Source organism: Mycolicibacterium holsaticum DSM 44478 = JCM 12374 (genome assembly GCF_019645835.1).
Classification (GTDB): Bacteria; Actinomycetota; Actinomycetes; order Mycobacteriales; family Mycobacteriaceae; genus Mycobacterium; species Mycobacterium holsaticum.
The window spans coordinates 2,391,705-2,620,985 of record NZ_CP080998.1 but is presented as its reverse complement, the minus strand read 5'-3'; the positions used below and the strand labels follow the sequence as shown (position 1 = coordinate 2,620,985).

The window sequence follows — 229,281 nt, the reverse complement described above, 5'->3', positions numbered from 1 at the left end:
AGCCAGGTGAACACGAACCCGGCGACCGCGGTCGCCACCACCGCCAGCGCGACGCCGGCGACCGTGCCCAGCCAACCGCCGCCGAACACCGCGCTGAAGCCCACGTTGCTGGCGGTCAACCCCAGTGAGGTCGCGATGTGCCAGAGCCCGAACAGCAACGATCCGGCGGCGGCCACCCCGCGGAAACCCCAGGCGCGGTCCAGCGCGCCCTGCAGCACCCCGCGGAAGGCCAGTTCCTCGGGAATGACGGTCTGCAGCGGAATGATGATCATCGACGCGATCAGCGCGCCCGAAATCGTCGCGTAGTTGTTGTTCATGAACAACGGCCTGGTCCACGGCAGCATCGCGCCGATCGCGATGACCGACACCACCACGGCGACGGCGGCCAGGGCATAGCCGGCGCCCGAGCGCCACTGCGCGCGGCCCAGCCCGAGTTCGGTCCAGCCCAGGCCGCGGGAGCGCACCAGGATCAGCAGGCCGACCGCGGCGGCAGGCACGACGGCGATGCTGGCCCACGGGGTGGTGAAGTGGGCGATGAGGTTCGTCAGCGCCAACACCACGATGACGACGCCGATATCGACGTAGGTGCGGAAGCGATGCAGCGCGGACAACTGCTCGATCAGCGGGTGCGGCGGGTTGGCGACCACGGCTTCGGCGGCTGGCACTGACACGACGACCGATTCTACCGGGGTTTTTCGCCGCGGGTGTCCTGGGACAGGGACGGTCCCTGGTAGTCGGGGTCCCATGTCCAGTCGGCGATCGCCGGGTCGTCTTCGCCGTGGTCGCGGGTGTATCGGCGGGCGGCGAGCCGGGCGTCGAGCATCCGTTGCCGCAGCCCCGCCGCCCGGCGGGCCAGCCCGTCCACCCGGTCGATGACGTCCATGACCAGGTGGAAGCGGTCGAGGTCGTTGAGCATCACCATGTCGAACGGGGTGGTGGTGGTGCCACGCTCCTTGTACCCGCGCACATGCAGGTGCGCGTGGTTGGTCCTGCGGTAGGTCAACCGGTGAATCAGCCACGGGTATCCGTGGTAGGCGAAGATCACCGGCTTGTCGGTGGTGAACACCGCGTCGAACTCGTGGTCGGAAAGTCCGTGGGGGTGTTCGGTTTCGGGTTGCAGCCGCATGATGTCGACGACGTTGACCACCCGCACCGCCAGCTCGGGCAGCTCGCGGCGCAGGATGTCGGCGGCGGCCAGGGTTTCCAGCGTCGGAATGTCGCCGGCGCAGGCCAGCACCACGTCGGGCTCACCGGCGGTGCTGCTGGCCCAGTCCCAGATCCCCAGGCCGCGGGTGCAGTGCGCGATCGCCTCGTCCATCGTCAGATACGTCAGCGCGGGCTGCTTACCCGCGACGATGACGTTGACGTAGTGCCTGCTGCGCAGGCAGTGGTCGGCCACCGACAGCAGCGTGTTGGCGTCCGGCGGCAGGTACACCCGAACGACTTCGGGACGCTTGTTGGCGACATGGTCGATGAAGCCCGGATCCTGATGCGAAGCGCCGTTGTGGTCCTGACGCCAAACATGCGATGTCAGAAGGTAATTCAACGAGGCGATCGGCCGTCGCCACGTCAACGCCCGGCTGCTGGACAACCATTTGGCGTGCTGGTTGAGCATCGAGTCGACGATGTGGACGAACGCCTCGTAGCAGTTGAACAGGCCGTGCCGGCCGGTCAGCAGGTAACCCTCCAGCCAACCCTGGCACAGGTGCTCGGAAAGCACTTCCATCACCCGCCCGTCGGGGGCGAGGTTCTCGTCGTCGGGGCTGATCTCGGCCAGCCAGGCCTTGTCGGTCGCCTCGTAGACCGCCGACAGCCGGTTGGAGGCGGTTTCGTCGGGCCCCATCAACCGGAACCGGTCCGGGTTGCGCGCGATCACGTCCCGCAGAAACATGCCCAGCACCCGGGTGGCCTCGGCGGTGCCGCTGGCGGGGGTGGCCACGTCCACCGCGTAGTCGGTGAACGGCGGCAGGTCCAGGTCACGCAGCAGCAGACCGCCGTTGGCGTGCGGGTTCGCGCTCATCCGGCGCTGCCCCGCCGGGGCGCAGGCCCGCAGTTCGGGCCGCAACCCGCCGAGCTCGTCGAACAGCTCGTCGGGTGCATAGCTGCGCAGCCAGGACTCCAGCGCGGCGCGGTGCTCGGCGTTGGTTCGTGTCTCCGACAGCGGCACCTGGTGCGCCCGCCAGGTGCCCTCGACCTTCTTGCCGTCCACCTCCTTGGGTCCGGTCCAGCCCTTCGGCGTGCGCAGCACCACCATCGGCCACAGCGGCCTGCCCGCCTCACCGTCGAGTCGGGCCGCCCGCTGGATCGCCGCGATCTGGTCGAATGCCTCGTCGAACGCGGTGGCCAGCTGTTGGTGCACGTTGGCCGGGTCGTCACCGGCGACCGTGATGGGCCGGTACCCGTAGCCGGACAGCAGCGACTCGAGTTCCTCCTGCGGAATGCGCGCCAGCACCGTCGGGTTGGCGATCTTGTACGAGTTGAGGTGCAGGATCGGCAGCACGGCGCCGTCGGTGACCGGGTCGAGGAATTTGTTGGAATGCCAGCTGGCCGCCAACGGGCCGGTCTCGGCCTCGCCGTCGCCGATCACGCAGGCGACCACCAGGTCCGGGTTGTCGAACGCCGCGCCGTAGGCGTGCACCAGCGCGTATCCCAGTTCGCCGCCCTCGTGGATCGAACCGGGTGTCTCCGCAGCGACGTGGCTCGGTATTCCACCGGGAAACGAGAACTGGCGGAACAGCTTTCGCATCCCGTCGGTGTCTTCGGTGATCGGCGAGTAGACCTCGCTGTAGGTGCCCTCGAGGTAGGCGTTGGCGACCAGCCCCGGTCCACCGTGGCCGGGCCCGGTGATGTAGATCACCGACAGGTCGCGCTCGCGGATCACACGGTTCAGGTGGGCGTAGACCAGGTTCAGCCCGGGTGTGGTGCCCCAGTGGCCAAGCAGCCGCGGCTTGATGTGCTCGGCGGCCAGCGGTTCGCGCAGCAGCGGGTTGTCCAGCAGGTAGATCTGTCCCACCGACAGGTAGTTCGCTGCGCGCCAATAGGCGTCGATCGACGCCAGCTCATCGTCGGACAGCGTGGGGGACAGGGGCGCAGCGGTCATGATCTGCCCTAGGGTACCCCCGACGCCTGGGAAGTAACCCGATCGTCACCCACTACGCTCACGGTCGTGCTGGGGAGTCGGCGAGACGAAACGCCAGCGGCCGAGTCGCGTACCGGGCCGCTGGCGTCGGTGCGTGTGCTCGACATGGGCGGCGCCGAATCCGACGGTGTCAGCCGCTTGTTCGCCGACCTCGGCGCCGACGTGCTGAAGATCGAACCGCCCGGCGGGAGCCCGGCGCGCCGTGTCGGGCCGAGCGTGGTCGGCACCAGCGTGCAGTTCGCACTGCAGAACGCCAACAAGCGCAGCGCGGTGCTCGACCCGTCCGACGCCGCAGACCGTGCGCGGCTGATCGACCTGGCCGGCGCCGCCGACATCGTGGTGGACGGTGGCAACCCCGGTGCAGCGGCGGCGTTCGGCACGTCGTGCGCCGTGCTGGCGCAACGCTTCACCCACCTGGTCACGTTGTCGGTCACCGACTTCGGGACCAGCGGGCCGCGGGCGTCGTGGCGGGCCACCGACGCGGTGCTGTACGCGCTGTCGACCGCGTTGTCGCGCACCGGACCGACATCGGGCACCCCGGTGCTGCCGCCCGTCGGTATCGCGTCGGCGACGGCGGCGGCGCAGGCCGCCTGGGCTGCGCTGGCCGCCTACTATCGCCGGTTACGCGACGGCACAGGCGATTACATCGACTTCTCCCGATTCGAGGGGGTGCTTCAGTCGCTGGATCCGCCGTTCGGGTCGGAAGGTCAGGCCGCCGTCGGCGTGAAACGGACCGACGAACTGTGGCGGGGACGACCACGCAACCAGCAGATCTATCCGATCTTCGGCTGCCGGGACGGCTACGTGCGCATCTGCCTGCTGTCCCCGCGCCAGTGGCGGGGCATGTTCGGTTGGCTGGGCGAACCCGAGCAGTTCGCCGACCCCAAGTTCGACACCATCGCGGCACGCTACGCCGCATCGCGCGACCTCAACGCCGCCATCGCCGAACTGTTCAGCGGCCAGACGATGACGGAACTGGTCGCCGAGGGGCAGGCGCGTGGTGTTCCGATCGCCGCCGTGCTCAGCCCCGCACAGACGTTGGCCTCCAACCACTTCCGCCAGGTCGGCGCGCTCACCGACACCGAACTGGCCCGCGGCGTCGAGGCGGTCGTACCTGCCGGGCCGTTCGTCGTCGACGGCAACCGCGCCGGGCTGACCCGACCGGCACCGGCGCCCGGCGCCGACGACGCCGCGTGGACCGACACCACGCCGCGCCCGGTCAGCGGCGGCGAAACCATCAGCCGGCCGTTCGAGGGCATGCGCATACTCGATCTGGGCGTCATCGTCGCAGGCGGCGAGTTGGGCCGGCTGTTCGCCGACCTGGGCGCCGAGGTCATCAAGATCGAGAGCGCGGCCTATCCCGACGGTCTGCGCCAGGCCCCGCCGGGCATGGCGATGAGCAGGTCATGGGCGTTGACGCACCGCAACGAGTACGGCCTGGGCCTGGATCTGCGCCATCGCGACGGCGCGCAGGTGTTCGCTGCGCTGGTCGCCCAGTCCGATGCGGTGTTCGCCAACTTCAAACCCGGAACGCTTGCCTCACTTGGCTTCTCGTATGACCGGCTGCGTGAGCTCAACCCGGCCATCGTGCTCGCCGAGAGCAGTGCGTTCGGTGCGACCGGTCCGTGGAGTGCCCGGATGGGTTACGGCCCGCTGGTGCGCGCCACCACCGGCGTGACATGGCTGTGGACATCCCCGGATGCCGGGCCCGGCGAATTCTATGACGCCACCACCGTATTCCCCGATCACGTCTCGGCGAGGATCACCGCGATCGCGGCGCTGGCCGCGCTGGTGCAGTGCCGCGCCAGCGGAACCGGTGCGCACGTGCACATCTCGCAGGCCGAAGCCGCGGTCAACCAGTTGGCGACGGTATACGCCACCGAATCCGCCCGTGCCGCAGGCCTGCCGGTGCTCGACGACGCGGTGCAACACGGGGTGTATCCGTGCGCGGGTGAGGACGAATGGTGTGTGGTGTCGCTTCGGTCCGACGACGACCGGGCTGCCCTGGCCACCGTGGTCGACGGTGATCTGGCGCAGTGGACCCGCACCCGCGACAAGACCGACGTCGCGAACGCGCTGCAGCGGGCCGGAATTGCCGCGGCACCGATGAACCGGGCCGTCGACGTCCTCACCGATCCGCAGGTCCGGTTCCGCAAGCCCTACACCGATATGGCGCATCCGCTGTTCGATGCGCCGATGCCGACCGAGACGGGTCCGGCACCGTATGCCAATATCGCGCCCGCAGAGCTGCGGCCGGCTCCGATGCCGGGCGAGCACACCCGCGAAATATGCCAGAAGGTACTCGGTTTGACGTCGCAGGACACCGATCGGCTGATCGCGCAGGGCGCACTGTTCACATACCGAGAAAGGCCATGATGGACCCGAGGACACCCGTGCTGATCGGCTACGGCCAGGTGAACCAGCGCGAAAACGACCCGACCGTGGAACCCGTCGATCTGATGGTGGCGGCGGCCCGCGCGGCAGGCGATCCGCGCCTGCTCGAGGCCGTCGACGCGGTACAGGTGGTCAACCTGCTGTCCTGGCGCTACCGCGACCCGGGACTACTTGTGGCACAGCGTATCGGGGCCGGCGCAGCCCGCACGCGATACACCGGCATCGGCGGCAATGTGCCGCAGTCGCTGGTCAACCAGGCGTGCCTGGACATCCAGCGCGGTCGCGCCGACGTGGTGCTGATCACCGGTGCCGAAACCTGGCGCACCCGGTCGCGCCTGCGGGCCGCGGGCACCAAGCCCGACTGGACCAGACAAGACGATTCGGTACCGCTGCCCGAGGGCGCCGACGAGAGCGTGCCGATGGCCGGGCCCGCGGACACCCGGATCAAACTGGACCGGCCGGCCTACGTCTATCCGATGTTCGAACAGGCGCTGCGCATCGCCGCCGGGGAGACACCCGAGAACCATCGGCGCCGCATCGGTGAGCTGTGGGCTCAGTTCTCCGCCGTGGCAGCGGGCAATCCCCACGCCTGGAGTCAGCAGGCTCGCTCGGCCGAGGAGATCTGGCAACCCGCACCGGACAACCGGATGGTCAGCTGGCCCTACACCAAGTTGATGAACTCCAACAACATGGTCGATCAGGGTGCGGCGTTGATCCTGGCCGCCGCGGACAAGGCCAGGACGCTGCAGGTTCCCACCGACCGCTGGGTGTTCCCGTATGCCGGCACCGACGCCCACGACACCTACGACATCGGTGAACGCGCGGAGTTCTCGGCTTCGCCGGCGATCCGGATCGGCGGGCGGCGTGTGCTGGAGCTGGCCGACGTCGGCATCGACGACGTCGACGCGGTCGACGTGTACTCGTGCTTCCCGTCGGCAGTGCAGGTTGCCGCCAACGAGTTGGGGCTGCCGCTCGGCGACCCCGGCCGTCCGCTCACGGTGACCGGCGGACTCACGTTCGCCGGCGGTCCGTGGAACAACTACGTCACCCATTCGATCGCCACCATGGCCGAGCACCTGGCCGCCAATCCCGGTGAGCGGGGTCTGGTCACCGCCAACGGCGGCTATCTCACCAAGCACAGTTTCGGCGTGTACGGCGCCGAGCCGCCGCGACACGAATTCCGTTGGGAAGACGTTCAATCGGCGGTTGACCGCGAACCGGTCCGGTCCGTGATCGTCGAGTGGGAAGGGGTGGGCACCGTCGAGACGTGGACGACACCGTTCAGCCGTGACGGGGCGCCGGAGAAGGCGTTCCTCGCGCTGCGCACACCCGACGACGCACGCGTGCTCGCGGTCATCACCGATCCGATCGAGGCCGCCGAGACCGTGCGCGGCGACATCGCAGGCGCCAAGGTGGCGGTCAACGCCGACGGCACCGCGACGCTGCGGTAGACGTCACCGCGCCTCGGCGGGTACCTCGGTGTAGTGCGGCGCGAAGTGCTGCGCGGAGAACGTGAACCCGTTGCCGCTGGCCTCGCTCATACAGGACACGCCGGACTCCTGTACGTTGCAACGGAATCCGGCCGCGACCAGAATCCGGTTGAAGTCCAGCACCTTCGCTGTGTCCGCCGAATCCGTGGCGGCGAGCGAGAACTCGGGTTCGTCGAGCGCGACGAAGCGCGCCTCGCCCGCACGCTCGATCACCACGGCGTTGGGCGTCACATCCTGGCCCGCGGCGTCGGGCACCGAATCGGGTGCACCGGAGATGCCCAGGCTCGATGCCCATCCCGTCGCCGACTGACAGCCGGCCTTGACCCGCGGCACGATCGCGCACGCCCATCTGCCGCTGGGGGTGGTGAAGTAGTAGACGGCCGCACCCTGCGGATGTGCGGCGTAGTCGAAGGCGTTCACCAGATGTCTGCTGCTCGGCGTGGGCGGCGGCGGCTTCGACGTGCTCGCCTGGGTGGTCACGGCCGGTTCGCCGGTGTCGACGATCCGTTCGTTCGAGCAGCCCGCGCCGACGAGGGTAAGCATTGCCGCCAGCGATGCCAACCGGACAGCGTTGTGGCCCAACACGATCAGCTGGCGCCGATCCGTTCCGGGTTGACCGGCTCACGTGAGCGGATCAACGCCTTGATGTCGTCGAGCCCCTCCCAGATGTTGACGTTCATCCCGGCGATCACCCGGCTGTCGCCGTCGAACCAGAACGCCGTGAACTCTCGTGCGCCGACGTCTCCGCGATAGGCCACCCGTGCGTAGTCCGGGGCGTGGCCGACGTATTCCATGCCGAGGTCGTACTGATCGGTGAAGAAGTAGGGCAGCTCGGCGTATTCGGCGGGCCTGCCGAGCATCGCGTCAGCGGCGACGGCCGGTTGCTTGAGCGCGTTCGCCCAGTGTTCGGTGCGGATACGCGCGCCCAGCAGCGGGTGGTCGGCGGCCGCGATGTCCCCGACGGCGTAGATGTCCGGGTCGCTGGTGCGCAACGACGAATCGACCTGCACGCCGCCGTCGGCGATCGTCAACCCGGCGGCCTCGGCGAGCGCGATGTTGGGCGCCGCGCCGACCGCGATCAACACGTGGTCGGCGTCCACGGTGCTGCCGTCGTTGAGTTTCAGCCCGGTCGCGGTGCCGCCGGCTGAGGTGACCTCGTCCACCGTCGTCGACAGCCGCAGGTCGACGCCATGCTCGCGATGCAGGTTGGCGAACACCTCGCCGAGTTCACGCCCGAGCGCTGCCTGCAGCGGGGTGTCGGCGGTTTCGACCACGGTGACCGCAGCGCCTTGCTCACGCGCGTTGGCGGCCACCTCCAGGCCGATCCATCCGGCGCCGACGACGGCCAACGAAACACCGTCTTTCAGCGTCGATTTCAACGCCTCGGCGTCGTCGATGCTGCGCAGGTAGTGCACCCCGGCCGAATCCGCACCGGGGATCGGCGGTTTGCGCGAACGCGACCCGGTGGCCAGCAGCAGCTTGTCGTAGTGCACCGTGTCGCCGTCGGGCAGCGAAACGGTGTGCGCGCCGGTGTCGATGCCGGTCACCTCGGTGCCCAGTCGCAGTTCGACGCGGTGATCGCGGTACCAGGCCGAGTTCGCGACGGTGAAGTCGCCAAGCGCCTTCTTGCCCGCCAGGTAGTCCTTGGACAGCGGCGGCCGCTCGTAGGGGAGGTGTTCCTCGGCGGCAAACAGGACGATGTGGCCATCGAAATCCTTGTCCCGCAGTGCTTCTGCGGCCTTCGCCGCGGCGAGGCCACCGCCGACGATGACGATCGTGGACGATGTAGTCATGTCATCTGAGCTTACTCGCAGCGGAACACGACAGCGGAGCCGGTGTCGCGCGCCGTCAGCTCCTTGAGCAAGCGCGCATTTCGGACGGCGTGGCCGCCCAGGTCGTTGTTGAAGTAGACGACTACCCGCCTGCCCTCGGCGTCCCAGCCCAGGATTCGCTCGGCCCAGGCCCGCAGTTCGTCGTCGGGATAGGAACCGGCATACATCGAGTTCTGGTCGGGGCCGTGCATCCGGACGTAGACCAACTCGGCCGTCACGCGCGGCACGCAGCGCAGCCCCGCGCCGCTCATCACCACATAGGCCGCGCCGTGCCGCTCCAGCAGGGCATACACCGCGGGGTCGTCCCACGACGGATGACGTAGCTCCATCGCGACGTCGATGCGGTCGGGCATGAGGCGTAGGAAGGTGTCCAGAAGTGCGTCGTCGCGTTCCAACTGCGGATGCGGCTGCACCAGCAGCGCTTCGCTGCGGTCGCCCAACGCCGTCCAACACCGGTCGAACCGCTCGATCCAGGGCTCCGGCTGCCGCAGCCGGCGGTAGTGCGTCAACCCGCGCTGGGCCTTGACCGACATGGTGAAGCCGTCCGGCAGCCGCTGGCGCCACCCGGTGAATGCACTGTCCTTCGGCCAGCGGTAGAAGCTGGCATTGAGCTCGACGGTGTCGAACTCCTCGACGTAGCGGCCCAGCCGCTTGGCCACCGGCAGCCCCGGCGCATACAGCACATCGGTCCAGTGCGCATAGGACCACCCCGACGTGCCGATGCGGATCATCGCGAGGCGGCGACCTTCTCGCGCAGCTCGTCGTCCAGCGACACCCGCACCAGCGCCGCGGCCAGCTTCGCCGTCGAGCGCGGGGCGAGCCCGGCGAGGTCGTCGGCCTTGCCGGGCAGCCCCAATTCGCGTGCGGCGTTCACCGCACGCGTGTCGAAAAAGGGTCGCGCCCAGGTCCACACGTCCTGGACCTCGCGCAGAAAGATGTCGGCTCCGGTGTCGCCGATCCCCTTGAACTGCTTGAGGAGATCGGCGGCGGTGCGCACGTCGTGTTCGCTCTCGGCCGCCAATCGCCGTAGGTCACCGCCGTATTCGTCGCGGACCGTCTCGGCGATGTCGGTGAGCCGGGTGGCCGAGCTTTCGTCGTAGCGCACGTAGTGTGCGCGGCCGAACGCGCGGATCATGTCCTTGCGCTCGGCCTCGAGCACCGCATCGGGTTTGCGCAGCCCGTCAGCGAACAGCTCACGCGCCGCGCGCACCGCGATCGCGGCGTCGATCGGCTTGCTGGCCAGCATGCACAGCACCAGCAGTTCGAACAGCGGCATCGGCTGGTCCTTGAGCCGGATACCCGCCTCTTCGGCGTAGGTGGTGCCTGCATGCTCCAACAGGCTCTGGACCAACTGCTTTTGGTCAGAGGTTTCCACCTGCGCCGCCTACCCGCGCCGAGCGGGTGACAAACGTCTGCCACAGCAGCGCGAGCAGGGGAGGCGGGTAGGGGTCAGGCGGCCGTCGCGCCGGCGAGCTCGGCAGGCGCCAGGGCCTGCGCGACGATCTCGGCGACATCGGTCATCGGTTTGACCTCCAACGCGTCGAGCACGTCGGCCGGGACGTCGTCCAGGTCGGCCTCGTTGCGCTGCGGGATGAAAACCGTTGACAGCCCGGCGCGTTGGGCGGCAAGCAACTTCTGCTTGACCCCGCCGATCGGCAACACCCGCCCGTTCAGGGTGACCTCACCGGTCATCCCGACGTCCGAGCGCACCTGGCGTCCGGTGGCCATCGACACCAGCGCGGTCACCATCGTGACACCGGCCGACGGCCCGTCCTTGGGCACCGCGCCGGCCGGCACGTGCAGGTGGATAAGCCGCTCCAGCGTCTTCGGGTCGACACCCAACTGGTCGGCGTGCGACCGCACGTAGGACAGCGCGATCTGCGCCGATTCCTTCATCACGTCGCCGAGCTGACCCGTCAGAACCAGAGCGGAGTCCCCGGCCTGATCCGATCCGACGGCGTTGGCTTCGATGTAGAGCACATCGCCGCCCATTCCCGTCACCGCAAGGCCGGTGGCAACCCCCGGCACCGCGGTGCGCTCGGCCGACTCGGGCAAAAACCGTGGACGGCCAAGGTACTCAACGAGATCGGGCTCGTCGACCACGACCGGAGCCGGCTCGGTGGCCAGCTTGGTCGCGACCTTGCGCATCATCTTGGCCAGCAGCCGTTCAAACTGCCGCACACCGGGCTCGCGGGTGTAGTCCGCGGCCACCTTGCGCAGCGCGGCCTCGGTGACCTCGACTTCATCCATGGTCAGCGCCGCCCGATCCCGCTGCCGGGGCAGCAGGAAGGCCTGCGCGATGGCGAGCTTGTCGTCGGCGGTGTAGCCGTCGATCTCCACCAGCTCCATGCGGTCCAAAAGCGCCGACGGGATGTTCTCGATCACGTTGGCGGTGGCCAGGAACACCACGTCCGACAGGTCCAGATCCAGGTCCAGGTAGTGGTCGCGGAACGTGTGGTTCTGCGCCGGGTCCAAGACCTCCAGCAGAGCTGCCGCCGGATCGCCGCGATAGTCCGAGCCGACCTTGTCGATCTCGTCGAGCAGCACGACGGGGTTCATCGAACCCGCTTCGCCGATGGCCCGCACGATGCGCCCGGGCAGGGCACCGACATAGGTGCGCCGGTGACCGCGGATCTCGGCCTCGTCGCGCACGCCGCCGAGGGCGACGCGGACGAACTTGCGGCCCAACGCGCGGGCCACGCTCTCGCCTAACGACGTCTTACCGACGCCGGGCGGGCCGGCCAGCACCATCACCGCACCCGAACCGCGGCCGCCGACGATCTCCATGCCGCGCTGGGCGCGACGCGCCCGCACGGCCAGGTACTCGACGATGCGGTCCTTGACGTCCTCCAACCCGTGGTGGTCGGCGTCGAGAATCTCGCGCGCGCCCTTCAGGTCGGTGCTGTCGTCGGTGGTGACGTTCCACGGCAGGTCCAGCACGGTGTCCAGCCAGGTGCGGATCCAACCGCTCTCCGGGCTCTGGTCGCTGGCCCGTTCCAGCTTGCCGACCTCGCGCAGCGCCGCTTCGCGAACGTTGTCGGGCAGGTCGGCGGCCTCAACGCGGCTGCGGTAGTCATCAGATGACCCGGTGCCGTCGTCGGATTCGCCCAGCTCCTTGCGGATCGCGGCGAGTTGCTGGCGCAGCAGGAATTCCTTCTGCTGCTTCTCCATGCCCTCACGGACATCCTCGGCGATCTTGTCGGTCACCTCGACCTCGGCGAGGTGCTCGCCGGTCCATTCGATCAGCAGCTTGAGCCGCTCGGCGACGTCGGGGGTCTCCAGCAGCTGACGCTTCTGCACCAGCGTCAGGTACGACGCGTAACCGGCCGTGTCGGCCAGCGCCGACGGGTCGGTCAGCTGGTTGACGAAGTCGATGATCTGCCAGGCTTCCCGACGTTGCAGCATGGCCAGCAGCAGCTTCTTGTACTCGCCGGCCAGCGTCTTGACGTGCTCCGGTGCGGGACCCTCGATGACCTCGGTCACCTCGACCCACAGCGCGGTCCCCGGCCCGCTGGCCCCGGCACCGATGTGCGCACGGCTCTTGCCGCGCACCACCGCCGCGGTGCCGGTTCCGCCGGCGATCCGGCCGACCTGCACGATCTCGGCCAGCACACCGTAGGAGGGGTAGCGGTCGTCCAGCCGCGGCGCGATCAGCAGTTCGCCGGTCTCGCTGGCCTGCGCAGCATCCACCGCGGCCCGCGCGGCGTCGTCGAGTTCGATGGGAACGACCATCGACGGCAGCACGATCGGGTCGCTGTAGAAAAGAACGGGCACAACACGCGACGCTGTCGTTGCTTCAGCCATCAAATCCTCCAAAGTTCAGTCAGACGGACTCAACCTTGGGGTTGGCAGGTTTGTTCCCATACATCAATTTTCTGCCGTCCGCAGAATCCGTCCGCGGGGCGGCCCCACCCACAACCACCCAAAAAGGCAGGGAGCCTGCCGTTCGGGGGTGACGGCAGGCTCCCTGTGTGGGGTGGTTTAGACGGCGCCAGAGGCTCCAAGCACCCGCTGGATATCGGGCTTCATCTGCTCGAGCTGCTGACCCCAGTAGCCCCAGCTGTGCGTGCCCTGTGCGGGGAAGTTGAACACCCCGTTGGCCCCACCCGCGGCGACGTAGTTGTCGCGGAAGGTGATGTTGGTGCGCAACGTGAACCCTTCGAGGAACTGCGCTGCCATCAGGTTCTGCCCCGCAGCCCCGGAGTCCAGATCCGACGGGGTTCCGGTGCCGCAGTAGATCCAGATGCGGGTGTTGTTGGCCACCAACTGACCGATGTTGATCATCGGGTCATTGCGCTTCCACGCCGGGTCCGTTGACGGGCCCCACATGCTCTCGGCGTTGAACCCGCCCGCATCCTGCATCGCCAGCCCGATCAGCATCGGCCACCAGCCCTCGGAGGGGTTGAGGAAGCCCGACAGCGACGCGGCGTAGATGAACTTCTGCGGGTAGTAGATCGCGTACGTCAGCGCGCTGCTGCCGGCCATCGAGATGCCGACCACCGCATTGCCGTTCTGCGACACGCCCCGGTTGGCTTCCAGCCACGCGGGCAGTTCCTGGGTCAGGAACGTCTCCCACTTGTAGGTGTAGTCCTGGCCGTTACCCCGTGACGGCTGGTACCAGTCGGTGTAGAAACTGGACTGACCGCCGACCGGCATGACGACCGAGAGCCCCGACTGGTAGTACCACTCGAACGCCGGGGTGTTGATGTCCCAGCCGTTGTAGTCGTCCTGGGCGCGCAGGCCGTCGAGCAGGTACACCGCGTGCGGACCGCCGCCCTGGAACTGGATCCGGATGTTGCGGTTCATCGCCGCGGAGGGCACATCCAGATACTCGACGGGTAGCCCCGGCCGAGAGAACGCGCCAGCGGTCGCCGAGCCCCCGACGACGCCGATCAGACCGGGCAGAGTCACCGCCGTCACGGCGGTGACCGCCAAGCGGCGCAACAGTTTTGTTCTGGTACCTCGGTACCTCTTAAAGAACTTCATAACGGCAACCAACCCACCTTTCATCGCTTGTCACAAAGCAATTGCCGTCGCTTCCTGCGTAATGAAACACGCATGGTGGGCCGGACCACGGGCTCGACACTCGGTTGCCGTATCGCGGTTGGCTAACGATTCCGACTCGGCGCGGACTCAGGATCCGCCGATACCTGCCGTGACCAGTGAGAAAGGAGTGACTACTGTGACGACGGCCCGACGCCGCGTCCGAACCGGTGCAGCTGGGTCACGTGGCCCGGACCCAACTCGTCGAGGGACGTCACGCCGAGCAGCCGCATTGTACGACTGACCTGCGCCGAGAGGATCTCGATGGCACGGGCGACGCCGGCCTCACCGCCTGCCATCAGCCCGTAGAGGTAGGCGCGTCCGACCAGGGTGAACCGTGCGCCCAGCGCGATCGCGGCGACGACGTCGGCTCCCGACATGATTCCGGTGTCCAGCAAAACCTCGGTGTCGTCGCCGACCTCGCGTGCGACGTGGGGGAGCAGGTGAAACGGCACCGGGGCGCGGTCGAGTTGGCGACCGCCGTGATTGGACAGCACGATACCGTCGACTCCGAGATCCACCACCGCCCTGGCATCCTCAACTGTTTGGATTCCCTTGACCACCAGGCGATTCGGCCACTGCTTCTTGATCCAGGCCAGATCCTCGAACGTGACGGTGGGATCGAACATCGTGTCCAGGTATTCGGCGACGGTGCCGGGCCAGCGGTCCAGCGACGCGAACGCCAGCGGTTCGGTGCTCAGCAGGTCGAACCACCAGCGGGCACGCGGTAGGGCATCGAGCACGGTGCGCAGGGTCAGCGTGGGCGGAATCGACATGCCGTTGCGGGTGTCGCGAAGCCGGGCACCTGCGACCGGAACGTCGACGGTCACCAGCAGCGTGTCGTAGCCTGCCGCGGCGGCGCGCTCCACCAGCGCCATCGACCGGTCCCGGTCCTTCCACATGTACAGCTGAAACCAGTTGCGGCCATGGGGATTAGCCGCCTGCACATCCTCGATGGAGGCGGTGCCCAGCGTGGACAGCGAGAACGGGATACCTGCACGTGCCGCGGCGTGAGCGCCGGCGATCTCGCCCTCGGTGTGCATGAGCCGGGTGAAACCGGTCGGGGCAATGCCGAAGGGCTGGGCGACCGCGGCGCCCAGAACGGTGCGGCTGGTGTCGACCGCGGCGACGTTACGCAGGATCGTCGGATGAAACTCGATGTCGCGGAACGCCTGGCGCGCCCGGTCCAGCGACAGCTCATCCTCGGCGGCGCCGTCGGTGTAATCGAACGCCGCCCTGGGGGTGCGTCGCCGTGCCAACCTGCGCAGGTCGGCGATGGTCAACGCATCGGCGAGCCGTCGCTGCCCGCCCAACCGCGGCGCACGAAAACCCAGCAGAGGAGCCAACTCCGCAGGACGCGGTACCCGTCGCTTCACGGCGCCCACGTCCGGGCCTCCGGCTCGATGACGAGCCAGCCGTGCGGCGCGACCTCGGTCTCGTCCACCGTGTCGGCCGGACGTGCGCCGGACCCTGCCACGATGCGGCCGCGGCCGAAGCCGAGGTCGTCCAGCGCGACCCGAAGCGGGGCGTCGTCGATGTTGAGCGCGACCACCAACGCCGTGGCACCGTCGCGGGTTTCATAGACGTACTGACGGTTGGCCAGGTGCAGCGCCGACGTACGCGCGGTGTGCAGCCAGGAATGTCGCCTGCGCAGACCGATCAGGTGCTGGTGCAGCCGGAACACGTCCTGGCGGTGCTCGTCGTCGTTCGGCGCGGGCCCGAATTCCGGTCGTACCGCGTCGTCGCCGCCGAAGCGCTCCTCCTTGACGCCGAGATAGGCGAACTCGTCACCGGCGTACACGCTCGGTGTGCCGCCGGTGGTGAACAGGAGGACCAGCGCGTGCTCGAGGTGTCCGGCGTCGCTGAGCCGGCTGGCGATCCGGGTGACGTCGTGGTTGCCGGCGAACGTCATCGGCACGAAGGTGTCGAGGAACTCGTTGTGCCGCAGCAGCGCCCAGTCCAGTTCGTGGAAGTTACCGTCGATCAGCGCGCTCCAGATCGCTTTCCACAGCTCGTACTGGGTCACCGAATCGAAGCGCGACTCAGCGACGCGCGCCGCATAGTCGCCGTGGATGACCTCCCCGACGAACCAGGCGTCGGGATATCGCGCGCGGACCAGGGGCAGTACCTCGGCCCAGAACCGGTCGGGCACCGCGTACGCCGCATCGAGGCGCCACCCGTCGGCGCCGCGGCCCAGCCAGTGCGTCATCACGTCGACGGTGTGGGTGATCACCTCCGGATTGTCGTGATCGAGAGCGATCAGGTTGCCGTGACCCTCGAACGTGTCAAAGCCCTTGTCGCCCTTGCGGAACCAGTCAGAGCGGGCGAAATCGGCGGCGACGTGGTTGAACACCCCGTCGAGCAGGATGCGCAGCCCGCGGCTTTTCGCCTCGGCAACCAGCGTGTCGAAGTCGCCGTCGTCACCGAGGCGGGGGTCGATGCGGTAGTGGTCGACGGTGTCGTACCCGTGGGTGCGGGAGGCGAACACCGGCCCGAGCGCAATGCCGGAGGCGCCGAGTTCGATGGCGTGGTCCAGCCATCCGACGACGCGGCGCAGCCGGTGTTCGTCCGGACCCGGCGGCGGGTCGGCCGGATACGCGCCGACGAACCCCAGCGGGTAGATCTGCCACCAGATCACGTGCTGCACCCAGGCGGGCTCGGTCATGACCGGAACTTGGCTTCGTAGAGGGCCTTCATCGGTTCGGTGAACTGCGGGGCCGGCCCTTCGACGGTCAGCAGGGGAGCCACCGTGGTGATCGGCAGCGGCGCCACCGGCGACGGCGGCGCACCCCACTCCCGCAGCCACTGGCTCAGCTGTGCCGAGGACGTCGCGTAGACGATGCGGTCCAACCCCACCCAGGCGTGCGCGGCCGCGCACATCGGGCAGTGCTCACCGGAGGTGTACACGGTGGCGCCGGCCCGTTCGGCGGGGCTCAGGTTGGTTACCGCCCAGCGCGCGATCGCGAATTCCGGATGGCGGGTCGGGTCGCCGTCCTTGACCCGGTTGCGGTCCTCGAAGCGGGTGCGGCCGTCGGCGTCGACCAGGATCGACCCGAACGGCTGGTCGCCGTTTTCCAGCGCCTCACGCGCCAGTTCCACGCAGCGGCTCAGGCGGGCGAGATCGTCGTCGCTTAGGGCCATCGACCCGCAGTCTACGGGGCGCCGACCTCCAGACGGCACGCACACGAGGCCGCGATCGGCACGTCCGCACGCGCCAGGGCCAACGCCAACTGCTGCCCGATGATCGTCGCTTCGTCGGTGCGGCCCAGCCGCTGCAGGCATTCGTGGTAACCGTGCAGGCTCCACACGTTGTTGGGGTGCTGACACGCCCGCGGCAGTGTGCGATCCAGTCCGAGGTCGGCGGCGTACACCGCGGCGGCCTCGTCCACCCGGCCCTGTTCGAGCAGCAGGGCGCCGTAGGCGTGCCTGGTCGGCTGCATCCAGCCCCACGGTTCGTCGTAGGGCAGCGCGTCGTCGAGCGCGATCGCGGCCTCCAACCGTGCGAACGCCTCGTCGAACTCGCCCTCCCGGTAGGCGATCTCACCGGCGAGCATCTGCGCGGCGATCGCCAAGATGTCGATCACGGTGTTGTTGAACAGGTACCGGGTTTCGGGGATGCGGGCATACGCGCTCAGAAACGCCTCATGCTCGGTGTGGGCCTCGGCGAGGTTTCCCTTGACCGCGTGCGCGACGCCGCGGCCGTAGTGGATGGTCGCCGCGGTGGAGCAGTACAGGTCGAGGTCGTGGGGCAGCCGATGGGCGATCAGCTCGTCCCAGCGGCCGAACCGGACCAGCGCATGGACACCCAACGGCACGAACGCCTCTAGCCAGTCGGCCATCGGCGGGGACTCGATGCTCAGCAGTTGCGGTGTCAGCTGTCCGGCGAGCTCGTCGGCGGCCGCGAAGGCGGCGCGCGAATTGCCTTCCAGCATCGCCGAATACACGATGAAATGCAGGTTGTGGGCGCGGTAGAGCGAATAGAAGTTCAGCGGCCCGGACCGCTGCACGAACCGCTGATCGACTTGTGCCGCAGCCGAGTTCGCCACCACCGAATCCCGGTAGTTCCCGCACAGCACGTCGATGTGGCTGGGCATGTGCCGCAGATGGCCCGCGTCGGGCACCAGATCGCGCAGCAGGTCCGCGGCGGGTAGCGCATCCTGCGGGCGGGCCGACATCTCCATGGTGTGCACATACAGGTGCAGGATGCCGGGATGTTCGCGTCCCGCGGCGGTGTCGAGCGCGTGGTCGAGGATCTGTTTGGCCTGCAGCACCCGCGAGCCGACGGCCGGTTCGCCGGTGCGGGTGTCCCACAACGCCCACGCGGTCACGTTGACCAGGGCGTCGGCGGTCAGCGCGGCTACGTCGATGTCGTCGGGATAGGCCTCGCTCAAGGCCGCCATCGCATCGGCGTAGGCCAGGCTCCCGGCACCCAGCGCCTCGGCGTCATCGGGGTCTTCGGTGGGAAACCGCGCCTGCAGCGCGCTGATCAGCCCGCGCTCCACGGTGGACGCGCGCCCGCCGGCGGCCAGCCCGAGTTCGGTCCTGGCCCTGGCCAACGCCGTTGCCATCTCGACGGGGTCGAATGCCTCCCACGCCTTGTTGTAGTTGGGCCCGATCGCATACGCGATTCCCCAGCGCGCGACCGCCAGGTCGGGATCGAGTTCCAGCGCGCGCTCGAAGCAGCTGACAGCCTCTTCGTGGTTGAACGCGTACGCCCACACCATGCCCCGGTCGAACCACGCCTGCGCTCCTGGATCGGCGGTATCGGTGCGTCGGTGATAGCGACCCAGGTCGTAGTACGGCTCGGTGTGCGCAAAGGCCATGAGGCACGATAAGCCCTGCGCGGCGGCGGCGCGCTGATTCGACAAGCTGAGCTAGAACGTGTTCTAGTGCTGCCATGGTGAAGTTCACCGATATCGGCGATGTCTCCGCTGGGGAGATCGCTCAGCTACGCGCGGCCTACGCGCCGCTCGCCGAGTCCGTGCGCGAACTCGTGGACGCGACCATCCGCACCGAGGTCGACGCGGAGACGGTGGCCGCGGTCAAGGCGCAGATCGACGCGGCGACCGCGCGGCTGCGGTCGGAGCAGAGCGACGGCCCGTTCGGGGTGCGCACCACCAGCGGCGGCGAGCGGATGGCGTGGGGGAATCCGGTGATCGGCATCCGCAACCCGTTCGCGCCGCCGCTGGTGGTGCACCGCGACGCCGACGGGCGGGTGCACACCGAATTCGACATGGGCGCGGCCTACGAGGGCCCGCCGGGTCACGTGCACGGCGGCATCGCCGCGCTGGTGCTCGACCACCTGCTCGGCGAAGCGGCAAGCGACGGGGTGAAGCCACGCTTCACCGGCACCATCACCCTGCGCTACCTGCGCACCACCCGGCTCGGCCGGCTACACGCCGAGGCGAAGGTCACCCGCAGCGAGGGCGTCAAGACCTATGCCACAGGTCATTTGGCTGACGAAGAGGGCGTCACGGCGGAAGCCGAGGGCGTGTTCATTTCACCGAAGTGGGCTCGCGAACACTAGCGATACTCGACAGGCTGCGGGTGATCGCCGCGATCTCGGAGACAAGTACCCGCGCGGCACCGTTGTCCGCGGACAATTCGGCGGCCCGGTCGCGCACCTGCTGGTTGGCGGCGCTGAGCGCAGCCAGATCGACCGTCCACGGCTCGGCCGGACTCGGCGGGGCGCCGCGCAACGCATCGACGTAGTCGTCGACGGCCGCGACGAATTCGGGTGTCACGTTGGTGAGCGGTTGCGGCGGCAGGCTGGCCTCCAGCGCCGTGCACGCGCTCGTGACCGCGTTGAGCGCCGCCCGGTACGAGCGCAGCCACCGGCGCAGTTCGGGCGAGTCCAGCCGGGCCGCCCCCGACGCCGCTTCGAACGATGCGCGGGCGCGGAAGGCCTTCTGCCAGGCCGCCGACACCGCGTCGGCAGGCCGGTCGAGTTCGTGGATGTAGGCCTTGATCACCGTTGCGGCGTAGTCGATTTCACCCTTCAGCAGCTCACCTGAGCGTTGCCACAGCCGGATCAGCGCGTGGTCGGGGAACGCCACGTGCGCGACCACGGCCAGCCCGCCGCCGATCACCACGGAGAACAACCGGTCTTCGACCGTCGCACCCGAGGTTGCCGTGCCGATGTCGAGCAGAAACACCACCGCCCCGGCCAGCGCCACGCTGGCCACGATGTAGCCGAACCGGGTGACCGCGTAGGTGATCGCCACGAACAGCGTCGCCAGCACCGCGGCGACGTACCCGGTCGGCTCCAGTAACAGGGTGATCGACGACGTCAACACGATGCCCGCCGCGATGGCGGCGATGCGGCCGACGCAGCGGGTGTAGGTGTGTGCGGTTTCCGGGCGCAGCACCATCAGGACCGTCAGCGCGGCCCAGTAGCCGTGGTTGACCGGTGCGAAGCGGTCGGCGGCGATGCCCAGCGTGACCGCCGCCGAAAGCCGCACCGCGTGGCGCAGAATCGGCGATGTCCACGTCAGGTGGGTGCGCACCTGTGCGGCTGCCGTGCGGATCGGGTTGATGACGTCGGGTCGGTAGAGGTCGGGGAAGCGCAGCTCGGCGGCTTCGTGTAGCTGCTGTGAAAGCCGTTGTGCAGTAGCGACTTCCGGCCCGCCGATCATCGAAACCGCGGTGTCGACGCGAACGAGCGCGTGCTCGGCGTCGCGGCGCGCGGTGTGCTTGTGATCGGCGATCGTGTCGAGCACGGCGGCCGCGGACCCCAGCATCTGTGACACGTCGTCACGCTCGCCGTCGGCAGAGCCGCGAAACGCGTGCAATGTGGCCATGATCCGCTCGGGCAGCCGGTGCCCGCCGAGATAGGCTCTGGGCCGCCTGCTGGCCTGGGTGTCCATGAACGCGTCGCGCAACGACGGTGACAGCGCCGCGTCCAGCGGCGCCGCCCGGTCCGCCGCGACCTGGCGGGCATCGTCGGCCAACGACCGATAAGCGTTCGCCAACGCCTCCCGCTGGGTCCGCCACCGCTGCGGAGGCCACACGGCGATCAACACCGCCTGCAGACAGCCCGCGGCGATCGCCAACACGGTGGGTACCAGCACCGATGACACCGACGGGGGCACGGGCGCCGCGACCACGAGCAGTGCGCTGGCCGCCGCGCCGACCAGCCCGGCGTTGCCGCCCAGCGCCCACTGCAGCCCCGCGCCGAAACACCACACCGCCACGACCATGACGAACAGCACGTTGTAGGCGCCGGTCAGCGCGCCGAGAAGGACGGCGGCCCCCATTTGCAGCGAGACCGTGACGACCAGTGACACCCGCCCACCGGGGCTGTCCTGAAGGGCGATCGCGCCTGCGATGGCGGCGGCTCCGGCCGCCCACAACGCCGCCGCGCCGGAATGGCACAGCAGACCCACGGTTGCCATCGCCAGGACGCCGAGCAGGCTGCGCACAACCGCCCCGATGTCCGGCGACGTCGGCCGTAGGGCTTCGACGACCTTGCCCCCGGTGGTCACTCAGCCATTCTGACCCTTTTTCACCCGGTACCGGTGCAGTACACGCGGTCACCTCGCCGCGGGCGGTGGCCCCGCGCGCCCAGCGGGTCGACGTCCATAATCGCCGGGCCCGTCAAATATGTTGCGGCACCGACTATCCCGTGTCCACGGGCGGGTCGGTTTCCGGTAACCTCGCAGCCAGTTCGCAATTCGGCTGATGTGGGCGCTGTTGCGGGGATAAAGTCCGGGGAATGAGCACAGCGGCCGAACGTGCAGCTCAACTGGATCTCGTCGCCCGGCTGAAATCGGCGTATCCCGAGCTTCCCGACGCTCCCACCCCTGATCTGCTCGACCACGGGCGCATCACGGCATACCTCAAACCGGTCCACGACGTAGGCGGTGAGCCGGATGCTCCGATGAAGTACGAGAACAAGCAGTACGAGCTGTGGGAGCACATGACCTACGTCATCTGCGAAGTGCTGGCGTGGCGCGGCATCTGGCTCTCAGAAGAGCGTCGCCGCATCGGCAACGTCGACGTCGGCCGGGCCCAGTATCTCGGGCTGCCCTATTACGGGCGGTGGCTGCTGGCCGTCGCCCGGGTACTGGTGGAAAAGCACCACATCGCCCTCGGCGAGTTGAGCGAGCGGATGGCCGAGGTCGCCGCCCGCTACGACGGCGGGCTGCGCGGTCGGGCGCTGGCGGCCAACCCGAAGTTCGAAGGTGACGGGTCCCAGGTCAAACGCAACGCCCATCACAAACACGCGGTCGGCAAGGGTGATCCCCAGGTCTATGCCGGTCAGGCCGGCGAGCCGAAGTTCAAGGTTGGCGACGCGGTGCTGGTGCGCGAACTTCCCGTCGTGTTCTACACCCGCACACCCGAATATGTGCGCGGCGCGACCGGCGAGATCGCCACAGTGGCCTACGAGAGCCCCGCGGCTGAGGACGAAACCTGGGATCGCCCCGATGCGCGGCCGGAGTGGTTCTACGTCGTCCGGTTCAACATGTCCGAATTATGGGACGGCTACACCGGCACCGCCGATGACGTCATCCAGACCGAAATTCCCGAGCGCTGGCTGCAGTCGGCGACCTGAGTTCACAGGGGCGTACATGACCGACCACGACCACGACCACGACCACGAACGCACCGTCGCCCCGATGGTCGACGAGATCACCGACTTCGAGGTACTCGAGATCGCGCTGCGCGAATTGTGTATCGAGAAGGGCATCTTCACCGCCGAGGAGCACCGGCGCTTCACCGAGTTCGCCGAGCAGATCGGGCCCACGCCCGCGGCCCGGCTGGTCGCACGGGCCTGGCTGGATCCCGCCTTCGAAAAGCTCGCGTTGTCCGAACCGATGGCAGCCAGCAAGGAGGTCGGCGTCGACTGGATGGAACCCACAGGGTTCGGCACGCCAAGCGATTTCACCGCGTTCGAGATCCTCGCCGACACCCCGGATGTGCACCACGTCATCGTGTGCGCGCTGTGCTCGTGCTATCCGCGGCCGATCCTCGGCAACTCACCGGAGTGGTACCGCACACCGAACTACCGGCGGCGCCTGGTCCGCTGGCCGCGTCAGGTGCTCGCCGAGTTCGGCCTTTACCTGCCCGATGAAATCGCCATCCGGGTGCAGGATTCCAACCAGAAGCACCGGTTCATGGTGATGCCGATGCGCCCGGCGGGCACCGAGGGTTGGACCGAGGACCAGTTGGCGGAGATCATCACCCGCGACTGCCTGATCGGTGTCGCCCTGCCGAAACCGGGGGTGACCACCAACGTGATCACCGAGACCCGCCCGGCGATCCACCCGGTCACGTGAGCGCCACGCCCGAGCCGAAGCCGGTTGCCCCGCTGCAGGAGATCGTGCAGCGCAACCAGGTGTGGTCGCGGATGGCGGCCAAGTACGGGGTGGACAATCCCGTGCCGCCGTGGAAGACCAGCCTGGACGGCATGTGCGACGCGCTCGACCGCGCGGCATGTCGCACCGACGTTCCGGACTTCAAAGAGCGCCGCGACGAGGAGGACGCGTTGTCGGCGACGGTGTACGCGGACCTGCCGTATCCGGAGAACCAGTTGGTGGCGCTGGCCCATTCGCTGGTCGCCCGCGGGATCATCGACCAGAACGAACTCGAACGGCAGATGGCTGCGGTGCGCGACAGGCTGGAGGCCTAGCCGGCCGGCGACCGGGTCAGCGTGGCCAGGGTAGGTTCGGCGGCGTGGAGAAAGTGATCATCACGCTGCGCGGCGCCGACGCGGACGAAAACTGGTGCGCGCGAATGCGCGCTCAGGTGGCCGCCGACCTGCTCGACATGGATCTGCCGGGGCTGTCCATCAACCTGCGCGACGACGCGGTGCGCGATTCGCTGATGACGCTGACGACGATGGAGCCTCCGGTGGTCGGGTTGGTCACGTTGTGGACGCAGCAGTCCTACGGCGAACAGGTGACGGCCGCGGTCGCGCGGCTGCAGGCCGAAGCCGCCGACGTCGCCGCCTACCTGGTCACCGAGTCCGTTCCGCTGGCCCCGCCCGACACCGTGCCCGGACAACGCAGTCCGGGGCTGGCCAACGTCGCGCTGTTGCGTCGCCCCGCCGACCTGGACGAGGCGACCTGGCGGGCGCGGTGGCACATCGACCACACCCCGGTAGCCATCGCGACCCAGGCGACTTTCGGCTACCTCCAGAACGCGGTCGTACATGCGCTGACGCCCGGCGCACCGACGCTCGCCGCGATCGTCGAGGAGTTGTTCCCCGCAGAGGCCGTCTCGGACCTGCACGCGTTCTTCGGCGCCGCCGATGACGACGACCTGCGCGACCGGATGGAGCGGATGGTGGCCAGCACGGCGGCATTCGGCGCCAACCGCGACGTCGACACCGTGCCGACGAGCCGCTACGTGTACCGCACCCCGTTCGCGGCCAACCCGCTGCGCCGTACAGTCGACCGGTGACCGAAGAGCAACCAGTGCCACTGCTGATCAGCGACGAGAACCGGGTCCGCACCCTCACGTTGAACCGGCCGGATGTCCTCAACGCGTTCAACGAGGAGCTGTACCTGGCCACCGCGACCGCGCTGCGCGAGGCCGCCACCGATCCGGACGTGGCCGTGGTGCTGTTGACCGGGGCGGGCCGGGCGTTCAGCGCGGGCAACGACCTTGTCGAAATGCAGCGCCGCATCACCGATCCGACCTTCAACGAGCAGGGCAGTCACTTCTCCACGATGATCGACGCGCTCACCGAACTCCCCAAACCGCTGATCTGTGCGGTCAACGGTGTCGGGGTCGGCATCGGCGCAACGCTTCTGGGCTATGCCGATCTGGTGTTCATGTCGTCGACGGCGAGGTTGAAAACCCCGTTCACCAGCCTCGGGGTGGCGCCGGAGGCGGCGTCGTCGTACCTGCTGCCCCGGCTGATGGGCAGGCAGAACGCCGCGTGGCTGCTGATGTCATCGGAGTGGGTGGACGCCGAGGAGGCCAAGCAGATGGGGTTGGCGTGGCAGGTGTGTGCGCCCGACGATCTGTTGCCGCAGGCCCGCCGGCACGCGAACATCCTTGCCGAGAAACCGATTTCGAGCCTAATGGCGGTCAAGCAGACCATCGTCGCGCCGACCCGCGCCGAGATCGCCGCCGCGACCGCCAGGGAGATCGAGCACTTCGCCGTGCTGATGGGCGGCGCGGCGAACGCCGAGGCGCTGGCCGACTTCACCGGGCGTCGCGCCGCCCAGTGAGGCAGCCGTCGACCTCGCTATGAGCCTCGATGATCGCGCGCAGGGTGCGCCGGCACCGGCCGCAGTCACCGCCTGCGCCGCACGCCTCGGCGATCTGTTTGGACGTCGTCGCGCCGTTGGCGACGACCGCATCGACGTCGCTGCTCGTGATTCCCATGCACAGACAGACGAACATCGGCGTCCCTAGACGCTCTGCTCGTCGATGCTCATGATGTGGGCGAACCTGCCGACGAACTGGGTGGGGTAGGCGCCCAGACCCGCGTGGCACATCCACTCGGCGGCGGCGTCGGGGTGATCGATCCACGCCTGGGCCGCTGCCTCGTTCTCCATCTCCTGCAGGATCATCACCTCCTGCCCGTCGTCGAGGGCCCGGTACACCCAGATCTTGCGGACCCCTCCGCGTTTGAACCGCTCCAGCCCGTCGTGCACCTTGGCCATCAGCGCAGGCACGTCTTGCACAGCCGACATGACGCCGACCACCACGCGCCCGACATGGTCGTCGGGCGAGGGCGGGTAGAGGTCGACCTTCTCCACCACCTCGCCACCGAACACCGGCGGAATGTCGTCGGCCCCGGATATGTCGAACCATTCGAATATCGCAGGGGAGCGCAACACCTCGCGGATGGAGCCGGCTTGCCGAATTCCGATCGTGACCAGAACCCGTCGCGGCTCCCAGATCGAGGTGTAGAGCACGACGTGATGGGCTCCTATCGACGCCAATCCGTCACGGTGTTTTTTGAGCCAGCTCCACATCCGTTCGACGTCTTCGACACGGAAATCACAGGCGAGAATAAACGAGTGCAGATCGTAATCACCCATCCCTAATTCCCACCTGTTCGACCGGCCGGCATGCGGTTAGCGGAGTCTAACCTTAGTTAGCATAGGCAGTCCAGAGTCGGCGCGTCATCGGCGACCCGACGCCAGCCAATTGCTCCCCAGCAGCCCGAAAAGCCGCGCCGCACAAGCGCTAAGACTGTCTCGCGGACGGTTTCTGCACTAGATTGGACGACACACGACCGCGAGCGATACGTGACCAGCCCTCAAGGTGTTAAGGAGCCAGGATGCAAGGCGACCCAGATGTTCTGAAATTGCTCAACGAGCAATTGACAAGCGAACTCACGGCCATCAACCAGTATTTCCTGCATTCGAAGATGCAAGCGAATTGGGGCTTCACCGAACTCGCCGAACATACCCGCAAAGAATCATTCGAAGAAATGAATCACGCGGAGGCGATCACCGATCGAATCCTCATTCTGGACGGGCTGCCGAATTATCAGCGGCTATTCTCGCTGCGGATCGGCCAGACCCTGCGTGAACAATTCGAGGCCGACCTGGCGATCGAATACGAGGTGATGGCGCGACTGAAGCCGGGCATCATCATGTGCCGCGAGAAGGAAGACGCCACGACCGCGACGCTGTTGGAGAAGATCCTGGCCAACGAGGAGGACCACGTCGACTACCTCGAGACGCAGTTGCAGTTGATGGACAAGCTGGGCGACGCGCTCTACGCCGCGCAATGCGTCTCCCGGCCGCCGACCAACCTGTAACCGGTCCGCGCCGCGAGGACGCGTTTTCCCAAACCCACTCCTGGCAACCCTCACGGCGGCCCGCTGTAACTTTTCTAGCCTGTCTAACGATATGGCGGAGGGGTTACCGGCCGACGAGAGGCAGGGATGAGCAGTCCGGCTACACAGACCACCGCCGAAGATCGTGAATCCGGCGCGCTGATCAGTCCGCAGCGCCGCAACTTCGTCTTCGTCGCGGTGCTGTTGGGCATGCTGCTCGCCGCGCTGGACCAGACGATTGTCGCGACCGCGCTGCCGACCGTGGTCGCCGACCTCGGGGGCGCCGGCCACCAGTCCTGGGTGGTGACGAGCTATCTGCTGGCCTCGACCATCGCCACCGCGGTGGTGGGCAAGCTCGGCGACCTGTTCGGCCGCAAGGCCGTGTTCGGGGTGGCGGTCATCTTCTTCCTAGTCGGCTCGGTGCTGTGCGGTATGGCCGGTTCGATGACGGCGCTGGTCGCGTCGCGCGCCCTGCAGGGCATCGGCGGCGGGGCCATCATGGTGACGGCCACCGCGCTGATCGGCGAGGTCATTCCGCTGCGCGATCGCGGCCGCTACCAAGGAGCGCTGGGCGCCGTGTTCGGGGTGACCACGGTGATCGGCCCCCTGCTTGGCGGCTACTTCACCGACCACCTCAGTTGGCGGTGGGCGTTCTGGATCAACGTGCCGGTGGGAATCGTGGTGTTCTTCGTGGCCGCCGCCGCCATCCCCGCGCTCGGCCGCCGTGACAGACCGGTCATCGACTACGCAGGGATCGTGTTCGTCGGCCTCGGCGCGTCGGGCCTCACGCTGGCGACGAGCTGGGGTGGTAGCACGTACCCGTGGGGTTCTGCGACGATCATCGGGTTGTTCGCCGGCTCGGTGGCCGCGCTCGCGGTGTTCGTCTGGGTGGAAAGCCGTGCGGCCGAACCTGTTCTGCCGATCAGGTTGTTCGGCAGCCCGGTTTTCACGGTGTGCTGTGTGCTGTCGTTCATCGTCGGGTTCGCGATGCTGGGCGCGTTGACGTTCCTGCCGACCTACATGCAGTTCGTTGACGGGGTGTCGGCCACGGAGTCCGGGCTGCGCACGCTGCCGATGGTGGTCGGGTTGCTTCTGACCTCGGTGGGCAGCGGCGCCGTCGTGGGCCGCACCGGCCGCTACAAGATCTTCCCGGTCGTCGGCACCGCGGTGATGGTGGTGGGTTTCGTGCTGCTGTCCCGAATGGACGCCGACACGTCGTTGCTGGCGCAGTCGGCGTACCTGTTCGTCCTCGGCGCCGGTATCGGCATGTGTATGCAGGTGCTCATCCTCATCGTGCAGAGCACGGTCGGCTTCGCCGATCTCGGCGTCGCCACCTCGGGTGTGACGTTCTTCCGGGCCATCGGAAGTTCGTTCGGTGCAGCGATCTTCGGGTCGTTGTTCATCAACTTCCTCGATGACCGCATCGGCCCGGCCCTCGCTGCCAGCGGCGCGCCACCGGCGGCGGCGCAGTCGCCGCAGGTGTTGCATTCGTTGCCTCACGATGTCGCCGCGCCGATCGTCACCGCCTACGCCGATTCGCTCGGGTTGGTGTTCCTGTTCGCGGCGCCGGTCGCGTTCATCGGCTTCCTCGTCGCGCTGACCCTCAGAGAGGTTCCGCTGCACGAGATGGAAATGGCGGCTGTCGATCTCGGCGACGGCTTCGCCATGCCCGGCACCGACACCCCCGACCAGGTGCTGGAATCCGCGATCGGTCGGCTGCTGCGGACTTCACCCGAGATACGGCTGCGCACCATCGCGGGCCGGCCGGGCTGCGAACTCGACGTCGCGCGGCTGTGGGCGTTGATCCAGATCTACCGGCACAACCAGGCGTTCGGCTCGGCGCGGCTCACCGACATTGCCGATCGCCTTCGGGTGCCGTGCGAAGTCATCGAACCGACCTTCGAGCAGTTGATCGCCACCGGCTACGCGTTGCGCACCGGTGACCGGCTGTGGCTTACGCAGGCCGGCGCCCGTCAGGTCGACACCGCGTCCTCGGTGCTGGTCGACGCGATCACCGAGAAGCTCGCCAAGTCGCCGACGTACGAGGGCCGACCGGACCACGCGCAGGTGGAGGCCGCGCTGGAACGCATCGCGCATCGCATCCTCGCGCAGCGGGAGTGGGACGACGAACGCGCCCAGATAACCGCCACCGCCACATGATTGCCGCGCCGCGCCCCGCGTTCTAGAACGTGTTCCACCTTTGCGGCGCTGCGCGTACCATGCGGCCATGAGCCGAATAGGAGACTTCGCCGACGACGACGCGGCAGCCTGGGTGGTCAAGTCGCCCGACATCGGGGTCGCGATGGCGGGTTTCACCAACGCCGTCTACACCAAGAACCGCCTGCCGATGCGGGTGCGCGAGTTGGCCAGGATGGTCATCGCGCTGGACAACGAATGCGTGGTGTGCCAGAACACCCGCGACTCGGCGGGTGTCGCGGCCGGCGTCGACGAGGATCTCTACGACCACGCCGCCCAGTGGCGGACCTGGCCGGGCTACAGCGACCAGGAACGCATCGCCGCGGAGTTCGCCGAGCGGTTCGCCTCCGACCACACCGCGCTGCGCGACGACGAGGACTTCTGGGCCCGCTGCCGCACGCACTTCGACGACGAACTACTCACCGACCTCGCGCTGTCGTGCGCGATGTGGTTGGGCATGGGCCGGATGCTGCGCACCCTCGACATCGGCCAAAGCTGCAAGATCACGCTGTAAGCACCTGCGCGAGCGCGCACACTTGCGGCATGACACCGCGGGCCGCCAAACCGCTCGCCGCCGCGGCGATCGCCCAACTCGAGGCCGACGGGGTCACCACCCTGATCGGGACGGTCGTCAACGCGGCGGGGCTCACGCTCGCCAAGACCGTGCCGCTGCGCCGGATGGGTCCGTTCGCCGATCCCGGCCTTGGCGCCAGCCCGGTGTGGCATGTGTTCGCCATCGACCAGACCGGCATCGTCTTCGGCGACGCGATCGGCGTGGTGGGCGATCAGCGGATCCGGATCGACCTGGGCGCCGTGCGCATCCTCGGGGACGGTTTGGCCTGGGCGCCCGGCGCGTTCTTCAGCCAGGACGGTTCACCGGATCCCTACTGCGGCCGCGGCGCGCTGACCAGGGTGACCGACCGACTGACCGAAGCGGGCATCGAGGCCGTCGTCGGGCACGAGATGGAGTTCGTGCTCGTCGGACCCGACGGCAGCCCGCTGCCGTCGCATCTGTGGGCCCAGTACGGCCTGGCCGGCGTGCTGGAGTTCGAGGGCTTCGTCCGCGACGTCACCAATGCCGCTGCGGGATCGGCTGTTTCGATCGAGCAGTTCCATCCTGAATACGGGCGCAACCAGTTTGAGATCTCGCTGTCCCCGATGGCCCCGGTCGCCGCTGCCGACCAGCTGGTGCTGATGCGCATCATCGTCGGGCGCGTCGCCCGCCGCCATGGGCTGCGGGTCAGCCTGTCACCGGTACCGTTCGCCGGCAGCGTGGGATCGGGCTCGCACCAACATTTTTCACTCAAGCGCGCAGATGCGCCGCTGTTCTCCGGCGGAAACGGTGTCGGCGCGATGACACCGGAGGGGCAGTGCGCGGTAGCCGGGTTGATCGCCGGCCTCCCCGAAGCCCAAGGCGTGCTGTGCGGCTCGCTGCTGTCGGGCATGCGGCTGCAGCCCGGCCATTGGTCAGGTGCGTATCTGTGCTGGGGCACCGAGAACCGGGAAGCCGCAGTGCGATTCCTCGTCGGCGGGCCGAGCAACCCATGCGGTGCGAACATCGAGGTGAAGGTGATCGACCCGTCGGCCAATCCGTATTTCGCGACGGCCACCATCCTGGGTTTGGCGCTCGACGGTATCGAGCGCGAACTGCCGCTGGGGCAGGAGACCACCGTCGGTCCGGCCACGATGACCGACAAGCAGCGCGAGCAGGCCGGTATCGCGCTGCTGTCCCCGGAGCAGTCCGACGCGCTCGACCGGCTCGACCGGTCGTCGCTGCTGCGCGGAATTCTCGGTGAGGCGGCCGTCGACTCCATCGTCGCGGTCCGGCGCTACGAGCACGACACCTACGGCGACATGCCGCCCGAGGAACTCGCCGACAAGTTCCGGCTGGCCTGGAGCGTCTGAGGTCAGCCGTCGGGTTGACGTCAAACCGGCGGGGGAGTCCTCAGACCAGGCCGGTCGCGTCGAACACCCAGCTCATGTCGGCGTTAGCGAAGTCCTCCAGCCAGGTGGGCGGTGCGTTGTTGGCCAGCGCACCCATGTCCCAGTAGTCCTTCCACAGGGTGATCTTGCCGTCTTCCACCTTGTGCACCGAGACGAACTTCAGCACCGCGGATTCACCGGTGGCCCAGTGCCATTCCTCGCTGTGCTCGTACATCGCGTCGGTACCGTTGTCGACCAGCACCCCGGAGAAGTTCTCATACGACGCCAGCGGCTCCAAGCCGATCTTGAGTCGCTTGACGATGTCCTCGGGCCCGCGCGCCGCCGCGGTCGGGCCGACGGGCATGTCGAGGTAGATGCAGTCGTCCGATAGGAACGTCTTCAGCGCCTCCCAATCCCGCGCGGACAGCGCCTTCCACATCCCCAAAACGGTATCTTCAACTGACACTGGCTAATTCGCCTTCCTGTGCGGAGATCGCGGGCGCCTTGTGCGCTGCGCGCAAGAACCGGCCGGTGCGCTGCTTGCCGACCAGGTCGGTTGCCCGGCCACCGACGAAGACCGCGCGTCCGCCGACGTAGACCGCGCTCACCGTGTCGTCGTTGCGGTTGACCATGCGCGAGAGCCCGCCGTACTGTTCGACGGCCTCCTCGGCGTAGGCGTCCAGCGAATCATCGAGCCGGGCGGGGTCGACGATCACGAGATCAGCACGGTCGCCGACGCGCAGGTGCCCGGCGTCCAGCCGATACCAGTCGGCGAGGTCACCGGTGAGCCGGTGCACGGCCTGCTCGACCGTCATGAACGGTTGACCTGCGCGCTCGGCGTCGCGGACATGCCGAAGCAGCCGAAGACCCATGTTGTAGAACGCCATGTTGCGCAGATGCGCCCCGGCATCGGAGAAGCCCATTTGGATACCGGCGTCTCGGGCGAGCTTTTTGAGGACCTCGGGCCGGTGGTTGGAGATGGTGGTGCGCCAGCGCAGTGCCCGGCCGTGCTCGAGCACCAGGTCGAGGAACGCGTCGACGGGATGCCCGCCGCCGCGCTCCTTGCCGACCTGGCCGAACGATTTTCCGACGATCGACGTGTCGGGGCACGCCACGATCTCGGCGTCGAAGAAGTCGCGCTGCCACACCCGGATGCCGAGCTTGCTCTCGTACTCCTTGCGGAACCGGCGGCGATAGGCCTCGTCGCGCATCAGGTCGTTGCGCTCGACCTCGTCGCGCAGGTGCAGCGCCGCGGCGCCCGCGCCGAACTCCTCGAACACCACCAGGTCGATACCGTCGGCGTAGACCTCGAACGGCACCGGCAGGTGCTGCCAGCGGAAGTTCCCGCCGAGCCTGTTGACCAGCCGGGCGGCCGGGCCCAGCGCATGGATGCTGTACGGGTTGGACTTCACGTCGGCCGCCGACAGCAGGCTGGTTTTCAGCGGGTTGCGGATCAGGCCGAGCGACTGCACCAGCTGCGACACCAGGTTCAACGGGTTCTGAATGTCGGGGCCGGACTGCAGCACCCGGCCCGTACGCCGAAGCAACGATTTGAGCCTGCGCAGCTCGCGCGGCTTGGCGTAGGTGGACGGCAGGGTCCGCGACCGGCAGACGTCACCGTCGAGCTTGTCGAAAAGAAGCTGCTGCGAAGACATTCCGACGAAGCCGGCCTTCAGCGCGTCCGCGAGCCACCGCTCCATCTGGGCCTGTTCCGTGCGGGTGGGACGCACGTCTTTACGGGTCGCGCGGTCAAGCCCCATGGTGGCCGCGCGCATATCGGAGTGCCCGATGAAGGCCGCGACGTTGGGTCCGAGCGGGCGTGCCTCCAGCGCCGCGATGTACTCCTCGCAGTTCGTCCACGTCTTGTTGCGCTCGACCGCGTCGATGACGTGATCGCGCGGGATCGCCTCGACCCTGCCGAAGATGTCGCCGGCGTCGGTGCCGCCGACGTGGACGGTGGACAGCGAGCAGGACCCGAGCATCACCGTGGTCACCCCGTGCCGCAGCGACTCGGTGAGCGCCGGGCCGTCGAGCACCTCGACGTCGTAGTGGGTGTGGATGTCGAGCATGCCCGGCAACACCCATTTGCCGGCCGCGTCGACGACGTCCGAGCAGCCGGTCGGGTCGAGGTCGTCCTCGGTGATCGCTGCGATATGGCCGTTGCGGATGCCGATGTTCGCCACCGCCGATGGTGCACCGGTGCCGTCGAACCAGCGTCCGTTGCAGATGATCGTGTCGTAGGTCACCCCGTCATAGAACAGCCCGGGCATTGCGGTGTCAATGAAAACCGTGAACAGATTCTCAATTCTGTCTATTTTGCCCGATGACCTGGTGTTATCCGCTGACCGGAGGATACTGACGGGAATGACGCCGCTGCAGCGCTACATCGCCGAAGAGATCGCGATCGATCACGTCGACGGCCTGCTGTCCAGACGCGAGGCCCTGCGCAGGCTCGCGCTGCTCGGCGTCGGCACCGCCGCCGCGACGGCGCTGATCGCCGGGTGCAGCGACAAGCGCGAACCCGAGGCGCAGAGCCCGGCCACCTCCTCGAGCGGGCGGGAGACGACGGGTGCGCAGACCGCGTTGCCCACCAGCCCGGTCACCTGGTCGGGGCCCCGCGGTGAACTGCAGGGCGCATGGGCTCAGGCGCCCGATCCGCGCGGCGGTGTGCTGGTCATCCACGAGAACAAGGGGCTCAACGACCACATCCGGTCGGTCGCGGGCCGGTTCGCGGGCACCGGCTACTCCGCGCTGGCGATCGACTTGCTGTCGGCGCAGGGCGGAACCGGCACCTTCGCCGATCCGGCGCAGGCCACCGCCGCACTCGCCAACATCGCGCCCGCCGACGCCGTCGGCGACTTGAAGTCAGGAATCGACGAACTCACCGGCCGCGTCCCCGGCCGAAAGGTCGCCGCCGTCGGCTTCTGCATGGGCGGCGGCATGGTGTGGCGGTTGCTGGCCGCGGGTGAACCACGGCTGTCGGCGGCCGTCCCGTTCTACGGGCCGACACCGGAGAATCCCGACTTCTCCGGGTCCAAAGACGTTGCGGTGCTGGGAATCTACGCGGCCCAGGATCAACGCGTCAACGCCACCGAACCGGTGGCCCGTGCGGCGTTGGAGCAGGCGGGCATGGTGTTCGAGTTGGTCACCGAACCGGACGCCAACCACGCGTTCTTCAACGACACCGGACAGCGCTACAACGCCGCCGCGGCCGCCGACGCCTGGCAGCGGGTGCAGGACTGGTTCGCCCGCTACCTCTAGATGGCTTTGTGTCTGTTCGCGCGACGAAGGTGATCTACCATCCACTAATGATCAGGCCGTTGATGGTCGTCGTCGCCTCCGCCGTCCTGCTGCTGAGCCCGACGGCGGGTGTCGCAGGCGCCGACCCGCAGACGCCGCCGTGTGACTACACGCTGTCGGCGCCCTATGTCGTCGACGTGTCCGGAACCGCGATGGTGACCGCGACGCTGGAACCGGCGGCCTGCGACCGGGCCAACGTGTTCTCCACCGTCGCGTGCATCCAGTTGGAGGGCGCCTCGGGGCCGGGTCAGTGCAAGAAGAACAACGGTTTGCTGCCCGCCCGGGTCTACTACGCGCCGTATCAGCCGGGGAGGACCTACGTGTCCACCGGGCGCGGCTGCGCCAGCGTCGGCAATCCGCCGCAGCCGGTGTGCCAGCCGACGGGTCCGGTCACCGCGACGCTGTAGCGATATCGCCGAACACCCTCGGGCGCGAACCCCGACGGTTCGATAATCGTGTCCACGGTAGAACCAAACCCAAGGGGACACGATGAAGAGAGTCTGGCTGTTCTGCAGCGCCCTGTGCCTGATCGCCGCGCTGGCCACCGGCTGCAACCAAGCGGCCACCACCGAGGACGACGCGACGGGTACCGCCACCGCGACGGGCACCGCCGCCGAGACCACCACCGAGGAGACCACAACCACGACCACGACCGGTGCGCCCGCGGCCGCCGAAGCCGCGACGATCACGATCGCCGACATGAGTTTCGGTGATCCGATCACCGTCGCGCCCGGCACGCAGATCACCGTGACGAACAACGACTCCGTGGAGCACTCGGTGACCTCACGGACCGCGGACACCTTCGACGTGCACGTCGACGGTGGTGAGCAGGGCACGTTGACCGCGCCGACCCAACCCGGCGAGTACGCGTTCTACTGCGTGTATCACCCGTCGATGACGGGCACGCTGATCGTCAAGTAGCGGACGCGCTGACGGCGTTTCGGTTCAACACGGTTAGGCCGCGCACTTCTCGGGCATCCGCAGTTATTAGCGGGCCCGTCAGTCACGGCCCCGACCGAACGAAGGAGCCGACATGGACAACGCCGTCATATGGGTCATCGTGGCCATCGTGGTGATCATCGTGATCGCAGCGCTGGCCTACGTGGCCATGCAGTCGCGCAACCGTAAGCGCCAGGTGCACGCCGAACGCATCCGTGAAGAGGTGGACCAGGAGTCGAAGCGGGTCGAGAAACGTGAAGCGCTGGCCAAGGAGAACGAGGCCAAGGCGCGTGCCGCGCAGGCCGACGCCGAGGCGAAGGCCGCCGAAGCCGCCCGCCTGGCCGACGCCGCGGCGACTCACCGCGATGCCGCGGCCAACTCACGCGAGGATCTCGACGCCCGCCGCGAACACGCCGACAAGCTCGATCCGAGGACTAGGACAACCGATCGCAGTGAGCCGTAGCCGCAGCACACCGCCCGCCGTGCTGTTCGACATCGACGGCACGTTGGTCGATTCGAACTATCTGCACGTGCACGCGTGGAACCGGGCATTCGCCGAGGTCGGCATCCCCGTCGAGGCATGGCGTATCCATCGCTCGATCGGTATGGACGGCGGCACGCTGGTCAGCACATTGGCAGACGACCCCGACGAGGGCACCCGGCAACGGCTCAAGGACCTGCACTCGCGCTACTACAAGGAGATGACGCCGGAGTTGCGGCGCCTGCCCGGTGCCCGCGAACTCCTCGAGGCCGTCAACAAGCTCGAACTGCAGGTGGTACTGGCGACGTCGGCGCCCGAGGACGAGCTGTCCATCCTGCGTGAGGTGCTCGACAGCGATCACCTCGTGTCGGTGGTGACGTCGTCGGCCGATGTGGAGACGGCCAAACCTCACCCGGACATCATCGAGGTGGCGCTGGACCGCGCCGGGGTGCCCGCCGCGCACGCCGTGTTCGTCGGCGACGCGGTGTGGGACGTGGTGGCCTGCCGGCGCGCCGGTGTGGAGACCGTCGGGCTGCTCAGCGGCGGAGTCTCGCAGGCTGAGCTGGAAAGCGCCGGTGCGGCACGGGTTTTCCAGAACCCGTTGGAGTTGTGCCAGCATCTCGACGACACGCCGATCGCCGCGCTGGCCAACATCGTCGGCTCGCGGTAGTTCAGCGCGGGGGAGTCCAGGCCACCGGCAACCGTTTGATGCCGTGGATGAACGCCGAGTGCAACCGGTCGGGTTCCTCGGTGGCGCTGATGTCGGGCAGGCAGGCGTGCAGTTCCTCGAACGCGACCGTGATCTCGCGGCGGGCCAGGTTGGCGCCGAGGCAGAAATGCGCGCCCCCGCCGCCGAAACCGACGTGCGGGTTGGGGTGGCGGAGCACGTCGAACAGCCAGGGGTCGGCGAACTTCGTTTCGTCGCGGTTGGCAGAGCCGTACCAGAGCGTGACCTTGTCGCCTGCGGCGATCTTCACGCCGCGCACCTCGGTGTCGCACGTCGCGGTGCGGCGCATGTACGCCACCGGTGACGCCCAGCGCACGATCTCCTCGACGGCCGTCGGCGCCACCTCGTGGTAGTTGCGCCACCATTTGTCGCGCTGCTCGGGGTAGCGGCTCAGCGCGAGCACGCCGTGGCTGATGGCGTTGCGGGTGGTCTCGTTGCCCGCGACGACCAGCAGGATGAAAAACGATGCGATCTCAGCGGAGGTCAGCGCCCCGCCGTCCAGTTCGGCCTGCACCAGGCTGGTGGTCAGGTCCTCACCCGGGCGGATGCGCCGGTCCTCGGCCAGCGCCGTCGCGTAGGCACCGATGTCCATCGCGACGCGGGCGAACTCGTCGAAGTCGGTGGCGATATCGGGGTCGCCGAAGCCGAGGATGACGTTCGTCCAGTGGAAGATCTGCTGATGATCCTGCTCGGGGATCCCCATCATGTCGCAGATGATCTGCAGGGGCAGGGGTCCGGCCAGTTCGGCGACGAGTTCGCCCTTCCCGTCGGGGTGGGCTGCCACCATGTCCTGGACCAGCCGACTGGCCCGCTCACGCACCGATTCCTCGACCATCGCCAGCACGCGCGGGGTGAACGCGCTGCGCACGATGTTTCGCAGCCTGGTGTGCCGCGGGTCGTCCATCGCGATCATCGAGCCGAAATACTCGTTGAGCTCGGGGTTCTGGTCGCCGACCGTGATGCCCAGCGCCGAGCTGAAGATCTCGGGGTGACGGCTCGCGTAGAACACGTCGTCGTAGCGGGTCAGCGCCCAGTGACCGGCGATTTCGTTCTCGGCGTCTTCGAGGTAGGCCGAGTGGAAGGACACCGGCGCCTCACGGCGCAGGGTGGTGAAGGCGCCGTCGCGGAAGTCGTCGTCGCGACCCCAGAACTCCCACGTCCCCAGGTCGATGTCAGCCAGCGGTATGTCGGGCGGCGCGGTGCCGTTCACCCGGGTCACGATTCCCACCTCCCCGAGCCTAGGCGCAGTTCGGCCGGGCAGCACCGAAGCGGGCCAAATCCGCCTCAGCTCAGGCTAGAAAGGACAGGTGCGTAACCCACATGCCGGACAACCATTTACGACGACGGACGAGGAGATCGCCGAGGCGCTGCTCGATGTCAGCATCCCCACGCTGATGCTGTCGTGCGTCCACATGTCCGGCGATCCGAGCCTCATCCGCGGCGAGCTCAGACCCGCCGGCCTGTTCCTCAACGAGGTGCAGGGCTACATGTCCGAGGAGGACAAGGCCGCGGCGCGCAAGATCGCGCTGGACATCATCGCCGACTACCGTGACCGCGGCTGTCCGGAGCCCGAGCCGATCGGCGCGGACCTGCTGCACGAGATGATGCAGTGGCTGGTGTGTGAGCCGGTGCCCGACGAGTACGTGCCGATGCTGCTCGAGGAGATGGAGCTCGACGGCCGCGATGCGCGAGCGGTGCCTCCGTCGGGCGATGCCGCCGACTTCCCCGTGGTGGTTATCGGCTGCGGCGAGTCGGGCCTGCTGGCGGGGATCCGGCTCAAACAAGCGGGCATCCCGTTCACCATCATCGAGAAGAACGCCGGCGTCGGCGGCACCTGGTATCAGAACACGTACCCGGGCGCGCGGGTCGACGTGCCCAACCACTTTTACTGCTACAGCTTCGAGCCGACCGATCAGTGGACCCACTTCTTCGCCGAACAGCCCGAGCTGCAAGGGTATTTCGAGCGCGTGATGGACAAGCACGACATCCGTCGCGACGTGCTGTGGGAGACCGAGGTCACCGAGGCATCCTGGGACGACGACACCGCCACGTGGACGGTTCGTGCCCGCGACCGCAGCGGAACGACAACCGAGCTGTCGGCACGTGCGGTGATCAGCGCGGTTGGGCAGCTCGACCGGCCACTGATCCCGCAGATCGACGGACAGCACGAGTTCGCGGGCCCGACATTCCATTCCAGCGCGTGGGACCACACCGTCGACCTTCGCAACAAGCGGGTCGCGATGATCGGCGCTGGTGCCAGCGGGTTCCAGATCGCTCCGGCGATCGCCGACACCGTCGAGCACCTCACCGTATTCCAACGCACAGCGCAGTGGATGTTCCCGAATATGGGTTATCACGACGAAGTCGGCCCTGGCGTGCAATGGGCTTTGCGGCACTTGCCCTTCTACGGTCGCTGGTACCGCTTCCTGCTGTTCTGGCCGTGGTGCGACAAGGGGTTCGACGTGGCCCGCGTCGACCCGGATTACCCGGACCAGCAGAGGGCGGTCAACGAGGTCAGCGAGGGCGCACGCATCATGTTCACCGAGTGGATCAAAAGCCAGGTCGGCGACGACGCCGACCTGCTGGCCAAGGTGGTGCCGGACTACCCACCGACCGGTAAGCGCACCCTGCAGGACAACGGCAGCTGGCTCAAGACGTTGACGCGCGAGAACGTCGACCTCGTCCGGACCGGGATCCACCACATCGAGACAGACGCGGTCGTCACCGAGGACGGTACTCGGTATCGCGCCGACGTCATCATCTACGCCACCGGATTCGCGCACACCAAGCTGTTGTGGCCCATGACTATTCGCGGTCGCAGCGGTGAAATCCTCAGCGAGCGTTGGGGTGAGCGACCGGCGGCCTATCTGGGCATCACCATTCCCGGCTACCCGAACTTCTTCTGCATGAACGGCCCCGGCACCTGGTTGGCGAGCGGCGGCAGCCTCATCTTCCACTCGGAATGCCAGATGCGCTACATCACACAGTGTCTGGAACTGCTGATCGCTGGCGGGCACAGGACGATGGAGCCCACGGTCGACAAAACGAGGGACTGGCACGAACGCAGCCAGGCCGAGATGCGCACGTTGGTCTGGTCCCAACCCACGATCAAACATTCCTACTTCAAAAACAGCCTCGGCGAGGTACACACGCTGTCGCCGTGGCGGCTCGTCGACTACTGGACCTGGACCCGCGAACCAGACCCGGACGACTTCGTGATCCGTTAAGCCAGTTCCCAGTTCATGTTCTTGGCGAACGTGCGCGCGTCATCGGAGATGGTCCCGAGTTCGTGGCAGCGTTTGATGTACTCCTGCACCATGACCAGGAAGTTCATCGGGTTGTACGCGTCTTCCTCGTAGCTCCACTTGCCGTCTCCGGCGTATTTGAGCACCGTGATGACGGGCGTCTCGTGGATGCTGCCGTCACCGGGGTCCTTCATACGATTCATCACCTTGCTGATCACCATGCCCTTGTCGGCGTCGACCGAGTACCACTCGACCGGGTAGAAGGGCATTTCGCTGCCGGGAAACATGTTCATCGTCGACACGATCCACTCCCGGATCGGTTCGCGCCCAGCCATGTTGCCGAGGGCATGTTCGACGTATGTCGCGTCCTCGGTGAACTGATCGGCGTAGGCCGACCAGTTCCAGCTGGCGCCGATCTCGACCACCGCCTGCTCGTAGCGGTGAAACGCCTCTTCGATCTCCTCGCGTGACCATTGACCCATTCGGAAAGACCCCTTCGGCTGGCGGCGGCGAACTCGAACTCGTTCTACCAAACCGCGCCGCGCGGCGATGCCGATTCAGCCAACGCTCAACATGCGGTCGAGCACTTGCGCGCCAGTGTTTGGCCTATTGCACCCGGGATGGACGCCAAGGTGCTCGGGCCGCGGATCTGTCCGGTCTGCCCGCCATGTATGGTGCGTCGCCTGTGCGACCTCTAACCTAACTCGTTGCAGAACAACGGGTTATGCGTTTTCGGGCGCCTCGACCACCGCCTTGATGCGTTCCAGCGTCTTGCGCATGTCGCGGATGTTGCGCCGTCGCCGCAACTGGCCGCCGAACACTGAGAACAGTTTCATCGCCAGCGAGTCGTTGAGCCGGAACGACTCGGTGACGTCGGTGCCGCCGTCGGCCGGGGTGAGCCGGTAGTGCCAGTTGTTGACGGGTTTGTCCCCGAGCAGCACCGCGAAGCCGAACTCGCGTCCGGGGTCACAGGCGGTGACCTCGCACGTCGTCCAGTACACCGGTCCGATCTCGTTGCGCTTGACGTGCCCCCGGAACCGCGCCCCCAACGCGGGACCGGTGGCCCCGCCGAGCCATTCGGCCTCCATCACCTCGGGGGAGAACTTGCCGGTATTGCGGACATCTGCGATCAGGTTCCAGATGCGCTCTGCCGGCGCCGCCATCGACACCGTCACCGAACCGTCCATATGTGGATCTCCTCGTCGTCGCCGCTATCCCACCTTGGCGTGTCGGGCGCACCGGCACAAGGGCGCCCTCACCGCACGTGGTCCGCGCGGCCGGACTACGGCTGACGCAGTTGGGCGATGTCGCCGTACAGATCGGGCCAGGGTGGCCGACGCACCATGGCCACCCCGGCGAACACCGTGGAGACCAGTCCCACCAGGATGCCCAGCACCGCGATGCGGGTGGTGTCGACCGCGGGTTTCCAACTCGCGCGGCCGTCCTTGATGACGAAAACCCCGGCCGGTTTGGTCACCGGCAACACCGTCGTCCCGTCGGCCGTTTCGTAGGGCTGTCCGTACACGCGCGCGGCGTCGGGGTCGGCATCGAGTCGCCGCAGCAACTGCCCGGCATCTTGTAGGTTCATCCCCTTATCTTGGCCTGTGGTCGGCGCGGGCGGGCCGGTGCGCGCGAACCGTGCGGTCCACATTTGCCACCGGCGTCATACCCCCGCTTGCCATCGCGTTCGGCATCCCCTCACGCGGCGCGTAGACTGCGCAGACGACGGGGGAGGCGCTCGCCCAGACGAGAAAGCCTTACAGATCCAAAACAGAGCTGATGTCCAGAGGGTTGAGTTTTGCCAGAAACCACGAACGACGGCGGGGGCCTGAAGCCCCACTTCGAGGATGTGCAGTCCCACTACGACCTCTCCGATGAGTTTTTCCGGCTCTTCCTCGATCCGACGCAGACCTACAGTTGCGCGTACTTCGAGCGCGACGACATGACGCTGGAAGAAGCCCAGATCGCCAAGATCGACCTGTCGCTGGGCAAGCTGGGGCTGAAGCCCGGGATGACGCTGCTCGACATCGGCTGCGGTTGGGGTGCCACGTTGAACCGGGCGCTGGAGCGCTACGACGTCAATGTGATCGGCCTCACCTTGAGCGAGAATCAGAAGGCCCACGTCGAAAAGCTGTTCGCCCGGTCGTCGAGCCCCCGCAGCAAGCGGGTGCTGCTGCGCGGATGGGAGCAGTTCGACGAGCCGGTCGACCGGATCGTCTCCATCGGCGCGTTCGAGCACTTCGGTCGCGATCGCTACGACGACTTCTTCAAGATGGCCTACGGGGTGCTGCCCCAAGACGGGGTGATGCTGCTGCACACCATCATCAAGCCCACCGACGAGGAGTTCGCCGAGACCGGGCTGCCGTTGACGATGAAGCTGCTGCGCTTCTCGAAGTTCATCATGGACGAGATCTTCCCCGGCGGCGACCTGCCGAAGCCGACGGTCGTCGAGGAGCACGCCGCCAGGGCCGGTTTCGAGCTCAAGCGCGCCCACCGGCTGCGGTTGCACTACGCCCGCACCCTGGACATCTGGGCCGAGGCGCTGCAGGCGCGCAGGGACGAAGCCATCGCGATCCAGTCCGAAGAGGTCTACGACCGGTACATGAAGTACCTGACCGGCTGCGCGGACCTGTTCCGCGAGGGCTACACCGACATCTGCCAGTTCACGCTCGCCAAGGGCTGATCATCCGCGCCGCACGCGGCGCCACAGCCTCAGCGGCAGCAGACCGATCAACGGCGCGCGTTTGCCCAGGTCCTCGACGTCGCGCTTGTTGAACGCCGCGGCATAGCGCCGCGCGTCGTCAGCGGTGGGATAGTTCTTGGCGCCGGCCGCTTCTCCGCACCGCTCACACGCCCACCGCATGGTCTTGCCTTCGGCGACAAACGTCGGCTGGTGCCCGAACACCCGGCACATCGCGGTCACGTGGACGCCGTCTCGCTCTCCGGCGCGACGATCAGACCACGACGCTGGCGGGTGATCCGGTTCTCGGCCAACGCTTCCCGCATGGCCTTACGGAACTCGCCCGGGCCCCAGTAGCGGGCGCCGACCACCCTGTGCAGATCACGCAGCGTGACGGGCCCGTGTTCGCTGACCGCGCGGGAGATCGTCTCGATCTCGTGGTCCAGCGCCGTTTCCGGCGCCCCGGGGCTGGGCGGCTCGCGCCACGCTCCTGCCCATCCCGGCGGCGGACCGGGGCGGTAGCGCCGGGCCCGGGATTGGCTGGCACGCTGGCGTTCCGCGCGTGCTGCGATGCGGGCTTCACGCTCGCGCCGGCCGGGGTCCTGGGCCGCAGCCGACTCGTCGTCTGCCGTGGTCAGCGGCGCTGCCAGCGACTCGAGCGTACGATTTTCGGCTTTGACGCCCAAGGCCAGTTCCACCACCCCCGCGACCGCCATCACGGCGGCCCCGATCAGGAATCCGATCGCCACCAGACCGCGGTCGCCGGACTCGATCAACTGACCGAACAGCAGCGGCCCGGTGATGCCGCCGATCGCGGTGCCGATCGCGTAGAAGAACGCGATCGCCAACGCGCGGGTCTCCATCGGGAAGATCTCGCTGACGGTCAGATAGGCCGCGCTGGCGCCCGAGGACGCGAGAAAGAAGCAGAGCGACAACACCGCGATGAACACCCAGGCCCCACCGGCTTCGGCGACGAAGAGTCCCGCGAGCGCGGCCGCGATGACCGCCGATCCGATATAGGCGAACGAGATCATGGGTTTACGCCCGATGGTGTCGAACAACCGCCCGAGCACCAGCGGTCCGCCGAAATTGCTTAGCGCCCAAACGATGAAGAACACCGGCACGATCCCGGATGCCACGCCGTAGAACGTGCTCAAGATGGTGCCGAGGTTGAACGTGAACGCGTTGTAGATGAAGGCCTGCCCGATGAACAGGGCCAGGCACAGGAAGGCCCGACGCGGATACTTGGTGAAGGCCACCTTGGCGATTTCCCGGAACGAGATCGTCTTGCGCTGATGCACGGTCAGCGAGCCCTCGGCGTCTTCGAGCGGCGAGCTTGTCTCGCGCTGCACGTCGCGCTCGATCTCACCCACGATCCGTTCGGCCTCGTCCTCATAGCCGTGGATGAAAAGCCAACGGGGGCTTTCGGGTACATGGCGGCGCACCACCAGCACGACGAGGCCGAAGACCGCACCGATCCCGAACGCGATCCGCCAGCCGATGTCGGTGGGGAAGATCGAGGTGTCCAACAGCAGCAGCGCGCCCGCGGCGCCGCCGGCCGCGCCCAGCCAGTACGAGCCGTTGATGACCAGGTCGACGCGGCCCCTGACGCGAGCGGGGATCAGTTCGTCGATCGCAGAGTTGATCGCGGCGTACTCGCCGCCGATACCGGCGCCGGTGAAGAACCGGGCGAGATAGAAGTACCACGGTGCGAACGCGAAAGCTGTTGCCACCGTGGCGATCAGGTACACCATGAGCGTGAGCATGAACAGCTTCTTGCGGCCGAACCGGTCGGTCAGCTGACCGAAGAACAGCGCGCCCAGGCATGCTCCGGTGATGTAAATTGCTGCGGCGATGCCGATCTCACCGACGGTGAGCTCGATGCCGCTACCTTCCTCGGTCAGCCGGGAGGCGACGTTGCCCACCATGGTGACTTCGAGGCCGTCGAGGATCCACACCCCGCCCAGGCCGAGGATCACCCGCCAGTGGAAACGCGACCAGGGCAGCCGGTCCAACCGCGACGGCACCTGGGTAGTGATCGTGCCGGTCTCCGCCTGTGTGGTCATCGCGCCCTCCCTACCCGTCCATGGCTGGCAGGGGAGTACCCAACCTGCGGGGGGTTATCCCGATCCTGGCCTGCGCCAGCGCTACCTGCGCCAACTTCGCTATCGTTGCGCTCAGTACGTGTGAATACCCGCAAGGAGGGGAGGGCCGTGCCGGGCCGGCTTGAGTGGATCCGGTCGCGACAGTCCACGGCGTTGCTGTGGGCGGCTCTGACGCTGTGCCTGCTTCTCGGGGTGGCCGTTGTGGTCGTCAACGAACCGGTCGCGCAGACGCCCGGTCTGCACGCCGAACCGCTCACCGACGAGCAGGCCGCGGCCCAGGTGGTCGACGCCGCCCGGCAGATCGTCGCCGCAGCACACCTGCGACAGCCTGCGGGCGGTTACGCGTACTTCTCATGCAAGAACGCCGACGAACCGCCCTATCAAGCGTCCCTCTACCTCAATTTCGATTTGCCGCAAGATAATTGGCGATATCTGGACGACGTCGCAGCCGCCATGGCCGCGCATGGCTGGGTGCCCGCGCCGACAGCGGCCGAACACTTCGGCCACAAGCTCACCAGGGCCGGCGTGACGTCGGTTTTGTACCGCCAGGATGCCCGCGCCGACGTCGCAACGATGCGGCTCTACGGCGAGTGTCGCAACACCACAGATCACCGCGCGGACAACCCGGCGTGGACCGAAGTGCGGTTCGAACAGCGCTGAGCGCTCCGCTCAGCAGGACACCGGATGCGACTCGCAGTACGGCGTGGTGCCCGGGAAACGGTAGCGGTGATCGGCGACCCACCGGTACACCGCTTCCTGAAGCGCGCGAACGCCAGGAAGACGGTAGACCCGCAGCGGCAGGGGGGTGCCGAGCGCACAGGACAGCGCGGCGTTGACCGCCTCGGCTCCGGTGTAGACCGCGCCGGATGCGTCCAGCCAGCGCGCCGCATCCAGCCGCTGCGATTCCGGGATGCCGAGCCGGCGCGCAGCGTCGTCCGCCTGCAGCGGTTCGGTCCTCAGGTCACCGGTGCGGTCGAATTTCAGCAACAGGTTCCGTGAGCGGGTGCACATTCCGCACCGGCCGTCGAAGAACAGCACTCCGGTCATGTCCTCAGTGTCCTCCCGGCCAGAGTTCGGCAACAGCCTCGCGGGCCGAGATCACAGAGTCGATCCGCAACACCGTTTCGCCGGCATAGAGCGCGGTTCGATCGACCGACGACTCGGGCATGTCCACCGTGGGAGCGACGGGAGAGAACAGTGGCAACGCCGGCTTCTGCAGGCTCATCACCGACGCCGCCGCGCGGTCGGGAAGCCGGGCCAGCGGACTGCTGAGCGCATTCACCAGCCGAGGCGCCAGCCGGGCACGTCCGTCGTCGTCACACCAGCGGCGGGTGGCGGCGTTGGCGACCACCCGGTGCGGCGCGGGCCAGGCGAGCCCGAACAGTGTGGTACGAAACGTCTTGTCGGCAGCTAGAATTCGCTGTTGGTATACGGGATGGGCGCGGGATTCACGCGTTAACAGGAACCGTGTGCCCGCCACCACACCGTCGGCTCCCGCGGCCAGCGCCGCGCGGGTGTCCTGCGCCGACGCGATACCGCCCGCGAGCAGCACCGGTCGGCCATCGGCGATGCGCGACGCCACCGGCAGGAAGCCCAGCGCGTCGGTGTCGCCGGTCAGATGGCCACCGGCCTCGCGCCCCTGGGCGATCAACCCGTCGGCGCCCCAGGCGATGGCCCTGCGGGCCTGCGGTTCGGTGCCGACCATGACGAAGACGAGCACCCCGCCGTCGCGGAGCCGCTGGATCATCGACCGGTCGATGCCGAACGCCATCACCGCGACGTCGACCCGAGAGTTCACGCATGCCTCGAGGTGGCTGCGCCGGACGAACGGCATCAGCAGGTTCACCGCGACCGCACGGCCCGGGGCCACCTCCCGCACGCGCTGGGCGGCGTCGATGAGCCGGTCGGGCGCGGTCAGGCCCAGGGTGCCCAGGGCGCCGGCAGCGGCGACGGCGCCGGCCAGTTCGGGGCCGGCCAACCCGCCGCCCATTCCCGCTTGGGCGACAGGAACATCGAGGCGCAGCCGGTCAAGCAGATCCATGATCCGTCACGGACCCAGCCTATCGGCCGGCGCGTGCGCCAGACTGAACGGATGCGGTTGGTGACGATCGAGGACATCGAAGACGCGGCGGCCCGAGTCCGCGCGTTCATCGTGCGCACGCCACTGCTTCCGGCGGGGTGGGCGGGTGACGAGGACCGGCCGCTGTGGATCAAACCGGAGAGCCTGCAGTCGATCGGTGCGTTCAAGGTCCGCGGCGCGTTCAACGCGATCGGTCGTCTCGACGAGTCTGTGCGCACCAGGGGAGTGGTCGCCTACTCCAGCGGCAACCACGCCCAGGCGGTCGCGTACGCCGCCGCGGTGTTCGGGATCCCCGCGCACATCGTCATGCCGCGCGAAACCCCGGCGATCAAAGTGGACGCCACCGGCCGGCACGGCGCCGAGGTCGTGCTGTGCGACGCCGGGCAGCGTGAGCGCGTGGCCGCCGACGTCGTCGAACAAACCGGCGGCGTGCTGATACCGCCGTTCGACCACCCCGACATCATTGCGGGCCAGGGCACCATCGGCTGCGAGATCGCCGAGGACCTGCCCACCGTCGACAACGTGTTGGTGCCGGTCAGCGGCGGCGGTCTCGCGTCGGGGGTCGGTACGGCGATCAAGGCGCTGTGCCCGAACGCCCGGGTGTTCGGGGTGGAACCGGAGTTGGCGGCCGACACCGCGCAGGCGCTGCGCGTCGGTCACCGCGTCGAATGGTCGATCGAGGACCGCAACCGCACCATCGCCGATGGCCTTCGCTCGCAACCGTCCGAGTTGACGTTCGCGCACCTGCAGGCGGTACTCGACGGTGTCATCACCGTGACCGAGGACGAAATCCGCTCCGCGGTAAGCGAACTCGCGATCCACGCGCACCTGGTCAGCGAACCCAGCGGTGCGGTCGGCTTCGCCGCCTACCGCAAGGGTTCCATCCCGGCGGGGCGCACGGTGATGGTCCTGTCCGGCGGCAACATCGAACCTGCACTGCTGCAGGACATCCTGAGCTCCTAACCGCTCAGTGCACGCCTTCCATCTGCCTGCTGATCCACGGCGCCAACGCGAAGACGATGACTCCGGCCAGGACCGCCACGGCACCGAGGATTCCGAAGTAGGCGAACTCGCGTGCCGGATCGTAGTAGCGGGCCAACACCCCCGACATCGACGTACCCAGCCCCATCGACAGGAAGTACAGCGCCATCATCTGCGCGCGGAACGCCTCTGGTGCGAGCTTGGTGGTGACCGACAACCCGATCGGCGAGAGCAGCAACTCGCTGACCGCGAACAGCGCCATGATCCCGACCACCAGCGGTGCGGGCACGACGTTTCCCGTCGTGCCCGCCATCGGCAGGAACAGCAGGAACGCCAAGCCCATCCCGATCACGCCGTACGCGAACTTGCGCGGGGTGGTGGGCGCACGGTTACCCAACCGCGTCCACATGATCGCGAACAGCGGTGAGAGCACGATGATCCAGATGGGCTCGATCGAGCCGATCCAGTTCGACGGTGCGGTCCAGCCGAAGATCGACCAGTTCATCCGTTCATCGGAGTAGACGGCCAGCACCGTGAAGATCTGCTGAAACAGCGACCAGAACACCGCGTTGGCGATGAACAGCGGAACGAATGCGCGCAGCCGCATCCGTTCGACCGGGGAGACCTTCGGGCTGCGCAGCATCACCGCGAAATATCCGATCGAGGCGAGCGCGATGACACCGGCGGTGACCTGAGACAGATTGGACAGCCTGACCATCCCGGTCGCCCAGACCGCCACAACCACGACGGCTGCTGCCGCGGCGACGCCTATCAGCGAGCCAACGGCACTGCGCGGCAAGGGGTTGGGCACAGTGCGTCCCTGCTCACCGAGATTTCTCCGGAACACGACGTACTGCGTCAACCCCAGCGCCATACCGACCGCGGCGGCACCGAAGCCGTAGTGAAATCCGATGCGGGTCTGCAACAGCCCGGTGAGCAGCGGCCCGATGAACCCGCCGAGGTTGATGCCGAGATAGAACAGCGTGAAGCCGCCGTCACACCGCGGGTCACCCTTCGCATACAGCGTGCCCAGAAGCGATGACGCGTTAGCCTTCAACGCGCCGGAACCGAAGGCCACCAGCACCAGGCCGACCCCCACCCCGGTCAGCCCGGGGATGACGGCCAGCGCGATGTGACCACACATCACCACCACACCGCCGTAGAAAACGGTGCGCTCCATGCCCAGAAGCCGATCGGCGATCCAACCGCCCAACACCGTCGAGAGATAGACCAGGCCGCCGTATGCGCCGACCAGCCCGGTGGCGGTGCTCTTCGGCAACCCCAGGCCGCCCTCGGTGGCCGAGTAGTAGAGGTAATAGCCGAGGATCGTGAGCATCCCGTAGAACGAAAAGCGTTCCCACAGCTCGACGCCGAAAAGGTTTGCCAGCCCGACCGGATGACCGAAGAACGTGCGTCCCGCCGGCGGATTGTCGGTCTGGTCGACTGCTGCCATGAACCATCAGCCTGCCACGCGCCCCGCCGGCTGTGGTCGATACCGTCCAGAAGTGCCTGGCAAATACTTGACCGTGGACCCTGCAGGAGTTTCATGTGGCACAGCACATTTCGATTCGGGTGTGATTCGGTGGCCTGCGATACCCGCAGATCCACTGGGAGAGCGTGCTGTTAACGTCACCGGGGTAGGTGGACGTCCGAAGGGGTGTGCGTGGACGCCGTACTTGGCTTGTCCGTGACGCCGTCCGCCGTCGGGGTGATCCTGGTCGAAGGACCCGACGACGACGGTCGCACCGTTGACCACACAGCATTCGAGATCTTCGGAGCCCGACGCGCAACGCCGCTGCAGCGGTCCGAGCAGACGGCGGCGGCAGTGCTGCGAACCGAGGAGTTGGCCGCCGAGCGTGGCCAGCGGCTCTCCTGCATCGGGGTGACCTGGAGCGAGGACTCCAGCACCGAGGCGGCACTGCTGCTGAAGACGTTGGGCGACTGCGGGTTTGACAACGTACTGCCGGTCAGCCTGCTCGAGTCCTCCGAGGCGTTGGCATGGGGCGTCGCGGACGTCATCGGGTACGACGTCACCGCGGTGTGCGTCATCGAAGCCACGACCGCGATCACCTTGATCGTCCACAACAGCGAAGGTGCGGTACAGACCGCCGTCAGCCACGGCATCGACAGCGAGCAGGCGCTGATTCGCTGGCTTTCCGCCGTCTTCTGCCGGGTCGACTGGCCGCCGCAGGCGTTGGTGATGGTCAGCGCGGGCAGCGGTATCGACGACCTGCTGCCGCGCCTGGAAGAGGTGCTCGCGGTGCCGGTGTTCGCCCCAGCGGGTTCGGAGCTGGCGCTGGCCCGCGGCGCGGCAATGGCCTCCGCGCATGACCCCGAGCTCGCGATCGACGACTTCGGAGCCCCTGCCAGCCGCGCGCCGCGCCGCCGTCGGCGCATCGGCCAGACCGCACCCCTGGCCATGCTCGCCGCCGGGGCGGTGGCCTTCGTGGTGTCGCTGTCGATCGCGGTCAGCATGGAGCTGGCCCCGACCGATGCGGCACCGACAGAACCTCGCCCCGCGGTCACCTCCGCCCCGGAGGCGGCCGCCGCCGTGAGTCCGATGCCGCCTGCCCCGCCGCCGCCCGCTTCCGGGCCGCTACCGCCTGCACCGTTCGCCCCGCCACCCGGCTGACATCGCGGCGCGTGGCCTTTGCCCTGAAACGATCCGGGCAGCGCGATCGATTAGCGGGTAGACCGCATATGACGAGCCGGCCGACTCGACGGCCGTTTCAACTGCGGTTGCCGAGCGGATCGGCCGAGAGAACTTAGGATGGCAGTGTGCTGAATGCCCGAATGCGCCGATTGCCGGCGCTGCGTCGTGCCGTGCGAATGATCGTGGTCGTGGCCGGGGTGGCTGCGCTCACCACGCTGGGGTCCGTCGCGGTCGGATCCGCGCGGGTCACCACGTCCACCGACGTCGTCAGCGTTCAACCGGCGGGCCAGACGGTGGGCGTCGCGCATCCGGTGACGGTGACGTTTGCCGGCCCCATCGCGGACCGGGCGGCCGCCGAGCGCATCATCGACATCGACATCGACATCGACATCGCCTCGCCGGAGCCGTCGGCCGGCACGTTCACCTGGCTGAGCGATCGGGTGGTGGAGTTCACCCCGACGACGTTCTGGCCTGCGTATTCGACCGTCACAGTGACCGCAGGCGGCGCGAAGACCAACTTCCAGACCGGCGCGAAAGTGGTGAGCGTCGCCGACATCAGCGCGCACACCTTCACCGTCAGCATCGACGGCGAGGTGGCCCGCGAGATGCCCGCGTCGATGGGCAAGCCCAAGTACCCGACGCCGACCGGTACCTTCACCGCGCTCGAGAAGCAGCGCCGCGTCACGTTTGATTCCCGCACGATCGGCATTCCGCTCGACGATCCCGAGGGTTACCTGATCAAGGGCGAGTACGGTGTGCGCGTCACCTGGGGCGGCGTCTACGTGCACTCCGCGCCCTGGTCGGTCGGTTCGCAGGGGTACGCCAACGTCAGCCACGGCTGCATCAACCTCAGCCCCGACAACGCGGCCTGGTATTTCGACACTGTCCGGCTCGGCGACCCGATTATCGTCCAGGCGTGAAGGTCTCACCCGGCCGCAGCTGAAACGTTTTCGGCGTGAAGGTTCTTCACCGTCGGTGAGTTCTCGACCTCGGCCGGATCGGGATACGTCCGCAGCACCCGGTCGGCGGTGCCCGAACTGGTCACGGTGAACCAGTAGTGCTCGTTTTTGAAGTGGTGCTGGCGGTGGTTACGCCAGATTGCGCGGTACAGCCGGGTTTTGGGCTTGTAGTCGGTGTGGATCAGGTAATGCGTCCACTCATATGCCAGACCGAACGCCGCGATGCAGGCCAGGAATGTCAGCCCCATGCCGAGCCGCGGGAAGGCCAACACCGCGACGCCGACCGCGAGCGGAAGCACCCACAGCAGCGCCTTCCACGGTATGAAGATCAACCCGACGGCGCGCGGGTTCATATGGTGAGCTCGGTGCTCTCGGGCGAGCAGCGGGTCAACGGTGAACGGACCGAACGTCTTTGGCCGCCAGTGCAGGATGAACACGTGCACGACCCACTCGAGGAACGGGAAGAGCGCAACCATCACCACCGGCACCGCGGCGTCGGTGGGCCGCCAGTCGCCGACGACGATCCGCGCAACCAGCGCGGCAGCCAGCGTCGCGCTGATCATCCAGGGGGACGGATACTTCCAGAACTCCCGCCGGGCATCGGCCAGGGTGAATGCTCTGCGGGTGGTGCGCGTCGGTGCGGTGCTCATCGGTTTTCCTCCAGGTTCTCCAACGCGGCCAGCAGTGCGGCCGTGGCGGGTTCGAGCAGATCGTGGGCGGCCTGTCTGGCGCGCGCGGGCTCGCCGGCGACGATCGCATCGGCCAGTTCCCGATAGGCCTGCGGGCGACCCACCTCGTCGGCCATCACCGCGGCCAGGGCCGGCAGCGCCGGTTCGTAGGTGGCGCGCAGGGTGTTGTACATCAGCCGGAAGGCGATCGAATCCGCCCCGTCGACGACGTGGTCCCAGAAACTCAGCGCATGGCGTTGCTGTTCGACCGGATCCGGTTCCTCGGCCAGGGTGCGCAATGCGTCGTCGAGCAGTGCGGGCAGTTCGGGGCCGCGCCGCTGGGCTGCGAGTTCGGCGACCTTGGGTCCGTTGTGCAGGCGGGTTTCCAGGATGCTGCGGACGACGCCCACATCCAGTTCACCGGCGCGAATGAGCAGCCGGGGCAGCAGGTCCAGCCCGGCGTGCCTGCGGAAGTCGCGAACCGTGGTGGCGTCGCCCTGTCGCACCTCGACCAGACCGGCGGCGGTGAGCCGCTTGAGCGCCTCGCGGACAGCGGGCCGCGACACCCCGAGCACCTCGGCCAGCCTGCGTTCACTGGGCAGCGCCTGTCCGGGCTGCATCTCGCCGCTGAGGACCTCGGCGACGATCTGGTCGAAGACGTCCTCGGGCACGGAGCGGCGGTTGACCGGTTGCAGCACCATGCCGCCACCATGCCAGCGCGCCGGCCAGAGGTCAAGTGGTCAGACCAGTTGCTAAGTGGCGCTGAGCCGCGCCTTCATCGCTTCGGCCAGCGCCAGCATCGCCTTCATCGGCCGCACCATGACCGTGAGTTCGGTGATCACCCCGTCGTCGTCGCGCCGAATGAAGTCGCAGCCTTCCAGATGCTTGTCGCCGACCCTGGCCTTGAACACGAGCGCGTGATCGCGGGCATCTTCGGCGCCGATCTCACGGACATAGCGGAAGTCCTCGAAGACTTCGACGACCGCACTGAGAATGCGCCGCAGCGCCTCGCGCCCCTCGTACGGGGTGAACACGACCGGGCTCTTGAACACCACGTCGTCGTGGACGAGCGCGAGGGCAGCGTCCAGGTCCCCGGTTTCGATCGCGACGCGAAAGGGATGCATCACCGCTCCTCAGCAGTTGGCTTCGATGCGGAACGTCGCGGTGACGGCGTTGCTCGGATTGTCGGTGAACGCGCCGTCGGCCGATCCGTCGATGATGAATGTTCCGCCCTCACCGGTCACCTCGGCCTCACCGATGCTGCCCTTCCAGAAGGTGCCGGTGAACCCTCCGACGTCGCGGAAATCAATCGCCTGGACGCTGACCTGATCGCCGGTCTCAATGGTGGCGGTGAACCCCTTGTCCTTGTCGGGGGTTTGGATGGTCCACGCCCATCCGGACTGTGAGCAGTTCACGGGGTGGGGATCTCCGGTGCTCTCGCCGTTGATGATCACCTTCGCGGTCGTGCCGCCCAATGCCGCCGGCGGTGACGCACATCCAGCAGTGCCGACGAGAAGCACAACTGCGGCCGCCGTAACAAGTCGGTTGTCCATGTGCCCAGACTCTATTGCCGTTGGCGGTGATCCACGGGCGTTTCACCGCAGAGCGGCGGCGGTGTCGTCGTCGGCGGGCAGGAACGCCTCGATGGAAAGCTCTGCGGCAGTGACGTCGAGCGCGGTGCCGAACGTGGTGACCATGCTCAAAAAGCTCAGCAGTCGCCCGTCGGACGTATAGAGCTCGAGCGGCACGGCGACCCCGCCCAGGTCGAGGGTTTCGTCGAAACCTCCTGGGTAGGCTTCGATCTCAGCGAGCAGCGCCGCCAGGTCCGCCGAACCGCTGACGGCCGCCTCACGACGCAACCGGGCGATCAGATGATGCCGCCACTGTGCGAGGTTTCGGATGCGTGGTGCCAAACCTTCCGGGTGCAACGCAACGCGAAGCGCGTTCGGCCGGTCGAGCAGGTGCGGTGCCACCCCTTCCAGCAACACACCGGCGCCCGCGTTGGCGTGCACGATCTGCCAGCCCCGGTCCACCACCACACACGGGAACGGGTGGTAGGCGCCAAGGACCCGCTCGACACCTTCACGCACGGCGGCCATGTCCGGGTCGTCGAGGGTGCGTTCGCCGTAGACCGGCGCCAGGCCGGCGGCCAGCAGCAATTGGTTCTGTTCGCGCTGGGGCACGTCGAGCACCCGCGCAAGGCGCAACACCATCGCCCGGCTCGGTGCGGACCGCCCGGTCTCGATGAAGCTGAGGTGGCGCGCCGAAACGTCGGCCTCGATCGCCAGGTCGAGTTGGGACAGCCGGCGGCGTTGCCGCCAGTCGCGCATGAGGGCGCCGAACGCCGGCGCCGGTGCGTCGAGTGTGCTCACGGGTTCAGTGTCACCCACCACGACGTCCGCGACCACTACCTGTCAGGTAATTGCGGCGCTTACCTGCGGGGCGCACGGTGGAGGTGTCAGCCCGAGCGAAGGAGTGACGATGGCGACCACATCGCCCGCCGATACGCCGATTCCACGGTGGCTGCGTTTCGTGCTGGTCTGCGACCGCGCGGGGTCGGCGGCCTACATCGGCGCCGGGTTCTTCTTCGCGCCGGTGCTCGCGGTGCTGTCACCGTGGCCGACGGTGACCGCGGTGCTGTGGGCGCTCATCGGGTTGTTCGGGTTGTGGCTGGCCCTGCTCGGGGTGGCGATGGCGACCGGCCTGGCGATGGTCTTGCGAGCGAACGCCGAGGTCCCCGAGGAGTACTGGCGCTCGATCATCGACTACCGGCCTGCGCCGGAGTAGTCCACCTGCCAGTGTTTGATGCCGTTGAGCCAGCCCGACCGTAGCCGTTCGGGCTTGGCGAGCGGCGCGAGGTCAGGAATGTGGTCGGCCACGGCGTTGAACATCAGGTCAATGGTCATACGCGCGAGGTTGGCGCCGATGCAGTAGTGCGCCCCGGTGCCGCCGAAACCCACGTGCGGGTTGGGATCTCGCAAGATATTGAACGTGAACGGATCGTCGAACACGTCCTCGTCGAAGTTGGCCGACCGGTAGAACATCACGACCCGCTGGCCCTTCTTGATCTGGATGCCGGACAATTCGGTGTCCTCCAGCGCGGTGCGCTGAAACGAGGTGACCGGGGTGGCCCACCGGACGATTTCGTCGGCGGCGGTCGCGGGGCGCTCCTTCTTGAACAGCTCCCACTGATCGGGGAAGTCGGTGAACGCCATCATGCCCTGGGTGATGGAGTTGCGCGTGGTCTCGTTGCCCGCGACGGCGAGCAGGATGACGAAGAACCCGAGTTCGTCATCGGAGAGCTTGTGCCCTTCGACGTCGGCCTGCACGAGCTTGGTGACGAGGTCTTCGCCGGGGGTGTCGGCGCGCTCGGCGGCCAGCTTCATCCCGTACATGATCAGCTCGGCCGACGCGGTGATCGCGTCGTTGTCGGCGAACTCCGGGTCCTGGTCGCCGACCATCTGGTTGGACCAGTGAAAGAGCTTCATCCGCTCTTCCTGCGGCACGCCCATCAGCCCGGCGATAGCCTGCAGGGGCAGTTCGGCGGACACCTGCTCGACGAAGTCGCCGGAGCCTTCGGCCGCGGCGGCCTTGGCGATCGCATGGGCGCGCTGGCCGAGTTCGTCGCGCAGCCTCTCGATCGCGCGCGGGGTGAACGCGCGCGAGATGATCTTGCGCAGATGGGTGTGGTGGGGGGCATCCATGTTGAGCAGGACGTACTTACCCCGCTCGATCTGCTCGCCGACCGTGCCGTCGCGGTACCGCGGTAGCGCGGTCTTGGCCAGGCTGGAGAAGACGTCGCTGCGCAGCGACACTTCCTTGACGTCCTTGTGCTTGGTGACCACCCAGAATCCGCCGTCGTCGAAGCCACCTGTCCCGATCGGCTGCTCGTTCCACCAGATCGGCGCGATGCGGCGCAGCTCGGCGAGTTCCTCGATCGGCAGCCGTTCGGTGTAGATGTCGGGATCGGTGAAGTCGAAACCGGGCGGGAGGTTCGGAGTCGGCATGGATGGATTCCTCACATGACGGTGTCTAGTACGCCTATCGCATTGCTACACCACAGTTGAGCCCGCTGAAGCATGTTGGCTGATTTCGGAAGTGAAACGTGTTCTGACGGTGGCGCTAATTGACCTCTTGGTCACGGGCGGCACAGGTGTAACAATTTTGTCGGTCCGGCATATTCATTCAGTGACGCCACCTGTGGAGGGCACCGGAAAGGGGGCATGCGTGAGGTTGGACATCGACGCGAAAGCAGTCGCGCTCGCCGCCTGGGGGCTTGGTGCGATCAGCGCGCTGGTGATCGCATCGCCGTCGGCGCTGGCCGCCCCCGTCGCCCCCACACCGCCCGCCCCACCTCCGCCCGCACCCGTCGCGGCGCAGACCGTTCCCACCCCGGCCGCGCCGCCCGCGGTGGCGGCAGCCGCTTCCACGCCGGTCCCCGCACCGGCCGCCCCTGCACCGGCACCGCCGCCCCCCGAAGCGGTCGCTTCCGACGCGGGCGCTCCCGATGCGGCGCCGCCGGTGGAGGGCACCCCGCACTTGGCGAGCCCGGAGAACCTGCCGCCCGACACCACGCTGACGCCGGTCGACCCACAGCGCAGCCGCGGGCTGACCTACCTGCGCGAGTTGTGGCATGCGGTGCGGACCCAGGAGGTCAGCGGTGAGGACGCCCTGCTCCTGCTGACGCAGCGTCCGCTGGACCCGAACGCCACGCCGCCGCCGGGCATGTCGGCGAACCCGACGCCGCCCCAGCCCGCGACCGCACCCGCGCCGGCCGGTGAACCCCCGGCGCCGGCTGCAGCGCCGGCCCCGTAGCCGCGCTTACCGGTATGCGCGTCGTCTGGCTGCCTCGAGCAACTCGCGCACGGTGCGCAGATGTGCCGGTCTCACCGCCGCCCACAGTGCCCGCACGACCGGATTCGCGAACCGCACAAGGGTTGCGAACACCAACGTCTCGCCGTCCTTGGTGATCAACAACTGGGCGGGCATTCCGATGCGCGATTCGGCGCCCAGCAGGACGACGTCGGGTGCGCGCCGCAGCACCTGCCAACCCAGCACCCGGTCACTCGACTGACCCCGGCCGATCACCAGGCCGAGGGACGACCACCCCGCCAGAAGCCGGGTCCGGGTGGCCTGCGGGGCGCCCTCCAAGATCTCGCGCGCCCATTGTTCGGCGGTCCGCTCGACCGTCGGGTCGACGTCGACGAAAAACGTGTCGGCATAGTCGATCCGGGGCAACGTGCTCAATGCCGTCACAGACTGCGGCACCTCGACCTGGCACACCCGCCTCGCCCGCCCGATCGTGTCGCCGGTCACCGGTGCGCTCCCAGCACTGAACGCTGCCACTGCCGACCGATGTCCCGCAGCATCAGCGGATAGACCGCCAGATACCGGAACGGTGCGATGGCCGCCATATACGTCGACCCGAGAATTCCGTTCGGCTTGACCAGAACGGCGATCTGACCGCGATAACCGTCCGCGCCGTCGGGAACCCAGCCCACGTGCAGCACACCGTGCATGGTCTGGTTGGCGATCTCCAGCGCGAACTCGTCCTCGGTGAGGTACAGCGGCACGAACGGATCGGCGCCGAGGCCGAGATCCGTTGCGGTGCCGGCCAGATCGGCAGGCAGCCGATCGCGCAGCGTCTCGACCCGCGCGCCAAGGCCGGTCTGCTGGCGATCGAGGCCGAGCAGGCGCCCAAGGGCAAACCGGATCGCGAACAGGCCCCGCACCACGATCGACGGTGATCGTCCCGGATCGAACGACCTCATCAAACGCACCAGTTGCGCAAAGTCGTCGGGTCCGCCGGGTGTGGGCAGCGCCCACACGTCCAAGAGTCGAAAATCCTTGGTAATCACATGAATTCGCCACGGGTGGCCGGTGTGGTCTGCCGCGGTCAGTAATCTGGAACCAAACATACAGTAGTGTATGCTTAGCGCCGAAGCGACGTCAAGACCCACCTACGCAACGGAGCCGGCCATGGTCGCCCAAACCCGCACACCCAAAAGCACATGGATCGACGCCGGCCTCGACGCGCTCGCGGCGGGCGGCCCGGACGCAGTGCGCGTGGAGCCCCTGGCGCAGGCCCTGGGTGTCACCCGCGGTGGCTTCTACTGGCACTTCGCGAGCCGCCAGGCGTTCCTCGACGAGATCCTCGACGCGTGGGAGTTCCGAAGCACCGACGAAACGCTGCAGCGGGTCGAGCAGGACGGCGGGGAAGCCCGCGACAAGGTGCGCCGGGCGGGCATGTTGACGTTTTCCGCCGAGCTGCTACCGATCGATCTCGCGGTGCGCGACTGGGCGCGCCGGGACCCCGTGGTGGCCAACCGACTGCGCCGCGTCGACAACCGACGGATGGACTACCTGCGCACGATGATCGGCAGCTTCGTCGACGACCCCGACGACGTGGAGGCCCGCAGCATGCTGGCGTTCTCACTGGCCATCGGCGGTCATTTCATCGCCGCCGACCACGGCGGACGTAGCAGACGGCAAGTGGTGGAACTGGCCACCCATCGACTGCTCGACTGATTCGAGCCTCGTGAACTCGCCCCACCGATCAGGCGGAGGCGGCCTCGTTGATCTCGTTGAGCGTGTTGGTGGCTTCGAGGTACTCCTGAACCCAGCGTTCGATCACCGCCGCGGATTTCTCCACCTTGGTGAATTGCCCGACCACCTGACCGATCGGGTTGAACGCCACGTCCACGCTCTCGTTGGGGTACTTGTGCGTGGCCGCGACCGCCATGCCGGACACCATGTACTGCAGCGGCATGCCCAGCGGCTTCGGGTTGTCCGGGTTCTCCCACGCCTCGGTCCACTCGTTGCGCAGCATCCGCGCCGGCTTACCGGTGAACGACCGGCTGCGCACGGTGTCGCGGCTGGTGGCCTTGGCGTATGCGGCGTGCTGCACCGCAGTGTGCTCGGACTCTTCGACCATGACCCACTGCGAGCCGGTCCAGGCGCCTTGCGCACCGAGGGCGAGCGCGGCGGCGATCTGCTGGCCGCTGCCGATCCCGCCGGCGGCGAGCACCGGCACCGGCGCGACCTCCTTGACCACCTGCGGCCACAGCACGATCGAGCCGACCTCACCGCAGTGGCCGCCGGCCTCACCGCCCTGGGCGATGATGATGTCCACCCCGGCGTCGGCGTGCTTGCGCGCCTGTGACGGCGAGCCGCACAGCGCGGCGACCTTGCGGCCGGACTCGTGGATGTGCTTGATCATGTCGGCAGGCGGGGTACCGAGCGCGTTGGCGATCAGCGTGCACTTCGGATGCTGCAGCGCCACCTCGACCTGCGGGGTGGCGGTCGCCTCGGTCCAGCCGAGCAGTTGCAGCGCGTCGTCGTCGCTGTGCTCGACGGGCACGCCGTGGTCGGCGAGGATCTTCTTCGCGAAATCGATATGTTCCTGGGGCACGAGCTCGTTCAGCGTCTTCTTGAGCACGTCGGGGTCGAGGTCGGTGGCGTCCATGCCCTCGTACTTGTTCGGGATGACGATGTCCACGCCGTACGGGTGGTCGCCGATGTTCTCGTCGATCCACTTCAACTCGATCTCGAGCTGCTCGGGGGTGAAACCGACGGCGCCGAGCACACCGAACCCGCCGGCCTTGCTCACCGCGACGACGACGTCACGACAGTGGGTGAAGGCGAAGATCGGGAACTCGATTTTGAGTTCGTCGCAGATGGGGGTGTGCATGCCGACTCCTCGATAGGGCGCTTCGCGAACTGAAACGTGTTCTAGTTTAGCGTAGGCGCTGCGTCAACCGCCCGGGCCCGGGCACCGCGACCAGCGCCATCAGTCATAGCCGACGAGCCGGCGCAGCGACCGGCGTCGTCGCGGCGACCCGGCGACGCGCAGCACAGGCCAGCCGTGCTCGGCGGCGATCGCGGCCAGCCGCGGGCGCGGGTTGACCGGTCGCGGGTGGCCCACCAGAACCATCAGCGCAGCGTCCTCGTCGCCGTCGGCGTAGAAGTAACTGCGCTTCAGGTCGACGTCGTTGGTTTCGCAAAAGGCTTGCACCGCAGAGGATTTCCGACGGCCCCAGATGACCGGTCTGGCGATGCGCCCGGTGAGCAGGCCGACGTCGTCGAGCTCGAACCGGTTGCACAGCACGTGATCGATGCCGAGGAAGCGCGCGACCGGTTCGGCATGGATGGTCAGCGCCGAACTGCTCAGCACGACGGTGTGCCCGCGCCGCTGATGGGCCACCACGATCTCGTGCATGGCCGGAAAGACCCGCGATGCGACGCGTTCGACGAACAGGCGCTCACCGAGGACGTCGAGTTCGACGAGCGACTCACCGCGCAGATAGCCGGCCGCGCGGGTGAGCAGGCGCTCGAACTGCATGCGGCCGAGGCGATATCGCACCGAGGCCTCCATGACGCCGAGCACCTCACCGATGCGCGCTTGCCTGCGCCTGATGCGATCGGCGGCGTGCGCGGTCGCGGTGAAACCGTCGACGAGGGTGCCGTCCAGGTCGAAGAACGCACCGATCTGCGGGCCTGACGGGCTCGCGGCGATTTCCGCGATCGGATCGGGTGCCACCTGCTGGGCGCTCATATCGCGCTCCAGACTACTTAAAGTCGCAGCAGGCCCTTGCCGGTCACGAGCGGCATGTCCAGCGTGGTCCGGATGCCCGGCGGCGCGGCGAGCACGTCGGGGATGGCGTTCACGATGCGGCCTGCCGCGGCCAGGATCGCCGCGTAGTTGTGGTCGCCGTTGCGGCTGGTCGGGCAGATGTCCATGGTGTAGGACGGCTCGCCGACGATCTCCACGCGATAGGAGCCACCGGGCTGGGCGGACTGCGCCCAGTCCGGGCGCAGGTCCGGCCGCAGTCGGGTGATGTGTTCGACGACGATCACCGGTTTGCCCTTGACCATGCCCTCGATCTGGAAGCGCAGCGCGGCGACGGTGCCCTTCTTGATGGTGCCGACCGCGACGTCGAAATCTTCTGGGGCCGGTTCCTGTTCGACGGAGTCTTTGATCTCGTCGACCTCGACGCCGAGGCCGGCGGCAAGTTGCCGGATCGCCGTGCCCCAGGCGATGCTGAGCACACCCGGCTGGAACAGCAGCGGGAAGTCGCCGATCTGGTTGCCGAAGCCCATCACCTCGAACATCACCGTCGCGCCGTCATAGCTGGCGTAGTCGGCGATCTCCATGGTGCGGATCTGCTCGATGCGCTGGCACGTGCCCGCCAGCGCGAACGGCAGCAGGTCGGTGGCGAAACCGGGATCGACGCCGGTCATGAAGACACTCGAATCACCCTGGCGCGCAGCGTCTTCGATGCGTTCGATGTACTTGTCGGGGATCACCTGCCAGGGATACTGCAGCACGCCGGGTGCGGAGCCCACCACGTCGATGCCCGCGGACAGGATCTGGCGGATGTCGGCCATCGCCTGGGGCAGGCGGGTGTCACCCATCGCGCAATACACGATCGCGTCCGGTTTTTCGGCGATGATCGCGTCGAGGTCGTTGATCGCGGTCACCCCGGTGGTGACGTCCAGGCCCGCCAACTCCCCGGCGTCCTTGCCGACCTTGGCGTCCGAGGACACCCACACGCCGGTGAGGTCGAAGCGGGGATCGTCGATGAGTTGCCGCAGCGCGAGGCTGCCACAGTTTCCGGTACCGATGAGGGCGACGCGGATCGCCTCGGGCCGATTCGGCACTTCGGTCATGGCTGATTCCCTTCGCCCGAACTGGAACAGGTTCTACTTGTAGCACGTGCGCCCTGTAACCTGGCCCCTCATGGGACGCGTGGACGGAAAAGTTGCACTTATCAGCGGTGGCGCCAGGGGTATGGGCGCCGCGCACGCCCGGATGCTGGTGGGCGAGGGCGCCAAGGTCGTCATCGGCGACATCCTCGACGACGAGGGCAAGGCGCTGGCCGACGAACTCGGATCCGCGGCGCGCTATGTGCACCTCGACGTCACGGACTTCGACCAGTGGGAGGCCGCGGTTTCGACCGCGACCCAAAACTTCGGCACGCTCAACGTGCTGGTCAACAATGCCGGCATTGTCGCGCTGGGGCCGTTGAAGACCCTGGACGTCCAGAAGTGGCAGAACGTCCTGGACGTCAACCTGACCGGCACCATGCTGGGCATCAAGGCGGTCATCGAGCCGATGACCACCGCAGGCGGCGGCTCCATCATCAACGTCTCGTCCATCGAAGGGCTGCGCGGGGCCGCCTGGGTGCACAGCTACGTCGCCTCCAAGTGGGCGGTGCGCGGGCTGACCAAGTCGGCGGCACTCGAATTGGCGCACAACAAGATCCGCGTCAACTCGATCCACCCGGGCTTCATCCGGACCCCGATGACCAAGCACCTGCCCGAGGACATGGTGCAGGCCCCGCTGGGCCGGCCCGGCACCCCCGACGAGGTGGCGACGTTCGTGCTGTTCCTGGCCAGCGACGAATCCTCGTTCGCCACCGGCGCCGAGTTCGTGATGGACGGCGGCCTGGTCGCCGACGTGCCCCACAAGCAACTGCCGACGGGCTGACCCCGGCGCCGCCGAACGTGGGTTACCCGCACGCGTCGGGCGCCGCAAGCGTGCGTCGAGCACACACTCGGCGTTGAAAAAGAGGCTCAGTCGACCGCGGCGAAGTTGACCGTCGCGGTGGCGCAGACCTCGTCGTCGCTACCGCGGTAGATGTCGACCTGCACCACCACCGAACGCTTACCCGTGCGCAGGATGCGGGCCACGGCACGGGCGGGGCCCACCTTGATCGGACGCAGGTAGCGGATGAACAGGTCCGTGGTGGCGATGGCAAGCCCGAACGGGGTCGCCCGCGATGCGAGTTGGCCCGCCGTCACGTCGGCCATCGTGGCGATCAATCCGCCCTGCAGCCCGCCTGCGGTGTTGACGGTCCGCTCGTCGACGGGCATCTCCATGACGACGGTGTCGTCGGACGACGGGACCTCGGCCAGTCCGAGCTGATCGAACAGTTCGCGTAGCGACTTCGGCGCCGTCATGGGTAACGACATTACCGGGCTGCGGGTTCGGCGCCGGGTGTGCGTAGTGTCGTGCTCGTGAGCGCGCGCGCGGGCATCGTCGTCACTGGCACCGAGGTCCTCACGGGCCGCGTCCAGGACCGCAACGGGCCCTGGGTCGCCGACCGCCTCCTCGAGCTGGGTGTCGAGCTGGCACACATCACGATCTGCGGCGACCGGCCCTCCGACATCGAGGCCCAGCTGCGGTTCCTGGCCGCCGAGGGCGTGGACCTGATCGTCACGACCGGCGGCCTCGGCCCGACCGCCGACGACATGACCGTCGCGACCGTCGCCCGGTTCTGTGACCGCGAACTCAAGCTGGACAGCCGGGTGGAGGCGATGGTCGCCGACATCGTGGCGCGCCTGATGGTGCGCTTTCCCGACGTGGACGCCGAGGCCCTGCGCGCGGCCAACCGCAAGCAGGCCCTGATCCCCGAGGGTGCGCACGTGCTGGACCCGGTCGGCACGGCCCCCGGGGTGGTGGTTCCGGGCAAACCGACGGTCGTGGTGCTGCCCGGCCCGCCGCGCGAACTGCAGCCGATGTGGCAAGTCGCCGTGCAAACCCCGGCCGTACAGGAGGCGATCGCCGGCCGCACCAAGTACCGGCAGGAGATGGTCCGGATGTTCGGGCTGCCCGAATCCGGGCTCGCCGAGACACTGCGTGAGGCCGAACAGCGCATCGACGGCTTCGACCGCCTCGAGATCACCACCTGTCTGCGCCGCGGTGAGCTCGAAATCGTGACGCGCTACGAACCCGATGCGGCCGCCACGTACGCGGACCTGATGACCCTCATGCGGCAACGCCATGGCCACGAGATCTTCTCCGAAGACGGTTCCACCGTCGACGAGCAGGTGGCCGACCTGCTGGCCGGGCGCTGGATCGCCACCGCGGAATCGTGCACGGCCGGGCTGCTGGCGGCGCGGCTCACCGACCGGGCCGGGTCGTCGGCCTACGTCGCCGGGGGGGTGGTGTCGTACTCCAACGAAGCCAAGTCGGAGCTTCTCGGCGTCGACCCCGGGTTGATCGAAACGCACGGCGCGGTGTCGGAGCCCGTTGCCGAAGCCATGGCCGACGGCGCGTTGCGGCGCTTCAGCGCCGACACCGCCGTCGCGATCACCGGCATCGCAGGTCCCGGCGGCGGCACCACCGAAAAGCCGGTGGGCACAGTGTGTTTCAGCCTGAAATTGGCCGATGGGCGCACCGTGACGCGCACCCTGCAGCTGCCGGGTGACCGCGCGGACGTCCGCGAGCGCTCGACCACCGTCGCGATGCATATGTTGCGCCGCACGCTGGCCGCCGACGGGGCCTAACCGGGTCGCACTTCGGCCGCGAACGCGCGTTCGGCGGCGGCGCCGTGGACGGCGAACACCACCCGCTGCAGGCTGTGCGGCTCATGGCCACGGACCGCGCCGACCATCAGCCGGGCGGCCTCCTCGAGCGGGAACCCGCCGACACCCGTCCCGAACGCCACCAAAGCCAAAGAACGGCAACCGAGTTCGTCGGCCTTGGCCAGCGTCGAGCGGGTGGCGCGCTCGATGATCTCCGCCGACGTCGGCCCGCCGAGTTCCATCGTCGCGGCGTGGATGACGTATTGCGCGGGCATGTCACCCGCGGTGGTTTCGACCGCCTCGCCCAGCCCGATCGGCGCCTTCTGTCTTGACTCACGTTGCAGTTCGGCACCACCGGCGCGGGCGATCGCGGCGGCCACCCCGCCGCCGTGCCGGAGTTGGGTGTTGGCCGCGTTGGTGATCGCGTCGACGTCGAGTTGGGTCACGTCGGCCTGCAGCACCTCGAGTTCGATCATGCGGGTATCGTCTCTCGCCGGGCGACAGAGGAGGAATACCTAATGACGACAATCGTCGAACGAGGGGAGCTATCCGACTTCGCCACGCAGGCCGGATGGCACCGCAGGGACTCGGACCGGGTCGACTACTACACCCGCAGCCCGGTGCGCGTGCACGTCATCTGGCAGGGCGACGACGCGATCAGCGGCGGCGCGCTGTACCAGGACGACGTCCTGATGGCCTATTCGCGGGACCTCGGCACGGTCGTGGGCTGGCTCAAACGCTGATCTTCGAGTACTCGTCCCAGACCTTCGTCATGGTCTGCAGGATCTCCTCGGCACGGCCCAAGCCGGCAAGGTGGCTTTCCCCCGGCATGGGGTAGAGCTCGGCGTCGGCGAGCTTCGACACCACATGCTGTCCGTGGGCATAGGGGACGATGTGGTCGGCGTCGCCGTGCCACCAGCGCACGGGCACCTCGATGTCCTGCAGCCGGAACCCCCAGTCCCTGGCGAACCCGACGATGTCGGAGAACGGCGCGGCCATCTGCTTGCGGCTGCCGTGGAGGATGTCGTCGAGAAACATCGCCTTGACCTCCGGGCGGGCCAGCAAGAGCCGGTCCGCCTCCGGTGACACCCGGCCGTACAGGTCGGCGGCGGGCGAGGCCACCGGCCGGATCAGCCGGATCAGCGCGCTGGCGGCCAGCCCGATCGGGGTGCCGGCCACCTGCAGCAGCGGCGCCACGCGCGATCCGACGTTGCCCATCAACCCGCCGGTGATGGCGTCGGGGCCGACGGTCGGCGCCACACCGCCGATGACGCCCGCGGCCACGACGCGATTGGGCATCGCCGCCGCCGTGCCCAGCGTGTAGGGGCCGCCGCCGGACAGGCCGACCACGACCATCTTGTCGATGCCGAGGGTGTCGGCGATGATCCGCAGGTCGTCGGCGAACGACAGCACGCAGCGGTACTGGTGCGGGGTGGACGAACCGATGCCGGGCCGGTCGACACCGATCAGCCGGATCGCCGAGCGCTCGGCGAAGACCCGAGCCTCCATCGGAATCTGGCGACGCGCGCCGGGGGTGCCGTGCAGCCAGAAGACGGGGCGGCCCCGCGGGTCGCCGAACTCGGCGAAGCCGATACGACGGTCGTCACCGACGACGATATTGCCCTCGAGCTTTGGTCGGGCGATTGCGACAGACATACCGAAATTGTCTCACGCCCGACGTGTGGCCTGCGTTTACACCACGCGGAACTGGTAGGACCCCACCGTGACGAGCCGATCGTCGACCCCTTCGTCGTGCATGTGCACGCGCACCGCGACGGTGCCGTCCGTGCCCGACACCGGTTCGGTCTGCAGCCGGAAAGGGCCTGCCTTACCGCGGGCCAGGAACATGACGTGGTTCGAGACGCCCTGGATCCGGTCGGTGCCCGCGAGCGTGGCGGCGGCGTCGACGGCGGCCGTCTCGAGCATGACGAACTGCGGTCCGATGTGCAGCGCCGCATCCGGCGAGGCGACCTCGACGGCGAGTTCGGGCAGCGCCCAGTGCCCGTCGTCCCTGCGGAACCCGCCGAACACCTGCCACAGTGCGGGCAGGTCAGGGGAGTCGACCACCTCGAGGGGGTTGGCCTCCATCCGCTCGAGCCCCTCGGGCGGGGTGCCGATGCTGACGCCCTGACCCTCGATCAACGCGAGCACCCGGTCGGGATGGTCGGCGTCGACGATCGTCGCGCGGCTGTACCCCATCTGGCGGCCGCGGCGAAGTTCCTCGGAGATGATCTCGATGCGCGCGACGTCGCGGCCGGGATCAAGGATCTGACACGAATGGATGACGGGGTTGGGCACCGCCTCCAGATCCGACATGTGCCCGCTCTCGGGCGCGCAGATACCCAACGGCGCGAACAGCAAGCCGCCGGTGGCGTTGCGCATGTCGCGGCGCAGCGGAACGGTGTTGTCCTCGGGCCCGAGGTCCATCTGCGCGTGATGCCGTCCGATGTAGCGATAGCTCAATAGGCCGCCCCAACGGCGGCGCAGTTCAGCGGCGTACTCTTCCGGCGAATCGGTCAGCTCACGGATATCTCGCAGCATGTGCGCTCCCATCGGTGTTTACACGCTGAGCTAATCATGTAAGCCGGTCGCACCGGCGGAAGCTACCAGAAGTGGCGAGGAGATCTGCCCATCTCATACCCCGCGGGAAACGACATCTCGATCACCCGCAACTGATCGTTGGCCTTGGATTCCAGTTCCAGGACCACGCAGCCTTCGCCGAGGTCCTTGGATTCCAACACCTTGTAATGCTGACCGCCACCGTTGACGTCGGTAATGGGGTCCCCTGAGCGCAGTGCCTCGACCGGGATCAGGTCGGGGGCTTTTACAGGGTGTGCTTCCACCCTTCAAACGGTAGAAGAAAAGCGCATGGTCATGCGCCTTTTTATCGTTTCCTGCCGAACCGCCGCGGCATCGGCCATCATGGCGCTCAACGGACGCCGGCATTGTCGTGGGAGTGGTTCATGGACAGCACGATGCAAGACTTTCCGTTGACCGTGACGGGGATTCTCCGGCACGGCACCGGGTTGCACTCGAGCCGCAAAGTCATCACCGCGACGGCTGAGGGCTACCGGGAGACCAACTACGGCGAGTTCGGGACGCGGGTGGCCCAGCTCGCTCACGGGCTGCGGGGGCTCGGCGTGAAACCCGGTCAGCGGGTCGCCACGTTCATGTGGAACAACCAGGAACACCTGGAGGCATACTTCGCCGCACCGTGTATGGGCGCGGTGCTGCACACCCTCAACATCCGGCTGACGGCTGAGCAGCTCACGTTCATCGCCAACCAGGCCGAGGATTCGGTTGTGCTGGTGGACATGTCGTTGGCTCCGCTGCTCGCACCCATGCTGCCTGCGATGACGTCGGTGCACACTGTGGTCGCGGTGGGTGCGGGTGATCTGGGCCCGCTCGAGGAGTCCGGCCGCAACGTGGTCCGCTACGACGACCTGATCGACGGTCAACCGGTCTCCTACGACTGGCCTGATCTCGATGAGAAGAGCGCCGCGGCAATGTGTTACACCAGCGGCACCACCGGAAACCCGAAAGGTGTGGTGTACAGCCACCGCTCGAGCTATCTGCATTCGATGGCGGTGTGCACGGCCAACGCGACCGGTCTGGCCGACGGCGACCGGGTGCTGCCCGTCGTACCGATGTTCCACGCGAACGCCTGGGGGCAGCCGTATGCGGCGGTGATGGCCGGTGCGGACCTGTTGCTGCCCGACCGATTTCTGCAGGCCGCTCCGCTGGTCGACATGATCGAACGGCACCGCCCGACGATGGCGGCGGCCGTTCCGACCATCTGGAACGACGTGCTGCAGTACCTGCACGCCAACCCTGGCCGCGACATCTCGTCGCTGAGGCTGGTGGTGTGCGGCGGTTCAGCGGTTCCGCTCGGGATGATGAAGGAATATCAGGAGCACTACGGGGTGATGATCCGTCAGGGCTGGGGGATGACCGAGACGTCACCGTTGGCGGCGGTGGCGACACCGCCACCGGAAGTCACCGGTGCCGACCACTGGGCGTTGCGCGCCTCGGCGGGCCGGGTGATGTGCGGGGTCGAGACCCGCTTGGTCGACGACGACGGCAACGTGTTGCCCAGCGACGGAAAAGCAGAGGGCGAGATCGAGATTCGCGGACCGTGGATCACTGCGTCGTACTACTGCGATGCCGATCCGGAGAAGTTCGACGACGGTTGGTTGCGCACGGGGGACGTCGGCCGCATCGACCCGCAGGGCTTCATCACCCTCACCGACCGCGCCAAGGATGTCATCAAGTCCGGCGGGGAGTGGATCTCCTCGGTGGAACTGGAGTTGCGCATCGTGGATCATCCGGCCGTACGGGAAGCGGCCGTGGTGGCGGTGCCCGACGAGAGGTGGCAGGAGCGACCGCTGGCAGCGGTCGTCGTCCAGGAGGGCGTCTCGATCACGCCGGAGGAGTTGCGAAATCATCTGCGCGACCAGGTCGCTCGGTTTTGGTTGCCGGAACGGTGGACGTTCATCGACGAGGTGCCCAAGACCAGCGTCGGCAAGTTCGACAAGAAGCAGATCCGGTTGAAGTACGCCGAGGGTGGCTACGACGTCGTCGAGTGCCAGGAATGACGTCAGCGGGCAGCGGTGAGCGCCCAGCGGATACCGCCGACGAGGACGCGGCCCGACGCCCGGATCACGGTCGACTCGATCGGCGGAAAGTAGGGCAGCAGCAACGGTTTCCTGGCCCAGCCCGGCAGCATCGCCACCGATGTCGCGGCGAGTACGCCGTAGGGTGCGCGCGCGACGAGCGGTAACGGGGGAGTCAGCAGCAGGAACCGGGCGGCGTCGCGGGCTGCGGCGGTGCTCGACAACTCGGGCCGGTACTGCTCGATCCGTTGGGCGAGTTCACCTTCGGTACGCGGCGGGTCGGGCACACCGAGCGCGACGGCGACGCGCGCCGTATCGGCGACGTAGGCGTCGCGGCCGCGTTGGTCGAGCGGCGCCGCGCCGTAAAGTTGGTGAGCGAGCAGGAAGCTGTCCGTCTCGGCGATGTGCACCCATTCCAGAAGGTGCGGGTCGACGGCGTGGTACGGCCGCCCGTCGGGTGCGACGCCACGCACCCGCTGGTGGATGCCGCGCACCCGGTCCACGGCGCGCGCAGCGTCGGTGGCGGGACCGAACGTGGTGACCGCGAGGAAGGTACTGGTGCGCTGCAGACGCCCCCACGGGTCGGCCCGGTAGTCGGAGTGGTCGGCCACACCCGCCATCGCCAGCGGGTGCAACGACTGAAGAAGCAGTGCGCGTAGTCCGCCGACGAACATGGACGCGTCAGCGTGCACGCGTCGGATCGGCCGGTCTTCGTCGAACCATCGCGGCCCTGGGGTGTCGTGGATTTGCGCGCGGTTGGCCGGGCCCTCCGGGCCGGCAACCATGCTGAATAGACTGCGGCCCAGGTTCTTGCGCACGGCGTCCAGGTCCGGCACCACCGACATGGGTTCAACAGTACTTACAGCGCCGACGCGCGACCGAACGCGAAGCGGTGCCCCCCGGCTCGCGGGTGGTTTAACGTAGTGACGTGCGAAAATTGACTCGGGTTGTGATCATGGCGGCGGCAGCTGTTGTCGCGGCACCTCTTGCGCCTGCACTGACCTACGGAGCCGGTACGGCAGGGGCTGCTGACGGCGTCTTCATGCCGTTCTCCCAAGTGCTGCGTCGATGTGACTTCAGCGAGACCGATTACAACGGGCCAACCGGCCAGGGCAGGCCCACCGCCTATATCCGTTCGGACGGCTCCGGGGTGACCGCTGACGTCCAGCTGGTGTTGGCGATCCCGAACACGCCGTATCAGGTACGGCTGATCCAGGCACCCAGGCCGTCGTCGGCGCCGTGTTGGGGCAGCGATCCCGGCGTCGCCCAGACCACCTTGCACACCGACGGGGTGGGCGCTGGATCGGTGACGCTGTCGGATGCGATCGAACCGGGCGCCACCGGCGCGTGGGTTTTCGTCACCCGCCCCGACGCCTTCTCGCAGAACCCCGCCGAGTTCTACACCAGTGACCTGATCGCCAAGATCTAGGCGGCGTGGAGGTTGGCGAGTTCGATGCTGATGTGCATTTCGAGCTCGCTGACCTCAATCGGTGGTGGACCCGGTGGCGGTGGCGCCGTGGCGTGATACGTCGCCCCGGTCGGGGTGGTGATTTCGGCCTGATGCACACCGTCGACCTCGCCGGTGTTGGCCTGCCAGCCCGGGGCTTCCTTGACGTAGTTGCACTGTTCACACAGGCCCAGCCCGTTGACCGCGCTGGTCGGCCCACCCCGATGGTGCGGCTTCGCGTGGTCGCGATGCCGGATCGGGGCATCGCAATAGGGCGTGCGACATCGCTGATCACGCAACCCGATAAACAGCGCCAACGCCTTGGGGAACCGCCGCGAGCGCGCCTCCATCGCCACCAACGCCCCCGACCTGGGATGGCGGTACAGCCGCCGCAGGGTGGCCACCGAACGCTTGTCGGCGATCGCAGCCAATACCAACTGGCGCGCCACCCCTGCCGGGATCGGCCCGTAACCGTCGACCACCGCCGGATGCTCATCATCGCCCAACAGGCTCTGATCACTCATGATCAGGTTGACCGCCACCGGCTCCGCCGCCTCGCCCGGGCGCCCGGTGACCCGCTCCACCAGCGTGTCGGCCATCACCTGGCCCCGTGAACGATCATCAAAGGTCGTATCGGCAGCGCGTTTGAGCGCCGCATACACCCCGACCCCCTGGCTCACCGGCAACAACGCCGTCACATAGGTCATCGCATCCGGGGCCGGGCGCACGGTGACGGTGCGGTCTTTCTCGGCCCTGGCCATCTGATCGACCACCGCATGCGGATCGAGCCGATAGGCGATCTTTTTGGCTTCGGCTTTCACCCGCGCATCACCCATGCCGTCCAGACTGGCGAGGTCGGCACACAACTCGGCGTCCAGCTGCCGGCGATCCTCGACCGTCAGACACGCCGACTCGGCCACGATCAACGTTGCGCGCCACTCCGACAGCGCCCCACACTCCAACGCGGCCAACGTATGTGGCATCTCCAACACCAACGCCTTGGCGAAACCCAAATGCCGATTGCCACGCGACGGGGAATCCCGCCGCGCCAACGCCACCTCACTGGCCAACCCTTTACCCTGTTTCGACCTGGGCACTCCGGCGGCCGCCTCACGAGCGCAGCGCTTGGCCTCCAACAACGCCGCAGCACGCGCCTGCCCCGCCGCCGCAGCCGACTTCACCCGCTCCAACAACCCAATCCGCTCGACCAACCCAGCCTCATCAGCATGCAGATCCACCGCCGCCAACTCGGTCACATCGAACATGACCCGACGATATAACCGACCACCGACAAATCTCGGACGGCGGAACTCAGGCCGCGACGACAACGGTGAGGTCGTTACCTTCACGCTCCACCCGCATGCCGGCGCGTCGCGCGATCATTGCGACGGCGGCGGCGTTGTCGGGTTCGGCCTTCGACGACGCGAGGATCCGGGCCAGCCTGCCCTTGTGGGCCTTGTTGAAGTGGGTGACCACCTTGCGGGTGCCGCCGGAATCTTCGGCGACGACGTCGGCGCGCACCGCATTGTCGAGCCTGCCGAGCGATGCGTAGGAGCCCGACCGCAAGTCGACCACCAACTGAGTTTCGGCCAGTTGGGTGAGCGCCGGTTCCAGCAGGGGCCGCCATCGAGCGGCCAACGTGGGCTGTTTCGGCAGCTTGGAGGTCGCCGAAAGGCGGTAGGCGGGGATGGGGTCCTCCGCGCGCAGCAGCCCGAACAGCGCGGAACCGATGACCAACCGTTCCCCGGCGCGAGCCGCCGCGGCCGCGCGCAGCGACTCGATGTCCAGCGCGTCGTACAGCACGCCTGTGTAGCGATGGATCGCGGGCAGGGTCGCCGCCGTGCGGAGTTCGGCGTTGCGATCGATCTCGGCATCTTGTGACGCCGACAGTGCGAGTGCTTTGCGGCAGGCCGTCCGGTCCTGGGCGAGTTCGACCAGTTCATCGACCAGCGTGGCGCGCAGCGGTGTCAATTCGGGACAGCTGAGCGATTCCAGCCGCAGCGGTGGTCCGTCGCCCCCGGCTCGCTTGGTCTCCGAGGGCGGCAGTAGGACGATCACGCCGCAGAGGTTATCTGGGCGACGCCTGGGATCAGGCCGGCGGCATGCCGGGTGGCGGGGGTACGCCTGGCGCGGGAGGCGGCGGCGGGGGCATTCCCGGAGGCGGGGGCGGTGGTGGCGGCGCCATCCCCGGAGGCGGGGGCGGCGGTGGCGCGAACGGGTCGGCAGGCGGCGGGGGTGCCAATCCCGGCATCCCCGGGGCCGGCGGATGTTCCGCGCCCATCAGCACCACCGGGGCCGCCGGCGCGCCGGGAGGCACGGGCTGTTCCGGCGGCATCGGCAGGAACATGTGCCGGGTGAACTGCTTCTGGTAAGCGCCGCCACCGCCGATCTTCACTCCGCCACCCTCACCGGAGGACACCGGCGTGCCATCGGGCAGTGTCACCGCGGCGTGGCCACTGTTCCAGCCGACCACCAATGCGCCGGGTTGACTGCCGTGCTGGAAACCGCGTGCGAGCAGTGCGTTTTCAATGTTTCCGGTGTGGAACCGGTTGCCGTACACGGGCCTTCCTGTTGCGGCGTTGGTCACCCAGGAAACCAGACCTGAACAGTCAGTTCCCGCAGGGGAATCCCCGCCGGAGACGTACGGAGTGCCCGAAACCGAGTTGACAAGCGTCAACAGCGTTGCGATAGCAAACATGCGGCCGGACGCTAACAGAGGGTTTTATCGGGCCGCAAAATCTGTGACCGTATTCACGCGAAATGCTGTGACCTCGTTCACACTACGAATTTAGTACGGGACAGTTCACTGAATTCGCTTGCACTGGGAACAAATACGCCTGCCGATAGCCGAATAGATCTGGACTTCTGTTGCCTAAGGCTCATATTCGCCGGTGCAGCCGCTATTTGACCAACGGTGGTCGTTGAAATACCTTGCTATACAAGCTTTTTCAACGATGCGAAAGCAAGAGCGGAACCGACTGCTCGGCATTAGTCAGCGACCCATGATGGCCGATCAGCGAGGATTCCAGCGGTTCGACCTGGCGTCGCACCACTGCTGCCGAACCACGCGCCGCAGCGACCACGTCACCGATGCGGCGCCGCGCGTCGTCGCTGACCGGCTCGCCGAACCACCCGGCCTCGATCGCCTCTTCGCGGGTCACCACCCACGCCCGTCCCTTGAGGGTCTCGCGCCAGGTGGACAAGACAATTTCGACGGCGCCGCGCGCGACATATATGTGACGGGCCCGCGGTTCGCCGCCGACGTCCTCAACGCCGTCGAGAAGCACCGGGGTGGCGTCCACATCCACGATGTCGGCCGCGTCCACCGACACCATTCCGTGATCAGCCACCACCGCAAGGAGGCCGCCTGGTGGCAGCGCGTCGACCACCGACTCGACCAGCCGATCCACGTGGCGCAACTGCATCCGCCACGGCGCCGATCCCGGTCCGTACAGATGACCGAGCAGATCGAGCTCGCTGTGGTAGCCGTAGCAGACGCCACCGTCGGCGATCACCTCCTGCACACGCGCGGCCAGATCTCCCAGCGCCTGCACACCGACATAACGACCGCCGCGCAAGACCGCTCGGGTCAAGCCGGAATTCGTGAACTCGGCACCGGAGATGACGCTCACCTCGACGCCGGCCGACGCCGCCCGCTCAAACGTCGTCGGCATGGGTTGCACCTCTTCGGGCGCAACGGCCTCGCGAAGGTCGTCGCCCCATGGATGTGGGCGCCACCGCAGTGGATTGATCAGGCCCACGTCGGGCAGGCGGAAGGAGTAGCCGACGAGCCCGTGTACCCCGGAGCGGCAACCGGTGCCGAGGGCCGCGAGCCCGGCCACGGTGGTGGACGGAAAGCCGACCTGCAGCGTCGGGCCGCGCAGCGCGGCCAACGTTGGCGCATCGGCCGCGTACGTGTCGAGCAGTTCGGCACCGAGTCCGTCAATCAACATCACGCAGGCGCCGGCGATGTCTGTCGGCAGCGGGATTCGGCCGTCAAACCCGGGCACACCCTTCGCTGCGAGCACCGAGGGCACGACATCGGCCAAGTGCGCTGAGTCCAAGTCAGGCCGCGGTAGATCCACGGTTCGAGCCTGCCACACCCTGCGCCAAAGGCATCTTTACTCATCCTTGACCGTGTATTGAATCAACCCACCGACGATTGCCGACGTGACTACTCTTCAACAGGTGGAGCTGGGGGTTCTGGGTCCTCTCCAGGTCCGGCAGTATGGTCTGCCGGTCACCATCCCGGGCGCGAAACCCCGCGCTCTCCTCACGATGCTCGGATTACACGGCGCCTCCGTCGTGTCCGCAGACGTTCTCCTCGACCTGCTGTGGGGCGACGAACCGCCGCGTACCGCCGGGAAGGCTCTCCAGACCCACATCTCTGCACTTCGGCGTGCCCTCGGTGATGGCTTCATCGTGACGGAAGGCACCGGATGGACGCTGCGCACAACGGAGATCGATGCCACCCGGTACAAGCTGGCCATCAGCAAGGGCCGTGACGCCGTCGCCGCCGGGGACACCAGCCACGCGGTGGCGTGCTTCGACGAGGCGTTGACGCTGTGGCGCGGTGTCCCCGAACTGCCCGACGGAACCCGCGGAGTATCCGAGAAGACCCGCTGGTTCGAGGGCCACGCCGCGTTGGTGGAGGACCGAGCCGACGCGGTGCTCGCGACGGGGCGGGCGGCCGAGATCATCGGCGAGCTCGAGGCCGCCGTTGCCGAAGGACCGTTACGCGAAAGGCGCTGGGGTCAGCTGATGTTGGCCCTTTACCGGGCGGGCAGACAGGGTGAAGCACTCGGCGCTTTTCAGCGCGCTCGATCACTGCTGGCCGACGAGCTCGGCGTCGATCCAGGGCCAGACCTCCGCCGACTGGAAACCGCGATCGTCGCGCAGGACAGTGCGCTGGAAGTGCCTGTTTCACCCCAGCTTTCGGTGGTGACACGTGCGGTGACGTTCCTGCTCACCGATATCGAGGGGTCGACGGCGGCGTGGGAGGCAGATGCGGAGGCGATGGCGGTCGCGCTGGCCAGGCACGACGAGATCGTCGAACAGATCGTCACCTTGCGTGGTGGACGGCTGGTCAAGACCCGGGGCGAGGGCGACGCGACGTTCTCGGTCTTCGACCGGCCGTCGACGGCCGCCATGGCTGCCATCGATCTGCAGGAAGCGATCCGCCACGAGCCTTGGGATCTTGCACAGCCCATGCGTATTCGCGTGGCGCTGCACACCGGTGAAGTCGAGCTCCGCGACGGCGACTACTTCGGTCGGGCGGTCAACCGCGCTGCCCGGCTGCGGTCACTGGCGGCCGGCGGCCAGATTCTGTGTTCCGGAGCCACGGCCGAACTGGTCATCGATTCACTCCCAGACGATGTCGTGCTGGCCGATCTGGGCACGCGCCAGTTACGCAACCTGGCGCGACCGGAGCATGTGTTCGAACTGCGTCTGCTGTCTGCTGACGAATCTCCCGATGCACCAACGGAAGAGCCCTTTGAGCGGCCCGTTCTGCCAGCTGTGCTGGCCGTCCCCGGACCGTTCGTCGGGCGTGGTGACGAACTCGGGCGGCTTCTGGCCGCATGGCAGACAGCGCTGGCCGTGGGCACACGCGCGGTTCTCATCGCCGGCGAACCCGGGGTGGGCAAGACCCGACTGGCAGGGGAGTGGTCTCGCCAGGCTTATGAACAGGGCGCCGTCGTGCTCTACGGCCGGTGCGACGAGGATCTCGGCGCGCATTACCAACCGTTCGCCGAAGCACTTCGGGCGCTGGTACCCCACGTCGGTGCCAGCCGGTTGCGAGGGTTACGAGGTGTGGAGTCGTTGCTTCCGCTGGTGCCACGACTCACCGATGTGCTGCCCGATCTGTGCGCGCCGCACCATGGCGATCCCGACACGGAACGCTATGCGCTCTTCGACGCCGTGGTCGCGCTGTTGGAGATCGCCTCCGCGGATGCGCCCGTCATTCTGGTTCTCGACGATCTGCACTGGGCGGCCAAACCGACCCTGCTGCTGATGCGGCATCTTCTCCGCTTCGGAGAGCGCGCGCGGGTCCAGATCGTCGGCACGTACCGCAGCACCGACCTCGACCGCTCCCATCCTCTTGCGGCGATGCTCGCCGACCTTCACCGTGACGGCTTCGCCGACCGCATTGCGCTCGGCGGCCTCGACGAAGAGGAGGTGAGCGCTTATGTCGTGAAGGCGGGTTACGACGACGAGGAGCTTGCTCAGGCCCTGGCGGCCGTCACCAGCGGAAACCCGTTCTTCCTCATCGAGGCGTTGCAGCACGTCGACGAAAGCGGCGGCCATTGGGATCCGAACACCCTTCCCCAGGGCGTTCGAGAAGCCGTGAGCCGCAGGCTTTCCCGACTGCCAGCGGAGACCAACAAGGCGCTGGCTGCAGCTGCGGTCGTGGGCAGCAGGTTCGCGCTTGATCTGGTCGAGCGGGTGATGGACCAGGATCTCGTCGATGCGTTCGACGAGGCGGGTAAAGCAGGCATCGTCATCGAAGAACAGGGCGGCCGCTATCGGTTCAACCACGCCCTCGTGCGGCAGTCCTTGCTTGCCGAGCTGCCATCGGTGCGGCGCATGCGGCTACATCAGCACATCGCCGCGACACTGGAAGCCGAGTCCGGCGCCGACGAGGAACTCCTCGCCGAACTCGCTCACCACTACTTCGAGTGTGCGTGGGCGGGCAACGCCGCCAAAGCCGTTCATTACTGCCGACGGGCAGCGGACCAGGCGATGACACGGCTGGCCTACGAAGGTGCGGCCGACCACTACGACAGAGCACTACACGCGCTCGATGAGCTCGACGACGAGCTGCCCGACCGCGACGAACTGCAAGCCGAACTGCTGATCGCACGCTGTGAGGCGCTGCTCGCCGCCGGTGACGTGGTGTCCGCGAAGGGAGCGGTCTCGCAATTGCAGGACGCTGCGGGCGATTCCGACCGTTTGGCAGCCTGGGGGACAAGCTTCGACGGTCAGCTTTCGATGCTGACCGATCCGGAACGGTTGGACGACATCGAATCCGCGGTGGCCGCGGCCGCTGCGACGCTGGCCGGACTCGACGACGCCGCGGGAGTCGCCAACGCTCACACCGTGCGGGCCGGATGTCTCGCCCGCCTCGGGCGCATCGCCGATTGCGAAACGGCGTTGGACCAGGCGCTGACCGCGGCGCGCCGGGCACAGGAACATCGGCGGGTGAACACCGTGTTGGCGGGGGCACCGCTTGCGGCGCTGTGGGGCCCCAACCCCGTGCCGCGCGCGGGCGGGCGGTGTCTCGATGTCGTGCGGCTGCTGCGCATCACGACGGGGTCGCCGGTCGTGGAGGCGACATCGACCAGATGCCAGGGCGTACTCGACGCGTTTCGCGGACGCGCCGCGGCGGGCCGACAGCTGATCGACTCCGCCAGGCGCACGCTCACCGACCTCGGCATGCGGCACGCATTATTGGAGGTCGACCAGTTCGCGGGCATCGTGGAGCTGATCGCCGACGATCCCGCGGCCGCCGAGCCGCATCTACGCCGGGCCTATGACGGCTTCCGCCGAATGCGCCTCGAGGCCGACACCGCGGAGAGCGCAGCGCTGTTGGCAAGGGCATGTCTCGCACTCGGCCGAGACGGCGACGCCGATGAACTGTGCGCGGAGAGTGAACGTCTGGCCGGGCACGCGTTGAAGGCGTCGATCGCGTGGCGCACGGTTCGGGCACAGCTGCTGGCCCGCAACGGTGCGCACGACGAGGCCCGCAGGGTGGCCGAGGAGGCTGTGGCGGCGGCCGAGCGCACCGACGCTCTCGTCGATCACGGCGATGCGTGCCTCGCGCTGGCGACGGTGTTGAGCGCCGCCGGCGACACGGTGGAGGCGCGAGCCGCCGCCGAGCGGGCGGTTCGCCTGTATGAGCTCAAAGGTGCTGTGGCTCTTGCCGATAAGACGCGCAGCATCCTTGGCGAGCGTGAGCTTCCGGTCGCAGAATCAACACCAGGAGCGCCACCGGACGAGCTGGACAATGCCTGCGTGCGGGCGCTCCGCCGCCTCGATACCGCCTTCGATCGCGAAGCGTGGGATGAGCTCGAGGATCAGGTAGCGACGTGGGTGACCGTCGAAAGTCGGCGAAAGGTAGTCGGCGTTACCCACGAAGAGCTTCCATCCGATGAATGGGTGCGCGGCGCGAGGAGTTATCCCGCGATCGGCGCGGTGCGGCACAGTCACGTCGTCCTCGCCGTGCGAGGGGATCGCCTGGCCCTCACCCGATTGGAAATCGGAACGGCGGACCTCAGCCCCGGCGCGCCCCGAGACGAGCTGCTTCAACTGTACGGCCTCGATGACAACGGCCAAATTGCGCTGCAGGTGTGGTTTGACACCGGCGACATGGACGCCGCGATCGCCGAACTCGAGGCCACCCACGCCCGGTTCGAGGAGCAGCAGCATCCGCGACCCGAGAACTCCACAAGCCGAGCTGACGACCGATTGATCGAGCAATTCTCCCAGGACACCCGTGTCGATGACCGACGGCGAGGTCTGCGCCGTGAAAGTGCCGATCGCGCGAGCGCAGTCGCGAACACCCGCCGGCCCCGAATCGAGAACGCGGCAAGCCGAGCACATGACCGTTTCAATACCGCCTATACCGGCGGCGATTGGGATGCGCTGGCCGAAATCATGGCTGATGGTTTCCTCGCCGACGACCGTCGCCGGTTGGTCGGGGGTGGGGTTCTGCAGGGCCTAGACAGCGTCATCGCCCAGGCGCAGATCACCGCAGATCTGGGGATCACGAACTCGACGACGGCCGTGGTCGCCACCCGCGGCGAGCGTCTTGCGCTGATGCGTGCTCGCTATTGGGGGGACGACCTGCGGCCCGACGCGTTCGAGGCCGAAGTCCTCCACATGCTTGAGATCGACACGCAACATCGGATCACGAATTTCCTCGCCTTCGATTCCAACGACCTGGAGACCGCCATTGCCGAACTCGATGTCCGGTACGCGTGTGGGGAAGCCTCGAGGCACAACCGGACGTGGTCGGTGATAGCCAAGGCTTACGCCGGGTTCAACCGGCGCGATCTCATCGCCACGGCGCCGAGATGGGAAAGCGTTGACCACCGACGCGGAGCAGCTTTTGCTCCTGGCGACATGATTGCCTACGTCGAAGCCGCATGGGCTGACTCGCCTGACACCAAGATCTACGTCGCGGCAGTTCATCGGCTAAGCGACGTTGGAGCGGTCGTCACCCATGTCGCCCAAGGACTTTCGCGAGAGGGGTTCAACGCCGAGTGGCAAGACGTTCACCTTCTGACAGTGGAGGGCGAAACGCTCAGCCGCTGTGAGCTGTTCGACGATGCGGACCTCGATGCCGCGCTTACGAAGTTCTACGAACTCACGTCGGCCGCACCGCGACTGGAGAATGCCGCGACCCGGACATGGCAGAAGGTAATCGACGCCTTCAACCGCCGTGATCTATCTGAATTGCTCACCTTGACCACCGCGGACGGCAAGTTGATCGACCGGCGGAAGGGCTTGAGCGCCGTTCACGAAGGCGCCGAACGCGCCAGCGCCGCACGTGCCTTGTTCGTAGTACCCGAGAGCTGGCGGACGGAAGTGGAACCTGTTGCACTCAGAGGTTCGCGCCTTGCGCTGATCCATCAGACCTACCGCGACACCGCAGTTCCGGACCAGCCGATAGCTGTAGACATCTTGACCATTGCCGAAGTCGACGACGCGCTCATCGGCGACGTCGTGAACTTCGACCCCGACGACCTCGATGCCGCCTACGAGGAACTCGACGCGCGCTATCTCGCTGGAGAAGCGGCTACCCACGCGCACACCTGGTCTGCGATCGTGACCGCCAACGCAACATTCAATCGCCGTGAGACGCCTCCGACAACACCGGACTGGGTCAACGTCGACCACCGTCGGGGTGGGACGGCTTTCGCGCCCGGTGATCAAACGGCATACATGCGTGCTACCTGGGGCGTCGCACCTCACATCAGCAACCGCATCGTTGCCGTGCATCGGTTGAACAACCTTGGAGCGGCGTTCACTCAGGTTGTCCAGGGAACATCGCGCGAAGGCTTCAGCGCCGAATGGCGTGACGTCGTCGTAATGAACGTCGACGACGATCAGATCAGCCTTTGCGAAGTGTTCGACGAAAACGACCTCGGCGCCGCCCTCACGAGGTTCGACGAACTCAGTCGTCCGGCACTGCGACTGGAGAATGGCGCCACCCGGGCGCGAGAGTCTGTTACCGAGGCATATAACCGCCGCGATGTGCAGAGCTTGCTCGCGGGAGCGGACAGCCACTATGAAGACCGTCGAAAAGGATTGCGTGATGAGGGAAGACCGGACCGCAGCTATGTGCATGCGCTGTTATCGGAAACGCCTGCGAGCTGGCGAATGCAAATGGAACCCGTCGCCATCCGGGGAGACCGCCTCGCACTGACCCGCGAAATCTTCCGCGACACCGGTGAGGCCCACCAACCGATCGCGATCGAGCTGATGACCCTCGCGGAACTCGATCACGACAACTTGTTCTCGCGTACCGTATTTTTCGACTCGGATGACATCAACGGTGCATTCGGTGAACTCACCGCCCGCTGGATCGCCTCCGGAGACGTCGCGCAACCCGAGATCATCGAGGCGGCGCACGAACTGTTCGCAGTTGCAAACCGGCATGACTGGGACGCGCTCGCCCTACTTGAAGCCGATGCCGCGCATGTCAACCATCGACAGCTGTCCTTCGGAGACGACACGATCGTTGACCACTGGTCTTCGCTGCGCATGATGGCGTCGCTTATTCCAGACTTGCGGGTGGAGCTCGCCGAGGTTCTCACCCATTCGGCGATCGGCCTCGTGACGAAGATCGCGGTAAGGGGCACCACACCTGAAGGCTCCGCAATCGAGCTTCCGGCCATCACCCTGCTGCTCTTCGACGGGCCTCGCGTCACACGCATGGAAACGTTCGACGTCGACCAGCAAGACGTTGCCCTGGCCCGGTTCACCGAACTAAACGAGCCGAACTGAGACAACCCATTGACATGCAGCCATACAGCTGCATAACGTGAACACGCAGCCCGACGGCTGCGCGAATGCATATGACCGCGATCGACGAGGTATTCAAGGCGCTGGCTGACCCCAGCCGACGCATCCTGCTGGACAGCCTCAACGCACGAAACGGGCAGAGCCTGCGGGATCTGTGTGCGGGCCTGTCAATGGCACGGCAGTCCGTCAGCAAGCACCTGACGGTGCTCGAGGACGCCAACCTGATCACCACCGTGTGGCGGGGTCGCGAGAAGCTGCACTACCTCAACGCCGAACCGATCAACGCCATCGCCGACCGCTGGATCAACCAATACGACCGTGCCCGGGTCCAGACCCTCGCCGACCTCAAGACAGCATTGGAGACCCAACCCATGGACAGCGCCGAATTCGTCTACACGACCTACATCCGAACCACCCCAGAGCGGCTGTGGCAGGCGATCACCGACCCGGCATTCTCGCACCGGTATATGGGCCATGCCTTGGTGTCGGATTTCGAGAAGGGCTCGACCTACGTATGGGCGGATCGCGATCTGGAGATCGAGCACCCCGATCAGCTCATCCTCGAATCCGAGCCATACCGACGGCTCGCATTCACCTTTCACACGTTCGTACCGGAACTGACGACGTTGGGCCTGGATGAAGACGTCATCGCCAAGGCCGCCAAGGAGCAGCGCTCCAAGGTGACGTTCGAGATCGAGCCTGCTGATGACGACCAGGTGAAGCTGACCGTCATTCACGACAACTTCCCGCCGGAAAGCACTGTCCGCGAGCTCATTTCCGGTGGCTGGCCGTGGAAGCTGTCCAACCTCAAGACGGCACTCGAAGTGTCATAGCACCGAAAGAAGAAGGGAGGAGGTGGAAATGAAGGCACCACCGATCGTGTCCGCGCAGGAGTGGGAGAGCGCCCTGCAGGAGATGCTCGTCCAGGAGAAAGAAGTGCAGCGGGCCCGGGATGCGCTCGCCGCGAGGCGACGCAGGATGCCGTGGGTGGCCGTGGACAAGCAGTACCTGTTCGACGGGCCCGACGGCACGGTGAGCCTCGTCGACTTGTTCGATGGTCGCCGCCAGCTGATCGTCTATCGCGCGTTCATCGAGCCTGGCACCGGCGACTGGCCCGAACACGGCTGCGTGGGTTGTTCTTTGATGCCGACCATGTGCCCAATCTCACGCACCTCAACGCGCGTGACACCACGTTCGTGTACGTTTCTCGCGCATCGCAGTCCGAGCTCGAGCGGATGAAGTCCAAGATGGGCTGGCGGCACCCGTGGTTCACGATCACCGACGACTTCGACAAGGATCTCGGGTGCGACGAGTACCACGCCACCAACGCGTTCATTCGTGACGACAGCGACCGTGTGTTCCGCACCTACTCCATCTCCGGCAGGGGCGACGAGGTGTTCGTGAACACGTGGAATCTTCTCGACATGACCGCGCTTGGTCGACAGGAGAACTGGGAGGATTCTCCCGAGGGCTATCCGCAGACTCCGCCCTACGACTGGTGGATCTGGCACGACACCGGAACCGGCGAGTCCTAGGCCGGCAGGCTGGCCAACGCCTCCTGGATGCACTGCGTCCAGCGCGCCGAATCGACCACCTCGATCGCGGTCGGACCACCGAACGCGCTGGAGATCACGAGATCCGGTTCGACTCCGGCCAGCAGCTCGAGGCTGGCCCTAAGGGCGTCGGTCTCACCGCGCTCGGGCACCACGAACGTCGACCATGTGCCCGCTTCGGTGGGGAACATGGTGTCGCCGGTGAACAGGTACCTTTCGCCGCCGACCCCGGTGACCAGATAGCAGGTGCTGCCCGGCGAATGTCCCGGCGTGGGAAGGACTTCCACACCGTTGGCGTCGACGTGCCGCTCATCACCCAGCGTCACGTCGACGTGCCCGTGCTCGGAGATCACCTCCACCTCCGCGGCGGGCGCATGCAATCGACGGCCGAACCGCTCGGCGATCCGCGCCAGGTTGGGCCCGGCCTCGTCCTGATGCGACAGGTATTGCGCGCTCACGCCCCCGAGCGCGTCGATCGCATCGAAGTCGGCGTCGCTGGCGGGGTTGTAGAACAGCACGTTGCCCGTCGACCGCCGCCACAGGTAGGCGTGCGTGGTCAGCCCGGGAAACGGCGAATCCATCCGGGTTTCGAAAAGGTCGTCGCGGATCTGGGTCAAGGTGTGCGTTGAAGTAACCATGACCCCACCCTGCATCCTCAACCATTGTTGAGGTCAAGGACCAGATTACGAAGCGACGGCGGCGATTCGGGCCGCCACATCGTCGGCGACGGCCAGCGCCTGTGGATCCTCGGCGGGCACATAGCGGTCGGCAACGGGGTCGTGTGCCGCGCCGGCGATCGCCGCGTGGTCGGTGTCGAGTTCCACCAGCTCGACGGGCCAGTCGTTGGCCCGCAGCGTCGCGGCGAAGTCTCGGCTGACGGTCACCGGAACGACGTGGTCCCCGACACCGTGCAACAACGTGACAGGGGAGCGCGCAAGGCCCGTGAGGTCGGTGGGCAGCGGCTCGCCCGACACCGGGTCGGCGACGACGAACGCACCGGCCAGACAAACGGTGTGCGCGAACCGGACACCGAGCTCACCGGCGTGCAGCGTGGCGCCCGCTGCCGCCAGCCCACCCAGCGACCACCCGACGAGCAGCATCGCGTCGGGATCGGCACTGCGGGACCGCGCAAAATCAAGCGAGCCCAGCAGATCGGCATGACCGCGGTCGTGGGCCTGTGAATTCCAGTCGGGTACCAGCACCGAGAAGCCGTGGGCCGCCACCCGTTCGGCGAGCGGTCCCATGGTGGCACGGGCGTCGGTCTGGGCACCGTGCCACATGAGAACGGTGCGTTGGGGATTCTCCTCCCACAGATCGACGAGCCGACCGGGAGCGTATTCGACAGCCTTCATGGGCACAGACATTCCCCGCCGACGCCGATCACTAACGGACGACGGCGCGACGCGCCAGTGCGTCGCACGTACTTGCCAGCAGATACTTCGCCATCGCGGCCTCCGCGCTGCGACCGGGCCTGGGGGAGCGTCCCCGGCCGATGCGGTGGATCTGCTCGGTGTACCAGATGGTTTCGCCCGCCCCGGCCAGCCTCGGGATGCGAACACGTCGCGGTGACGCCGTGCTGACCGCACCTTCGCCGGCCAGCAAGCGCTGCGCGAGGTCTGGTTCGAGGACCAGGGGTCGGCCCAGGCCGCACACGTCGATGGCACCCGAGCGCACGGCTGTCTCCATCGCCGCGGCGCTGCGCAGGCCGCCGGTCAGCATCAGCGGCATGCGGGCACGCGCACGGACACGCTCTGCGTAGTCGAGAAAGTACGCTTCCCGCGTTCGGGTCGACTCGGGCGCACCGGTCATCATCGCGGTCGCCTCAAACGTGCCGCCCGATATCTCCAGCAGGTCCACGCCCACATCACCGAGGCTGTCGACGACTGCCATCGACTCGCCCTCGTCGAAACCGCCGCGCTGGAAATCCGAACTGTTCAGCTTGACCGCCACCGCGACCCCGGCGCCGACCGCACCGCGAACCGCTTCGACGACGGCCAGCAGGAAGCGTCGTCGCCGCGCGGGGTCACCACCCCACGCGTCGTCTCGCCGGTTGGTCAGCGGCGACAGGAACTGCGAGATGAGGTACCCGTGGGCGGCATGGATCTGCACCCCGTCAAAACCGGCCTTCACCGCGATCTGCGCGCTGCGGGCGAACCGGCCTATCAGCGCATCGATCTCAGAAGCGGTCAGTGGCCGCGGCCGCGCGAACCCGCCTCGCAGGCTTGTCATTTCCTGTGCGGACGGCGCAACCGGGCGGGTGGACAACGTGCGTGGTATCTGGCGACCGGCGTGGTTGAGCTGCATCCAGCAGTGCGCGCCGCCGGACCGGGCGGCGACCGCCCAGGCACTCAGCACCTCGATGTCGCGGTCATCCTCCACGACCACCTGGCGTGGCTCGGAGACGGCGCCGCGGTCGACGATCACGTTGCCGGTGATCACCAGGCCGCATCCACTGCGTGCCCATTTTTCATACAGCCGCAGGTGCGCACGTGTGGGACTGCCTGACAGCGTCGCGAGTTGCTCGCTCATCGCCGCCTTCGCCACACGGTTCGGCAACACTGCGCCGCAGGGTAATTCGAGCGGCTTTGCGAGCATCATGGCTATTGTCGGTACCTTTCGGAGAACCGCCGAAGTATAGTCGGTGGATGTCGGACATCCCATTGCCGCGCAGCTTCTTTCAGTGCCTCTGCCGATTCCGGCGCGAAGTAGCCGTGGTTTTTGTAGACGTTGATGCGGGTGAAGATCCCGTCGATGTCCAGTTCGGGATGGAACTGCGTGGCGTAGACGTTCTGGCCGACGCGGAAGGCCTGAACCGGACAGTCGGGGGAGGACGCCAGGCACACGACGCCCGGCGGGAGCTCGCTGACACCTTCTTTGTGGCCACCGTAGGCGTCGAAAGCGTCCGGCACATCGGCGAACAGCGGATCGTCGCGACCGGCCGCGGTGACGGTGATCCGCATTCCGCCGACCGGTTCGGGGTATGTCCGGTCGATGGTTGCGCCGATGACGGTGCCGAGGGTGCCCACGCCGTAACAACATCCGAGGAAGGGAAAGTCCTGTTCGACCAGGCGCTCGATCAGCGTCAGCAACTCCGCCTCGGCGCGTTGTTGCACGGCGGATTTCGTGTCTGCGGGATCGCTGATGGTGTAGGGCCCACCGCCCAGGATGACGCCGGACCAGTCGGCGAGGTCGATGTGCCCCAACGGTTGGTGGGTCAACCGGATCCGCTGCAGACCGGCGGGGTCCAGGCCGGCGAAACGCAGCACCGCCAGGTACTCGTCGTCGGCCGCCTCGTCTTCGCCGCGGATCGACAGCAGCAGGAACGGACGGTGCCCGGAATGCACGGCACCCCGCGAGCCGGATGAGCTCGCGGGGTGTCGCACCTATCTATTGTCGGTCACGCACCGGTGTTACTGGTGCAGGTCGAACCGATCGTTGTTCATCACCTTGACCCAGGCAGCCACGAAGTCGTCCACGAACTTCTGCTTGCTGTCTTCCTGTGCGTAGACCTCGGCCAGCGCCCGCAACTGCGAGTGCGAACCGAACACCAGGTCGTTGGCGGTGGCCGTCCACTTGACGTCGCCCGACGCACGATCGCGACCCTCGTAGACGTTCTCCTCGTGTCCGCCCTTCCACTCCGTGCCCATGTCGAGCAGGTTGACGAAGAAGTCGTTCGTCAGCACGCCGGGACGGTCGGTGAGCACGCCGTGCTTGCTGCCACCGTAGTTGGCGCCCAGCGCACGCAGGCCCCCGATGAGCACCGTCATCTCCGGAGCGGTCAGGTTGAGCATGTACGCCCGATCCACGAGAAGACGTTCGATCTGGGTCTTCTCGTTGGGCCGGATGTAGTTGCGGAACCCGTCGGCGCGCGGCTCGATGACGGCGAACGACTCGACGTCGGTCTGCTCCTGCGTGGCGTCGGCGCGTCCCGGCGCGAACGGCACCGTGACGTCGAATCCGGCGTCCTTGGCGGCCTTTTCGACAGCGGCCGAACCGGCAAGCACGATCAGGTCGGCCAGCGAGATCTGCTTGCCGCCGGATGCGGAGCCGTTGAAGTCCTGCTGGATCTTCTCGAGCACCGGCAGTACCTTGGCCAGCTCGGCGGGCTCGTTGACGTCCCAGTTCTTCTGCGGCTCAAGGCGGATCCGGGCACCGTTGGCGCCACCCCGCTTGTCGGTGCCGCGGAAGCTGGCCGCCGACGCCCACGCCGTCTTGATCAACTGGGTGCTCGACAGGCCGGAGTCGAGAACCTTGGCCTTCAACGCAGCGATGTCGGCGTCGTCGACCAGCTGGTGGTCGACGGCGGGCACCGGGTCCTGCCAGACGTAGGTCTCGCTGGGAACCCACGGACCCACGTAACGCGACACCGGACCCATATCGCGGTGCAGCAGCTTGAACCATGCCTTGGCGAACGCGTCGGCGAGTTCTTCGGGATGATTCAGCCAGCGCCGGGTGATGTCGGCGTAGATCGGGCTGAGCCGCATCGACAGGTCGGTCACCAACATGTACGGCTTGCGCTTCTTGGTGGGGTCGTGCGGTTCCGGGATCACGTCCCCGGCATCCTTGGCGACGTACTGCCAGGCTCCGGCCGGGCTCTTGGTCAGCTCCCACTCATAGCCGTACAGGGTCTCCAGGAAGCTGTTGTCCCACTTGGTCGGCGTCGGCGTCCAGACCACCTCGAGACCGCTGACCACCGCGTCGGCGCCCTTGCCCGAGCCGTAGGAGCTCTTCCAGCCCAGCCCCTGCTGTTCGATGGGCGCGGCCTCCGGTTCGGGACCGACCAGGCTGGCGTCCCCGGCGCCGTGGGTCTTGCCGAAGGTGTGGCCGCCGACGATCAGCGCGGCGGTCTCCTCGTCGTTCATCGCCATGCGGCCGAACGTCTCGCGGATGTCGATCGCGGCCTTGATCGGGTCGGGCTCGCCCTCCGGGCCCTCGGGGTTGACGTAGATCAGACCCATGGTCGTCGCGCCGAACGGCTCGGCCAGGTCACGCTCACCGGAGTAGCGCTTGTCGGTGCCCAGCCAGGTGTCCTCGAAGCCCCACAGGGTCTCCTCTGGCTCCCAGATGTCCTCGCGGCCGAACGCGAAGCCGGCGGTCTTGAAGCCCATCGACTCCAGCGCGACGTTGCCCGCCAACACCAGCAGGTCGGCCCAGGACAGCTTGCGGCCATACTTCTGCTTGATCGGCCACAACAACCGGCGGGCCTTGTCCAGACCGTTGTTGTCGGGCCAGCTGTTGATCGGGGCAAAGCGCTGGGCGCCCTGGCCACCGCCGCCGCGGCCGTCGTGGATGCGGTAGGTGCCCGCGGAGTGCCAGCTCATGCGGATGAACAGGCCACCGTAGTTGCCGTAGTCGGCGGGCCACCAGTCCTGCGAGTTGGTCATCAGCTCGGTGAGGTCGCGCTTGAGCGCGTCGAAGTCGAGCTTCTTGACTTCCTCGCGGTAGTTGAAGTCGGCGCCCAACGGGTTGGCCTTCACGTCCTGGGCGTGCAGCACCGAGACGTCGACCTGGTTGGGCCACCAGTCCTGGTTCCGGAGCGGAGCGTGACTCTTGGGCGTCGGTGAGGGAATGACCGGGTTTTCACTCTCGCTGGTGCTCTGAGTTTTTTCCGCTGAATGGGGAGGGCGAGCGTCGGATGTCACAACATTCCTTCCGGTGGGTTTATCGGGCTGTGATCACGGTTGTGATCGCGAAACATGTGAAATCGAGCAGTCAGGGCACAGCCCCCAATAGATGACCTCCGCTTCGTCGAGCACGAAGCCGTCGAGCGTGCCGTCGTCGGACGGGGTGAGACACGGTGCGTCCCCGACGGCACAGTCGACATCGGCGATGACGCCGCACGACCGGCAGACGATGTGATGGTGGTTGTCGCCGACCCGTGATTCGTACCGCGCGACCGAACCGGACGGCTGAATCTTGCGCACCAGACCGGCCGTCGTCAGCGCGGCCAGCACGTCGTACACGGCCTGCCGGGAGACATCGGGCAGCACCGCGCGGACGGCGCCGAAGATCGTCTCGGTATCCGCGTGTGGACGTGCATACACCGCCTCGAGCACCGCCAACCGCGGACGGGTTACGCGCAGGTCAGCCCTTCGCAGCTGATCGGCGTAATCCGGCGTAGAAGGCACAAGCCCAATATGCCGCCGTTTCTGGAATGAGTCAAGAGATCATCCCAACGTGTTGGCCCGACGGTGAGATCACGCCATGCCGCCCGCGCTGGTTGCTGCGGTCGCCAATACCCCCGGTTACCAATCGTTTTCAGCTTCACCGCGTCCGGCGCGCCGGGTTTCCGTCCCGCGATAACGGGGTCGGCGCTGGTAATCTGCAAAGCTGCCGTCCGGTGCCGGCGCGGAGGCCAGCCACCCGCACCCCGGCATGAACGTGCCCGACCCGACCGCCAACAGTCCCTCGCGAAGAGAGTTTTGTGCGCACGACAGAGATCAGAGCACTGTCTGGTCTGCGCATCGTCGCTGCCGTGTGGGTGGTGCTGTTTCACTTCCGGCCGCTGCTGGAACAGGCGGCGCCGGGTTTCCGCTCGGCGCTGGCGCCGGTGCTCGACTGCGGCGCCCAGGGCGTCGACCTGTTCTTCATCCTCAGCGGCTTCGTGCTGACCTACAACTACCTCGACCGGATGGGAAACACCTGGTCATGGCGGTCGACGCTGCAGTTTTTGTGGCTTCGGCTGGCCCGGGTGTGGCCGGTCTACCTGGTGACGATGCACCTGGCGGCGCTGTGGATGATCTTCACTCTCAACATCGGGCATGTGCCGTCACCGGCCGCGGACCAGCTCACGGCGATGAACTACATCAAGCAGTTCCTGCTGGTCCAGTTGTGGTTCCAGCCCTTCTTCGACGGTTCGAGCTGGGACGGGCCGGCCTGGTCGATCAGCGCCGAGTGGTTGGCGTACCTGATGTTCGGGGGACTGGTGCTGATCGTATTCCGCATCGCCCGGGCGACCAGGGCCCGCGGGCTGATCCTGCTGGCCGTCGCCTCCGCAATGCCGCCAATCCTGCTGCTGATGGCGACCGGCCAGTTCTACACACCGTGGAGCTGGCTGCCGCGGATCGTCATGCAGTTCACCGCGGGCGCGCTGCTGTGCGCGGCGGTCTGCAAGATGCAGCCGTCCGATCGGGCCCGGCGCGGCGCTGGGTACGCGGCCGTGCTGCTGGCCGCCGCGATCGTCGGCATCCTCTACCTCTTGGACGCGTACCCGATGACCAAGATCTACGACTCCAGCGGGTTCGTCGACGTGCTGTTCGTGCCGCTGGTGTTCACGCTGGCCATCGGTGCGGGAACGCTGCCGGGTCTGCTGTCGATCCGGCCGATGGTGTACCTCGGCCATATCTCGTTCAGCCTGTACATGGTGCACGAACTGGTCCACACCACGTGGAACTGGATGGTCGAGCAGTTCGAGCTGCGCTTGCTCGCCGACCTCAACGGCAAGCTGACCCTGCTCACGATCATCGGCGTCGCATTCGCCGGCGCAGCGCTGCTGTATCACTTCGTCGAGGAGCCGGCCCGCCGATGGATGCGCAGCATGATGAAAAGCAGCCGCGAAGCCCGCACCGAGCCGGTCCCGGGCAACCTTGCGCCGATCCACACGCCCCGCGAAGAGCGGGCGAAGACGGTTTCTGTCCGCGCGGTGTGATCAGGGTTCACGCGGTCGCGCAATACGCTGTAGCGGTGAGACGTCTGGTCACCGTCGTAGCCGTGCTCGCGCTGTTGGTCGGCATGGGCTGCCAGCGGCCAACACCGGTCAGCCACAAAGGGATAGTGGCGGTGAACTTCGCGCTGAACCGCGTTGCGGTGATCAGCGACTCCTACACCACCGGCGGCGACCAGGGCGGCCTGGGGGCGAAGGGTTGGACCACCCGCGCCTGGCAGATGCTGGCCCAGCAGGGCATCCCCACCACCGCGGACGTCGGCGCCGAGGGCGGGGCGGGTTACGGCACCCGCGGCAACCACGGCCGCGTGTTCGAGGACCTGACCGCCGCGACGGTAAACCCCGACGACACGCTGGTGCTCTTCTTCGGCTCCCGAAACGATATGAACGTCAACCCCGCCCAGCTGTCGATACTGGTGTATGGCACCTTTCAGTTGGCCCGCCGGATCGCTCCTTCGGCCAAATTGCTGGTGATCGGTCCAGCGTGGCCGACCGCGAACCCGCCCGGTGAAGTGCTGCGCATCCGCGACACCCTCGGATATCAGGCCGGGTTGGCCGGTGCGACGTTCGTCGACCCGATCGCCGCGGCCTGGTTCGTCGGACGGCCCGAGCTCATCGGCGCCGACGGCGTGCACCCCACCGACGCCGGACACGCCTACATGGCCGAGAAGATCGCGCCGCTCATCCGCGCCGCACTGCCCAGGAGGGTATGACCGTGACACTCGGGGCCCGGCTGTACCGGCTGCTCACGCGGCTGATGTCGCTGCGGGTCATCGTCATCGTGGCAGCACTCTCGGTGGTCGTGCTGGTCATCACGCTGGGCGCCTGGGTGTGGTTCGGCGTCACCAACGATCAGTACAGCCAGCTCGACCGGCGACTGGATTCGGTGAGCAGTCTCGGCGACATCGGGGCGATGCTGCGCACCGCCGAACAGGACGACGCCGTCGCCCTGGTACCCAGCGGCGGCCTGGTGCGCACCGCCCGGGTGGACGGTGCGACGGTGTCGGTTCCGCCCGACATCGTGCTGCCACAGTTCGATGTCGGCTACACCAACACCACCATCGACGGCGTCGAGTACCGGGTGCGCACCTTCGCCGCAGGCGATGCGTCCATCGCGGTCGGCGCGCCGCTCGCCGACACCCAGCGCCGCATCGACGAACTGCACCGGCGGGTGCTGCTCATCTGCACCGGCGTGATCGTGGGCACCGTGCTGGTCGGCTCGGTGATGTGGTCGATCATGATCAACCCGTTCCGGCTGCTGGCCCAGCAGGCCCGCGCCATCAACGCGCAGTCGGCGCCCGACGAGGTTCAAGTGCGAGGTGTGCAGGAGGCGGTGGAGATCGCCGAGGCGGTCGAAGGCATGCTCGCGCGCATCGGTGACGAGCAGCAGCGCACCCGAGCCGCGCTGGAGTCGGCCCGTGACTTCGCCGCGGTGGCCTCCCACGAACTGCGCACCCCGTTGACGGCGATGCGCACCAACCTCGAGGTGTTGTCCACCCTCGAGATGCGTCCCGACCAGCGCGAAGAAGTCATCGCCGACGTGATGCGCACACAGACCCGGATCGAGGCGACGCTCACCGCACTGGAGCGGCTCGCGCAGGGCGAGTTGACGACGGCTGACGACTTCGTGCCCTTCGACATCACCGAACTGCTCGACCGCGCCGCCCACGACGCGAGGCGAAACTTCCCGGGCGTCGACGTGTCGCTGCCGTCGTCCACCACGGTGTTGATGGTCGGGCTTCCCGCCGGGCTGCGCCTGGTCATCGACAATGCGATCACGAACGCGATCAAACACGGCGGCGCCACCGAAATCCGGCTCAGCGCCGTCACTTCCGGCGAGGGTGTGGAGATCGCGGTCGACGACAACGGCGCCGGTGTTCCGGAGGAGGAACGCGCGGCGGTGTTCCAGCGGTTCTCGCGGGGGTCGACGGCGGCCAGGTCGGGCTCGGGTCTCGGGCTGGCGCTGGTGGCCCAGCAGGCCGAGATCCACGGCGGCACCGCGACCATGGAGGCCAGCCCGCTCGGCGGTGCGCGGCTGGTGCTGCGGTTACCTGGTCCGCGGTGAGGCCGACGCGCGCTAGCATCCCAGCGTGGCGAAACTCGAGTTGGCGCGTGAACTGGCGCTGAGCCCGCAGGATGCCTGGGCACACGCATCGGATCTGGGGTCGCTGGGCGACTGGCTGGTCATGCACGAGGGCTGGCGGGGGGAGTTGCCCGCCGAATTGTCTGTCGGGACAACGCTGGTCGGTGTGGCGGGCGCCAAGGGGCTGCGCAATCGGGTGACCTGGACGGTGAAGAAGTTCGACCCGCCTGAACTGCTCGAAGTGACCGGCAACGGCGTGGGCGGCACCAGGTACGGCCTGACGATGAAAGTCACGCCGACCAAATCCGGTTGCGCCTTCAAGGTGACCCTCAACCTGGGCGGCGCGCCGTTGTTCGGCCCGATCGGTTCGGCGGCGGCGCGTGCGGTCAAGGGCGATATCGAACGCTCGGTCCGGCGGTTCGAGGAACTCTATGCCGGGTAACACCGTGTTGTGTTACCCAGCATGAATTTGACGGTTCTCGACCCTCGTACCGGCGACACGGTCAGCCGGATTCCCATCACCGACAGCGACGCGTGTGAGGACGCCATCGCCCGGGCCCGCGCGGCGTTTCCCACCTGGTCGTGCACCCCGGCCGCCGAACGCGCCGCCGCGCTGACCGCCGCGGCAGCCGCCGTCCGCGCCGCGGCCGACGAACTGGCCGATCTCAACGAACGCGAGACCGGCAAGCTCGCCGACGACGCGTCGGGCGGTGTCGCGGCAGGCGCTGGAACCCTGGGGCAGTACGCCGAACTCGGCCCGTTACACGGCGGTCGCAGCCTGCAAGGCGGTTGGGGCGCAACCGACTTCATGATCCCCGAACCGCGTGGAGTCGTCGCGGTGCTGACGCCGTGGAACGATCCCGTCGCCGTGGCGGCCGGCCTGCTGGGCGCCGCGCTGGCGACTGGAAACACCGTGGTGCACAAGCCAAGCGAACGTTGTCCACGCACCGGCCGCAGGTTCGCCGAGTTGATCGCCGAACAATTGCCGCCGGGCGTGCTCGAAATCGTCGACGGGGACGGGGAACTCGGCGCGCAGTTGGCCTCCTCTGAGCACGTCGACGTCGTGGCGCATGTGGGCAGCAGCGCCACCGGCCGGACGATTGCGCGTTCCTGCGCCGAGCGCGGCGCCAAGGCCGTGCTGGAGAACGGTGGAAACGATCCGTTGATCGTCGACGCCGGCGTGGACCCGCGATGGGCGGCCAAGCAGGCCGCTACGGGTGCGTTCGCCAACGCCGGCCAGATTTGCGTCTCGGTGGAACGGCTTTATGTGGTCGAGTCCGTCGCTGCCGCGTTCCTCGACGAGTTGGTCGCCGAAGCCCGCGTGTGGGGCGACCGGATCGGCCCGTTAGTGGACAGGGCACAACGCAGCCTCGTGCACGACCACGTCGCCGACGCGGTGGCCAAAGGTGCGCGGGTGTTGATCGGTGGCGCACCGCGCCCAGGCAAGGGCGCGTTCTATCCGCCCACCGTGCTCACCGACTGCACACCGGACATGGCGCTGTTCTGCGAGGAGACGTTCGGCCCCGTCGCGCCGGTCCGGGTGGTCGCGGACTTCGAGGCCGCGCTGGCCGAGGCGGCCGAGGACCGTTACGGCTTGGCGGCCTCGGTCCTGACCGCCGACATGGCCCACGCGCAGCTGGCCTGGCGCGTGCTGCCCGTCGGCACCGTCAAGATCAACGACGTCTTCGGGGGAGCACCTGGCGGCGCGTCCGAACCCCGGCGGGCCAGCGGCAGCGGGTTCGGATTCGGCCCCGAACTGCTCGACGAGCTGACCATGATGAAGGTGGTGCACTGGGCCCCGCCCGGCCCGTAGTAGCAAACGCCGCCGGGCGAGGCCGGATTTGTCGGATGTCGAATGTATGTTCGAGCTATGGCGGGAAACGGGCTGCAGGCAGCGTTAGCCGGGTTGCGCGCCGCCTATGAAGAGGTGGCGGCGTGCGATCTGGACCTGTTGACCCGCCCTGAACTGCTCACCGCCCTTGATGAGGTCGAAGCGTTGTCGTGTCAGCTGCCGACGGTCAGCCACCGCTTGCTCGCGCGTCTGCGGTGCGAGACGACGCCGGCGGAGATGGGTGCGCACTCGTGGAAAGAAGTGCTGCGGGTTCGCTATCGGATCTCGACCAGCGAGGCGAACCGGCGGTTGACCGAAGCCGAGCTGTTGGCGCCGCGCCAGTCGGTGACGGGTCCGTCGCTGCCGCCGGCGTTACCGGCCACCGCCGCCGCTCAAGCCCACGGGCTGATCAACGCCGAACACGTCGAGGTCATCAGAAAATCGGTGGCCAAGCTGCCGGGCTGGGTGGATGCGGCCACCCGCGACCAGTTCGAGGTCGACCTGGTGCGTACCGCGGTCAAAGTCGGGCCCAAAGAACTCACCGACACCGCTGACCTGACGTTGTTTCTGCTCGACCAAGACGGGCCCGAACCCACCGACGTCGACCGGGCCCGCAAGCGTGGGGTCAGAAAGTCCAAACAGGGCGCCGACGGAATGGTGGAACTGCGCGCGATGCTGACCCCCGAGGCGTGGGCGGTGTGGGAGGCGATCTTCGCCAAGTACGCCGCACCGGGCATGTGTAACCCCGACGATCCCCAACCGTGCACCTCGGGCACACCGACCCAAGCCCAGATCGACAACGACCACCGCACCCTGGCCCAACGCCAACACGATGCGCTGATCGCCGTCGGGCGCATCGCGTTGATGAGCGGTGAACTCGGCCAACTCAACGGGCTGCCCGTGTCGATCATCATCCGAACCACCCTGCAGGACTTGGAATCTCGCGCCGGGGTCGGCACCACCGGCGGCGGCACCCTCATGCCGATCGCCGATGTGATCCGGCTGGCCGCGCACGCCAACCACTACCTGGCGGTGTTCGACAAAGCCACCGGATCAGCGATGGACCTGTACCGCGCCAAGCGCACCGCCTCACCGACGCAGCGGATCATGCTGATCGCCCGCGACGGCGGATGCACCAAACCGTGCTGCACCATCGGCGCATACGGTTGTCAAGCCCACCACGTGGTGGCAGATTGGACCGACGGCGGCAACACCAACGTCGACGAACTCGGGCTGGCCTGCGGACCGCACAACCGCAGCGTCGACACCCACGGCGGCTGGACCACCCGGATGAACGACCGCGGCGAAGTCGAATGGCTCCCACCATCCAACCTGGACACCGGCCAAGCCCGACTCAACTACTACCACCGACCCGAACGCCTCCTACGGCCCGACGACGAACCCGAAGACCAACCGTCAACCGAACCCACCAACGCCCCGGTTGCAGGCCCGCAGTCGGATACCGCGCCCTCCGACGACAACCAGGTCGTCGAAGGCGAATCGGATGCCGCGCGGTCATTCCCCGGAGCCAGCGAGCCCGGCGGTCCGGCGCCCCCAGGACACCGGGCGGCCTGACCCGCCGACGCGAGAGATCGTGGCGCCTCGAACAATTCGACGGCGCCGGCATCAGCATGCCCGCACCAATGGGCGCTGGAAACGACGAAAGCAGGAGGATGTGGGCTGGGTCTTCCCATTCGACATTGATCCACCCGGAGGCCGGCGACGACAATAAATGACGGATGACCCGACACCGACCGAGAACTCGGTGACCACCGAGTCGAAGACCGACGGCACCAGCGTCGGACAACACCGACTCCGCCGACCCGCCGCCATCCTCGGACGGCTCGACGTAGCCGCATCAGCTCGCCGGCTGATCCTCCTTGCGGATGAGGCGTTGCAGGGCTTCGCGGTCCGGGGCCAGCAGTTCCTCGATGCGCGGCTGGTTGACATCGGCGACGATGATCTCGCCGACCTCCTGGTATACGTCGCGGAAGATGCCGTGGGACTTCATCTTCTCGGTTTGATAGATGTTGTCCTCGGTCGGGGTGACGTAGTAGACCACCTCGGCCTTGAAGCGGTGGATCAGCCACAGATGGATGATGTCCATCAGACGCTTCTGGCGCAGCTTCTCGGCGAAGGTGTTCTGATCGCGCACGGTCAGGATGCTGCGGCCGTGCCGGTCCTTGATCGGGTCGACGATCGCGTTCGCCAGCTTCTCGCTCTCGCCGCCGTCGCGCTCGCCGAAGATACCGAGTTCCAACACATCGGAGCCGGGCCGGGTGGGACGCAGTTGCACGCGCAGCTTCTCGCCGAGTTGGTAGTGCTTGCTCCACAGCGCCAGCCATTCCTCCAGCAGCTTCTTGGGCACCTCGGTCTGCACCAGGTGCTGGTGCTGTGTAGAGCCCTTGCCCATGGCCTTCGTGGTCGCGGTGCGGCCCGACGACGCAGCCAACGCGGCGTCGCTTCGCGGCCCACCCACCAGCGTTTGCGGTGTGCGGTAAGGCGATTCGACCAGCCGCATCTTGCGCTGCAGCCGTGCCAGCGCCAGCATCCCGTCCTGTTTGAGCGCGGTCGCGAACTCCTCGGACGCCACCCCGTCGACCTGATGGCCGCCGTAGGTGATGAAGTTGAAGACGAACCCCATCTTGGCGAGTTCCTCAGGGAAGGCCCGCATTTCGTCGTCGGTCATGCCGGTGGTGTCCCAGTTGAACGAGGGCGACAGGTTGTAGGCCAGCATCTGGTCGGGGAACTCGGCGTGAATCGCCTCGGCGAACTCCCGCGCGTCGGCGAGATCGGCCGTCTTGGTTTCCATCCAGAGAATGTCGGCGAACGGCGCAGCCGCCAGCGACTTGGCGATCGCATACGGGATGCCGCCGCGGACCTGGTAGTAGCCCTCCGGCGTCTTGGCCAGCTCACAGTCCCAACCCACGGCGGCGCCGACCTCGCGGGCCTTCTCGCGCGCGGTGTACAGCGGGGCCCGCGTCGCGAACTCGCGCCACTCGTCGACGCTCATGTCGAGCTGTTCGCCTTCGCTCTCCCGGAATTCGAGCAGTTCGGCCACCGCCTCGCCGTACGTCATCAGCCCGGCATCCAACTGCCAGGCGTCGACGAACTGCGACTCCACGTTGTCGAACAGGGCATCGAGCGACTGCTGCGGATCGTCGCGGTGCCTCGACGCCGCCTCGGCGACCGCGTCGGCGATGCCGTGGTGCTGCAGCCACGCGCCCGCGACCTCGTACTCGCCCTCGGGCAGCGCGTAGAGCAGGTGGCCGTTGAGTTCGGTGACGTCCAGTTCGTAGAAGCGCCGCATCATCGCCAGGTAGCAGGACTTGTACGACGGGATTTTCAGGTTGGTGACACCGAGCAGGAACGGCTGGTCCCGCTCGTCGGCACGGCTGTCGATCAGGTTGGCCGCCTCGGCGTCCGTGCGGGCCACGATGATGCCAGGCACACCCATCACGTCGAGTTGGAAGCGCGCGGTGTTGAGCCGCTTGATCTGTTCGTCGGACGGCACCAGCACCTTGCCGCCCTGGTGACCGCACTTCTTGGTGCCCGGGCGCTGGTCTTCGATGTGATATCCGGGCACGCCGGCCTCCACGAAGCGGCGAATCAGGTTGCGCACGTGCGGATCTCCGCCGTGGCCGGTGTCGGCGTCGGCGATGATGAACGGACGGAAGTCGGTCGCCGGCGTCGCGGCGCGTTGTTCGCTGGTCATCTGCAGCCGCAGGTAATGCTGGTTGCGGTCGGCGGTCAGAAGGGCCCGTACCAGCCCCGCGGCCTCCTCGGGCACCTGGCTCAGCGGATAGCTGGCCAGGTCGGGACCCGGGTCCTCGGTGGTGGAGCCCTTGGCCGAGGTCGCCCAGCCGCCGAGGTAGATCCCCTCGATACCGGTCCGCTTCATCGCCACCGCCTGCCCGGGCGAGTACGGGCCGAAGGTGGTGATGCTCTTCTTCTGGGCGTACAGCTCGCGCAGCCGGGCGTAGAACGCCGTCGCCGCCTCCCGCGCGACGATGTAGTCCGCCGGGATCGTGCCGCGCTGCTCGACGACCTGCTGGGCCGTGTAGAGCCGGATGATCCCGTCGAATCGCGGGCTGTCGAAGTATTTCTGGGTGGCGGCGACGTCGCGCTCGAACGGTGTCTGCGGCGCTGCATCCGCTTCGATGATGGCCATGAAATCAGCCTACGGCGAGTGCGACGGCGGCGATGCGTAATCAGCCGCCCGACCCCGCCACCTGCGCGGGGACGTGCCGTGCGCACGGCGGAACAGCCGGGCGAAATATCCCGGGTCGGCGAACCCGACGCGGCGGGCCACCTGCTGGATCGGCAGGTCGGTGCCGGCCAGCAGCCGCCGGCTCTCGGCCATCCGGCGTTCGGTGATCCACTCCTGGACGGTGCGCCCGGTGCGGCGGCGCACGATCGTCGTGAGATGACCCGGCGTCATGCCGACCTCGCGCGCGACGTCCCGCAGCGACAACGGCTCGCCGTGCCGCCGTTCGATCACCGCGAACACGTCGGCGAGCACGGTCTCGCCGCGGTAGCGCAGGTGGCCCACCACGTCCTCCGCGATGCGGGCAAGGTCGATCAGCAGCAGCGTCAGGTGGGCGATCGTGGCCTGCCGGTACCCGTCCTGCCGCGCCGTCAGCTCCGTCCGGATCGAATCGATCGCGGCGTCCCACACCGGGCGGCGGTCACGGGGGAGCCGCAGTTCGAGCATCCCGCCGGCCTCGGTGTGCAGAAACGGAAACAGCAGCGGATGCCCCTGCCACGCCGGCCACGACGTCTTTTCGTCAACACCCAGCGCGGCCGGGTCGAAGAAGACCGCGACACCGTCGTCGGAGCGCTCGATCCGGCTCGGGTCGACCACCTCACCGGCCGCCACGACATAGACGAGGCGGGCCGACGGCACGTACCACAGGGCCGGAAAGTCGTGGATATGACGGCCGCGCTCGAGAACATCGGCGGGCCCGGCCGAGGCCACCGACACCGGCGCCGCGTCGGGCCCGGTCGGATACCGGTACATCGGCACCCCGCCGCGGTGCCGCACCAGCCGGGTCTGCGCGGACATGTGCCAAAGATAGTCCCAGTACCACCGAGAATCGACCAACCATGTTCGCAACATTGGGCTGAGCATGAAGACATGACCGAACATCGTCCACATATCCCTGGCATCGGGCACGGCCGTCACGACTATCTACCCGCGGCAGGGCATGACGCCTTGCTGCCGTGCTATGACCTGCTGACCCGAGCGCTGGGCATGGGCAGAGCTTACGACGCACTGATCCGGCAGGCTGAACTTGAGGACGGTCAGCAGTTACTTGAAATAGGCTGCGGTACAGGCAATGTCATTATCCGGGCGGGGCGCCGCCATCCAGGTATCGACGCGGTCGGCGCTGACCCCGATCCGCGTGCCCTGACCCGGGCCCGGCGCAAGGCCGGCGGTTTGGCCGGGATCCGGTTCGACCGCGGTTACGCCCAGGATCTGCCCTATGCCGACGGCCAGTTCGACAGGGTGCTGTCGTCGATGATGTGGCACCACCTCGACGACGAGGTGAAACCTCAAGCCGCAGCAGAGATTTTCCGGGTGTTGCGACCCGGCGGCCGACTGCATCTGCTCGACGTCGGCGGCCCGATGAGCGCCGGTGACGGGCGGGCGGCACGGCGGATGCTCCGCAGCACCCATATCGCGGGCAACCTCGGCGATGGGATCCCGCAGCTCTTGCGCGGCGCGGGGTTCGACTGCACCCAGGTCGACACGCACCGGCAGCGCCTGGCCGGACGGCTCACCTACTACCGGGCTTCTCGATCGTCGTAACGATGTGCTCGGCGATCGCCAGCGATGACGTCGCCGCAGGCGATGGCGCATTGCGCACGATCACGACACGCTCGCGGAAACTGAGCCGGAAGTCGTCGACCAGGCTGCCGTCGCTGTCGAGGGCCTGCGCCCGCACTCCGGCCTCGCCGGCCACCACGTCGCTGTCGGCGAGGTCGGGCACATAGGCCCGCGCCGCGGAAAGGAACCTGCGCCGGTTCACCGACCCGTACAGTTCCCGGGCCCCGGTGCGCCAATGCCTGCGCGCGAACCGCCAAAAGCCCGGCGTGCCTGCGATGTCGACGAGGTCGCGAACCGACACCGTGCGCCACGTGTAGCCCTCCCGGGCCAGGGCCAGAACGGCGTTCGGCCCGATCAGCACCTCGCCGTCGACCCGCGGTGTCAGGTGCACACCGAGGAACGGATAGCGGGGATCGGGCACCGGATACACCAGCCCGTTGACTAGGTTGCGCCGCTGCGGCTTCAGCGCGTAGTACTCGCCGCGAAACGGCACGATCACCGGGTTGGCGCCGTCACCCACCAGCGCAGCCAGGCGATCGCTGTGCAGTCCGGCGCACACCACGACACGATCGAAGGCGCCATCCCGGACGGTTTCGCCGCGGCGCGCGCTGATGATCACCTCGTCACGTCCGGTCTGCATGCCGACGACCCGGTGCCCGAGCAGGATCTGCGCGCCGCCCGCCACGGCGTCGGCGGCCAGCGCCTCGGTCACCTCCGCGAAGTCGACGATCGACGTCGACGGCGAGTGCAGCGCGGCCACCCCGCGGACGTGGGGTTCGAGTTCGCGTAATTCCCCGGCACCGATGATCCGCACGCCCGGCACCCCGTTGGCGCGGGCCCGGGACGCGATGTCGTCCAGCCGGGCGCGTTCGGCGCCGTCGAACGCGACGAGGACCTTGCCGCAACCGATCCGGCGGATGTCACGCTCGGCGCAGAACTCCTCGAGCAGAGTGACACCGCGGCGGCACAGCAGCGCCTTGTGGGAGCCGGGCTGGTAGTACAGCCCGGCGTGGACGACGCCGGAGTTGTGCCCGGTCTGGTGCGCGGCCAGCCGGTCTTCCTTTTCAAACAGCGTCACGGCCGAATCCGGCTGCCGGCGCAGGATTTCGCGTGCCACCGCGACGCCGACGATGCCGCCCCCCACGACTGCGATTCGCGAACCTGTCATACGACCTCCCGAACGGTTCCGATCTTGCCCTATTACCTGTTCGCGGCGGCGGTTGCGGCCGCCGGAGTCACCGTTGGGTCACAGTCTGGTCTCTCATTGGTCCTGTGCCATGCGGCAATTGGACTAAATGACATCCATGGCAGTACAAGTGGTTTTGCGACTGTTGTGACCAATGGTGGGCGCAGGCTGATCGCGCCGATGTTCGAGAAAGTTGACTTCCGATGAGACGCATACTGGCTTTCGTGATCGGGCTGGCCCTGGTGGGCACAGTGCCGGGTATCGCGACTGCTCAGCCGACCACACGGACCGCAGCCAACCAGCAGGCGGTCGATCTGGTGATCGCGCGCGGGCTCTCGCAACGCGGTGTGCCGTTCTCCTACGGCGGCGGTGACGCGTCCGGCCCGACCAGGGGCAGCGGAACCGCCGAGAACGTCGCCGGGCTGACTCCGGAAGGTCGCATCGTCGGATTGGACCCCGTCGTGAGCACCGTCGGTTTCGACGCATCCGGGTTGATGGTCTATGCGTACGCCGGGGCCGGGGTCAAGTTGCCCCGCTCGTCGGGTGCGCAGTACCAGGTCGGCCAGAAGGTGGCACCGGCACAAGCCCTTCCCGGCGATCTGATCTTCTACGGCCCGGAAGGCACCCAGAGCGTGGCGATGTTCCTGGGCAACAACCAGATGCTGGAAACCGCCGACTCGGGGGTCACCGTTTCCCCGGTGCGCACCGACAACATGGCGCCGTATCTGGTCCGCATCATCGCGTAACGGTGTCCGGCGTTCGCCATACGTCCTGTGGCACGGGGTAGGCGATCGCCGTCCGTACTGCACCGGCAGTCTGGGCGCACAGTTCGCGTTGCACCAGCCACAGCGCCAGATCGACGCCTGATGTCACCCCGCCCGCGGTGACGACGGTGCCGTCATCGACGACGCGGTGGTGCTTGACGACCGCGCCGTAGCGCGAAAGCTCCTCCAATGCAGCCGAATTGGTAGTCGCATAGCGGCCTCGCAGGATGCCCGCCGCGCCGAGGAGCAGCGCGCCGGTGCAGACCGAGGCCACCCAGCGCACCGAGGTCGCCAGCTCGGCGATGGCGCGGGGCAGCGTGCCGCGCTGAATCTCGTGCCGCACACCGGTATCGGCCGAGTCCACCCAGCTGCCGCCGGGCACCAGCAGGCCATCCGGTGTGCCCAGCGTCTCGGTGATCTGCATCTGCAGGCCGTAGGCCGAGGTCACCGGACCCGCGCCGTCGGGGCGCACCAGGGCCACCTCGATGCTGGTGTCCAACGCGGCGGCCCGTACGAACACCTCCCACGGCGCGATGACGTCGAGCGGATCGAACCCGTCGAACACCACGATCTCGATGCGCACAGCGTCTAGTTGAACACGACGGGCAGCGTCCTGGTGACGACGAGGTCGCTCAGCGGCCCCGCCACTTGGGTTTACGCCGCTCGCGCCACGCCAGCAGGCCCTCGGCGACGTCCTCGGTGGCGGCGGCCACCTTGCGCATGGTCTCGCCGAAGCGGACCGACTCGATCCAGCCCATGTTCTGGGTCCGCCAGGCCACCTCCTTGGTGGCCCGCTGGGCCAGCGGCGCGGCCTCGGTGAGGGTGCGCGCCCACGCCTGCGCCTCGGCCTGCAGGTCGGCGGGTTCGACCAGCTTCCACACCAGCCCGATCTCCTTGGCCCGCTCGGCGCTGATCGGCTTACCGGTCAGCAGCAGTTCCATCGCGTCGGCCCAGCGCACCCGCTGGGGTAGCCGGATGGCGCCGACGATGGTGGGCACACCGATGGACACCTCGGGAAACGAGAACGTGGCCTCGGTGCTGGCGATCACGAAGTCACAGAACAGCACCCCGGTCAGCCCGTAGCCGATGCAGGGCCCGTGCACGGCGGCGATCGTCGGCTTGAACAGCTCCATGCCGCTTTCGAAGGAGTTGATCGTCGGTTTCTCCCAGAACGTGCCCGCGAAGGTGCCGACCGAGCCTTGCCCGTCCTTGAGGTCTCCGCCTGCGCAGAACACGTCGCCGTTGGCGGTGAGAATTCCCACCCACGCGTCCTCGTCATCGCGGAAGCGGTTCCATGCCGCGTTCAGGTCGTCGCGCAGAGCACCGTTGATGGCGTTGCGTGCCTCGGGACGGTTCAGGGTGATGGTGGCGACGTGGTCTTTGCACTCAAACGTGACGAGGCTCATGGCTGCACCCTAATCTCAGGGGACCTGACCTTGATGGGAGTACGCAATGACGTCAACAGTGGACACGGCTGATCGAGTGACCGGTTTGGCCCGCGGGATGCGCGAGCTGGTCGCGGCAGAGGCAGCCGAGTCCGAGCGCACACGTACCCTCACGCCCGCGATCGTCGACGCGATGTGGCAGAGCGGGTTGATGTCGGCGTTCAATCCCGTCGCGGCGGGGGGAGTCGAACCGTCGTTCGCGGAGATGATCGAAACGTGGATCGAGATGGCTTGGCAGGATGGTTCTTTCGGGTGGATCGGCATCGCGAACCTGCCGTCGTCGTTCGCCGCCGCCACCTACCTGCCCGACGAGGGATTCGCCGAGGTGTTCACCGCCAACGACAACCGGGTCACCCTGGGCGGGCAGTTCTTTCCCAACGGACAGGGTCAGGCCGTCGACGGCGGCTACCGGTTGAGCGGATCGTGGAGCTTCGGCTCGGGAACCGGTCACGCCGAGTACGTCGCGGCGGGCTTTCTGCCGATGGACGACGGCGAGGTGCGCTGGGCCAGCGAAGGGGTGCCCGATATGCAGGTGGCAGTGGTGCCCCGAGACCAGATCAGCTTCAACGACGGCTGGCATGTGCAGGGGCTCAAGGGAACCGGCAGCTACGACTACAGCGCCGAAGATGTGTACGTTCCGGAGTGCCGCACGTTTCCGCTGTTCACCCGGGAACCCCGCAGAGGCGCGTCGCCTGCGACGCGTATGGGCTTGATGGGGGTGACCGCGGCCGGTCACGCGTCGTGGGCGCTCGGGGTCGCCAAGAGCATGCTCGACGACGTCGAAGAGCTCGCGGCCACCAAGTTCCGGATGAGCGATATGGCCTCGCTGGCCAGCCGTCCGACGTTTCAGAAGGGTCTCGCACACCACGTCGCGGCGTGGCGTGCGGCCCGCCTTCTGGTGCTGCACGCATTCGGGGAGGCCGAATCCGCCGTCGCCGCGGGTCAGGAGCTCACCCCGGCCCTGCGCGCCGATATGCGGGTGGCCGCCGTCTACGCCACCGACCTCGCCCGTCAATGTGCCGAATGGGCCCACCTGGTCGCCGGTACCAGCGCGATTCGCGAGGGCACGCGCCTGGAACGGGCGTTCCGCGACATGTACACCGGCACCCAGCACGCCTTCATCAGCGAGAAGGTCGCCATCGACGCGGCACAGATCTGGCTCGGCGTCATCGACGACCAGTTCGGCCTGTAGTCAGGCGGTGCGCGCGACGAAGTCGGCGATGATGCGGCCGAGTTCCTCGCCGCGCTGTTCCTGGATGAAGTGCCCGGCGCCGATCACCGTCGTGTGGGGTTGACCCCGGGCGCCGGGCACCTGTTCGGCAAAGACCCGCTCCCAGCCACGGGTCGCGAGGTCGCCGTCGGAGTAGGCGGTGAGAAACGGCCGCTGCCAATCGCGTAGCGCGGTCATCGTGGCCCGGCCGATCGCGGCGCCGGGATCGTTGCGGGTCAACGGGATCAGCGCGGTCAGCTGGCGCAGCCCGGCGGTGAACGAGCGATCGGGGAACGGGGCGTCGTAGGCCGCCAGCACGTCGGGACTCAGCGGCCCGGCCACCGCGTCGAGGAAGAAGCTCGGCACGATATCGGGAGATCGCGCATAGAACAGCACGTAGTCGAGGAGGGTCTCCTGCAGGACGACCCGGTCGTCGCCGACCCCGTGGTGCGGCCAGGCGAGCTTGCCTGCCAGCGCCGGATCGCAGGTGTGCAGGATGGTGTTGGTCGCCAGCACGCGGGCGAACCGGCCCGGCTCACGTGCCAGCACGCTCAGCCCGATCGGGCCGCCCCAGTCCTGCACGACGAGGGTGATGTCCCGCAGGTCCAGGCCGGTGACCGCCGAGTGCATCCACTCGACGTGACGGGCGAAGGTGAAATCCGTTGCCTCAGATAACTTGTCGGACCGACCGAACCCGATGTTGTCGGGCGCGACGACGCGCAGACCCGCATCGCAGAGCACGCCGATGACGTGACGGTACAGGTAGGACCAGGTCGGTTGGCCGTGCAGCAACAGGACGACGGGCGCATCCCGGGGGCCTGCATCGACATAGTGCATCCGCACCGGCGCGATGCCCCGCGCCTGCACCTCGACGTAGTTCGGCTCGAACGCGAAACCGGCCAGCGCGGCGAAGCGTTCGTCGGGTGTCCGCAGCACGCTCACAGCGCACCCTCGGTGATCCGGGCGCGCAACGTTTTTCGGTCGAACTTGCCGCTCGCCAGGGTGGGGATCTGGTCGCTGGTGACCACGGCCCAGCGGGTCGGCACCTTGTAGCCGGACAGCTGTGCGCGGGTGCGTTCGGCCAGGGCCGCCACGTCGACGCCGGCGTCAGTGTCGGCGGGCACGACGACGGCGCATACCTGCTCACCGCGCACCGCGTCGTCGACGCCGAGCACAAGGCACTGCGCGACGTCGTCGAACTTTTCGATGACGGCCTCGACTTCCAGCGGTGAGACGTTCGCACCCGCGGACTTGATGAGTTCGGTGGTGCGTCCGACGTAGAACAGGCGCGGGTCACCGCTACGGCGGTACACGCGGTCACCGGTGTGATACCAGCCGTCTTCGTCGAACGTCTCCCAGCGCTCGCGCTTGTTGTAGCCGGCCATGACACCGATTCCGCGGACCAGCAATTCGCCGACGTCGCCGTCGGGGACCGGCGCGCCGGTGTCGTCGACGATGCGCATATCGGTGAAGACGAAACCGCCTGCGGTTTCAGACATGGTGCGGTGCACGGGATATCCGTCGGGCACGTCGACCATCGCGACGTCCAGCGGGCCGTCGCGCAGCATCGGTGCGCTGGACAGGTCACGGCTGGCGAACGTCGGGTGGTCGCGCAGCTTCTGGGTGAACGCGGGCCAGCCCACCACCCCGGTGGCCCGCTCACGCTCGACGAGGTCCAGCGCGGTGCCGGCGTCCAGGCGCGGCATGGCGATCACCGTGACGGGTTCATGCAGCGCCCCGGTGACAGCGAGCAGCCCACCGATCCAGAAGAACGGCATGGCCGACAGAATTCGCGGTGTCCCTTCGGATTTCGTCACCATCCGGACCGCGCTGTGCCAGGTCGAGGTTTGACGGACCAGCGCGCCGTGGGTGTGCAGCACACCTTTCGGGTCGGCCGTTGAACCCGAGGTGTGCACCATGACGGCGAGATCGGCGGGAGACACCTCGGCCTCGGCGGCGGCGAGCACCTCGGCGGACACGCCGTGGTCACCGTCGTCGTCGCGGAGGCGCGTCGCCCAGACCCGGCCCGGATCGGCGGTGAACACGATGCGGCGCAGGTACGGTGCGGCGCTCAACGCGAGCCGCCCGCCCGCCTGATCGGACAGCTGCGGCCATGCCGTTTCGAAACGCTCGGCGACGTCGGTGCCGAGCACCCGATCGGGTGCGACCAGCAGCGCGATGTCGGCGAGCCTGCTCACCTTGGCCATTTCGGCCGGGGTGTACAGCGTGCTCAGCGGTACGGCCAGCGCACCGATGCGCGACACCGCCAGCCACCAGATGACCCATTCGACGCTGTTGGGGAAGAACAACCCGATGCGGGTGCCCTTGCCGGCCCCCGCGGCGAGCAGCCACCGGGCGATGCGCGCCGAACGCTGTTCGGCGTGCTCGTAGGTCAGCCGGTCGGTCGGGGTGACCAGGTAGAGGTGCTGGCCGAACTCACGCGCGCTGCGGTGCAGAAGCGCTGGAACGGTCGGTTGCGGAAGCGTCACCAACCGATTGTGCCCAACGCACCCCGGGCGACCTCACGATGCGGTCGCCCGGGGCGTGTCGAGGGCTCAGGCGCCCAGCGTGCGCTGAATGTCGGGCTTCATCGCGTTCAACTGCGAACCCCAGTAACCCCAGCCGTGAGTGCCGTTGGCGGGGAAGTTGAAGGTGCCGTTGGAGCCGCCTGCGGCGTGGTACTTCCGCTGGAAGTTCTTGTTGCTGTCCAGCGTGATGGTCTCGAGGAACTGGCCGGCGATGTCGCCGCCGCCGCCGAGTTCGGACGGAACGCCGTTGCCGCAGTAGACCCAGATCCGGGTGCCGTTGCTCACCAGGCGCCCGACGTTGACGGTCGGGTCGTTGCGCTGCCACGCCGGGCCGCCGGGGGGACCCCACATCGCCGTGGCGTTGAACCCGCCGGCGTCGCGCATCGCGACACCGACCAGCAGCGGCCAGATGCCGTCGGAGAGGTTCAAGAACCCCGACAGCGAAGCCGCGTAGCGGAACTGGCCCGGATGGTAGGCCGCCAGGATCAGCGCCGCGCTGCCCGACATCGACAGCCCGACCACCGCGTTACCGCTGGACGAGATGCCTTTGTTGGCCGCGAGGTACGCGGGCAGCTCTGAGGTCAGGAAGGTCTCCCACTGGTAGGTGTGGGTGCCGCCGTTGCCGACGGCCGGGCCCTGCCAGTTAGTGTAGAAGCTGGACATGCCGCCGACCGGCATGACCACCGACAGCCCGGACTCGAAATAGCTCTCGAACGCGGCCGTCTCGATGTCCCAGCCGCTGTTGTCGTCACGGGCGCGTAGCCCGTCGAGCAGGTATACCGCGTGCGGTCCACCGCCCTGGAACTTCACCGGGATGTCGCGGCCCATCGCCGCTGACGGCACCATCAGCGTCTCGACGGGTAGGCCGGGGCGAGAATAGGCAGATGCGGTCGCCGTCGCGCCCGTGACGGCAGCGAGGCCGGGCAGCACCAGCGCGACCACCGCGCCGACGATCAGCCTTCGAACAACGCCGGGCACCAAACTGGATAAGTACGTCATATCTGTGCACCTCGAAAATGCCGCACGAGGGCGGCGGTTGCCTGGTGGGACGCGGTCCGGCGGGCGAGGGCCGCCGGATCAGGTGCCGTTGCTTGACCCCTGCCGCGCGATTTCGTCGCAGCCGCCGTCAGCGGACTGCTGCACACCGTTTGTCGGCGGCAGCGGCCACCGCGTTACGGGCTCAGCAGCCGAGTTCGACGACGGCGGTGCTGACGATGTCGCCTGCGGTGGGAATGGACACCCCGAGGTTCTCGCGCACCATGATGACCGCGTCGGCCGCGGGCGTGCCCTGGCGGGTGGCGGTGCAGACCTTGGCGCCTTCAGCAATCAATTGCTCGGCACTCAGATATGGGAATTGGCTTTGCAGTTTGCGCAGGTATTCGTCTTGATCCGCCGCGGCCTGAGGCGCGAAAATCACCGAAGCGGCGAACATGACGACCAGCGCTCGCACGATATGCAGCACGAAATCACCTCCGAGGAAAGGGGGCCCGGACCTCCCGTGTCAAACGAGTTAGCCGGGTAATACAAATCACAGTCACCGAAGAGGACTGCTTTGTAGCACTAACTATATTCGTCGCTGGCTCGATAATGAAATCGGCGCATCGGAAACGGCCACCGCGGAACTGCGCGAGCGCGACGGCGTCAGTATCCTCCTGATAAATGGCGCACGATCGATTCGGCGGCTCGGCCCGCTTCCGCCGTGGGGTGCAGATTGCGCTTCGCGGGCGTCGCGACCCGGCGCCCGTGGCCGGTCAGCGGCGCCGCGCGACCAGCGGGGTTGGCGACATTCACACCCGCAAAGTTCTCGACCTGACGATCCGGCTCGCCGAAGTGATGCTGTCCTCGGGTTCGGGTACCGCCGACGTCGTCGCGACAGCCCAGGACGTCGCCCAGGCGTACCAGCTCACCGACTGCGTCGTCGACATCTTCGTCACCACCGTCATCGTGTCGGCGCTGCCGACCGCGGACAGCCCGCCGGTCACCATCGTGCGCAGCGTGCACACCCGGTCCACCGACTACACCCGGCTGGGTGAACTCGACCGGCTGGTGCAGCGCATCACCTCCGGTGGTGTCACGGTCGAACAGGCCCACGAAGCCATGGACGAGTTGACCGAGCGGCCGCACCCCTATCCGCGGTGGCTGGCGACGGTGGGCTGGGCGGGCTTCGCCCTCGGCATCGCCATGCTGCTGGGCGGGACCTGGCTCACCTGCATCCTGGCCGCCACGACGTCGGCGGTGATCGATCAGGTGGGCCGGCGGCTGAACCGCATCGGGACCCCGTTCTTCTTCCAGCACGCGATCGGTGCGGCGATCGCGACATTGGTGGCCGTCGCTGCCTATTACTTCGGCGGTCAGGGGCCGACGGCGCTGGTGGCGACCGGCATCGTGATGCTGCTGTCCGGGCTGACGTTCGTCGGCGCGATGCAGGACGCGGTGACCGGGTACATGCTCACCGCCATCGCCCGGCTGGGCGAAGCGGTGTTGCTCACCGCGGGGATCGTCGTGGGAATTCTCGCCGGCCTTCAGCTCGCGACGATGGCGGGCGTGACGATCGAACTGCACGTCGATGCGACGGAATCCTTCGTTGCACCCCATGGACCGCTGCCGATTTTCCTGGCGGTGTTCGGCGCCGGTCTGGCCGGGGCATGCCTGACCGTGGCGAGCTATGCGCCGATGCGGGCGATCGCCACCGCCGGGCTTGCTGCGGCTGCTGCGGAGGTGGTGTTGATCGGGCTCGGCACGGCCGGGTTCGGCCAGGTGTTCGCCAGCGGGGTCGCTGCCGTCGGCGTCGGTGTCATCGCCACCCTGATCTCGATCCGACGGCAGGCGCCCGCCCTGGTGACGGCGACCGCGGGCATCATGCCGATGCTGCCGGGACTCGCGGTGTTCCGGGCGGTGTTCTCCTTCGCGGTCGACGGCAACTTCGACAACGGGCTGCGCCAGATGATGGCCGCGGTCGCCACTGCGCTGGCGCTGGGCAGCGGCGTGGTGCTGGGCGAGTTCCTGGGTTCACCGCTGCGGTACCGCGCCGGGCGCATCGGTGACTTCTTCCGCAAGGAGGGCCTGCCGGGCCTGCGTCGCGCGATCGGGCCCGTCGTGCACCTGCAACCGGCCGAAGCTGCCCACCCGACAAGCGCTCACCGATCGCCGTCGCGAAGTGTTGCGCTGTCACCGCCCCGCGCCGAGGACCCCGAACCCGACGACGGCGACCCGGTCGAGTCCCCGAACGGCCAGGGCGATCAGCGCGACGGGCAGCCCGACGGGCAGTAGCCTTGCTCAGATCGGGCCGGGCCCGAGAGAGGACACCGGGCTTCATGACCAGACGACGACGCGGCTTGCCGGCCGCCGCAGTGCGCCTTGCGACCACGGGCGCGCTGATCATCGGCGGTGCGCTGGCCGGGGCCGGCCAGGCCGGCGCTGACGACCAACCCCCGGTTCCGCAGCCGCCGCCACCCGTGGGCGCGCCCCCGGTGCCGGAGATCGCCCCGGTGTACGGCCAGGGGCAATCGGGGGGACAGTTCGGCTATCTGCGGGATCTGTGGCACACCTTCCACAGCGACAATCCGCTCGGCGCGCTCACCGCGCCGCCACCCGTGGCGCCCGGGCCACCGCCTGGAGCCGGCCCGGCACCACCGTTGCCGCCGGGGCACATCTCGCTGACGGCGCCGGAGTCGTCGACTCCTCCCGCGTCCGCGCCCGGCGCAGTGCCGGGTCCTGCGCCGGCTCCGGTGGATCCGTTCGCGCCGCCGCCGATCGAGCATCTGCCGCCAACCCCGTAAACCGAGACGGCACGACGCGATGAGTCTCGGGCTGTCGCGCTGTCTAATTGAGCATGCTCATCGTTGCCGGACATCTCACCGTGCGCCCCGACGAGCGCGAGGCCTACCTCGCGTCGTGTGTGGGCGTCGTCGAACAGGGCCGCCGCGCACCGGGCTGCCTGGACTTCGCGATCACCGCCGATCTGATCGACCCCGGTCGGGTCAACATCTTCGAGCGGTGGGAGTCGCGGTCAGCAGTCGAGTCCTTCCGGTGCAGCGGACCCGACGATGCGCAGGGCGCCGCGATGATCTCGGCGTCGGTCGCCGAATACGACATCGCCGACGCGCGGTCGTTGTTCGGCTCGGCCTAACGGGCGCGGACGCGCGGTGCGCTCAGTTCTTGGCGTCGAGGACCTTGATCGCGAAAACCAGCGAGTCACCGGGCTGGATGCCCGCGGCGGGCTGCCCTTGGGGATACCCGTCCTCAGACGTCATCGCGACGCCGACGGTCGATCCGACCTTCTGACCCGCGATGGCCTTCTGGAAGCCGGGCACCACTCCGGTCAGCGGAAAGTCGACCGGAGCACCCCGCTCGTAGCTGCTGTCGAACACGCTGCCGTCACGTCCGTTGACGCCCATGTAGCAGACCAGCACGGTGGCCGAGTCCGCGACAACCGGTCCGTCCCCGGGCTGCAGGGTCTGCACCTGCGTCTCGGTTACGCTGAACGGCGCGGTGACGTCGATGTTCGGTGCCGCGGTGTCCGTGGAGCCGGTGACCGCGACGCTGCCCGTCGCGCCGGTCAGGTTCCATTCGGCAGGCACCGCAGCGTCGGGTGCCGCGGTGGGGCAGGCGAGGGCCGCCGCGGGCGGGGCCGTTTCCGGCGCGGAGGGGGCGACGAGTTCGGCGACAGACGGCGCGCTTGTGGTCGGACTTGCCGCGGTGGTTTCGGTATCGGAGCCGCATGCGGTGAGTGGCATGGCGAACGCGGCACAAGCCGCGATGACAACGGACGAAGGCTTACGAGAGAAGTTCACGCTGCGTCACGCTACAGCAGCCACTGCCGGTCGCCGTTGCTGTTGATACGGGCCCGGTTTATCAGTGTTGTACAGACAATCGGCAGGCGCCGCCGCGACATTGCTGCCCAAGGTGCAGATGGAGCCCTTGGTGGTGGTGTCACCGGCGCTGTCGCACCCCTGGCCACGCGGGAGTCGGGGTTGCTGGCGCCGACGGGATGCGAATTCAAAGATGATCCGCTACCGAACACGTCAGAACGCTTCTTGCGCCAGCGGCGGCGGCTATCTTCAATAGCCGGGCTGTCGAAAAGAAATTCAGTACGGTTTCTTTGACAACATAAAGACTCGTGCACGGGGAACGCGGGGGTAGGGGCGGGGATGGTCGGATGGGCCGAACGATTATGGAAGCAACAAGACCAATACGACTGGCTCAGCGCATACCTGGATGAGCGTGGGCTCCAGACATTTTGGCGATTTGCGACGTTCGGCTTCACCCTGGCGATGACCGCACTACCCATCATGCTGCTCTGGAGTCCGGCCGGCCCCGATCACCCCGCGACCATCGTGGTGGCCCTGCTGGCCGCAGGTGTGGGCATCGCGGGTGCCCTGTTGTGGCTGCTGCGGTGGCCCACCCGACAGCAGTCGGTGATCTATTCGCTGATGGGCGGTCTGGCGGTCGGCGCCATGTGCCTGGCGATGTCAAACCCGTACACGGGATTGATGGGGTGCACGATCTACGCCGTCATCGGTGGTGTCGTCGCGTACTTCCACACCGTCGGCCTGACGTTGGTGAATCTGGGCATGGCGACGGTGTGCTCGGTGATTCTGGCGTACCGGTTGGTGCTGGCCTCCGGCGACGTCGCACTGACCGCCGCCGCGTTGGTCACGGTGGCGGCGCTCAACGTCGGCGTGCCGTTCGGAATCCAGTCGTTGATGCACACCTTGCGCACCGATCTGCGCGGTTCTGACCGGGATTCGCTCACCGGGCTGCACAATCGACGCTCTTTCAACAGCACGGTCTACGAACTGATGATGCTGGATCGCCGCCGGGCGGGCCGCCTGTATCTGGTGATGGTCATGATCGACCTCGACAACTTCAAGCAACTCAACGACACCCGGGGCCACGCCGCCGGGGACGAGGCCTTGGTGAGCGTCAGCGCGGCGCTCGAGGAGAACTGCCGCTCGACGGCGGTGATCGGCAGGGTCGGGGGAGAGGAGTTCCTGGTCGCAGACGTGGCTACCAGCCCGAACCCTGCCAAGCTGGCCGAACGGCTCCGCGAAGCGATCGCGAAGATCCCCTTCCCGGTGACGGCAAGTATCGGTACCGCCGGCGCGCCACTCGAAACCAACTCGGCCAAGCCCAATCTCGAACTCATCGACGATCTGATCCGCACGTCCGACACGGCAATGTACGACGCCAAACGCGCAGGCGGGAACCGCGTGTGCCACTATCCGACGTTGGTCTCGGGTCCCGCTGCGCTGAGATCCGCCGAACCGGTCAGCGATCAATAATCCCAGACGGCGGGCACGCACCGGAACACGTCGCCGGCCGATGCGACCCGGCAGACCGACGGGAACGGCAGGTGGGTGGCCACCATCGACTCGCCGGACGCCGCCAGTTCCCGCAGAAGGCTGATCCGGACGCGCGCGGACTCCTCAGGATCATGTTCAAAGCCGTTGTGCCACTCGGGGTTATCAAACCCCGGCGCAAACACGGAGTCACCGGCGAACGTGAGCCGGTCGCTGCCGGAGGCGAGACGAACGATGCTGTGCCCAGGCGTGTGACCCCCGTTGCGGGCGACCAGCACTCCGGGAGCCACCTCGTGCTCGGTCTCGAATGTTCGCAGCTGGCCGCGGTACTCGTCGAGAAATCGCGAGGCGATCGACATGAGCGCGGCGGGCACCGGCGCCGGCATGTCGGTGTGGGAGAAATCGGGGGCCGCCCAGAACTCGGCCTCGCGGGTCGCGACATGCACCCGCAAGTCGGGGCGCAGCCGTTCCTTCAGCCCCGCGGTGAGAAGCCCGCCTACGTGGTCCATGTGCAGGTGGGTCAGTACCACGTCTGTCACCGCGGCGGGATCGATCCCCGCGGCCTGCAGTCGGTGGACCGTCTGTCCGGCCCGCGGGAAATCCGGGAATTCCACCCCCAGTCCCGCGTCGACGAGGATGATCTGCTCGCCGCTGCGCACCACGACGACGTTCAGCGGCCAGTCGAGTACGTCGTGCGGTAGGAACCTGTGGTTCAACCAATCTGCGAACTCGGCCGCGTCGGCGTTGGTGGCCATCGTCCTGCTCGTGATCGGCAGCACCCCGTCGCTGATCACCAGCACCTCGATGTCGCCGACCTGCACCGCGTAGCGCGACGGAACCACCTCGTCGAGCCCTTGCCTACCGAGTGAAATGCTGTCCAAGCTCATGTCCGTATCCTTCTGGGCGTCCGAGAAACCTCTGTCTTCTCGTTGAACGCCCCGCAACGGCGAGATTTATCCGGCCCGCACCGTGAGCTTTCGTCGGTGTCAGCGCGGCGCAGTGACGACGAGTTCGTGGTCTCCGGTGGCCCACGCGGATTCAAACACGTCGATGCTGACCTGCTCGCCGCGCGTATCGTCACCGCCGCTGTCCCCGAGATAGACGGCGTCGTTGTCGAAATCGATAGCGGCGACGGTGATCATGTGACCGCAGTTCGTCCGGTCACCATCGGTGTCCCAGATGATGCGGGAGTTCACGCACACCATCGCCTGCTGTCCGTTGCCGAGATAGTCCGCCAGCGCGTCGATACCGGTGTCGAGTCCTCCGTCGGCGGCTTCGGCGTCGTTCGTGTAATGGGCGTCGATTCCGAAGTGCTTCAGCAGCAGCAGCAGATCGGTCGAGCAGGTGCCGTGGCCGACGCCACCGTCGGTCGGGTCGACGCTCTCGTCGTACACCGGCTCGCCGGGTGTGCACTGGCTGGGCGTGGCGGTGGCCAGATCGATGATCTCGCGTTCGGAGGGGGCAGCGCCGGTGATCTCACCGACAACCATACGAGTGGCCATCAAACCGCAGTCACTTTCGCTCTGCTGCGCCCAGAACCGCGTGGCTGCCTCCGGGTCTCCGTAGACACCGCCGACGATCACCCTGGCGTCGTCCTCGTCGTTCTCGACCTTGTCGCCGGCCGGGTCGATCTCCGTGGGCGTCCGCGATCCGTCGTGGCCCCGACAGGTGAATGACGGTGCCGACGCGGTCTGCGGCGGTGATACCACAGGTTCGGCGGTTTCTGCCGCGCGGCCGCAGGCGACGCCCGCGACAACGGTCAACCCGGCGATAACGGTGGCGGCAAACGCTATTCGACTTGGCTTACGCCGTTGCTGGGATACCACGTGGAGAAAATAGACCATGGGGTAGCCTCAGCCGTTGAGAACGGTCACATCCGTACACGCGGATGTCAGGGAACCCGGTGCGAATCCGGGACTGACGCGCAGCGGTATGGGGGACGGCCTCGACATCGGCCACTGGAGAACATCTGGGAAGGCGTCGAGTCCGGATGATCCCGAGTCCGAATACCTGCCGTACTCGCTTGAGTCCACAGGTATCTCGCGCTCGGATACCCCGGCATATTGAGGCAAGTTCTCGACGTGAATGTCACCGAGAAGGCACCCCGTCGCACCCACCCGACGACCGCCGTGCTCACGATCCTCACCGCGGTGAGCATCGTGGTCTCGCTCGCCTTCGGCGCCGAGCACATCGCGCTGGGTGACGTGTGGCGCACCGTTGTCGGCCGCTTCACCGGCACGACGGTCGATACGGGTTACGACGTCATCATCTGGGACCTGCGCTTACCGCGCTCGATACTGGCCGCGATCGTGGGCGCCGGGCTGGCGCTGGCCGGTGCCCTCATGCAGGCGCTCGTGCGCAATCCGCTGGCCGAACCGTACCTGCTTGGCGTCTCGGCAGGTGCAGCCGTAGGTGCAACGGCCGTGATGACCGTGGGTGTGCTCTCCGCACTGGGCATTTGGGCGCTGTCGGGCGGTGCGCTGATGGGCGCACTGGTTGCGACGCTCACCGTGTATCTGGTGGCGCGGGCGCAAGGCGGGCTCACCGCACTGCGCCTGATCCTGTCGGGCGTCGTGCTGTCCTCGGCGTTCATGGCGTTTTCATCGCTGCTGGTGTTCACCGCAGGCGATCCCCATGCCGCCGAAAGCGTGATGTTCTGGTTGCTCGGCAGCGTCGCCGGAGCGACGTGGGCCAAGGTGCCGCTTGCCGGCGCAGTCGTGCTGATCTCGCTGATCGGCGCGCTGTTGATCCATTCGTGGCTTGACGCCTACGCCGCGGGCGCCGACACCGCCACCTCCCTCGGGGTGCCGGTGCGGGCGCTGCGCAATGCGCTGTTTCTCATCCAGGCGGTGCTCGTCGGCGTGCTGGTCGCCGTCTCCGGCGGCATCGGCTTCGTCGGGCTCATCGTGCCGCATGCGGCGCGGCTGGTCGTCGGGGCGACCCACCGCGCGATGCTGCCGGTCGCGGTCTGTGCCGGGGCACTGTTCTTGGTGTGGGTCGACGTCATCTCGCGGGAGATGGCATCACCACGGGAGATGCCGTTGGGCATCGTCACCGGCCTGATCGGGGCACCTGTGTTTCTGTTCCTGATGGGGCGGCGGCGCTACGAGTTCGGAAACAGCTCATGAGCCGCGCCGCGGTCAGCGCGCAGGGCATCGGGTGCCGTCGCGGCGGCAGAACCGTGCTGTCCGGGGTGGATCTGCTGGTCCCCGCCGGTACCCGGCTTGCCGTGGTGGGACCGAACGGCGCGGGTAAGACCACGCTGCTGCGTGTGCTGTCCGGCCTCGACGTGCCGGCCTGTGGAACCGTCCGGGTCGACGGCGAAGATCTGACCCGCATGCCGGCTCGCCGCCGCGCGCAGACCATCGCCGTCGTCGGGCAGGAGGAGCGGCCCTCGGGGGAGTTGACGGTGGCCGAGGCGGTGGCGCTGGGCCGGACGCCGTACCGCAATCCGTGGTCGAGGGCCGTCGCCGAGGAACGCCACATCGTCGACGACGCCCTCACCGCGGTTGGCTTGCACGGGTGGGGCGACCGCTCATCTGCCCAACTCTCCGGTGGTGAACGCCACCGGGTCGTGCTCGCACGGGCGCTGGCCCAGCGCACCGCGGTGCTCGTGCTCGACGAACCCACCAACCACCTCGATGCCGCATGGCGGCTGAGGTTCATGAAGATTCTCGACGACCTCGCATGCACGGTCGTCGCCGCGATGCACGATCTCGACCTGGTGCTGCGGCATTTCGACGCGGTCGCCGTGGTCGACGACGGCACGCTCGTCGCGCACGGGCCGCCGGCCCAGGTGCTGGACTCCGCCCTGTTGTGGGAGGTGTTCGACGTCGCCGGTGACGTCATCGCCCACCCCACGACGGGCCGATGCCATCTTCTGCTCACCCACGCCGATCCGGCGTTCAACCGATTCCGAGGAATATGACAGTGGCACAGCACGTTCGACCCCGGACCCGACGCGCCAGCCTGGCCGTTCTCGCGCTCGTGATGGGCGCGAGCACCGCGTGCGGTGCGCCCCCCGATGTGTCGGCCGCATCCGACGCGGTGACGGTCACCAACTGCGGTGCGGACGTGACCTACGACCAGCCGCTGGAGCGGTTGTTCGTCAACGACGGCGGGATGATCGCCATCGCGCTGGCCGCCGGGGCCCGTGAGCAGATGATCGCGGTCAGTTCCATGGCCCGCGACGTGGACGTGCTGCGCCTCGAATACGGTGCGCAGGTCGACGGTCTCAACGAGGTCGCACCGGCGCAGCCGACTCTGGAGAACATCGTCGGGGCCAAGCCGCAGGTGCTGTTCGCCGGATACAACTACGGGATGGGTGAGGCGCGGGGGATCACGCCGGAAATCCTTGCCAAGCACGGGATCGACGTCTACCAGTTGTCGGAGGCCTGCCGCCAGGTCGACGGGCAGGCGGTGCGCGGCACCATGGACCCGTGGGTTGCGCTGGACACCGACCTGCGCAATATCGGCACCATCACCGGAAACGCCGAGCAAGGTGCGCGGGCGGCCGAGGCTGTCGCGTCGAGGCTGGAAACCCTGCGCGCCGCACCACAACCCGAGGACAAGCCGACCGTCTTCCTGTTCGACAGCGGCATCGACACCATATTCTCGTCGGGGATGTTCGGCGGGCCGCAGGGGATCATCGACGCCGCCGGAGCGCGCAACGCCACCGAAGACGTTCAAGACACCTGGACGACCGTGAGCTGGGAACGGATCACCACCGCCGACCCGGACCTCATCGTCTTCGTCGACTATCCGGGCCAGACAGCCGAGGAGAAGATCGCAGCGCTGAAAAGCAATCCGGCCAGCCGGAACCTCAAGGCGGTCCGGGAGAACCGGTTCGTCAACCTTCCCTACGCGATGTGGGTGTCTAGCCCGCTGAACATCGACGCCGCCGAGACGCTGCGTTCGGTACTTGAAAAGCACGGCCTGGCACCACAATCCGACATCACGCCGGCCCTGGACGTGGCGCGGCTCAATCTGGCGGGCAACGACTGGCTGCAGTGAGGTCTAGCTGCGCTTGAGCGCGAGCACCGGGATGGTGCGGATACCCGCGGTCTTCTGTTCGTATTCGGCGAAGCCGGGGTAGCGGCGGGCCTGTTCGCTGTAGATGCGGTCGCGGTCGGCGCCCGATATCTCGGTGACGCCGACGGTATAGGTGTCGGTGCCGACCTCGACCTGCGCGGTGCCGGCTGCGGTGAGGTTGTAATACCACGCGGGATGCGTCGGCGCGCCTGCCTTGGAGGCGAATACGTAGATGGTGTCGGGATCGTCGTCGTCGGGCAGGTACATGGTGGGCGTGACCGTCTGCTTACCGCTCTTGCGGCCCGTATGGTGGATGAGGACCATCGGAGCGCCCTCGAAGTTACCGCCGACCCGGCCGCCGTTGGCACGGAACTCATTGATTATCTGTGTGTTCCAGTCACTCATGGCGTTGACATTACGCCGACGTGCCTCGCCTCGCGCCAGATACCCACCATCGGTGCTGGTTTCAGCCGAACAGTGGGAAGGCGCGTTTGCGGGCCAGCGCGTCCATCCCGCGTTGGATGCTGGCCTGCACCTCCCGATATTTCTGCTCGACGTAGTCGTCGTCGTCGACGCGGGCCGGGTCGTGGTCGACGTGTACGGCGGGCATGAGCCGCGTGCGGATCTTGGCGGGCAACGGGATCTGCGGCAGCGCGGCCGGGGCGATGCCCCAGGGTAACGACACCGCGACCGGGAACACCTTGAGCCGCAACACCTTGTCCAACTGCAGCGCACGCGACATTCGATCGCCGCGAATCAGCACCGGCATCGCGTCGGAACCGCCGACGGTGGCGATCGGCACGATCGGCACGCCGGCCTTGATCGCCATGCGCACGAACCCGGTTCGGCCGGCGAGGTTGGCGACGTCACGCTCGGCCCACGGCCGCAACGAATCGACCTCTCCGCCGGGCCACACCGCGACGTCGCGTCCTTCGGCGAGCGCCGTCGCCATCGAGTCCGGTGCGGCCGGCAACACTCCCATCGCGCGAAAGTACCGGCCGATCAACGGGATCGCCATCAGCGCGTCGTGGGCGGTGCCGTGCAGGGTGCGCTCCTGACCGAACCGGCGCCACCACTGCACGCCGACGGTCCAGGCGTCCCACACGAACGGAGCACCGGAGTGGATGCCAACAAGTAGGACCGGGGGATCGGGTAGGTTCTCCCATCCGTCGAATTCCATCCGGAACCAGTGATCGACCAGGAAGTTCCAGAGGTATTTCTGGCGCTGCATCGTCACTTCGTCCTGGCCGCTGAGATCCCAATCTCCGGCCCGGTCGCTGAACCAACCGCTGACGCCGCCGTCATTTTCGGCTCGCTTCTGCGCCATCGCGCGGCGGGCCTGCTCAGCGTGCTGCTGTGCCTGCCGACGGACGGCGGCGGGGCGGGAGTCGGCGTTGGTCATGACAACCGGGTACCCACGCTGCGCGTGGCGTCACACCCGGTTTTCAGCGCTGGCCGGCTTGCCGACCGCCGAAGCGCTGGCACTGCTGGGATCTCTGGCCGCGAGCCGGCAGGATGCGCGCTGACCGAGTGCGTCGATGAGTTTGCGATTCGTCCCTGGTCAGTACCTGCATGGCACCCGAAAATATGAGCACCACCCGGATCGTCAACGCCACGCCCGACACCGTGTTCGCGGTGCTGGCGGACCCGACCACCCACCAGGAGATCGACGGCACCGGCTGGGTACGGGAGTCACTCGATAGAAAGCAGCTGACTAAGGTCGGACAGGTCTTTCGGATGGCGATGTACCACTCGAACTACGGCGGCATGCATTACGAGATGGCCAACCGGATCACGGTGTTTGAACCACCGCGTGCCATCGCGTGGCTGCCAGGCCAGGGTGATGACGACGCCGAACTCGAGATCGGCGGCTGGTTCTGGCGCTACGACCTCGAGCCGGTCGGCGATGACCGGGCGAAGGTGACCCTGACCTACGACTGGTCGGCGGTGCCCGCGGCGATTCGGCAAAACATCGCGTTCCCGCCGTTTGACGGCCAGCACCTGGACAATTCGCTCGAGCACCTCGCCGATCTGGCCGAAAAATAGCTCGGGGGCGCCTACGACGGCTAATGGTGTGGGACTCTTAGCTTGTGGTGGATGTCCCGCGGAGAACGGTGCGTCGTGGCGCGAAGTTGGCGGGGCTGCCTGTGCGCGCCGCCGGGCGAGCGGTACTCGGCTGGGGGCAACGGCTGGCCGGCGGCGATGCCGAGCTGATCGCTGAGCAGTGGTCAGCGCGCAGCGCCGAGCAGGTGTTCGCCGTGCTGGGCGAACTCAAGGGCGGCGCGATGAAATTCGGCCAGGCCATGAGCATGTTTGAGGCGGCCATCCCGGAGCAATACGCGGCCCCGTACCGAGACGCGTTGACCAGACTTCAGGCGGCCGCGCCACCGATCACGGCGGATCGGATCCACCGCGTGCTGGCCGAGCAGTTGGGGACACGGTGGCGCGAGCGATTCGCCGAGTTCGACGACGCGCCGGTCGCCGCGGCCAGCATCGGGCAGGTGCACCGGGCGCTGTGGCACGACGGCCGCTCGGTGGCGGTCAAGGTGCAGTATCCGGGTGCCGACGTCGCGTTGATGTCGGACTTGCGTCAACTCAGACGATTCAGCCGACTGATCGAGCCGTTGTTCTCTGGGCTGGCAGTGCGACCGATGATCGAAGAGTTGTCGGCACGGATGGCCGACGAACTTGATTATCGCCATGAGGCAGACAATCAGCGCGCGTTCGCCGCGGCGTTCGCCGACGACCCACAGTTCTTGGTGCCGAAGGTGATCGCGTCGTCACCGAAGGTTCTGGTCACCGAATGGGTGAGCGGACAACCGATTTCAGACCTGATTACAACCGGCGATCAAGACACCAAGAACCGTGCGGCCAGGTTACTTTTCGAGTTCAGCGCCGCCTCGATGACACTGCTCGGCAAGCTCCATGCCGACCCGCACCCGGGCAACTACCAACTCACCCCGGACGGCCGGCTGGTCGTGGTCGACTTCGGCTCAGTGGCCACCGCCCATCGTTCGGCGCTGGTGTTCCTGGACAGCATCCGGCTGGCTGAGGTCGCCGAATCCGTGCAACTGGCCGACATAGCCGATCCGGAGCTGCAGGCGCTGGTGCTGTCGGAAATCAACGCCGAGCTGAGTGGTCTGGGGTTCAGCGGTTCGAACACCCTGATCGACCCCGAGGATGTGCAGTCCTTTTTCGGCCCGTTCATCGAACCGGCTCTGGCGCAGTCGTTCCGGTTCAACCGGCATTGGATGCAGCAGCTGGCCCCGCGCGTGCCGGGGTTGGCGCGCGGGCAAGACTTTCTCGACGGCGCCGTGCTGAGCATCCCTCCCGAGCACGCACTGATGTTCCGCACCATCGCCGGCATCATGGCGGTCGCCTGCCAGCTCGAGGCCGAGGTGGCGTTGCGCGACATCATCACCCGCTGGTATCCCGACTTCGAAAACCCTAAGATTCCACCGAAACTCGCCGATGCACTGGAGATCGACTCCTGATGAAACGTGGGTCGATCGCAATCACGACAGCGGCGTGCGTCGCGCTCGTCGGCTCGCCGGTCGCTGAAGCCGACCGCGTCGAGCCGCCACCGATATATGGGTACTACAGCGCATTCATCGACTTCGCGAAGCAGACGTTCAACGGTATGCCCACGCCGATGGATTCGGTCAGCTTTCCCGTCCAGTTCGTCACCCACTGCGACGTCAACGGCTGTGTTCCGCGCTGGGACAACACCCCCGACCACGACCGCAACCCAGGCGCTCCTTTGGTTTTCGAGTACAGGTGGAACAACAACCGTTGGGAAACCTCCGGTGAGTATCCGTACTTCTGTGATCGCAATGACCCGCGCAGCGCAGTGCCATCCACGCGGTCCGACTACCTGATCCCGAACCCTGACGGCAGCTTCTTCGGCGAGCGGACGCTCACCACCCATGGAGCCGGCTGCCCAGGGGAGGGACCGGGGACCCATCAGGTCCCGATATCGCTGACGCCCATCGACCCGCCGCCGCGGTAGGTGCGGGTTGACCGTCCGGCACTAGAACTTGAGATAGCCGCCGTCGATACGCAGCACGTCGCCGGTGTGATAGCGGCTCGCCGCACTGGCCAGATAGACGGCCACCCCGCCGACGTCGTCAGGTGCGCCCCAGCGGCGCGCCGGAACCCGCGGCAGCACCCGCTCGCGGAACCGCTCGTTGTTCAGGCCCTCCGAGGTCATATCGGTGTCGAACCAGCCCGGAGCCACCGTGTTGGCGCGGATTCCGTAACGGGCCAGCTCGACCGCCATGCTGTCGACCAACGAGGTGACACCGGCCTTGGAGGCCGCGTAGGCGGGTTGGCGCGGCATCCCCTGGAACGCGCCCAGGCTCGACACCGCCACCAGGCTGCCGCCGCGGCCGGCCTCGATCATCTGGCGGGCAGCTTCGCGCAGCGTGACGAACACGCCGTCGAGGTCGACTCGCGTGACTTCGCGGAACGCTTCTAGCGATGTCTCGAGCACTGGAATGAACCCGCCGCGCACTCCGGCATTAGCGAAACACGAGTCGAGGTAGCCGAATTCGCTACGGATCCGCGCCATGGCCGCGGCGGTGGCGTCCTCGTCAGTGACGTCGCAGACGACTGGCAGCACGGGTCGGCCGTGGCGGCGGAGATGTTCGGCGGCGTCGTCCAGGCGCGAGGCGGTGCGGCCGAGGATGGCCACGGATGCTCCTGCGCGGACCAGGCCGCCGGCGAATCCCAAGCCGATGCCGGAGCCGCCGCCGGTGACCACCGCGACGTGGCCGGAAAGATCGAAGGGGTTGATGGTCGGTGATGCGTCAGTCACTGGCCGACCATACGCAGACGTGCGGCACGCAGGGGCGGGAGGTCCCTCCACCCGCCGGTCTTACTGGTAACCCGCCATATTCGATCTCGCGGAATTCATACGGCCGCAGGCGAGGGCGCGGACAGCTGACCGATCACGAAGTCGGCCGCTTGGTCGGCCATCCCGTTGACCTTGTACGCGCTGTGGGCGGAGCGATTCAGTCCGCCGGGGTAGCACACCGGATCGCCGGGCGCACACAGTTGTATCGCCTTCTTGACGTAGAGATCTCCGATGGTGATCGGCGGCGCGGAGCGGTCGGCCAGGCCCAGAAACCAGTCGTCAGGCGTCCCGAAGAGCACCACCGCGGCAACGTGGGGCGCAACCGACACGGGCATCGGCCCGGACAGGCCGGCAGGAAGATTGATTCCGGCCGGCACGACGCTGGAGGTCGCGTACCCGGCCACCGCCGCGCCCTGCGAGTAGCCGCCGAGCACGATCTTCGTCGCCGGGCACTGCGTGGCGATCGATTCGATCCTGTTCACTGCGTCCGCGACACCGTCGGCCGCCTGACCGAAAGCCAACGACGCGGGGTAATTCACCCCGTAGACCTCAATAGCTTGTCCGGGCAGACGAGCATTGAGTGCATCGACGAACGCTTGGCCGGTTGCCCCGACACCAGGTGGTTCGAACGTGCCGCGGGCAAAAACCACTTCTACTGCGGCGCAGGAGTCGTCGGCGGCGAAAGCGCTCGCAGCGGGGACGGTGAGCAATCCGGCAACGGCAGTCATCCATGCCAGAATCAGGACGTTTGCAGATCGCGCCACTGCGCCGAAGACGGCCGGCCGTGATGTCCTCATCGATCGTCTCCGTCCTCCGGTGAGCGCCACGCCGATCCGTTTCGCTGTTGTCAGCTATAAGCCGCGCGGGCCTACCGAGATTCCATCGACGTTAAGTGATCTGGCTCACCTACCTGTGCACGGCACTACCTCGACGGTTGGGAATGCTGCGTCGCAGCGGGTTGTTGTCGCGACCGTTCGCATACGCCAACTGATCAGCGGCACGGAGGAACTATGGCGTCGCAGCAATCACCAGATGGGGCACGGATCCTCGTCATCGGAGCCGGCGAACTCGGCGGCAACGTTGTCGCCGCACTGACTCATCGGGACGACGCACCGCCGGTGACTGTGCTGCTGCGGCCGTCAGGCACACCCCGGCATGCCCAGCTGCGCGATCAGTTCGCGGCCCGCGGCGTCGGAATCGTAGAGGCCGACGTTGCGACGGCGTCGACGGCTGAGTTGTCGACAGTGCTGAGACAGTTCCACACGGTGGTGAGTTGCATCGGATTCGCGGCGGGGGCGGGAACCCAACGCAAGATCACCGAAGCCGCGCTGGCGGCGCGGGTTCCGCGATACCTCCCGTGGCAGTTCGGCGTCGACTACGACGCCATCGGACGCGGCAGCCCTCACGACCTGTTCGACGAACAACTCGACGTGCGCGACATGCTGCGTGCCCAGAGCATCACCGAATGGGTGATCGTGTCGACCGGCATGTTCACCAGCTTCCTCTTCGAACCCGCCTTCGGCGTCGTCGACCTCACCACCAATACCGTTAACGCGCTTGGCAGTTGGGACACCGAAGTCACCGTCACCACTCCGGAGGACATCGGCGTGCTCACCGCGGAGATCATCCAGACCAGCCCGCGTATCGCGAACCAGGTCGTCTACGTCGCCGGCGACACGATCACCTACCGCGAACTCGCCGACATCGTCGAACGGACCACGGGAGCCCAGGTCATCCGCAATGAATGGACCGTCGCGCAGCTACTGCACGACCTCGACCGAAACCCCGGCGACAGACTACGGAAGTACCGCGCGGTGTTCGCTCAGGGCAACGGCGTCGCGTGGCCGAAGACCGGTACGTTCAACGCCATCCGCGGCATCCCAACCACGACCGCTGAACAGTGGGCGCGCAAACACCTCAGCGCGAGACATTAGGGCTGGGAATATCGCCTCACGCCGCCTGGGCAGGGGGAGAATTGCTGCATGTCGACAGCGCTCTGGATCATCGTCGCCGTGCTCGCCGTCGGGATGATCGCCGGCGGGCTGATGCGGATGCAGGCGTGGTTGCGTAGGCCGGTACCGCCCGAAGTGATCGAGGCCGCGCACCGCGATGACGCCGAGGACGATTAGCCGGGGGAGTCGTGGTCTGTGGCCAGGTGTTGCAGGATTCGTTCGTTGAGGGTGGCGAGCGTGTCGAGTTCGGCCGGGGTGAACAGGTCGATGAAGTTCCGGCGGACTTCCTCGACGTGTCCGGGCGCGGCCTTCTCGATGGCGGCGCGGCCGGCCGGCAGCAGGCAGACCATGGTGCTGCGGGCGTCGTCGGGGTTGGGCTCGCGCACAATCAGCCCGTCCTTCTGCATGCGTCGCGCCTGGTGGGAGAGACGGCTTTTCTCCCAGCTCAGTGCGGTGCTCAGATCACGGGCCGACATGCGGCCCCCGGCGTGAGCCGAGAGTGCGGCCAGTACCTCGTAGTCGGCACCGGACAGCCCCGATTGCTGCAGGCGCCGGCTCAGGTGGGCCTCGAGCTGTTGATGCGCATACACGAATGCCTGCCAGGCGCGGCCTTCAGCAGGGCTCAGCCAGTTCGGTTCCATCGGCATCATGTTACGCCAAATGGTTGACGTATCATCAAAGAAGGTGGGTCGGGGAGTGCCGACGAAGGACAGCCTCGCGTCCCTCGCCGTCAAGCCGTCCGACGAACACCCCATGTGGTGATTACCTGGCTGGCGAAGTCGAGCAGTTGCTCGAGGGTGGGGAACAGAGGGATGGCATCCACGATCGCCTCGTCGACACCGTCGCCCGCGAAGCGTTCGATCTTGTCGACCACCGAGTCGACGGACGCGCCGGGCCCGATGTCGATTCGCATGGCCGTCTTCAGCGCGTCAGGATCGCGGCCGGCGTCCTGCGCCGCACGGCGCGCAATCGGCCACAATTGGTCGGAGTCCTGCAGGCCTTCGACCCCGAGCCAGCCGGTGCCAACGCGGCCGACCCTGCGCATCGCGGCCTCGCTGGCACCGCCGATCCAGATGGGCGGACCGCCGGCCTGGACCGGGCGCAGGTCGGCATGGACCGCCGGTAGGGAGAAAAACTCGCTATCCCAGGACACCGGAGTGGTCGTCCACCACTCCTGGAGGAACGCCAGCACGTCGTCGAGCATCCGCCCGCGGCGGCGCCAGTCTGCACCGCGGGCGATGTCATGTTCATCCTTCATCCATCCGACCCCCACGCCGACGTCAAGGCGGCCGTCGCTGAGCACGTCGAGCGTTGTCAGCTGCCGGGCCAGATGCGTTGGCTCGTAGTAGAACGTGCTGAGCGTGCTGGCGTTCAATCGCACCCGGCTGGTCGCGGTGGCGGCGACGGTCCACAGCAGCACCGGATCGAGGTAGCGGGTCATCTGCGGCGGGTACGGCTGCTCTCTGCCCGGATAGGTGGCCTGCATGTCCACCGGCGTGACCAGTCGATCGCCGACCCACAACGTGTCATAACCAAGGTCCTCGAGCCCTCGGCAGAACGCGCTGAGGCCAACGGCGCTGGTGATGGCCGGGCCGATGATGGGAATGACGAAACCAAGCTTCATCGTGTTCCTCCGCTGGCTTTTCTGCGGCTCAGCCGGGAACTTTGGTGACACCGAGGGCGATGTCGAAGTTCCCCGCGCCGTAGCGGGCGACGCCCATGAGGACCAGGCCCGCTCCCTCTAGCCAGTGCGCCATTTTCAAGCCACCGACGTCCAGCGGGCGTAGCCCGAGGCTCTCAATGAACTTCGACACGTGCGCTTTGGCTTGCGTGTCGTCGCCGGCGAAGAACACATCGAGTGTCTGGCCTTTTTCCAGGACGTGACCGAAGACGGTGTTGAATGCCTTCACCACGTTGGCGTCGGCCGGGGCCGCCTTGGCGACTTCCTGTGCGACCGAGGTGTTTTCGGGGATAGCCAGCCCGTCTGCCGTGGCATTGAAGGGGTTGGTGATGTCGACGATGATCTTGCCGGCCAGTGCGTCCCCGAACCGGCTGACGATTGGTGCGGCGCTGTCGAACAACACGGCGAGGATGACGATGTCGCCGGCTGGGGCGGAGCCCCACGTTCCGGTCGTGACACCCTTGCCTAGCGCGCCGGCCAGGGCTGCGGCCTTGGCTGCGTCGCGACTGATGATTTCGACGGTGTTGCCGCCCTGGACGGCCAGGGCGCCGATGGCCCTGGCCATGTTTCCCGAGCCGATGATGCTGATGCTTGTCATGATGTGCTCGCTTCTGTTTGTTGGCTGGTTGGCGGGCCGGTGGCCCGGGGGATGAGGGGTCGGTTTCGCTGTTACGCCGTATGGGTGAGGAGCTTCCAGGGTTGCCCGCCGAGAAGACCCGCAAGGCGCCCTTGCATCTCGACGCCGGATGGCAGCGGACGCCACCAGATGGTCACCTCGGCGATCTTGCCGTTGGCGTCGAACCGGATGCGGTCCATTCCGTTGACCACGGTGTCGTCGATCTGCAGCCGGAAGTACGCGGCGTGATGCGTCGTGCCGCTGAGAACCTCCCTGTAGGTGAGGTCGGCGGCCGCCGCGCTGACGGTCTGGATGGCTTCCAGGACGGCCTGGCGGCCGGTGAGTGGCTCGTCGTCGAGCGGGCCGTACAGCACCACGTCCTCGGCGAGGATGTCCGAAAGTGCGTCTTTGTCCGCGCCGGCGTGCATGCTGGCGACGAATTGGTCGACGGTGTCGCGGTGCGGGGCCAATGTGGTCATGGCTACTCCTGGTGTCTCTGGGGCAGGTCAGATCGCTGAGGTGCCGCCGTCGACAACCAGTTCCATGCCGTTGACGTAGCTCGAGTCGTCGGAAGCCAGGAACAACGCGGCCGACGCGAGTTCCTCAGGGCGGCCCATCTTTCCGCGCGGGATGAGGGACTCGAACTGCGCCTTCATCGCCTCGTCGAACAACTCCTCCTGCTTCGCCGTGGCGACCTGGCCGGGGGTCAGCACGTTGACCCGGATATTGCGGTCCTTCAACTCCGAGACCCACACCCGCGCGTAGGCAAGCTGCACGGCCTTGCTCGCGGCGTACACACTCCACTCGGGGTAGCCCTTCAGCGATGCGTTCGACCCCGTCATGAAGATCGAGCCGCCATCGTTGAACAGCGGCAGCGCCTTTTGAACCGTGAACAATGTGCCGCGCGCGTTCAGCCCGAAGGTGGCATCGAAGTGCTCCTCGGTGATCTGGCCGAGCCTTGCCTGCTCGCCTGTCCCCGCACTTGCCCACAACACGTCGATCGAGCCTTTTTCCTGTTTGACCGTGTCGAACAACCGGTCCAGATCGTCGAGGTCGGCCGAATCACCCGGCACGCCGGTCACGTTGCGGCCGATCAGTTCGACGGCCTCATCCAGCGCGTCCTTCCGTCGGCCCGAGATGAAGACGTGAGCGCCTTCGTCAACGAACAGCTTGGCGCCGGCCAGTGCCAAACCACTTGTCGCACCGGTGATCACCGCGACCTTGCCATCAAGTTTTCCCATGATCTCTTCCGTTTCGTTGCGCCGATACTATGTATACCGATCTGTGTGCCTAACGTACGCGCACCGATGCCCGCTGCGCAAGCTATGCACACCGATCGGTACCGAATTGCGCTAAGCTGGGCACATGACGGAGTTGGCGAAGGGCCCGCGAGGCTTGCGCCGCGGCAGGGGAGCGCGAGAGCGCATCCTCGCCGCTTCGCGGCAGCTGTTCCGCGATCAAGGCATCAACAGCACCGGCCTGGACCAGCTCTGCGCGGTGGCTCAGGTGTCCAAGCGCACCTTCTATCAGCACTTCACCAGCAAGGACGAGCTGATCGCCGAACACCTGCGTCGTTTCGATCCCGATGTACTGCCCGAGGTGTTCGACCGCACCGACCTCACACCCCGCGAACGGCTCCTGGCCGCCTTCGACATCGAGGGATCGCTGTGCCCGTTCATCGCGGCGGCCGTCGAAATCAACTCCCCGGACCACCCGGCGCGCGTGCACGCCCGCGACTACAAGAAGGCCTTTGCCGCGCGGTTCGCCGAAACCGCGCGCGAGGCCGGCGCCACCAACCCCGAACAGCTCGGTGAACAACTGGCCCTGCTGCTCGATGGCGCCTCGGCGCGCAACCGAGTCCTCAACACCGAAGGCTTCGCCACCGCCGCCTCCATCGCCGCCGTTCTCATCGACAACGCCCTCCCCGCAGCAGACGTACCGCTTGGCACACGCTGAGATTTCGACGTCGGCCGTTGGGTCACAGCAGTGTTGCTCGTTCAGCGGGAATCAGCGAACGAAAACCTCACGGCTGATGGCGATTACGGCGCCTGCTCGCCAAGGGTGGACCTCGATCTGTTGATGCGCGTAAGCGAAGGGTTGCCAGGCGCGGCCTGATCACTTATCCGAATTGGTTGACGCATCATCCAAGCAGGTCTACGGTTGAGGGATCAACCAAATTCGGAGTCATAGAGACGGGACACCTCATGAGCAGCATCAGCATCATCGGCGCCGGAACCATGGCCAGCGCGCTGGCCGGGCGGGCGCTCGCAGGCGGCAACGACGTCGAGATCGTCGGCCGTGACCAGGCCAAGGCCAAGGAATTGGCCGTCGAACTGGGTGGCGGCGCCACCGTCGGGGCGGCCGATACCGCACCGGCGGGGGACATCGTGATCCTCACTGTGCCGTACGCCGGCGCGGCGGCGGTGGTCAGCGGGTACGGAGATGGCTTGCGCGGCAAGATCATCATCGACATCACCAACCCGGTCACCCCCGATTTCACGGGGTTTGTCACCCCCGAGGGCAGTTCCGGCGCGCAGGAAATCGCCAAGGCCGCCCCCTCCGGCGCGCATGTCGTCAAGGCGTTCAACACGCTGTTCGCCAATGTTCTGACCGACGGCCCGGCCGAGGGGCACCCGTTGGACGTGTTCATCGCCGGTGACGACCCGCAGGCAAAGGCAAGCGTGTCGAGATTCATCGAGACCCTGGGACTGCGCCCGATGGATACCGGGCAGCTGCTGATGGCGCGGGCGCTGGAGAACGTGGGCCTGATGCAGTTGGGCCTCATGACCCACTCCATCAAGCACACCAACTTCTCCCTCGGCGTCGACGTTCGCAGCTGAGCGCCCTCGTACCAGCCACTGCACCTACTCTGAAAAGGACAGTCACATGCGCGTTTTCATCACTGGCGGGACCGGCCATTCCGGTTCACACATCATTCCCGAGCTCATCGCCGCGGGGCACGAGGTCACCGGCCTGGCCCGGTCCGACGCGGCCGCGGCGGCGGTGTCCGCGCTCGGCGCGAAGGTGCGTCGCGGCAGCCTCGAGGATCTCGACGGGCTCAAGGAGGCGGCCGCGGACTCCGACGGCGTCGTTCACGTCGCGCACCGGCAGGACCTGCTGCCCTCCGGCGGGATCGACGCAGTGACCACCGCGGAGGTCCCGGTCATCCACGCCTACGGCGAGGCACTCGCGGGAACCGGGAAACCGTTGGTCGCGGCGGGCAGTATTGCCTCGTCGTCATTCGGGAATCTGGGGCGCCCGGCCACCGAGCAAGACCCGGCCTTGCCCACCGGGCGGGAGTACTCGGGCACCCTGCGGTTCCGTAACGCCGTGGAACTCGCCGTGGTCGGACTCGCCGAGCGGGGAGTGCGGTCGTCGGTCGTGCGGTTTCCCACCATTGCGCACGACACGACCGACACTGCCGGATTCCTGCCCGGGTTGATCGCACTCGCGAAGGCGAAGGGCTTCGCCGGTTACCCCGGCGACGGCGCGAATCTGTGGAATGCGGCGCACATCCGCGATATCGCCACCCTGTTCCGGTTGGCGCTGGAAAAGGGTCCGGCCGGCAGCTACTGGCACGCCGTCGAGGACGAAGGAATTCCGTTCCGCGACATCGCCGAGGCCATTGGCAGCCGTCTGGGCCTGCCGACGGTCAGCGTGCCCGTGGACGAACTGATGCTGCCGGGGTACTTCGGCATGTTCACGAATCTGGTCACGATGGACCTTCCGGCCTCCAACCTCATCACCCGCCAGACCCTGGGCTGGGAACCCACCCAGCCCCGCCTGCTCGACGATCTGGACAACGGACACTACTTCGCCGAGCGCAGAAACTCGGTTGTCCACCAATGAATCTCTCGCGACGCCAGGAGAAACCATGACCGTATTCGCACCACACCGCGCCACCCTGGAGTCCTTCGTCGACTGCATAAACGGCGGCGCAGACGCTGACACCCTTACCAGCCTGCTCGCCGAGGACGTGGTGCTCTACGGCCCGTTCGGCGACGACCCCATCACCGGCCGCAAGGTCGCCGTGGAAACGATCAAGGCCGTCAACGGACTCTCGTCCGACGACACGTATCTGGAGGTCCTCAGCGGCGACACCCACCACGCCGCACGCTTCCGGCTGCAAGTCGGAGACGCCACTGTCAATGGCATATTCCTCGTCCTGCTGGACCCCGACGGCAAGATCGCCGAGGTCAACATCTTCTATCGCACATTACCGGCCGGTGTTGCGCTGCAACGCAACCTGGCGGGCGTGACCGGCATGCCGCCCTGGGACCTGCGCACGAAGGGGGAGTGAATCATCTTGGTCCACAACGCCATCCCAGCGGTACTGGCCGCCGCTCTCAGCTGCCCCGGATCACACCGACAGCTCGCCGGCACGGGCCGCGGTGAGGGTTACGCGGGTGGTCTGTGCGATGAACCCGTCGTCGATCGGGTCGCCGGTGGTGACCATGCGGTAGAACAGTGGTGCTCGGAACGTGGTGAGCACGGCGTTGGTGTCCGTGCGGGGCGGAAGCTCACCTCGTTCTATCGCTCGGGTGATGATGGGCGCCGCGCGTTCGGTCTGGTGATCGAAATAGCGTCGGCTCACCTCGCGAAGTGGGGCCGATCGCAGGCCGGCGGTGAGGACGGCCGCAACGATCTGTCGTCCGATGCCGCTGTTGAGTTGGTCGGCGAAGGTCCTGCCGAGCGCTAGCAAATCCGTTTCGATCCCGCCGGTGTCCGGGTGCGGAATTGCGTCGTGTGACCACGTCATGAGCGCGTCGACCAACAGGTCGTCGAGGGTGGGCCAGCGTCGGTAGATGGTGGTCTTGTTGACGCCCGCGCGGGAGGCGATCGCCTCCACACTCAACGTGGCATGCCCGTTGACGCTCAGTTCGTCGAGTACCGCAGTAAGAATCGCCTCGCGGACCCGGGCGCTGCGACCACCGGTCCGAACACCTTGGACCACCTGCCGATTCGCCATTTAGAGCCCCGATCTGTTGCGTTAAGGCTTCCGGAGTGCAATGCTCTCACTATAGCAACATAGAGTTGCTTTAAGCGGAGGTGTGGCTATGCGATTCATGTTCGACGACGAAGCGTTCTCATTCGAAACGCTGCGCGCGGTCGGGTACACCGCTTACGGCGGGGCCGATATCGGTGAGGTGATGGCCACCGCTGCGCGAATCACCCCCGGTGACCCGGAGTCGTGGTATTCCGAGTGGCGGGCGCTGGCCGACCGGATCGTCGCGATCGCCGACGACTGCGCGGCCAAGGCGCACGCCGCCAGCGCCAGTAGCGCCTACCTGCGTGCCTCCAACTACTACCGCACCGCCGAGTTCTTCCTTCGCGACGACCCAGTCAACGATCCGCGGGTGGCTGACACCTCCGCGCGCGCGATCAAGGCGTTCCGGGCCGCTCCGGAGATCCAGGCGAACTGGACGCGCGTCGGTATTCGCTACGAGGGAGTCGAACTGCAGGGCTACTACCTGAACACCAGCGGCCACGAGTCTGCGCCGACGTTGCTCGCGCACGGGGGTTACGACTCGACGGTCGAAGAGATGTTTTTCGCCGTCGGAAAGGCCGCGCAACAACACGGATGGAACTGCCTGATCTTCGAAGGTCCGGGGCAGGGGTCCGCGTTACGGATCGACAAACTGCCGTTTCGGTATGACTGGGAGGCTGTGGTCACCCCCGTCGTGGACGTCGCCCTCACGCTGCCCGGCGTCGACCCTGAGCGCATCGCCTTGCTGGGCATGAGCATGGGCGGCTACCTCGCCCCCCGCGCCGCGGCATAGGAACACCGGATTTCGGCATGCATCGCCTACGACGGAGTATTCGCCATGGCGGCGGCGTTGCCCGAACCGCAACAACAAGAACCTGATCCAGAACAGCGGGTCGCCGAACTGGAGACGCTGATCGCCCAACGTGCGCAGGCGTCGAGCTCGCTGCGGTGGATGCTGTCCAATGGCCTGTGGACGCCGGGAGTTACCACTGCCCAAGAATTCATCGACGAGTTCAACAAATACGACCTTACCGACGTGGCCGATAAAATCGCCTGCCCGACGCTGGTCTGCGAGGCGGAAAATGACCAGTTTTTCGCCGGCCAGCCGCAAATGCTTTACGACGCATTGCGATGCAAGAAAACGCTACTGAAGTTCACCGCCGCCGAGGGTGCCGAAGAGCACTGCCACGAAGGCGCGCTGACGTTGTTTCATCAGCGAATGTTCGACTGGCTCGATGAAACCCTCGCGTCGTAACAGCGAAAGAAGTCCGGGTAGGCCGACGGTCGCCGTGAAGTGCTCGGCTTTGACTCTTGGGGCAGCCCTTCCAGAAGAGTCCGCACCGGCGCGCGACCCCGGAGTCGTCCATTGATGGCTCGCCAGTCTATGTCGTCTGGGGAGCCAGGGAGTCCCACCATGTCAGCACTCGAGTCCCGAACAGCGTCAGCCATTTCGACGGCAGTGGTCGGCGTCGTCGCGGATGGTACCTGACCGTACGGCGACAGCGTCGTTAGACCTCAAAAGCCCAGCGGGGACGGCAAACACAGCTTCGGCAGTATGCGGCCAGTACTCCTTGTACTCGAACACGACGTGGGCCAGCAGGTAGGAGTAGTCGGCGGGAATCATGGTCGTCAGTGTCAGATCCTGTGTGACACCAGGTTCGATGAACACGAAGTTCCACGGCACGAGGTTCGCTTTGAGCACCTCATGTGGGAAGGCCACACGCCGTGCACACTCGTCTTCGCGTTGTTTCCGGGGATTTGAGCGTCGGAAGACGGTGAAGGGTTCGTCCTTGATCGCTCTGACCCGAAGGGTCACTTGCTCGAATTCGTGCAGCACTTGGCCGACGTTCTTCGCCGACACCGTAAAGGTTGTCAGGTATTGACCTTGTCTGAGCCCGTGGAATTGGCAATCCACCTGTAAGCCGATGTGCAGTGCGTTACGCCGGTAGAGCTCGTCGTCGATCGCCCTCTTCTCGGCCTCGCGGCCTTCTTTTCTCTCATCCCGCGCTTCGTTGAATCGCCGATCGGATTCCCTTACTTTGCGGCTTATCCAGAATCCCAAGCAGGCGACGACGATTGGCGTCGCCAATGACGCGACCAGCTTCGCAATCTCCAAGCTGGTCCAATCCTGCAGTGCGCCCATCGCTACGTCCTAGGCCGTGTGTGAAGCGATTACCCGAAGATGAAGTCACCGCCCTTGGCATTGCCAAGGAGGAATACGTTGTTGGCTCTGCATCCGAGTGTCAGGGGATCGCCGTCGGGGCAGTTGTCGTTTCCGGGGTCCACGGCGACGATCTCAAAGATCTGCCCGTCCTTCAGTGGGATCGTGAGCGGAACCGAGTTCACGTTGATGCCGCAGGTTCCCCATTCGGTGTACTGCGAATCAAGCGTTCCCTTTTTCTCGAACGGGCCGCCCTCCGTCGCGTTCCGAACGTAGATAGTGATTGGGCGTCGAGACGGATAGCAGTTGTAGGCCAGCACGCGCGCGTTACCCTTTGCCGCCGACGGAGGTCCTCCGTCCGGAGGTTGTCCATCTCCTTCTTGGGGCACAGGCTGATTCATGGTGGTGAACTTCCCGACGGATCGCGGTCCGGACACCTCGAATCCGGGCTCACCCAAGATGCCCTGGACAAACCAGTGGAACGTTTTCGAGTACTGCAGTTCGTGGGGCATCATCAGTTGAGTCGTCGTGACAACCTCCCTGGCGAGCCACGGCTTGTTCTCATCTAGTTGTGGATTGCTCGCGTCGGACACGTATACGAAGTACCGGACCGCGGCATCCTTCGTTCCAGCACCGGGGTCACTCCATCGCAGCAGGGGTTGTACTGCTGTTCCAACCTCCCCGACCGATGGCGCGATGATGGTTGGCGCCAACGGCCGCCGGTCCTTGATCTGCGCTTCCGGGGAAGGGCTCGACACACGATCGCACAGCAACTGCCGGGCTTTGACGAACCGATAGTCCAATGGGTAGAGGTTCGCCGATGTGCTGACCTTCGAATGAAATATCGCGGTGCCGGTATGGTCGGCAACCGCATGGCCGACGTAGGAGTCACGTGTGTATAGCTGTACAAGCGCCCCGGGTATCGCGCTCACTTTGATTCGAGGCTGGTCGATATAAAGCGGACCTTGGATTACGGGCGCCGAAATCTGAAGTTTCTGGACTTCGACTATGTTTCGCGACGGCTGCGGCTCAGCGCCGCACGCCGACTGGCGCAGCAGGACATGGTGGCCTTCTTTCAGCGGCGTGTGAAGGTGCACAACGCCCTCGGCGGCCGGGGCCTGCACCCAATCGCTTAGTTGACCGACCTCCGTTGAGAAGCACGCCAGCCATGCGCCCGGTCGCGCGTCCCGATACCAGACTTGATTCGAACAGTCGAACAACGCGTCGATGACCTCACACGGCTCTGGATGCGCGGGACTCGCCACAACTGGCTCAGGAGGTCCGCTGCACGACTTTGTACACAGTTCCTCTGTGGCGAACACTTCTCCCGCGGCCAACGGGGTGACCCACATTTCTAGGGAGCCACCGCTGGCCTGACCCTGTCCGACAACGACATCGCCCTGCTTTACCTTGACCACCGCGCCAGGTATCAACCCCGCAACGGTGACCTTGGGCGTGCCGGCGCACAGGGGTCCGAGCACATGGGGTAGCTGCTGAAACTGCAGGGGAGCCGCCACGACCTCGGTTCCTTGCTGATCCTCTCCGCGCTCACACAGCTGCTCGAAAACCTTGACTCGCTGGTGCGCCTTCAGCGGCGGTAACGACAGGAGCATGGACGGCACGGGCACCCTGATTTCGTGGAAAGCCTTCGGGTCGCCTTCGATGTCGGGGTGCACGATGAGTGTCTCGCCGTCGATGACGTTGGAGACGTCGAACCCGGGCTTGCACTCCATCGCTTGACCGAACGCGAGCTGCACTATCCGTTTCTTTCCGATTCCCGGTGCGCGATCAGCCGGAGGGCTCGTGACAATCGGGCCGGGAACCCCATTAACGATCTGCAGCGACTCAACTTGCTCTCCGGGCTTGACCGGGCGAACCAGATCAATGACTGCTGTGCCGTCAACGGATCGGACCGAACCCAAGAAGTCTCCGCTCGCTTGTAGGCGAAGTTCAGCGCCAGCCGTGACACCAGCCAGGAACAGGCAACTGCTGCAACCGAATACGTGCGAGACGAATCTATGTCCCGAGTACGGCGGTGCAATGTCCTGAACGACAGTGCCGCGCGGGGGTAATGGGCTCGCTTCGCCGTTGAACTCCTGAACGGCGACGATCTCCTCGTGTGCATTGAGCGTCACGCCCGCATAGAACTCGAAGCTCATGTCCGCAGCCACTGAAGCGTGCGCACCGATCTCCACTCCATTTCTCAACGCGTGCACGACACCGCCGACGAGCACGTTGGAAACGCGTAGACCGAAACTGGCTGGGGTGAGCGGCCCGACGATGTTGGGCGCTGAGATTGTCATCTCGGTTATTCCCTCTCGTTCGACGTCGTGTGTGCCGACCTAGATGAGGCCGATCTTGTGCTGTTGGGCCAAGCAATCGATTGCAGACAAGCGCCTTCCGTGGTGGGCTGGAACCAAGGACATCCTCAACATGGCAGCGGAGCTTGGCCTGGCGTGCCGATCGGCCTCGCGGCGATGGTTATGGGCTGCACGATCCTGAGGCGATCGAAGTTTCTCAAGCATCGCGATCCTCGGGGCCAGTCTGTTGTGGACTCGGTCGAGCATGTCGCAGTCAATCGCGAAGTGCCTAAGTAGTTGACTACTTAAGTTCTTGCCCCTCAGTACGCAAGTCGCGGTTGTGCTTCGGGTTCGTCAACATTGCGTTCAGGCGGGCGGCCTGTCACCGTCGTGGTGGTCATGATGCATGCGGTCGCACAGCCCGAGACCTGGGCCGGTCAAATATCCCTTAACATCAGGGTCTTTAACGTGTTCTGCCCACGACATGTAGGTGGGCGGGTACCTGGCCCAGTTGGTGCCCGATAGGTCCGCGTGGCGCTGGGTGATTTGGTAGCTATATCCAAGCATTTCGGCGACCAGGGGAGCGGGAGTTTCGCGGAACACTCTCGAGAAGTAGTGGATCTGACAGAAGCAGACAGCCATCAGTACTCGAGTTCCGTTATGCTGCAGTGTGGTTACTGCGGGCAACTCGCCATATTCAATGCTGCCGTATTCCACCTGGCAGCAAGTGGCGCGTCGAGGTTGGAGCACCTCCTGGGGCCTGCGTTGATGAGCATCCCAGGTAGCTCAGACTAAGCGTAAAGCGGGGCCGTAGCTGATGTGTTGCTTGTCGTCCCAGCCGATCTGACTATCTGGCGACCTGGACTTGACGTTACATGTAACATGTTGCCATGGCGGTGAGAGACAGGGTCGGCGAGTACCGCCGGCGCATGCGGGAGCGCGGCCTGCGCCCACTGCAAGTCTGGGTGCCTGACGTGCGCACCGAGAGTTTTGCCGCCGAGGCTCATCGTCAATCGTCACTGGTGGCGCGGGCGGATGTAAACAGCGATGATCAGGACTTCATCGAAGCTGTCTCGACGCCATGGGACGAGGAGTGAACCGAGGAGAGATCTGGACCGTAGCGGGGGGTGTCTACTCGACAAAACCGCGTCCCGCGGTGATCGTCCAGGATGATTTGTTCGATGCCACGATGTCGGTGGCGGTTGCGCCGATCACCAGCGCATTACTGGAGGCTCCGCTAATGCGCATTCGGATAGCCGGCGGAGACGGACGGTTATCCGGACTCGACCACGACAGTGACGTGATGATCGACAAGCTCACAACTGTCAGGAGGTCGAACGTCCACGCGCGAGTCGGTCGGCTGACTGCGGAACAAGTCGTCGAAGTCGAGCGAGCCATGATGGCATTTCTCGGGCTTGCGCGGTAAACGAGAACCGTTGGGCAGCAGGGCAATGCGGTGTAGTTTACTGGTAACCCGCCATATTCGATTCCGTCGTATTCCTCCTGAATCGAGCGGCGACGCAAGTGCGCCAGGGAAGACTGGAGCCCCGATCCTCGTCGTGGCGACGTGGCCGCTGTGAGCGATCCGCGACGGTCCGAATACCCGCCTTCTGTTTGCTGGGGTGCCATACCAAGGTGTCAGTGGTAGCCCGCTGCGGGAGTTGTCGCTGCCGTGCCGAGACAGCGCCGACGGGGAACCCAGTGACTGTCTTACAAAACGTCGTACACTGTCGCTATGGCTGACACGATTACCTTCCGGCCGGACGAAGACACATCGAAGGCGCTGGAGGTCTTGACCAAAGACGGCACGGCTGTGTCCGCAGCCGTTCGATCTGCTCTGATCGATGCCGCACGCCGGAAGGCCAGCGCGGCGATTCGCGCCGAGGCGGAGAGCGTTGCCGAAGACGAGTCCGATCGCGCGGAGGCCATGCAGGTGCTGCGCGATATGGAGACCCTGCGTGCGTGGTGAGGTCTTTCAGTTGCATGCCCCGCGGGGGAGTCGCGGTCACGAACAGGCCGGTTTCCGCTACGCGGTCGTCGTTCAGTCAGATCAATTGCCACTGTCGACCTGGCTAGTCGCACCGACGTCCACGTCGGCTCGTGCCGCCAGCTTCCGACCCGAAGTTGAAATCGGCGGCCTCAACACCCGGGTGCTTGCTGAGCAGACTGCAGCGATAGATCCAGGCCGGCTCGGCAAGAGCGTCGGGTTCCTCAGCTTCGACGAAATGCGCCGCGTCGATGCAGCCCTACGCGTCGTCCTCGATCTCTGAGCGCTGCGCGGTCACCACCACATTGGACAAAAGCAATTGGTAGACACCGCGATACGGCGTACTTTACGGGTAACCCTGCATATTCGATTGCTGCATAATCGTTGACGAGATGCCCACGTGTCGTGCGCGGTTCTCGTCAGGTGCGGCGTATGAGGCTGGCACATAACGTGAGCAAGCGCTCGATCGCCGACGCCGTGCTGTACGGCGCCCTGCTGACGATCGACGCGATGGCTACGCCGACGGCGCCGAGCGCCTCATGAGAGGCGCAGCCACGCTGGCGAAGTCGATGATCCGTGCCCCGATTTCACGTACCTGCTGCTGCGTGAGTTGACGGTACGGCTGCGCGGAGACCGACATAACGGCGGTGCCGTGCTCATCGAAAATCGGTGCCGAGATTGTGGCGAGGGGATGGGCATCCACCTCGGGCAACTCGTCGGGTAGAAAGTCGACGACTGTCAGGTCGGCGACGGCACCGGCCAGACGAACCGAGACCGGATCCGGCCCGTTTCCATTGTCGAGGGCCAGCAGCGCGGTGTACACGCGCAGCAGGGGGTCGCTGAGGCGTTCGATACCGTATCCGCGTTCCCGAACCTCTGTCAGCACCTTTGGCATCCGCGCCCGGTAGACATCATTGGCCGCACCGGCGGCGTCCATCCAGCGCTCGTGCGCGGCTGTGGGTGCCCATGCGACGAACTCGCGGCCGAACGGTGCGACGAAGGGCAGGCGCACCCCGGCGCGAACAGGGGGAGGATTGGCTCCGGGAGACGCCGCGTCGATGACGGTGATGGAACCATCGCTCACCTCCGAGATGCAGACCGCCATGCCGAGCTCGGTGCACAGCTTGTGCAGAGGCGCTCTGAGAACGCGTGACAGCGGTGTCGCGGCCGACGGTGGGGTAGGCAGGCCCGGGCCCGGTGAGTATTTCCCGCTGAGTGGGTCACGCAGAACCCACTCGCACACGCGCAGTGTGTGCAAGATGGCGTGCCCGGTGGATCGGCTGATCCGCAGCTCACGGCATATCTCAGCCAATGTCAACGGGGTGCCGGCACGATCGACCAGTAACTCGACGACTGCGACGACACGTCGGGTCGGGGGCGAAAGGTCTTGACCGTCGGGGTCTTCCTCGCCTAACTTCGCGTTCATATAGTCGAATCATAACTCGAATATTCGACACACTGCCATTCTGAAGAGGATGCCCGCGATGGCGCAAACAGTTCTGGACATCGACGATCTGACAGCGCCGGTGCTCGATCCGATCCAACGGCAGGTCCTCGAACACATGGCTGCGGTATCGGTCGAACTCGATCCGGCCACCCTGATCGACGAGGCGATCGAGCGAACTGGAATGGACGACTTCGGCCCGGGCGACTTTCGTCCCCGGCTGGAGGCATACGCCGCGGCAGTGGACGCCGATTCGGGCAACACGAACCTGAACAGGCTGATCATCCGTAACCGGATCATCCGACTGCTGTCACAGCGGTTGCTGCTGGCCGACCTCTTGCGTCGCTACCCGGAGATCCACGCCATCGAGATCGAAAGTCCGTTCATCGTCGTCGGTCTTCCCCGCTCGGGTACAACGCATCTGGTGAATCTCATAGCGGCCGACACCCGTCGGCGCGCGCTGCCGTACTGGGAAAGCCAGGAACCCTTTCCGTACCTGGGTGAAGGTCCCGACGTCGGCGGCGTCGACCCGAGATTCACGCGCAGCGTCGAAGAGCACGAATCGGCCAAGATGATGACGCCCCTGGTGCAGGCGATGCACGACCGATTCCCGCAGGCCATCGAGGAGGAAGTCGAGCTCCTCGACCTCGACTTCGCGAGCTATGTCCTGGAGTGGCACGCCCGGGTGCCGCAATGGCGAGACTTCTACCTCGGGCTCGACCAGCGCGAACATTACGGCTACCTGCGGACTGTTCTGCAGGCGCTGACCTTCCTGCGTGGTCCACGCCAGTGGGTCCTCAAATCGCCGCAACACTGCGAGCAACTCGGACCGCTGATGCAGACCTTCCCGGACGCCACAGTGGCGTTCACCCACCGAGACCCCGTGGCCGTCATCCAGTCCGCCGTGACCATGCTGGCCTACGGGGACCGGATGCGCCGCAAAGAGATCGACCCCGAGGGACTGGTGGAGTACTGGATCGACCGGATCGAACGGTTGCTACGCGCCTGCGTGCGCGACCGCGAATTGATCGGTGCGGACCGCAGCGTCGATATCCCGTTCCATCAGCTCAACGGCAACGAGATTTCGATCCTGGAGACGCTGTACGAGTGCAACGGAACGGAACTCACGCCGGAGGCTAGTGCGGCTTTCCAGAGCTACCTCGACGCCAACCCCCGGGGCAAGCACGGCCAGGTGCGCTACGACCTCGCACGGGATTTCGGGCGGACCCCTGAAGAGATACGGGCGAGGTTCGCCTTCTACTTCGACCGGTTCGATGTGCGGGCCGAAGTATGAGCACATTCGAGCCCATTTATCTGAGCCGGCCGGGAGGCGACGCCATCGTCGGCGCCGGGGCGCCCGCCGAAGAGGTCGCGCCGGGGATCTGGATGTCACCGGGCCTGTCGAACTCCTTCCTGTTGACGACCGGCGAGGGCCGGATCGTGGTGAACACGGGGATGGGCTTCGAGGGGCCGGTTCACCGCGCCAACTACGACGCCGTCGATTCGTCGCCGATCCGGTACGTCATCCTCACCCAGGGGCATGTGGATCACGTGGGCGGTGTCGGCACTGTCGCCGACCCGGACAGTGACATTGTCGCCCAGTCGAACTGGGAGATGTGGCGACGGGACAACGAGATTCTGGCCGCGTTCCGCGCGCAGAATTCTGCCTTCGCCTGGGTGGACAAGGTGATGGACACGATCAACCACGCCACGGCTCGATTCGGTCCGCCGCCGCCACAGAGTGCCCCCACCCCGACCATCGTGTTCGACGACGAATTCCTCATCGAACTGGGCGGGCGGCACCTGCAGCTCTATGCGACACCAGGCGGCGAAACCACCGACAGCCTCGTCGTGTGGCTGCCCGACGAGGGTGTCTGCCTATGCGGCAACGTGTTCGGGGCGCTCTTCGGGCACATTCCGAACCTGGTGACGATCCGCGGCGACCGGTACCGCGATGCGCTCACCGTCGTCGAGTCCATCGACAGGGTGCGGGCGCTGGGAGCGGAGACGCTTCTCACCGGCCATTTCGGCCCGATCGTCGGCAAGGAACGGATCCACTGGGAGTTGACTCGCCTTCGTGACGCCGTGCTGTCCATCCACGACCAGACTGTGGCGGGGATGAACGCCGGCAAGGATGTACACACGCTGATGCGCGAGGTGGTGCTACCACCCGCCATGCAGGTCGGCGAGGGCTACGGCATGGTGCGGTGGAATGTGCGCGCGATCTGGGAGAACTACGCGGGCTGGTTCCATCACCGCTCCACCGCCGAGCTGTACGCCGAAAGCCCGGACTTCGCGGAGCAGACGCTGGTCGAACTAGCCGGCGCAGAAGCGGTGCTGGATCGGGCGGCAGAGCTTCTGGACGCGGGAAATCCCGTCCGCGCGATCCGATTGGCGGAGATCGTCACGCGCACTGTGCCGGACGACAAGAGGGCAAAGAGCATTCAGGTCGCTGCGCACAAGCGATTGCTGGATGCCAGCACCAACTTTTGGGAGGCCGCGTGGCTACGCAAGAAGATCGAGGAGCTGTCATGACGAACCGCGTCCATTTCGATTTCAGCGGTAGCACCGCATTGGTGACCGGCGGGACCAGCGGCATCGGATACGCGACGGCGTCTTTACTGCGTGACAGCGGTGCCACGGTGACCGTCACCGGGACACGTCCGGGGCCCCAGGACTACGACGACGTGGATCTGTCGGGGCTTGATTACCGCCAACTGTCATTGACCGATGACGTCGGCATCGCTGCCCTCGCCGAGTCCTTTGACACGTTGGACATCTTGATCAACAACGCGGGCGCCAACTTTCCCGGTGGTCTCGACGAGTCCACCCCTGAAGGCTTCGCTCTGTCGGTGCAGGTGAACCTGCTGGCGCCGTTCACGCTAACCGAGCGGTTGCACGGAGCGTTGAAACGATCGACGGCGCCTGGGGGAGCGAGCGTGGTGATGCTCGCGTCGATGGCAGCGATTCGCTCAGTACCGATCGTGCCGGGATACGGTTCGGCCAAGGCGGGCGTGCTGGCGCTGACCCGCAACCTCGCCGTCAAGTGGGCCGACGACGGCATCCGGCTCAACACCGTCGTACCCGGAGTCGTCGCGACCAGGATGACGGCGCCGATGGACTACGTGCCGGAGATCAAACAAGAGCAAATCGGCCACATCCCGCTGGGCCGGTTCGGCGAACCTGACGAGATCGCGTCCCCAGTTCTGTACCTGTGCACCGAAAATGCCTCGTACTGCACGGGATCGGCATTGATCGTCGACGGCGGCTACAGCGTGCTGTGACCCGGCACAACCCGATGAGACAGGTGCACTGTGACGAATGAAGCGCGAGTTCTGTACAACACGTCGACGCGTGAGTTCCAAACCGATATCTGGGACATCTACCGCACGATGCGTGATGAGCATCCCGTGTATCACGATCCGGACCAAGGTTTCTATGCGCTGACCCGGTTCGACGATGTATGGGCAGCCGCAGCGGATCACGAAACGTTCTCCAGCAAGGTCGCCGAGGCCAATGAGCTCCTGCCGCAACTGATCTACATGGACCCGCCCAGGCAGACCGCGCTGCGCAAGCTCGTATCGCGCGTGTTCACCCCGCGCCGGGTCGCCGGGATGGAAGCGGATCTCAGTGCGTCGATAGAACGACTGATCGACACCATCGCAGCCAAAGGCACGTGCGAATTCCAGCACGAATACGCCGCGGTCATCCCGAGCGTCGCAGTCGGCGGGATGATCGGCCTCGACGAAAAGTATCTCGCCCCGATGCGCGCATGGACCGAGGCGTTCATCGGGTTGACGGAGAACAACGAGGATGCGCTCAACGCCGCCGTGAGCATCTACACGACGTTCGCCGAACTTCTCGAAGAGCGCCGTCGTGAACCGCGTGAAGACATGATGACCGCACTGCTCAACGCGGAAATCGACGGCGAGCGGCTCAGTGACGAGGAGTTGCTCGGATTCTGTTTGCTGCTGGTACTCGGCGGCAACGACACCACAGCCAGCCTGATCGGTTCCGGTACGGTGCTTCTCCTGCAGAACCCGGATCAGCTGGACCTGCTGCGCCACGACCCGTCACTGTGGTTGTCCGCGGTCGAGGAGATCAACCGTATCGAGGCTCCAACCCAGGCCCTGCCCCGGACCGCAACCCGCGACGTCGAGCTGCACGGCGTACGCATCCCGGCCGGCTCACGGGTGCTGCTGGTATGGGGCGCAGCCAATCACGACGAACGCGAGTTCCCGGATCCGGAGCGATTCGACGTGACACGACGTGCCCAGCGCCACGCGTCATTCGGTCACGGTGTGCACTTCTGCATGGGCTCAGGTCTGGCGCGCTTGGAGGCCCGGCTCGCCTTCGAGCAATGGTTCACGCGCTTCCCCGAGTGTGAACTCATCGGTGCGCCCACGCGGATGACGTCCACCTGGGCGCGGGCGTTCGAGTCGATTCCCCTTCGCGTGAACGAGAAAAGGACATCCCAGCCATGAGGTCAGCCATCGTCTCCGGTGCAGGCACGACCGCGATCATCGACGTTCCCACACCGCAGGCAGGCCCCGACGAGGTCCTCGTCCGCATCCGCGCGTGTGGAATCTGCGGGTCGGACACGTTCTACATCTCCATCGGGGGTCTTCCACCGCATCAGGGCAGCATGCCTCTCGGGCATGAACCGGCCGGCGAGGTCGCCGCCGTCGGTGAGAACGTGACCGGTATCGCGGTCGGCGACCGCGTCGTCATCAATCCGATGGCCGTACCCGACGACATCATCGGAAACGGGGGATCCGCCGGTGGCCTCGCCGACTACCTGTTGGTCAAGGACGCCGTGCGGGGCCACAGCATCGAGGTCATTCCCGACTACGTTCCCTACCAGGTCGCTGCGCTCAACGAACCCATGGCCGTGGCCCGGCACGCGGTGAACCAGGTGGCTCCCAAGCCCACAGATCGCGTGGCGGTGTTCGGCGCCGGGCCGATCGGACTCGGCGCGACGATAGCCCTGAAATCCCTTGGAGTCGGCCATGTGGTTGTCATCGACCTGCTGCAGACTCGCCTGGACAAGGCAATGAAGGTCGGGGCGGATGCGGTCATCAATTCGGCCGACGAAGACGTCGTCGCGCGGTTGATCGACCTGCACGGCCCGGGTGAGTCGATCTGGCCGGGAAAGTCCGGCACGGACATCTACCTCGATGCCGCTGGTGCGTCCGAGGTCGTCACGACGGCATTGGCGGCGGCGCAGCGCGGAGCCACCCTTGGGATCGTCGGTGTGCACAAGGAACCGGTGACCGTCGATCTCATGAACGTGATGAGCAATGAACTCACCATCGTCGGCTCGATGGGCTACCCGGACGAGATCTTCGAAGTCACGAAGGACATCATCGAGCACTGGGAGAAATACGCCGTGATCGTGAGCCACACCTTCGCCTTCGACGACCTCGATGAAGCTTTGCGCTGCGCCGCCACGCCCGGCGCGTCCGACAAGATCGTCATCACCTTCGACTGAGGACGGCGTAGGCCCCCGGCTCGCCGGCCGACGGGGAGATCGGTGGGGAAGTCCTGCAACGCAGCCGAAAACGACGGGAGGAGCGATGACCGGCAAGAGGTCGGGCAATGATTCATCTGATGCAATATGCAGTACTTAACTTGACATAATGTCGCTTATCGGCACACACCGGTGCAGGCTGCATCTGATGCCGTCCAGGTTTCCGCCCATTGACCGTCACGGAACTGTCCTTCTCAGTTGATCTTCGCCCGTCCCACGCCTTCTGCGCCGAGCGATCACCGACTGAATCTGCGCTGGCTTGTTCTTGCCGCCGCCACTGGGCCGACGCCTGGTCGCGATGACGACCACGTCACACCCCAACTTCCTCTGCGCCCGACGGTGACGATCCAAGCTGACCTACCGCCGACGGGGATGCATACGTCACAGTGACGAAATGCTGCCTCCGGTCTGGATCTGTGCCTTGGAGCCATATTCTGACAGTGCCTCCACACCAGGCGGGCAACCAACCCCGTAGCAATCTGCTACGGTTGTATCAGATTGCAACAGCAGGAGGTTCCGTATGACTGAGACGGCAGATCGGGTCACGCGGTTTGCCGCGGATCTGCTCGATAGCGCCGCGGCCGAGGGCGCGCGGCAGAGTCGCTCAGCCAAACAGCAGCTCGATCATTGGGCACGAGTGGGTCGCGCGGTATCAGGACAGCACAGTGCGGCCCGACGCAAGGTGGAGGCCGCGCTGAGCGGCGCAACTCCGCTGAGCGAGCTGAGCGCCGAGGAAGGTGTGGTGTTCAACGCTGAGATCTCCGCCGCGATCCAAGAGAGACTGGCCGACACCGACTACGGCGCGACGTTGGCCGGCCGCGGTATCACCACCGTCGCACTCAACGACGACGGCGAGCTGGTCCAGTACCGCCCCGATGGGACCTCGTCGACGCTGTCAGACCAGCGGTGAGACCCGCACCGTACGAGGCTGACATCATCTGGTGAAGCGGCTCGACCTCGTCGTCGGCCCCAACGGTGCCGGCAAGTCCACCTTCATCGAGCTGACCTTGGCGCCCCTGCTGCCTGGCAGCGTGGTGGTCAACGCCGACGAGATCGCCAAGCAGCGCTGGCCAGATGACCCCGCCTCACACGCCTATGAAGCCGCACGGATCGCAGCCGCCACCAGAGAACGCCTGATCGAACTCGGCGAATCCTTCATCGCCGAGACCGTGTTCTCCCACCCTTCCAAGCTCGAGCTCCTCTACAGCGCACACCTGCGGGGGTACTCGGTGGTTGTGCACGCGGTTCTCATCCCCGAGCAGCTCGCCGTGGCCAGGGTGCAACACCGAGTCGCCGCGGGCGGACATTCCGTGCCGGAAGCCAAGATTCGGGAACGCTACCAACGGCTGTGGGCACTGGTCGCCCTCGCGGCTGCTCGGGCGGACTCAGCGACCTTTTACGACAACAGCGGCATCCGGGGACCCCGTATCGTTGCGCAGATGGCCGGCGGCTTCGTCGTGGGCTCCCTCCGCTGGCCGCAGTGGACCCCGGCGGCGCTCACCACGTGCTGGCCCAACCCGCCGGATCGCCGCTAGCCACCGCCCGTCAACGGCAGCAGCCTCGCCGGCTACTGCCGTCGCGACCGTGAACGCCGACCTTTGCTCCCAACCAATGTGAGGCTGGTCGACACGGCGGGTGTGAATCATGGCACGCTCACCGCACGCGGCCATTCGCCTTCCCACCAACCGAAGTAAGCCCATGATCACCACTCGATCGCATAATGGTCAGGGAAGCAACGGCGAAGGAGCACATCGGTGGCAGATTCGACTGTTCGCAGCACAACTCGGGTCGCTGGCTTCGAGGATCCCGAGCTGGACTTTCAGCTGCTCCGCCAGCTCGGCTCGGCTGCATACGGCGGAGCCTCCGTCGGCGAGTGCTTGGCCGCCGCCGCCCGCATCCGCGAATCCGGCCCGCACAGTTGGACCGACGTGTTCGCCGGACTCGCCGACCAACAACACGCCGACGCACAGCAACTCGCCGCCGCCGGTCACCGGCTCAGCGCGCGCGACCGCTACCTGCATGCGGCCAACAGCTACCGTGCAGCTGAGTATTTCACCCCGTTCGGAACCGACAGGCACGTCGAATTGGGCCTTGCAAGCCGTGCGGCATTTTTGGCAGCTATGGCCGAAAACTGCACTGACATCGAAGAGTTATGGCTTCCCTGGCGCGGACAACGGCTTCCGGGCTACTGGTTCACTCCCCACGACACCTCCGGCAGCCCGACGCTGGTCGTCACGAGTGGATTCGACGGAACACTCGAGGAAACCTACTTTCAGATCGGCGTAGCGGCACTCGAGCGTGGCTGGCAGGTGCTGCAGATCTGCGGCCCGGGCCAGATGGACACCGCCCGCACCGAAGCCGCAACATCTTTCGTTCCTGATACCGAGAGCTGGATAACCCCGTGGATCGACATCGCTTTGGACCGCCCCGAGGTGGACCCCAACCAACTCGGCATGCTCGGCATCAGCTTCGGTGGCTATTTCGTCCTGCGGGCCGCCGCGCACGAACCTCGGATCCGCGCATTGGTGGCCAACTCCCCTGTTGTCGATCTGCGCGCGTATATGGTCTCGTTTCTGGCCGGCATGGGCGGAGACCCTGAGCAAGTACTCACGCCCGCAGTGGATTTCAGCCTTGACGACATCGACCAGATTCCCGACGCCGAGATGCCGCCCACCATCAAGGAGATGTCGCGGTCGTTGATCCGACGCTTCGGACAGTCAACGTTCCTGAACACGTTTCACTACCTACGGGAGTTCAACGTCGATCCCGCCACGATCACCTGCCCTACCCTTGCAATGGTCGGCGCCGGGGAGGGCGGTGAACCGATCCGCCAGTACGAGGTTTTCGCCGAGCAGTCCGGTGGTCCGGTGACCCAGCGGATGTTCACCACCGCCGAGGGCGCCGATACCCATTGCCAGCTCGGCAACCTGACCCTGTCCAACGCCGTCACACTGGACTGGCTGGAGGGCATCCTGGAATAGACTCCCCCGTGGGAGGCAGGATGCACATCGACACGGACGTCGCGGTGATCGGGGCCGGCCTGGCAGGATTGACCGCCGCCCGAATTCTGCGTCGCGCCGGCGTGGACGTCGCTGTGTTGGAAGCCCGCGACCGTGTCGGCGGGCGCACGCTGAACCACCGCCTCGGCGCTGCTTTCGGCGACGCGGTGGTCGAAGTCGGCGATCAATGGATCGGGCCCAACCACAAGCGCATCCGCGCGCGGAAACCGCAGTGGAGTCCATGGGCTACATGGACGGCGCGGTGTCCTCGGGCGAACGCGCCGCAGCCAACGTACTCCCCGCGCTGTGAAACCCGCGGTTTATCCCGGCTCCTGAGGCACCATGCGTGCCCAGCCCTCGGTCAGCCGCGCCCGCGCGGGTGGCAACTCCCCCACACCCAGCACGGGTGGAATCGGCACCTCCGGGAAGGTCGCGTCGTCGTCGTGTACGAACGTCGCACGCAACCCCTCGATGAACGGCGCCGGCATCACGGGCACGACCTTCTCATCGCGCTCGAATCCCAGGATCGGCCCCACCCGGAAGGTCGGCCGTAGTCGGGCAAGGGCCGGCTCGATGAAGTCCTTTGGCATCACGATGTTCTTGCGCGGGAGCACCCCGCAGGTGGCGTAGATGCTGCCCCGGGTATCAGCGAGCACGACGAGGTCGAGCGGCTGGTTCGCTGGAACGTCGAACTCCGAGACCTGCCCAGCCACGAACGGGTGGGTGATCGCGCGCGTCTTCTGAAGCCCCGCGCTCGTCACCATCTGGTTGAGCACCGCCTTCTCAGCCGCCTCCAGTGTCGGCGGCGCGAACCGTGCGTCGGCCGGTGTCGCAGCATCCAGGAAGCACCCCAGCACACCGTCCTCAGGCCGCGTCACATCACCGATCCTTACCCGCAGCACCGGCAGCGAAGATGCATCGGTGATCGTCGGCGGTCCCTCTCGTAGCTGCGTGACCGTCGCGTCGGACGCCTCGAATGCTGCTCTTGCGCGAAGCACGACCACGGGATCCCCGAGCAGCCGCACACAACCGTCGGCATGCTTGACGGTGGGCTCGAGCGTCGAACGGACCGTGTCGAACACGCGAAGCATTGCGGTGAAGCCGGTTTCGTGCCATCCGGGCGCACCGGCTGCCACGGTGAGTGATTGCGCTACCACCGCCTCGACGAACCGGCGCAGGGTCGCGTTCGTGATCGCGGCGGTCGTCGGTTCTCCGTCGGGCACGGTGACCCATGGCAACGGCGTGAAGTCGACCGTGAGCGTCGTGGCGTCGACCGGGCCCAGATCTCCGTCGATCGGGTCGGTCGCGGTGAGTTGGCCGACCGGTTGACCGTCGGCGTCGTAGACCTCGAGTGCTTGATCCACGAAGTCCGGCAACAGAAATCCACAGATCGGTGAGTCGAACGGCGTGGCCTCGACATCGAGGTCCGCGGCCGACTGCAACCGCAGATTCAGCCGCCCCCAAGTGGTGAGCCGAGCGGGCATCGCCGTCGCCCACTCCGGCAACGGGTCCAGCGTTGTGCTGGCGCTCGACCAGCCCGCAGATGCCCCGAACGTGTCGTAGACGCGGATGCGGTTCATGTGCAGAAACCCGCCCTGCTCGCGCTGCCCCTCGGCGGCGAGTGCATCGTCAAGGCCGGTCAGCGACGCCGACACCACATCAAGTGCGTCGAATGTGCCGGCGTCCACCCCGTTGGGCGCAGGCTTTTTCGGCATCGGGTTTCCGTCGGGACCGTTGACGGCTTCGGTGACCAGAGTCTCGCGCAACACGTTGGCGACGGTCACGGTGGCGACATGCCGCTCGGTCACGACCTGCTCGCGGTCCGGCGCGACGACCGGGTCCCGGTCGACCGTCTCGACATGCTCCGGCGGCAGTGCCCACGCGTCGTTGAACCGCTTGCGCCGGTGGGTGGCTTCGGTGTCGAGGAAGAGCGGACCGTACCAGTCACGCCACGCCTGCAGCCCAACCGCGCTCGATGGCGTTCCGATGGGCTCGATCGCGGCGATCGCCTCGGCCTGCTCGTCGTCGAGTAGACCGCCGCGGTTGAGCCAGATCGAGCGTGCGGCCGCGGTCAGTTGAGCCGCGGTGGGCTTCTGGCCGCCGTCACCGGTCCGGTGCGCGACGCGCGTCATGATCGGCGCGTTCGCCGCGTCGGTCAGCGCGTGCTCCGCGACGAGGCCGGATACCGTATCCGGCAGTCCGGAGACTCTGAACGCGGCGGTGTCAGCGAGTAATTCGCTGCCGAGCACGGTGTGGCCGCCGACGCGCAGACCGACCATCAGCTCGCCGGCGAACCGTGTGTCGAGGTGGCCGTCGAGCCGGAACCGTCCGTCGGCTCCGTGGCGGAACTGCCGCTTGGCGCCGTAGAGCACGAGGTGCGGCGCCCACGGCCGGTACCACCGCGGGCCGGGGACCTCAAAGAGGTGCCCGGTGTCCGGGAGGTGCACCCGGGCGCCGGCGATCGAACGGTACAGCTCCGCGAGTACACGGTGAATGCGGTTCTGCGCGAGGTCGATTGGGGCATTCGGATCTCCGAGGTCGAGCCACCAGCCCGCCTGTGCGGGACCCGAGCCGTCGGCCGAGGGTCCCAGCATGCTCGGCGCGGCGTTGCGGCGATGGTCCTGTACACGCACGAGCCTGGGGTCGATCGGATGCGTTGACTCGTGCTGTGCGGTGGCGAACGCGGCGCGCAGATCGCCGATCCACTCGATGATTTCGCCGTCGCTGGGCCCGGAGGGTTGTGCCTGCGGGGGCTCGCTGAGGACGGCGTCGGGGATCTGGCTCTGCAGCTGATCCGCGGTCGGGGCTGCGATCGCGGCCGACCTCGCGATCAGGTCCAACCAGTTTCCCATCACCGGCACGGCGGCCGAACCACCGAGATCGGCGAGGGTGAACCCGAGGTTCTGCAGGTTGAGCTTCGGATAGATGTCCAGCCGCGCAAACCATGTCGAGCGGCCGGGCACCCCCTGGAAAGTGCGCGCATGTTGTGCGCCGGGCAGATCGATGACCCCGCCTACCGTACCCGACTGCTGTCCGAGCTTGCCCAGCATCATGTCGAGGTAGTCCACCTCCGTGTCGGCCCCGGTACGCGCAGCGACGTCCGCCATGGCCCGCTGCAGGTTTGGATAGAGGGCAACCCCGTCCGTCTTGAGCGACGAAAAGCCGATCAACCTTGTCTGCCGGACCGGCACGCCGACGATCGAGCCGTGCAGCACCGTGTGGGCTTGGTGAGCCGCGGGCATGAGCGCGTCGACCACGACGTGTTGTGCTGTGCCTCCGTTGGATTGGAACGCATCCGCAAGCGTCCGCGTCGCGGTCACGCTGCTCCGCAGCAGCTCATCGGTGAAGTCGGCGTCGGCGAGCAGCATCGTCGTCTCGGCCGCCGGTGGTGGCGGCATGTCCTTGACGCTGAGCTGCGGGTTCCACGACGGTTCCGCAACGACCGCCCCGTTGGCCACCGGCACCGCGAACTCGGTGAAGCTTTTCAGATCGGCGCGGTGCCCGAGCTTGTCGAGGCGCCGCAGCAGCGTGCGGTAGAACGGGTCGAACGATGTGGACGAGTACCAGCCGACGACCGCGTAGCTCACCGTCCCGGACGGCGTCGAGCCGAGATCGGCCAGATCGTCGTGAAACCCCAGGCGCCTGCGGCAACTCGGGTAGTACGCGGTGGTGAGTTGGTCGAACGGTTCGTCGAGGGCCCACTCGCCCCAGCCGGGTGCGACGCGGGCCAGCACACCGGGTGCGGTGTGGATGCGGTCGGCGGCCCGGCCCGCCGGCGGTTGCCACTCGGCCAGCGGCGTCACCGCCTCGGCGACCGAGTCGACGATCCATTCCCGATGCGTGCGCGCCGCATTGCCGCTGACCGGGTTGAAGCGCACGACGAGCCACAGATCGGGGACCCCGCGGAACCTGGGCGGGCGTGACTTCTGGGCGTCGGCTTTGGCCAGTGCATCCGGAAGCGCCCAGTGCAGGTGGATGCCGCGTTCGAGCACACCGGTGGCGGTGAACGGCGGGTCGCTGAGCAGCGGAACGGTCGTCGCCGCGCCGACCACGCGGGCGGCGACATCGATCGGCACGGTCTTTGTCCGCTTGGGCATCGTGGCTCCTCAGTCGGGTTCGGTTCGGAAGAGCGCATGCTCGGCGAACTTCAGGTTCACCCGGTGGCCGTTGCGCAGCAGAAGCCCCTCTGGTGGAGCCGGTTTGGATCCCCCGCTTTCGGCGGACGGCTGCCGAAACACCTGGATATAGGGGCGCTGCTCGAGGTGCAACGCCACGGCGCGGGAATCACCGACGGCAGAGCCCGGGACGATGTCATCACTGAGTTTGCGGACATCGATCGTTCTGCGGTTCTGATCGTGGAAGCCGATGACGTGCGAGCCGGTCGCCTCACTGCCGTCGGGATTCCGTCGGTCGACAGTGTATTCCTGCCCAACGGGGCGGTTGTCGTCGAACTCGACGCCGTACCGGACCCCCTCGAACGGCTCCCGAAGATGCACCGACGCGGGCTCGCCGTCGAACAGGGCGATGAAGACATCGCGCGAGACCGGCTCGGCGCGCAGGGTTTCGACGATGTTCTGTTCGGAGTCCGCTTCGGCGTCGGCGACGCTGTATGCCCGGACAATCATCTTCGGCCAGCGCCGGACGAGTTCGGAACGTATCAGCATGCCGGTCATCTGACCCTCGGCCGGGTTCACCTGCTCGCGGATCGCTTGCAGCACCGTCAGCGAACGGTGGAAGTCGACCGTGCCGAGATTGGTGTTGGACACGACACCGTCGATGACCCGGTCGACCCACGTCTGGTTGACGTGAAAGAACCGGATCGACTCGGGCGGCAGCAGCCGGGCGTCGGGCACCAGATAGCTCAGCGGGATGCGCCGAAGCAGGCGGATGTCTGTGAGGAACTCGACGAGCCGCGCCGACATCTTGATTCCGTTGATGAACCAATCGGGAGTGCTTGACGGCGAGGCGAATTCGAGGCCATCGGTAGTCGCGGTAACCGCGTACTCGCCCACCGTCGTGACGACGGCTTCCACCCCGGTCTTCGGTGACAGATGCTCGTTCTGGGCCATATCGCTACTCCTGCGCCGCTTCGGCGACGTCGGCGAACTCAACCGCGAGTTGGTCGGCGGTGATCGAGCCAATATTGACCGCTGTGACCGGTGCGCTCACCACCGCTCCGATGCCGGTCACCGTCGAGACGATGTCACCGAGGTTCCACTTGTCGAGATGGTCGGCCAGGCCGCTCGGATCGGCCACACCCCGCGCGAGGAACTGAGTCTGGTCTTTGACCAGGCTCTGGCCGCCGAAGTCCTGCCACGGCTCGTCGACCCATTGCGGGTTCTGCACCCAGTCGGGCTTCTGGAGGGCATCGGGCAACTGGTTCACCAGGTCCGGCGGCTCGACGGGTTGCTTGGCGGTCGCGCGGATGTCACGCAGGTCCTCGAGGATCGCCGGATCGGCCAGCGCGAGCAGCCGGCCCAGCTCGAACGCCGCGGCGTGCGAATACTCCAGCGGCGCCCCTTGCGGAGCGTCTGCGAATTCGCTTGGCGCGGCGGCGATCGCGAATGCGGAACTGCGCGGCTGCGGGCCGAACGGCCGGAGCGGTCCGCGGTAGGTGGCGGCGCCGACGTCCTGATCGTGCTCGAGCGGCGTGATGAAGGTACCGCTCGGGTTGAGCAATGACTGAAAGTCACCCGACAGCGGCGCGTCCTCGCCCTCGGCGACGTCGGCCGGAAGATTGCCGAACCGCAGGACACCGCCGTTGGGCCGGTACCGGATCGCCTTGACAACCTGCTCGAAGTCGCCACCGGCGTACGGTCGGAATGTCCAGTGGTGCAGCACGAGCAGCGTCGTGGTGCCCGTGATGACCGGGGGCTGCGGCCCCACCGGGAACAGCTGCGCCCACCTTTCCACCGAGACGAGCACGGCGAGGTGCAGGGGCGCCCGCTCCCCCTCCGGCGCCGCGGCGTTGGGCAACCGGTTCGCAACGACGATCGCGTGGTCGGTCTCGACGCCGGCCACGACGCTGCGTTTGACGTGACACAGCAGCGGGAGTTCGTCGACCTTGGGCATCACCTTGCGCAACACACTGTTGGGCACGGTGAGCGTGCTGACCTGTGCATCACCAGGGATTCCGAGCGTGTTCACGAGGTGGTTCCGGGTGGGCTCGGGCGTGTCCACAACGGCGAACTTGTCGACGCTGACGGTCGGGGCCTGCTGCGGCTGCCCCCGGAACGGACCACCACGCACTGACGGGGTCACGGTCGCAAAATCAGCTTCGGAAAACACCAGGAGCGCCAGCCACGGCACCTCCCGGTCGGGCTGGGGCCCTTGGCGTTCCCATGGAAGCGTGCGCCGGTTGAACGCGATGTGCGGCAGAAACTCGTCGGGTGAGGTCTCGCTGCCGGGGGCCGGATAGACACCCGCGATGAGGTCGGCGGTCAACGAGGCCTGCGGGCCGTCGATCTGGACGTGGATGGTGTCGGGCCCGGTCAGCTCGAGAAGCGAGCTGTCCTGTGCCTGCGAGTCTTTCGGGTCAAGCGTCTGCATCGGGGTGATCGTGACGGGAACACCGGCCCGAGCGACCGGCATCATCCTCGAGAAGACCTGGTTCATGCTCGCGCCTCCACGTTCACCTTCGTGACCAGCTCGCTGGGGGGTGCTATCGCGTCGTCCACAAGGTCACGCCCGCCGCCGCGACGCAGTTGAGCGACCAGCGCCTCGGTGCCACCGGGGACGACCGCGATGCCGTCGAGCCGCCATTCCGGGCCGAGGTCGATCTCGAGTCGCCAGGCCCGGTCGGCGGCCACCGCCATCGTGAGGCTCACCGCGTCGGCACCGACGACGGGAACGAGGTCGCGCAATCGCGCCCCGATCGCACGCCAACGCACCTGACGCTCAGCGGGTCCGGGGCGCTCGACGACGGGCACGACCCGGATGATGAGAGCCGCGGCCTTCTTCAAGGCCTGGAAAGAGACATCCACCGAGCGCGCACCGGCGAAGAGCTCGGCGCCAGGCATGCCGTCGAGCGCGCGGACAGCGGTGTGCAGCGGGGTCCGTGTTGTCACGACGCAGCCGGGCGCAAGGAAGCTTCGGGGATTGACCGCAAGCAGTGCCGTGTCGGGTTCTACGCCGGCCGTCGCGGGTGCTGCGGCACTTCCCGATCCGATGAAAGCGACCGTGGCGGTGCTCGCGGGCAGTTTCAGTGAGCCGGCGCCCCGCGCGTGTCTGTCGAGCACGACGCCCCCCGCGCGGTCGAACGCGACCGTCCGCACGTGCTGATGACCCGACATCCGAAGCGCCGCGGCCGCAGCGCCACCACCGCCGAACTCGAGCAGCTGTGCTTCCCCGGCGGGTACCTCGATCGCCGCGCGGAATATCCCCCGCGCGCCCGCGGTGCCCGTGAGCAGCCGCTCGGTAAATTTCGCCGGCGACGTGACGGTTTCCAGCTTGCGACCGGAGGTGGCGTGATCCGAACGTATCGACAGCACCTTGAGGCGCACTGGTTGTAGTTCGACCGGCCGCGCGGGCGACAGCGGTGGCGACATGTGCGGTATCGCCGCGGCCGCGGTAGCGGCCACGCTGAACTGTGCTGCTGCGGAGTGCTTTACCGGGTTCAGCAGTGCGGCGCTCTTGAGGAGTGCGGTCAGCGGCGCGCGGGTGCGGCCACGCAGGGCGGTCAACGCGGAGTCCCGGCGGGATCCACCGCTGGGAGCCGTGGCCTGCAGTGGTGCGGCCGCAAAGAAGAAGTGGTCGGCCACGCCGACGAGTTGACCCGGGGCTTCGTCGCCCAGCGGCAACGGGTAGGCCTCGCTGTTGGGCGACTTCTCCGACCGCGAAGCCGAAAGTGGAGGTGCGGTGGGAACCTCGGGACCGCAGTCGACGAACATGCCCTCGACGAGGGGAACCGACGGCGTGGCCGAATCGAGTTTCGCCGCGGCCTGAGTCCCGGTCTGGCCGGTGTCGAGCAGCGAAGGGCCGAACGTCGCCGCGGGGTGGAAGTCAGTGACCCAGGCGCGGCCGATCGCATCGGACACCTCGGGATCGTCGAGCGCCGGCGAGGTGACCGCGAGCCGTGAGGTGAGTCCCAGCTGCCGGCACAACGGCAGGTTGACGTCCCCGGCCACGACGGGCGGGAAGGCGGCGCCATCGGCAGGCACATCGTCGGGATCCAGCGGAAGACGGGTCCGGACAAGGAAACTCCACTCGGGACCGAGGCGCACCGGGGCGGCCTGGTCGGTGCCCTCCTGTTGCTCTGACTCCTCGTCGGCTGCGGTCCCGACTCTGCCGCTGAGGAATTCGACGCGCAACAGGCCGGGGGCATCGGCGGTGTTGAATGCGGGAACCCGCGCGCCGGCCGGATGGATCCCGGTTGCGGGCGGAAGCTCATTGGCGGGCAGTGCCAGTTGCTTGGTCATGAACTCAGAAATCTGCGGTGCGGGCGGCTCACCGATCTCGGCACCGAAACTCACCTCGAACGAGACGATGGCGAGGTCGATCGTTGCGGTGCCGCCGAACTCGGGTGTGTAGATGTCGAGGTGCACACCGATCTCGTGCCTGCCGAAGAACTCGAACCACAGCACCACCCCGAGGCCCGCGCGCAGGAAGAACGGATCCCACGTGATGAGCACGTCGACGTAGACCTCACACCCCGCGGCGATACCCATGAACTCGCCCCACAGGGCGGCTTTGGCTCCCGCCATCAGCGCCTGCGGCGTACATGCGAAGAACACCTCGACCGACAGATGGACGAACTCGTACAGCGTCGCCTTGGCGCCGACACGAACGAGTTCGGGATAGTGGTCGGGCTTCTTGAACTCAGGGTGGTACCCGCCGATGCTGAAGAGGAAGTCACCGTCGTGCGGCGGTGCGTACCACGCGCACAATGCGATATCGCCCTGCAGGCTGAAGATGTCGGGGTGCAGGATGTAACTGTTGGGCGACAACGACGCCCGCAGCACGAAATGTTCCTCGTCGACGGTGGTGAGGATGCCGATTTCGATATAGGCGAGCGGTTCGAGGCTGAAGGACGCCATCCCCAGGATGGTGAACGAGAACCTGTGGCCGAACGCGATTGCGACGACGACGCGGCCGGTGATGAAGCCGAACGAGATGAACTGGATGCCTGCGGCGATCCAGAACTGGCCCTCCTCGGGGGCGAAAAGCAGGCTCAGCTCCTTCAGTGAGGTCGCGGCGTCGCCGCTCACCGCGAGCTCTCCCCGCATGACCTTCAGGAACGGGTGGTCGAGCATCAGCTCGGGGTTGGGCAGCGCCCGATTGAAGCCGAAGCCGCCGGCGACGCCCGTCATGAAGAACCACGGCGGCCCGCCGAGCGGCGCGACCAGCGACGCGAAGATGAACAGCGAGGGGTCATCGTCGGGTAACTGGGTGTAGCCGCCGATCGCCGAAAGCTCGAAATAGCCTGCGACGGAGACGACGGCACCGCCGACGTAATCGGTCTGCCCCTGCGGCGTCTCGACGGCCGCGAAGAAGCCGCCGAGCTTAATCGTTTCGGTGTCCATCGCAAGGCCGAGCCCGTGCAGGAACGGTGTCACCGCACCGTCCTCGAAACGGATCTCCAGGCCGAGTTCATAGGCGGCGACCATGATCGGGCCGAGCTCGAATCCGAGGTCCAGCCCGACCGCGAAGGATTCCTCACGCAGATCGACCAGCAGCGCGGCGATCTCGAGCGGGCCGAAGGTGCGTTGAATGGGGATCTTTCCGCCGCCGGTGAGCGTGACGGGCGGCTCCAACGACGCCGAGTAGACCAATTGGAGTCCGAACCCGGGCATTTCGCGCATGTCGGGGATGAGGCTCGCGACGATGCCGCCACCGGATCCGCGGTCCCCGAGGCGCATATCCTCGAAACCGACCTGGAATCCGTCGAGTACCCGGTCGTCGCTGCCGAGCACGATGTCGACCCCGGCGCTGAATTTGCCGATCACCAGATCGGGATCATCGCCTCCGGAGGTGACGGGGCCGTAGGCTACACCCGCGGTGAGATGGTCGGCACCGTCGAGACCGACGGTGAGTTCGACGTCGTCGACCGGCACCACCACGTCGTTGCCTGTACCGCCGGTGGCTTTTGACGCGATCGCGACAAGGGTCGCGAGCATCTCCTGGGCGCTGGGTGTCTGGCCCCGGATCGCGTCGTTCACCACACTGGAAAGCGCGGTGGTCAGCGCCTCGAACTCGGTGCCTTCGGACGCGACTATGACGATCGACGACGTGAGGTCGGCGGCGAGGGCTGTCGCATCGGGCGGGAATGCGAGATCGGGGAACGCGGCCGGGGTCTTCAACACGATTGCGGGCGGCTGATTTTGGGCGAGGGCGAGCGCGATCGCGAAGACGCCCTGCAGCGGACCGTCCGGCACGGTGTGTGAGACGAGGATCAGCTCCCCGGACGCGAACATGACCTCGCTCGTCCCAAATCCGACGAGATCCAGCGGGTTCAACTGAAGTGGTGGGCGGATGAGGTTGGTACCGTCCCACTTGGCGATCGGAATGCGGTGCCGCTGCGACGCCGCATTCCACAGGTCGATCACGAGCGTGAAGGCGTCGGGCGGATCGGTCAGCACGCCCACCCACGCGCCCGCTCCGGGAGCCGCGGGTGGGTACTGTTGGCCGTCGAGCGCGTCGGCCATCGTCGGTGGGTTACCGGTCAAGGGACCGTCGATGAGCGGGAAAAACATTGATCCCGGCCAGAATTGCGGATCCTCGTTGCCGGTCAGCAACGCGCGCAGATGCCAGAGGAAGGTCAACGGGCCGGCCGCGTCCTCGCCCTGCAGAACACTGTTGCTCCAGATCGTGAAGTCGACCGGTTCGCCCATTTCGTCGACGATCGGGAAGGGCATGATCGGGTCGGGTGGGTCACCGAGCATCGGGAACACGTGCTCGAGCACCCGCTCGAAGAACGGCTCGGATCCGGTAGCGGCGCGCTGCGCGATGAACGCCTTGAGCACGAACACCGCCAACCTCGCGGCATCCCAGCCCAGGATTTCGGGCGAGGACTGGCCCGAGACGTACGACATCGTGCGCCCGTTCGGTGCGGGCAGGATGTTCGCCTCGGCGGTGAGGTCGACCGACGCCTCGAGCGGATTCGCCGTCGCGCTGATGGCGCCGTTCAGTTCACCCGAGGTGAGAAAGTCCGGCACCGGAAATGTGCCCGCGAACTCCACATCGCCGAACGCGTGATCGGCGGACCCGCCGTCGATCCGCAGCACCTTCGCGAGCACGGCCAGGTCGATCGGCTGGCCACCGATATCGCTTGCCTTCGCCCCGATCCCGATCACGAGGGGCTCCCCGACCGGCATGCTCCAGGTAACTCCGAAACCACCGTTGATCGCGTCGATCATCAACACCGGCTGCCACTGGTGGTCAGGATCGTCCTGGGTGCCGGCGAAGGCCCCTCCTTCCGGCACCGGGTCGGGCAGCAGGGATTGCAGCATCAAGCCGATCCGTTGGCGCTCCGCGGGGAGCGTCTCGAGGGCTTCTTCGATCGGCTTGCCGAACCAGACCCACCGCACGGTACCGCCCGGGTCGAAGAATCCGATCAGCTTGCCGAGCTCGATGAGGGCGATATCGAAGTTCACCATCAGCGCGACCCACTTGCGACCTCGACCGTGAAACCCTCACGGCCGGCGTGAAACCCGCGAAGGACTAACGGCTGACGCGGTTCTCTGCGTCGCACCGCGCTGACCGCTGCCTCGACCGCGTCGAGCACGGCGTCCCACACGACCCGCTGCAGATCTGCACCCCACACCTCGGCCAGTGCAAGGGCCTGCGGCGTCGCGGCGTTGATCTTCACCGCCGCGCCGGTGCCGCGCCCCGACTCGGGTGCGCCGAGGCGATAGACGAGTTCGAGCTGACGCCGTCCTGTCTGGTCGGTCTGGAGTTCGATCGAGACCATGAGCCAGCCCTCGAGCAGGCGTGCGCGGACACGGTCACTGCGCAGCAGGACGGCGTGGTCGCCGGTCTGCCACACCACATGGCGCGCTGTGTTACCGACGCCGATCAGCCGCTGTCGAATCCGCGATTCGACGTCGGCTGCGGAGATCGTGAGCGAACGAGCGCGCATGGCTACCCTGACAATCCGTCGCGTTGTGCTGATGGTTCGCAGTATTGCGGCGGCGAGTCAGGGGGTATGGGGTAATCCACTACCCCACTTTTAGTGCAGCACGGCTGAATTCGTATTCGATCTGCGCTGAAGGCCGCCGCGCGTAGGGCAGCTATTCGCTGTCAGGATCCGTTGCAAACAACTACTGAACCGCATCGGCTGGCCAGCGGGTCAATCCTCGCCCATCCGCGAACACGCACACCTTGCCACCGGAGGCCTGCGTCGGCGTGGTCTGGCGGTCACGCTATTCGTAGTTGAGTTCGGCGACCGGGAACTGCCGGTTGCTGAAGTCGATCTGCGCGGCCGGGTTGGCCACCGCGGTCACCATCCCGGACCCGAAGGGACCTTGGTGGTCGAACAACGTCGCGGTGCCCACCGCGATTCCATCGGCCGCCCAATGCGAGTCGGCCTGCACGGCGAGCCAGTCGTCGAGCGGAAGGCGCGACAGCGCCACCGTGAGGTCGCCGTTGATGTACCCGATCCCCTTGGTGCCGAGGTTCGTCACCAGGCTGGTCGACTCGGCGACCATCACGGCCCGCACAAACGGTGAGTTCTTCTTTCCGGCAACGACATCGATCCCGTCGTTGAAGAAGCATTTGCGCGAGGCGTTCTGATGCACCGACGGCGAGCGCGTCCATCCGGCTTCCTCGCTGCCGATGTACGGCAGGGTTTCACCGTCAGGCGGCGGTGACTTCGGTACCGATACCGGTGCGATCCACTGCTCACCCGGCGGTGCGGACGAGCGCCGGTACTGCAGCAGTGTTGCCCGTGCTACCGCCTTACCATCTTGGCGCACATCGCATTCCGCGCTGCGTACCCGTCGGCCATCGCGCACCACCCGCACCTCGACGGTGGTCGGCACCCCACGTGCAGCCTTGAACAGGTCGACCGTCAGCCGCGCAGGCATGAAGTCGTCGGACCCGCATTGGGTCTCCAACACCCGGGCCACCAAGCCGACGACCGCCGGGCCGTTGAGGTGATCGTCACCCCAATGGCTCTGGGCAAAGGGCGTCGGCAGGTACGCGCCGTCGTCGGTCCGCGTGAAATGCGCCGGTTCCGTGCTCATTTGCGGATCTTCGCACAATCGCCGAACGCGGCCACGATCAGGTGTTGCGTCCGCCGTTGACGCCCAGGATCTGGCCGGTGATGTAGCCGGCCTCTTCGGAGGCGAGGAAGGCGCAGGCCGCGGCGATGTCCTCGGGCTTTCCCATCCGGCGCACGGGCGTCGCGTCGATTGTCGCCTGGATGTCGCCGAGGAAGCCCCTGGCTTCGGCGTTGCGCAGCATCGGGGTGTCGATGAAGCCGGGCGGCACCGCGTTGACGGTGATGCCTGCCGGACCGTATTCGACACTAGCCGACCGTAAAGTTGGCATCCATGCGGCGTACCGCGGTGCCGAACTGCCGGCTCATATGCTCGAGCCTTCCGCGCAACCATTCGGCGGCGTCGTCGGGTGCGTGTTCGAGACGCATCCGCCGCATCCGCATCGGCGTCATCCGAAGACGGGTAAGGCGGCCGGTTCGGCGGTCGATCGACGCGAAGTACAGCAGGCGCAACTCGTGGCGAAACGCATCGTAGCTGCCGATGCCCTCGTAGTCGTCGACGGTGTCGCCGCACCCGTAGAGGATTAGCTTGCCGCGGTACACCTCGATGGGACGCGGATGATGCGATGAGTGGCCGTGCACGACGTCGACACCCTCGTCGATCAACCGGTGCGCGAAGCGGATCTGTGCCAGTTCCACCTCGTAACCCCAGTTTGAACCCCAGTGCACCGAGGCAATCGTGATATCGCCGTCGTGCTTTTGCGCCAGCATGCGGTTGGCGACGGCGTCGGCTGTCCGGCCGGACAGATCGGGCAGCAGAGCAACTCCGGGGTGGTCGCCGGTAGCGGCCCAGCGCGCCGGGATGCCGCTCGTCACCGATCCGACGGAGGCAATCACCACCTGCCCGGACTCCCCCACGGGCACCTTTACCGGCTCGTTGGCCTGCTCGACATCGGAACCGACTCCGGCACAACCTATTTCCGCGCGGGTGAGCACCTCCAGCGTGTCGGCCAGACCGCGATGGCCGAAGTCGAGGACGTGATTGTTCGCCAGCGCGCAGACATCGGGTCGGATCGCGGCCAGGCATCCGATGTTGTCCGGATGCATCCGGTAGTGAACGGCCTTGCCGGGTGCGAACTTGCCGCTGGTGGTGATACTCGTCTCGAGGTTGATCAGGCGGACGTCGGGTTGGACCTGGTCGAGGACCGCCACCGCATCACCCCACGGCCACGCGAAGTCGACCGGAGCGGGGATCGAACCGTTGGTCCGCTCGGCAAGCGCTACATACGTTCGCGCATCCGATACGACGGATTCGCGCAGCGTCGGATCGCCGGGATGCGGCAGGATCTGGTCGATGCCGCGACCGGTCATCACGTCGCCGGTCAGAAATACGACGACGTCGGTGTCCGCGCTCGACGACACACCGCCAGTGTCCGCTCGGCGCCCGCGCCAGTGTGCGGTTTCACCATGTCTTGGGGCAACCGCGGGCGATCAACGCCGCACCGACCCGGTCCAGGAGCCGCTGCGGAGCGTTGTGCAGCATGCCGCTGGTCACTCGGAAGTCGGTCCAGCCCAGTTCAGGTAGCAGGGTGTAGCGCTCGGCGTCCCAAGTGCGCTGTCGGGGGTCCGTCCAGTGGTGAGCACCCTCGAAGTCGACGCCGACGAGGTACTCGGGCCAGCCCATGTCGATCCGCGCGAGCAGGCGACCGTACTCGTCGAAGACGGGAATCTGGGTCTGTGGGCGCGGAAAACCCGCCTGCACGAGCAGGAGTCGCGTCAACGATTCGTACGGCGACTCCGCACCGCTGTCAACGTATTCCAACGTCTGACGCAGCGCTTTGAGCCCCCGCACACCTGGATGACGCTGAGCCACGGCGGCGATGTCGTCGACCTTCACGTCGGTCGCGTTCATCAAGGCGTCGACCCGCTGCGCTCCGTCCTGCAACGCAAGCCGTCGACCGACGTCGAAGGCGGTACGGGCCGGCGTCGTCACGGCCATACCGGCGATATGCGTCGTCTCACCGCAGAGGAGTTGGTCGGTGTGAACGGTCAACAGCGGCGGCGGTCGACAGTTGAGGTGGATGAGCTCCGCAGGCAGTTCCGGCTCAATCCACTTTGTGCCCAACACGGCCGACGCTGAACGTCCGGCGATGACGCCGGTGCGACGCGACCACAACCACGCCGCGCGAGCACGTGCAGCCGCGGAGATTTCGACGCCTGCGGGCGCCCACACTCCCGGATAGACCGCGGCATGAAACCGTCGTAGTTCGCGGAAAGTCACCGCCCCGGCGTCGAGGGCTTCGTCGGCGCGGAATGGCCAGTCGATTGTCTGCATGCCAGGACGCTTGCACCCCCGCACGACGGATCAAGGCCACGACGGGTTGGTTATCCACACCCGCGACGCCATCCACAGGCCGCGAAAGTGCAATCTCATCCGCCTGGCCCGGCGTGTCGCGGATGAAACCGCACACTCAGCGCCAAAGCGGCGCCAAAGCGGCGCCGAAGCGGCGCCAAACTCAGGGGCGCCGGGCCCGGACCACCCACACCGGACGCCGACCAGCATCGTTGCTCTCGATCACCGCGTCGCTGAAACCGGTGCTACGGCACTGCGCGGCAAAGGATTCAGCCTGTTGACGGGTCCACCCGTGGCTGGCGTAGCCGGTCGCGCCGGGCTGGGTCTGGCGCTCGATGGCAAGCAGCCGCCCACCAGGTGCCAGCACTCGGTGCGCCTCCTGCAGTCCGGCGGTGACGTCCTGCCAGTGGTGCACCGTGGCCAGCGACCACAGCACTGTCGCCGACTCGCTGGGCACCGGGACGTTCTCCGCGGTGCCTTTGACCCACGTGACGTTCGCCGACTTGCGCGTGACGGCCCGCGCGATCCGCAGGAACATCGACGAAGGGTCGACGCCGGTGGCCCGCGCGCCGCGCCGCGCGGCTTCGCGAACCGCGCTTCCCGGGCCACAGCCGATGTCGACGACGTGGTCGCGCTCCGATAGCCCGGCGAGGTCGACCACCAGACGCGCGTTCTTCGGCCCCATCGCCAGGAAGACGACCCCGCACACCGCTCCCATGACGCCGGAGAACCCGGGATGGTCGCCGTGATGGTTGACCGGTAGAGGTGGTGTCGTGTTCATGACTCAACCTTGCCGGTTGCCCGCTCCCATGGCCAGGTCATCGCGGCCCACACCGCGAACACCAGCGCGGCCGCGATCACCAGGTACCACGGCCACGGCCCGAGCACATCCAGCAGCGACGCCGTCGCGGGCTTGCCGTTGAGGAAGCCGTAGTTGGATCCGGCGACGCTGTTGAACGTCATCGTGACCGCCATCCACGCCAGCGTCACCGACACCACGAAGCGGTAGCTGCGCCACCGCGGCCGCATCCCCCTGCCCCAGGTGAGGTAGATCGCCGTCCACACCACCACCAGATGGATCGCCCAGAACGCGAGGAACCGGTAGTTCGGAAAGTCCGGCCCGGTCAGCGCGGGTGAGATCAACGCCTGCACGGACAGCACCAGACCCCAGTAATACGTCACCGCGTACGCCCAGTGCTTCTGCGACCACAGCGCGTACGCGGTGACCACGGTGGCCAGGTCGGTCAGCTGCAGCGGCATCGACCACCGCACATCGAACGGGACCAGCCCGTAGACCAACACCGCGGCGTAGACCACCGCGGTCAGCGCACCGACGACGCGACCGAAGCGCCGGGACTGCCGTTCGCTCTGCCTGCGGCCCAGCCACACCAGCAGCGCGGCGCCGACGACGAACACGGCCAGCACCACCCAGTGCGACGGCCCGTACGCGTGGAACTCATGGTGTGCGGTGATGTCACAAGTTTGGCCGCTGGATGCGTCTGGTGGGTGTCCCCCATCGATACCGACCGGAAGGCAGCATCATGAAAGAGGTTCTGATTCTCGGCGCCGGATACACCGGAATGACCGCCGCCGCAGGTTTGGCGGGCCGGGTGAAACGCCGCGACGACGTGCACATCACCTTGGTCAACCCGCAGACCCGGTTCACCGAACGGCTGCGGCTGCACCAGATTGCGTCCGGCCAGACACTTGAGGACCTGCACATCCCCGACCGGTTGACCAGCACCGGCGTCGACTTCGTCAAAGGCTGGGTCACCGGCATCGACGCCGCCGCGCAGACCGTGCGCATCGACGACGACGTCACGCTGCGCTACGACACCCTGGTCTACGCGCTGGGCAGCGTCACCGACACCGCCGGGGTGCCCGGTGTCGACGAGTTCGCCTACAGCCTGACCAGCGGCCAGGACGCGGCGATGCTGGCCGCGCACCTGGACCGGATGGCCGACGGCACCGTCGTGGTGGCCGGCGGCGGGCTCACCGGCGTCGAATCGGCAGCCGAGATCGCCGAGCAGCATCCTGGGCTCGACGTGGTGCTGCTGAGCAGGCAGACCCCCGGCTCGATGATGGGTGCGAAGGCCCGCGCACGCCTGCACGCCGGGTTGAACCGGCTCGGGGTGCAGGTCCGCGCCGGTGTGGACATCGTCAAGGTGATGGCCGACGGCGTGGCGCTCGCCGACGGCGAGGTCATCGCCGCGCAGGCGGTGCTGTGGACGACCGGTGTGCGGGTCTCACCACTTGCTGCAGCGGCCGGGCTGACGGTCGACGACCGCGGCCGTATCGTCACCGACGAGTCGCTGCGGTCGGTGTCGCACCCCAACGTCTACGCCGTCGGCGATGCGGCCGCGATCCGGCAGGGCTATGGCGTCATCCACGGCACCTGCCAGAGCGGCATCCCCACCGCGATGCACGCCGCCGCATCGATCACCAGGGAACTGAAAGGTAAGCACCCGAAGGCATTCCGCTTCGGCTACGTGCATCAGCCGGTGAGCCTGGGACGCAAGGATGCCGTCATCCAGTTCACCCGCCCCGACGACACCCCGCGCCGGTTCTACTTGGCCGGGTGGTTGGCCGCCGCGTACAAAGAAACGGTGAGCTCGAGCCCGTGGCCGACCTTCCGACTGATCAGGGTCTTCCCGTGGCTGGGCTCGGCGACGTGGCGGCGGGGCGGCCGGTCGACGCGATGAACACCGACCAGCAAACCTTCGCCGAGCACCGCCGACTGTTGTTTTCGATCGCCTACCGCATGTTCGGCTCTGCCGCCGACGCCGAAGACGTCGTCCAGGACGCCTGGTTCAAGTGGTCGGCCGCCGATCGGTCACAGATCGCCGATCCGAAGGCCTACCTGTCCCGCATCGTGTCCAACCTGTCGGTGGAGCGGCTGCGCTCGACACGGCGCCAACGCGAGACGTACGTGGGTCCGTGGCTGCCCGAGCCGATCCTCACCGACACCGACACCGCAGAGGACGTCGTCGCCGCCGAATCGATATCGATGGCGATGCTGGTGGTGCTGGAAACCCTCAGCCCGCTCGAACGGGCGGTGTTCGTGCTGAAAGAGGTGTTCGACTTCAGCTACGCCGAAATCGCCAAGGCCGTCGAGCGCTCCGAGCCGGCGGTGCGGCAGGCCGGTCATCGAGCCCGCGAACACGTGCAGGCACGGCGGCCGCGGTTCGAAGCCGACCGCGTCAAGAAGCGCGAGGCCACCGAACGGTTCTTCGCCGCGACCACCGGCGGCGACATCAACGAGCTGATGGAACTGCTGGCACCAGAAGTCACGCTGTGGACCGACGGCGGCGGCAGGGTGCGCCAGGCGATGCGCCCCATCGTCGGCGCCGCCAACGTGCTGCGCTGGATCGCCGGCAACGTCAAACGGCCCTACGAGGGCGTCGACGTCGCCGATATGACAGCCGAGCTCGTCGACATCAACGGCGGGCCCGGCATCGTCATGAGCGGCGCGGGACGCGTCATCGCCACCATCACCGTCGCCCTGGACGCCGACGGCCGCATCGTCACCGTGCACAACGTCGCCAACCCCGACAAGCTGCGCGCGGTCGCCGAGGGGGTCAAGCGAGTGTGAGCGCCGCCTCAACCCCATAATCGGAGAACCGAAGATGGGCTAACGATCGGAGCAGGTGTGGCGGACCCACCCGTGCGCTCGCCGCGCCTGTTGGTGGCCGGGCTGTCGGTGGTGGTCATCACCGTCGCCGTCCTGCAGACGGCGGTGGTGCCGGTGCTGGGCGTCATTGCCGAACAACTCCACGTCTCCGCGGTCGCGGTGAGTTGGGCGGTCACCGCGAACCTGTTGGCCGCCGTGGCCGCCACCCCGTTGGTCGGGCGACTGGCCGACCTGCACAGCAAGAAGCGGATCCTGCTCTGGGTGCTCGCGATCGTGCTCGTCGGATCGCTGCTGGCCGCGACGACGTCCTCGCTGGCGCTGCTGATCGTGGGCCGGATCCTTCAGGCGGCGTCCTACGCCCTCTACCCCATCGCGGTGGCGATCCTGCGCGAAGAGTTGTCGCGTGAGCGGTTGATGTCGGCGATGGCGGTGATGTCGGGCGCGTTGGGCTTCGGCGGCGGCATGGGACTCGTCGTGGTCGGGCTGTTGATGGGCGGCGGCGACGCGGGCTATCACCGGGTGTTCTGGCTGACCACCGCGTTCACCATCATGGTCATCGCCGTCGTGGTGTTCCTGGTCCCCCACCGTCCGCGCAGCGCCACCGGAACCATCGACTGGCTCGGCGCGGCAGGCCTGGCGGCCGGCCTGTCGACGGCGCTGCTGGCGATCACCCAGGGCCACTCGTGGGGCTGGGCGTCGCCGGCCACGCTGGGCTGCGCAGCGCTCGGCATCGGCCTGCTCGTCGGCTGGTGGCAGTGGGAACGCCGCATCCGGCAGCCGCTGGTGTCGACGGCGATGCTCGCACGCCGCCCGATCCTGCTCACCAACCTGGCCACGATCTTCGTCGGGATGGGCCTTTACTTCGCGTTTCTCGGCTTGACGCTGTTCGTCCAGATACCCAGGGAAACCGCCGGTTACGGCTTCAGCGCAACGGTGTTGGAAGCCAGTGTGGTGTACCTGCTGCCCGGCGCGGTCACCGGCTTTCTGGTGGCGATGGCCAGCGGCAGGTTCATCGACCGGTTCGGCGCCCGCCCGGTGCTCATCGTCGCGGCCATCGCCGGTATCGCGGGGTTCTCGTTCGTCGCGTTTGCGCATTCGCAGGCCTGGCAGGTGATCGTGGCCAGCATCCTTGCCAACGCCTACATCAGCCTGGGCTACGGCGCGCTGCCCGCGCTGGTCGTCAGCGAGGTCGACGCCGACGAGACGGGCGCGGCCACGAGCATGAATGCGATCGCCCGCACCATCGGCAGCTCGACGGCCGCGGCCGTGGTCGCCATGCTGCTGGCCCGCACGATGGCCGGCTTCGACGTGCCCGTGCAGAGCAGCTATGTCGCGATCTTCCTCGGCGGGGCGATCACCGCCGCCCTGGCGCTAGCCCTCATCGCGTTCACGGGTCCCCGCAGGCGAGGTACGAAATCCCTTGAGGCGCAGTGTGAGACACGCGCCATGAACCACGAGTGGGGCTAACGCAACGCCGCGAGGTTGTTCACCGACTTGCGCACGTCGGACTCGACCACCTTGGCGACCAGGTTTCCGATCGGGGTGTTGAGCAGGCCGCCGGACAGTTCGGCCACCACCCGAAACGTTGTACCCACCTCGCGGCTCTCGACGTGCAGACACAGCCGGATACACACCCCGCCGCGCCCCTTACCGATCAGCTCGATCAGCTTGGGCTCGTCGTAGCGCGTCACCCGCCAATGGATGACGTTGCGGAAACCCTTGACCCTGATCAGCGACGACACACACGTGCCGACCTCGATATCTTCGGGCACGTCGCTGCGCCAGCCGCCGAAGATGGTCAGCCACTCGTCAAAGCGCCTCAGGTTCGAGGCGAGCGCCCACGCCTGCTCGGGGGTCAAGTCCGACGACACCGCCACGTCCACCGTTGCCATGCCCTATCCCTACCCGACAACGGGGCCCGGGTAAACGAACGCGATCGCGGACACCGGGCGTGGTGGATTCTTTGGGGGTGTGCGCCGCCGGCGAAGGATTCCATTGTCATTGCGTAAATTCGTTGCGGAATCACTTGCGCAGGTCCGGTCGATCGGCGATTGTTTACCCACAGCTTTCCGGCTGTACTGAGGAGGATCCCGCTGACCGGCTCACACACCACCGCGGTAAACAATGCGGCGGGACAAGGCGGCACCGCGCGCGCCACGGGTGGTCCGGTTGTCGAGATTGACCACGTCACGAAGCGCTTCGGAAACTACATCGCGGTTGCTGAAGCCGACTTCTCCATCGCATCCGGCGAGTTTTTCTCACTGCTCGGCCCGTCGGGGTGCGGTAAGACCACGACGTTGCGGATGATCGCCGGGTTCGACAGCCCGACCGAAGGTGCGATCCGGTTGGAAGGTGTCGACGTGTCGCGGGTCCCGCCGCACAAGCGCAACGTGAACACGGTCTTTCAGCACTATGCGCTGTTTCCGCACATGTCGGTGTGGGACAACGTCGCCTACGGGCCGCGCAGCAGGAAGATGGACAAGGCCCACGGAAAAGGCACGGTCCGCAAGCGCGTCGATGAGTTGTTGGAGATCGTGCGGCTGACCGACTTCGCCGAGCGCAGACCCGCCCAACTGTCCGGCGGCCAACAGCAGCGCGTGGCGTTGGCCCGGGCACTGGTCAACTATCCCAGCGCGCTGCTGCTCGACGAACCGCTCGGCGCACTCGATCTCAAGCTGCGCCAGGTGATGCAGTTCGAGCTCAAACGCATTCAACGCGAGGTCGGGATCACGTTCGTCTACGTGACCCACGACCAGGAGGAGGCGTTGACGATGAGCGACCGGATCGCGGTGATGAACGCAGGCAATGTCGACCAGATCGGCACGCCCACAGAGATTTACGACCGGCCCGCAACGGTGTTCGTCGCCAGCTTCATCGGTCAGGCCAATTTGTGGGCCGGCACCAGGACCGGGCGCGCGAACCGGGACTTCGTCGAGGTCGACGTGCTGGGCACGACGCTGAAGGCCCGACCGGGTGACACCACCATCGAACCCGGCGGTCACGCGACGCTGATGGTGCGTCCCGAGCGTATTCGGGTCTCGATGGACGCCCCGACCGGCGACATCGCGACGGTGGGTGCGACGGTGACCGACCTGACGTTCCAGGGACCGGTGGTGCGGCTGTCGCTCGCCGCCGCCGACGGTTCGCCGATCGTCGCGCACATCGGACCCGAACAGGACCTTCCACTGCTCCGACCCGGTGACCACGTGCACGTCTGCTGGGCGCCGGACTCGTCGCTGGTCCTTCCTGCCGCCGACATCCCCACTGCCGAGGACCTCCAAGAGATGCTCGAGACGCCGCAACATTGACCCACCTGTCCGCCGGCACACCGACGAAAGGCGCAGCCGTCATGCCGTCTCACCTCGAGGCATTCGATCCCCGGTTGATGTCGCGGTTCGCGACGAACCGCACCTCACGGCGCCGCTTCATCGGTGGCGGCGCCGCGGCCGCGGCCGCGATGGTGCTGGGCCCGTCGTTCTTGGCGGCGTGCGGATCCGACAGCGGCACATCGGAAACCACCTCCCACACCGGCGGCCCGGCCGGTGGCACCTTACGCATCTCCAACTGGCCGCTATACATGGCCGACGGTTTCATCGCGGCGTTCCAGGACGCCTCGGGGATCACCGTGGACTACAAGGAGGACTTCAACGACAACGAGGAGTGGTTCGCCAAGGTCAAGGAACCGCTGTCGCGTAAACAGGACATCGGCGCCGACCTGGTGGTGCCGACCGCGTTCATGACGGTGCAGATCCGCAACCTCAACTGGCTCAACGACTTCACCGAAGGTGCCATACCGAACAAAAAGAATCTGCGCCCCGACATGCTGAACGCGCAGATGGATCCGGGCCGAAAATTCAGCGCGCCCTACATGACCGGCATGGTGGGGTTGGCATACAACCGGGCAGCCACCGGCCGCGACATCACCACGCTCGACGACTTGTGGGACCCGAAGTTCAAGGGGCAGGTGAGCCTGCTCTCCGATGTGCAGGACGGGCTGGGCATGATCATGCTGGGTCAGGGCGGCGATCCGGGGGCGCCCACCACCGAATCGGTGCAGAAGGCCGTCGACGTGGTCCGCGACCAGAAGGACAAAGGCCAGATCCGCCGCTTCACCGGCAACGACTACGCCGAGGACCTGGCCGCCGGCAATGTCGTGATCGCGCAAGCGTATTCGGGCGACGTGGTGCAACTGCAGGCCGATGACCCCGATCTGCAGTTCGTGGTGCCCGAGTCCGGCGGCACCGACTTCGTCGACAACATGGTGATCCCGTACACGACGAAGAATCAGCCGGCGGCCGAGGCGTGGATCGACTACGTCTACGAACGCCCCAACTACGCCAAGCTCATCGCGTTCACACAGTTCGTGCCCGTACTCTCGGACATGACCGACGAGCTGAACACGATCGACCCGGGGTTGGCGAAGAATCAGCTGATCAACCCGCCGAAGGCCATCATCGACAGGATCACCGCGTGGGCACCGCTCGCCGATGAGCAGAAGCAGGAGTACGCCGCCATGTACGCCGCGGTCACCGGCGGTTAGCCGATGGCGGGCGTCGCCGTCAGCGGTCGGCAGCGCAGCAGGATCGCCCCGTATCTGATGATCCTGCCCGCGATGGTGTACCTCGCGGTGTTCTTCGTCATACCGTTCTTCTCGCTGGCGCGCATATCGTTGTCGACGACCAGCGGGTCGATCTTCCTTCCCACCCTGACGTTTTCGTGGGATTTCGCGAACTATGTCGAAGCATTCAGCAAGTATCAAGACCAGATCCTGCGTTCGTTCGGCTATGCGATCACCGCGACGGTGCTGTGCGTGCTGCTGGCGTATCCGCTGGCGTACGTCATCGCGTTCAAGGCGGGTCGGTTCAAGAACCTGATCTTGGGCCTGGTGCTGTTGCCGTTCTTCGTGACGTTCCTGATCCGCACCATCGCGTGGAAAACGATCCTGGCCGACGACGGCTGGGTGGTCAGCGCGTTGGGTGCCGTCGGCCTGCTTCCGAGCGACGGGCGGCTGCTCTCGACGAGCTGGGCGGTGATCGGCGGGCTGACCTACAACTGGATCATCTTCATGATCCTGCCGCTGTATGTGAGCCTGGACAAGATCGACCCGCGGCTGATCGAGGCCTCCAGGGACCTGTACTCGTCGAACGCCCGCAGCTTCACCAAAGTGGTGCTGCCGCTGTCGATGCCGGGTCTGCTGGCAGGCAGCCTGCTGGTCTTCATCCCGGCTTCCGGTGACTTCATCAACGCCGACTACCTCGGCAGCACGCAGACCACGATGATCGGCAACGTGATCCAGCAGCAGTTCCTGGTGGTCAAGGACTACCCGGCGGCCGCCGCGCTGAGCATGGTGCTGATGGCGATCATCCTGGCGGGCGTGCTGCTCTACACCCGCGCGCTGGGCACCGAGGAGCTGGTATGACGATCCAGGCGGTGGCCTCGGCGACCAGTCCAGCGCCGGCGAAATCCGTTAAGGGCGACCGCAAGTGGGGCGACATCTTGCTGCGGATCGTCGCCGGTCTGGTGTTGCTGTACCTGTTCCTGCCGATCTTCGTGATCGTGTTTTTCTCGTTCAACGACCCGAAGGGCAAGTTCAACTACACCTGGCAGGGTTTCACGCTGGACAACTGGGCCGACCCGTTCAAGTATCCGGCGCTGACCGAGGCGCTGCTGCTGAGCATCAACGTCGCCGCGGTGTCCACCGCCGTCGCGCTGGTGCTGGGGTCGCTGGTGGCCATCGCCCTTGTCCGGCAACGGTGGCGGGGGCAGCGGGCGGTGGACACCTTCCTGGTGTTGCCGCTGACCGCACCCGAGGTCGTCATGGGAGCCGCGCTGCTGGTGCTGTTCCTCGACCTGGGGTGGGCCACCGGCTATCTCACGATCGTATTGGCGCACATCGCGTTCGAGGTGAGCTTCATCGCAATGACGGTTCGTGCGCGGGTCCGCGGTTTCGACTGGACACTGGAGGACGCGTCGCTGGATCTGGGCGCCAGCCCGACCCGGACGTTCTTCAAGGTGACGCTGCCGCTGGTGGCCCCCGGCATCGTCGCGGCCGCGATGTTGTCGTTCGCGTTGTCGCTCGACGATTTCATCATCACCTATTTCGTCAGCGGGTCCGCGGTGACCTATCCGTTGTATGTGAACGCGGCGGTGAAGGCGGCGGTGCCGCCGCAGATCAACGTGCTGGCCACGGCGATCCTGGTGATCAGCCTGGTGCTGCTGGCCGCGGGAACGTTGTACCGGCGCAAACGAATCGACGCTTAGCGTCCTACGACCCGACTTCGGCGGGTACGGGTGCGGGCCGGGCGCCTCTGCGGGCTGCCCCGATGCCTGCGGCCACCACGAAGCAGATGCCGACCACGCCGAGGCCATGCGGTACCTGGTGCAGCACCGCCAGGCCGACCAGCATCGCGAATGCCGGTTCGAGCGCCATCAGCGTGCCGAACGCCGCGGTGATCAGGCGCCGCAAAAGCCAGCATCTCCAGGGCGAACGGCAGCACGGGCAGCAGGATGGCAAGGCCGATGCCGATCAGCAGGATATCCACCGTCATCCTCGGAATCACCAGTGGCCCAACGGCGGCGGTGGTCACCAGGGCAGCCACCGGCATCGACACCGCCAACCCGTTGATGCCCGCGACCTTGTCGCCGACGCGCTGGGTCAACAGGATGTATCCGGCCCAGCAGACCGCGGCCCCCAGCGCGTACAGCACCCCGGCGACGTCGACGGCACCGTCCCACGGCCGGGTCAGCAGCGCCACACCCAGCGCGGCCAGCCCTGGCCAGACCATCCGGTCACGGCCCCTGCCGTAGGCCACGGCGACTCCGAGCGGTCCCAGGAATTCGATGGCGCTTGCCGTGCCCATCGGGATGCGATCGAGCGCGGCCATGAACAGCAGCGTGATCCCCGCCGTGACCACACCGAGCGCCGCGCAGATGCCGAACGTCGCCCAGGTGAACGCCGCGATGCGGGGCCGCACGATGACGAGGATCAGCACGCCGGCCCAGACCAGGCGTAACCAGGCCGCCCCTTCGACACCGATGCGGTCGATCAAGGTGACGGCGATGGCCAGCCCCAGTTGGACAGACAGCATCGACGTCATCGCCATCAACGCACCGGTGCGGGCCTGCGTGGCACTCACCAATGCATTGAACGTGACCGACCTCGCGTGCGTCTACGCGATTTCCGGGCCTGCCCGCCGGGCCTGTGCTGTCGCCGGGTGCGGTGTGCTCACCCGCGGCACCAGCATCGGCACGCGCCGGCGGTAGGCGTGGTAGTCCGCGCCGAGCGTGGCGGTCAGGTCGCGCTCCTCGAGTCGGATCGCCACCAGGATGTAGCCGGTGGTGACCGCCGCGAACAGCAGCCGCCCGGCCGTCATCGTCGGCGCCGCCCAGAACGCGATGATGAAGCCCAGCATCAGCGGGTGGCGCACCAGCCGGTACAGCAGCCGGACCTGAAAGGCGATCTCGGTGTACGGCCGTCCCCGCCAGGCCAGATAGACCTGTCGAAGCCCGAACAGGTCGAAATGGTTGATCAGGAACGTCGCGGCGAACACCATGGCCCACCCGAACCAGAACAGCGCCCAGACCGCCAGCCGGCCCGCCGTGGACGTGACGTCCCACAGCACCGCCGGCATCGATCGCCACTGCCAATACAGCAGAAGCAGCGCGGCACTGGCCAGCAGCACGTAGGTGCTGCGTTCGACGGCCTGCGGGATCAGCCTGGTCCACCACCGTTTGAAGCCCGGCCTGGCCATAACGCTGTGCTGAACGGCGAACACCGCGAGCAGCGCCACGTTGATCGCCAGCGCTTGGGCGAGCGGCGCGGGGATCCCGTGCGACACGGTGCGCGGGACACCGATGTCGCCGACGAACCCGATGGCATACAGGAAGGCGAGCACGAAAACGGCGTAGCTGACGGCGCCGTAGCCGACGATGAGTAACCGGTTCATGGCGTTAACACGTTTCATACCGTGATGGTGGTTCAACGCGGTGCGTGAACACCTGAGGCAACTGCCTCAACTGCCTCAACTGCCTTGAGCTTCGGCCTCGATCAGCCCTTGCTGCAAGGCATACATGCTGGCGCCGATGCGGTTGGACACCCCGATCTTGGCGTAGGTGCGCTCGACATGGTTGCGCGCCGTCTTCTCGCTGATCACCAGCGCGGCGGCGATCTCCTTGTTGGAGGCGCCGCGCGCGACCAGGCACAGCACTTCGACCTCCCGCACGGTCAGCCCGCCGGGACGGTGGACGGCGCGCTGCGCGCGCTGGCCGGCGGCGTGCAGCACCGCTTCCACCGCCGTCGCGTCGAGTTCCCCGGCGCGCACCCGCTCGTCAAGCCTGCGCGCTGCGGACGGCGCGGAAAGGGGTTGTCGGTAAGGGCGTGGCTCACAACCGGATTGGTAGCTCACCGCGGCGGCCAGGATGCGGTCGGCGCGGCTGAGCGCGGCCCCGGCCAGACCGCGTGGATAACCGGTGCCGTTCACGCATTCGTGGTGGTTGCCCGCCAGTTGCGCCACCCGCTCCAGACCGCGCACCTGGTGCAGGATCCTTACCGTGAGATACGGGTGCAGCCGTACCCGCTCGAACTCGGCCGCGGACAGCGGTCCCGGTTTGGACCACACCTGGTTCGACACCCCGATGCGGCCTAGGTCGTGGATGTGACCCGCCCGCCGCGTCAGCGCGACGGTTTCGGCGTCCAGCCCGGCCACCGTTGCCGCGTCGGCGGCGAGCTGCCCCACCTTCCGTGAATGGCCCAGCGTGAAAGGACATTTCAGGTCGACGAAATCGCCAAGGGCGACGAGTATGGCATCCAGCGCGCGTTCGTCCAAGCGCTGGTTGCGTTCGGGTGCCTCGCGCAGCGCCGCGGCCCACACGTCGCCGGCCGCCGGACCGGCCAGCACCTCCTCGGCGTTGGTGACGAACGTGTCGACGAGTTGGGGGTCGAACTGACCGCCACGCCTGCGGCGGGCCATCGCCACCGCCCCTTCCACACCGCCGATCCGGTGGTGCACCTCTGCCATGTCGGCAAGCTGGGCGACGCGCATCTGCACCGGGATCGTGTCGCCGTGTGCGCCCGTCGGTAACCCTCCCCCGTCGTAGCGCTCGAACGCGAAAGCCAGGGCCGCCTGCACATCTGGCCCCAGGCCGATCCGATCGGCAAGCAGTGCCGCCGATGTGCAGTGTGAGTGGATCAGCCGGGACAGGTGGCCTTTGGCGTTGGCGAAAAGCGTGGCCATGACGCTCAGCCGGTGCGTCAGCGGCTCCCCGCGGCCGACGTTGCTCATCAGGAACCACAGGTACGGCAGCCCCGACCAGTCGAGCAGGTAGGAGTCGCGGCGCACTGCGATGTCGTCGCCGAACCACCTGGCGTATTCGTGTGAGTCGGCATGGCATCCGATCCACATGATCAGGGTCGTGTAGTAGGTGCAGTTGCGTTGCTCGGCGCTCAGCCCCAGCCGGTCGGCGAGCCGGGTGGCGATCAGGGCCGATCGCAACATGTGTTCGGCGGGTTGCCCGAGGCCGAGGTCGATCGCCACCGACAGCGCGGCCAATAGCTCCGCGCGACGCGGCAATTCGGCCGTCTCAGGTCCCGGCCGGTGCAATGCCATGGGCTGATTGTGCGCTTTTCGGTCGGCTCCGGTCACCGGATCGAGATCGTCTTCTCCGCAGCCCGGTGTCGAGCCGGATCGTACGACTCGAAATGCCCGGAGCCGACGACGAATATCCCGCGCTGCGGGGGACGGAAATCGGCGAGCCGGACCTGTCGGTCAAGGGGTCCCACCGGCCCCAGGTCCTTCCCGCGCCACGACGCGCGCGACCCGGCCACCGCCCACAACTGCGTCGGCGCGATCATGAACCGCTGACCGTTGGGGGCAGCACCCGACAGCCGGACCTGCCCGGCGCGCAGCATGGGCCCGGCCGCGCGCCCGATCATCTGAAGGGCCGACCGGTTCGTCCACGCCGAGGCGGGCAGCCGGCGTCCGATACTGCTCATCAGCCGGGTGGCGCGCGTCGCCTTCAGCTCGACGGCCCAGTCGAGCAACCCGGCGATCCGCACCATCAGCGACCACGGCGTGCGCCATGCGACGTCGATGTCGCACTCGATCGCGTCCTGCGTCGTCGCGGAGCTGAAGTAGCGCGCGCAACTCTGCTGACCGGGCGTCGTGGCGTAGAACGACCACACCCCGGCCGGATCGCGGTGCCACACCGACCGGTACGCCGGTGAGAACGACGTCGCCGGAAAGTCCCGCAGCGCCAGGTAGTGGCCGGTCCGAAACGGCAGCCCCATCACTCCGTAGCCGACGAACCGTTCGTCATCGCCCGCGGGCAGCGTGGCGTTGCGCAGGACGGCCGCGGCCGCCTCCGAGGGGGTAGGTGTCTTCGTCATACCCGCATGCTCGGCCGCGGCTGCGGCACGGCGCATGGGACGTCTGCCTCAAATACCGGTGGCGGTGACCGCGACGCGCCCCTTGGCGTCCCGGGCGGCCACGTCCCACAGGGCGAAGGTAATGCGGCTCGTCAGGCGACGTGGCCCGCGGCACCGCGGCCGTGTGTGTCCACGGGCCCGGTCGGCGGTGGGATCAATCGGTAGCACGGTGCACCGTCCGATCGGGCAGCACACCGGCGGCGACCAGGTCGTCGTAGATGCGCTGCTGGTCGGCGTCCAAGTCGGAGTACAGCATGTCGTGGGCCCGCTGTCCGACTACGTCACACGCGTCCGACGAGCCATCGCCGCTGCCGACGGACGAACTCCGCGTCGACGACGGCTCCGTGACCGGGTACGTAGCGCGCGTCGCTGCCGCCGGCCTCGAGGAGCCGGTCGAGCGTGGCGGGCCATGCCGCCAGATCGGAGTCCTCGCCGACGCACGGGTCCCCGGATTCCTCGACGAGGTCGCCGCAGAACACCACGGTGACCTCCGGTCCGGACACGATCGCAATCAGGTCGTGGTCGGTGTGACCGGGACCCAGGTGACCGACCGTCACGGCGATGTCACCGAGGTCGACGACCGCGGCGGTGACCGAACGCTGCGGCTCGGGCAGGGCGGCGATCGCGCGGTCCACCTCGGCGAGGTCGGCGCCGTGTTTGGCGGCGTCGTCGCGGAGATGGTCACGACGCTCAGACATCGTCGCCGCGACCTGCGGTGCACAGTAGATCTCCGCGTCGGGAAATGCCGCCGACCCGAGGATATGGTCAAAGTGATTGTGGGTCAGCAGGATATGGCTGACATCGCGGTGCCCCATCGCCTCGACGTCGGCGGCGATGGCGCCGGCTTCGGTGAGGGTGGTGCCGGTGTCAATCAGCAGAGTGCCCGCGCTGCCTGCCACCAGCCCGATGGTGACGTCGAGAAACGGTAGGCGGCAGCGGAATACGGCGTCCTCCAGACGCTCCCAGGAGTAGTTCACCGCAGCGTCAGCGGCTGCGCCGCACGGTACTGGTCCAACACCTGCGGAGTCGGTTCGGCGGTATAGGGCGTGGTCACGCCGAACGACCATACCGGTGGTGAATCCTGTTGTGTCAGAGTCCACGCCGCCTGCCTGGCCGCGCCGAGCGCGACGTACTCGGCGGGTGCCGGCACGTCGACGGGCGCGCCCCAGACCGCCGGCGCGATCCGGCGCACGGCCTCCGAGCGCATTGCGCCGCCGACCAGGATGAGACGTGCGACGTCGACGCCCTGCGCGCAGATCTTCTCGATGCAGTACGCCATCGAGGCGAGCACACCCTCGACGGCGGCGCGGGCGACGTTGGCGGCCAGCAGGTTCCGTGTGGTCACGCCGTGCAGTGCGCCTGCGGCGCCGGGAAGGTTCGGCGACCGCTCACCTTCGAGGTAGGGCACCAGCGTCAATCCCTGCGCACCCGCGGGCGCCGACAACGCCAGCCTGTCCAGTTCCGCGAAGTCCACGTTGAGCATGCGTGCGACCGCCGCCAACACCGGTGCGCCGTTCAGCGTGCACACCAGCGGAAGTTGTCGTCCCGTCGCGTCGGCGAATCCGGCGACCAGGCCTTCGGGGTCATGCGGGGCGGCGGCGCTGACCGCGCTGACCACCCCCGAGGTGCCGAGCGACACGATGCCGTCGCCCAGCCCGGCCCCCAACCCCAGCGCCGCCGCGGCGTTGTCCCCCGCTCCCGGCCCGAGCACCGCCCCGGACCCGAGATGCCCGGCCACGTCGCGCGGACCCAGCACCGTCGGCACCATCGGGCGGCGACCGCGCATCGCCAACTCGAGCAGGTCGGGCTGGTAGGCGTCGCGCTCGGCGGAGTAGTAGCCCGTTCCGCTGGCGTCGCTGCGGTCGGTGCGCAGCGACGCGATGTCGCTGGACCCGCTCAACCGCCACGTCAGCCAGTCGTGCGGTAGGCACACCGCCGCGGTCGCGTCGGCGTGCGCGGGTTCGTGATCGGCCAGCCACCGCAGTTTGGACGCGGTGATCGCCGCGACCGGCACCACGCCGACGCGCTGGGCCCACTGCTGGGCGCCACCCAGCTCGCGCACCAGTTCGTCGGCCGCGGTGTCGGATCGAGTATCGTTCCACAGCAACGCATTTCGAATAGTACGTCCAGAGTCGTCCAGACACACCATGCCGTGCTGCTGGGCGCCGACCGACAGCGCCGCGACGTCGTCGATTCCGCCCGCCTCGTCAATGGCGGATTGCAATGCGGTCCACCACAGCCGCGGGTCCACCTCCGTACCCGCCGGATGCGGCGAGGACGCCGATCTGACGATCTCGCCGGTGTCGGCCCGGCAGATCACCACCTTGCACGACTGGGTGGATGAGTCGATTCCGGCAACGAGATCCACGCCTGCGAACCTATCACCGTGCACCGCGTGCGCCGTGCTGCGAGAATCAGCGGCGTGGACGTCGAGCAGCCAGGGACCCCCGAGCCGTGGGATCACAACCGCAGCGAGACGGAAGCTCAACGGCTGGACCGTAATTGGGCGGGTCTGTTACAGGAACTACGGGTTGCCCAAACCGGGGTCCAACTGTTGACGGGATTTCTGCTGATCCTGCCGTTCTCCGACGAGTTCGGCAAACTCGACGCGGTGATGCGCGGGGTCTACCTGGGCACGGTCGGCTGTTCGATCGGTGCGACCGTGTTGTTCGTCGCGCCGGTGATCATGCACCGGTTGTTGTTCCGCCGCCGCAGGCTCAGGACGCTGGTGACCACCTCACACAGGTACGCCGTGGTGGGCACCCTGCTGCTGGGTCTCGCGCTCACCGGCGTGGCGACGATCATCTTCGACGCCGTGATGGGCCGGGCGTACGCCTGGACCGCAGGCGCCTGCACGCTGGCGACCCTGGGCGTGTTCTGGTACGCGATACCGCTACGGGGCCGCAATTCACCAGGCGACCCATACTGAGCGTTTGTCGAAGCGCGACCCGGGGAACACCCGGTTCATGTTGATCCGACGAATCGCGCGCCCCATGCTCTCAGCGGTGTTCATCGCCCGCGGTGTCGACGCCCTCCGCAGCCCCAAACCGGCGGCCGACGCCACCCGTCCGACCCTCGAGGGGCTGAGCAAGCTGCCAGACCCGGTCGGCACGAACGTGCCCTCCGACGCCGAAACGGTCGCGCGCGTCAACGCCGCCGTGCAGATCGGCGGCGGCCTGCTGCTGGCCACGGGCAAGCTGCCCAGGCTGGCGTCGTCGGTGCTGGCGCTCAGCGTGGTGCCGGGCAGCCTTGGCGGACATGCCTTCTGGCAAGAGACCGATCCGCAGCGCAAGACCGACGAGCGACGCGCCTTTGTCACCGACATCAGCCTGATCGGCGGGCTGATCATCGCGGCCGTCGACACCGAAGGCAAACCGTCGCTGGGATGGCGGGGCCGCCGGGCCGCCCACAAGGTCACCGAAGTCGTCGGGGCCGCGCTGCCGGCCGGCGCCGCAACCGGCGGGGTGCTCGCCGACAGCGCGCTGGCCGAGAAGGTCGGCCACGGCCTTCAGGTCGGCGCGGAGCGGGGTCGCGAACTCGCCCAGGTCGCCCGTGAGCGCGGGACCGAACTGGCCGAGGTGGCCCGCGAACGGGGCCCGGAATGGGCCGAGGTGGCCCGCAAGCGCGGCGCCGAACTGGCCGAGGTGGCCCGTGAGCGCGGGACCGAACTGGCGGAGGTGGCCCGTGAGCGGGGACCCGAGCTGGCCGAGACCGCGCGTAAACGTGCTCCGGAGTTGGCCGAGACCGCGCGCACTCAGGTCAAACAACGCCGCCGGCGCTGAGCGCTGATCACGCCACCATCCAGAGGGCCAGGGCCAGGACGAACGCGCTGAGGCCCAGCGCCGTCTCCATCACCGTCCACGTCTTCAGCGTCGTCTTGACGTCCATCCCGAAGAACCGGCTGACCAGCCAGAAACCTGAGTCGTTGACGTGGGAGAGCACGGTGGCGCCCGCCGCGATCGCGATCACCATCAGCGTGAGTTGAAGGCTGCTCAGGTCGGCCTGGGCGGCCCCCGCGCTGAGCAGACCGGCCGTCGTCGTCAGCGCGACGGTGGCTGAGCCCTGCGCGACGCGCAGCAACGTGGCGATGATGAAAGCCTGCACGATCAGCGACATTCCGAGGTCCGAAAGTGACCCGCTGAGCGCTTCGCCGATACCGCTGAGCTCCAGCACCCCGCCGAACATGCCGCCCGCACCGGTGATCAGGATGATCGAGCAGATCGGGCCGAGCGCCTTGTCCAGGATCGTGGTGATGTCGGCCATCGCATGCTCGCGCAACCCCAGCACGAGGATCGCCACGACGACGGTTATCAGCAGCGCCACGGTGGTGTTGCCGAGCAGCATGAGATATCGCGCCCAGGTGGCGTCTTCGCCGATCACCCGAGCAGCGATGAGCGTGTTGAGCACGGTGTTGAACGAGATCAGCACCATCGGCAGCAGCAGCAGGGCGAGCACGGTCAGAAACGCTGGAGCCGTCCCGGTGGTCCCCTCGGTGTCCGCGTCGCGTCCGCCGTTCAGCTCACCGAACAGCGCCTCGGGAACGTCGACGAACACCCGGCGCCCGAGCACCCGCGACACGAGCATCACACCCACGTACCACGACACGACCGCGATGGGCACACCGACGAGCAACGTGAGCCCGATGTCGGCGTCGAGCGCCTCGGCCGCTGCCACCGGTCCGGGGTGCGGCGGGACCAGGGCATGCATCGCGGCGAATGCGCCGGCGGCCGGCAGCGCGTACAGCAGCAGCGAACCGCCGAAGCGCCGCGCCACCGTCATGATGATCGGCAGGAACACGACCAGGCCGGCGTCGAAGAAGATCGGAAAGCCGAAGAGCAGCGCCGCAACGCCGAGCGCCAGCGGTGCGCGCTTTTCACCGAAGCGGCCGATGAGCGTGTCGGCGAGGACCTGGGCGCCACCGGTGATCTCGAGCAGGCGCCCGAGCATGATGCCGAAACCGACCAGGAGCGCGACCGCGCCGATGGTGTCGGCGAAGCCGAAGGCCAGCGCGTCGGGAATGTCACCCACCGGGATGCCTGCGGCGATCGCCGTCAGCACGCTCACCAACACGAGCGCCACGAACGGATGCAGGTTGACCTTCATGATCAAGAACAGCAGAACGGCCACCGCTGCCGCGGCGATCAGCATCAGTGTGCCGGCGCCGTAAGCCGGTTCGATTGCCTGCACGAGACCTCCCAGACCTATTCGGTTGCGGCGACGTAGCTTTCGACGATGGCATCGATGCTCTGATCGACATCGATGGTGACACCCTTCTCGTCCGGTTCAAGCGGCTCGAGGGTGGCGAACTGGGAATTGAGCAGCGAGGCGGGCATGAAGTGCCCGGGGCGGCTGGCCTGGCGCCTGCCGATCACCTCGGGTGTGCCGCTGAGATGGACGAATTCCACGTCGGGACAATGGCGGCGCAACCGGTCGCGGTACATGCGTTTGAGCGCAGAGCAACTCATCACACCGCCGTGCTCACCCCGCTCGGCCAGCCACTTCCCGATCGCTTCCAGCCAGGGACGGCGGTCTTCGTCGTTGAGCGGCTGGCCCGATGTCATCTTCGCGATGTTGGCCGGCGGGTGAAAATCATCGGCGTCGGCGAACGGAACCCGGAGTCGCTGCGCCAATGCCGCCCCGACAGTCGACTTACCCGACCCCGAGACGCCCATCACGACGATTGGCGACATGTGCTGCACCTACCCCATTGTGGTTGCCGTCATACAGCATGACGCAATCGTCATATGATTTCAATTCTGTTACGGAAAGATATGTCTTTAAGCGGTGCTACGCGGCTATGACAAGATGTATCGGTGTCGTCGGAACCCAACGTCGGCGCCCTGCACGCCAAGCTGCTCACCGCGCTGGGCACCGCCATCGTGTCCGGTGCATATCCGCCGGGCCAAGTGCTCACGCTCGACGGGGTGAGCGCACAACACGGCCTGTCGCGCAGCGTCGCCCGTGAAGTCGTGCGCGTGCTCGAGTCGATGGGCATGGTCGCATCCCGGCGCCGGGTGGGTATCACGGTCCAACCGGCCGAGAACTGGAATGTCTTTGACCCCATGCTGATTCGCTGGCGTATCGATGCCGGCGACCGCGCCGAACAGCTGGTGTCACTTTCGGAGCTGCGGCGGGGCTTCGAACCCGTCGCCGCGGCCCTGGCGGCACGCCGGGCCACCCCGGACCAATGCCGCACCATGGCCGCGGCGGTCTCCGACATGGTGGTACACGGTCGTTCCGGAGATCTCCAGGCATACCTGTTGGCCGACAAGCTCTTTCACCGCACCCTGCTGGAGGCCAGCGGCAACGAGATGTTCCGCGCATTGAACGGCGTCGTCGCCGAGGTGCTCAGCGGCCGCACCCAACACGGCATGATGCCCAGCACCCCCAACCCGGCCGCCATCGAACTGCACGACGAGGTGGCCCGGGCCATCAGGACCCGCGACGAGGCCGCAGCGGAAACGGCCATGCGCGCCATCATCGACGAGGCGGCCCTTGACCTCGGCCGTGAACTGAATGGTTAACTGCCAAGGTGGACAGGGAACCGAAACTGGCGCGGCGCTTCTTCGATCGCATCGAACCCGTACACGCCGCCACATACTTTGCCCCCGAGGTCCGTGCGGCGCTCGATGGGCTTGGCCTCAAAGGCTTCTGGATGGGCTACTTCGCGGCCCGCTCGGCGCCGTTGGGGGTGGTACCGGCAGAAGTGGTGACCGCGGTGTTCTACAACTTCGCGCCGCATCGGGTGGCCAAGGCCCTTCCGGCGGCCTGGGACATCATCAGCCCCGCCGACGCGCTGCGCGTCCGGCTGGAGTCAGCGGTGGCGGCGCTGGGCCGGTACGGCGTGGGCGGCGACGACGAGCGGGTGCGACGCGCCGCCGACCTCGCCGCCAAGGCCGCGCGCAGCGCTCCGCTGGACGGGCGGCCGTTGTACGCCGCCAACGTGGCGTTGGACTGGCCCGAGGAACCGCTGGCCAAGCTGTGGCATGCCACCACGCTGCTGCGTGAACAACGCGGCGACGGCCACGTCGCCGTGCTGGCGACCAACGGGATCTCCGGGCGCGAGGCCAACGTCCTGCACGCGGCAGCGGGCCGGGTGCCCAAGGAGATGATCATGCGCAGCCGCGACTACGACGATGAGCAGTGGCAGCTGTACAGCGACCGGTTGGCCCAGCGCGGACTGCTCGACGGCGGCGAACTGACCGCGGCCGGGGGCGAACTCAAGGCCCACATCGAGGACGCCACCGACCGGCTGGCACTGTCCGCGCTCGACGCGTTGGCCGACGACGAGATCGAAACGCTCTTTCAGGCGTTGACCCCGATCACCCGAACAGTGGTGGCCGGTGGTGATCTGCCCGCCGCGACGCCGATGGGCCTCAATCGCGACGACCTCGACAACGACTCGGCCCACTAATCGGGCGCGAGCGTGCGTGTCAGAGGGCGACACGCCGCCATTTGGCCCGAGTTTGCGCACGGTCACGGCACGCTGAGAGATGTGATGGTGCTCAAGTCGATGCTGTTGTTCGCGCTCGCCGCGGTGTTGGAGATCGGCGGCGCCTGGTTGGTGTGGCAAGGATTCCGCGAACATCGCGGTTGGCTGTGGATCGGTGTCGGGGTCATAGCGCTGGGTGCCTACGGGTTCGTCGCGGCGTTTCAGCCCGACGCCAACTTCGGCAGGGTGCTCGCCGCATACGGCGGCGTCTTCGTGGCTGGATCGCTGGCGTGGGGAATGATCGCCGACGGCTTCCGGCCGGACCGGTGGGACATCGCCGGGGCGACGATGTGCCTGCTCGGGGTCGGCGTCATCATGTATGCGCCGCGGTGACGTCGACGCACGCTCGCGGGAATCAGGACGGCGGCTGGTTGCGGTTCCATTCCACCCAGCCGACGCCGGTGCGGCCGTCGGCGGTGGTGACCGTCACCCACGCCCGCGGGAAGTGGCTGAGCCGGCCCTCGGGCGACGTCAGCAGCACCGGCGCGTGTCCATGGATGTCGACGGTCGCGGTGACGTCGCCAGGTGCCAGCGTGAGTGTCGTCTGCAGCGGTAACCCGTTGTCGGCGAACTCTTCTCGGGCTGTCACCGTCTGCAGTTCGATGAACTCCGCGCCCGCCTTCTGGATATAGCCGATGCCCACTGGCGGTGCGCCCGGGATCCGGACGTCGACGCCGTGCAGATGCGTGCCGTCCTCGAGGTGCAATGCGCTCCACACCCACTCCATGGCCCACCAGTCGCGGACCCCCCACGAATGGTCGCGCTGTCCTGGTACCGAATCCAGTTGGTAGCTCTGGCCGTCGGCGGTGACGGTGCCCGACACCGTGCACGGGATCTCGTATCGCGGGGTGATCCGATACTGGTAGGGCACGCCCTGGCTGCCGAACACGAGGTCCATCGTCAACTCGGCAGGCCGGCCCGACTCGCCACGCAGCAATGCGGCCGGATCGTCGTAGGCCTGCCCCGACCCGCGCAGCGTCACCCGGTAGGACTGCAGCGCTTCGGTGATCTCCATGGTGAGATCCCCTGCGTCGCAGCGCGTCCGCATCGGATCATCGGGCAGCGGGGCCTCGAAGTCGACGATCGCGATCGTGGGCATGTCGGGTCCGCACACCAGCCCGTTGACCCACGCGACGTTCTGGTTCGGAACCAGGCCCAGCCGGATCCAGCCGCCGATCCGCTGTGCCGGATCGACGAAGTCGAAATACCAGCTCTCGTTCCACAGGTCCTCGGGGCCGGCCGGATGGGCGCCCTCGTCGGCGGCGTCGGGCCGCAACGGTTCGAGCGCAACGGGATCCGGCAAGATGGCCAGCGCGCCGGTGTCCAGTACGTGCTGGCAATGCCGTTGCAACATCGTCATGAACATCTGATCGCCCCGCGCGGTGCGCTCGACCAGCATCGAGGACACGATCGCCATGACCACCCCGAAGAAGCTCTGCCTGCGCACCCCCTCGCGGACGTCGTCGAGGGTCAGCGGCGCGTCGGGGCCGAGCGCTTCGTGGTAGGCCCGCAGCAGCGCGTCGTAGTGATCGCGACGGTCCTGCACCGGCAGCGCGCAGCCCAGGAAATACGCGACATCGGTCAGCGCGGGCCCCCACGTCACCGTCTGCCAGTCCACCACGGTCACCGCGCGATCGGCGCCTCGTTCACCGAAGAGCATGTTGTCAAGCCGGTAGTCGCCGTGGACCAGGCCCATCGCGCGCTGCGGGTCGGATTCTGCGGCGAGGTAGGCGTCGAAGCTGCCGATCAGCCGCTGGCAGACCTCGCGTTGTTCGTCGGTGATCTGGTCGGCGTAACGCTCGGCGAACCCAGCGTAGAGCTGGCCGATCAGCGCCTGGTTGATGGGTGCCTCGCGGTTGAGCCAGTCGGCCTGGGCGGCCGCCGTGTCACCGAGCAACGGGGCGTGCACCCGGCCCAGCTCGGCAAGCGCCAGCAGTGCCTGATCCGTTGTGGCACCACGGATCTCGTCGCCGACGGTGGCCGGCGCCGCGTCACCCAGCAGCAGGTGAAAGGCCCCGGTCTCGCTGTCGTAGCCAGCGGAATAGCACGGTGCCACCGGTCCGCCGATGCGCGGCGCGATGTCGGTGTAGAACCGCACCTCGCGTTCGTAGAGTCCCAGCGCCAGGCCGGTCTGTCGGCTGGCGGCGTCGGTGGCGGCGACCTTCAACACCACCGACGGCGGTCCGGCCTCGGCGTCGGCGTACGTCAGCGTCACGCGGTAGCACTCGCTCATCTGGCCGGTGCCGATGCGTTCGGTGGCGAAACCGGTGACGGTTGCTGCGCCGAGGGCATCGGTCAGCCAGTCGGCGCTCAGATCCGTGGGACGTTCGATGACAGCGTTCTGCGGAGGATGCACACTGGCAACCTAGCAGTGGGCTGAATCACAAGCTTGACGGGTGTCAACACGCCTTTCGGCGCGTGCCGATTCACCCGGTGGCCAGGGAAAAGCCCTCCCAGGCCTGCCTGCGGGCGGCGTGCGGGTCGAACTCGATGCGGGGGCGGCGATCGAACACCATCACCGCACGCTCCTCGGCGCGGTACGCCGGCCAATCCGCCTTCGGCGCACCCGAGTGCGCGAAGGCGCGCCACCTGCCCTGGACGTCGTCGCTGACCCGCAACGCGGTGCGACGATCGGCGGCCGCGGTGAGCAGTCGGCCGATGCCGCTGCGGTAGACGTCGAACACGGCCAGCAGTTCGGTGGCGTGCGTGGCGCCCAACCCCGACCAGCGCAGGGTGCGCGGCGCGTAGTCGTAGCGGTACAGGTACGTGGCCGCGTGTCGGCTGTGCGCTTCGGCGATCTGCCACGCAGCCGCCCCGAACGCGAAGTCCCCGCCGAACTGCGCACAGGCCCTGGGGTCGGGATATCCCGGGTAGGCCGCGGTGATGCGTTCACGCTCAGCGGGATCAGCTTGTGACAGCAGGCGTTCGATCATCGGCTCGGTCATCGGCAACAGCTTGAGGAACCGGCCGAACAGCCGCGCCTCGTCGGCGTTGGTGCCCACGATCAGCGGCACCCGGTGGGCCTTGCCGCTGCGCATCGCCGCCACCGGATCCAGCGGCAGGTAGTCACCGCCGCTGGTGGGGCCCGCCGCGAACGCGCCGAGCATCTCCCGTTGACCTTGTTTGACGAGCTGGTCGAACGCCGTCACCAGTTCGGCCGGGCGCGCGGTCATCACCGCATTGGCACCGTCAGCCTTCCGCGCGCCGAGCAACGCCGCGAACCTCTCGGCGTATTGCGCGCCGACGTCCGCGGTACGTACCATGCCCGCCGCCGGACTTTCCGAAATCGCTTGGTTGAAAAGGCCTTCGGCTGCAGGAACCGCCAGCAGGGTGGCGACGGCGTGAGCGCCCGCGCTTTCCCCAAAGATCGTCACGTTGTCGGGGTCACCGCCGAACACCGCGATGTTGGCGCGCACCCAACGCAGCGCCATCACCAGATCGCGCAGGTACAGGTTGTCGTCGAAGGTGAACTCGTCGTTGGACAGCGCCGACAGGTCCAGGCATCCCAGCGCCCCCAGCCGGTAGTTGACCGAGACGTAGACGCATCCGCCGCGCACCAGCGATGCGCCGTCGTAGATCGGGGTCGCCGAACTGCCCATGAAATAACCGCCGCCGTGGATGAACACCATGACCGGAAGCGGCGCCTCGGGTGGCCTCTTGGGGGCGACCACGTTGAGCGTGAGGCAGTCTTCGCTCATCGGCTGGTATTTGCCCGGCGCCAGCATCGTGTACATGCGCTGCTGGGGCGCGCAGTTGCCGAAGCCGTGGCAGTACCGCACACCGCGCCACGGCTCGACGGGCTGCGGCGCACGCAGACGCAGCGGCCCGACCGGCGGGCGGGCGTAGGGGATGCCCCGCCACCGGTTGACTCCGTCCCGGGTGAAGCCCTCGATGGTGCCGGCGTCGATCTTTGCGCGGACGGTGTGTTCGTGCATCATTCGACGGTAGCGAACGGTCCTGCCCGGCCGTGCCTGGCCGGGCGTCCCGCGTCGGCCCGCTAACCTGGCCGGTATGCGAATGGCTGGGCTGGTCGCGGTCTTGTTGCTGCTAGCTGGGTGTTCCCAGTCGGTGGGCGGCGAGGCCGAACGGATCGAGCCGATCCCGCCCCGCAGCACCACGGCGTCGCCGACGACCACCACCACGGCACCCGCCCAACCGCCCGCGGCGGGCGCGGCGGTCGCCGACGTCATCGCCTGGATCGAGGCGGGCGTCCCGGCCGACGCAGACCAGTACCACGTGGCGTTCCGCGACGGCGCCACCAACCAGCTCGGCGACGACGTCGCGTTCCGGACCCCGTCGAGCACTTCGCAGTGCATGACCGACGCCACGAACAGCGACGGTGCGCTGGCCTGCCTGGTCGATCTGGCCGACCCGCCGCCGCGGCCCGCGGACGTGTACGGCGAATGGAAGGGCGGCTGGGTCGACTATGACGGCACGACCGTGACCGTGGGCTCCGTGCACGGCGACCCGGGACGCTTCACCGCCGGGGTGGGCCCGGAACTGCCCTACGGTCAGGTGCTGGCGTTCGGCGACTACCGGTGCCGCGCCGACACCGCCGGCCTGTTCTGCGTCAACTACGCGCACCGGTCGGCGATCCGGTTGAGCGACGCCGGCGTCGAACCGTTCGGCTGCCTGAAACCGGCCACCGCGCCGCCGCAGATCGGCGAGATGTTCAGCTGCTGACCGTGGCGGCCGAACGTGAACACCTGAACGCGGCCGGCGTCCCCGCCGACAACGTGGCGGCGTAGCACGCCCGCCGGGCCCTCAGCGCCAGCCGTCGGCCGCCTTGGCGGCCTTCATCAGCGCATCGCAAAGCGCGCGCAGTTCGTCGGCGTCGGCGCCCTCGTCGACGGCGGTCGCGACGTCCTCGGCGGCGCACCTGACCTCATACACGCGGTCGGCGAGTTGGGCGGCCTCCTCGGCGGTGAGGACCACCGCGTCGGGTGCCAGCGTGGTGCCCTTGACCAGCGTGCGTTGTTCGTAGGCGCGCTGTCGGCAGGACTGCCGGCAGTACTGTCGTCGCCTGCCCAGCCCGGCATCAGCGACTTCGCGGCCGCACCAGCGACAGGATTGGGGACGTAAACGCCGTGCCACGGAACCTGACTGTAAACGTAGACACGGACCAATCCCGGTATCATCAGCGGTCGAGTCGGGAACTACGTGGCGTCGTGCTGCGTTGTCTATCCGGACAAACAGGGCTTATTGAGGAGTGTTGACGATGGCTGATCGTGTCTTGAGAGGCAGTCGCCTCGGAGCCGTGAGCTACGAGACCGACCGCAACCACGACTTGGCGCCGCGTCAGGTCGCCCGGTACCGCACCGACAACGGTGAGGAGTTCGACGTCCCGTTCGCCGACGACGCCGAGATCCCCCACACCTGGCTGTGCCGCAACGGCATGGAGGGCACGCTGATCGAAGGCGACGCGCCCGAGCCGAAGAAGACCAAACCGCCGCGGACCCACTGGGACATGCTGCTCGAGCGCCGGTCCATCGAGGAACTCGAGGAACTGCTCAAGGAGCGCATGGACATCATCAAGGCGCGCCGCCGCGGCAACTAGCTAGCGGGTGACGCCTACTCCGCGGGCGCGATCCAAGCGCCCGCGGATACCCCATTCCGCGACCTTGAACAGGGCTTCGCGGATGTTGGATCCGCTCATCTTGGATTGCCCGAATTCACGTTCGGTGAAGGTGATCGGCACCTCGACCACGACGAAGCCGTTGTTGATGGTGCGCCAGGTCAGGTCGATCTGGAAGCAGTAACCCTTCGAGTCGACGGCGGTCAGGTCGATCTTCTCCAGCACCTCACGCCGATAGGCGCGGTAGCCGGCGGTGATGTCATGGATGTCGACGCCGAGCAGGATGCGCGAGTAGCCGTTGGCGGTGCGGGAGAGCACCATCCGGCGCTTGGGCCAGTTGCGCACCTCTCCCCCGGCCACATAGCGCGAGCCGATCGCCAGATCGGCCCCGGCGTCGACGGCGTCGAGCAGGCGGTGCAGTTGTTCGGGCGGGTGGCTGCCGTCGGCGTCCATCTCGACCAGCACCGAGTACTCGCGACCCAGCCCCCACTCGAACCCGGCCAGGTAGGCCGCTCCCAGCCCGCCTTTGGCGTTGCGGTGCATGACGTGCACGCGGTCGGGATCGGCCAGCGCCAACTCGTCGGCCAGGTCGCCGGTGCCGTCGGGGCTGCCGTCGTCGACGATCAGGATGTGCACGTCGGGGCACGCGTCCTTCACGCGCCCGGCGATCAGCGGCAGGTTCTCCCGCTCGTTGTAGGTGGGGATGATGACCAGCGTGCGCTGGCTTGGACGTTCCCCCGGGTCGCGGCCCGTCGTCATGAGGCTCCTCTTTCTTGGTCGCCACTGGATCGACGACGCGCAAACTTCCAATTGTGCAGCATTGCGGTGATCAGACCGCCGACGCCGACGGCGATGAGCAGGCCCTCGATCACCGGCGCCCACCGTGTTGCGACCGTGAGCTGCGTTTTCAGCCGTACCGCGGTGTCGAGGTAGGCGGGTTCAAAGAACTCGGTGCGGGCCAGTTCGCGGCCGTCGGGGGCGATGACGGCGCTGATCCCGGTGGTGCCCGCGACCAGCGTGTAGCGGTCGTGCTCGACCGCGCGCAGATGGGCGAAGGCCAGCTGCTGTCGGCTCATCGCCTCGTCGAACGTGGCGTTGTTGGTGGGCACGGCCAGCAGCTGGGCGCCGTTGCGCACCGATTCGCGCGGCGCACGGTCGAAGATGACCTCCCAGCAGGTGGTGACGCCGACCGGAACGCCTGCGGCCTTCACCACCCCGTCGCCGTCGCCGGGGATGAAATAGCCCGCCCGGTCGGCGTACGGCGACAGCTTGCTGAAAAAGCTCCGCCACGGCAGGTACTCGCCGAACGGCTGCACGATCTTCTTGTCGTGGCGGTCCCCGGGGCCGCTGCCGGGGTTCCACACGATCACCGAGTTCGTCGACTCCGGGTTGTCGGGCCGGTAGCCGGGCGCGGCCACCACGCCGCCGACCAGGATCGGCGCGTCGACGGCCGCTGCGGCCCTGGAGATCAGCTCGTTGGCGTCCGGGTTCTTCAGCGGGTCGATATCCGAGGAATTCTCCGGCCACACGACGAACATCGGCTGCGGTGCCCGCCCGGCGCGCACGTCGTCGGCCAGCCGCATCGTTTCACGCACGTGGTTGTCCAGCACGGCGCGGCGCTGGGCGTTGAAATCCAGCCCCAGGCGCGGCACATTGCCCTGCACGACGGCGACGGTCACGGGCTGGTGTTCGTCTGCGCCCGCAGCGGACTGGCGAACCTGCGGTGCGGCCAGCGCGGTGCCCAGCAGCACGACGGTGATGCACACCCCGGGCAGGACGACGGCAGGCGGACCCGCCTTCTGCGCCTCATCGTGCCGCCACCACCGCACGACCTCGAAAATGAGTGCGGCGAAACTGAATCCGGCCAACACCACCGCGAAGGACAGCAGCGGCGCCCCGCCGATCCGCGCCAGCGGCAACAGCGGCGCCTCGGTCTGGCTGAAAGCCACGACACCCCAGGGAAATCCGCCGAACGGCACGGTGCACTTCAGCCACTCCTGGGCCGCCCACAAGCCGGCGAACCACAGCGGCCAGCCCGGAACGCGCCGGACGACCACCGCCAGCGCACCGAACAACGCGGGAAACAGCGCCTCGACCAGCGACAGCGCGATCCACGGAACCACGCCGACCAGCCCGCTGATCCACGGCAGCAGCGGCAGGTAGAAGACCGCCCCGAAGATGAACCCGTACCCGAATCCGCCTGCGATCGTGGTGGTTTCGCGGGTCAACACCCATGCCAGCGCCCCGAACGCGACGACCGCCAGATACCACCACCCGAACGGCGGGAAGCTCACGCACAACAGCAGGCCCGCGACGATCGTGACCGACAGCTGGGGCAGCCGGGCGACCACCGCCTGGCCGAACCGCTTGCCCCGTGCGCGCCATCGCGGCAGCTCAACCATGGAGGACGACACCGCGATTGACCGTCTGTCGGCAGTGAGGCAACTCGCCGTCAAGTCGCGGCAGCGCAGGCACCCGCGAGCGTTGATCCGTCGACCAGCGTTGCACCGCGTCCTCCGGTGCGTGCACCTCGAGTTCGCCCGTTTCCCAGACGGCGTAGGACGCGGGCGCACCGGGGACCAGGGTGCCGGTGATTCCGTCGCGCACACCTGCGGCCCGCCATGCACCACGGGTGGCCGCGGAGAACGCCGCACGGGCCGACAGCGCGCTGCCTCTGGTCCGGTGCTGGATCGCCGCGCGCACGGTCTCCCAGGGATTCATGCTGGTGACGGGGGTATCGGAGCCGAAGGCTAGGGGCACGCCTTGGGATGCTAACAGCGCGAACGGGTTGAGCGTCTTGCCCCGGTCGGGGCCCAGACGCTGCGCGTACATGCCGTCGGCGCCGCCCCACAACGCGTCGAAGTTGGGCTGCACGCTGGCGAACACCCCCCACCCGCCGAGCCGGCGGGCCTGTTCGTCGGTGATCATCTCCAGGTGTTCGAGCCGGTGCCCGCAGCGGGCCACCGCGGGCGCGCCGAAGGTGTCGACGACGCGTTCGAGCGCGTCGACCACGGCGCTGACGGCCGCGTCGCCGATGACGTGGAAACCGGCGGTGATACCGGCTTCGGTGCAGGCGTGCAGGTGCGCGGCGATCGCCTCTGTGTCGAGATAGGTGTTGCCACAGCAGTTTTGGGCATCACTGTAGGGCTGCTGCAGCCATGCTGTGCGTGAGCCGAGTGCGCCGTCGACGAACAGGTCACCGGCCAGCCCGTGCGCGCCGGTGCGGTCGATCAGGGCACGGGCCTCTCGGGCGTCGCCGACCGCCTCACCCCAGTAGCCGACGACGTCGACGCCGTGCTCGATGCGCCGGATCTCGTCCCAGTCGTCGAAGCCGCCGATCTCGGGGCCCGCGCATTCGTGCACCGCGACGATGCCCAGCGCGGCCGCGGCGTCCAATGCGGCCGCACGGGCCTGGTGCCGCTGCCCGGGGGTCAGCCGGTCGCGCGCCACGGCGCGCACCAGGTGGTGGGCGTCGCCGGTCAGCGGGTGCTGCGGGGCGTATCCGCCCGCGTCGGGCAGGCCGGCGGCCAGCGCGCGCAACGCGGTGGACGCGGCCGCCGAGTGAACGTCGACGCGCGCCAGGTAGGCGGGCCGGTCGCCGACCGCGGCGTCGACGTCAGCGGTGCTGGGCGGGGTGCGCTCGGGCCAGCCGGACTCGTCCCAGCCGTGTGCCCAGATCACGCCGTCGGGGTGGGCGCGGGTGTGCTCGCCGAGCAGGTGCAGGCAGTGTCGCAGCGAGGTGGCGGCCCGCAGATCCAGCCCGATCAGGGTCAGCCCGGTGGCGGTCAGGTGCACATGGCTGTCGACGAACGCCGGCGCGACGAACGCGCCGTCGAGGTCGCTGATCTGGGCGTCGGGGAACTGGGCGCGGCCCACGTCGTCGCTGCCGACCCACGCGACGACACCGTCGCGCACCGCGAGCGCGGTGGCGTCGGGCATGGCGGGGCTGTGCACCCGCCCGTTGAGCAGGAGTTGAGTCACTTATTCGGGCTTGCGCTCCACGGCGTGCGGATCGGTGTCGACCACGTCGATCACCTCGCCGTCGATGTAATCACCACGGCGCTGCGCGGTGTATCCCCACCCCGCGGCGCCGGCGGTGAGCAGCGGCATCCGGCGGGCGGCCAGCGCGGTGACCAGCGGCCGGGCCGCGGCCCGGGTGGGCGGCAGAAGCAGCAGCGCGCCGACGACCGAGCTGGCCAGCCCGGGGATGACGACGAGCACCGTGCCCAGCGCGACGAGCAGGCTGTCGGTGGCCGCTGCCGGTACGGCGGTCGCGGTCAGCCCGGACTGCAGTCGCCGCAGCTGGCGGCGCAGCTGGGATCCGGCCAGTACGAGACCGGCGGTGAAGGTGGCGGCCAGCAGCAGCAGGGTCCAGCCGAAGCCGATGGTCGTGGTCAGCGCCACGATCACCGCGATCTCGAACACCACGTACAGGACAAACAGCCGCATCGCCATATAGGGGGAACGTCCGAAGTGGTCGATCTGGTTCCGAAAATCAGCAGGCATCGAAGGTGTCGGGCACGCTCATGCGGCCCTGAGTTCGACGGTCACGTTGTTCTTCATGCCGCCGCGCAGTTTGCTGAAGAGGTTGAACGTCTTGCCCAGCAGCCCGTAACGCTTGCCGATCGCGTCGTAAGTGCCGGCGTTGGCGGACTTGTCGAGGATGGCCGCGACGGCCTCGACGGGCTCACCTTTGGGGTTGCCGCGGACGTCGCTTTTCGCGATGGTCACCCGCGGGGTGTTGCGGATGCGCTTGACCTTCCATGACTGCTCCTGGGTGATGACCAGCAGCCGGTCACCGTCGGGCGCGGCCCAGACCGCGGTCGGCTTGGGCCTGCCGTCTTTGGTGAACGTCGTCAGCAGGATGTACTCGGATTTCGCGACATCGGCAAAGGTGGCAGACACGTCACCCAACCTAGCCTTCGAGCTCACCTTCGGTCTCCAGCAGCACTTGGCGCAGGTTTTCCAGCGTGGCCGCATCGGGTTGTGCCCACATGCCGCGGTCCACGGCTTCCAGCAACCGCTCGGCCATCCCGTGCAGTGCCCACGGGTTGGATTCGGCCATGAACTTGCGGTTCACGTCGTCGAGCACGTACTCGGCGGTGAGCTGTTCATACATCCAGTCGGCCATCACGCCCGCGGTGGCGTCGTAGCCGAACAGGTAGTCCACGGTGGCCGCCATCTCGAAGGCGCCCTTGTAGCCGTGCCGCCGCATGGCATTCATCCAGCGCGGGTTGACGACGCGCGCGCGGAACACCCGGGTGGTCTCCTCCGACAGCGTGCGGGTGCGCACCGCGTCGGGGCGGGTGTTGTCGCCGATGTAGGCCGCGGGATCCTTGCCGGTCAGCGCCCGGACGGTGGCCACCATGCCGCCGTGGTACTGGAAGTAGTCGTCGGAGTCGGCGATGTCGTGTTCGCGGGTGTCGGTGTTCTTGGCGGCCACCGCGATCCGGCGATACTGCCTGCTCATGTCGTCGGCGGCAGGCGCGCCGTCCAGACCGCGGCCATAGGCGAAACCGCCCCACGCCGTATACACCTGGGCCAGGTCGGCGTCGTCGCGCCAGTTGCGGCTGTCGATCAGCTGCAGCAGTCCGGCGCCGTAGGTTCCCGGCTTGGAGCCGAAAATCCTTGTGGTGGCCCGTCGTTGGTCACCATGTTCGGACAGGTCGGTTTGCGAGTGGGCGCGCACATAGTTGTCCTCGGTCGGCTCGTCGAGGTTCGCGACCAGCTGTACGGCGTCGTCGAGCATGGTGACGACGTGCGGGAAGGCGTCACGGAAGAAGCCCGAGATCCGCACCGTGACGTCGATGCGCGGCCTGCCCAGTTCGGCCAGCGCGATGGGTTCGAGGTTCACCACCCGCCGGGAGGCTTCGTCCCACACCGGGCGGACACCCAGCAGCGCGAGCACTTCGGCGATGTCGTCGCCGGCGGTGCGCATCGCCGACGTGCCCCACACCGACAACCCGACCGAGCGCGGCCACTGCCCGTAGTCCTCGCGGTAGCGCGTCAGCAGCGAATCGGCCATCGCCACACCGGTTTCCCACGCCAGCCGCGACGGCACGGCCTTGGGGTCCACCGAGTAGAAGTTGCGTCCGGTGGGCAGCACGTTGACCAGCCCGCGCAGCGGGGAGCCCGACGGGCCTGCCGGGATGAACCGGCCGTCGAGCGCATTGAGGATCTGGTCGATCTCGCCGGCGGTGCCCGCCAGCCGGGGCACCACCTCGGTCGCGGCGAACCGCAGCACGGCGGCGACGTCGGCGTTGTCGGTCAAGGTGTCGACGATGTCGGGGTTCCAACCCGATTCCTGCAGTGCGGCAACGAGTTTACGGGCACCGGCCTCGGCGGTGTCGACGGCGGACCGCTCGTCGTTGCCGTCCTCGGCCAGGCCGAGCGCCTGGCGCAGTCCGGGCACGGCCTGCTCTCCCCCGAACAGCTGTCGTGCCCGCAGGATGGCCAGCACCAGGTCGAGTTCGGCTTCACCGGTTGGTGTTTGACCGAGGATGTGCAGGCCGTCACGGATCTGCACATCCTTGATCTCGCACAGCCAACCGTCGACATGCAACAGCATGTCGTCGAAGGAGTCCTCGTCGGGCCGGTCCTCGAGCCCGAGGTCGTGGTCCATCTTCGCGGCCCGCATCAGCGTCCAGATCTGCTGGCGGATGGCCGGGAGCTTACCGGGATCGAGCGCGGCGATGTTGGCGTGCTCGTCGAGCAGTTGCTCCAAACGGGCGATATCGCCGTAGGTTTCGGCCCTGGCCATGGGCGGGATCAGGTGGTCCACCAGCGTCGCGTGGGCACGGCGCTTGGCCTGCGTGCCCTCGCCGGGATCGTTGACCAGAAACGGGTAGATCAGCGGCAGGTCGGCAAGCGCGGCGTCGGAGGCGCACGCCGCCGACATGCCAAGCGTCTTGCCGGGCAACCACTCCAGGTTGCCGTGCTTGCCCAGGTGCACAATCGCGTCAGCCTGGAATCCACTGTTCAGCCAGTGATAGGCGGCCAGATAGTGGTGGCTGGGCGGCAGATCGGGGTCGTGGTAGATAGCCACCGGGTTCTCCCCGAACCCGCGCGGCGGCTGCACCATCAGCACCACGTTGCCGGCCTGCAGGGCCGCGATCACGATCTCACCCTCGGGGTCGGCGCTGCGGTCGACGAACAGCTCACCAGGCGCCGCGCCCCAGTGTGCGGTCACGGCGTCGGTGAACCGCGTGGGCAGCGTGTCGAACCAGTCGCGATATTCCTTGGCCGACAGCCGGATCGGGTTGCCCTCGAGTTGCCCTTCGGTGAGCCAGTCGGGGTCCTGACCGCCGCGTTCGATCAGTTCGTGGATAAGCGCGTCCCCATCACCTGCCTGGAGCCCCGGGACGTCGCCGATCGCATATCCGCGCTCGCGCATCGCCCGCAGCAGGGCGACGGCGCTGGCGGGGGTGTCCAGCCCGACGGCGTTGCCGATGCGGGCGTGCTTGGTCGGATATGCCGAGAACACCACCGCGACCCGCTTCTGTGCGGGCGGGATGGCGCGCAGCCGGGCGTGGCGCACCGCGAGGCCCGCGACCCGCGCGCAGCGCTCCGGGTCGGCGACGTAGGAGATCAAACCCTCATCGTCGATCTCCTTGAACGAGAACGGAACCGTGATGATGCGCCCGTCGAACTCCGGAACGGCGACCTGGCTGGCCACGTCCAGCGGCGAGAGCCCGTCGTCGTTGTCCTGCCACTGCGCGCGCGAGCTGGTCAGGCACAGGCCCTGCAGGATGGGGATGTCCAGGGCGGCCAGATGCGCGACGTTCCAGGTGTCGTCGTCACCTCCGGCGGTGACGGTGGCCGGGGTGGCGCCGCCGGCGGCCAGCACGGTCGTCACCATCGCGTCGGCGGTGCCCAGCACGTCGAGCAGTTCGGCGTCGGCCGTGCGCAGCGACGCGCAGAACACCGGCAGTGCCCGGCCGCCGGCATCCTCGAGGGCCGCACACAGCGCGTCCACGTAGGCCGTGTTGCCGGCCAGATGCTGTGCGCGGTAATAGAGCACCGCGACGGTGGGGCCGTCGGTGTTTCGGACCGGACGTTCGGTGACACCCCAGTTCGGGGTCGTCTCCGGCGGTGCGAAACCGTAGCCGGTCATCAGCAGCGTGTCGCACAGGAAGGTGTGCAGCGCACGCAGGTTGGCCACGCCGCCGTGCGCGAGGTACAGATGCGACTGCACGGCCACGCCCGCCGGCGTGGTGGAGTGGCCCATCAGCTCGGCGTCCGGCGTCTGCTCACCGCTGACCACCACCGCGGGCACCCCGCTGGCCACCACGGTGTCGATGCCGTCCTGCCACGCGCGGTAGCCGCCGAGGATGCGCACAACCGCGATGTCGGCCCCGCCGAGCAACTCCTCGAGTTCGCCGTCGACGAGCCGCGACGGGTTCGCCCACCGGTACTGCGCGCCGCTGGCGCGCGCGGTGATCAGGTCGGTATCGGACGTCGAAAGGACCAGTACGGTCGGGTTGCGGAGGGGCTGAGCCACCCACCATTCCTACCCCATGGCCGAATTTTCGCGTTTGTGGAGCGGTAGCCGCGGTCAGCGCGGCTAGGACTCCTCAAGTCGCCCAGACGCCGGTCAGCGCCGATTCCACCGATCGTGGGTGGTGTTCGGATACGGCAGTCCCAGCGCGGCGAGCAGGACGACCAACAGCGCGGCGAAGATCAGTAGTTCGAACATCGTTGTTCCTTCCAAACAGATCCAGATGTGCAGAAGCTACGGCGAAAACCGGCCCTAGCTATCGACTTGTGTGGGACGGATCACCGCGGCCAACACTGTGGCCGGCGTCACATCGATGGCGCTACAGGCGGTCCATCTCGCGTCCCATGAGGGAGTTGTCGAGCCAGGCGTAGCGCTTCGGGTACTGGCGCCGCGCCGCCTTCTGCTTCTTCTGCTTCTTGGCCGGCGTCGCCGAGCGCGCGACGGCAGTACCCCACAGCACCTGTTGTTCGGTGATCAGGACCGGCTCCTGCGCGGGCGCCGGGGCGCTGCGCGTGCTCGGCGTGGCCGTAGGGTCAGAACGTGTTGTCAGGCTGGTCATTTCATACTCTCCACCATGGTTGCCGGTATCTGATGAGAAGAGTCTGGGCCGCCGATGCCGAGCGGTCATGCGTAGCGGACTACCTGTGTTGATCGCGGGCGTACGGTGGGTCCATGGCCCGGACCCGCGAGCACGACGCCTGCCCGGGGGCCTTGCACGTGCACCGCGCCGCCGACGGCGCGCTGGCGCGGGTCCGGCTTGCCGGCGGGATGATTGCCGCCGCGCAACTGCAGGCGCTGGCGGCGGCCGCGACGCGGTGGGGTTCTGGCACTTTGGAACTCACGTCGCGGGCCAACATCCAGATCCGCGGCATCGCCGACGACGCGGCGACGACCGCGGTTGCCGACGCCGTCGCCGCCGCGGGGCTGCTGCCCTCACCGACACACGAGCGGGTCCGCAACATCGTCGCCTCGCCGCTGTCGGGCCGGGTTGCGACGACGACCGACATCCGCGCCATCGTCACCGAACTCGACGCGGCGATCCAGGCACGGCCCGGCCTCGCCGCGCTGCCTGGCCGGTTTCTGTTCGGTATCGACGACGGCCGCGGTGACATCTCCGGGCTGGGCGCCGACGTCGGAGTGCATGTCGTCGGCGATGCGGCGGCGGTGCTGCTGGCCGGCCGCGACACCGGCGTCCGGCTGTCGCTGCCGCAGGTGGTGCCCGCCTTGGTCGACGTCGCGCAGCGCTTCGCCGACACCCGCGAAAATGCTTGGCGCATCGCCGAACTCGACGACCCGGGCGCACTGATCGCCGGCCTGGCGGTCAGCGCGCAGCCGGGAGCGACATGGCAGCCGGTCACCCGCCCGCCCGTCGGCTGGATCGCCCAGCGCGACGGTCGTATCACGCTGGGGGCGGCTGTGCCGCTGGGCGTGCTGCCTGCCCGCACGGCCGAGTTCCTGGCCGCCATCGACGCGCCGATGGCCATCACCCCGTGGCGTTCGGTGCTGGTCTTCGACCTCGACGAAGGCCGGGCCGACGTCGCGCTGCGCGTGCTCGCCCCGATGGGGCTGGTGTTCGACGAGCACTCGCCGTGGCTGTCGGTCAGCGCGTGCACCGGCAGCCCGGGCTGCGCGCACTCGGCGGCCGACGTGCGCGCCGACGCCACGGCGGCCGTCGATGAACCCGTCTCCGGGCACCGCCATTTCGTCGGGTGCGACCGCGCCTGCGGCAGCCCGCCGGTCGGTGAGGTGCTGGTGGCCACCGGAGACGGATATCGGCCGCGCAAACCGCCGCCGTAGGGTGAGCGGATGCTCGACTACATTCGCGACGCCGCCGAGATCTACCGGCAGTCGTTCGCGACCATCCGCGACGAGGCCGACCTCGCCCGTTTTCCCGCCGATGTGGCCCGGGTGGTGGTGCGGCTGATCCACACGTGCGGACAGGTCGACGTCGCCGGGCATGTGGCCTACAGCGACGACGTGGTCGCCAAGGCCCACGCCGCGCTGGCCGCGGGCGCGCCAGTGCTGTGCGACTCGTCGATGGTGGCCGCGGGCATCACCAAGTCCCGGCTGCCCGCCGGCAACGAGGTGGTGTCCCTGGTCGCCGACCCCCGCGCGCCTGAGCTGGCGGCGCGGCTGGGCACCACCCGCTCGGCGGCCGCGGTGCAGCTGTGGGCCGACCGGCTCGGCGGTGCCGTGCTGGCTATCGGCAACGCGCCCACCGCGCTGTTCCGATTGCTCGAGCTGCTCGACGACGGCGCGCCCACCCCCGCGGCGGTGCTCGGCGGCCCGGTCGGTTTCGTCGGCTCGGCACAGTCCAAACAGGAACTCATCGACCGGCCGCGCGGGATGGCCTATCTGGTCGTGACGGGTCGGCGCGGCGGCAGCGCGATGGCGGCCGCGGCCGTGAACGCGATTGCCTCCGAAGCAGAATGAGCACATCACCCGGACAGCTGTGGGGTGTCGGGCTCGGACCCGGCGACCCCGAACTGGTGACCGTCAAGGCGGCGCGGGTGATCGGGGAGGCCGACGTCGTCGCCTACCACAGCGCGCGCCACGGCCGCAGCATCGCCCGCGGCATCGCCGAACCGTATCTGCGCCGGGGGCAGATCGAGGAGCATCTGGTCTACCCCGTCACCACCGAGACCACCGACCACCCCGGCGGATACGCCGGTGCGATGGAGGACTTCTACCGCGAGGCCGCCGACCGCATCGCCGCCCATCTGGAGGCCGGCCGCAACGTCGCCCTGCTCGCCGAGGGCGACCCGCTGTTCTACAGCTCCTACATGCACATGCACAACCGGCTCACGCAGCGGTTCGACGCGGTGATCGTGCCGGGCGTGACGTCGGTGAGCGCCGCATCCGCGGCCACCGGGACACCGCTGGTCCAGGGTGACGAGGTGCTCACGATCCTGCCGGGCACGCTCGGCCTCGACGAGCTCACCCGCCGGCTCGCCGATACCGACGCGGCCGTCGTGCTCAAGCTGGGTCGTTCGTATCCCTCGGTGCGCGAAGCGCTTTCGGTGACGGGGCGGTTGGACGAGACGTTCTATGTCGAGCGGGCCAGTACCGCCAAGCAGCGGGTGCTCGGCGCGGGCGAGGTCGACGAGGACAGCGTCCCGTACTTCTCGCTGGCGATGCTGCCGGGCCGGCCGCGGCGCGCGCAGCGCACCGGCAGCGTCGTCGTGGTGGGGCTGGGCCCGGGTGCCAGCGACTGGATGACGCCGCAGAGCCGCCGCGAGCTCGCCGCGGCCACCGACCTCATCGGCTACGGGCCCTACCTCGAACGCATCGGGGCCAGGGAGGGCCAGCGGCGCCATCCCAGCGACAACACCGACGAACCGGCCCGCGCGCGGCTGGCCTGCACCCTGGCCGAACAGGGCCGCGCGGTCGCGGTGGTGTCCTCCGGGGACCCCGGCGTGTTCGCGATGGCGACCGCCGTGCTCGAGGAGGCCAAGCAGTGGCCCGATGTCGACGTGCGGGTGATCCCGGCGATGACGGCCGCGCAGGCGGTGGCCAGCCGGGTCGGCGCGCCGCTGGGCCATGACTATGCGGTGGTCTCGCTGTCGGACCGGCTCAAGCCGTGGGACGTGATCGCCGCCCGGTTGGCCGCCGCGGCCGCGACCGATCTGGTGCTGGCCGTCTACAACCCGGCGTCGAAAACCCGCACCTGGCAGGTCGGTGCGATGCGCGACCTACTGCTCGAACACCGCGATCCGGGCACCCCGGTGGTGATCGGTCGCGACGTGTCGGGTCCCGCCGAGGAGGTGAAGGTGGTGCGGCTGGCCGACCTGGACCGGGCCGACGTCGACATGCGCTGCCTGCTGATCGTCGGGTCCTCGCAGACCCAGTGGTACGGCGACCGGGTCTTCACCCCGCGCCGCTACCCGGGTTGAGCCGTGACCTCGATGACCCCGTGCGCGCCGCGTTCGGCGTCGACCATCGCGTGGTTGACGAACGGGTAGTGCCCCGGCTGATCGAACTGAAGCTCCACGAATCCGCCCTGGGCCGCGAACAATCCGAGCGTCTGCGCGCCGCCGGGGCCCGGCCGCAGCCGGTAGGTGCCCTCTGCCCACACCGTGTCGAACTGGCCGCCGACGACGTGAAACGAGGTGCCGCGGCTGGGACCGGCGGCCAGCACCCAGATCCGCACCCGCTCCCCGACGGTCGCGGTCAGCGGCGCGTGGTCGTACTGGTTGGCATACCCGTTGAACACCACGAGGTCGGGCTTGTCGGCGGCGACCTTGGCCGCGTCGACCTCACCGTCGGGCGGGCCGAGGTAGAACTCGGACTGCACCAGCAGGTATTCGCGGTCCACGGGCGCCAGGTCGGGCGGGTCGATGATCACCGCGCCGAACATGCCGTTGGCGATGTGCACCGACATCGGCATCGTCGAACAGTGATACAGCCACACCCCCGCCCGCCGCGCGGTGAACCGGTAGACCAGGTGCTCGCCGGGTTGGATCGTGCGCATCGGTTCGTCGGGGGCCAGCGCGCCGGCGTGGAAGTCGACCGAGTGTCCGATCGTGCCGTCGTTGACCAGGGTGACCTCGAAGACGTCACCGACCTTGCCGCGCAGCGTCGGCCCCGGCGCCGAACCGCCGAATGTCCACAGCCGCTGGGTGATTCCCGGTGACACCTCCCGCTCGGCCTCGCTCACCGTCAGCGTGACGCGGTGATCGGGCGTGGACGCCGGCAGCGCCGGGTCGTGGGCCACGAAACCCTCGCCCGGCGGCGCGGTGAGGCTGCGCGCGATGTCGTCGGCGCTGACCGCGGCGGCGGCGGTCTGCTCGTGATGGCCGGGGTGCGTAGTGGGCGCCGCAGCCCCGACCGCCCGCACCGCCAGCGTCATCCCCATCTGCCGGTGCCCGGCCACCGAACACCAGCCGTCCACGTCGCTGCCGATCACGCCGGCGTCGAGCGCCGCGCTCTCCCCCGGCGCCAGGCGCGACGTGCGGGTTCCGTTGGCCAGCACCAGATCGTGGTGGTCGGAACCGGTGTTGACGAGGTGGACCACCAACCGGTTTCCGGCGGGCACCTCGATGGTGTCGGGCACGTAGCGCATGCCCTCGATGTGCACCTCGACCTGGGTGGTCTGGCCCGTGGCGGTCACGGCCGCCGACGGTGTGGTGGCGATACCGACCGTGGCGGGATCGGCGGCCACCGCGGCCGCGGCCGTCAGCACCACCACGCCCAACCCGGCGGCGGCGACGCCGAGGCGGTGCCGCACCGGCGGCCCGGCCGGCGGCGGACCCGGCGTCGACGGGGTGTCGCGGTTGCGTCGCGCCTGCCACACCGCCCGCACCAGCAGCGGCAGGAACGCGGCGTAGGCGACCAGCACCAGCACCGATGCCGCCACCCGCACCAAACTCGGCGTCGGCAGCACGCACAGCAGCAGCGCGAAGTTGGCCACCGCCAGCCGCCACGGCGCACCGCGCTCGAGCTCGCCGGCCGCCGCGATCGCCGCCGCGCGCCCGCCGACCACGATAGTGGTCAGATACGTCATCGCCCCGAGCAGCACCTGCACCAGGAAGCCGGCCAGCACCGGCACGGTGAGCAGCCCGGCGCGGTCCAGCACCGCGGGCCATGTCGGTGCGGTGGCGAAGGCCACGACCGCAAACCCCAGCGAGCCCAGCAGCCACACCACCCCGGCGAACACCGACAGCGTCGCGAAGGTGCCCGGCCGTTTGCGGCGCACCTCGTCGAGGTGCGGCCACAGCACATAACCGGCCCCGGCCAGGTACGCCAGCGTGCCCGCCGCGGTGACCGCCGGTGAGCCGGCCACCGCGCCCGACGCCGCCACACCCAAACCGCCTACCAGCGCGGGCAATCCGCGTCGGGCGGCCACCTCGACACCGTCGGCCATCCGGGTGCGCAGCATCGTCGGCCACAGGGTGACCAGGGTGCCGAGCACCGAAAGCCCGACGAACCCGAACACGTTCATCGCCGCGTGGGCGACGATGAGCCGCTCGTGCAGTGCGCCGGGCAGGGTCGGGTTGGCCATCGTCACGCCGAGCCCGGCGCCGACGGCCAGCAGCGCCGCCGCCGCGACGTAGTAGCGCACGGTGTCGCCGAAGCGCGACGGCAGGGCACTGCGTAGCTGACGGGTCAACGTGACGGCGTGGGCCAGCGCCACGACACCGACCACGACACCGCCGGCCAGCACCACCGGCCAGAAGTCGACGAGCATGCCGGTGACCACCGCGACCGCGCCGGCGTTGAACGCTGCGATGCGCCACGCCTGCCCGGCCCGCGACGGGTCCGGTGGACGGCGCAGCAGCGCATCGGTGAAATGGCGGCTCCAGATCAGGATCGCGTTACCGGCCGCGCCGAGACCGAGCAGATGGACCAACAGCCAACCCGAGATCGGCACGGACCGGTGAACGAGCGCGACCACGACAAGTGCTGTCAGCCAGGCGAATACGATCGCGCCGACGCGCAGGTGCCACGGTCCGCGGTTCATGCGGGCACCTCGATCGGCCGGCGGGTCGCCGCGTGCACGGCGACGGCGGCGAAGGCCAGCACGGCCACGATGTTGAGCACCCCGCCGGCCTGCACCGCCCACTGCACGTCGCGCACGTCGCCGACCGCCACCCGCAGCAGCAGCGATGCGTGCAGCAGCACCACGGGCCCGTACATCGTCGGGGTGTACGGCAGCGGGCGGCGCAGCACCGCGGGCAGGATGACCGGTGCGTGCGCCATGATCATCGACAGCACGAACCCGAGCATCACCGCGTGCACGATCGCGTCGTAGCCGCGACCGGAGTCCACCGGGCCGATCAGCAGCCAGGCCAGGCCGGGGACCATCAGCCACGCGTATCCGGCCAGCAGGCATACCGCCATGTAGCGCGTCAGCCCCGTGGTGTGAACGGTGCACCTGGCCACGTCGAACCGGAAGAGCCAGCAGGTGATTCCCAGCACCGCGGCGCCCAGCAACGCGAACCCTGCTGCCGGCCAAAGTAATTGCGCGACCGCGCCGACGACCAGCGCGGCCGTCGCCGCGCCGAGCAGGAGTTCGGCCCGGACCCCCGGCATCGTCACCCGGGCCAGTTCGAGGCGCTCACCGACGATGGTCAGGACCAGGAAACCGGCCAGCCAGCCCAGCAGATCCGGCACCGGCAGCCCGGCCGACCACAGCAGCGCCGCACCGGTGGCCAGCACCGCGCCCGCGGCCTGCACCAGCACCGCAGTGTCCCAACTGCGCCGCCACAGCGGCACGTAGACCGCCACCAGCATCGCGGCCCCGGCCACCAGGGCGGCGCAGGCGAGGTGGCGCGGCGCGGGGGTGACGAGCAGTACCGCGCCCAGCCCGAGCAACGCCGGAGCCAGGTAGCACCACCGCCGGCCCGCGGCGACGGCGCGTTCCACGGCGATCAGGGTGCCGACGAAGCCCAGCACCAGCACGATGCCGTGCGCCTCGGCCAGCCGCACCGTTTCCACCGGTGCGGCCAGCCCGAGGCGCAACAGTCCCGCGTCCAAACCGGCCAGCAGCGCGAAGCCGCCGGGCAGCAGCAGCAGCGCCCGCAGTGGAATTCGGTTCTCAGCCATGCTTTTTGACCACCGGATCGGGCAGGAACAGCCGACAGGCGCCGGGCTCGGCGAACGGGATCAGACCGAGACCGGGCCCGGTGGGTGCGTCGATGCTCTGCAGCAGTCCCTCGACGATGCCGAGGTGGACCTGGCACACCACGTCCGGGTAGCGGCGGGCGGCGTCCAGCAGCGGGCAGCGGCGCAGGGCGACGCCGCGTTCGGCGCCTTCGTCGTCGGGGGCGAATCCGAGCCGGGTCAGCGCGTCGAGCACGGCCTTTCGCTGGTCGCCGTCGGCGCGGGCGGTCCCCTCGACCAGCTCGCGTCCCCACTCCACACCCGCGGCGCGGGCATCACGCTGCGGGTCGGCGCTGGTGCGGGCCAGATGCCCGGCCAGCGCGGTGGCCAGGCCCGCGTAGTCGCGGGCCAGCAGGGCGGGGTCGGCGGCGGACGGCCGATACAGCGCGGCCGGCCGCCCGCGTCCGACGGCGGGTTCGGTGGCGCGCTCGACGAGACCGAGGTCCACGAGCGCGTCGAGGTGTTCACGCACGGTGTTCTGGTGCAGCCCGAGGCTTGCGGCCGCGTCGGTCGTGCGGACCGGTGCGTGCGCCCGCACGTGCTCGAGCACCCGCAGCCGCTGTTCGGACAGCGGCACGTGGCCAGCCGACGACGGCGTCGGCGCGGGGCCGAAAGGCGGTGCACTATTTACCACGGAAATTATTGTAGTAAATTGCTGGGTATCGGACCAGTGCAGCGGAAAGGAACCCACCATGACCATCAACGAGGTAATCGTCGCCACCTCCTCTGCCGACGCGGAGGCGGCCGAGACCGTCAAGAACCATCACGCTGAGCTGGCCGGACATCTGCAGGCGCGCACCGAGGCGATGCTGTCGGCCGCCGAGCGCGGCGGCGACTTCGAGGCCGCGCGCGCGGCGGCCACGCAGTTCCTGACCGGCGAGCTGCTGCCGCACGCCGCGGCCGAAGAGGCCCGCCTGTACCCCGCCGCCGCCAACACCGAGCGGGCCCGGCCGCTCATCGAGTCGATGATCGCCGTGCACCGCGTACTGGCCGCCCTGGTGGACCGGATCCGCACCGAGAAGTCACCGGTGCGCGCCGCCGCGGCCGGTAACGCGCTGCGGGTGCTTTTCGACGCTCACCTGATCGACGAGAACGATCGCATCCTGCCGATCGTGGCCGCCGACCCCGACGTGTCGCTCGCCGATGCCCTGGGCGGGATGCACGAGTTGCTCGGGGGCCATCACGACGCCGAGGGCGGGCACAAGTGCGGTTGCGAGAGCGACGCCGAGGAGCCGGTGCTCGACGTCTGCGAGGTCCCGCACTCGATCCGGCACGCGACGGTTTTCGGCGCGTTCGACGCGGTTCCGGTCGGCGGCAGCATGGTGCTGGTCGCGCCCCACGACCCGGTGCCCCTGCTGCACCAACTGCACGACCGCACCGCGGGCCGGATCTCGGTGGACTACCTGGTGCGGGGACCGGAGGCGTGGCGGCTGCGCCTCACCCGGCACTGACGCGGCGGGCGCGCAGCCTCGTTGACGACTGTCGCCCTTACCGATAGCGTTTCGGCGCAAACCCGACACCACCAGGGAGGCGCCGTGGGGCAGCAGACCCCATCGACAGATGAGGGCACCGTCGCGACCATCCCCCGCGGTCCGGCCGATGTGACGCCCCGGTGGCTGAGCTCGGTGCTCGGCGTCGACGTGCAGTGCGTCGACGTGACACCGATCGGCACCGGGCAGACCGGCGCCACCTACCGGGTGACGGTGACGTACGCACAGCGCACCGCGCTGCCCGAGACGTTCGCGATCAAGCTGCCCGCCCAGGACGACGCGGTCCGGGAACGCGTCGCGCTGGGCTACCGCTCCGAGGTCGAGTTCTACACCGACGTCGCCGACAAGGTGGCCATCCCGGTTCCCGGCTGCTTTCACAGCGACATCACCGACGACGGAACAGATTTCGTGCTGGTGCTCGCCGACATGGCGCCCGCCGTGCAGGGCGATCAGATCGCCGGATGCACCGAGCAGGAGGCCGGGTTGGCGGTCGAGGCGCTGGCCGGTCTGCACGGGCCGACCTGGTGTGACCCCGTCTGGCTGCAGCTGTCCGGGATCGCGATGCCCAAACCCGGCGACGAGGCGGCGGCCACCGGCATGGGCGAGGTGTGCCGGATGGCCGCCGAGATCACGATCGACAAACTCGGTGACTCGATGAGCGCTGAGGACCGTGAAACCCTCACGGCGGCTATGGCGTTGGTGACCCCGTGGTTGCTGGCCGAGCCGGACCGGTTCGCGGTGATGCACGGGGACTACCGGCTCGACAACATGCTGTTCGACCCCGACCACGCGCGCATCAGCGTGGTGGACTGGCAGACCGTCGGGGTCGGCCTGCCCGCCCGCGACCTCGCGTATTTCACCGCGACCAGCCTGGTGCCCGAGACCCGCTCGGCCATCGAAAAGGCCCTGGTGCGCCGCTACCACGAGGCGCTGGCCACCCACGGCGTCACCGGGTATGACCTCGAAACCTGTTGGCGTGACTATCGGCTCGGCGCGGTGCAGGCCCCCGTGCTCACCGCGCTGGGATATGCGTTCGCCTCCTCGACCGAACGCGGCGACGAGATGATCCTGACCATGTTGAGCAGGGGCTGCCGCGCCATCCGGGAGCTGGACACCCTCGAGCTGATCACATAGCCCGGACCCATTGGACCGCGTCGTCGACGGTGCTCACCGTCCTCACCCCCGCGGGCAACGGCGGGCGGTCCACCATCACCACCGCGACGCCGAGGTCCGCGGCGGCGTCGAGCTTGGGCCGGGTCATCGGCCCGCCGCTGTTCTTGGTCACCAGCGCGTCGATGCGGTGTTCGCGCAGCAGCGCCAGCTCGTCGTCGTAGCGGTACGGGCCGCGGGACAGCACGACGTGGTGACGGGGCGGGAGGTCCGCGGGTTCGGGTGCGGTGACCGCGCGGATCAGAAACCACGCGTTCAGGTGGGCGAACGCGCCGATACCTGAGCGGCCGGTGGTCAGGAAGACCCGCGAATAACCGTTGTCGGCAACCGTTTTCGCCGCCTGCGTATCGGAGCCAACCAGGATCGCCGCGCCGGGCGGCCAGGCGGGGCGGGCCAGCAGCAGATGGGGCACCTCGAGTTCGGCGCACACCTGGGCGGCGTGCGCGGTCATCGTCGCGGCGTACGGGTGGGTGGCGTCGACGACGGCGTCGACCGCATGGTCGCGCAGCCAGCGCCGCAGCCCCGCCACCCCGCCGAACCCGCCGATCCGGACCTGGCCGACCGGCAGCGCGGGGTCGGGCACCCGGCCGGCCAGCGAGCTGATCACCTCGACGTCCGGATGCAGTCGGGCGGCCAGCGCGCGGGCCTCTGAGGTGCCACCCAGCAACAGGATCCGCATCAGTGCCTGCCCCTGCGCACGCGTCCCGACGAGTACAGGTAGCTGTCGGCGAAGCCCTCGGCGCCGAGCACGTCGCCGACGACGATCACCGCGGTGCGGCTGATCCCGGCGTCGTGCGTGCGTTCGGCGAGATCTGCCAGCGTGCACCGGATGACCTGCTCTTGGGGCCAGGAGGCGAACGCCACGACCGCGCAGGGTGTTTCGGGTCGGTATCCGCCTGCGAGCAGTTCCGGCACGATCGAGTCGACCTGCGCGGCGGCCAGGTGCAGCACCAGCGTCGCACCGGATTTCGACAGCGTCTGCAGGTCCTCGCCCGGCGGCATCGCGGTCGACAGCGTCGCCACCCGGGTCAGCGTGATCGTCTGGGCGACACCGGGGACCGTCAGCTCACGGCCCAGCGCGGCGGCCGCCGCGGCGAACGCGGGCACGCCGGGCACGATCTCGTAGCCGATGCCCAGCGCGTCGAGGCGCCGGCACTGTTCGGCCAGCGCGCTGTAGATCGACGGGTCACCGGAGTGCAGCCGCGCGACGTCCAGGCCCGCGGCGTCGGCGTCGGCGAGTTCGGCGACGATCTGCTCGAGTGTCAGCGGACCGGTGTCGACCACCCTGGCGTCCGCAGGGCACAGCGCCAGCAGGTCCTCGGGCATGATCGAGCCGGCGTACAGGCAGACCGGGCAGCGGCTCAGCAGCCGCTGGCCCCGCACTGTGATCAGGTCGGCCGCGCCGGGGCCCGCGCCGATGAAGTAGACGGTCATCGCTTGGTCACCGACCACTGCGTGACGGGAAACGCGGGCCGCCAACCGGTGAACCCGCCCAGCGGTTCGCCGTGGTGGTGCTGGTAGCGCGACAGCTCACCGCCGAGCCGCGAAAACCATTCGGCCAGCAGCGCTTCCGATTCGACGGTCACGGCGTTGGCGACCAGCCTGCCGCCGCCGGGCAAGCTGTCGAAGCACGCCTGCAGCAGGCCGGGACGGGTCAGCCCACCGCCGACGAAGACCACGTCGGGCGGTGCGGTGTCGGCGAAGGCCTGCGGCGCATCACCGCGCACGTCGACCATGACGCCGAACGCGGCCGCGTTCTCGGTGATCCGTTTGCGGCGCCGCTCGTCGCGCTCGAAGGCCACTGCCCGACAACCGGTTCCGCTGCGGCACCATTCGATCGCGATGCTGCCGGAGCCCGCGCCGACGTCCCACAGCAGCTCTCCCGGCCTGGGCGCGAGCGCCGCGATCGTCGCGGCGCGCATCGGCTGTTTGGTGATCTGCCCGTCGTTGGCGTAGGCGTCGTCGGGCAGCACCCCGTACTGGCGCTCGTCGGGCAGATAGTGCACGGCGACCACGTTGAGATCGTCGACGTCGGGCGGCGGGTCCGCGGCCCATTCGCGTGCGCTCGCCGAGCGGACCCGCTCGGCCGGCCCGCCGAGTTGTTCGAGCACGGTCATCTCGGAGTCGCCGCGTCCGGTGTCGCTGAGCAGCCGCGCCAGGGTCGCGGCGCCGGCACGGTCGCGCGACAACACCACCGCGCGACCACCGCGCCGCACCGCGGTATGCGGTTCGGCGGTGACCAGGCTGATCACCTCGGTGTCGTGCACCGGCCAGCCGAGCCGGGCACACGCCAGCGTCACCGACGACACCTGCGGCAGCACCCTGACACGGTGCGCACCGTGCAACCGGACCAGCGAGCCGCCGACGCCGTGCAGCAGCGGGTCGCCGCTGGCCACCACGTGCACGTCGCCGTCGGCGCCGTCGAGCACGGCGCGCAGGGCCGGCAGCATCGGCGACGGCCATTCGCGGCGCACCGCGGTCACGGTGTCATCGAGCAGATCCAGCTGCCGTGGTGACCCGTAAATAACTGTGGCCCTGACTAATTCGGCTCGGGAAGCGGGCGCCAGGCCGACCATGCCGTCCGCGCCGATGCCGACGACGATGATCATTGCCGTCCGTTCTTCGCGCAAGCCCTCATCACCGCGGCAACCTCCGCCACACGAACTGCGGCAGCAACCGCATCCCGGCGAAGACCGGCCGCAGGATCGCGGGCACCCACACCGTGCGGCGGCCCCTGGCCAGCGCGCGCACCGTCGCCGCCGCCACCTGCTCCGGGGTGCTGGAGAACGGTGCGGGCGCCATGCCCGCGGTCATGCGCCCGATCACGAACCCGGGCCGCACGGTCAGCAGCCGCACACCCGAGCCGTGCAGCGCGTCGGCCAGGCCGCTGCAGAACCCGTCGAGCCCGGCCTTGGCCGAGCCGTACACGTAGTTGGCTCGTCGCACCCGCACCCCGGCGACCGACGAGAACGCCACGATAGCCCCCTCTCCGGCGGCCCGCATGGTGGCGGCCAGCACGGTCAGCAGGCTGACCTGCGCGACGAAATCGGTGTGCACGATCGCCACCGCATGCGCCGGATCCTTCTCGGCGAGCTCTTGGTCACCGAGGATGCCGAACGCCAGCACCGCGGTGCCGATCGGGCCGTGCTCGGTGACGATCGAGTTCACCAGCGGCCCGTGCGCGGCCAGGTCGTCGGCGTCGAACTCGCGGACGGCGACGGCGACGGCCCCGGCGGCCCGCACGGCGGCCACCTGCGCGTCGAGCTGGTCGGCGCGGCGGGCCGCCAGCACGATCCTCGCCCCCGGTGCCAGGCGGGTGGCCAGCTCGAGCCCGATCTCGCTGCGCCCGCCGAAGATCACCACCAGCGTCGCGCCCGTGTCGTCCACGGCTGGGATTATCCACTGCGCTAGGTTGGGCGTGATGGCCCAGTCCAGCCGCAAGGCAACCACCCGGCTCAACAGCGACGCGTTGGCGTTTCTGTCCGAGCGGCATCTGGCGATGCTGACGACGCTGCGGGCCGACAACTCCCCGCACGTCGTGGCGGTGGGTTTCACCTTCGATCCGACCACCCACATCGCGCGGGTCATCACCAGCGGCGGCTCGCAGAAGGCCGTCAACGCCGAGAACCGGGGCGTGGCCGTGCTCAGCCAGGTCGACGGCGCACGGTGGCTGTCGCTGGAGGGCAAGGCCACGGTCAACACCGACCCCGACGCCGTGCGCGACGCCGAACTGCGCTACGCGCAGCGCTACCGCACTCCGCGGGTCAACCCGAAGCGGGTGGTGATCGAGGTCCGCGTCGAGCGGGTGCTGGGCTCGTCGAGCCTGCTGGACCGCACCGAGTCCTAACCGCCTGCCGGCACCACCACCAAGTCGTGCGGGCGGTTGTTGACCGGTTCGGCGCCGTCGGCGGTGACGATGACGATGTCCTCGATGCGCGCGCCCCACTGGCCGGGAAAATAGATGCCGGGTTCGACGGAGAACGCCATGCCGGCCTCGAGCGGCAGGTCGTTGCCCGCGACGATATAGGGCTCCTCGTGCACGGAGAGCCCGATGCCGTGGCCGGTGCGGTGTACGAACGCCTCGGCGAGGCCATCGGCGGCCAGCACATCGCGGGCGACGGCGTCCACCTGCTCGGCGGTCACGCCCGGACGCACGAACTCGACGGCGGCGCGCTGCGCGTGTTGCAGCACCGCGTAGCGCCGCGCGATCTCGGCGCTCGGCTCGCCGATGCTGTAGGTGCGGGTGCAGTCGGAGTTGTAGCCGGGCTCGTACGGGCCACCGATGTCCACGACGACGACGTCGCCTGCGCGCAGTTCACGGTCCGAGCATTCGTGGTGCGGGTCGGCGCCGTGCGGCCCCGACCCGACGATGATGAACGCCACCTCCGAATGCCCTTCGGCGACAATGGCGTCGGCGATGTCGGCGGCGACGTCGGCCTCGGTACGGCCCGGCACCAGGAAGTCGGGCACCCGGGCGTGCACGCGGTCGATCGCCGCGCCCGCCTTGCGCAGCACGTCGATCTCGGCGGGGTCCTTGATCATCCGCAACCGGCGCAGCACCTCGGTCGCCAGCACCGGGACCGCGCCGAGCGCCTCGGCCAGCGGCAGCAGGTGCAGCGCGGGCATCGAGTCGGTGACCGCGGTGTGCAGGGTGCCGCCGCCCAGCACGTCGGCCACCAGCCGGTAGGGATCGTCGCCGTCGACCCAGTCGCGCACCGGCAGGCCCAGATCGGGCACCGCGGACTCCTTGAGCGCGGCCAACTCCAGGCGGGGCACCACGACCGTCGGCTCCCCGTCGGCGGGCAGCACCAGCGCGGTCAGCCGCTCGAAGGTCTGCGCCCGCGAGCCGATCAGGTAGCGCATGTCGTAGCCGGGCGAGATGACCAGGCCGGCCAGGCCGGCGCCGGCGGCGGCGGTGGCGGCGGACTGCAGCCGTCGGGCGTAGACGTCGGCGCTGAATCGACTGGCGGTCATGGAGTTCAGGCTAATGCGCGCCCCTGGCAGGATGACAGCCATGCCCGCTCCCCTGTTGCTGCTCGACGGCGCCAGCATGTGGTTTCGTTCGTACTTCGGCGTGCCCTCGTCGATCACGGCGCCCGACGGTCGGCCGGTCAACGCGGTGCGCGGATTCCTCGACGCCGTCGCGACCGTCATCACCCGTGAGCGTCCCGAGCGGCTGGTGGTCTGCCGCGACGACGACTGGCGCCCGCAGTGGCGGGTGGACCTGATCCCGTCGTACAAGGCGCACCGGGTTGAGGAACCCCAACCCGACGGGACGCCCGACATCGAGGAAGTGCCCGACGATCTGACACCGCAGGTCGACATGATCCTTGAGATCCTGGACGCATTCGGTATCGCGACGGCCGGGGCGGCCGAGCACGAGGCCGACGACGTGCTGGGAACGCTGGCAACCCGGGAGCGGCGCAGCCCGGTCGTGGTGATCAGCGGTGACCGGGATCTGCTGCAGCTGGTCGGCGACGACCCGGTGCCGGTGCGGGTGCTCTACATCGGGCGCGGGCTGGCCAAGGCGACGTTGTTCGGGCCGAAGGAAGTCGCCGAGACCTACGGCGTCCCGGTGCACCGCGCCGGCCCGGCCTACGCCGAGCTCGCGTTGCTGCGCGGCGACCCCTCCGACGGGCTGCCCGGGGTGCCGGGGGTCGGCGAGAAGACGGCGGCCACGCTGCTGGCACAGCACGGGTCGCTGGAGAACATCATGGCCGCCGCGCACGACCCGAAGTCCAAGATGTCCAAGGCGTTTCGGACCAAGCTCTTGGCCGCCACCGACTACATCGAGGCGGCCGAGCCGGTGGTGCGGGTGGCCACCGGCTGCGACGTCGACTTCTCCACCCCCGACGACACGCTGCCGCTGGCCGCCGGACAGCCCCGCAAGGTCGCCGAACTGGCCCAGACCTACGGTGTCACGTCGTCGATCGGCAGGCTGCAGAAGGCGCTCGACGGCCTGCCCGCGCGCTGACGGGCGCTACTTGGGCCGACCGACCTCGTAGGTGCCGCGATCGTCCTGGAACGTCACGGTGACCTGACGTTTGGTGCCGTCGATGCTGACCTCGCAGTTGAAGCTGGCGCCCTTCTCGACCGTGGGGTCCTGGCCGTCGTTGCACTTGACGTCCTTGACGTTCTTGGCGCCGTAGCCGTTGGCCTCGTCGGTGAGGATCTGCTGCACGCCGCTCTGGGCCGCGTCGATGTCGAGTTTGGTGGTCACGAAGAAGCCGGGCTTCCAGAACCCGAGCACCAGCACCACCGCGACGATGATCACGGCCAGCAGGCCGATGACGCCACCGATCACCGCCATCGAGCGTTTCGAACCCTCCTCGCCGCCGGGCTGGCCGTAGGGCGGGTACTGGCCGAACTGGCCGGGCTGCTGACCGTACTGGGTAGGCGGCTGGCCGTAGGGCTGGCCGTACTGACCGGGTTGACCGGGTTGACCGGGTTGACCGGGCTGGCCGTACTGACCGGGCTGGCCCGGTTGACCGTACTGGCCGGGCTGCGGATAGGCCTGCGGGTTGTACTCGGTGGGCTGCCCGTACTGCTCGGTCGGCGGGTACTGCTGCGGCGGCTGGTAGGCGGGCTGCTGGTACTGCGGGTACTGCTGGGCCTGCTGGGGGTCGTAGGCCGGCGGCTGCCAGGCCTGCGGCTGCTGCTCGCCACCGGACGGCTGCTGCTGCCACTGCTGGTTCGCCTGGTCCCCGGACGGATCGCTCGATGGCTGGTCCGTCGGCTGTTCCGGCTGCTGGCCGGGCCACGGCTGCGTCGGATCAGATCCCTGCGGTCCGCTCATCTCACTCCTTCACCCGCGGCCGGCCGCGGCTTGGTTCCCGTCTTTCTGCGCACACACTACCCCGCATCAACTGCCACGACGCCGCGTCGAATGTCGCTGATGGCGCGTTTCGCCGACCCGCGCAGCGCGGGGTCGGGGGCTGCGTTGCGCACCTGGTCGAGCAGGTCGAGCACCTGGCGGCACCAACGCACGAAATCCCCCGCCGACAGCGGCGACCCCGAACCGGTGGCGTCGCTGGCGGCCAGCGCGCCGGCCAGGTCGCCGCTGGTGGCCCACCGGTAGATCGCGGGGACGAAGCCGTTGTCGGGCTCGCGGCTCTGCGTGATGCGGTGGCGCTGCTCGTCGCTGCGCAGCTCCGTCCACAGCCGCAGGGTCTGGTTCAGCGCGCGGCGCAGCCGGCCCGTCGGCACGTCGACGGAATCGGGTGAACCGGGCGTGTCCCCGCGCGACTCGTAGAGCACCGCCGAGAGCACCGCCGCCAACTCCGCGGGTTGCAAGCCCTCCCAGACGCCGCTGCGCAGCGACTCGGCGACCAGCAGGTCGCTTTCGCTGTAGATGCGGGCCAGTAGCCGGCCGTCGTCGGTGACCTTCGGGTCGGCTCCCGAACCGTCGATGTAGCCGCGCTCGGTGAGCAGCACCACGATCCGGTCGAAGGTGCGCGCCAGCGAGTTGGTAGCGGCGGCCACCTTCTGCCGGATCTGCTCGTTGTCGCGCTGGATGCGCAGATACCGCTCGGCGAGCCGGGCCTTCTCCTCCCGGTCGGGCAGCTGGTGGGCCGGATGGCGGCGCAACCGCTCCCGCAGCGACGCCAGTTCCGGGTCGACGTCACGTTCTTTGGGCGGGCCGCTGCGTTTGGCCTTCGCCGACGGCACATCCAGGCCGGCCGCCGCCGAACGCAGCGCCGACGCCAGATCGCGCCGGGCCCGCGGGTTGCGGTGTTCGACGCGCTTGGGCAGCGACATCGAGCCCAACGTCTCCGAGTCGCCCGTGTAGTCGGCCGAGGAGATCCGGCCCGCCCAGCGGTGTTCGGTCAGCACCAGCGGGCGGGGATCGTCCTCGTCGCGCGCGGGTTCGAGGACCACCGCCAGGCCGCCGCGGCGCCCGTGGCCGATGTTGATGATGTCGCCGCGGCGCAGCGCGGTCAGCGCGTCGTTGGTGGCCCGGCGGCGCTGCAGCCGCGATGCGCGCGACTGCGCCTTTTCCCGGTCCGAGATCTCCTGGCGTAGCCGCACATACGCCAGGATCGGCGCGTCGCGGCCGCCGTCGAGTTCGGCGGCGATCTCGTCGAGCATCCGTTCGCCCCGCTCGATACCGCGGCGCAGCCCGACCACCGACCGGTCCGCCTGGTACTGCGCGAACGAACTCTCCAGCAGCTTGTGCGCCTGCGCCGGGCCCATCTGCTGCACCAGGTTGATGGTCATGTTGTAGGACGGCGCGAACGAACTGCGCAGCGGGAAGGTGCGGGTGGAGGCCAGCCCGGCGACTTCGGCGGGATCGGACATGTCGTCGTTGGGATGCCACAGCACCACCGCGTGGCCTTCCACGTCGATGCCGCGCCGGCCCGCGCGGCCCGTCAGCTGGGTGTACTCCCCCGGCGTCAACGGCATGTGTTGCTCACCGTTGAACTTCACCAGCCGCTCGAGCACCACGGTGCGTGCCGGCATGTTGATCCCCAACGCCAGTGTCTCCGTGGCGAACACGGCCTTCACCAGCCCTGCGGAGAACAGTTCCTCCACGGTGTGGCGGAACACCGGCAGCATCCCGGCGTGGTGGGCGGCCAGGCCGCGCAGCAGGCCCTCGCGCCATTCGTGGTAGTCCAGCACGATCAGGTCGGATTCGGGCAGCTCGCCGCAGCGGCGCTCGACCACCTCGGCGATCGCGGCGCGCTCCTCGTCGGTGGTCAGCCGCAGCGACGAGCGCAGGCACTGTTTGACCGCGGCGTCGCAGCCGGCGCGGGAGAAGATGAACGTGATCGCGGGCAGCAGCCCCTCGCGGTCCAGCGCGGCGATGACGTCGGGCCGCGACGGCGGACGGTACATGGTGGGCCGACCTCGGTGACCCGACCGGCCGCGCCCGCGCGGCTGCCAGTCGGACAACCGGTCGGCTTCGCGCCGATGGGCGATGTGGCGCAACAGGTCCGGGTCGACCAGCAGCTCGCGCTTGGATTTCCCCGCTTTGGTGGCGCGGTAGTCGAACAGGTCGAACAGCCGGTTGCCGACCAGGACGTGCTGCCACAGCGGGACCGGGCGGTGTTCGTCGACGACGACCGTGGTGTCCCCGCGCACCGTCTGCATCCAGCCGCCGAACTCCTCGGCGTTGCTCACCGTGGCCGACAGGCTCACCAGCAGCACGTCGTCGGGCAGGTGCAGAATCACCTCCTCCCACACCGCGCCGCGCATCCGGTCGGCCAGGAAGTGCACCTCGTCCATCACGACGTAGGAAAGTCCGTGCAGTGCAGGCGAGTTCGCGTAGAGCATGTTGCGCAGCACTTCGGTGGTCATCACCACGATGTCGGCGTCACCGTTGATCGACTGGTCGCCGGTGAGCAGGCCGATGTTCTTCGGGCCGTACCGACGCACCAGGTCGCTGTGCTTCTGGTTGCTCAACGCCTTGATCGGCGTGGTGTAGAAGCACTTGCCACCCGTGGCCAACGCCAGGTGCACCGCGAACTCCCCGACCACGGTTTTGCCCGCGCCGGTCGGGGCGCACACCAGCACGCCGTGTCCGTTCGCCAAGGCCTCGCAGGCGGTGCGCTGGAAGTCGTCGAGCGCAAACGGCAGATGCGTGGTGAACTCGGCGAGCTGCCCGCTAAGTGGCATCGTCATCGACCACGGGCCGCGTCGACGTCGGCACGGTGGTCGGCGTCTCGATCGGTTCGGCGGGACCGATCGGCGCCGCTTGTTCGTCGGGGACCTCGTCGAGCGCCGCGCGGCGGGCCTTGCGCTTGTCGTTGAGGCGGGCGATCTGGATCGCGACCTCGAGCAGCGTCGTCAACGCCAGCGCCAGCGCCAGCATCGAGAACGGGTCTGAGCCCGGCGTGAAGATCGCGGCGAACACGAACAGCGCGAAGATCAGGCCGCGCCGCCATGCGGCCAGCCGCTCGTAGGTGAGGATGCCGACCAGGTTGAGCATGATGATCAGCAGGGGGAACTCGAAGCTGAACCCGAACACCAGCAGCAGGTTGATCAGGAACCCGAAGTACTGGTCACCGGACAACGCGGTGACCTGCACGTCGGCGCCGACCGTCAGCAGGAAGCTCAGCGCCGTGGACAGCACGACGTAGGCCAGCACCGCGCCCGCGACGAACAGCGCGGCGCCCACCACCACGAACGCGACCGCGAACCGCCGTTCCTTGCGGTACAGGCCCGGGGTGATGAACGCCCACAGCTGATACAGCCACACCGGGCAGGCCAGCACGATGCCCGCGGTCAGGCCCACCTTCAAGCGCAGCATGAACTGGTCGAACGGCGACGTCGCGAGCAGACGGCAGGCGCCGTCGACGGTGATGTCGGCGCGCGAGGAGGCGGGCAGCTCGCAGTAGGGTCCGCGCAGCCAGTCGCCAAGGCTGGGCAGCCCGAAGGCGCCGTGGCTGTACCAGAGGAACCCGACGATCGTGGTGAGCACGATCGCGCCAGCCGCGATCAGCAGCCGGTTGCGCAGCTCTTGTAGGTGTTCGACCAGCGACATGGTGCCGTCCGGGTTGACCCGGGAACGACGCTGACGAGGATTGAGTTTCTTGAGGATCGCTGGGGGCTGCACGGCAGTCCTATCGACGCGGCGTCATGCCGCGGTCGGCTTCGTCGGCGCTGGTCAGGCTGGCCGTTTGTCCGAGGGCTGCTCGGGCGCAGGCGTCGCGCCCTCGACGCGTTCCGAGGCGATCGGCGTGGCCTGCGGCGTCGAGGTGTCGTCCTGCTTGGAGTCCGCCTGCATCTCCTTGATCTCGGACTTGAAGATCCGCATCGACTTACCCAGCGAACGCGCCGCGTCCGGGAGCTTCTTGGCACCGAAAAGCAGCACGAACACAGCGATGACAATCACCCAGTGCCAGGGTTGTAGACCGCCCAATTTGGTCACCTCCAGAACGTCTTGGCCAGTCTACCGTTCCCCGGCGGCCGCGTCGTATGCGCGCAACGCGGCGGCGGCGGTTTCCCGCACCTGACGCGCCAGCGACTGCGGTTCCAGCACCCGCACAGCGGGGCCGAAGCCGAGCACGAACCGCGCCATCCAGTCGTCGGAGGCGTAGGTCATCGCGGCCTCGACGGTGCCGTCGGGCAGCTCACGGATCTCACGCAGCGGGTAGTAGTCGAACATCCAGGCCGCCGAGCGGTCGATGAGCAGCGTCGCCGCGGGCAGGGACGGGTCGGCGGTAAAAGGTGAGAACAGCGAGGTGTCGGGTTCGGCCTGCACGGCCGGCGGCGGCGGCACCGAGGGTTCGTCGAGCACCTGCGCGTCGACGATGCGGTCGAACCGGAACAGCCGCACCCCCTCGGCCGAACGGCACCACGCCTCCAGGTAGCTGTTGTCGCCGACGAGCACGACCCGGATCGGGTCGACGGTGCGGCTGGACAGCATGTCGTGTGACGCCGAGTAGTACTCGATGGTCACCGCGCGGCCGTCGCGTACGGCCCCGCGGACCGCGGCGGCGGCCTCGCTCTCGATGGGGGCCCGCTCGTCGACCGCGGCCGCCGACACACCGGTGTCCTGACCCAGCGCGCCCGCGGCCGATTCGATCTTGGCGATCGCGCTGCGCGCGGCTTCCGGGTCGACCATGCCGGGCACGTCGGCCAGCGCCCGCAGCGCCACCAGCACGCCGGTCGCCTCCGGCGACGTCAGCCGCAGCGGATGGTCGATACCCGCCGAGAACGTGACTTCGATTGTGTCACCTGAGAATTCGAAGTCGATGAGGTCGCCGGGGCCGTAGCCGGGCAGCCCGCACATCCACAGCTGGTTGATGTCGTCGCGCAGCTGTTTGACGCTGACCCCGAGGTCCGAGGCCGCTTCGGCGTAGGTGATCCGCGGATTGGCCTGAAAGTACGGGACCATGTTGAGCAGCCGCACCAGCCGCGAGGAGATCGCGGTCATGCCCGCACCTCACCGGGTTGTCCGGCCTGCGCGCGCAGCCGGGCCAGCACGTCGTCGCGCAACGCCTGGGGCGCCAGCGCCACCGCGTCGGGGCCGTAGCTGGCGACCTCGCGGGCCAGCCGGTCCAGCATGCCGATGTCCACGCTGATCTCCTCGCCGGCCCGGCCGTCGAGTTCGCGCGGGCCGATGACCGTCGCGCGGCGGCGCAGCGCCGTCGCCCGGCCGTCGGCCACCCACACCCGCGCCTGGCCGCTGCTGGGCCACTCGCCGACGGCGCGATCGACGATCTCGCGCAGGTTCACCCCCTCCGGAGGCGACACCGCCCCGGTCGGCCCGATCGGGGTGACCTCGGCGCCGATCCGCGACAGCCGGAACGTGCGCGTGGCGTTGCGGTCGCGGTCGTGACCCACCAGGTACCAGCGCCCCCTGTCGGTGAGCACACCCCACGGTTCGACGGTGCGCACGGTGTAGGGATCGCTGCGGGACGGCCGGTGCGGGAACTGCACGGCTTGGCCGGAGTCGATGGCGGACAACAGGATTCCGAGGACGTCCTCGGAGCCGCGCAGACCGGGCAGCGCGCCGGTGGAGGTGATCGCGACCGCCGCGTCGACGGCGTCGATGTCGACGCCCGCGGCCCGCAGCTTGAGCAGGGCGCCCTGGGTGGCGGTGATGAGCTCGGGTGATTCCCACAGCTGGGTGGCCACGGCGACGGCGGCGGCTTCGTCGGCGGTCAGCTCGACGGCGGGCAGCGCGTAGGCCTCGCGGTTGATGCGGTAGCCCTCGGTCGGGTCGAACTGCGACACCCGGCCGGTCTCCAGCGGGATGCCCAGGTCGCGCAGCTCGTTCTTGTCGCGTTCGAACATGCGGGAGAACGCCTCGTCGCTAGCGTTCTCGGAGTAGCCGTAGACGGTCTCGCGGATGTGTTCGGCGGTGATGTAGGTGTTGGCCGACAGCAGCGCGATGACGAGGTTCATCAACCGTTCGACTTTGGATATCCCCACTTGGACCAGCTTAGGGTGTGCCGGCCGCGGAAGGCGCTCACGCGGCCGCGACTCGACCCTGCAGGGACGCTACATGCTGGCGATCAACCGCTTGACCCGTTCATCGACCGAGCGGAACGGGTCCTTGCACAACACCGTGCGCTGGGCCTGGTCGTTGAGCTTGAGGTGCACCCAGTCGACGGTGAAGTCGCGGCCGGCTTCCTGGGCGGCGCTGATGAACTCACCGCGCAGCTTGGCGCGGGTGGTCTGCGGCGGCGTGTTGACCGCGGCCTCGATCTCCTCGTCGGTGGTGATCCGCGCCGCCAGCCCCTTGCGCTGCAGCAGGTCGAACACCCCGCGACCGCGCTTGATGTCGTGGTAGGCCAGGTCGAGCTGGCTGATCTTGGGGTCGGCCAGCTCCATGTTGTAGCGGTCCTGGTAGCGCTGGAACAGCTTGCGCTTGATCACCCAGTCGATCTCGGTGTCGACCTTGGCGAAGTCCTGGCTTTCCACCGCGTCCAGTTGGCGCCCCCACAGGTCGACGACCTGCTGGATCTGGGTGTCGGGCTCGCGGCTCTGCAGGTACTCCACGGCGCGGGAGTAGTACTCACGCTGGATGTCCAGCGCGCTGGCCTGCCTGCCGCCGGCCAGCCGCACCGGGCGGCGTCCGGTCAGGTCGTGGCTGACCTCGCGGATGGCCCGGATCGGGTTGTCCAAGGAGAAGTCGCGGAACGCGATGCCTGCCTCGATCATCTCCAGCACCAGCGAGGCGGTGCCCACCTTGAGCATCGTGGTGGACTCGCACATGTTGGAGTCGCCGACGATGACGTGCAGCCGCCGGTACTTCTCGGCGTCGGCGTGCGGTTCGTCCCGGGTATTGATAATGGGGCGGCTCCGGGTGGTCGCCGACGACACGCCCTCCCAGATGTGCTCCGCGCGTTGGCTCAGGCAGAACGTCGCCGCCTTGGGTGTCTGCAGCACCTTGCCCGCGCCGCAGATCAGCTGGCGGGTGACCAGGAACGGCAGCAGCACGTCGGAGATCCGGGAGAACTCGCCCGCCCGCACGATCAGGTAGTTCTCGTGGCAGCCATAGGAGTTGCCCGCCGAGTCGGTGTTGTTCTTGAACAGGTAGATGTCGCCGCCGATGCCCTCGTCGGCGAGGCGCTGTTCGGCGTCGATGAGCAGGTCTTCGAGCACCCGCTCACCCGCGCGGTCGTGGGTGACCAACTGGGTGAGGCTGTCGCACTCGGCGGTGGCGTACTCGGGGTGGCTGCCGACGTCGAGGTACAGGCGCGCACCGTTGCGGAGGAAAACGTTGGAGCTGCGGCCCCACGACACCACGCGCCGGAACAGGTAGCGGGCAACTTCATCGGGACTGAGTCGCCGATGGCCGTGGAACGTGCAGGTGACACCGAATTCTGTCTCGATGCCCATGATTCGTCGCTGCACGTTATCGAGACTACTGGTTGCTGACGGGCAAAGGCGGGCAGCCGCGCGGAAACAGTGAGTACATCGGTGGGCGGCCGTGAGGCAGCCTGTGGATAACCGACGGGTGAGCGCGCGCGATTCTGCCAGCATGAGGCATGGGCGATGGGACACGGCCCACCGTGTCGCAGGCCGAGCAGTGGCGACCTGACGACCTGCGCGATGCCGCCGACAAGCTGTGCGCCGCGGCGGCCGATATGAATGAACGCATCGACGTCACCGTGCGCGGCGTCGTCGGCACGCACGATTTCTGGACCGGCTCAGCGGCCGAAAGCGCACGCCGTCGGGCACTTTCGGTGAACCGCGAGTCGGACCTCGTCGCGCGTGCCGCGGTGACCGCCGCCGTCGCGGCCTACGACGGCGCGCAGCAGATCGCCGCGGCCCGAGACGACGTGCTGGCCCGCGTCGCCGGCGCCCGCTCCGAGGGCTTCGCCGTCGGCGACGACGGCTCCGTATCGGTGGCGGCAGGTCCAGCGCCCCTGCTGGTGGCGCTGTCCGGCGGCGACGACGGCGTCGCACACGTGATGCTGACGGCGCGCGCGGCCGAACTGGGCACCCAGATCGTCGAGGCGCTCGACCGGCTGGGCGCCGCCGACGCCGACGCCGGACATGACATCGCCGAAGCCCTCGCCGCGCCGGTGCCGCCTGCGCCGTCGACCACGCCGGCCGGGGCGTGGCCGGTGCGGGCCGGCGACGTGGTGGCGGGCTGGCCGGCGTTGAGCCAGGACCGCATCGCCGGGGAGATCGCGGCGATGACACCCGAGCAGCGCCACCGCCTCGTCACCGAGTTCCCCCAGCAGGTCGGCAACACCGACGGCGTGCCGTGGTCGATGAGGGTCGAAGCCAACCGCATCAACGTCGCGCAGGCGATCCTGGACGAGCGGGATCCCGCCCGGCTGGCCGTCTACCGCGATCTGCTCGCCGAGGTCGACGACCCCGCCGGCGGCGGCCGCCGGATCGACCGGCAGATCCTCGCGTTCGACCCGGCTCGGGCGTCGCTGGTGGAACTGCACGGCGACATCGCAACGGCCACCAGCGTGGCGGTGCTGGTACCCGGGCTCAACACCACGATCGCCGGCTCCCCCGCGGTCAACGAAACCGCCCGCCGGTTCGTGTCGGCGAGTCGCGGCGAGGTGGCCCTGATCAGCTACCTGGGCGGCCCGTTTCCGCGCGGCGACAATCCGGCCAGCGCGCTGGTCTCGGCCGCCGACCCGCGCTACGCGCTGCGAATGGCGCCGCGGTTGGTGGCGTTCAGCGAGGATGTCGACCGCACCGTGGACTCCACCGGACGGCCGGTGCCGGTGACGTTCATCGGCCACTCCTACGGCGGCTCGATCCTGGGCACCGCCGAGGCGCTGGGGCTGACCGCCGACCGCACGTTGTACGTGGCGGCCGCCGGGGCCGGCGTCGGCGTCGACGATCCCGCCGACTGGCACAACCGCAATCCGGATGTGCTGCGGTTCTCGATGACCGCACCCGGCGACTTCATCCAGACCGTGCAGGGCATCCCCGGCGGCCCGCACGGCGCCGACCCCGACGAGATGCCCGGCGTGATCCATTTGGCCACCGGCCATTACGACGACGGTCGGCTGATGGCGGGGCCCCGGGCCCATTCCGACGTGCTCAACCGGCCGTCGGACTCGTGGCGCAACATCCTGGGCGTGATCACCGGGGACCGGGCCGCGATCCGACTGGCGGGTTGAGCCCCGGTGACGGGTCTAGGAGGTGTTGGCCTGCTCCTCGGGCAGCAGCGCGTCCAGCGCGGCGCCGGTGATCCGGCGGAACGCGCGCCGCGGCCGGTTGGCGTCCAGGATGGCCACTTCCAGCGTGGCGGGCCCGAGGCTCCGCGGTTCCGAGCCACCGTTGGCGTCCACCTTGAGCGCGTCTACGGCGATCTTCACCGCGTCGGCCAGGCTGGCGTTCTCGGTGTAGGACTCGTTGAGCGCCGCGGTGATCGGGTCGGTCGTGCCGCCCATCACCACGAAATGCGGCTCGTCGGCGATCGACCCGTCGTAGGTGATGCGGTAGAGCTCAGGGGGTTTGGACTCGCCGTGGTGGGCGACCTCGGCGACGCACAGTTCCACCTCGTAGGGCTTGGCCTGCTCGGTGAAGATGGTGCCCAGCGTCTGGGCGTACACGTTGGCCAACTGGCGGCCGGTGACGTCGCGGCGGGCATAGGCATAACCGCGGGTGTCGGCGAACTGGATGCCGCCGCGGCGCAGGTTGTCGAACTCGTTGAACCGCCCGACCGCGGCGAACCCGACGCGGTCGTAGAGTTCGCTGACCTTCTGCAGTGACCGCGACGGGTTCTCGGCGACGAACACCACACCGTCGGCGTAGGCAAGCACCACCACGCTGCGGCCCTTGGCGATTCCCTTACGGGCGAGCTCCGAACGCTCGCGCATCGCCTGCTCAGGCGAGATGAAATATGGAAAGCTCACGAGTCTCCCCGCGCGTCAGTCGAACGGTGTGCAGCATCTGGACCGAAGGTGTCGGAGCGCGAACGACTTTCGATGACTTGGCGGGCGAAGTCGGCGATCCGTTGTTCGGGTACCTCTTCGGCGCCGTCTGCGCCGATGATCACCGCGGTCGGGTAGATCCCGCGCACCAGATCCGGCCCGCCCGTGGCCGAGTCGTCGTCGGCGGCGTCGTAGAGCGCCTCGATCGCGACCCGCAGCGCCGAATCGCCGTCGCGGACTTGGGAGTACAACTTCTTCATCGACGACTTCGCGAAGATCGAACCCGACCCCACCGACTGGTAGCCCTCGTCCTCGAAATTCCACCCGCCCGCGGCGTCGAACGACACGATGCGCCCGGCGGCGTGGGGGTTGGGGTCGTCGAGGTCATATCCGGCCAGCAGCGGCAGCGCGACGAAACCCTGCAGCGCCGCACCGAGGTTGCCGCGCACCATCGTCGCCAACCGGTTGACCTTCCCGGCGAACGTCAGGGCCACCCCTTCGAGCTTCTCGTAATGCTCGAGTTCGACCGCGTACAGCCTGGCGAACTCGACCGCGATCGCGGCGGTGCCCGCGATACCGGTCGCGGTGTAGTCGTCGGTGATGTACACCTTCTGCACGTCGCGCCCGGCGATCATGTTGCCCTGGGTGGATCGGCGGTCGCCGGCCATCACCACACCGCCGGGGTACTTCAACGCCACGATCGTGGTGCCGTGCGGCACCGCGTCGGTGACGGTGGCGTGCATGTTCACGGGCAGAAGTTCGGGCGCCTGGCGGCGCAACAGTTCAGAGAAGGACGACAAATCCATGGATACCGAGGGAGCTACCGAGGAGAAGCGATGGGATGGGTTGGGCAGAGCGAGCTTATCGGAATGCGGCCAGCTCACTGTCCACCCTTCTGGACGTATGCACGAACGAAGTCCTCGGCATTCTCTTCCAGAACGTCGTCGATCTCGTCGAGCAGGTCGTCGGTATCCTCAGCCAACTTCTCGCGACGCTCCTGCCCGCCGGCCGCGTTGCCGGAGAGGTCGTCGTCCTCGCCGCCACCACCGCCACGCTTGGTCTGCTCCTGAGCCATCGCTGCCTCCTGCTATGTCTATAGCCGTCGCGGGCGGGCCCACTGCTGCCCGCCGTCCTTCCACCCTACCGGTCGGCACGCGAAATACCGGGGTTAGCGCGATCAGGTCGTGAGCTGTTCGACCAGTTCGACGGCGCTGTCCACCGAATCGAGCAGGGCGCCGACGTGCGCTTTGCTGCCGCGCAGCGGCTCCAGGGTCGGAATCCGGACAAGTGAGTCCCCGCCCAGATCGAAGATCACCGAGTCCCAGCTCGCGGCCGCGATGTCGGCCCCGAACCGGCGTAGACACTCGCCGCGGAAGTACGCGCGGGTGTCGGTGGGCGGGTTGTCGACCGCGTCGAGCACCTGCTGCTCGGTGACGAGCCGCTTCATCGAGCCGCGCGCGACCAGCCGGTTGTAGAGGCCTTTGTCCAGCCGCACATCGGAATACTGCAGGTCGACCAGGTGCAGCCGGGGCGCCGACCAACCCAAGTTCTCCCGCTGCCGGAAGCCCTCCAGCAGCCGCAGCTTGGCCGGCCAGTCGAGGATCTCCGCGCACTCCATCGGGTCGCGCTCCAGCAGGTCCAGCACGTGCGCCCACGTCTCGACGACGTCGTTGGCGCGCGGGTCGGGGTCGCGGCTGTCGACCAGCTTGGCCACCCGGTCCAGGTAAATGCGTTGCAGCGCAAGCCCAGTCAGCTCCCGGCCGTCGGCAAGCGCGACGGTGGCGCGCAGCGACGGATCGCGGCTGAGCACGTGCACCGCGTGCACCGGCCGGGCCAGCGCCAGGTCGGCGAGGTCAGCTCCGAATTGCGGGCCCTCTTCGATGAGGTCGAGCACCAGCGCGGTGGCGCCGAGCTTGAGGTAGGTCGACGTCTCCGACAGGTTCGCGTCGCCGATGATCACGTGCAGCCTGCGGTACTTGTCAGCGTCGGCGTGCGGCTCGTCGCGGGTGTTGATGATGCCGCGCTTGAGCGTGGTCTCCAGGCCGACCTCGACCTCGATGTAGTCGGCGCGCTGGGACAGCTGGAAACCCGGTTCGTCGCCGGACGGGCCGATGCCGACGCGGCCCGAGCCGGTGATCACCTGACGGGAGACCAGGAACGGGGTCAGCCCGGCGA

The 229,281-nt window shown here is 67.6% G+C and carries 217 protein-coding genes, 6 pseudogenes and 1 riboswitch (2 of these 224 running past the window's edge); of the genes and pseudogenes, 95 read left to right on the top strand and 128 right to left on the bottom strand.

Translation table 11 applies throughout. The features are described from left to right. Together K3U96_RS12610 and K3U96_RS12605 are read right to left on the bottom strand one after the other, a co-directional pair. Positions 1–671: the 5' portion of a CPBP family intramembrane glutamic endopeptidase gene (locus K3U96_RS12610; protein WP_230982443.1), read on the bottom strand. It extends 103 nt beyond the left edge of the window; the window shows 671 of its 774 coding nt (coding positions 1–671); the start codon lies at positions 669–671; its stop codon lies off the left edge, out of view. 11 nt (positions 672–682) lie between these two features. After that, positions 683–3,100, bottom strand: a complete 2,418-nt coding sequence (locus tag K3U96_RS12605) for a phosphoketolase family protein (RefSeq protein ID WP_220693216.1) — start codon at positions 3,098–3,100, stop codon at positions 683–685. A gap of 66 nt (positions 3,101–3,166) precedes the next feature. Here K3U96_RS12605 and K3U96_RS12600 point away from each other — a divergent pair, with 66 nt between their 5' ends. Further along, a complete protein-coding gene (locus tag K3U96_RS12600; RefSeq protein ID WP_268928481.1) occupies positions 3,167–5,515 on the top strand; it encodes a CaiB/BaiF CoA-transferase family protein in 2,349 nt (782 codons plus the stop codon). Next, positions 5,515–6,984 (top strand): acetyl-CoA acetyltransferase, encoded by a 1,470-nt coding sequence (locus tag K3U96_RS12595; protein WP_220693508.1) that lies wholly within the window; start codon positions 5,515–5,517, stop codon positions 6,982–6,984. The genes K3U96_RS12600 and K3U96_RS12595 overlap by 1 nt, the downstream gene beginning before the upstream one ends. A gap of 3 nt (positions 6,985–6,987) precedes the next feature. Here K3U96_RS12595 and K3U96_RS12590 read toward each other — a convergent pair whose 3' ends face one another. From K3U96_RS12590 to K3U96_RS12545, 10 genes are all read right to left on the bottom strand, one after another. Then, the gene (locus K3U96_RS12590) at positions 6,988–7,566 is read right to left on the bottom strand and encodes a hypothetical protein (protein ID WP_220693215.1); all 579 of its coding nucleotides are present in this window, start codon (positions 7,564–7,566) and stop codon (positions 6,988–6,990) included. 44 nt (positions 7,567–7,610) lie between these two features. Beyond that, positions 7,611–8,816 carry an NAD(P)/FAD-dependent oxidoreductase gene (locus K3U96_RS12585; protein ID WP_220693214.1) on the bottom strand — a complete coding sequence of 402 codons (1,206 nt, stop codon included), beginning with the start codon at positions 8,814–8,816 and terminating at the stop codon, positions 7,611–7,613. An 11-nt stretch (positions 8,817–8,827) separates the two neighbouring features. Then, positions 8,828–9,586, bottom strand: coding sequence for a DUF72 domain-containing protein (locus K3U96_RS12580; protein WP_220693213.1), 759 nt, complete (start codon positions 9,584–9,586; stop codon positions 8,828–8,830). Next, entirely contained in the window at positions 9,583–10,230 is a 648-nt protein-coding gene (locus tag K3U96_RS12575) for an HhH-GDP family DNA glycosylase (RefSeq protein ID WP_220693212.1), read from the bottom strand. Before K3U96_RS12575 ends, K3U96_RS12580 begins: the two co-directional genes overlap by 4 nt. 74 nt (positions 10,231–10,304) lie before the next feature. Further along, on the bottom strand, positions 10,305–12,659 hold the full coding sequence (lon, locus tag K3U96_RS12570) for an endopeptidase La (protein ID WP_220693211.1): 2,355 nt from the start codon (positions 12,657–12,659) through the stop codon (positions 10,305–10,307). Positions 12,660–12,836: 177 nt separating this feature from the next. Beyond that, positions 12,837–13,841 (bottom strand): esterase family protein, encoded by a 1,005-nt coding sequence (locus tag K3U96_RS12565; protein WP_069405879.1) that lies wholly within the window; start codon positions 13,839–13,841, stop codon positions 12,837–12,839. A 191-nt stretch (positions 13,842–14,032) separates the two neighbouring features. Further along, on the bottom strand, positions 14,033–15,274 hold the full coding sequence (locus tag K3U96_RS12560) for an alpha-hydroxy acid oxidase (RefSeq protein WP_069405880.1): 1,242 nt from the start codon (positions 15,272–15,274) through the stop codon (positions 14,033–14,035). Beyond that, positions 15,271–16,563, bottom strand: a complete 1,293-nt coding sequence (locus K3U96_RS12555) for an alpha-amylase family glycosyl hydrolase (RefSeq protein WP_220693210.1) — start codon at positions 16,561–16,563, stop codon at positions 15,271–15,273. Before K3U96_RS12555 ends, K3U96_RS12560 begins: the two co-directional genes overlap by 4 nt. Beyond that, entirely contained in the window at positions 16,560–17,039 is a 480-nt protein-coding gene (locus tag K3U96_RS12550; RefSeq protein ID WP_069405882.1) for a nucleoside deaminase, read from the bottom strand. The genes K3U96_RS12555 and K3U96_RS12550 overlap by 4 nt, the downstream gene beginning before the upstream one ends. An 11-nt stretch (positions 17,040–17,050) precedes the next feature. Beyond that, a complete protein-coding gene (locus K3U96_RS12545; RefSeq protein ID WP_220693209.1) occupies positions 17,051–18,721 on the bottom strand; it encodes a tetratricopeptide repeat protein in 1,671 nt (556 codons plus the stop codon). 74 nt (positions 18,722–18,795) lie between these two features. Between K3U96_RS12545 and K3U96_RS12540 the strand changes: the two genes are divergently transcribed. After that, on the top strand, positions 18,796–19,425 hold the full coding sequence (locus tag K3U96_RS12540; protein ID WP_220693208.1) for a PaaI family thioesterase: 630 nt from the start codon (positions 18,796–18,798) through the stop codon (positions 19,423–19,425). On the opposite strand, the gene K3U96_RS12535 is transcribed toward K3U96_RS12540, so the two are convergent. Beyond that, entirely contained in the window at positions 19,394–21,382 is a 1,989-nt protein-coding gene (locus K3U96_RS12535) for an FUSC family protein (protein WP_220693207.1), read from the bottom strand. The genes K3U96_RS12540 and K3U96_RS12535 overlap by 32 nt on opposite strands. Before the next feature lie 230 nt (positions 21,383–21,612). Here K3U96_RS12535 and K3U96_RS12530 point away from each other — a divergent pair, with 230 nt between their 5' ends. From K3U96_RS12530 to K3U96_RS12510, 5 genes are read left to right on the top strand one after another with little or no spacing between them, the layout of a single operon-like run. Further along, complete coding sequence (locus K3U96_RS12530; RefSeq protein WP_069404068.1) at positions 21,613–22,452, top strand: SH3-like domain-containing protein; 840 nt, start codon at positions 21,613–21,615, stop codon at positions 22,450–22,452. A gap of 16 nt (positions 22,453–22,468) precedes the next feature. Next, positions 22,469–23,176, top strand: a complete 708-nt coding sequence (gene scnC, locus K3U96_RS12525; RefSeq protein ID WP_220693206.1) for a thiocyanate hydrolase subunit gamma — start codon at positions 22,469–22,471, stop codon at positions 23,174–23,176. Beyond that, on the top strand, positions 23,173–23,529 hold the full coding sequence (locus K3U96_RS12520; protein WP_069404070.1) for a thiocyanate hydrolase: 357 nt from the start codon (positions 23,173–23,175) through the stop codon (positions 23,527–23,529). Before scnC ends, K3U96_RS12520 begins: the two co-directional genes overlap by 4 nt. 44 nt (positions 23,530–23,573) lie before the next feature. Next, on the top strand, positions 23,574–24,302 hold the full coding sequence (locus K3U96_RS12515) for an EthD domain-containing protein (protein ID WP_069404071.1): 729 nt from the start codon (positions 23,574–23,576) through the stop codon (positions 24,300–24,302). Positions 24,303–24,316: 14 nt separating this feature from the next. After that, a complete protein-coding gene (locus tag K3U96_RS12510) occupies positions 24,317–25,078 on the top strand; it encodes an enoyl-CoA hydratase/isomerase family protein (protein ID WP_220693507.1) in 762 nt (253 codons plus the stop codon). On the opposite strand, the gene K3U96_RS12505 is transcribed toward K3U96_RS12510, so the two are convergent. After that, positions 25,053–25,253 carry a (2Fe-2S)-binding protein gene (locus K3U96_RS12505; RefSeq protein ID WP_069404072.1) on the bottom strand — a complete coding sequence of 67 codons (201 nt, stop codon included), beginning with the start codon at positions 25,251–25,253 and terminating at the stop codon, positions 25,053–25,055. The two genes, K3U96_RS12510 and K3U96_RS12505, sit on opposite strands and share 26 nt — an antisense overlap. A gap of 8 nt (positions 25,254–25,261) precedes the next feature. Continuing rightward, the gene (locus K3U96_RS12500) at positions 25,262–25,897 is read right to left on the bottom strand and encodes a fatty-acid--CoA ligase (RefSeq protein WP_069404073.1); all 636 of its coding nucleotides are present in this window, start codon (positions 25,895–25,897) and stop codon (positions 25,262–25,264) included. 242 nt (positions 25,898–26,139) lie between these two features. On the opposite strand from K3U96_RS12500, the gene bfr reads away from it, so the two are divergent. The 4 genes from bfr (at position 26,140) to K3U96_RS12480 (ending at position 30,744) form a co-directional block, all read left to right on the top strand. After that, positions 26,140–26,625 (top strand): bacterioferritin, encoded by a 486-nt coding sequence (gene bfr, locus K3U96_RS12495; RefSeq protein ID WP_069404074.1) that lies wholly within the window; start codon positions 26,140–26,142, stop codon positions 26,623–26,625. A 126-nt stretch (positions 26,626–26,751) separates the two neighbouring features. Then, complete coding sequence (locus K3U96_RS12490; RefSeq protein ID WP_220693205.1) at positions 26,752–28,803, top strand: MDR family MFS transporter; 2,052 nt, start codon at positions 26,752–26,754, stop codon at positions 28,801–28,803. Positions 28,804–28,870: 67 nt separating this feature from the next. After that, positions 28,871–29,353 (top strand): carboxymuconolactone decarboxylase family protein, encoded by a 483-nt coding sequence (locus K3U96_RS12485; protein ID WP_069404076.1) that lies wholly within the window; start codon positions 28,871–28,873, stop codon positions 29,351–29,353. Positions 29,354–29,382: 29 nt separating this feature from the next. Then, the gene (locus K3U96_RS12480; protein ID WP_220693204.1) at positions 29,383–30,744 is read left to right on the top strand and encodes a type I glutamate--ammonia ligase; all 1,362 of its coding nucleotides are present in this window, start codon (positions 29,383–29,385) and stop codon (positions 30,742–30,744) included. A gap of 40 nt (positions 30,745–30,784) precedes the next feature. On the opposite strand, the gene K3U96_RS12475 is transcribed toward K3U96_RS12480, so the two are convergent. Both K3U96_RS12475 and K3U96_RS12470 read right to left on the bottom strand, forming a co-directional pair. Further along, positions 30,785–31,201 (bottom strand): nuclear transport factor 2 family protein, encoded by a 417-nt coding sequence (locus K3U96_RS12475; protein ID WP_220693203.1) that lies wholly within the window; start codon positions 31,199–31,201, stop codon positions 30,785–30,787. Between the two features lie 16 nt (positions 31,202–31,217). Further along, on the bottom strand, positions 31,218–33,032 hold the full coding sequence (locus tag K3U96_RS12470; protein WP_220693202.1) for an N-acyl-D-amino-acid deacylase family protein: 1,815 nt from the start codon (positions 33,030–33,032) through the stop codon (positions 31,218–31,220). Between the two features lie 94 nt (positions 33,033–33,126). Here K3U96_RS12470 and K3U96_RS12465 point away from each other — a divergent pair, with 94 nt between their 5' ends. The 5 genes from K3U96_RS12465 to K3U96_RS12445 all read left to right on the top strand — a co-directional run bounded on the left by K3U96_RS12465 (position 33,127) and on the right by K3U96_RS12445 (position 36,152). After that, positions 33,127–34,023, top strand: coding sequence for a dienelactone hydrolase family protein (locus K3U96_RS12465; RefSeq protein WP_220693201.1), 897 nt, complete (start codon positions 33,127–33,129; stop codon positions 34,021–34,023). A 47-nt stretch (positions 34,024–34,070) separates the two neighbouring features. After that, on the top strand, positions 34,071–34,469 hold the full coding sequence (locus tag K3U96_RS12460) for a hypothetical protein (protein ID WP_069404081.1): 399 nt from the start codon (positions 34,071–34,073) through the stop codon (positions 34,467–34,469). An 82-nt stretch (positions 34,470–34,551) separates the two neighbouring features. Beyond that, on the top strand, positions 34,552–34,983 hold the full coding sequence (locus K3U96_RS12455; RefSeq protein WP_220693200.1) for a cupredoxin domain-containing protein: 432 nt from the start codon (positions 34,552–34,554) through the stop codon (positions 34,981–34,983). A 112-nt stretch (positions 34,984–35,095) separates the two neighbouring features. Continuing rightward, positions 35,096–35,464 (top strand): hypothetical protein, encoded by a 369-nt coding sequence (locus K3U96_RS12450; protein ID WP_069404083.1) that lies wholly within the window; start codon positions 35,096–35,098, stop codon positions 35,462–35,464. Further along, the gene (locus K3U96_RS12445) at positions 35,454–36,152 is read left to right on the top strand and encodes an HAD family hydrolase (RefSeq protein ID WP_230982441.1); all 699 of its coding nucleotides are present in this window, start codon (positions 35,454–35,456) and stop codon (positions 36,150–36,152) included. Before K3U96_RS12450 ends, K3U96_RS12445 begins: the two co-directional genes overlap by 11 nt. 1 nt (position 36,153) lies before the next feature. On the opposite strand, the gene K3U96_RS12440 is transcribed toward K3U96_RS12445, so the two are convergent. Further along, a complete protein-coding gene (locus tag K3U96_RS12440) occupies positions 36,154–37,437 on the bottom strand; it encodes a cytochrome P450 (protein ID WP_220693198.1) in 1,284 nt (427 codons plus the stop codon). A 79-nt stretch (positions 37,438–37,516) separates the two neighbouring features. Here K3U96_RS12440 and K3U96_RS12435 point away from each other — a divergent pair, with 79 nt between their 5' ends. Continuing rightward, positions 37,517–39,436, top strand: a complete 1,920-nt coding sequence (locus K3U96_RS12435) for a flavin-containing monooxygenase (RefSeq protein ID WP_220693197.1) — start codon at positions 37,517–37,519, stop codon at positions 39,434–39,436. On the opposite strand, the gene K3U96_RS12430 is transcribed toward K3U96_RS12435, so the two are convergent. The 3 genes from K3U96_RS12430 to K3U96_RS12420 all read right to left on the bottom strand — a co-directional run bounded on the left by K3U96_RS12430 (position 39,433) and on the right by K3U96_RS12420 (position 41,042). Continuing rightward, complete coding sequence (locus K3U96_RS12430) at positions 39,433–39,936, bottom strand: nuclear transport factor 2 family protein (protein ID WP_069404087.1); 504 nt, start codon at positions 39,934–39,936, stop codon at positions 39,433–39,435. The genes K3U96_RS12435 and K3U96_RS12430 overlap by 4 nt on opposite strands. A gap of 240 nt (positions 39,937–40,176) precedes the next feature. Continuing rightward, the gene (locus K3U96_RS12425) at positions 40,177–40,641 is read right to left on the bottom strand and encodes an SRPBCC family protein (protein ID WP_069404088.1); all 465 of its coding nucleotides are present in this window, start codon (positions 40,639–40,641) and stop codon (positions 40,177–40,179) included. Between the two features lie 95 nt (positions 40,642–40,736). Continuing rightward, a complete protein-coding gene (locus K3U96_RS12420) occupies positions 40,737–41,042 on the bottom strand; it encodes a hypothetical protein (protein ID WP_069404110.1) in 306 nt (101 codons plus the stop codon). 210 nt (positions 41,043–41,252) lie between these two features. On the opposite strand from K3U96_RS12420, the gene K3U96_RS12415 reads away from it, so the two are divergent. Next, a complete protein-coding gene (locus K3U96_RS12415) occupies positions 41,253–42,137 on the top strand; it encodes a cyclopropane mycolic acid synthase family methyltransferase (protein ID WP_069404089.1) in 885 nt (294 codons plus the stop codon). Here K3U96_RS12415 and K3U96_RS12410 read toward each other — a convergent pair whose 3' ends face one another. Next, positions 42,138–42,368 carry a DUF1660 family phage protein gene (locus K3U96_RS12410; RefSeq protein ID WP_230982508.1) on the bottom strand — a complete coding sequence of 77 codons (231 nt, stop codon included), beginning with the start codon at positions 42,366–42,368 and terminating at the stop codon, positions 42,138–42,140. 5 nt (positions 42,369–42,373) lie between these two features. After that, complete coding sequence (locus K3U96_RS12405; RefSeq protein ID WP_220693196.1) at positions 42,374–44,200, bottom strand: MFS transporter; 1,827 nt, start codon at positions 44,198–44,200, stop codon at positions 42,374–42,376. Positions 44,201–44,347: 147 nt separating this feature from the next. Here K3U96_RS12405 and K3U96_RS12400 point away from each other — a divergent pair, with 147 nt between their 5' ends. Next, positions 44,348–44,899, top strand: coding sequence for a lipoprotein LppJ family protein (locus K3U96_RS12400; RefSeq protein WP_220693195.1), 552 nt, complete (start codon positions 44,348–44,350; stop codon positions 44,897–44,899). Between the two features lie 9 nt (positions 44,900–44,908). Here the strand turns inward: K3U96_RS12400 and K3U96_RS12395 are convergent, their stop codons facing one another. Beyond that, complete coding sequence (locus tag K3U96_RS12395) at positions 44,909–45,286, bottom strand: thiol-disulfide oxidoreductase DCC family protein (protein WP_069404092.1); 378 nt, start codon at positions 45,284–45,286, stop codon at positions 44,909–44,911. 4 nt (positions 45,287–45,290) lie between these two features. Beyond that, positions 45,291–46,280: an NAD(P)H-dependent flavin oxidoreductase gene (locus tag K3U96_RS12390; protein WP_220693194.1), complete on the bottom strand. Its 990-nt coding sequence runs from the start codon at positions 46,278–46,280 to the stop codon at positions 45,291–45,293. A 51-nt stretch (positions 46,281–46,331) separates the two neighbouring features. On the opposite strand from K3U96_RS12390, the gene K3U96_RS12385 reads away from it, so the two are divergent. Then, on the top strand, positions 46,332–47,282 hold the full coding sequence (locus tag K3U96_RS12385) for a threonine ammonia-lyase (protein ID WP_220693506.1): 951 nt from the start codon (positions 46,332–46,334) through the stop codon (positions 47,280–47,282). A gap of 4 nt (positions 47,283–47,286) precedes the next feature. Here K3U96_RS12385 and K3U96_RS12380 read toward each other — a convergent pair whose 3' ends face one another. Next, positions 47,287–48,753, bottom strand: a complete 1,467-nt coding sequence (locus K3U96_RS12380) for a peptide MFS transporter (RefSeq protein ID WP_220693193.1) — start codon at positions 48,751–48,753, stop codon at positions 47,287–47,289. A gap of 210 nt (positions 48,754–48,963) precedes the next feature. Here K3U96_RS12380 and K3U96_RS12375 point away from each other — a divergent pair, with 210 nt between their 5' ends. Continuing rightward, positions 48,964–49,932, top strand: coding sequence for a DUF7159 family protein (locus K3U96_RS12375; protein WP_220693192.1), 969 nt, complete (start codon positions 48,964–48,966; stop codon positions 49,930–49,932). Positions 49,933–50,129: 197 nt separating this feature from the next. After that, on the top strand, positions 50,130–50,873 hold the full coding sequence (locus K3U96_RS12370) for a L,D-transpeptidase (protein ID WP_271035593.1): 744 nt from the start codon (positions 50,130–50,132) through the stop codon (positions 50,871–50,873). Positions 50,874–50,878: 5 nt separating this feature from the next. On the opposite strand, the gene K3U96_RS12365 is transcribed toward K3U96_RS12370, so the two are convergent. From K3U96_RS12365 to K3U96_RS12345, 5 genes are read right to left on the bottom strand one after another with little or no spacing between them, the layout of a single operon-like run. Beyond that, entirely contained in the window at positions 50,879–51,562 is a 684-nt protein-coding gene (locus K3U96_RS12365; protein WP_220693191.1) for a sterol desaturase family protein, read from the bottom strand. After that, the gene (locus K3U96_RS12360; RefSeq protein ID WP_220693190.1) at positions 51,559–52,281 is read right to left on the bottom strand and encodes a FadR/GntR family transcriptional regulator; all 723 of its coding nucleotides are present in this window, start codon (positions 52,279–52,281) and stop codon (positions 51,559–51,561) included. Before K3U96_RS12360 ends, K3U96_RS12365 begins: the two co-directional genes overlap by 4 nt. Before the next feature lie 51 nt (positions 52,282–52,332). Next, positions 52,333–52,704: a nuclear transport factor 2 family protein gene (locus K3U96_RS12355; protein ID WP_220693189.1), complete on the bottom strand. Its 372-nt coding sequence runs from the start codon at positions 52,702–52,704 to the stop codon at positions 52,333–52,335. Between the two features lie 9 nt (positions 52,705–52,713). Continuing rightward, positions 52,714–53,133 (bottom strand): lipoprotein LpqH, encoded by a 420-nt coding sequence (locus K3U96_RS12350; protein WP_220693188.1) that lies wholly within the window; start codon positions 53,131–53,133, stop codon positions 52,714–52,716. Positions 53,134–53,175: 42 nt separating this feature from the next. Continuing rightward, entirely contained in the window at positions 53,176–53,952 is a 777-nt protein-coding gene (locus K3U96_RS12345) for a helix-turn-helix domain-containing protein (protein WP_069407163.1), read from the bottom strand. 109 nt (positions 53,953–54,061) lie between these two features. Here K3U96_RS12345 and K3U96_RS12340 point away from each other — a divergent pair, with 109 nt between their 5' ends. Continuing rightward, positions 54,062–54,367 carry a hypothetical protein gene (locus K3U96_RS12340; RefSeq protein ID WP_220693187.1) on the top strand — a complete coding sequence of 102 codons (306 nt, stop codon included), beginning with the start codon at positions 54,062–54,064 and terminating at the stop codon, positions 54,365–54,367. Here the strand turns inward: K3U96_RS12340 and K3U96_RS12335 are convergent. Beyond that, positions 54,346–55,587 (bottom strand): cytochrome P450, encoded by a 1,242-nt coding sequence (locus K3U96_RS12335; protein ID WP_069407154.1) that lies wholly within the window; start codon positions 55,585–55,587, stop codon positions 54,346–54,348. The genes K3U96_RS12340 and K3U96_RS12335 overlap by 22 nt on opposite strands. A 220-nt stretch (positions 55,588–55,807) precedes the next feature. On the opposite strand from K3U96_RS12335, the gene K3U96_RS12330 reads away from it, so the two are divergent. Continuing rightward, positions 55,808–56,395 carry a hypothetical protein gene (locus K3U96_RS12330; RefSeq protein ID WP_069407153.1) on the top strand — a complete coding sequence of 196 codons (588 nt, stop codon included), beginning with the start codon at positions 55,808–55,810 and terminating at the stop codon, positions 56,393–56,395. Positions 56,396–56,401: 6 nt separating this feature from the next. On the opposite strand, the gene K3U96_RS12325 is transcribed toward K3U96_RS12330, so the two are convergent. Together K3U96_RS12325 and K3U96_RS12320 are read right to left on the bottom strand one after the other, a co-directional pair. Then, positions 56,402–56,896 (bottom strand): DUF2867 domain-containing protein, encoded by a 495-nt coding sequence (locus tag K3U96_RS12325; RefSeq protein ID WP_230982440.1) that lies wholly within the window; start codon positions 56,894–56,896, stop codon positions 56,402–56,404. Beyond that, on the bottom strand, positions 56,893–57,540 hold the full coding sequence (locus K3U96_RS12320; RefSeq protein ID WP_308206800.1) for a DUF2867 domain-containing protein: 648 nt from the start codon (positions 57,538–57,540) through the stop codon (positions 56,893–56,895). Before K3U96_RS12320 ends, K3U96_RS12325 begins: the two co-directional genes overlap by 4 nt. A 19-nt stretch (positions 57,541–57,559) precedes the next feature. On the opposite strand from K3U96_RS12320, the gene K3U96_RS12315 reads away from it, so the two are divergent. Continuing rightward, positions 57,560–58,108: a TetR/AcrR family transcriptional regulator gene (locus tag K3U96_RS12315; protein ID WP_220693186.1), complete on the top strand. Its 549-nt coding sequence runs from the start codon at positions 57,560–57,562 to the stop codon at positions 58,106–58,108. 28 nt (positions 58,109–58,136) lie between these two features. Here K3U96_RS12315 and K3U96_RS12310 read toward each other — a convergent pair whose 3' ends face one another. From K3U96_RS12310 to K3U96_RS12300, 3 genes are all read right to left on the bottom strand, one after another. Further along, positions 58,137–59,270: a nitronate monooxygenase gene (locus K3U96_RS12310; protein ID WP_069407150.1), complete on the bottom strand. Its 1,134-nt coding sequence runs from the start codon at positions 59,268–59,270 to the stop codon at positions 58,137–58,139. Positions 59,271–59,369: 99 nt separating this feature from the next. Beyond that, positions 59,370–60,134 carry an HAD family hydrolase gene (locus K3U96_RS12305; protein WP_220693185.1) on the bottom strand — a complete coding sequence of 255 codons (765 nt, stop codon included), beginning with the start codon at positions 60,132–60,134 and terminating at the stop codon, positions 59,370–59,372. Between the two features lie 17 nt (positions 60,135–60,151). Next, positions 60,152–61,249: an NAD(P)H-dependent amine dehydrogenase family protein gene (locus K3U96_RS12300; RefSeq protein WP_220693184.1), complete on the bottom strand. Its 1,098-nt coding sequence runs from the start codon at positions 61,247–61,249 to the stop codon at positions 60,152–60,154. Between the two features lie 70 nt (positions 61,250–61,319). On the opposite strand from K3U96_RS12300, the gene K3U96_RS12295 reads away from it, so the two are divergent. Further along, complete coding sequence (locus tag K3U96_RS12295; protein ID WP_069407147.1) at positions 61,320–62,069, top strand: glucose 1-dehydrogenase; 750 nt, start codon at positions 61,320–61,322, stop codon at positions 62,067–62,069. A gap of 86 nt (positions 62,070–62,155) precedes the next feature. Here the strand turns inward: K3U96_RS12295 and K3U96_RS12290 are convergent, their stop codons facing one another. Further along, complete coding sequence (locus K3U96_RS12290; protein WP_069407146.1) at positions 62,156–62,542, bottom strand: PaaI family thioesterase; 387 nt, start codon at positions 62,540–62,542, stop codon at positions 62,156–62,158. A gap of 57 nt (positions 62,543–62,599) precedes the next feature. Here K3U96_RS12290 and K3U96_RS12285 point away from each other — a divergent pair, with 57 nt between their 5' ends. Continuing rightward, a complete protein-coding gene (locus tag K3U96_RS12285; RefSeq protein ID WP_220693183.1) occupies positions 62,600–63,871 on the top strand; it encodes a competence/damage-inducible protein A in 1,272 nt (423 codons plus the stop codon). Here the strand turns inward: K3U96_RS12285 and K3U96_RS12280 are convergent. Further along, positions 63,868–64,365 (bottom strand): macro domain-containing protein, encoded by a 498-nt coding sequence (locus tag K3U96_RS12280; protein ID WP_220693182.1) that lies wholly within the window; start codon positions 64,363–64,365, stop codon positions 63,868–63,870. The two genes, K3U96_RS12285 and K3U96_RS12280, sit on opposite strands and share 4 nt — an antisense overlap. A gap of 42 nt (positions 64,366–64,407) precedes the next feature. Here K3U96_RS12280 and K3U96_RS12275 point away from each other — a divergent pair, with 42 nt between their 5' ends. Then, on the top strand, positions 64,408–64,632 hold the full coding sequence (locus K3U96_RS12275; protein ID WP_220693181.1) for a hypothetical protein: 225 nt from the start codon (positions 64,408–64,410) through the stop codon (positions 64,630–64,632). Here K3U96_RS12275 and K3U96_RS12270 read toward each other — a convergent pair. The 3 genes from K3U96_RS12270 to K3U96_RS12260 all read right to left on the bottom strand — a co-directional run bounded on the left by K3U96_RS12270 (position 64,622) and on the right by K3U96_RS12260 (position 66,732). Then, the gene (locus tag K3U96_RS12270; RefSeq protein ID WP_220693180.1) at positions 64,622–65,545 is read right to left on the bottom strand and encodes an alpha/beta fold hydrolase; all 924 of its coding nucleotides are present in this window, start codon (positions 65,543–65,545) and stop codon (positions 64,622–64,624) included. The two genes, K3U96_RS12275 and K3U96_RS12270, sit on opposite strands and share 11 nt — an antisense overlap. Before the next feature lie 36 nt (positions 65,546–65,581). Beyond that, on the bottom strand, positions 65,582–66,430 hold the full coding sequence (locus tag K3U96_RS12265; RefSeq protein WP_220693179.1) for a hypothetical protein: 849 nt from the start codon (positions 66,428–66,430) through the stop codon (positions 65,582–65,584). A gap of 62 nt (positions 66,431–66,492) precedes the next feature. After that, positions 66,493–66,732, bottom strand: coding sequence for a hypothetical protein (locus K3U96_RS12260; protein WP_110917411.1), 240 nt, complete (start codon positions 66,730–66,732; stop codon positions 66,493–66,495). Positions 66,733–66,852: 120 nt separating this feature from the next. On the opposite strand from K3U96_RS12260, the gene K3U96_RS12255 reads away from it, so the two are divergent. Beyond that, positions 66,853–68,484, top strand: a complete 1,632-nt coding sequence (locus tag K3U96_RS12255; protein ID WP_220693178.1) for a fatty acid--CoA ligase — start codon at positions 66,853–66,855, stop codon at positions 68,482–68,484. Positions 68,485–68,486: 2 nt separating this feature from the next. Here K3U96_RS12255 and K3U96_RS12250 read toward each other — a convergent pair whose 3' ends face one another. Next, the gene (locus tag K3U96_RS12250; protein WP_220693177.1) at positions 68,487–69,347 is read right to left on the bottom strand and encodes an oxygenase MpaB family protein; all 861 of its coding nucleotides are present in this window, start codon (positions 69,345–69,347) and stop codon (positions 68,487–68,489) included. A gap of 83 nt (positions 69,348–69,430) precedes the next feature. On the opposite strand from K3U96_RS12250, the gene K3U96_RS12245 reads away from it, so the two are divergent. Further along, a complete protein-coding gene (locus tag K3U96_RS12245) occupies positions 69,431–69,931 on the top strand; it encodes a hypothetical protein (RefSeq protein ID WP_230982439.1) in 501 nt (166 codons plus the stop codon). On the opposite strand, the gene K3U96_RS12240 is transcribed toward K3U96_RS12245, so the two are convergent. The 4 genes from K3U96_RS12240 to K3U96_RS12225 all read right to left on the bottom strand — a co-directional run bounded on the left by K3U96_RS12240 (position 69,928) and on the right by K3U96_RS12225 (position 74,034). Beyond that, entirely contained in the window at positions 69,928–71,214 is a 1,287-nt protein-coding gene (locus K3U96_RS12240; RefSeq protein ID WP_220693176.1) for an HNH endonuclease, read from the bottom strand. The two genes, K3U96_RS12245 and K3U96_RS12240, sit on opposite strands and share 4 nt — an antisense overlap. A 46-nt stretch (positions 71,215–71,260) precedes the next feature. Further along, the gene (gene yaaA / locus K3U96_RS12235) at positions 71,261–72,007 is read right to left on the bottom strand and encodes a peroxide stress protein YaaA (protein ID WP_220693175.1); all 747 of its coding nucleotides are present in this window, start codon (positions 72,005–72,007) and stop codon (positions 71,261–71,263) included. Positions 72,008–72,038: 31 nt separating this feature from the next. After that, entirely contained in the window at positions 72,039–72,647 is a 609-nt protein-coding gene (locus K3U96_RS12230) for an NlpC/P60 family protein (RefSeq protein WP_220693174.1), read from the bottom strand. Positions 72,648–72,897: 250 nt separating this feature from the next. After that, entirely contained in the window at positions 72,898–74,034 is a 1,137-nt protein-coding gene (locus K3U96_RS12225) for an alkaline phosphatase family protein (protein ID WP_220693173.1), read from the bottom strand. Positions 74,035–74,137: 103 nt separating this feature from the next. On the opposite strand from K3U96_RS12225, the gene K3U96_RS12220 reads away from it, so the two are divergent. The 3 genes and pseudogenes from K3U96_RS12220 to K3U96_RS12210 all read left to right on the top strand — a co-directional run bounded on the left by K3U96_RS12220 (position 74,138) and on the right by K3U96_RS12210 (position 82,512). Then, complete coding sequence (locus K3U96_RS12220) at positions 74,138–80,959, top strand: BTAD domain-containing putative transcriptional regulator (RefSeq protein WP_220693501.1); 6,822 nt, start codon at positions 74,138–74,140, stop codon at positions 80,957–80,959. A gap of 71 nt (positions 80,960–81,030) precedes the next feature. After that, positions 81,031–81,810 (top strand): ArsR/SmtB family transcription factor, encoded by a 780-nt coding sequence (locus K3U96_RS12215; RefSeq protein ID WP_230982438.1) that lies wholly within the window; start codon positions 81,031–81,033, stop codon positions 81,808–81,810. Positions 81,811–81,838: 28 nt separating this feature from the next. Further along, a pseudogene (locus K3U96_RS12210) lies at positions 81,839–82,512 on the top strand (DUF899 family protein). Here the strand turns inward: K3U96_RS12210 and K3U96_RS12205 are convergent. Genes K3U96_RS12205 through K3U96_RS12180 form a run of 6 tightly spaced genes read right to left on the bottom strand, consistent with a single transcriptional unit; the run spans position 82,509 to position 88,658 of the window. Beyond that, positions 82,509–83,168, bottom strand: a complete 660-nt coding sequence (locus K3U96_RS12205) for an MBL fold metallo-hydrolase (RefSeq protein WP_220693172.1) — start codon at positions 83,166–83,168, stop codon at positions 82,509–82,511. The pseudogene K3U96_RS12210 and the gene K3U96_RS12205 overlap by 4 nt on opposite strands. A gap of 45 nt (positions 83,169–83,213) precedes the next feature. Continuing rightward, positions 83,214–83,882 (bottom strand): alpha/beta hydrolase family protein, encoded by a 669-nt coding sequence (locus K3U96_RS12200; RefSeq protein WP_220693171.1) that lies wholly within the window; start codon positions 83,880–83,882, stop codon positions 83,214–83,216. Between the two features lie 31 nt (positions 83,883–83,913). Continuing rightward, the gene (locus K3U96_RS12195; protein WP_268928480.1) at positions 83,914–85,125 is read right to left on the bottom strand and encodes an NADH:flavin oxidoreductase/NADH oxidase family protein; all 1,212 of its coding nucleotides are present in this window, start codon (positions 85,123–85,125) and stop codon (positions 83,914–83,916) included. A 5-nt stretch (positions 85,126–85,130) separates the two neighbouring features. Next, positions 85,131–85,913: a glutamine amidotransferase gene (locus tag K3U96_RS12190; protein WP_220693169.1), complete on the bottom strand. Its 783-nt coding sequence runs from the start codon at positions 85,911–85,913 to the stop codon at positions 85,131–85,133. Between the two features lie 27 nt (positions 85,914–85,940). Further along, positions 85,941–88,172 carry a catalase/peroxidase HPI gene (gene katG / locus K3U96_RS12185; protein ID WP_220693168.1) on the bottom strand — a complete coding sequence of 744 codons (2,232 nt, stop codon included), beginning with the start codon at positions 88,170–88,172 and terminating at the stop codon, positions 85,941–85,943. Positions 88,173–88,205: 33 nt separating this feature from the next. Then, complete coding sequence (locus K3U96_RS12180; RefSeq protein ID WP_220693167.1) at positions 88,206–88,658, bottom strand: Fur family transcriptional regulator; 453 nt, start codon at positions 88,656–88,658, stop codon at positions 88,206–88,208. Positions 88,659–88,954: 296 nt separating this feature from the next. Here K3U96_RS12180 and K3U96_RS12175 point away from each other — a divergent pair, with 296 nt between their 5' ends. From K3U96_RS12175 to K3U96_RS12150, 6 genes are read left to right on the top strand one after another with little or no spacing between them, the layout of a single operon-like run. Then, positions 88,955–90,178: an acyltransferase family protein gene (locus K3U96_RS12175; protein ID WP_220693166.1), complete on the top strand. Its 1,224-nt coding sequence runs from the start codon at positions 88,955–88,957 to the stop codon at positions 90,176–90,178. Positions 90,179–90,213: 35 nt separating this feature from the next. After that, a complete protein-coding gene (locus K3U96_RS12170) occupies positions 90,214–90,906 on the top strand; it encodes an Rv0518 family GDSL lipase (RefSeq protein WP_069406620.1) in 693 nt (230 codons plus the stop codon). Then, complete coding sequence (locus tag K3U96_RS12165) at positions 90,903–92,258, top strand: sensor histidine kinase (RefSeq protein ID WP_220693165.1); 1,356 nt, start codon at positions 90,903–90,905, stop codon at positions 92,256–92,258. The genes K3U96_RS12170 and K3U96_RS12165 overlap by 4 nt, the downstream gene beginning before the upstream one ends. Positions 92,259–92,283: 25 nt before the next feature. After that, positions 92,284–92,718 (top strand): type II toxin-antitoxin system Rv0910 family toxin, encoded by a 435-nt coding sequence (locus tag K3U96_RS12160; protein WP_220693164.1) that lies wholly within the window; start codon positions 92,284–92,286, stop codon positions 92,716–92,718. Positions 92,719–92,739: 21 nt separating this feature from the next. Further along, positions 92,740–94,089: an aldehyde dehydrogenase family protein gene (locus tag K3U96_RS12155; protein ID WP_220693163.1), complete on the top strand. Its 1,350-nt coding sequence runs from the start codon at positions 92,740–92,742 to the stop codon at positions 94,087–94,089. Positions 94,090–94,131: 42 nt separating this feature from the next. After that, positions 94,132–95,682, top strand: coding sequence for an HNH endonuclease signature motif containing protein (locus tag K3U96_RS12150; RefSeq protein WP_220693162.1), 1,551 nt, complete (start codon positions 94,132–94,134; stop codon positions 95,680–95,682). A gap of 283 nt (positions 95,683–95,965) precedes the next feature. Here the strand turns inward: K3U96_RS12150 and aceA are convergent, their stop codons facing one another. Both aceA and K3U96_RS12140 read right to left on the bottom strand, forming a co-directional pair. After that, on the bottom strand, positions 95,966–98,278 hold the full coding sequence (gene aceA / locus K3U96_RS12145) for an isocitrate lyase ICL2 (protein ID WP_220693161.1): 2,313 nt from the start codon (positions 98,276–98,278) through the stop codon (positions 95,966–95,968). Positions 98,279–98,287: 9 nt separating this feature from the next. Next, entirely contained in the window at positions 98,288–99,172 is an 885-nt protein-coding gene (locus K3U96_RS12140) for a helix-turn-helix transcriptional regulator (protein WP_069406614.1), read from the bottom strand. Between the two features lie 72 nt (positions 99,173–99,244). Here K3U96_RS12140 and K3U96_RS12135 point away from each other — a divergent pair, with 72 nt between their 5' ends. After that, a complete protein-coding gene (locus K3U96_RS12135) occupies positions 99,245–99,919 on the top strand; it encodes a class I SAM-dependent methyltransferase (protein ID WP_220693160.1) in 675 nt (224 codons plus the stop codon). Here the strand turns inward: K3U96_RS12135 and lhgO are convergent. Further along, positions 99,888–101,105 carry an L-2-hydroxyglutarate dehydrogenase gene (gene lhgO, locus K3U96_RS12130; protein WP_220693159.1) on the bottom strand — a complete coding sequence of 406 codons (1,218 nt, stop codon included), beginning with the start codon at positions 101,103–101,105 and terminating at the stop codon, positions 99,888–99,890. The two genes, K3U96_RS12135 and lhgO, sit on opposite strands and share 32 nt — an antisense overlap. Positions 101,106–101,326: 221 nt before the next feature. Between lhgO and ripD the strand changes: the two genes are divergently transcribed. Then, complete coding sequence (ripD, locus tag K3U96_RS12125; protein ID WP_069406611.1) at positions 101,327–101,869, top strand: NlpC/P60 family peptidoglycan-binding protein RipD; 543 nt, start codon at positions 101,327–101,329, stop codon at positions 101,867–101,869. Here the strand turns inward: ripD and K3U96_RS12120 are convergent. Both K3U96_RS12120 and K3U96_RS12115 read right to left on the bottom strand, forming a co-directional pair. After that, positions 101,859–102,470, bottom strand: a complete 612-nt coding sequence (locus tag K3U96_RS12120; RefSeq protein WP_069406610.1) for a DJ-1/PfpI family protein — start codon at positions 102,468–102,470, stop codon at positions 101,859–101,861. The two genes, ripD and K3U96_RS12120, sit on opposite strands and share 11 nt — an antisense overlap. 49 nt (positions 102,471–102,519) lie before the next feature. Then, complete coding sequence (locus tag K3U96_RS12115) at positions 102,520–103,293, bottom strand: enoyl-CoA hydratase/isomerase family protein (protein WP_220693158.1); 774 nt, start codon at positions 103,291–103,293, stop codon at positions 102,520–102,522. A gap of 46 nt (positions 103,294–103,339) precedes the next feature. On the opposite strand from K3U96_RS12115, the gene K3U96_RS12110 reads away from it, so the two are divergent. Beyond that, complete coding sequence (locus K3U96_RS12110) at positions 103,340–104,524, top strand: acyl-CoA dehydrogenase family protein (RefSeq protein ID WP_220693157.1); 1,185 nt, start codon at positions 103,340–103,342, stop codon at positions 104,522–104,524. Here the strand turns inward: K3U96_RS12110 and K3U96_RS12105 are convergent, their stop codons facing one another. From K3U96_RS12105 to K3U96_RS12090, 4 genes are all read right to left on the bottom strand, one after another. Next, on the bottom strand, positions 104,525–105,484 hold the full coding sequence (locus K3U96_RS12105) for a haloalkane dehalogenase (protein WP_220693156.1): 960 nt from the start codon (positions 105,482–105,484) through the stop codon (positions 104,525–104,527). Further along, positions 105,481–107,031: a class I adenylate-forming enzyme family protein gene (locus K3U96_RS12100; RefSeq protein WP_220693155.1), complete on the bottom strand. Its 1,551-nt coding sequence runs from the start codon at positions 107,029–107,031 to the stop codon at positions 105,481–105,483. Before K3U96_RS12100 ends, K3U96_RS12105 begins: the two co-directional genes overlap by 4 nt. Positions 107,032–107,097: 66 nt before the next feature. Beyond that, entirely contained in the window at positions 107,098–108,069 is a 972-nt protein-coding gene (locus tag K3U96_RS12095; protein ID WP_220693154.1) for an esterase family protein, read from the bottom strand. Between the two features lie 181 nt (positions 108,070–108,250). Further along, positions 108,251–108,532, bottom strand: a complete 282-nt coding sequence (locus tag K3U96_RS12090) for a DUF732 domain-containing protein (RefSeq protein WP_230982437.1) — start codon at positions 108,530–108,532, stop codon at positions 108,251–108,253. 197 nt (positions 108,533–108,729) lie between these two features. Between K3U96_RS12090 and K3U96_RS12085 the strand changes: the two genes are divergently transcribed. Genes K3U96_RS12085 through K3U96_RS12075 form a run of 3 tightly spaced genes read left to right on the top strand, consistent with a single transcriptional unit; the run spans position 108,730 to position 111,199 of the window. After that, entirely contained in the window at positions 108,730–110,340 is a 1,611-nt protein-coding gene (locus tag K3U96_RS12085) for a threonine/serine exporter family protein (protein WP_220693153.1), read from the top strand. A gap of 44 nt (positions 110,341–110,384) precedes the next feature. Beyond that, a complete protein-coding gene (locus tag K3U96_RS12080) occupies positions 110,385–110,849 on the top strand; it encodes a hypothetical protein (RefSeq protein ID WP_220693152.1) in 465 nt (154 codons plus the stop codon). 53 nt (positions 110,850–110,902) lie between these two features. Next, positions 110,903–111,199 (top strand): putative quinol monooxygenase, encoded by a 297-nt coding sequence (locus K3U96_RS12075; protein ID WP_069405570.1) that lies wholly within the window; start codon positions 110,903–110,905, stop codon positions 111,197–111,199. A gap of 22 nt (positions 111,200–111,221) precedes the next feature. Here the strand turns inward: K3U96_RS12075 and K3U96_RS12070 are convergent, their stop codons facing one another. Next, positions 111,222–111,806 (bottom strand): FKBP-type peptidyl-prolyl cis-trans isomerase, encoded by a 585-nt coding sequence (locus K3U96_RS12070; protein ID WP_069405569.1) that lies wholly within the window; start codon positions 111,804–111,806, stop codon positions 111,222–111,224. 537 nt (positions 111,807–112,343) lie between these two features. Between K3U96_RS12070 and K3U96_RS12065 the strand changes: the two genes are divergently transcribed. Continuing rightward, positions 112,344–113,354 (top strand): GGDEF domain-containing protein, encoded by a 1,011-nt coding sequence (locus K3U96_RS12065; protein WP_230982436.1) that lies wholly within the window; start codon positions 112,344–112,346, stop codon positions 113,352–113,354. Here K3U96_RS12065 and K3U96_RS12060 read toward each other — a convergent pair. After that, positions 113,348–114,259 carry an MBL fold metallo-hydrolase gene (locus tag K3U96_RS12060; protein ID WP_220693151.1) on the bottom strand — a complete coding sequence of 304 codons (912 nt, stop codon included), beginning with the start codon at positions 114,257–114,259 and terminating at the stop codon, positions 113,348–113,350. The genes K3U96_RS12065 and K3U96_RS12060 overlap by 7 nt on opposite strands. Positions 114,260–114,358: 99 nt before the next feature. Then, on the bottom strand, positions 114,359–115,135 hold the full coding sequence (locus tag K3U96_RS12055) for a cysteine peptidase family C39 domain-containing protein (RefSeq protein WP_220693150.1): 777 nt from the start codon (positions 115,133–115,135) through the stop codon (positions 114,359–114,361). Positions 115,136–115,222: 87 nt separating this feature from the next. After that, positions 115,223–115,404: riboswitch (cobalamin riboswitch) on the top strand. A 49-nt stretch (positions 115,405–115,453) separates the two neighbouring features. Here K3U96_RS12055 and K3U96_RS12050 point away from each other — a divergent pair. From K3U96_RS12050 to K3U96_RS12040, 3 genes are all read left to right on the top strand, one after another. Continuing rightward, positions 115,454–116,500, top strand: a complete 1,047-nt coding sequence (locus K3U96_RS12050) for a FecCD family ABC transporter permease (protein ID WP_069405565.1) — start codon at positions 115,454–115,456, stop codon at positions 116,498–116,500. Next, positions 116,497–117,300, top strand: a complete 804-nt coding sequence (locus K3U96_RS12045; protein WP_069405564.1) for an ABC transporter ATP-binding protein — start codon at positions 116,497–116,499, stop codon at positions 117,298–117,300. The genes K3U96_RS12050 and K3U96_RS12045 overlap by 4 nt, the downstream gene beginning before the upstream one ends. A 62-nt stretch (positions 117,301–117,362) precedes the next feature. Further along, positions 117,363–118,385 carry an ABC transporter substrate-binding protein gene (locus K3U96_RS12040; RefSeq protein WP_220693499.1) on the top strand — a complete coding sequence of 341 codons (1,023 nt, stop codon included), beginning with the start codon at positions 117,363–117,365 and terminating at the stop codon, positions 118,383–118,385. 3 nt (positions 118,386–118,388) lie between these two features. Here the strand turns inward: K3U96_RS12040 and K3U96_RS12035 are convergent, their stop codons facing one another. Together K3U96_RS12035 and K3U96_RS12030 are read right to left on the bottom strand one after the other, a co-directional pair. Next, positions 118,389–118,808 (bottom strand): nitroreductase family deazaflavin-dependent oxidoreductase, encoded by a 420-nt coding sequence (locus K3U96_RS12035; protein WP_069405563.1) that lies wholly within the window; start codon positions 118,806–118,808, stop codon positions 118,389–118,391. A 61-nt stretch (positions 118,809–118,869) separates the two neighbouring features. Continuing rightward, positions 118,870–119,805, bottom strand: coding sequence for a lysophospholipid acyltransferase family protein (locus K3U96_RS12030; protein ID WP_220693149.1), 936 nt, complete (start codon positions 119,803–119,805; stop codon positions 118,870–118,872). A gap of 170 nt (positions 119,806–119,975) precedes the next feature. On the opposite strand from K3U96_RS12030, the gene K3U96_RS12025 reads away from it, so the two are divergent. The 3 genes from K3U96_RS12025 (at position 119,976) to K3U96_RS12015 (ending at position 122,412) form a co-directional block, all read left to right on the top strand. Beyond that, the gene (locus K3U96_RS12025) at positions 119,976–120,449 is read left to right on the top strand and encodes an SRPBCC family protein (protein ID WP_069405561.1); all 474 of its coding nucleotides are present in this window, start codon (positions 119,976–119,978) and stop codon (positions 120,447–120,449) included. 68 nt (positions 120,450–120,517) lie between these two features. Beyond that, a complete protein-coding gene (locus K3U96_RS12020) occupies positions 120,518–121,897 on the top strand; it encodes an ABC1 kinase family protein (RefSeq protein ID WP_230982435.1) in 1,380 nt (459 codons plus the stop codon). Beyond that, positions 121,897–122,412, top strand: coding sequence for an MBOE_33420 family protein (locus tag K3U96_RS12015; protein WP_069405559.1), 516 nt, complete (start codon positions 121,897–121,899; stop codon positions 122,410–122,412). The genes K3U96_RS12020 and K3U96_RS12015 overlap by 1 nt, the downstream gene beginning before the upstream one ends. Positions 122,413–122,433: 21 nt before the next feature. Here the strand turns inward: K3U96_RS12015 and K3U96_RS12010 are convergent, their stop codons facing one another. Both K3U96_RS12010 and K3U96_RS12005 read right to left on the bottom strand, forming a co-directional pair. Beyond that, entirely contained in the window at positions 122,434–123,219 is a 786-nt protein-coding gene (locus K3U96_RS12010) for an SDR family NAD(P)-dependent oxidoreductase (RefSeq protein WP_069405558.1), read from the bottom strand. Between the two features lie 95 nt (positions 123,220–123,314). Next, positions 123,315–124,055, bottom strand: coding sequence for a cutinase family protein (locus K3U96_RS12005; protein WP_069405557.1), 741 nt, complete (start codon positions 124,053–124,055; stop codon positions 123,315–123,317). Positions 124,056–124,268: 213 nt separating this feature from the next. Between K3U96_RS12005 and K3U96_RS12000 the strand changes: the two genes are divergently transcribed. Both K3U96_RS12000 and K3U96_RS11995 read left to right on the top strand, forming a co-directional pair. After that, positions 124,269–125,192: an aromatic alcohol reductase gene (locus K3U96_RS12000; protein WP_220693148.1), complete on the top strand. Its 924-nt coding sequence runs from the start codon at positions 124,269–124,271 to the stop codon at positions 125,190–125,192. 48 nt (positions 125,193–125,240) lie between these two features. After that, entirely contained in the window at positions 125,241–125,387 is a 147-nt protein-coding gene (locus tag K3U96_RS11995; RefSeq protein ID WP_109749211.1) for a hypothetical protein, read from the top strand. Here the strand turns inward: K3U96_RS11995 and K3U96_RS11990 are convergent. The 5 genes from K3U96_RS11990 to K3U96_RS11970 all read right to left on the bottom strand — a co-directional run bounded on the left by K3U96_RS11990 (position 125,384) and on the right by K3U96_RS11970 (position 128,748). Continuing rightward, a complete protein-coding gene (locus K3U96_RS11990) occupies positions 125,384–125,851 on the bottom strand; it encodes a MarR family winged helix-turn-helix transcriptional regulator (protein ID WP_082948611.1) in 468 nt (155 codons plus the stop codon). The two genes, K3U96_RS11995 and K3U96_RS11990, sit on opposite strands and share 4 nt — an antisense overlap. 89 nt (positions 125,852–125,940) lie before the next feature. Continuing rightward, positions 125,941–126,834: a TIGR03619 family F420-dependent LLM class oxidoreductase gene (locus K3U96_RS11985; protein WP_069405555.1), complete on the bottom strand. Its 894-nt coding sequence runs from the start codon at positions 126,832–126,834 to the stop codon at positions 125,941–125,943. Positions 126,835–126,862: 28 nt separating this feature from the next. Beyond that, positions 126,863–127,489 carry an NADPH-dependent F420 reductase gene (locus K3U96_RS11980; RefSeq protein WP_220693147.1) on the bottom strand — a complete coding sequence of 209 codons (627 nt, stop codon included), beginning with the start codon at positions 127,487–127,489 and terminating at the stop codon, positions 126,863–126,865. A gap of 71 nt (positions 127,490–127,560) precedes the next feature. Continuing rightward, positions 127,561–127,986: a nuclear transport factor 2 family protein gene (locus K3U96_RS11975; RefSeq protein ID WP_064919604.1), complete on the bottom strand. Its 426-nt coding sequence runs from the start codon at positions 127,984–127,986 to the stop codon at positions 127,561–127,563. Between the two features lie 27 nt (positions 127,987–128,013). Beyond that, positions 128,014–128,748, bottom strand: a complete 735-nt coding sequence (locus K3U96_RS11970) for an SDR family NAD(P)-dependent oxidoreductase (RefSeq protein WP_064919605.1) — start codon at positions 128,746–128,748, stop codon at positions 128,014–128,016. Between the two features lie 124 nt (positions 128,749–128,872). Here K3U96_RS11970 and K3U96_RS11965 point away from each other — a divergent pair, with 124 nt between their 5' ends. The 4 genes from K3U96_RS11965 to K3U96_RS11950 all read left to right on the top strand — a co-directional run bounded on the left by K3U96_RS11965 (position 128,873) and on the right by K3U96_RS11950 (position 131,807). After that, the gene (locus tag K3U96_RS11965) at positions 128,873–129,463 is read left to right on the top strand and encodes a TetR/AcrR family transcriptional regulator (protein ID WP_064919606.1); all 591 of its coding nucleotides are present in this window, start codon (positions 128,873–128,875) and stop codon (positions 129,461–129,463) included. Between the two features lie 248 nt (positions 129,464–129,711). Further along, entirely contained in the window at positions 129,712–130,347 is a 636-nt protein-coding gene (locus tag K3U96_RS11960; protein WP_064919607.1) for an NADPH-dependent F420 reductase, read from the top strand. A 46-nt stretch (positions 130,348–130,393) separates the two neighbouring features. Further along, positions 130,394–131,356, top strand: a complete 963-nt coding sequence (locus tag K3U96_RS11955; RefSeq protein ID WP_064919608.1) for an SDR family oxidoreductase — start codon at positions 130,394–130,396, stop codon at positions 131,354–131,356. A 25-nt stretch (positions 131,357–131,381) separates the two neighbouring features. Then, complete coding sequence (locus K3U96_RS11950) at positions 131,382–131,807, top strand: nuclear transport factor 2 family protein (RefSeq protein ID WP_064919609.1); 426 nt, start codon at positions 131,382–131,384, stop codon at positions 131,805–131,807. A 60-nt stretch (positions 131,808–131,867) separates the two neighbouring features. Here K3U96_RS11950 and K3U96_RS11945 read toward each other — a convergent pair whose 3' ends face one another. Continuing rightward, positions 131,868–132,476, bottom strand: a complete 609-nt coding sequence (locus K3U96_RS11945; RefSeq protein ID WP_064919610.1) for a TetR/AcrR family transcriptional regulator — start codon at positions 132,474–132,476, stop codon at positions 131,868–131,870. A gap of 88 nt (positions 132,477–132,564) precedes the next feature. Here K3U96_RS11945 and K3U96_RS11940 point away from each other — a divergent pair. After that, a pseudogene (locus tag K3U96_RS11940) lies at positions 132,565–133,749 on the top strand (alpha/beta hydrolase family protein). Between the two features lie 186 nt (positions 133,750–133,935). On the opposite strand, the gene K3U96_RS11935 reads toward K3U96_RS11940, so the two are convergent. Together K3U96_RS11935 and K3U96_RS11930 are read right to left on the bottom strand one after the other, a co-directional pair. Then, positions 133,936–134,637, bottom strand: a complete 702-nt coding sequence (locus tag K3U96_RS11935; RefSeq protein ID WP_220693146.1) for a hypothetical protein — start codon at positions 134,635–134,637, stop codon at positions 133,936–133,938. 29 nt (positions 134,638–134,666) lie between these two features. Further along, the gene (locus K3U96_RS11930; protein WP_220693145.1) at positions 134,667–136,958 is read right to left on the bottom strand and encodes a hypothetical protein; all 2,292 of its coding nucleotides are present in this window, start codon (positions 136,956–136,958) and stop codon (positions 134,667–134,669) included. 887 nt (positions 136,959–137,845) lie between these two features. On the opposite strand from K3U96_RS11930, the gene K3U96_RS11925 reads away from it, so the two are divergent. The 4 genes from K3U96_RS11925 to K3U96_RS11910 all read left to right on the top strand — a co-directional run bounded on the left by K3U96_RS11925 (position 137,846) and on the right by K3U96_RS11910 (position 139,225). Continuing rightward, a complete protein-coding gene (locus tag K3U96_RS11925) occupies positions 137,846–138,052 on the top strand; it encodes an antitoxin MazE-like protein (protein ID WP_069407967.1) in 207 nt (68 codons plus the stop codon). After that, positions 138,049–138,381, top strand: coding sequence for a type II toxin-antitoxin system PemK/MazF family toxin (locus K3U96_RS11920; protein ID WP_069407966.1), 333 nt, complete (start codon positions 138,049–138,051; stop codon positions 138,379–138,381). Before K3U96_RS11925 ends, K3U96_RS11920 begins: the two co-directional genes overlap by 4 nt. A gap of 309 nt (positions 138,382–138,690) precedes the next feature. Then, positions 138,691–138,924 carry a hypothetical protein gene (locus K3U96_RS11915; protein WP_069407965.1) on the top strand — a complete coding sequence of 78 codons (234 nt, stop codon included), beginning with the start codon at positions 138,691–138,693 and terminating at the stop codon, positions 138,922–138,924. Next, positions 138,914–139,225 (top strand): type II toxin-antitoxin system PemK/MazF family toxin, encoded by a 312-nt coding sequence (locus tag K3U96_RS11910; RefSeq protein ID WP_069407964.1) that lies wholly within the window; start codon positions 138,914–138,916, stop codon positions 139,223–139,225. Before K3U96_RS11915 ends, K3U96_RS11910 begins: the two co-directional genes overlap by 11 nt. Before the next feature lie 231 nt (positions 139,226–139,456). Here the strand turns inward: K3U96_RS11910 and K3U96_RS11905 are convergent, their stop codons facing one another. Then, on the bottom strand, positions 139,457–140,368 hold the full coding sequence (locus K3U96_RS11905) for a helix-turn-helix domain-containing protein (protein WP_220693144.1): 912 nt from the start codon (positions 140,366–140,368) through the stop codon (positions 139,457–139,459). A gap of 58 nt (positions 140,369–140,426) precedes the next feature. On the opposite strand from K3U96_RS11905, the gene K3U96_RS11900 reads away from it, so the two are divergent. The 9 genes and pseudogenes from K3U96_RS11900 to K3U96_RS26910 form a co-directional block, all read left to right on the top strand. After that, entirely contained in the window at positions 140,427–141,680 is a 1,254-nt protein-coding gene (locus K3U96_RS11900) for a sulfotransferase family protein (RefSeq protein ID WP_003932514.1), read from the top strand. Next, on the top strand, positions 141,677–142,921 hold the full coding sequence (locus K3U96_RS11895) for an MBL fold metallo-hydrolase (RefSeq protein ID WP_220693143.1): 1,245 nt from the start codon (positions 141,677–141,679) through the stop codon (positions 142,919–142,921). The genes K3U96_RS11900 and K3U96_RS11895 overlap by 4 nt, the downstream gene beginning before the upstream one ends. Further along, on the top strand, positions 142,918–143,670 hold the full coding sequence (locus K3U96_RS11890; RefSeq protein WP_220693142.1) for an SDR family NAD(P)-dependent oxidoreductase: 753 nt from the start codon (positions 142,918–142,920) through the stop codon (positions 143,668–143,670). Before K3U96_RS11895 ends, K3U96_RS11890 begins: the two co-directional genes overlap by 4 nt. Positions 143,671–143,700: 30 nt before the next feature. Then, on the top strand, positions 143,701–144,870 hold the full coding sequence (locus K3U96_RS11885; protein WP_220693141.1) for a cytochrome P450: 1,170 nt from the start codon (positions 143,701–143,703) through the stop codon (positions 144,868–144,870). Then, entirely contained in the window at positions 144,867–145,877 is a 1,011-nt protein-coding gene (locus K3U96_RS11880) for a zinc-dependent alcohol dehydrogenase (RefSeq protein WP_003932518.1), read from the top strand. The genes K3U96_RS11885 and K3U96_RS11880 overlap by 4 nt, the downstream gene beginning before the upstream one ends. A gap of 559 nt (positions 145,878–146,436) precedes the next feature. Beyond that, entirely contained in the window at positions 146,437–146,826 is a 390-nt protein-coding gene (locus tag K3U96_RS11875) for a TA system antitoxin ParD family protein (protein WP_069408075.1), read from the top strand. Between the two features lie 31 nt (positions 146,827–146,857). Then, positions 146,858–147,451: an ATPase gene (locus tag K3U96_RS11870; RefSeq protein WP_069408076.1), complete on the top strand. Its 594-nt coding sequence runs from the start codon at positions 146,858–146,860 to the stop codon at positions 147,449–147,451. Between the two features lie 219 nt (positions 147,452–147,670). Then, on the top strand, positions 147,671–148,897 hold the full coding sequence (locus K3U96_RS11865) for an alpha/beta hydrolase family protein (protein ID WP_220693140.1): 1,227 nt from the start codon (positions 147,671–147,673) through the stop codon (positions 148,895–148,897). Between the two features lie 20 nt (positions 148,898–148,917). After that, positions 148,918–149,124 (top strand): annotated as a pseudogene (locus K3U96_RS26910) (FAD-dependent oxidoreductase); the annotation flags it as partial. Positions 149,125–149,235: 111 nt separating this feature from the next. On the opposite strand, the gene K3U96_RS26905 reads toward K3U96_RS26910, so the two are convergent. The 11 genes and pseudogenes from K3U96_RS26905 to K3U96_RS11810 all read right to left on the bottom strand — a co-directional run bounded on the left by K3U96_RS26905 (position 149,236) and on the right by K3U96_RS11810 (position 165,897). Continuing rightward, positions 149,236–153,012 carry a hypothetical protein gene (locus K3U96_RS26905; RefSeq protein WP_230982434.1) on the bottom strand — a complete coding sequence of 1,259 codons (3,777 nt, stop codon included), beginning with the start codon at positions 153,010–153,012 and terminating at the stop codon, positions 149,236–149,238. A 9-nt stretch (positions 153,013–153,021) separates the two neighbouring features. Beyond that, positions 153,022–153,984 carry a hypothetical protein gene (locus K3U96_RS11855; protein ID WP_220693138.1) on the bottom strand — a complete coding sequence of 321 codons (963 nt, stop codon included), beginning with the start codon at positions 153,982–153,984 and terminating at the stop codon, positions 153,022–153,024. 4 nt (positions 153,985–153,988) lie between these two features. Further along, entirely contained in the window at positions 153,989–155,530 is a 1,542-nt protein-coding gene (locus K3U96_RS11850) for a hypothetical protein (RefSeq protein ID WP_220693137.1), read from the bottom strand. Next, on the bottom strand, positions 155,527–160,509 hold the full coding sequence (locus tag K3U96_RS11845) for a DUF6603 domain-containing protein (protein ID WP_220693136.1): 4,983 nt from the start codon (positions 160,507–160,509) through the stop codon (positions 155,527–155,529). Before K3U96_RS11845 ends, K3U96_RS11850 begins: the two co-directional genes overlap by 4 nt. After that, positions 160,509–160,991, bottom strand: a complete 483-nt coding sequence (locus K3U96_RS11840; RefSeq protein WP_069404162.1) for a hypothetical protein — start codon at positions 160,989–160,991, stop codon at positions 160,509–160,511. Before K3U96_RS11840 ends, K3U96_RS11845 begins: the two co-directional genes overlap by 1 nt. 283 nt (positions 160,992–161,274) lie before the next feature. Next, positions 161,275–162,096, bottom strand: a complete 822-nt coding sequence (locus tag K3U96_RS11835; protein WP_220693135.1) for an acyl-CoA thioesterase domain-containing protein — start codon at positions 162,094–162,096, stop codon at positions 161,275–161,277. A gap of 37 nt (positions 162,097–162,133) precedes the next feature. Continuing rightward, positions 162,134–162,379, bottom strand: a pseudogene (locus tag K3U96_RS11830) (SDR family oxidoreductase); the annotation flags it as partial. Position 162,380: 1 nt separating this feature from the next. Continuing rightward, entirely contained in the window at positions 162,381–163,493 is a 1,113-nt protein-coding gene (locus K3U96_RS11825) for a CapA family protein (protein ID WP_220693134.1), read from the bottom strand. A gap of 40 nt (positions 163,494–163,533) precedes the next feature. Further along, positions 163,534–164,406, bottom strand: coding sequence for a type IV toxin-antitoxin system AbiEi family antitoxin (locus K3U96_RS11820; RefSeq protein WP_220693133.1), 873 nt, complete (start codon positions 164,404–164,406; stop codon positions 163,534–163,536). A gap of 181 nt (positions 164,407–164,587) precedes the next feature. Continuing rightward, positions 164,588–165,205, bottom strand: a complete 618-nt coding sequence (locus K3U96_RS11815; protein ID WP_069404165.1) for a class I SAM-dependent methyltransferase — start codon at positions 165,203–165,205, stop codon at positions 164,588–164,590. Then, on the bottom strand, positions 165,202–165,897 hold the full coding sequence (locus K3U96_RS11810) for a YwaF family protein (protein WP_069404166.1): 696 nt from the start codon (positions 165,895–165,897) through the stop codon (positions 165,202–165,204). The genes K3U96_RS11815 and K3U96_RS11810 overlap by 4 nt, the downstream gene beginning before the upstream one ends. A gap of 68 nt (positions 165,898–165,965) precedes the next feature. Here K3U96_RS11810 and K3U96_RS11805 point away from each other — a divergent pair, with 68 nt between their 5' ends. From K3U96_RS11805 to K3U96_RS11795, 3 genes are read left to right on the top strand one after another with little or no spacing between them, the layout of a single operon-like run. Further along, the gene (locus tag K3U96_RS11805; RefSeq protein ID WP_220693132.1) at positions 165,966–167,126 is read left to right on the top strand and encodes an NAD(P)/FAD-dependent oxidoreductase; all 1,161 of its coding nucleotides are present in this window, start codon (positions 165,966–165,968) and stop codon (positions 167,124–167,126) included. Beyond that, complete coding sequence (locus tag K3U96_RS11800; protein WP_230982433.1) at positions 167,078–168,016, top strand: RNA polymerase sigma-70 factor; 939 nt, start codon at positions 167,078–167,080, stop codon at positions 168,014–168,016. The genes K3U96_RS11805 and K3U96_RS11800 overlap by 49 nt, the downstream gene beginning before the upstream one ends. 57 nt (positions 168,017–168,073) lie before the next feature. Then, positions 168,074–169,522, top strand: a complete 1,449-nt coding sequence (locus tag K3U96_RS11795; protein WP_230982432.1) for an MFS transporter — start codon at positions 168,074–168,076, stop codon at positions 169,520–169,522. On the opposite strand, the gene K3U96_RS11790 is transcribed toward K3U96_RS11795, so the two are convergent. Next, positions 169,519–169,947, bottom strand: coding sequence for a type II toxin-antitoxin system Rv0910 family toxin (locus K3U96_RS11790; RefSeq protein WP_069404169.1), 429 nt, complete (start codon positions 169,945–169,947; stop codon positions 169,519–169,521). The two genes, K3U96_RS11795 and K3U96_RS11790, sit on opposite strands and share 4 nt — an antisense overlap. Positions 169,948–170,265: 318 nt before the next feature. On the opposite strand from K3U96_RS11790, the gene K3U96_RS11785 reads away from it, so the two are divergent. The 4 genes from K3U96_RS11785 to K3U96_RS11770 are packed head-to-tail and all read left to right on the top strand — an operon-like array spanning position 170,266 to position 174,316. Then, positions 170,266–171,363 (top strand): ABC transporter ATP-binding protein, encoded by a 1,098-nt coding sequence (locus K3U96_RS11785; RefSeq protein WP_308206803.1) that lies wholly within the window; start codon positions 170,266–170,268, stop codon positions 171,361–171,363. Between the two features lie 41 nt (positions 171,364–171,404). After that, entirely contained in the window at positions 171,405–172,595 is a 1,191-nt protein-coding gene (locus tag K3U96_RS11780) for a polyamine ABC transporter substrate-binding protein (RefSeq protein ID WP_220693131.1), read from the top strand. Positions 172,596–172,598: 3 nt separating this feature from the next. Further along, positions 172,599–173,474, top strand: a complete 876-nt coding sequence (locus K3U96_RS11775) for an ABC transporter permease (RefSeq protein ID WP_220693130.1) — start codon at positions 172,599–172,601, stop codon at positions 173,472–173,474. Continuing rightward, positions 173,471–174,316 (top strand): ABC transporter permease, encoded by an 846-nt coding sequence (locus K3U96_RS11770; protein ID WP_220693129.1) that lies wholly within the window; start codon positions 173,471–173,473, stop codon positions 174,314–174,316. The genes K3U96_RS11775 and K3U96_RS11770 overlap by 4 nt, the downstream gene beginning before the upstream one ends. 4 nt (positions 174,317–174,320) lie before the next feature. On the opposite strand, the pseudogene K3U96_RS11765 reads toward K3U96_RS11770, so the two are convergent. The 7 genes and pseudogenes from K3U96_RS11765 to K3U96_RS11735 all read right to left on the bottom strand — a co-directional run bounded on the left by K3U96_RS11765 (position 174,321) and on the right by K3U96_RS11735 (position 180,846). After that, positions 174,321–175,158, bottom strand: a pseudogene (locus K3U96_RS11765) (EamA family transporter). Positions 175,159–175,224: 66 nt separating this feature from the next. Continuing rightward, positions 175,225–176,001, bottom strand: a complete 777-nt coding sequence (mddA, locus tag K3U96_RS11760; protein ID WP_220693495.1) for a methanethiol S-methyltransferase — start codon at positions 175,999–176,001, stop codon at positions 175,225–175,227. Between the two features lie 75 nt (positions 176,002–176,076). Further along, positions 176,077–177,660, bottom strand: coding sequence for an HD domain-containing phosphohydrolase (locus K3U96_RS11755; protein WP_220693128.1), 1,584 nt, complete (start codon positions 177,658–177,660; stop codon positions 176,077–176,079). 32 nt (positions 177,661–177,692) lie between these two features. Next, entirely contained in the window at positions 177,693–178,439 is a 747-nt protein-coding gene (locus tag K3U96_RS11750; RefSeq protein ID WP_220693127.1) for a hypothetical protein, read from the bottom strand. Positions 178,440–178,632: 193 nt separating this feature from the next. Further along, positions 178,633–178,737 (bottom strand): annotated as a pseudogene (locus K3U96_RS11745) (DUF6400 family protein); the annotation flags it as partial. Between the two features lie 22 nt (positions 178,738–178,759). Further along, positions 178,760–179,455 (bottom strand): MBL fold metallo-hydrolase, encoded by a 696-nt coding sequence (locus tag K3U96_RS11740; RefSeq protein WP_220693125.1) that lies wholly within the window; start codon positions 179,453–179,455, stop codon positions 178,760–178,762. After that, complete coding sequence (locus K3U96_RS11735) at positions 179,452–180,846, bottom strand: xylulokinase (RefSeq protein ID WP_220693124.1); 1,395 nt, start codon at positions 180,844–180,846, stop codon at positions 179,452–179,454. The genes K3U96_RS11740 and K3U96_RS11735 overlap by 4 nt, the downstream gene beginning before the upstream one ends. Positions 180,847–180,900: 54 nt before the next feature. Between K3U96_RS11735 and K3U96_RS11730 the strand changes: the two genes are divergently transcribed. Together K3U96_RS11730 and K3U96_RS11725 are read left to right on the top strand one after the other, a co-directional pair. After that, positions 180,901–181,407 (top strand): DUF6328 family protein, encoded by a 507-nt coding sequence (locus tag K3U96_RS11730; protein ID WP_069404177.1) that lies wholly within the window; start codon positions 180,901–180,903, stop codon positions 181,405–181,407. Between the two features lie 37 nt (positions 181,408–181,444). Beyond that, positions 181,445–182,260, top strand: coding sequence for a DoxX family protein (locus tag K3U96_RS11725; RefSeq protein WP_069404178.1), 816 nt, complete (start codon positions 181,445–181,447; stop codon positions 182,258–182,260). A 7-nt stretch (positions 182,261–182,267) separates the two neighbouring features. On the opposite strand, the gene K3U96_RS11720 is transcribed toward K3U96_RS11725, so the two are convergent. Continuing rightward, positions 182,268–183,665 (bottom strand): GntP family permease, encoded by a 1,398-nt coding sequence (locus K3U96_RS11720; RefSeq protein ID WP_220693123.1) that lies wholly within the window; start codon positions 183,663–183,665, stop codon positions 182,268–182,270. 14 nt (positions 183,666–183,679) lie between these two features. Continuing rightward, the gene (locus K3U96_RS11715) at positions 183,680–184,168 is read right to left on the bottom strand and encodes a gluconokinase (protein ID WP_220693122.1); all 489 of its coding nucleotides are present in this window, start codon (positions 184,166–184,168) and stop codon (positions 183,680–183,682) included. 123 nt (positions 184,169–184,291) lie between these two features. On the opposite strand from K3U96_RS11715, the gene K3U96_RS11710 reads away from it, so the two are divergent. The 3 genes from K3U96_RS11710 (at position 184,292) to K3U96_RS11700 (ending at position 186,303) form a co-directional block, all read left to right on the top strand. Further along, positions 184,292–185,002, top strand: coding sequence for a FadR/GntR family transcriptional regulator (locus K3U96_RS11710; protein WP_220693121.1), 711 nt, complete (start codon positions 184,292–184,294; stop codon positions 185,000–185,002). Positions 185,003–185,010: 8 nt separating this feature from the next. Next, a complete protein-coding gene (locus K3U96_RS11705; RefSeq protein ID WP_220693120.1) occupies positions 185,011–185,892 on the top strand; it encodes an SCO6745 family protein in 882 nt (293 codons plus the stop codon). An 84-nt stretch (positions 185,893–185,976) separates the two neighbouring features. After that, the gene (locus K3U96_RS11700; RefSeq protein WP_220693494.1) at positions 185,977–186,303 is read left to right on the top strand and encodes a YnfA family protein; all 327 of its coding nucleotides are present in this window, start codon (positions 185,977–185,979) and stop codon (positions 186,301–186,303) included. A gap of 22 nt (positions 186,304–186,325) precedes the next feature. On the opposite strand, the gene K3U96_RS11695 is transcribed toward K3U96_RS11700, so the two are convergent. After that, positions 186,326–188,326, bottom strand: a complete 2,001-nt coding sequence (locus K3U96_RS11695; RefSeq protein WP_220693119.1) for a DUF7064 domain-containing protein — start codon at positions 188,324–188,326, stop codon at positions 186,326–186,328. A 70-nt stretch (positions 188,327–188,396) separates the two neighbouring features. Continuing rightward, positions 188,397–189,905, bottom strand: coding sequence for a carboxylesterase/lipase family protein (locus K3U96_RS11690; RefSeq protein WP_220693118.1), 1,509 nt, complete (start codon positions 189,903–189,905; stop codon positions 188,397–188,399). A gap of 76 nt (positions 189,906–189,981) precedes the next feature. Here K3U96_RS11690 and K3U96_RS11685 point away from each other — a divergent pair, with 76 nt between their 5' ends. After that, entirely contained in the window at positions 189,982–190,653 is a 672-nt protein-coding gene (locus tag K3U96_RS11685; protein WP_069404186.1) for a hypothetical protein, read from the top strand. A gap of 81 nt (positions 190,654–190,734) precedes the next feature. Here K3U96_RS11685 and K3U96_RS11680 read toward each other — a convergent pair whose 3' ends face one another. Further along, the gene (locus tag K3U96_RS11680) at positions 190,735–191,064 is read right to left on the bottom strand and encodes a hypothetical protein (protein ID WP_069404187.1); all 330 of its coding nucleotides are present in this window, start codon (positions 191,062–191,064) and stop codon (positions 190,735–190,737) included. 124 nt (positions 191,065–191,188) lie between these two features. On the opposite strand from K3U96_RS11680, the gene K3U96_RS11675 reads away from it, so the two are divergent. After that, the gene (locus K3U96_RS11675; protein WP_069404196.1) at positions 191,189–191,527 is read left to right on the top strand and encodes an RNA polymerase-binding protein RbpA; all 339 of its coding nucleotides are present in this window, start codon (positions 191,189–191,191) and stop codon (positions 191,525–191,527) included. Here K3U96_RS11675 and K3U96_RS11670 read toward each other — a convergent pair whose 3' ends face one another. From K3U96_RS11670 to K3U96_RS11640, 7 genes are all read right to left on the bottom strand, one after another. Then, on the bottom strand, positions 191,528–192,304 hold the full coding sequence (locus K3U96_RS11670) for a polyprenol monophosphomannose synthase (protein ID WP_069404188.1): 777 nt from the start codon (positions 192,302–192,304) through the stop codon (positions 191,528–191,530). Further along, the gene (gene lnt / locus K3U96_RS11665; RefSeq protein ID WP_220693117.1) at positions 192,301–193,947 is read right to left on the bottom strand and encodes an apolipoprotein N-acyltransferase; all 1,647 of its coding nucleotides are present in this window, start codon (positions 193,945–193,947) and stop codon (positions 192,301–192,303) included. The genes K3U96_RS11670 and lnt overlap by 4 nt, the downstream gene beginning before the upstream one ends. Further along, a complete protein-coding gene (locus tag K3U96_RS11660; RefSeq protein ID WP_220693116.1) occupies positions 193,940–195,526 on the bottom strand; it encodes an amidohydrolase in 1,587 nt (528 codons plus the stop codon). The genes lnt and K3U96_RS11660 overlap by 8 nt, the downstream gene beginning before the upstream one ends. Continuing rightward, positions 195,527–196,000 carry an FxsA family protein gene (locus tag K3U96_RS11655; RefSeq protein ID WP_069406174.1) on the bottom strand — a complete coding sequence of 158 codons (474 nt, stop codon included), beginning with the start codon at positions 195,998–196,000 and terminating at the stop codon, positions 195,527–195,529. A gap of 69 nt (positions 196,001–196,069) precedes the next feature. Beyond that, positions 196,070–196,450 (bottom strand): PPOX class F420-dependent oxidoreductase, encoded by a 381-nt coding sequence (locus K3U96_RS11650; protein ID WP_069406186.1) that lies wholly within the window; start codon positions 196,448–196,450, stop codon positions 196,070–196,072. 10 nt (positions 196,451–196,460) lie between these two features. Further along, positions 196,461–200,045 carry a cobaltochelatase subunit CobN gene (gene cobN / locus K3U96_RS11645; protein ID WP_220693115.1) on the bottom strand — a complete coding sequence of 1,195 codons (3,585 nt, stop codon included), beginning with the start codon at positions 200,043–200,045 and terminating at the stop codon, positions 196,461–196,463. A gap of 316 nt (positions 200,046–200,361) precedes the next feature. After that, a complete protein-coding gene (locus tag K3U96_RS11640) occupies positions 200,362–200,601 on the bottom strand; it encodes a hypothetical protein (RefSeq protein ID WP_069406176.1) in 240 nt (79 codons plus the stop codon). 113 nt (positions 200,602–200,714) lie between these two features. On the opposite strand from K3U96_RS11640, the gene cobG reads away from it, so the two are divergent. The 3 genes from cobG to K3U96_RS11625 are packed head-to-tail and all read left to right on the top strand — an operon-like array spanning position 200,715 to position 203,935. Next, positions 200,715–201,839, top strand: a complete 1,125-nt coding sequence (cobG, locus tag K3U96_RS11635; RefSeq protein ID WP_220693114.1) for a precorrin-3B synthase — start codon at positions 200,715–200,717, stop codon at positions 201,837–201,839. Positions 201,840–201,848: 9 nt separating this feature from the next. Beyond that, a complete protein-coding gene (locus K3U96_RS11630) occupies positions 201,849–202,475 on the top strand; it encodes a precorrin-8X methylmutase (protein ID WP_220693113.1) in 627 nt (208 codons plus the stop codon). Then, positions 202,472–203,935, top strand: a complete 1,464-nt coding sequence (locus K3U96_RS11625; RefSeq protein ID WP_220693112.1) for a precorrin-2 C(20)-methyltransferase — start codon at positions 202,472–202,474, stop codon at positions 203,933–203,935. The genes K3U96_RS11630 and K3U96_RS11625 overlap by 4 nt, the downstream gene beginning before the upstream one ends. Here K3U96_RS11625 and K3U96_RS11620 read toward each other — a convergent pair. Genes K3U96_RS11620 through K3U96_RS11610 form a run of 3 tightly spaced genes read right to left on the bottom strand, consistent with a single transcriptional unit; the run spans position 203,923 to position 208,278 of the window. Continuing rightward, positions 203,923–206,502 carry a multicopper oxidase domain-containing protein gene (locus K3U96_RS11620; RefSeq protein ID WP_220693111.1) on the bottom strand — a complete coding sequence of 860 codons (2,580 nt, stop codon included), beginning with the start codon at positions 206,500–206,502 and terminating at the stop codon, positions 203,923–203,925. The genes K3U96_RS11625 and K3U96_RS11620 overlap by 13 nt on opposite strands. Continuing rightward, on the bottom strand, positions 206,499–207,587 hold the full coding sequence (locus K3U96_RS11615; protein ID WP_220693110.1) for a DUF8744 domain-containing protein: 1,089 nt from the start codon (positions 207,585–207,587) through the stop codon (positions 206,499–206,501). Before K3U96_RS11615 ends, K3U96_RS11620 begins: the two co-directional genes overlap by 4 nt. After that, positions 207,580–208,278 (bottom strand): helix-turn-helix transcriptional regulator, encoded by a 699-nt coding sequence (locus K3U96_RS11610; protein ID WP_069406182.1) that lies wholly within the window; start codon positions 208,276–208,278, stop codon positions 207,580–207,582. Before K3U96_RS11610 ends, K3U96_RS11615 begins: the two co-directional genes overlap by 8 nt. A 58-nt stretch (positions 208,279–208,336) precedes the next feature. Here K3U96_RS11610 and K3U96_RS11605 point away from each other — a divergent pair, with 58 nt between their 5' ends. Together K3U96_RS11605 and K3U96_RS11600 are read left to right on the top strand one after the other, a co-directional pair. Continuing rightward, complete coding sequence (locus K3U96_RS11605; RefSeq protein ID WP_220693109.1) at positions 208,337–209,095, top strand: DUF2249 domain-containing protein; 759 nt, start codon at positions 208,337–208,339, stop codon at positions 209,093–209,095. Positions 209,096–209,179: 84 nt separating this feature from the next. Further along, a complete protein-coding gene (locus tag K3U96_RS11600; RefSeq protein ID WP_220693108.1) occupies positions 209,180–210,268 on the top strand; it encodes a phosphotransferase family protein in 1,089 nt (362 codons plus the stop codon). On the opposite strand, the gene K3U96_RS11595 is transcribed toward K3U96_RS11600, so the two are convergent. Genes K3U96_RS11595 through dprE2 form a run of 4 tightly spaced genes read right to left on the bottom strand, consistent with a single transcriptional unit; the run spans position 210,261 to position 213,691 of the window. Further along, entirely contained in the window at positions 210,261–210,983 is a 723-nt protein-coding gene (locus K3U96_RS11595; protein WP_069406185.1) for a cobalt-precorrin-6A reductase, read from the bottom strand. The two genes, K3U96_RS11600 and K3U96_RS11595, sit on opposite strands and share 8 nt — an antisense overlap. Further along, positions 210,983–211,738: a precorrin-4 C(11)-methyltransferase gene (cobM, locus tag K3U96_RS11590; protein ID WP_220693107.1), complete on the bottom strand. Its 756-nt coding sequence runs from the start codon at positions 211,736–211,738 to the stop codon at positions 210,983–210,985. The genes K3U96_RS11595 and cobM overlap by 1 nt, the downstream gene beginning before the upstream one ends. Then, on the bottom strand, positions 211,735–212,913 hold the full coding sequence (cbiE, locus tag K3U96_RS11585; RefSeq protein ID WP_220693106.1) for a precorrin-6y C5,15-methyltransferase (decarboxylating) subunit CbiE: 1,179 nt from the start codon (positions 212,911–212,913) through the stop codon (positions 211,735–211,737). The genes cobM and cbiE overlap by 4 nt, the downstream gene beginning before the upstream one ends. 28 nt (positions 212,914–212,941) lie before the next feature. Continuing rightward, positions 212,942–213,691: a decaprenylphospho-beta-D-erythro-pentofuranosid-2-ulose 2-reductase gene (gene dprE2, locus K3U96_RS11580; protein ID WP_220693105.1), complete on the bottom strand. Its 750-nt coding sequence runs from the start codon at positions 213,689–213,691 to the stop codon at positions 212,942–212,944. Positions 213,692–213,725: 34 nt separating this feature from the next. On the opposite strand from dprE2, the gene K3U96_RS11575 reads away from it, so the two are divergent. Next, the gene (locus K3U96_RS11575; RefSeq protein ID WP_220693104.1) at positions 213,726–214,151 is read left to right on the top strand and encodes a F420-dependent biliverdin reductase; all 426 of its coding nucleotides are present in this window, start codon (positions 213,726–213,728) and stop codon (positions 214,149–214,151) included. Here K3U96_RS11575 and K3U96_RS11570 read toward each other — a convergent pair. Next, on the bottom strand, positions 214,148–215,278 hold the full coding sequence (locus K3U96_RS11570; RefSeq protein ID WP_220693103.1) for a M24 family metallopeptidase: 1,131 nt from the start codon (positions 215,276–215,278) through the stop codon (positions 214,148–214,150). The two genes, K3U96_RS11575 and K3U96_RS11570, sit on opposite strands and share 4 nt — an antisense overlap. 40 nt (positions 215,279–215,318) lie before the next feature. Here K3U96_RS11570 and K3U96_RS11565 point away from each other — a divergent pair, with 40 nt between their 5' ends. Further along, on the top strand, positions 215,319–216,278 hold the full coding sequence (locus tag K3U96_RS11565) for a 5'-3' exonuclease (protein WP_220693102.1): 960 nt from the start codon (positions 215,319–215,321) through the stop codon (positions 216,276–216,278). 6 nt (positions 216,279–216,284) lie between these two features. On the opposite strand, the gene K3U96_RS11560 is transcribed toward K3U96_RS11565, so the two are convergent. From K3U96_RS11560 to pafA, 7 genes are all read right to left on the bottom strand, one after another. After that, positions 216,285–217,100, bottom strand: a complete 816-nt coding sequence (locus K3U96_RS11560) for a DUF4333 domain-containing protein (RefSeq protein WP_220693101.1) — start codon at positions 217,098–217,100, stop codon at positions 216,285–216,287. Between the two features lie 56 nt (positions 217,101–217,156). Further along, positions 217,157–219,925 (bottom strand): DEAD/DEAH box helicase, encoded by a 2,769-nt coding sequence (locus tag K3U96_RS11555; protein ID WP_069407562.1) that lies wholly within the window; start codon positions 219,923–219,925, stop codon positions 217,157–217,159. Continuing rightward, the gene (tatC, locus tag K3U96_RS11550) at positions 219,909–220,859 is read right to left on the bottom strand and encodes a twin-arginine translocase subunit TatC (RefSeq protein ID WP_220693100.1); all 951 of its coding nucleotides are present in this window, start codon (positions 220,857–220,859) and stop codon (positions 219,909–219,911) included. Before tatC ends, K3U96_RS11555 begins: the two co-directional genes overlap by 17 nt. A gap of 51 nt (positions 220,860–220,910) precedes the next feature. Continuing rightward, a complete protein-coding gene (gene tatA / locus K3U96_RS11545; RefSeq protein ID WP_069407566.1) occupies positions 220,911–221,165 on the bottom strand; it encodes a Sec-independent protein translocase subunit TatA in 255 nt (84 codons plus the stop codon). Positions 221,166–221,195: 30 nt separating this feature from the next. Beyond that, positions 221,196–222,182, bottom strand: coding sequence for a helix-turn-helix transcriptional regulator (locus K3U96_RS11540; RefSeq protein WP_069407560.1), 987 nt, complete (start codon positions 222,180–222,182; stop codon positions 221,196–221,198). Continuing rightward, complete coding sequence (locus K3U96_RS11535; RefSeq protein ID WP_220693099.1) at positions 222,179–223,183, bottom strand: helix-turn-helix transcriptional regulator; 1,005 nt, start codon at positions 223,181–223,183, stop codon at positions 222,179–222,181. Before K3U96_RS11535 ends, K3U96_RS11540 begins: the two co-directional genes overlap by 4 nt. Before the next feature lie 69 nt (positions 223,184–223,252). Then, the gene (pafA, locus tag K3U96_RS11530; RefSeq protein ID WP_220693098.1) at positions 223,253–224,611 is read right to left on the bottom strand and encodes a Pup--protein ligase; all 1,359 of its coding nucleotides are present in this window, start codon (positions 224,609–224,611) and stop codon (positions 223,253–223,255) included. Between the two features lie 134 nt (positions 224,612–224,745). On the opposite strand from pafA, the gene K3U96_RS11525 reads away from it, so the two are divergent. Further along, positions 224,746–226,350 (top strand): alpha/beta hydrolase, encoded by a 1,605-nt coding sequence (locus K3U96_RS11525; RefSeq protein ID WP_220693097.1) that lies wholly within the window; start codon positions 224,746–224,748, stop codon positions 226,348–226,350. Positions 226,351–226,365: 15 nt separating this feature from the next. On the opposite strand, the gene prcA is transcribed toward K3U96_RS11525, so the two are convergent. The 4 genes from prcA to dop form a co-directional block, all read right to left on the bottom strand. After that, on the bottom strand, positions 226,366–227,088 hold the full coding sequence (gene prcA, locus K3U96_RS11520; protein ID WP_069408095.1) for a proteasome subunit alpha: 723 nt from the start codon (positions 227,086–227,088) through the stop codon (positions 226,366–226,368). Continuing rightward, entirely contained in the window at positions 227,085–227,990 is a 906-nt protein-coding gene (prcB, locus tag K3U96_RS11515; RefSeq protein ID WP_220693096.1) for a proteasome subunit beta, read from the bottom strand. The genes prcA and prcB overlap by 4 nt, the downstream gene beginning before the upstream one ends. After that, positions 227,987–228,181: a ubiquitin-like protein Pup gene (locus K3U96_RS11510; protein WP_069408097.1), complete on the bottom strand. Its 195-nt coding sequence runs from the start codon at positions 228,179–228,181 to the stop codon at positions 227,987–227,989. Before K3U96_RS11510 ends, prcB begins: the two co-directional genes overlap by 4 nt. Before the next feature lie 102 nt (positions 228,182–228,283). Beyond that, positions 228,284–229,281: the 3' portion of a pup deamidase/depupylase gene (gene dop, locus K3U96_RS11505; protein WP_220693095.1), read on the bottom strand. 511 nt of this gene lie beyond the right edge of the window; 998 of the gene's 1,509 nt are visible here — the last part of the coding sequence; its start codon lies beyond the right edge, outside the window; it ends in the stop codon at positions 228,284–228,286.

Coding starts and splice junctions, on each gene's coding strand:
- K3U96_RS12605 (WP_220693216.1), bottom strand. CDS start 3,100: ATGACCGCTGCGCCCCTGTCCCCCACGCTGTCCGACGATGAGCTGGCG.
- K3U96_RS12595 (WP_220693508.1), top strand. CDS start 5,515: ATGGACCCGAGGACACCCGTGCTGATCGGCTACGGCCAGGTGAACCAG.
- K3U96_RS12590 (WP_220693215.1), bottom strand. CDS start 7,566: ATGCTTACCCTCGTCGGCGCGGGCTGCTCGAACGAACGGATCGTCGAC.
- K3U96_RS12585 (WP_220693214.1), bottom strand. CDS start 8,816: ATGACTACATCGTCCACGATCGTCATCGTCGGCGGTGGCCTCGCCGCG.
- K3U96_RS12580 (WP_220693213.1), bottom strand. CDS start 9,586: ATGATCCGCATCGGCACGTCGGGGTGGTCCTATGCGCACTGGACCGAT.
- lon (WP_220693211.1), bottom strand. CDS start 12,659: ATGGCTGAAGCAACGACAGCGTCGCGTGTTGTGCCCGTTCTTTTCTAC.
- K3U96_RS12565 (WP_069405879.1), bottom strand. CDS start 13,841: ATGAAGTTCTTTAAGAGGTACCGAGGTACCAGAACAAAACTGTTGCGC.
- K3U96_RS12555 (WP_220693210.1), bottom strand. CDS start 16,563: ATGACCGAGCCCGCCTGGGTGCAGCACGTGATCTGGTGGCAGATCTAC.
- K3U96_RS12550 (WP_069405882.1), bottom strand. CDS start 17,039: ATGGCCCTAAGCGACGACGATCTCGCCCGCCTGAGCCGCTGCGTGGAA.
- K3U96_RS12545 (WP_220693209.1), bottom strand. CDS start 18,721: ATGGCCTTTGCGCACACCGAGCCGTACTACGACCTGGGTCGCTATCAC.
- K3U96_RS12540 (WP_220693208.1), top strand. CDS start 18,796: ATGGTGAAGTTCACCGATATCGGCGATGTCTCCGCTGGGGAGATCGCT.
- K3U96_RS12530 (WP_069404068.1), top strand. CDS start 21,613: ATGAGCACAGCGGCCGAACGTGCAGCTCAACTGGATCTCGTCGCCCGG.
- scnC (WP_220693206.1), top strand. CDS start 22,469: ATGACCGACCACGACCACGACCACGACCACGAACGCACCGTCGCCCCG.
- K3U96_RS12505 (WP_069404072.1), bottom strand. CDS start 25,253: ATGTTCGTCTGTCTGTGCATGGGAATCACGAGCAGCGACGTCGATGCG.
- K3U96_RS12500 (WP_069404073.1), bottom strand. CDS start 25,897: ATGGGTGATTACGATCTGCACTCGTTTATTCTCGCCTGTGATTTCCGT.
- bfr (WP_069404074.1), top strand. CDS start 26,140: ATGCAAGGCGACCCAGATGTTCTGAAATTGCTCAACGAGCAATTGACA.
- K3U96_RS12490 (WP_220693205.1), top strand. CDS start 26,752: ATGAGCAGTCCGGCTACACAGACCACCGCCGAAGATCGTGAATCCGGC.
- K3U96_RS12485 (WP_069404076.1), top strand. CDS start 28,871: ATGAGCCGAATAGGAGACTTCGCCGACGACGACGCGGCAGCCTGGGTG.
- K3U96_RS12480 (WP_220693204.1), top strand. CDS start 29,383: ATGACACCGCGGGCCGCCAAACCGCTCGCCGCCGCGGCGATCGCCCAA.
- K3U96_RS12475 (WP_220693203.1), bottom strand. CDS start 31,201: ATGTGGAAGGCGCTGTCCGCGCGGGATTGGGAGGCGCTGAAGACGTTC.
- K3U96_RS12470 (WP_220693202.1), bottom strand. CDS start 33,032: ATGCCCGGGCTGTTCTATGACGGGGTGACCTACGACACGATCATCTGC.
- K3U96_RS12465 (WP_220693201.1), top strand. CDS start 33,127: ATGACGCCGCTGCAGCGCTACATCGCCGAAGAGATCGCGATCGATCAC.
- K3U96_RS12460 (WP_069404081.1), top strand. CDS start 34,071: ATGATCAGGCCGTTGATGGTCGTCGTCGCCTCCGCCGTCCTGCTGCTG.
- K3U96_RS12455 (WP_220693200.1), top strand. CDS start 34,552: ATGAAGAGAGTCTGGCTGTTCTGCAGCGCCCTGTGCCTGATCGCCGCG.
- K3U96_RS12450 (WP_069404083.1), top strand. CDS start 35,096: ATGGACAACGCCGTCATATGGGTCATCGTGGCCATCGTGGTGATCATC.
- K3U96_RS12430 (WP_069404087.1), bottom strand. CDS start 39,936: ATGGGTCAATGGTCACGCGAGGAGATCGAAGAGGCGTTTCACCGCTAC.
- K3U96_RS12425 (WP_069404088.1), bottom strand. CDS start 40,641: ATGGACGGTTCGGTGACGGTGTCGATGGCGGCGCCGGCAGAGCGCATC.
- K3U96_RS12420 (WP_069404110.1), bottom strand. CDS start 41,042: ATGAACCTACAAGATGCCGGGCAGTTGCTGCGGCGACTCGATGCCGAC.
- K3U96_RS12410 (WP_230982508.1), bottom strand. CDS start 42,368: ATGTGCCGGGTGTTCGGGCACCAGCCGACGTTTGTCGCCGAAGGCAAG.
- K3U96_RS12405 (WP_220693196.1), bottom strand. CDS start 44,200: ATGACCACACAGGCGGAGACCGGCACGATCACTACCCAGGTGCCGTCG.
- K3U96_RS12395 (WP_069404092.1), bottom strand. CDS start 45,286: ATGACCGGAGTGCTGTTCTTCGACGGCCGGTGCGGAATGTGCACCCGC.
- K3U96_RS12390 (WP_220693194.1), bottom strand. CDS start 46,280: ATGGATCTGCTTGACCGGCTGCGCCTCGATGTTCCTGTCGCCCAAGCG.
- K3U96_RS12385 (WP_220693506.1), top strand. CDS start 46,332: ATGCGGTTGGTGACGATCGAGGACATCGAAGACGCGGCGGCCCGAGTC.
- K3U96_RS12380 (WP_220693193.1), bottom strand. CDS start 48,753: ATGGCAGCAGTCGACCAGACCGACAATCCGCCGGCGGGACGCACGTTC.
- K3U96_RS12370 (WP_271035593.1), top strand. CDS start 50,130: ATGATCGTGGTCGTGGCCGGGGTGGCTGCGCTCACCACGCTGGGGTCC.
- K3U96_RS12365 (WP_220693191.1), bottom strand. CDS start 51,562: ATGAGCACCGCACCGACGCGCACCACCCGCAGAGCATTCACCCTGGCC.
- K3U96_RS12360 (WP_220693190.1), bottom strand. CDS start 52,281: ATGGTGCTGCAACCGGTCAACCGCCGCTCCGTGCCCGAGGACGTCTTC.
- K3U96_RS12355 (WP_220693189.1), bottom strand. CDS start 52,704: ATGCATCCCTTTCGCGTCGCGATCGAAACCGGGGACCTGGACGCTGCC.
- K3U96_RS12350 (WP_220693188.1), bottom strand. CDS start 53,133: ATGGACAACCGACTTGTTACGGCGGCCGCAGTTGTGCTTCTCGTCGGC.
- K3U96_RS12340 (WP_220693187.1), top strand. CDS start 54,062: ATGGCGACCACATCGCCCGCCGATACGCCGATTCCACGGTGGCTGCGT.
- K3U96_RS12335 (WP_069407154.1), bottom strand. CDS start 55,587: ATGCCGACTCCGAACCTCCCGCCCGGTTTCGACTTCACCGATCCCGAC.
- K3U96_RS12315 (WP_220693186.1), top strand. CDS start 57,560: ATGGTCGCCCAAACCCGCACACCCAAAAGCACATGGATCGACGCCGGC.
- K3U96_RS12310 (WP_069407150.1), bottom strand. CDS start 59,270: ATGCACACCCCCATCTGCGACGAACTCAAAATCGAGTTCCCGATCTTC.
- K3U96_RS12305 (WP_220693185.1), bottom strand. CDS start 60,134: ATGAGCGCCCAGCAGGTGGCACCCGATCCGATCGCGGAAATCGCCGCG.
- K3U96_RS12300 (WP_220693184.1), bottom strand. CDS start 61,249: ATGACCGAAGTGCCGAATCGGCCCGAGGCGATCCGCGTCGCCCTCATC.
- K3U96_RS12295 (WP_069407147.1), top strand. CDS start 61,320: ATGGGACGCGTGGACGGAAAAGTTGCACTTATCAGCGGTGGCGCCAGG.
- K3U96_RS12290 (WP_069407146.1), bottom strand. CDS start 62,542: ATGACGGCGCCGAAGTCGCTACGCGAACTGTTCGATCAGCTCGGACTG.
- K3U96_RS12280 (WP_220693182.1), bottom strand. CDS start 64,365: ATGATCGAACTCGAGGTGCTGCAGGCCGACGTGACCCAACTCGACGTC.
- K3U96_RS12275 (WP_220693181.1), top strand. CDS start 64,408: ATGACGACAATCGTCGAACGAGGGGAGCTATCCGACTTCGCCACGCAG.
- K3U96_RS12270 (WP_220693180.1), bottom strand. CDS start 65,545: ATGTCTGTCGCAATCGCCCGACCAAAGCTCGAGGGCAATATCGTCGTC.
- K3U96_RS12265 (WP_220693179.1), bottom strand. CDS start 66,430: ATGCTGCGAGATATCCGTGAGCTGACCGATTCGCCGGAAGAGTACGCC.
- K3U96_RS12255 (WP_220693178.1), top strand. CDS start 66,853: ATGGACAGCACGATGCAAGACTTTCCGTTGACCGTGACGGGGATTCTC.
- K3U96_RS12250 (WP_220693177.1), bottom strand. CDS start 69,347: ATGTCGGTGGTGCCGGACCTGGACGCCGTGCGCAAGAACCTGGGCCGC.
- K3U96_RS12240 (WP_220693176.1), bottom strand. CDS start 71,214: ATGTTCGATGTGACCGAGTTGGCGGCGGTGGATCTGCATGCTGATGAG.
- K3U96_RS12230 (WP_220693174.1), bottom strand. CDS start 72,647: ATGTTTGCTATCGCAACGCTGTTGACGCTTGTCAACTCGGTTTCGGGC.
- K3U96_RS12215 (WP_230982438.1), top strand. CDS start 81,031: ATGACCGCGATCGACGAGGTATTCAAGGCGCTGGCTGACCCCAGCCGA.
- K3U96_RS12205 (WP_220693172.1), bottom strand. CDS start 83,168: ATGGTTACTTCAACGCACACCTTGACCCAGATCCGCGACGACCTTTTC.
- K3U96_RS12200 (WP_220693171.1), bottom strand. CDS start 83,882: ATGAAGGCTGTCGAATACGCTCCCGGTCGGCTCGTCGATCTGTGGGAG.
- K3U96_RS12195 (WP_268928480.1), bottom strand. CDS start 85,125: ATGCTCGCAAAGCCGCTCGAATTACCCTGCGGCGCAGTGTTGCCGAAC.
- K3U96_RS12165 (WP_220693165.1), top strand. CDS start 90,903: ATGACCGTGACACTCGGGGCCCGGCTGTACCGGCTGCTCACGCGGCTG.
- K3U96_RS12155 (WP_220693163.1), top strand. CDS start 92,740: ATGAATTTGACGGTTCTCGACCCTCGTACCGGCGACACGGTCAGCCGG.
- K3U96_RS12150 (WP_220693162.1), top strand. CDS start 94,132: ATGTATGTTCGAGCTATGGCGGGAAACGGGCTGCAGGCAGCGTTAGCC.
- aceA (WP_220693161.1), bottom strand. CDS start 98,278: ATGGCCATCATCGAAGCGGATGCAGCGCCGCAGACACCGTTCGAGCGC.
- K3U96_RS12140 (WP_069406614.1), bottom strand. CDS start 99,172: ATGTCCGCGCAGACCCGGCTGGTGCGGCACCGCGGCGGGGTGCCGATG.
- K3U96_RS12135 (WP_220693160.1), top strand. CDS start 99,245: ATGACCGAACATCGTCCACATATCCCTGGCATCGGGCACGGCCGTCAC.
- lhgO (WP_220693159.1), bottom strand. CDS start 101,105: ATGACAGGTTCGCGAATCGCAGTCGTGGGGGGCGGCATCGTCGGCGTC.
- ripD (WP_069406611.1), top strand. CDS start 101,327: ATGAGACGCATACTGGCTTTCGTGATCGGGCTGGCCCTGGTGGGCACA.
- K3U96_RS12115 (WP_220693158.1), bottom strand. CDS start 103,293: ATGAGCCTCGTCACGTTTGAGTGCAAAGACCACGTCGCCACCATCACC.
- K3U96_RS12110 (WP_220693157.1), top strand. CDS start 103,340: ATGACGTCAACAGTGGACACGGCTGATCGAGTGACCGGTTTGGCCCGC.
- K3U96_RS12095 (WP_220693154.1), bottom strand. CDS start 108,069: ATGACGTACTTATCCAGTTTGGTGCCCGGCGTTGTTCGAAGGCTGATC.
- K3U96_RS12085 (WP_220693153.1), top strand. CDS start 108,730: ATGGCGCACGATCGATTCGGCGGCTCGGCCCGCTTCCGCCGTGGGGTG.
- K3U96_RS12080 (WP_220693152.1), top strand. CDS start 110,385: ATGACCAGACGACGACGCGGCTTGCCGGCCGCCGCAGTGCGCCTTGCG.
- K3U96_RS12075 (WP_069405570.1), top strand. CDS start 110,903: ATGCTCATCGTTGCCGGACATCTCACCGTGCGCCCCGACGAGCGCGAG.
- K3U96_RS12070 (WP_069405569.1), bottom strand. CDS start 111,806: ATGCCACTCACCGCATGCGGCTCCGATACCGAAACCACCGCGGCAAGT.
- K3U96_RS12065 (WP_230982436.1), top strand. CDS start 112,344: ATGACCGCACTACCCATCATGCTGCTCTGGAGTCCGGCCGGCCCCGAT.
- K3U96_RS12060 (WP_220693151.1), bottom strand. CDS start 114,259: ATGAGCTTGGACAGCATTTCACTCGGTAGGCAAGGGCTCGACGAGGTG.
- K3U96_RS12045 (WP_069405564.1), top strand. CDS start 116,497: ATGAGCCGCGCCGCGGTCAGCGCGCAGGGCATCGGGTGCCGTCGCGGC.
- K3U96_RS12040 (WP_220693499.1), top strand. CDS start 117,363: ATGGGCGCGAGCACCGCGTGCGGTGCGCCCCCCGATGTGTCGGCCGCA.
- K3U96_RS12035 (WP_069405563.1), bottom strand. CDS start 118,808: ATGAGTGACTGGAACACACAGATAATCAATGAGTTCCGTGCCAACGGC.
- K3U96_RS12030 (WP_220693149.1), bottom strand. CDS start 119,805: ATGACCAACGCCGACTCCCGCCCCGCCGCCGTCCGTCGGCAGGCACAG.
- K3U96_RS12025 (WP_069405561.1), top strand. CDS start 119,976: ATGGCACCCGAAAATATGAGCACCACCCGGATCGTCAACGCCACGCCC.
- K3U96_RS12015 (WP_069405559.1), top strand. CDS start 121,897: ATGAAACGTGGGTCGATCGCAATCACGACAGCGGCGTGCGTCGCGCTC.
- K3U96_RS12005 (WP_069405557.1), bottom strand. CDS start 124,055: ATGAGGACATCACGGCCGGCCGTCTTCGGCGCAGTGGCGCGATCTGCA.
- K3U96_RS12000 (WP_220693148.1), top strand. CDS start 124,269: ATGGCGTCGCAGCAATCACCAGATGGGGCACGGATCCTCGTCATCGGA.
- K3U96_RS11995 (WP_109749211.1), top strand. CDS start 125,241: ATGTCGACAGCGCTCTGGATCATCGTCGCCGTGCTCGCCGTCGGGATG.
- K3U96_RS11990 (WP_082948611.1), bottom strand. CDS start 125,851: ATGGAACCGAACTGGCTGAGCCCTGCTGAAGGCCGCGCCTGGCAGGCA.
- K3U96_RS11985 (WP_069405555.1), bottom strand. CDS start 126,834: ATGAAGCTTGGTTTCGTCATTCCCATCATCGGCCCGGCCATCACCAGC.
- K3U96_RS11980 (WP_220693147.1), bottom strand. CDS start 127,489: ATGACAAGCATCAGCATCATCGGCTCGGGAAACATGGCCAGGGCCATC.
- K3U96_RS11975 (WP_064919604.1), bottom strand. CDS start 127,986: ATGACCACATTGGCCCCGCACCGCGACACCGTCGACCAATTCGTCGCC.
- K3U96_RS11970 (WP_064919605.1), bottom strand. CDS start 128,748: ATGGGAAAACTTGATGGCAAGGTCGCGGTGATCACCGGTGCGACAAGT.
- K3U96_RS11965 (WP_064919606.1), top strand. CDS start 128,873: ATGACGGAGTTGGCGAAGGGCCCGCGAGGCTTGCGCCGCGGCAGGGGA.
- K3U96_RS11960 (WP_064919607.1), top strand. CDS start 129,712: ATGAGCAGCATCAGCATCATCGGCGCCGGAACCATGGCCAGCGCGCTG.
- K3U96_RS11955 (WP_064919608.1), top strand. CDS start 130,394: ATGCGCGTTTTCATCACTGGCGGGACCGGCCATTCCGGTTCACACATC.
- K3U96_RS11950 (WP_064919609.1), top strand. CDS start 131,382: ATGACCGTATTCGCACCACACCGCGCCACCCTGGAGTCCTTCGTCGAC.
- K3U96_RS11945 (WP_064919610.1), bottom strand. CDS start 132,476: ATGGCGAATCGGCAGGTGGTCCAAGGTGTTCGGACCGGTGGTCGCAGC.
- K3U96_RS11935 (WP_220693146.1), bottom strand. CDS start 134,637: ATGGGCGCACTGCAGGATTGGACCAGCTTGGAGATTGCGAAGCTGGTC.
- K3U96_RS11930 (WP_220693145.1), bottom strand. CDS start 136,958: ATGACAATCTCAGCGCCCAACATCGTCGGGCCGCTCACCCCAGCCAGT.
- K3U96_RS11925 (WP_069407967.1), top strand. CDS start 137,846: ATGGCGGTGAGAGACAGGGTCGGCGAGTACCGCCGGCGCATGCGGGAG.
- K3U96_RS11915 (WP_069407965.1), top strand. CDS start 138,691: ATGGCTGACACGATTACCTTCCGGCCGGACGAAGACACATCGAAGGCG.
- K3U96_RS11905 (WP_220693144.1), bottom strand. CDS start 140,368: ATGAACGCGAAGTTAGGCGAGGAAGACCCCGACGGTCAAGACCTTTCG.
- K3U96_RS11900 (WP_003932514.1), top strand. CDS start 140,427: ATGGCGCAAACAGTTCTGGACATCGACGATCTGACAGCGCCGGTGCTC.
- K3U96_RS11895 (WP_220693143.1), top strand. CDS start 141,677: ATGAGCACATTCGAGCCCATTTATCTGAGCCGGCCGGGAGGCGACGCC.
- K3U96_RS11890 (WP_220693142.1), top strand. CDS start 142,918: ATGACGAACCGCGTCCATTTCGATTTCAGCGGTAGCACCGCATTGGTG.
- K3U96_RS11880 (WP_003932518.1), top strand. CDS start 144,867: ATGAGGTCAGCCATCGTCTCCGGTGCAGGCACGACCGCGATCATCGAC.
- K3U96_RS11875 (WP_069408075.1), top strand. CDS start 146,437: ATGACTGAGACGGCAGATCGGGTCACGCGGTTTGCCGCGGATCTGCTC.
- K3U96_RS26905 (WP_230982434.1), bottom strand. CDS start 153,012: ATGCCCAAGCGGACAAAGACCGTGCCGATCGATGTCGCCGCCCGCGTG.
- K3U96_RS11855 (WP_220693138.1), bottom strand. CDS start 153,984: ATGGCCCAGAACGAGCATCTGTCACCGAAGACCGGGGTGGAAGCCGTC.
- K3U96_RS11850 (WP_220693137.1), bottom strand. CDS start 155,530: ATGAACCAGGTCTTCTCGAGGATGATGCCGGTCGCTCGGGCCGGTGTT.
- K3U96_RS11845 (WP_220693136.1), bottom strand. CDS start 160,509: ATGGTGAACTTCGATATCGCCCTCATCGAGCTCGGCAAGCTGATCGGA.
- K3U96_RS11840 (WP_069404162.1), bottom strand. CDS start 160,991: ATGCGCGCTCGTTCGCTCACGATCTCCGCAGCCGACGTCGAATCGCGG.
- K3U96_RS11835 (WP_220693135.1), bottom strand. CDS start 162,096: ATGAGCACGGAACCGGCGCATTTCACGCGGACCGACGACGGCGCGTAC.
- K3U96_RS11820 (WP_220693133.1), bottom strand. CDS start 164,406: ATGCAGACAATCGACTGGCCATTCCGCGCCGACGAAGCCCTCGACGCC.
- K3U96_RS11815 (WP_069404165.1), bottom strand. CDS start 165,205: ATGAACACGACACCACCTCTACCGGTCAACCATCACGGCGACCATCCC.
- K3U96_RS11805 (WP_220693132.1), top strand. CDS start 165,966: ATGAAAGAGGTTCTGATTCTCGGCGCCGGATACACCGGAATGACCGCC.
- K3U96_RS11790 (WP_069404169.1), bottom strand. CDS start 169,947: ATGGCAACGGTGGACGTGGCGGTGTCGTCGGACTTGACCCCCGAGCAG.
- K3U96_RS11780 (WP_220693131.1), top strand. CDS start 171,405: ATGCCGTCTCACCTCGAGGCATTCGATCCCCGGTTGATGTCGCGGTTC.
- K3U96_RS11775 (WP_220693130.1), top strand. CDS start 172,599: ATGGCGGGCGTCGCCGTCAGCGGTCGGCAGCGCAGCAGGATCGCCCCG.
- K3U96_RS11770 (WP_220693129.1), top strand. CDS start 173,471: ATGACGATCCAGGCGGTGGCCTCGGCGACCAGTCCAGCGCCGGCGAAA.
- mddA (WP_220693495.1), bottom strand. CDS start 176,001: ATGAACCGGTTACTCATCGTCGGCTACGGCGCCGTCAGCTACGCCGTT.
- K3U96_RS11755 (WP_220693128.1), bottom strand. CDS start 177,660: ATGGCATTGCACCGGCCGGGACCTGAGACGGCCGAATTGCCGCGTCGC.
- K3U96_RS11750 (WP_220693127.1), bottom strand. CDS start 178,439: ATGACGAAGACACCTACCCCCTCGGAGGCGGCCGCGGCCGTCCTGCGC.
- K3U96_RS11725 (WP_069404178.1), top strand. CDS start 181,445: ATGTTGATCCGACGAATCGCGCGCCCCATGCTCTCAGCGGTGTTCATC.
- K3U96_RS11715 (WP_220693122.1), bottom strand. CDS start 184,168: ATGTCGCCAATCGTCGTGATGGGCGTCTCGGGGTCGGGTAAGTCGACT.
- K3U96_RS11700 (WP_220693494.1), top strand. CDS start 185,977: ATGGTGCTCAAGTCGATGCTGTTGTTCGCGCTCGCCGCGGTGTTGGAG.
- K3U96_RS11690 (WP_220693118.1), bottom strand. CDS start 189,905: ATGCACGAACACACCGTCCGCGCAAAGATCGACGCCGGCACCATCGAG.
- K3U96_RS11685 (WP_069404186.1), top strand. CDS start 189,982: ATGCGAATGGCTGGGCTGGTCGCGGTCTTGTTGCTGCTAGCTGGGTGT.
- K3U96_RS11675 (WP_069404196.1), top strand. CDS start 191,189: ATGGCTGATCGTGTCTTGAGAGGCAGTCGCCTCGGAGCCGTGAGCTAC.
- K3U96_RS11670 (WP_069404188.1), bottom strand. CDS start 192,304: ATGACGACGGGCCGCGACCCGGGGGAACGTCCAAGCCAGCGCACGCTG.
- lnt (WP_220693117.1), bottom strand. CDS start 193,947: ATGGTTGAGCTGCCGCGATGGCGCGCACGGGGCAAGCGGTTCGGCCAG.
- K3U96_RS11655 (WP_069406174.1), bottom strand. CDS start 196,000: ATGGCGATGCGGCTGTTTGTCCTGTACGTGGTGTTCGAGATCGCGGTG.
- K3U96_RS11640 (WP_069406176.1), bottom strand. CDS start 200,601: ATGACCAGCCTGACAACACGTTCTGACCCTACGGCCACGCCGAGCACG.
- cobG (WP_220693114.1), top strand. CDS start 200,715: ATGGCCCGGACCCGCGAGCACGACGCCTGCCCGGGGGCCTTGCACGTG.
- K3U96_RS11630 (WP_220693113.1), top strand. CDS start 201,849: ATGCTCGACTACATTCGCGACGCCGCCGAGATCTACCGGCAGTCGTTC.
- K3U96_RS11625 (WP_220693112.1), top strand. CDS start 202,472: ATGAGCACATCACCCGGACAGCTGTGGGGTGTCGGGCTCGGACCCGGC.
- K3U96_RS11620 (WP_220693111.1), bottom strand. CDS start 206,502: ATGAACCGCGGACCGTGGCACCTGCGCGTCGGCGCGATCGTATTCGCC.
- K3U96_RS11615 (WP_220693110.1), bottom strand. CDS start 207,587: ATGGCTGAGAACCGAATTCCACTGCGGGCGCTGCTGCTGCTGCCCGGC.
- K3U96_RS11605 (WP_220693109.1), top strand. CDS start 208,337: ATGACCATCAACGAGGTAATCGTCGCCACCTCCTCTGCCGACGCGGAG.
- K3U96_RS11595 (WP_069406185.1), bottom strand. CDS start 210,983: ATGCGGATCCTGTTGCTGGGTGGCACCTCAGAGGCCCGCGCGCTGGCC.
- cobM (WP_220693107.1), bottom strand. CDS start 211,738: ATGACCGTCTACTTCATCGGCGCGGGCCCCGGCGCGGCCGACCTGATC.
- cbiE (WP_220693106.1), bottom strand. CDS start 212,913: ATGATCATCGTCGTCGGCATCGGCGCGGACGGCATGGTCGGCCTGGCG.
- K3U96_RS11575 (WP_220693104.1), top strand. CDS start 213,726: ATGGCCCAGTCCAGCCGCAAGGCAACCACCCGGCTCAACAGCGACGCG.
- K3U96_RS11570 (WP_220693103.1), bottom strand. CDS start 215,278: ATGACCGCCAGTCGATTCAGCGCCGACGTCTACGCCCGACGGCTGCAG.
- K3U96_RS11565 (WP_220693102.1), top strand. CDS start 215,319: ATGCCCGCTCCCCTGTTGCTGCTCGACGGCGCCAGCATGTGGTTTCGT.
- K3U96_RS11560 (WP_220693101.1), bottom strand. CDS start 217,100: ATGAGCGGACCGCAGGGATCTGATCCGACGCAGCCGTGGCCCGGCCAG.
- K3U96_RS11555 (WP_069407562.1), bottom strand. CDS start 219,925: ATGACGATGCCACTTAGCGGGCAGCTCGCCGAGTTCACCACGCATCTG.
- K3U96_RS11540 (WP_069407560.1), bottom strand. CDS start 222,182: ATGACCGCGATCTCCTCGCGGCTGGTGCGGCTGCTCAACATGGTCCCG.
- K3U96_RS11525 (WP_220693097.1), top strand. CDS start 224,746: ATGGGCGATGGGACACGGCCCACCGTGTCGCAGGCCGAGCAGTGGCGA.
- K3U96_RS11510 (WP_069408097.1), bottom strand. CDS start 228,181: ATGGCTCAGGAGCAGACCAAGCGTGGCGGTGGTGGCGGCGAGGACGAC.